We start from the raw sequence: 167,676 nt of genomic DNA on the forward strand, positions 1-167,676 counted from the left end.
CTTGACCCGCGTTGTTGGCCTGACCCTTGAAGCAAAAGGGCTGCAAGCACCGCTGGGTAGCCAGTGTCAGGTCGAAACAAACCAAGGCTTAGTCGATGCCGAAGTGGTGGGATTTAACGACGACGTGCTTTATTTAATGCCCAATGACCGTATCTCTGGGGTGTTGCCTGGAGCCCGCGTTATCCCTCAACACAAGCAGCAAGGGTTGCCAGTAGGGATGAGCTTACTCGGGCGTGTGGTCGATGGTTTGGGGCGCCCTTTAGATGGACTCGGGCCACTGCGCTGCGAGGAGTTTACTCACTTTGCAAAAAACACCATCAATCCTTTAGCACGGCGACAAATAAGCCAACCTATGGACGTGGGCGTGCGTGCTATCAACTCCATTATCACCGTGGGTCAAGGCCAACGTATGGGCTTGTTTGCCGGTAGTGGTGTGGGTAAGTCGGTATTGTTAGGGATGATGACCCGAGGCAGTGCGGCCGACGTTATTGTGGTCGGCTTAGTGGGTGAGCGTGGTCGTGAAGTTAAAGAGTTCATCGAGGAAATCCTGGGTGAAGAAGGGCGTCGTCGTTCTGTGGTGGTGGCCGCGCCGGCTGATGCATCGCCATTGATGCGTCTAAAAGGCTGTGAAAGCGCCATCACTATTGCCGAATATTTTCGCGATCAAGGCCTCAATGTATTGTTATTACTTGATTCGGTCACTCGTTATGCCATGGCACAACGGGAGATAGCACTCGCCGTTGGAGAACCACCCGCAACTAAAGGCTATCCCCCTTCGGTGTTTGCCAAGCTACCTGCTCTTATTGAGCGTGCGGGTAATGGCGGTGAAGGCCAAGGCGCCATTACTGCCTTTTTCACGGTGTTGTCAGAGGGGGATGATTTGCAAGACCCGATTGCTGATGCCGCACGAGCTATTTTAGATGGCCATATTGTGCTCTCACGAGAGCTTGCCGACAGTGGCCATTACCCGGCCATTGATATCGAAAAATCGATTAGTCGGGTGATGCCGCAAGTGGTCTCAGAGCAACATATGCAGCAAGCGCGGTTAATCAAGCAAGTGGTGGCAATGTACAATGAAAACAAAGACATGATCACCCTAGGCGCATATCAAAAAGGCACCGACCAGATACTCGACCAAGCCATTGATATGATGCCGCGTATTAATAACTTTTTACGCCAGGGAATGAAGGATGTAGTGCCTTACGATGAGTGTTTAACGTCGTTAGCCAATTTGTTAGGACAGGGAGGCAACCATGGCTAAGCTGGCGCTGCTTTATAAACTTGAATCGGACAAAGAAGAAAAACTGCGTGCCGACTTTCTAGGCGCGCAACAGCACTGGCAGTCTCATCAGCAAAAGCTCAATGGACTTAACCAGTTTCGCCAAGAGTATTTTGCACAACTGACGCAAAAGGCACAGGCCGGTCTATCCAGCGCTGGGTTTAGTCACTACCAAAACTTCATCAGCAAAATAGACCAAGCCATTGAGCAGCAAACACAGGTGGTTGAAACTGCCCACAGAGTCACGGAGCAGCGCCAATCACAATGGCGTCAACAGCGGGTACGTACTGAAGCCGTAGCCAAGTTAATTGAAAAAGAAAAACTTAAGCAACAAGCGAAGTTAGCGAAAGCAGAACAAAAAATGTTGGATGAATTCGCTACCAATCAGTTTTATGCCCGACGGCGTTCAGGCGAAACTGGTATGTAACTTGCTGTAATTTTCTAAAAGCTTAGTTAACCTTGCAAAGCGGCACTGCTTTGCCACCTTTGAAGGGGTCATATGATGACACAGGTAGAATCAGTAATTGTCCTTCCCCAATCGGGACAGAGCCAAGATAAGAGTGCATCATCCACTTACGATTCTGGTGAGAAAGAGTTTGCGCAATTCTATTCTCAAGAGCAGCAACGCCAAGACCGTGTGAAGCGCTCCCCAGAGGATGAAAAGCAGGCCATTGGCGGCTTTGTGGGTCAAAAAAGTGATTCAAAAGAGCCCCAAAAGAATACTCAGGAAACCGAACAAAGCGTTGATAAATCAGCGGAAAAGGTTATCGAGCAAAGTAGAGATAAAGAACCATCAACAACCGTTTTGGATGGCGAGGGTGACGCAGCTGATGGCGCTGAGCCGCTTAGTAATACGGCGCAGCCTAGCGAGGAGGTGGCGCAGACCACTCCCATAGCTGCTAGTGAAGATGACTTTTATCAGCAACTTTTTGCGCAATTATTGATGAGCACAGAGCTCTCTGCGGTCGCCAAAGAAGTGGGCAGCGCTCTTAATGGTACCGGGTTCAGTGATGATATTGATGTCGACTTTATTGCTAAGCTGCCAATCGAGCTTAAACAATCGCTTGCCCGTTTAACGCCGGCACAGCGCAGTGAGTTGAGTGTGCAACTGCAGCAAATGGCCTCGGCAGCGGGGATAGATGCAAAAGCGTTGGCTAGCATAGAGACACAACTGAATCAGTTAGCGGCCACCCCAGTGCAATCAGGCCTGAGCGATGCTGAACGTATTGCCGCGCAAGCCAAAGAGTTATCCATGGCAAAAGCCAGCGAACAGGTGCAGCGTCCAGCCGAGAGTGTAGCAGCACGCAGTGCTGAGGATGCCAGCAAACTAAACAATTCAACTAAGGTTGCCAGTGACGTTCAGCAAGAACTGAATAAAGTACTCGCTGATGGCAAAACCCTTGGTGCAGAGGCTGTTAAGTCTGATGCAAAAAATAGTACCGCGAGCGCGGCGCCAGGATCATTAAACCCAGAGCAACAGCAACGCCAATCCCAAACCCAGCATATATTGGCAGCAGCCAAAGTTGAAGCCGACCAAGGCGGACCCAGTGCCAGCAAAACGACCCAAGCAGCGGTTAATCCAATGTTGAGCGATGCACAAATGAAAGCGGCTCAGCCACAAGGGGATAAGCAAACTAATCTATCAGCGAGTAAATTCAGCGCCGAGCCTATGATTGAGTCAGGGGATAAGGCGGTTTCGCCAAGTAAAGGCACGCAAGGGGAGAACGCTCAGCCTTCAGCCAATGCTTTGAGCGCTCAGTCTAAAGTGACTCAGCTTGCCAGTGCCTTAGTGGCACACGCGCAAGGCAATACCGAGCTCAGCAGTGCAATTGAGGCGGACCTTGCACATTGGCAACAGGTGCAACAAGCCGCCACGCAAAGTACGCAGCACAGCCAAGCTCAAGGGCAAACTCAGCGTATGGCGCTGGATCCTGCACTGCTGCAAGCAATTAATATCACTAAAAACGACGCTGCGCAGCAAATACAGCAGCGCGTGAATATGATGCTTAACCTCAATAACCAAGAAGCCGAAATCCGTCTTGATCCACCGGAGTTAGGAAGTATGCAAGTGCGGGTACGCAGTGAGGGAGAACAAGCACATGTTAATTTTGTAGTGCAAAATCAACAAGCTAAAGAAGCACTAGAGCAGGCGATGCCGCGATTAAGAGATCTACTAGCGCAGCAGGGATTATCTTTGGGTGATACCAACGTCGAGCAGCAAAATCAGCAAAGTGCGCAGCACGATGGTGAACAAGGTCAAGGCAGCGAGCATGGCCTATTGACAGAGCAAGCAAGCAATGATGAAAACCATGGCTTAGAGCAACAGCAGAAAAACGCGCCAATGGAACAAGGAATTGATTTCTATGCGTAATAACTATTGCTATTATACAGTTAAGTGATTCTATTCGAGGCAACCTATGGCCGATGATAAGCAAACCGACCTGCAAATAGAAGAAGGCGGCGGCTCAAAGAAAAAACTGATTATAATCATTGCTGTTGTAGTGCTATTAGTCGGTGGTGGTGCAGGCTATTTCCTGTTTGCTGGGGGCGACGACCCGGCGCCTGCTACACTGGAACAAGAGCAAGGTGGTGCATCAGAGCAAGGTGGTGCAGCACCGAGTGCACAGCTTGGCAGTGCGTTGTATGTGGGCATGCCTCGTCCTTTCGTATTCAATGTACCGGGCGCTGCACGTGACCGCATAGTACAAATTAAAGTACAGCTATTAGTGCGTGGCGAAGGGAACGAAGAGGCCGCTAAAAAGCATATTCCACTTATTGAAGGCACATTATTAAGTGTGTTCGCCGGTACCAATGCCGATGAGCTAAGCACTGCAGCAGGTAAAGAATCTTTGCGTGATGAAGCGCTTACGCAAGTACAACAAGCCCTCGAAGGCGTAGAGGGTTCGAAAGTCGTAGAGCGAGTGCTCTTTACCGGCTTTGTAATGCAGTAAGGGGTAGATGTGAGCGACTTATTATCTCAAGACGAAATTGACGCGCTACTGCACGGGGTAGACGATGTCGAAGAAGAGGATACCTCCGAGGGTGCCAGTGCCAGTGGCGAGAGCGCGCTGCAGTATGACTTTTCTTCACAAGATCGTATTGTCCGTGGGCGTATGCCAACGCTTGAGATTGTCAATGAGCGCTTTGCCCGACATATGCGCATCAGCTTATTTAATATGATGCGTCGCACCGCTGAAGTGTCCATCAACGGCGTGCAAATGATTAAATTTGGTGAATATATTCACACCTTGTTTGTTCCCACCAGTTTGAATATGGTGCGCTTTCGCCCGTTAAAAGGCACCGGTCTGATTACTATGGAAGCGCGGCTGGTATTTATATTGGTAGACAACTTCTTTGGCGGTGATGGTCGTTATCATGCCAAAATTGAAGGTCGTGAATTCACCCCTACCGAACGCCGTATTGTGCAGATGCTGCTGAAAATCATCTTTGAGGATTACAAAGAAGCGTGGGCTCCGGTCATGGATGTGTCGTTCGAGTATTTAGACTCGGAAGTAAACCCGGCGATGGCCAATATTGTCAGCCCCACTGAAGTGGTGGTGATCAGCTCGTTCCATATTGAGCTTGATGGTGGCGGTGGCGACTTCCATATTGCCCTGCCATATTCCATGTTGGAACCCATCCGTGAGCTGCTTGATGCCGGTGTACAGTCTGATACTGAAGACACTGATTTACGCTGGTCTAAAGCGCTGCGCGATGAAATCATGGATGTTGAAGTCGACTTATCGACACGGTTATTAGAGGTAGACTTGAGTCTTGAGCAGATTATGGAGCTCAAAGCTGGAGACATTATTCCAGTAGAAATGCCTGAGCATATCACTGTGTTTGTTGAAGACTTACCGACCTTCCGCGCGAAGATGGGCCGCTCTCGGGATATGGTGGCATTGCAAATTAGTGAAAAGATTAAACGCCCAGAATCGGTGAAGTCGGAACTTCATGTGTTTACGAAAGGCGGTAAGAAGCTCGACTCAGATGCTGAATTAGCCGAGCTTGAGGAAGATCTGCATTTAAGTGAAGGCGTAGATTTAGATTGGTAAAAAGGTGCGCACATGCGCGCCTAGCAACAGAGGTTGTATGTAATGAGTGATGATCAAGATACCATGGATGAATGGGCCGCAGCCCTAGCCGAAGCCGAAGAAGGTGAACAAGGCGGTGGCGACGATGCCCAGGTTGCAGAGCTAGACGAGCTCTCCGAAGAGCGCGATGAGGTCACGCCAGAGGAAAAGCGTAAGCTGGATACCATTTTAGATATTCCGGTGACCATTTCTATGGAAGTGGGCCGCTCTAAAATCAATATCCGAAATTTGCTACAGCTTAACCAAGGCTCAGTGGTAGAACTTGATCGCGTTGCTGGCGAGCCACTGGATGTATTAGTGAATGGCACCTTGATTGCGCACGGTGAAGTGGTGGTGGTGAACGATAAGTTTGGTATTCGCTTAACCGACGTGATTAGCCAAGTAGAGCGGATCAAAAAACTACGATGAGAGCATTGGCCTCGCTTTTTGCCCTCGTGGCACTTCCCGTTTATGCGCAAAATGGTGCCGCCCAGCCTGGCGCGGGGCTGAATCTCAATGTTATGTCTATGTTGTTGTCGCTGTTGTTGGTGGTCGGGACAATTATCGCATTAGCTTATATGCTTAAGCGTTTTAATCCGAATATGGCCAATAATGACGATTTTAAAGTTATACGCACTTTGCCACTGGGGACTAAAGAGCGGCTGCTGGTGGTAGAAATCGATAATAAGCAACATTTATTAGGCGTTACGCCAGGTGCCATCAATTACTTATATGAGCTGGAAACGCCGCTCAAAGAGCGCGAGATGGCGCCACTGGCAAAGCAACTCAGCCACATACTCAATACTAAAAAAAAGACCTAAGATAATGAAATACTGGCTAATACTTCTTTTTGCTATGCTTTTAAGCCCGACTGCTTTTGCAGAGCAGGGGCTTCCCGCCGTGACCGTAACCACCAATGCCGACGGCACGCAGGATTACTCAGTCACCTTGCAAGTATTAGCGATTATGACGGCGCTAAGTTTTATCCCTGCCGCCGTTATTATGATGACCTCATTCACCCGTATTATTGTGGTGTTGGCGATATTGCGCCAAGCCATCGGCTTGCAACAAACCCCTTCGAACCAAGTGCTTCTGGGCATGTCTTTGTTTCTGAGTATTTTTATTATGGCACCGATATACAATCAGGTGCATGACCAAGCGATTCAGCCTTATCTAGACGAAGAAATGTCCTCTATGCAGGCGCTGGAAGCCGCTAAGCAGCCGATGAAGGCTTTTATGCTTTCACAAACACGGATAAAAGATTTAGAAACTTTTGCGCAAATAGCCGGTTATGAAAAACTAGACTCGCCTGCGGACACCCCTTTTATCGTGGTGATCCCCGCATTTGTCACCAGCGAATTGCAGACCGCGTTTATTATTGGCTTTATGTTTTTCATTCCCTTCCTTATCGTCGATTTAGTCGTGGCCAGTGTCTTGATGGCCATGGGTATGATGATGCTCTCGCCAATGATTGTCTCCTTGCCCTTTAAAATTATGCTATTTGTATTAGTGGATGGGTGGTCACTGGTAATGGGCACCTTGGCACGTAGCTTTGGGTTGGGAGTGTAATAATGGAGCCGGGCATTTTTGTCGATATTCTTAGTGATGCTTTATTTTTGGTGATAAAGTTGGTGTCGGCGATCATTGTCCCTAGTTTGATTGTTGGATTGATTGTTGCGGTATTCCAAGCGGCGACCTCAATCAATGAGCAAACCTTGAGCTTCTTACCTCGTTTGCTTGTCACCTTAAGTGCACTTATTATCGGTGGCCACTGGTTTACGCAGGAACTTATGGATTTCTTTAACCGCTTAGTGCTGTCGATACCTGAAATTGCGGGATAACCATGGAATACCCCTTTGCTGTCATTGTTCAGTGGCTAAGTGACTACTTACTTCCATTAGTCCGTATACTGGCAATGTTGATGGTCATGGCAGGGATAGGGGCACGCAATGTCCCTTCGCGTATTAAGCTTGGTTTGGCCTTGGTGATTGCCTTTGTTGCGGTGCCGGTATTGCCTCCTACTCAGTTCACCAACTTGTTTTCGTTGGAAATGGTGTTTGTGGTGCTGCAACAACTGCTCATTGGTGTGGCTATGGGCTTTGCCTCGCAGTTACTATTGAATACCTTCATTCTCGCTGGGCAAATCTTAGCAATGCAAACGGGCTTGGGTTTTGCCTCGGTGGTTGACCCCTCAAATGGCCTAAGCGTGCCGGCGGTGGGGCAGTTCTATTTAATTCTTACCACCTTATTATTTTTTGTTTTTAACGGTCATTTGATGATGATCCAAATGATTGTACACAGCTTTATCGCGGTCCCTATCGACGGCACTTGGTGGGCGGTTGATCACTACTGGGATATTGTTACCTGGGGTGGGTGGATGTTTACTACCGCTTTGGTATTGGCGTTGGCACCGCTGACTGCGATGTTGGTCATTAATTTATCTTTTGGCGTGATGACGCGAGCGGCACCGCAATTAAATATCTTCTCAATTGGTTTTCCCTTCACCCTAGTGGCGGGACTAACCATTATCTGGGCAACCTTAGGAAACTTCATGGCGCAGTTTGAGGCGCAGTGGTTACGCATGGTTGAGCTACTTTGCTCGATGGCAGGCTGTAGTCCTTAGGAGTTGTTATGGCAGAAGATTCAGGTCAAGAACGTACCGAAGAGCCCACGCCGAAAAAGCTACAAGAGGCGAAGAAAAAGGGCCAAATAGCACGCTCAAAAGAGTTGGGTACCACCTTTGTATTGATTATGTCGGCGGTTTCTTTGCTCATTTATGGCCCCGATATTGGTCGTGGTTTACACACAGTCATGAAGCGAATGCTATCGCTGAGTCGTAACGAAACTTATGACACCACCAAGATGTTTGCGGCATGGGGGGCGGTAGCGGATTCATTGCTCTATCCCATGAGTATGTTTGTACTGGTTATAGTTATCGCCGCGTTTATTGGTAATACCATGCTTGGCGGATTTAACTTTTCATGGCAAGCGATGGCACCCAAAGCCAGTAAGATGTCGCCGATGAAAGGGTTCAAACGTATACTTGGGCCGCAAGCAGCAGTTGAGCTGATAAAAGCGCTGCTCAAATTCGGGCTAGTTGCAGCGTGTGCGGTGTTTTTGATCAAAATGTATTTTTACGAAATTCTGCATTTGAGTATCGAAACGCCACCGAACAATATAGCTCACGCGTTGGAAATTATTGCCTGGATGTTTCTAGCATTGAGTTGCACCATGATTGTTGTCTCGGCGGTGGATGTGCCTTATCAGGCGCACAACCACCATAAACAGTTGAAGATGACCTTACAAGAAGTTAAAGACGAGTATAAAAACTCCGAAGGTGACCCGCAGATCAAAGCGCGTATTCGGCGAACCCAGCGGGAAATGTCACAACGTCGGCAAATGCAAGATGTGCCTGATGCTGATGTGGTGGTAACCAACCCGACACACTTCTCGGTAGCGATAAAATACGATACTGAAAAAGCCGGTGCGCCAATAGTATTGGCTAAAGGGGCCGATGAAATGGCCTTACAAATTCGTAAAATAGCCAAAGGAAATGACGTCCCGCTGGTAGAATCTCCAGTGCTAACACGGGCGCTCTATCATACCACCGAAGTAGGCGAACAAATTCCCGAGCAGCTATTTACCGCCGTCGCGCAAGTGTTGGCCTATGTGTATCAGCTGAAACGCTTTGAAAAAGGACGCGGTCGCCGGCCTTCTAAACTGGCGGACAAACTACCTATTCCTGATGAATTCAAGTATTAACCAACTGAAATATAAGATATAAAAAACTGGCCTACTCCTTGCTTTGATGACTGCAGTGTCAATTTATTGCTGTAGCATTTATGGATTTTAAGGCCGTTCTCACCCAGCTTAATCGCGATAAAAAAGAATATGCAAAAGGCGTAGGTACGCCGCTGTTGGTGCTCGCCGCACTGGCAATGGTGGTATTACCTATGCCGCCATTTTTACTGGATATTCTGTTTTCGTTTAATATTGCGCTGGCCTTGGTGGTGCTGTTAGTTACGGTCTACACCATGAAACCGCTTGAATTTGGAATGTTCCCAGCGGTGCTTTTAGTCGCGACCATTATGCGTCTGGCGCTCAATGTTGCCAGTACGCGGGTGGTGTTATTAGAAGGCCACCAAGGCGGGGACGCGGCCGGTAAAGTAATTGAAGCCTTCGGCTCGGTGGTGATCGGCGGTAACTATGCCGTGGGTCTGGTTGTCTTTCTGATCTTAATTATTATCAACTTCGTGGTTATCACCAAAGGGGCCGGACGTATATCAGAAGTGTCTGCCCGCTTTACCCTCGATGCGATGCCCGGTAAACAAATGGCCATTGATGCCGATTTGAACGCGGGTTTTATCAGCGCCGAGCAAGCGCGGGAGCGGCGTGAAGAAGTCACCCGTGAAGCGGACTTTTACGGTTCGATGGACGGTGCCAGTAAGTTCGTAAAAGGCGATGCCATTGCGGGTATCGTTATCTTAGTGATTAATATCGTTGGCGGGTTATTTGTCGGTATGATCCAACATGACTTGAGCTTTTCTCAGGCCATGGAAGTGTACACCTTACTCACCATTGGTGATGGCCTCGTGGCGCAGCTGCCATCGCTGTTGTTATCAATCGGTACTGCTATCGTCGTAACTCGCCAAAATGAATCACACAATATGGGCGAGCAAGTTAAAACCCAGCTTGGCAATGACAAAGCACTGTGGATAGCATCCGGTATTCTCATCACTATGGGGTTGGTACCGGGTATGCCCCATGTGGCGTTTTTAGGCTTAGGTGGCTTACTTGGTTTTGTTGCTTATTATTCGCAAAAGCAGGCAAAGCTTGCTGCTGAGCAGGAGCAACAAGAAGCTGAGCAGGGCCCTGGCAGCAATGTTGCCACCCACGACGAACCAAAAGAATTGGGCTGGGACGATGTGCAGCAAGTCGATGTCATCGGTTTGGAGGTAGGCTACCGCTTGATCCCGCTGGTGGATCAGGCCCAAGGTGGAGAATTGTTAAGCCGCATTAAAGGGGTCCGTAAGAAGCTCTCACAGGAACTGGGCTTTTTGGTGCCGCCCGTTCATATTCGCGATAATTTAGAATTAGACCCTAATGCCTATCGTATTACCCTAATGGGCGTGTCCAGCGGTGATGGAGAACTCAGTCATGGTGATGAACTGGCCATCAACCCAGGTCAAGTCTTTGGCCCAATCAATGGTGTGGCGACTAAAGATCCGGCTTTTGGTCTGGATGCGGTGTGGATCAAACCAGAGCAAAAAGATGAAGCACAGTCTTTAGGTTACACCGTGGTTGATGCTGCTACGGTAGTGGCGACCCACATTAGCCAGTTACTCACTAATAACGCCTCACTGCTATTGGGCCACGAAGAAGTACAGAGTCTGCTTGATATGCTAGCGAAAAGCCATCCGCGTCTAGTAGAAGGTCTAGTACCAGATGTGTTACCGCTGACGACCATAGTGAAAGTACTACAAAATCTCCTCAATGAAGGCGTTGCTATTCGCGATATGCGTAGCATAGTGCAAACACTCGTAGAGTATGGTCCGCGCAGCCAAGACCCAGATGTATTAACCGCAGCGGTACGTATTTCATTGCGTCGTTTGATTGTGCAAGATGCGGTTGGCGCTACGCCAGAAATTCCTGTCATAACATTGGCGCCTGAGTTGGAACAGATGTTGCATCAGTCGCTTCAGAACGCAGGAGATGAGGGTGCTGGCATTGAGCCTGGCTTGGCAGAGCGGCTACAGGCCTCTTTAAGCGAAGCCCACCAGAACCAAGAAATGTCGGGTGAACCTTCCATCTTATTGACCTCCGGGATGCTTCGTACAGTGTTATCACGTTTTGTGAAGCACACCATCCCTGGGCTGAAGGTGATGTCTTACCAAGAAGTGCCCGATGAGCGTCAAATTAAGATTGTTAGCTCCGTTGGACAGCAATAGATCGGAAAGCCGGTTGTGAGAGGGTAATATTATGAAAATCAAACGCTTTTTTGCTAAAGATATGCGTACAGCACTGAAAGAAGTAAAAGATGAGCTGGGTGTTGACGCGGTGATCATGTCGAACAAAAAGCTTGCAGATGGCGTTGAAATCGTTGCTGCTATTGACCATGAACGCCCAGCAGCCGCACCGAAAAGCGCTCCCCAGCAGCAAATGCAGCCGCGTGCCACTGAGCAGCGTATGGTACGCCCACAAACACGTACGCAACGTCCTGAGCCGCAAAGTCACAATGGTGTGGCTGATTCATTACAGGCGTTGTTAGAGCGTCAGAGCCCAAAACCAAAGAACGCTGCTCTCGCCGACATGTTTTCGCAATCAGGTATTGATATGAGCGCGCCTGAAGAGCCTGTTGAGCAGCCTCAGCGCCGCGCCGCGCCGGCCAATAACTACGCTCCGCAGCCAACGCTGGCAGAGCCAACGCAAGCCCGCGCTGCAGCGCAGTCCATGGGTGATGATTTGGACGGTGACGGTTTTGATGAGCTACACCGCCAGCCCAATGATTCTGTACAGCAAGAGGCCATGGACAGCGAAGAGATCAGTGCCATGCGCGATGAGATGAATGCTATTCGTCAGCTTCTTGAACATCAAGTATCCGGCTTATTACATCAGGACCGAGCGCGCCGCGATCCAACTCGTGCCTGCTTTATCGAGCGCTTGCAGGGCATGGGTATCGACACTGAAGTGGCTGAGCAGTTAGTGCGTTATGTACCAGACGACGTATCGCGCAAGCAAGCATGGAGTGCAGCCTTGGATATGGTGCAAAAGCAGCTACACACCACCAATAATGAGATTTTACGCCATGGCGGCGTATATGCGTTAGTCGGTCCTACTGGCGTAGGCAAAACCACAACGGTTGCAAAACTGGCCGCATTAGGGGCGCAAAAATACGGCGCTGACAAGGTTGCGCTGATCACCACGGATACATACCGTATCGGTGCTTACGAGCAGCTAGCAACTTATGGACGCATCATTGGTTGCCCTGTGAAGCAAGTAAAAGATGCCAATGAATTGGCCGATATGCTTTATCAATTACGCAATAAACGTCTAGTATTAATTGACACTGCGGGAATGAGCCAGCGCGATTTACGTTTAAGTGAGCAATTAAACACGCTCATGCGTAGTACGCGAGTCGATATTCGTAGCTATTTAGTGCTCAGTGCCACAGCACAACATGAAGTGCTTCAAGAAACCGTAAGGCACTTCCAAAAAGTTGACTTAAGTGGTTGTATTTTCACCAAACTTGATGAAAGTCTAAGTTTAGGCGAGATTATTAGTGTAGCGATTCAAAATCGCTTACCAATAGGGTATCTTACTAACGGTCAACGCGTTCCAGAAGATATTCGCGTTGCTAACTCAGAAAAAATGGTTAGAAAAGCTGAACAATTGTTTATCAAACGCCAAAAAACACAAAAATCAGCGGCACCAGCAGGGCGCCAAACAGTGGCGTCTCAGGCAGTAGGAATGTATGATTAACACAGTGCACGATCAAGCAAGTGGCCTTCGAAAAATGAATCAAAACAATAGCCAAGGCGTAAAAGTAATCGCCGTGACCGGTGGCAAAGGTGGCGTCGGTAAAACCAATGTCTCCTTGAATTTAGCTATTGCCATGGGTCAGCAAGGCAAACGTGTCTTAGTGTTAGATGCTGACCTAGGACTGGCAAACTGTGACGTTATGCTTGGTCTGCGTGTTGAAAAGAACCTTTCTCATGTTCTAAGTGGTGAGTGCGAACTGCGCGATATACTGGTAACTGGGCCTGCGGGCATTCGTATTGCTCCGGCAACATCGGGGTCACAGAGCATGGTTGAACTGAGTGCCGCAGAGCATGCAGGTTTAATCCGTGCGTTTAGCGAGCTCGATAACGACTTTGATGTCCTCATTGTCGACACCGCCGCTGGTATCTCCGATATGGTGCTGAGCTTCTCGCGTGCTGCGCAAGATGTTGTGGTGGTGGTCTGCGATGAGCCAACCTCGATTACCGATGCCTACGCGTTGATCAAGGTGCTTAGTCGTGAACATGGCGTATACAAATTCAAAGTCGTTGCCAATATGGTGCGCAGCCAGCGTGAAGGGCAAGACTTATTTGCCAAACTCTCCAAAGTAACCGACCGATTTTTAGATGTGGCGCTCGAATTAGTGGCCACCGTGCCCTATGATGAAAACATGCGTAAATCAACACGTCGCCAGAAAGCCGTCGTGGAGTTATTCCCTAACTCACCCGCTTCGGTATCGCTGAAAAGTCTCGCTGGCAAGGCACTAAAATGGCCAACCCCTAATCAACCATCGGGGCATTTGGAGTTCTTCATTGAAAAGCTGGTCAATAATTAACTGTTGTTCGGATTTATGAATAAAGTGGCTGGATATCAAGATCAATTACAATTAAACACTCTGGTCGAGCGCCATGCCGCGCTGGTCAAGCGTGTTGCATGTCATTTGCTGGCTCGACTGCCAGCGAGTGTGCAGCTCGATGATCTCATTCAGTCCGGCATGATTGGCCTCATAGAGGCATCAAAAACCTTTGACGCCAGTAAAGGCGCCAGCTTTGAGACGTTTGCTGGTATTCGTATTCGTGGTGCGATGCTTGATGAAGTACGACGGGGAGATTGGGCTCCACGATCGGTACATCGCAATAGCCGCGCTGTAGCTACCGCTGTACATGAATTGGAAACCTCCCTAGGTCGGGAACCAAAGGATGTTGAAGTAGCTGAAAAACTTGATATTTCGCTCGATGAATACCATCATATTTTAAACGATGTTAATTGCTCTAAAGTGCTCGGTATCGAAGACTTAGGTGTCGATGAAGATGTACTCACCCCGAGCAGTGAACAATCTCAAACGGGGCGGCCCTACACCAGCGTTCACAACGAACGCTTTAACCAAGCATTAGTAGCGGCAATTAATTCTCTCCCCGAGCGTGATGCATTGGTATTATCGTTGTACTATAACGATGAAATGAATTTAAAAGAAATTGGGCAAATACTGGACGTAAGTGAGTCCCGTGTGAGTCAGATACATGGTCAGGCAATGATTAAGCTCAAAGCGAAAGTCAATGACTGGGTCAATTAGTAGTAAGAATAAAGGTTCATACCTCACTGGAGGATACTTTGGATAAAAACATGAAAATTCTCGTGGTCGATGACTTTTCCACTATGAGAAGAATCATTAAAAACCTATTGCGTGATTTAGGCTTTACCAACGTGCAAGAAGCGGACGATGGTAGTACCGCGCTGCCCATGTTGCAAAACCAAGAGTTTGACTTTGTGGTTACCGATTGGAACATGCCAGGTATGCAGGGTATCGATTTGCTCCGTGCAATTCGCGCCGACGACAGCTTAAAGCACATTCCAGTACTGATGGTAACTGCAGAGGCGAAGAAGGAACAAATCATTGCCGCTGCCCAAGCTGGCGTGAACGGTTACATCGTTAAGCCCTTTACCGCAGCTACATTAAAAACCAAGCTGGATAAAGTATTTGAGCGCTTAGGTTAACCGAGAAGGAGAGGTTTATGTCAGCTCCCGCTGCACCTCACATTACCCTAGAGCAAGCCAAACAGCTTGTATCGTTTCTTGAGCAAGGTGAGCAGGAGAAAGCCGATCAGCTGATCCTCGATGCTGCCTCCAAGGAACAGTCCGAACTGTTTGCTGAGGTTGGCAAGTTGACGCGGCAACTTCACGAGTCGTTGAAGAATTTCCAACTCGATACGCGCTTGAACGACCTCACGCAAGAAGCCATTCCCGATGCTAAGCAGCGTCTTAATTACGTGATGGAAATGACCGAGCAGGCGGCAAATAAAACCATGGATGCCGTGGAAGCCAGTTTGCCCATCGCTGAGCAGCTATCCACTGAACTACATCAAATTAAACCCATTTGGGATAAATTGATGCGTCGCGATCTCGAATTAGGTGAGTTCAAGCAGTTGTGTCATCAGCTCGATAGTTTTATGAACCGCTCTCAAGGCAGCACAGTGGAGCTGCACGACCTTCTTAACAATGTGCTGATGGCGCAAGACTACCAAGATTTAACAGGGCAGGTAATTCGCCGCGTAATCGAGCTGGTGCGCGAGGTAGAAGACAGCCTTATTAATTTATTAACTGTGTTTGCGGGCAACGAAGGTGAAGAACCGGTGGTTGAACAACAAAAAGCAAAACCAGCTGTGAACGCAGAAGGTCCAGAAGGGCCAATTATAGACACAGAATCACGTGATGACGTGGTCTCAGGCCAAGATGAAGTAGACGACTTGTTGTCTAGTTTAGGCTTCTAAAGAGGAGAGCGGCTGCATGAGCTTTGAAGTAGATGAAGATATTTTACAGGACTTTTTAGTCGAAGCAGGTGAGATATTGGAGCAGCTCTCTGAGCAGTTAGTAGAGCTTGAAAATAACCCTGATGATAAAGACTTGCTCAACGCTATCTTCCGGGGCTTCCACACTGTTAAAGGGGGAGCTGGGTTCCTTGGCATGAATGAGCTGGTAGATGCCTGTCATGGTGCTGAGAATGTGTTTGATATTCTGCGCCAAGGTAAGCGCCAGGTTACTTCTGAACTGATGGACGTGATCCTGCAAGCGCTCGATACAATTAACGACATGTTTGCGCTTATTCAAGCACGAGAGCAGCCGCAACCTGCAGACCCTGAGTTACTTGCTGTATTGCATAAACTGAGCGAACCTGAATCCGAAGATGAGGCACCTATTGCTGTGCCTGAACCTGCCGCAACTCCGAGTGAACCTGTGCCTGAAAATGTCGCATCAGGGGCCGATGATTTTGGCGATGATATTTTGTTCGATGCGCCAAGTGCTGGCAGTGACGAAGGCGAAGCGATTGACGAAATCACCGAAGATGAATTCGAAAGTTTGCTCGATGAATTGCACGGCCAAGGCAAAGGCCCGTCTGTGGGTGAAGGGTCAGCGGATGCTGAGGCATCCGGTAATGATGAAGATATTACCGATGATGAGTTCGACTCGCTACTAGACGAATTACATGGAGCAGGCAGCTTTGGTGCCATTAGCGATAATGGTTCCGCGCCGAGCGCCGACGAGCAGGGAGCTGCGCAGCAGAGTGCACCGACTACACCGGGCCAATCAGAGTCGGCCAGTGGTGATGATGAAGACATTACCGAAGATGAATTTGATGCGCTACTTGATGAGCTGCACGGCAAAGGCAATGCGCCTAAAGCAAGCTCTGCAGAAGCCTCGCCAGCGCCGGTTGAAAATCCTGCGGCGCCAGTAAGCCAAAGTAAAGCTAAAGACACACCGCCGGCAACGCCAGCGCCTAGTAAAGCGCCAGCGGCCGCAAAACCAGCGCCGAGTACGGCAAAGGGGAGCACCCCGCCTAGCAGTGGTGATGCCAAAAAACCGGCACCTAAAGCCGCGCCACCGCCACAAGCAGAAACGACAGTGCGCGTCGATACCAAACGACTAGACCAGATCATGAATATGGTGGGTGAGCTGGTATTGGTACGTAATCGTCTTATTACCTTAGCGAATAATAACAACAGTGAAGCTATGGGTAAGGCTATCTCAAATCTTGACGTGGTCACCGCCGATCTACAAGGTGCGGTGATGGCAACTCGGATGCAGCCAATTAAGAAAGTATTTGGCCGCTTCCCACGTGTAGTACGTGACCTTGCCCGCAGCTTACAAAAAGATATTTCCTTGGTTCTTGAAGGGGAAGAGACTGATTTAGATAAAAACCTTGTCGAAGCCCTAGCTGACCCACTCGTGCACTTAGTACGTAACTCAGTGGACCATGGTATTGAGATGCCTGATGTTCGAGAAGCAGCAGGTAAACCTCGCACCGGTACGGTGCGCTTATCGGCTTCTCAAGAAGGCGACCACATTCTCCTGAGCATCCACGATGATGGCGCAGGGATGGATGCCGAAAAACTGAAAAAAATCGCTATTAGCAAAGGGGTTATTGATCACGACCAGGCCGCCCGGTTGAGTGACACGGAAGCCTATAACCTTATTTTTGCCCCTGGATTCTCCACCAAAGAGGAAATTTCTGATATTTCTGGGCGTGGTGTGGGTATGGATGTGGTGAAAACCAAGATCAGCCAGCTTAACGGCACCATTAATATCGACTCACAGCTCGGTATTGGTACCCGTCTAGATATCAAAGTACCGCTGACGCTTGCTATTTTGCCAACGCTGATGGTGATTGTTGGTGAACAAACCTTTGCTCTGCCATTGGCGGCTGTTAGTGAGATTTTCCACCTTGATTTGACCAAAACTAACATTGTTGATGGCCAGCTCACCATTATTGTACGTGAAAAAGCTGTACCACTATTTTATTTAGAGCATTGGTTAGTCAAAGGGGCGGACCGCACCCAACGTAAAGCCGAAGGCCATGTCGTCATCGTTCAAATTGGTACTAAAAAGGTCGGCTTTGTGGTGGATTCGCTGATTGGTCAAGAGGAAGTAGTCATTAAGCCTCTGGATGCGTTGCTGCAAGGCACACCAGGTATGGCCGGGGCGACAATTACCTCAGACGGTGGCATAGCCTTAATTCTAGACGTGCCAAGCATGCTAAAACATTACGCTGGGCGCTCCAGCGTTAACTAAAATCGAGTATTAAATGGCTGTCAAAGTTCTAATAGTTGACGACTCAAGCTTTTTTCGTCGCCGGGTTACTGAAATTCTTGAAGGTGATGCCAATATCGAAGTCATTGACGCAGCTGTCAATGGCGCCGATGCGGTGGAGAAAGCAGTTAAGTTACGCCCAGATGTGATCACCATGGATGTGGAAATGCCAGTGTTAGATGGTATTTCTGCGGTGAAACAAATCATGGCGAAATCGCCAACACCTATTCTTATGTTTTCCTCACTGACGCGTGAAGGAGCCAGTGCCACACTGGATGCACTTGATGCCGGGGCATTGGATTTCTTACCGAAAAAGTTTGAAGACATCGCGCGCAACAACCAAGATGCGATTGAGATACTTCGACAAAAGGTGCGCGAGCTAGGACGTCGTCGTCTTTCGCGTTTTAATCGCCCAACGACCTCGACAACGGCATCGTCACCAGCGCGCCCCAGTGTCACCACACGCAGTTCAGCGCAACCTGATAGAAGCTTTAACCAAGGAGCTTCGACTCGGCCTCAAAGCGCTAGCCAATTCAAGCCCAGCGGCAAAAAGTACAAGTTAGTGGCTATTGGCACCTCTACCGGGGGGCCTGTGGCACTGCAGACAATTCTGACCAAGCTGCCAGCCAATTTTCCTCATCCTATTTTGCTTATTCAGCATATGCCGGCCGCATTTACTCCTGCGTTTGCGCAGCGCTTGAATAACCTTTGCAAAATCAAGGTAAAAGAAGCGCAACAGGGAGACCGTTTGCAACCTGGAACGGCGTATCTTGCACCAGGTGGTCAGCAAATGATGTTTGATGGCCGCGCTCAACAGCAAACTCTGAAGGTATTTCAAGACGACAACCCAAGAATTACTTATAAACCCAGTGTTGATGTTACTTTTGCCAGTAGCGCAAAAGCATTTGGCGGTGATGTATTAGCCATTGTGCTGACCGGGATGGGCGCTGATGGTCGTGAAGGTGCGCGGATGCTTAAACAATCAGGCTCACGGGTTTGGGCGCAGGACGAGCAGTCTTGTGTTGTGTATGGTATGCCGCAAGCGATAGCCAGCGCCGGTTTGCATGACCACCAAGTGGCTCTTGACGATGTTGCCGCGCATTTACTCAAGGAAGTCGGCTGTGGATAAACTTTCCATAATTGGCCTTGCTGTTGCCATTATCGCCATTACCTTAGGCTATAGCCTCGAGGGCGGTATGGTTTCAGGGCTGATTGATGGACCGGCACTGATCATTGTCCTTGGCGGCACTTTAGGTGCCGTAATGTTACAATCGCAACTAGCGACCTTCAAAAAGGCCTTGGGAGTCTTTAAGTGGGTATTTGTTCCCCCGTTTTATGATACCCAAGCTGGGATTGAGCAAATTAAATCGTGGGCCAGTACCGCACGTCAAAAAGGATACCTGGCTCTTGAGGAACAAGCACTCGTAAGTGAAGACCCTTATGCCGCTAAAGGCTTAAGCTTACTGATTGATGGCTCTCATGAGCAGCGCTTGCGTGACACCCTAGAAATCGAGCTTATGTTAGAGCGCGAGCGGTTGCTAGATGCAGCTCGTGTTTACGAGGCCATGGGAGGATATGCGCCGACCATTGGTATTTTAGGGGCTGTGCTCGGGCTCATTCAGGCGATGGCATACATTAGCGAACCCGATAAATTGGGTGCTGGGGTCGCCACCGCGTTTTTGGCCACGATTTATGGCGTGGGCTTTGCCAACTTGTTATTCCTGCCCGTTGCCAACAAGCTAAAGCAAGTGATTGAAGAAAAAATGCTCTATCATGAGCTTATCGCTGAGGGTATCATGGCAATGCAGCAGGGAGAGACGCCCGCAAATATAGAGTTGAAACTCGAGGCTTACTGCGCTGAGCGCCATGTTAGTGCAGGGTACTAATATGATGCGTATTCGTCACCGCCGAGGTCATGTAAAGGAGTCGCAACACACCCACCGTTGGCTCGTTTCTTACGCTGACTATATGACTATTATGTTCGCTTTGTTCGTGGTCATGTACGCGATTGCTATCAATAAAAAAGACGAAGAGTTTGCTATTTTTTCGCAGACGTTGGAGCAATTTTTTGACCGTGCTACCCAAGTGACTCAACCCATATTAACTGAGCAGCAGCAATCCACAGGAGACGGTGTGTTGCAACAACCACTGCCCGTCAATGAGAATGTGTTAGAAGGTGAAAGTATTGTCAAAGAGCCTATTCGTGGCTCAAAGTTGATTCCAGAGCAAGCAGACGTGAGTCTTATCGAGCAAAAAGAGCTCGGAGAGCCTTTAGAAACTTTGTTAGATAAGTTAACTGGCACTTTGCTTAATGAAATTCGCCAAGGTGATGCACAGCTCCAACTGAATGAGAATTGGCTTACTATTGAGATGAGTTCGGGGCTGCTTTTTCCAAGCGCCAGCGCCACGGTGACGAATCGCGCCGAACAAGTGGTGGCTCGTATTGCTGAGATTATTTCGCCAATGCGCAATTACTTGCGTGTGCGTGGCTATACCGATGACCGCAGTATCAATAACGAAATGTTTCGCTCCAATTGGCAGTTATCAGCGGCACGTGCAGCGGCGGTAGTCAAAGAGTTGCAAACCCTGGGCATAAACCCTGCGCGAATGGCGTTGGAAGGGTATGGGCAGTACACCCCTTTTGCTGACAATGATACTGCCCAAGGGCGGGCGCAAAATCGTAAAGTGGTCATCGCAATTTCAAAGTTTGCCTTGCCTCTGCAAGAGACCCCGCAACAAGACAGTGCCGTTGAATCAGTTGAGCCCGCAGTGGAGCAAGAGCTGCCAAGCACTGACAATACAATAAAAATAATACAACTACCCCATGGCGGTATTCGTATTACGACGCGCAATGAGGAACAGCAATAATGAAGGTATGGACGGTCGCGAACCAAAAAGGCGGGGTGGGTAAAACCACCACAACGGTGTCTTTAGGCGGTCTATTGGCTGAACAAGGAAAGCGTGTCTTATTAATTGATACCGACCCTCATGCGTCGCTTACCTACTATTTTGGTATTGATTCAGAGGCCATCGAAGTGAGTGCTTACGATGTTTTCACTCGCGGTAAAAATATGGCGAGTGAGGAAATACTGCAATCGCTGTGTCCATCCGGTGTCGAAAATATTGATATTCTGCCTGCTACCATGGCTATCGCCACGCTTGATAGAAGCATGGGTAATAAAAACGGCATGGGGTTAATACTTAAAAAGGTATTAGCGAAAATCAGCGAACATTATGACTATGCCATTCTCGATTGCCCACCGGTACTTGGGGTGTTAATGGTGAACGCGTTGGCAGCAAGCGAGCGCGTGCTCATACCTGTGCAAACTGAGTTTCTTGCGCTCAAAGGACTAGATCGCATGATGCGCACGATGGAGCTGATGCAGCAAAGTGCACAAACCTATAGCTATCAATACACGGTGGTCGCGACTATGTATGATAAGCGCACCAATGCCTCTTTGGATGCATACAAAAAACTGCGCGCTACGTATCATGACAGTGTTTGGCCGGGTGTGATCCCCATTGATACCAAGTTTCGCGATGCCAGCCTTGCGCAGCAGGTGCCTAGTAAGCACTGTGCTAAGGCGCGAGGCGTACAAGCCTACCGTGCGCTCTTAGACTATTTGCAAAACAAGCAGGTGGATGCATGAGTGGTCCTAATGAAAAGGTGATGAAGGAGTACCTCAGCGCGCTACTTAAAGAAGAAGCAGAGCCTAGGCGGGTAGCTAAGCCGGTCATCACTGAATCCCCTCAGGCAAATAAACTTGAGCCACTTGAAAAGTTACTTGCGCAGGCAGAGCAGCAAGCACAGGCTCGCGAGCAACAGCAACAGCAACAGCAACAGCAACAGCAACAGCAACAGCAACAGCAACAGCAACAGCAACAGCAACAGCAACAGCAACAGCAATCCAGCACGCACGTTGAGGATATTGCTCGGGCAATTAATAAGGAAAAACCTGCATCCTCTGGCACTAAGCTGCGCGCGCCACAGGCGGCGCGAGAAGAATATATGCAGGGCGAATTTCAGGCGCTGTTTTTTGACGTGGCTGGTTTGCTATTAGCAGTGCCTCTGAAATCTCTCGGTGGTATTCACCAGATTGGTGAAGTAAACCAATTATTCGGGAAACCACCTTGGTTCAAAGGGGTGATGTTAAACCGCGATGAAAAAGTCAGCCTTGTGGACACCGCCCGCTGGGTAATGCCAGAAAAATATGACAAAAACCTGGAACAGGCATTAAACTATAAGTATGTGATAATGCTTGGAGAATCTCAGTGGGGATTAGCCGCTGAGAATTTGATCAACAACGTAACCTTGAAAAGTGAAGACGTAAAGTGGCGACAAAGCCATGGTAAGCGTCCGTGGCTTGCTGGGGTTATAAAAGAAAAAATGTGTGCTTTAATTGATGTGGATAACCTGCAACTGCTTTTAGAGCAAGGGTTAGACAGTCAGGCTGAGTAATCAGGCACAAACTAATTGGTAACCAAGGCCGATTCATGACAGACGGCGTTATGGAGCTAAGTATGAGCGAAGAAAGAATAGTATCAGCGAAAGATGTAGACAGCAGTGATGAGGTACTGCAATGGGTCACCTTCCGGTTAGAGGAAGAGACCTATGGTATCAATGTGATGCAGGTACAAGAAGTACTTCGTTATACCGAGATCGCGCCCGTGCCCGGTGCACCCAGTTATGTCCTGGGTATTATTAACTTGCGGGGCAACGTGGTTACCGTGATTGATACCCGTTCACGCTTTGGGTTAGTTGACGCTGAAGTCACTGACAACTCTCGTATTGTGATTATCGAAGCGGAAAAGCAGGTTATTGGTATTTTGGTCGACTCGGTCGCTGAGGTGGTGTACCTGCGCAGCTCTGAAATCGACAGTGCGCCCAACATTGGCACAGAAGAGAGTGCTAAGTTTATCCAAGGGGTCTCAAACCGTGACGGTGAGTTACTGATTTTGGTGGATCTAAACAAACTACTCAGTGACGAAGAGTGGGACGAGTTAAGTAATATCTAAGTAATGAAAGACCCAAATCTGCTGTATATGATAGCCGCTAGCATAGTGTTATTGCTGGCGGTTTTAGTAATAGTGTTGTGGTTACGTACGTCGCAATTAGCGCGGCAAATGCGGGCACTGCGACAAAACATGGACACTGAAAAACAGGCGTCATCACAAACGCAAATTTTGCGTGCGGAGGTCAGTGAGTTGCGCACAGCATTGGCAAATATGAGCAACCGTATTGGCCAAATTCAACAGCGCACCGAAGAAGTGGCGCAACAGCAAGACACTATTCGTGAAGCAGACCCGCAAGCACGAATCTACTCTCGAGCAGTAAAAATGATTGAGCTAGGTGCGCCCATGGAAGAAGTGATGAGCGAATGTGAGCTACCTCGGGCAGAAGCTGAGTTACTGTTCTCATTGCATCAGAAAAATTAAGCTTTCACATTGAGCTTATTGCTAAAGTTCTGCCACCCAGGTGGAAACTTACCACGTAATACATAGGAAAAGGCAATAAGCTCAGCAATCACATAATAAAGCTCTTTGGGGATTTCTTGGCCCTGATCGAGCTTTTCTAAGGTCTTCGCTAAATCAGCATCTTGGTGAATTAATATGCCTTGTTCTTGCGCTGCTTCGATAATGTGCTCGGCTAACTCGCCAAACCCTTTGCTCGATACGGTTGGCGCACTGCCATGCTCGTAGAGCAGTCCAATGGCACTGCGTTGGGTTGATGCTGTCATACTACACCTTTAAATTAACGATACTATGACGGCGATAAAACTGCCGCCACTGTTGTACTTGTTGTTCACTCACCTGCTCAACCTTAATGGGCGCAACGCCGAGGCCGTGACTTTGCAGCTTGCGTCTTAGTGTTTCACTGTGTTCGTTAGCAAGGTGGTGCAAAGCCTGAGAGCTGGCGCGAAGTTCACAATTGAGGGTTTGCTTACACAAGTGCGCCTGCACACTGAGCTCGCCCAATTTAGGGTAGTCAAATTGCATACGCACAAACCACACGTCTTCGCCCTTGCCTTGTTGGCTCTTTTCTTTGTAGCGACCAATACTTAGCTGCGTTTGTCCTGCCTCGGGTGGCAAACGCATAGGTAAAAACAGCTGTACCAAAGGGTTAGAATCTTGCTGCGTTGTTAATTGTGGAGCGCTGGACTGGGGCGTCATACTTTGTTTAATGGCTGCCAAATCGCCGCCTAATGCTTGCGCCCCCGCACTTTGCAGTTGTTGCAATACTTGCTCAGCAGCAGAAGCTGGCGCTTGCGGTGTTTGAGCTAAAAGTAGGTTTATCAGTGGCATCAAGGCGCTTTGGCTGTGAGTCGCTATCGTGCTTGGCAGCTGTTGCAGGCTCTGAGCGCCCAACAGTGATAGCAAAAGAGTATCGATTTGAGCTGTGACGCTTGCACGGTATTGGCTAACAGGCTGTGACCAAGGCTGCAATTGGGCTTGCAACTGATTGACTGTGTTGGCTGCCGGAGTATGCGGTCCAACCATTTTACTAAAAGCTTGATTGACGAGTTGCTGTAGCTCTTTAGGCGCGTTTTGCACCAGAGTGTCTAGATTGGCAAGGTGATGGGTCAAGCTATGCTGTGCTGTGTAAGGCTTTATTAGTGGTGCCATTAACGCCTTACTGAGAGGCAAGGAGAGTACTTCTTGTGCCCCTGATACCGTTTCTGTAGCAGCCCCAGACACCAAGGTCGCTTTTACCGTGTGTTGCATCTGTGCGGTTAATGCTAATAGCGGCGATTGATTGCGAAGGGTATTAAGCAAGGCGCTCACCTCAACGCTCGGGCTTAATGGTTGCGCCATGGCGTTGGGTCTTGCCGCGCCATTAAAGGCGCTGAGAGACACCGGTTCAAGCTTTTTCGGCGTATCAAATAGCACCGTACTAAGCAGTGGCTTTGCAGTACTTTGTAATAACTGCTGAGCACTTGCGAGTGAATTGATACTTGGCGCACTTCGCCCTTGCTGCCAAGACTGTAATTGTTGCTTAGCATGCTGCCATAACGAGGTGTTTGCTTTGTTGTCTATTACCGGCCTATCACCGAGTTGCTGTGTTGCCGGGGAGGCCGTGGCGGTGCTTTGAGTGCCCACAATCACTTGTGGGCGGGCAACGTGTAAGTCGATACGCGGTAATTGCAGTTTGAGTTGTAACGCAGGTGATGTTGGCGCTACCCCCAGGCTTGTTGTGAGGCCCTGAGTTGGCAGTTGAGCCGATACGGTTCGGTTTATCGGCAAGGTCAATATGGCTTTATTCGCTTGGCCACCGACCAGGTTGAGCTGAGCATGCTTACCATCGGGACGTGGTAGCAACTGCAAGTTCATCGGCGTCTTTAGCAGCATGGCAACGAGCTTTTGTTGGCTCATCGGCAGTGGTAATTGGCTCCCTCCACTAAGCGGTAAGTGGGCCTGTATCTTTCCTTTCACTAACTGAACGATCAAGGATGTCGGCGATGGCTGAGCGTTAATTATCTCGGCACTGGATTTATTTAGATGCAAACTGGCATTAAGCGCCGGTATTGATAAGGCTGCTTTGTCAGTTAATTGCACTGTTAGCGCCAAACGCGTTGGGCTCACAACTTGGCCCTGACCATTGGTTAAGGCTGCGCCAAGCAAACGCATTATATCCTGAGCGGAGCTAAGCGGTAGCGAGGTTTTGCTGGGCGTTAATTGCAGTTGTCCTTGAGCATTAAGTTGCACGGTGCCTTGCTCAATAGTCAATGGTAGCGGCCCCTTTGGTGCTGATTGCAGGGGAACCTCGAGGGTCCGCCATTGACCTTGCAGCTGAACTTGCATTGTTGCTTTGTCAGCGCTGATATGAACATTTTTAACCGCCAAGGGCTGCTCAGTGGGCAGCGTGAGTGTCTTAGCCTGCTGCGTATCGCCAGCGATGCTCAGCGTTTGTGTGTGATGAATTAAAGGGGCAGATGGGCCCGACATATTACCCCCGAAACAAGATCAAAGTTTTGCCCGCAATTTTTCGCATTAGCATAGCATTATGGTAGACTATCGCCCAATTTTAAGCACTGAGAATGCCTGTTCGTGTTACACGTTGACGCAGTCACTTGCATTAAGCAAGAGCGATGCCTGTTTGAAGACCTTAGCTTTTCAATAAACGCTGGGGAGATCATGCAGTTAGAGGGGCCTAACGGGGCTGGGAAAACCTCTTTATTGCGCATTTTGGCGGGCTTTTCAGAGCCTATGCAAGGGCAAGTGCGCTTTATGCAAAAGTGTATTCGCCGTGACTACGAAAACTATGCGCAACAAGTGTTGTTTATTGGCCATAAAACGGGTGTAAACACACAGTTAAATGCATTAGAAAATTGTCAGTTCTGGCTTGATACTCACGGACTGAAAACCGACCTCAATATTTATGACGTGTTGAGCAATCTTGGCTTAGTAGGATTAGAAGATGTTCCGGTGCGGCAATTATCAGCTGGCCAACAGCGCCGTGTCGCCTTGGCTCGGTTGTGGCTCAATGATGCCAAACTGTGGTTTTTAGATGAGCCATTCACTGCCGTAGATAAAAAAGGCGTGGCATTATTGCAACAGCGTTTCGCTCAGCATTTAGCCCAACAAGGGGCGATTTTACTCACCAGTCACCAAGACTTGACCGCGCACTTTTCTCACCTCAGTAAGTTGCAGTTGGAGTATCGCATTTAATGATTCAGCAGCACTCCTACTGGCGAGTTTGGGCCAGCGTATATAAAAAAGATGTGCGTCTTGCCTTTCGCCAGCGCAGCGATATTGTTAATCCGCTGCTGTTTTTCTTAATCGTGATTACACTGTTCCCACTTGGCGTGGGTCCTGAGCCAAACTTATTGGCACGCATGGCGCCGGGTATTATTTGGGTCGCTGCTTTACTAGCGACGATGTTGGGTCTGGATAAAATGTTCCGAGATGATTACCTAGATGGTACTTTGGAGCAGTTATTATTGTCGCCATTCCCTTTGTCGCTCAGTGTGTCGGCAAAAATTGCAGCGCATTGGACCATTACAGGCTTGCCAATGGTGTTATTAACGCCACTGTTCGCATTACTAATGAATTTAGAAATGCAGGCCCTCAATGCAACGTTGTTAACGTTGCTTATCGGTACTCCATTATTAAGCTTGATCGGGGCGATCGGCGCGGGGTTAACCGTGGGTTTGCAAAAAGGGGGAGTGTTACTCAGTTTGTTGGTCTTACCGCTGTACATTCCCGTATTGATTTTTGCGACTTCCGCCATTGATACAGCCAGCATGTCGTTGGCTTATGGCGGTCAGCTCGCAATCTTAGGTGCATTTCTTACCGTCGCCATCGTGCTTGCGCCTATTGCCGTTTCATCAGCATTGAAAGTGAGTATTAACTAGTATGTGGAAGTGGTTACATCCCTATGCCAAGGCCGAGCGGGCCTACACGCTGTGTAACACACTGTTGCCGTTTTTTGCAGTGGTTACCGTGATATGCATGATCTTAGGTTGGGTTTGGGGGTTGGCTTATGCGCCGGCCGATTACCAACAAAAAGACAGCTATCGCATTATCTTCATTCATGTACCGTCGGCTATTTGGTCGATGGGTGCTTATTCGTCGATGGCCATTGCCGCCATCGTCGCGTTAGTATGGCAAATTCGCAATGCCCAACTGGCGGTGATTGCTATAGCCCCGGTGGGGGCGGCAATGACGGTGATCGCATTATTGACCGGCGCCGCGTGGGGTAAACCTATGTGGGGTACTTGGTGGGTATGGGATGCACGCTTAACCTCAGAGCTCATCCTGTTGTTTTTATACCTAGGGGTCTTGTCTTTGTACCATGCCTTTGAAGACAAACGTGCCGGAGGCAAGGCAGCGTCTATTTTGGCCCTTGTCGGAGTGGTCAACTTACCCATTATTCACTTCTCAGTCGAGTGGTGGAATACCCTGCATCAGGGCTCAACCATTACTAAATTTGATACCTCTGCCATCGACCCAAGTATGTTTTGGCCGTTAATGGTTAATATTGTCGCTTTTGCTGGTTTTTTAGGCTGGGCAACGTTGATCCGTTTGAAAACGGAGCTGTTAAAAAGTGAACAACATCGACCGTGGGTGAGAGCACTCGCCACAGGAGCAAAACATGGAGTTTAATAGTTTTTCTGAATTTCTCGCCATGGGTGGGTATGGCTTTTATGTATGGCTTTCCTTCGGCAGCTGTGCATTTATTTTGATTGCGCTTTTAGTGACCTCGCTATTAGAGAAACGTAACGTGCTCAAGCAGGTTGCCGCTCAAAGCGCACGAGAGCAACGTATTGAGAGAGCGAAACGCTCGCAGCAGGAGTCGTCACTATGAACCCAAGACGCAAAAAACGCTTAATCACCATTATTGCCTTATTGCTCGGTTTATCATCGGCGGTGGGGCTTACTCTATATGCGTTGCAAGAGAACATTAACCTTTTCTATACCCCCAGTGAGCTGATTGAAGGCAAGGGTAAAGATTTGGAAAAACCCAGTATTGGCCAAAAACTACGGATTGGCGGCATGGTGGTGCCAGGCTCAGTTAAGCGCGACGAAAACTCGCTATTTGTAGAGTTTAAACTGATTGACAGTGGCCCTATGGTCACCATCCGTTACAAAGGCATCTTGCCGGACTTATTCCGTGAAGGCCAAGGCATCGTAGCCCAGGGCACCTTAGTGCAGACCGATGTGGTAGAGGCATTTGAGGTACTCGCCAAGCACGATGAAGAGTACATGCCAGAGGAAGTGGCAGAAGCGGTGAAGGGTATCAAACACGAGAAACCTAAATACAATAGCAATTACGGCAACTAAATTATGATTCCAGAGCTCGGGTACTTTTCCCTAACCTTAGCAATGGTGCTGTGTGTACTGTTGTTTATATTTCCTTTGTGGGGCGCGCATACCGGTAATCTCAGGTTAATGCGTGCAGCTCCCTCTTTGGCTGTGGGCCAATTCATTTTTGTTCTGCTCTCTTTTGCGGCTCTTATTTACGCCAGTGTCACCGATGACTTTACCGTCGCCTACGTTGCTTACCACTCCAGTAGCACGCTACCTTGGTATTACAAAATAACCTCGACTTGGGGTGGCCATGAAGGCGCTATTTTATTATGGCTGGTCATGCAAGCGGGTTGGACAGCCGCAGTGGCGCTGATGTCTAAATCGTTGCCATGGCCGCTGCGCGCCCGGGTGCTCGGCGTACTTGGGTTCTTAGCGGTTGGCTTTATGCTTTATACCTTATTGATGTCGAGCCCGTTTGAACGCTTATTACCTTACTTTCCAGTAGAAGGGCGCGATCTTAATCCTTTGCTGCAAGACCCTGGCATGATTATTCACCCGCCATTGCTGTACATGGGCTATGTGGGTTTATCTGTCTCTTTCTCATTTGCCATTGCCGCACTGTTGACCGGTCAGCTAGATAATTTGTGGGCCAAGTGGTCTCGTCCTTGGACGATGGCTGCCTGGGGCTTTTTGACTCTCGGTATCACTATCGGTAGCTGGTGGGCTTATGCTGAACTTGGCTGGGGGGGCTGGTGGTTCTGGGATCCAGTAGAGAACGCCTCACTGATGCCGTGGCTGGTGGCCACCGCATTATTGCACTCTTTGGCGACCACGGAAAAACGCGGCATCTTTAAGTCATGGACTGTGCTATTGGCCATCGCAGCGTTCTCGCTGAGTTTACTAGGTACCTTTATCGTGCGTTCAGGGATCATCGTCTCGGTGCACGCGTTCGCGTCAGACCCAGATCGCGGTATGTTTATTTTGGCGTTTTTAGCCATCGTCGTCGGTGGCGGCTTGTTGCTGTATGCTCTGCGTGCAGGGCAGGTACAAAGTGAGGGACGTTATAGCCTATTCTCCCGTGAAGTCGCACTGTGGCTAAACAATATTTTACTGGTGGTGGCAACCCTTATTGTCCTGCTTGGCACGTTGCTCCCTATGGTGCACAAGGAGCTCGGCCTTGGGTCTATTTCCATCGGTGAACCGTTCTTCAATCAGATGTTCAGTTATTTAATCGTGCCTTTTGCCTTGCTATTAGGCGCCGCACCGCTGCTACGCTGGAAGCAGAATAAGTTTAATCAAGTGGCTCGTAAGTATGGCCTCGGGTTAGTCCTGACACTGATCGCGACACCGGTGTGGCTGTATAGCAGCTTCGATAACGTCAGTGCCTTAACGCTACTGGCCACCGGCCTTGGAGTGTGGGTGTTAATCATGAGCGCCCAAGACCTGTTGTTAAAAGTGTCACAAGCAAACAGTGTGGCCACTGGCATTAAGCGTCTCGGTTTGAGCTATTGGGCGATGCTGCTTGGCCATGTCGGTCTTGCCTTAGTCGTGATCTCGGTCACCCTAACATCGGCTTATTCCACCGAACGAGACGTGCGCGTTGAGCCCGGTGAGCAAGTTGCCTTAGGTGGCTATGAATTCCGTTTTGATGGTGTTAAAGCCATTCGCGGCCCCAATTACAGTGGTCACGCTGGCGTTGTCACTGTGTTTGATGGTGATGAGGTGGAAGCCGTATTACATGCAGAAAAACGCCGCTATGACATCGGCATGCAGTTTATGACCGAGGCTGCGGTTGACCCAGGTTTTACCCGCGATTTATACCTGGCCCTTGGTGAGCAATTAAGCGGTAACGCGTGGTCTTTACGCTTGTACCATAAACCTTATGTGCGGGTGATGTGGCTAGGTGGGATATTAATCTCCTTAGCTGGGTTTGTTGTGTTGTTCGATAGACGCTATCGACGTCGCGTGCGTAAGGAAGGTTAGTCATGAGTAAAAAGTGGATAGTGATTACGCCGTTATTAGTTTTCGTGCTGTTATGCGGGTTTTTACTCAAAGGCCTTTTTTCAGATCCGCGCGAATTACAAAGCGGCCGCGTGAATCAGCCTTTGCCGGCCTTTGACTTGCCTGATCTCATGGATCCAGATAAACGCTGGACCAATGCCGACCTGCAAGGGCAAACCTATTTACTCAACGTTTGGGGCACTTGGTGTCCTACCTGCTTGGCGGAGCTGGGTTATTTGACCGAGTTACGCGAGCAGGGAGTTAGTATTGTTGGTTTGTATTATGAACAAGGCTACGACCCTGATTTTGACGGTCAATTTAACCTCGCTGCTTTGCAGCAAGAAGTGCGTGATATGTTGGCCCGTGCAGGCGACCCATATCAATTCAACATGCTTGATCTAGATCGCCAATTTCTTCTTGATTTAGGCGTTTCAGGTGCGCCCGAAACCTTCCTAATTAATAGCGAGGGGAAAGTGCTTGTGCATCATACCGGCGACATTAACCAACGTGTGTGGCGCGCTAAGTTCGCACCCTTAATGCAGGAGGCGCAATGAGATATTTACTATTAGCCATAGTACTGATGTTGGCGCTGCCAGCACTTGCTGTGGAGGAAAAGTACGATTTTGCTAGTGACGACCAAGCCCAGCTGTTTTCAGAGCTAACCAAAGAGCTACGCTGTCCAAAGTGTCAGAATCAAAACATCGCTGACTCTGATGCCGTGGTGGCCAAAGATTTACGCGATAAAGTCGAAGAGCTCGTTAAAGAGGGTCAAAATAAAGACCAAGTGATTGATTATATGATCGATCGTTACGGTTACTTTGTGCACTATCAGCCGCCAGTCACCCCAGCGACCATTTTATTATGGATCTTGCCAGGGCTGATCGTTATTGCTGGCTTAGCTTTTATTGTTTTACGGCAAAAGAAAGCGGCGCAAAAAGCAAGTTGGTCAGCGGCCGATGAGCAAAAACTGCAGCAACTTATCAAGCAATATCAGCGTAAGGAGTCGGCGTAATGCTTACTATGTGGGGGGGCTTTGCTGCCCTGATTATTATTGCTTTAGCGTTTGTCTGCTGGCCGTTTTTTCGACGTTTTCAGGCACAGAGTAATTCAGGCGTGAATGCGCAGCGTATCGACATCTTCAATCAACGTCAGCAAGAGCTTGCAGACGAACTCGCCATGGAGCGCATCTCACAAAGCAGTTTTGACGAGTCCATGGTTGAGCTGAAGCGTCGTTTGCTGAATGATTTATCACCTGAACAACAGCTACATGGCCGAGGTAATAACCGTATTTTGGCACTAACAGGGGTGCTCTTTGTGTTGGTCCTCAGTGGCGTGTTTTACTACTTTACTGGCAGTTATCAGCAGCTAAAGAGCTGGGAGCAGGCTATTGAACAACTGCCTGAGTTAGGTGAGCGTGCGGTGATGGGCAAAGGTGAACCATTGTCTGCCAACGAGCGACAAGCGTTATTACTGGGGCTTCGCACCCGTTTGGCACAAGATGGCGATGATGCCGTTGCCTGGCTGATGTTAGGACGCGTTGCTATGACTCTGGACGAGTTTGAAATGGCCACTCAAGCTTTTGATAAAGTATTGGCCATGGACCCAGACAACTTAGGCGCAAAAGTCAGCTACGCTCAAGCGCTGTTGGTACGGGGTAACGACAGCAGTATGACGCAGGCAGCAAAGTTACTCTCGCAAGTGTTGCAGCAGCAGCCACAAAATATGGATGCGATTTCCATGTTGGCGCTGATAGCCTACGAGCGTCAAGATTGGCTTGAAGCAAAAAGTGCCTTTGAGCTTATTTTATCGTCCATGCGTCAAGACGATCCGCGTTATGCCATGGTGGCGCAGCGCATCGATGAAATCGAGCAACGCATTAGCCAATCGCAGCAAAGCACCGGCGAGGAAATAACGGTTTCTGTATCGCTTGCCGATAAAGTTAAAGATCGCATCCCCTATCAAGCGATTTTGTTTGTCTATGCTAAAGCTGCTTCCGGGCCACCTATGCCTCTGGCAGTAAAGCGTTTTTCTGAATTTTCATTGCCAATGACGGTGACATTATCGCAAGCGGATGCGATGATGGCGGAATTAACACTGGCTCAATTTGAGCAAGTGCAAATCATCGCTCGTATCTCCAAAGATGGTGATGTCGCCATTGCCAGCGGCGAATTACAAGGACAGTCTGGTGTGATTGACCAGCAGCAACAGAAGCAAGTGGACGTGCTTATCGACACTTTGATTCAGTAGGAAGTGACATGTTAAAGAAGACTTTTATTACGCTTGTGGCGTTAGCACTCAGTGCCTGTGCCCAGGTTCCTCCAGAAAAAGAGGATCCGCGCGATCCGCTACAAAGCCTGAACCGACCATTGTATGACTTTAATATGGATGTGTTGGATGCTTACATTTTGCGTCCAGTTGCAGTGGGTTATGTGGAAGTAACGCCAGCGCCTGTTCGTCGTTCGGTGGTGAACTTTACCGACAATATCAGCGCGCCAACCGATGCTATTAACGCAGCACTGCAAGGTAAAGCGGATCACACCGGCATAAGCATTGCGCGCTTTTTAGTCAATACCACAGTAGGTATAGGGGGATTATTTGACGTGGCTTCATCCCTGGGGTTGGAGTATGTTGATGAGGACTTTGGTCAAACCTTAGGGGTTTGGGGAGTAGGTGATGGAGCCTATGTGATGATCCCAGGAATGGGGCCGAGCACCGCACGTAACGTAACCGGCGATATTGTGGATAATGTGGTATTGCCTGAAATCGCACTGACCACACCGCAAACTATTTTAGTGTTTGCTTTGAAGGCCGTGGAGGCGCGAGCGTCATTGATCCCCCAAGAGAGCTTGCTAAATGAATCGCTGGACCCTTATACCTTTATGAAAGATATATACTACCAGCGCCAGTTGTATGAGCTACATGACGGTAATCCGCCTATAGAGGAAGAGCCTGAAGCGCAAGACTACGATGATGACTTTTTGGAGAATCTCTAGTCGATTAGCGCAAACAGCGAATAATAAAAAAGCCGGCAATTCGCCGGCTTTTTCAATTATTACATAATGGCTTGCATTTGCTCGTTAGCCCAATGAATTGCCTCATGGTAGGCATCGGGCACTTTGTTGGCATCCAGTTTCATTTCTTCTACTGTTGCGTTAGCTTGTTGCCACTGGGCGTGCTCATAATATTTTACCAAGGTGATATAGCCTGCAAGTACGCCTTCGTTGTCGCGCAGCGCCGCTTTGATATCATTGGCCAAAGGCAAACGTTCAACAACCGCTGCCATATCTTGGTCTAAAATCGCGTCTAACAGAGACATCATGCCGGTTAAGAATGCACGTCCTGGGTCACCTGCATTTTGGTGCTGCTCTGCTAATACCTCGGCAAAACGGGCGCGGGTAAGGGATAAACGCATCAGTTCGGCAGGTTTGTCTGAAGACAGTTGCGCGGTGAACAGCAGCGATAAAAACTTTTTAATCTCTTTGGCACCGAGCACCACGAGCGCTTGCTTAATGGTGGATACCTCAGCGCGGCGTTTAAACATGGCGGAATTGGAATAGCGCAACAACTTGTAAGAGAGGTTAACGTCGCGTTCAAACACCTTAGTGACTTTTTCCAAATCCATTTCACTGGTTGATGTTTCGTATAGCAACTCGGCAAGCGTCAACTCCGAGGGCGGCAATGCCTTACTTTGTACCATCTCAGGCTTAGAGAAGAAGAAGCCTTGGAAGTAGCTAAAACCAAGATCGAGCGCGTGCTGGTACTGCTCATAAGTTTCTACCTTCTCAGCCAACAGCTTGATATTAGGGAAGCCTTTAATCGCAGCGACCACTTCTTGTATTTCTTGTTCGCTGTTTTCTAGGTAGTCGATTTTAATAATATCGATAAAAGGGAAGAAGTGACGCCAGACGTTTTGATGCTTATAGTCATCAAGGGCAATGGTATAGCCTTGCTCTTTAAGGTCTTGTACCAGGGCTAGCAGACGTTTGCCAGGTTGCACGGTCTCGAGTATTTCAACGACAATTTCGTCAGTGCCCATCATGGTGGCATACCCTTTACTGAGTGTTTCCAGAGTAAAGTTGATATAAGCCGGCTTATTGTCGGTTAGCTCTTCAAGGCCAAAGGTAAACTGACTTCCTTCGATAAGCTTAGAGGTGGCTTCATCACCATTGATTTGTGGGAACACATTGGCTAAGCCATCGCGGAACAATAGTTCGTAGCCGACCAGTGTTTTCTCTCTATCCAGAATGGGCTGACGCGCAGCGTAAAAATTCATTTATTGACACTTCCAAAAATACGTTGCTAATTGCTTAACAATATATGAAAAATCTAGGTTGTTTTCATTAATAATTATACTTTTTTGTGAGCTAAGTGCGCAAATGTGACGTTGAAACCATCATATGTATCAAATATTTAATACATAAGTATGGATATCGCACTAATTGGAGTTGCGGGTCAGGGCCATGCTATAGTGGTGTGAGCGTACGTTGTGATAAAAATACACTGCAACGTCGTTAGGGTATGCTGACCTTTGCTGCAAAAACAGGCAGCAAAGGTCAACGCGCCTAAGTAATAATAACAACATTCTTCGCCCAATCTGTGCTTCGTGCGGCTTTTGGGGTGAAGCTCAGCGCTAAGTTGGAGGCTAAATTGGAAGTAGGTACGATAATTTCTCTTGCTCTGTATTTCATCGTTATGCTCGGCATCGGTCTGTATGCATACAAGAAATCAACGGATGATGTATCAGGGTACATGTTAGGTGGGCGTAATCTTAGACCCAGTGTAGCAGCGCTTTCTGCAGGTGCTTCTGACATGAGCGGTTGGATATTGATGGGCTTGCCTGGCGCTATGTTCTTAACTGGCTTTAGTGCTACCTGGATTGCCATAGGATTGGTGATCGGTGCTTGGGCTAACTACCTATTAGTGGCGCCGCGCTTACGTGTGTATACCGAGCGGGCCAATGATGCGATAACCATTCCTGATTACTTTGCTAACCGTTTTAACGATTCCAAAAATGCGCTGCGCGTGGTGTCGGCGGTGGTGATCATCGTGTTTTTCACCTTATATACCTCTTCAGGCGTTGTCGCTGGCGGTAAGCTGTTTGAAAGCTCGTTCGGTTTATCCTATGAAATGGGCTTATATGTGACCACCGGCGTGGTCGTATTGTATACCTTATTTGGCGGCTTTTTAGCTGTGAGCCTAACTGACTTTGTGCAAGGCTGCATTATGTTCTTAGCGCTCATTATCGTGCCTTTTGTTACCTATACCTTACTTGAGCAGCCTCTACCTGCCACGCTTGAACAAGTAAATCCGGATATGCTTGAGTGGGTGGGGACCGGCTCAGTACTAGGAATTATTTCGGCTATGGCGTGGGGTCTGGGTTACTTCGGTCAGCCCCATATCATCGTACGCTTTATGTCAGTTCGTGGTTTGAAAGATATTCGCGTTATGCGCCGTATTGGTATGTCGTGGATGATTGTTGCTGCGGTAGGTGCAGTGGCAACAGGTTTATGCGGTGCTGCTTATAGCTATGAGAAAGGTATTACCGTTGAAGATGCGGAAACCATTTTCCTCATTTTATCTCAATTGCTATTCCACCCACTGGTGGCCGGATTCTTATTAGCAGCTATCTTAGCGGCTATCATGAGTACCATTTCCTCGCAGCTATTAGTGAGTTCCAGCTCGCTGACAGAAGACTTCTACAAGATTTACATCAAACGTGATGCCTCAGAAAAAGAGCTTGTGCTCGTGGGTCGCATCAGCGTGCTACTGGTTGCACTGTGTGCCATCTACCTTGCATATGACCGCGATAGCTCGATTTTATCGTTGGTGAGTAACGCTTGGGCCGGTTTTGGTGCGGCGTTCGGTCCGCTAGTATTATTTAGCTTGTATTGGCGCCGTATGAACCTTCCAGGCGCGCTTGCAGGTATGATTGTTGGTGCGGCTACAGTGCTATTCTGGATTTACGCGCCTGTTAAGATTGATGGCCAGTCACTAAGCGACTGGATGTATGAAATCGTCCCAGGCTTTATTCTTGCGAGTATCGCTATTGTTGCAGTATCGCTGGCGACTAAAGAGCCCAGCGAAGCACTGACAGATACCTTTGATAAGGTTGAGGCAGAGCTGCAAGAAGGCTAATCCCTGAGAATTAGAGATAGTAAAAGGCCACCCTTAGCGGGTGGCCTTTTTTGTGTCTTTGAGCTGTCCTAAGTAGCGTTGAGGGTATTTAGTAACAGCAACCCTAGTTCGCTAATTCCAACGCAGTGATTGGTTTATCCGTGCCTGGTATTCATCCACTGGCGCTTGCGCCATAGCCACCAGTATGGCGTCTCCTTGAGGGAAGTGTGAAACGCGTCCAGCGAAGCGCTGATCATTAAAATGAACATCACCGAGATAATCGTTCGCAGAGGGGACGATAAATACCGTCATCGGGCCGAAATCCGATTGAAAAACTAGGTGCAAACCTTTTTGCCCTTTGAAATTACAGTAACGAGCGTAGGTGATAGCCCCAGGTAACTCATCAAGGTGGCCGCCAAGTTCAGAGAGTCGTAAATTGACCTCATCCAAGGCTATTTCCTCATTTACGCTCAGTGCGTCAATTTCATGATAAACATGTGCCAAGGCGTGCTCACCAATCGATAACGTTGGCGACATCAGCTGATACAACACCCCAGTAAAGGCGATAACCACAGACGCAGCTATGGCGATATACCAAGGCGTTTTTGGTTTAGTCTGCTTCGCTGCGGGGTTATTGCCCGAGCGTTGATCGCTTTGCTCCCCCATGGTTTGGTTAAAAATAATTTTATCAGCCAAATTATCGGGTACAGGTACCTGCATCGCCTCAACAAGCTCTTTATCAAGCTGCTTTAACTCATTAACTAATTGTTTGCGCTCAGGACTTTGCTCTGCAAACTCAAGCACGTCCTTGTCTTTGGTATTTGGATGAGCAAAAAGGCGCCGGCGAAATTCTAATTCATCCATTTGGAGCCCCTTTCATAGGTTCAGTGGTTCGAGTGAGTGCGCTTTTTAGCTGATTTCTAGCTCGATATAAGCGCGTCATAACCGTGTTTTTGTTTAAGCCGAGGATTTGCGCAATTTCATCGCCGCTGCAGCCACCAATCACTTGTAGGATTAACGGTTCACGGTATTCTTGCGCAAGCTCCATAATGCGTCGTTGGACAACGGTCATTTCCATTTCGTCATCTAAAGAAGTGCTGCGTTCGTCGCAGAGGGTGTCTTGTTCGACATCACTGTAATCAAACTGCTTGCGTTCAAAGCGGCGAGCATTTTCTCGTCGCAAAATAGTAAACAGCCACGACTTAGCAGCGTTCTGATCGACTAATGAATCTAATGAACGCCATGCTCGTAAAAAAGTTTCTTGGACCAGGTCTTCAGCCACACTAGGGTCTTTGCAAAGCCAATAGGCAAAGCGATAGAGCTCTTTGTGGTATACCTGCACCAGCGCCTCATAGCGCTTTTGTTTATCTGCCATGCCCATTAAGACCTCCGACAGCAATAAAACATTTCACTTAACGGGAAATTTATTTGCTCAAGGCAATATTAAGCGCCTGCAGAGCAGGCGCTTAAAGACAGTTGCAGTGATTTGCAGTTGCCACTCGCAGTGAAGCGAACTAATGCCTTAATACAAGGAGTCTAGTTCAGTTTGTTGCTTTTGCTGCATGCTCACGGGTGTGTTAATACCTTGCGCAATCAAAGAGTAGTTAACCACTCTCTCGTCATGGCTATAGAGTTGCTGGCGCAACTTGGTAAGTTCTTGGCGGGCATTTTCAGGCCAATGGCTTTGCCATTGGTGAAGTGAGCTTTTGTTCGCTTTGGCATGCGCATCTAGGGCGCGATAGAGCTCCTGCGGGTTTTGCGCTTTAAGCGCGCGCTGCACAGCCTGCAAATTACCCTTTGCTGTTTTAGGCTGCGGTTTGGTGCTGGTTGGTGCTAAAGGCTGAATACGTTGACGTTGCCACCACCACGCTGCCATAGTCAGTAGCCACAGCACATAACCTGGTATCGCCCATAGCAAGCTTACATCAGAGTGCGTGGGTGGCGCGCTAACATCGTTAGTTGCGGTGGTTTGCGGAGCATCACTAGGGGAGGGGGCGGCCGTGGTGCTGGCCTGGCCGACCACGGTAATGGTTTTTTCTGCTACTTTGGCTATCTGCGCGCGTCCTGTAACGGTATTAAACCAAGGCACCTCGATTGCTGGTAGCGTATAGGTGCCAGGCTGTTGTGGCACATAGGCAATGGATGTGGTGGTTTGAGCAATAATACGACCATCGCGAATAAGATGCGTGCGCTCGGATTGATCGGGGTAGCTGCGCACGTTTTCAAGGTCTGGACTGGTTAAATCCGGCAGTTGCTCTTTGGTGGTATTCAAAGCCGTCAGTGTCAGCGTTCGAGTGATGGGGGTGCCCACCTGCACTTGTTCATCAGCGCCTTGCCACTGTTCACTTAAATCCACCAACTCACTTGGCAACCATGTGCCATTAATGCCTTCGGGCATGGGCTTCACATCAACCAATGTATTTGTGGCACTGGCACTGACTGCCATAGCACGGTAGTTTTTACGCACTTTGCCGTTTAAGCGTGGCGCTTGTAACTCAAAGGTGCCACTTTTTTGTGGTTGTACTAAGTAGTCGCGTTGAATTACCAGGTAGCGCCGCCCATCAATGACTTCTTGGCTCTCTCGCTGCTTGCCCATTTGCGTAATATTGGCGTTTTCCATACTCGGCGCGGCCAGTGAACCATCAATTAAATCAACACCTAAGTAAAGTTTAACGGTATAAACCCCGGCTTGCTGCACATACAGTGACTGCGGGGTGAGCTCGGTTTTAATAAAGGCGGTGCTATCGTCAAGACTGCTGTTGGCGTTGTTAACCACTTTTAGAGTGAATGGCTCTGAGCTCACGCCATTAATAGTAAACGCCGGGATTTCATAATTACCCGCTTCACGTGCCATCAGCTCGATTTGCCATGTAGATTGTCGGCTTACGGCACCATTGATAATACGTGTTTGGTTACTACGAGACATAGGGCCAACCACAAAGTCATCAAGCAGCGCTTGAGTATCGGGTTGGCTGTTGTTGACCGTATCATCGGCTTTGATGGTTATAGCGAAATACTCACCGGCAAGCACAGGGTTTTTATCGACACTGGCGGTAAGCTTAGTGAGCGCCAAAACGGGCATGGCTAAGCAGGTGAGTGCGATGAAGAAGGCGGTTCTTACCATGATTTTTCAACTCCTTGTGGTAAGCGGCGATAACGTTGTCTTTTTCTTGATTCAAGTTGCATTTTATTGCGCAGCAGAATTTCCGGATCGTCAGGGATCTTGCGCAATAACTGATTCAACTGCTGGGCGCGCTCGCGCTCCTCAGGCGTCAGCTCACTGGCTTGTGCCGCCAGCTGTTGCTCTGTGCCCTGCTGATCACCTTGCTGTTGCTGCATTTGCTGAGCTTGTTGCTGTTGTTCAGCATTTTGCGCTTTATCGCCTTGTTGCTGCTCGCCATTTTGGCGTTGCTGCTGTTGCTGCGACTGTTCACTGTCGCTTTGTTTAGACTCAGACTCGGTAGGTTGTTGCCCACTCGATTCATCGTTTGCTTGGGCACTGTTTTGCGGGTCATTGTTGTTTGCATCGTTACGCTGATCGGCGCTTTGTTGTTGCCCTTGTTGTGACTGTTGTTGCTCACCTTGCTGCTGATTATCGTTGTCTTGCTCTGTTTGCTGCTTATTTTGTGAGGAATCTTGTTCGTTATTTCCTTGTTGTGATTCCTGTTGCTGTTGTTGGCGCATTTGTTCCACTAATGCTTTGTTCCGTGCAGCCGATTCGAGCTCAGGATTTTTTTCCAGCGCTTGCTGATAACGCTCAATTGCCTCATCAAGTTGCCCTAATTGCGCCAGGGCGTTGCCTTGGTTGTACAGCCCTTGCGCTGAATTGTCTGAAGCAAAGGCATCAAGAGCGCCTTGGTAATCCTGTTGTTGATATTTTGCTGCTCCGGCTATCAGCGGGTTTTCAGTTTGGCTGGCCTGATCATAGGCCTCGTTCTGATAAGCGGATAGGGCGTTTTGCTGTTCGTTGTTAAACCAGCTCTGCCACTGCGCCGCATAGGCCTTAGGTTGTGGCAGTAGCACCATAAAGGCGCACAGTACTAAAGCGCGACGGCCCATTAGCCATAACATTAACGGCACGATTAGCAGGGTTAAATAGATGCCGGCATCAATGCGCCACAAGGTCTGTTTATTGTCCTGTTGCAATTCTTGCTGCGGTTGCTCGGTGCTCTGCAGTACCGAGAGGTTTGCCGCACTTGCTTGATAGCGTAATAATTTTCCGTTGCCGGCTTGGGCCAAGCGCTGGAGACGTGAAAAGTCGGTGGTAGGGATAACGATTTGCCCGTACTGATCTTTAAGAAAACCCCCATCTGGCAAGTTAATCGGAGCACCCTCGGCAGTACCTATGGCATAAATATGTAAGCGATAGTCATGACTGGCGAGCCAATCACGGACATCCGCTTCTTCATCGGCATCTATGCCATCGCTCAGTAAGATCACATCGCCACGTGCATAGCCTGCTTGGCTGAGTAACTCTTGTGCCTGTGTCAGACCAGCAAGCACATTACTGCCTTGCCCTGGCATAATATCCGGGCTGAGACTGGGAATCAGATTGGTCAACGTCTGACTATCTGAGGTTAAGGGCGAAATTGTATAGGCATCATTGGCGTAAGCAACCAGCGCAGTTTCTCCTTCGGTGAACAAATCCACCATATCCAGAGCTTTATAGCGTGCTTGTTGCAGCCGGCTTGGGGCGATGTCGGTGCTATACATTGAGCGCGACATATCCATGACTAACACCCGGGCCATTTTGCTTTGATAGACTGGCACCTCTTTTTTGCTAAAGCTTGGGCCGGCAATCGCCACTACCATCAAGGCCATAAGCAAAGTACTTAATACATGACTAGGTGCTCGCTTTTGCTGGCCTTGACTCAGGACCTGTGTTGCCAAGTGCGGAGCAATAAGTTGGCTATTGCTAGGTTGGCGTTTGCTCCCAGTGAGCCGCCAGAGCATGTACAAAGCCACCACTATCAGCAACCACAATGCATCGGGGCGAATAAACGTAAACTCGGTCATGCATCACCTACTACAGCTTGCTGCTTCAGTTGTCGCCATAAAGCAGCCAAAAATAACATCAATAAAGCGCCGCTTAGGGGCAGGTAAAACAAGGCATCCACTGGGCGGAATGTTTGCTCTTGCTCAGCTTGTGGCTCGAGCGCATCCAATTCTTTATAAATATTGGCCAAACTTTGGGTGTCTGTGGCGCGAAAATACTGACCGCCGGTCTGCTCTGCAATGGTTTTTAGCAGCGATTCGTCGAGCATGGCCCCAGAGCTGCCAAGCATAGAGAATAACCCGCCTTGGTTGCGGCCATCTGCGCCCACACCCACGGTATAGACTTTGACGCCGGCGTCTTTGGCCAAAATAAGCGCCTCTTCGGGTTTCAGGTTACCAGCGGTGTTTTGGCCGTCGGTGAGTAAGATCACTACCTTGTTTGATTGTGACTTTTCATTAAAGCGCTTCACCGACAGCCCAAGGGCATCACCAATGGCGGTGGCACGTCCTACTAAACCAATTTGTGATTCTTCGAGCATTTGCGCCACAGTGTCAACGTCGCGCGTTAGTGGCGTTTGTAAAAACGCGGTGTCGGCAAATAAAATAAGCCCCAGCTGATCGCCACGGCGCTGGCTAATAAATTCACTGAGCACCGCTTTAACGACACTAAGGCGGTCGACGAATCGCCCTTGATAAGCCATATCTTGCTCACGCATTGACCCAGATAAGTCCACCGCCAGCATAATGTCACGGCCTGGCTCTGAGAGGGTGATGGGTTCACCACGAAACACCGGATTGGCAGCGCTGGCTACAACAAGCGCCCAGACAATTGCGAGTAACCAGTGTGGCCACTTGCGGCTGGGCGTGACCTTGGTATTGGTCATTCCCATGTGTGCCAATGCGTGAATGCGCAGCATCAAGGTGCTATGGTGTTTTTGTTTGCCAGCGATGAGCGCAATAAGCCAAGGCAAGGGCAGCAGGGCAAAAGCCCAGGGCCAAGCAAATTCAAACATCGATGCGCTCCTTGGTTTTAAATTGCTTTATGGCTTGGTGCAGCTTGTTTTTTAGCTCATCGCTTACCGCTCTAGGCTGATATAACTGCTGCAACTCCCGGGCGTTAAACTCAATATCACTTAATAGAGTCAATACTTGGCACCAGCGCTCGGCACTGAGCGCCGCTACACGCGTACCATAGTAATGTTTGCCTAACCGTTTGAGCAGTTGATGCAAACGGGCGGCATCTTGGCTCTGCGCCAAGCGCAGTGCTTCGCGTTTGGCGCGGTTATGGCGGCGTTGACGCACATACAGGGCCAGCGCCAATACCGCAGCAATCAACAGCACAGCAGCGATAATCCACCAGGCGGGGCCTGGCGGCCAAGCACTTACCTGCTCAGGGACCATGACATCGTCTAATTGAGAAAGGGGATTGCCTTGCATTTATGCACTCCGAAGCGAAAATTGTTGCTCAAGGGCACTGGCAGCGGAAATCTCCACCAGTGAGTGGCAATGGCGAGATAAACGCTGTAGGCGCTGCGAGTCAAATTGCTGTGCTTGGCGATGATAGCGGCGGCGAAATTGGGCATCATCCAGGGCCAAACTTATTTTACCCCGGCCGGTGTCAACGTTGATGGTGTCATTGAATTGTGGCAGTTGGCGCTCGAACGGGTCACTAATGACACCGGCCACCACTTCGCAATGGCGCGCCAGGTGCTGCAGTTGACGCTCTATGGCATCGCCGTATTCATCGTTGAGCTCAACAAAGTCACTGAGCAAATACACCACACTGCCTGGCTTGGCTAATTGGTTCATGCGTTGCAACTGGCTGAGCAGGTTCCCCGCGTGTACCTGCTCGCCTATGTCTGCATGCTGCATGTCTTGCATTGCATGAAGTACCCTCAATACCGCTTTATCACGGCTTTGTGGGCGAAACTCATGGTGCTGCTGTTCGTTAAATACCAAGGCGCCAAGTTTATCGCCGCGTTTACACGCCGACCAAGCCACCAGCGCAGCTACATGAGCTGCTTGCACCGATTTGAATACAAACTGTGAGCCAAACTGCATCGACGAGCTAAGATCGACCATTAGCAACACAGGGCGTTCTTTTTCCTCTTGAAAAAGCTTGGTGTGCGCTTCGCCAGTACGAGCGGTGACGCGCCAGTCGATACTGCGCACATCATCGCCTTGTTGGTAATGGCGCACCTCAGCAAACTCCATACCTCGGCCTTTATGCGGGGCCAGATACTGACCACTTAGCGGGCTGCGTAAACGCTTTTGCACCGCCAAATCCAGCAGCTGGGTTTTGCTTTTATAATATGTCAGCTCTTTCAGTGACAGGCTATGACCATTGCTGTGCAGCTTTTCAAGCCAGTACGCCACCGAGTGAGTGGGGGCCTGATTGTTCATTAGGGCACAGCCACTCGCTCAAGAATGTGCTGCAGCACTTGGTCTTTGGTGATGCCGTCGGCTTGCGCTTCATAACTTAAAATGATGCGATGGCGCAGCACGTTATGGAACACCGCTTGAATATCTTCGGGGCTGACAAAGTCACGACCCTCTAGCCAAGCATGGGCTCGGGCAGCACGGTCAAGGGCTATGGTGGCACGGGGGCTGGCACCATATTCTAGCCAGCTAGCGAGCTGGTCATCCAGTTGCTTGCCATCGCGAGTCGCCATAATGAGTTGCACTAGGTACTGCTCCAACGGCTCGGCTAAGTGCAAGGCTAATACTTCCTTGCGCGCGGCAAATAAATCCGCCTGGGTGAGCGGCTCAATACGGGCGTGTTCCCCCTCAAGTGCTTCGCCGCGCGTCAGCCGTAAAATGGCGAGCTCGGAGTCCGCATCGGGGTAGTCAATATTAAGGTGTAGTAGGAACCGGTCAAGCTGAGCTTCGGGCAGTGGGTAGGTGCCTTCTTGCTCTAGCGGATTTTGCGTCGCCATTACCATAAACAGCTGCTCTAGCGGATAGGTGTTTTTACCCACGGTAATTTGCCGCTCTGCCATGGCTTCTAATAATGCCGATTGCACTTTTGCTGGTGCCCGGTTTATTTCGTCGGCTAACACTAAGTTATGGAAAAGCGGGCCTGGCTCAAATACAAATTCGCTGGTTTGCTGACGATAGATATCGGTTCCAGTCACATCTGAGGGCAGTAGGTCAGGGGTGAACTGAATGCGTTGAAAACTCCCCTCCAACCCTTTGGCCAGCGCATTCACAGCCCGCGTTTTGGCAAGCCCAGGTGGCCCTTCCACCAATAAGTGACCATCAGCGAGAACAGCAATTAATAATGCTTGAGTCAAATGGGGTTGGCCGATAATTTCGCTATCGAGGTAGGTTTTTAATTGTGCAAACTTAGCAACTGCCATAAGTGTACGTATCCTTGCCAGCATAAATGAAACAGAGCAACCTAAATGGTGGGGGAGCCCAGCCCTAGGTTGGCGCAACGCCCTTTAGGCACTGCACTGTTTAAAAAGTTCGATTGATTTTACTCACAATTACATAGTTTTAAAGTCTTGTTTTTATTTTCATCGTACCCAGTTCTTAACTATTGTTGTAGCTGGCGCAGGAATTTTAGCGTCACTATTGGCATTGCGCTTTGGGTTGTTTTAGAATCGAGGAAATATTAACAGGTCAGACCTGTCAGCAGGAGAAGCATTTTATGTCTGAGCAAACAAAATTAACAACACGCAACGGGGAGCGCATCGCCATTGTTAGCGGCCTGCGTACGCCTTTTGCAAAACAAGCTACCGCCTTTCACCACGTCCCAGCACTCGATTTAGGCAAGCTGGTCGTCAACGAAATGCTCGAGCGCTTGGACTTTGATCGCAAAGAAATTGATCAGTTGGTGTTTGGCCAAGTCGTGCAAATGCCCGAAGCGCCGAATATTGCCCGTGAAATTGTCCTGGGTACAGGCATGCCAGTCAATGTCGACGCTTACTCGGTATCACGGGCTTGTGCGACTAGCTTCCAAGCAATTGCCAATGTCGCTGAATCCATTATGGCGGGTCATACCCAAGTGGGTATTGCTGGCGGTGCAGACTCTTCTTCTGTCTTGCCTATTGGTGTAAGCAAGAAGCTGGCAGGCAGCCTTGTGGATTTAACCAAAGCGCGGACCCTATCGCAACGCTTGAAGATTTTCTCTAAGTTGCGTCCTAAAGATCTTATGCCAGTGCCTCCGGCGGTTGCTGAGTACTCAACTGGGCTTTCTATGGGGCAAACGGCAGAGCAAATGGCGAAAAGCCACAGCATTAGCCGCGCTGATCAAGATGCCCTAGCGCATCGCTCGCACACGTTAGCCAGCCAAGCTTGGGCTGAGGGCAAATTGACGCAGGAAGTTATGACTGCACATGTACCACCTTATAAGTCATTTATTGAACAAGACAATAACATTCGTACCAATTCACAGCTTGAAGGCTATGCCAAATTGAAGCCGGTATTCGATCGCAAATACGGTAGCGTCACTGCCGCGAACTCCACGCCATTAACCGATGGTGCGGCTGCGGTGATGCTGATGAATGAAAGCAAAGCCAAAGCGATGGGCTATGAAATCTTGGGTTACATCCGCAGTTATGCCTTCAGTGCCATCGGTGTGCACGAGGATATGTTGATGGGTCCGGCACATTCTACCCCTGTTGCCCTAGACAGAGCTGGGATCACCTTAGGCGATCTAGACCTAATTGAAATGCACGAGGCTTTCGCGGCGCAAACCTTAGCTAATATGAAAATGTTTGCTTCTGATAAGTTTGCCAAAGAGCAGCTTGGCCGTGATAAAGCCATTGGTGAAATTGACATGGACAAATTTAACGTCAACGGGGGCTCGCTAGCATATGGCCACCCCTTCGCCGCTACCGGAGCCCGTTTGATTACACAAAGTATTCATGAGCTTAACCGTCGCGGCGGTGGCTTAGCCCTAACTACGGCGTGTGCTGCCGGTGGTTTAGGTGCGGCCTTTGTATTGGAGAGCGCATAATGACAACAGAATCCGTATTTAGTTTTGAGTTAAACGATGAGCGTGTTGGCATCGTCACTATTGACGTGCCGGGCGAGAAAATGAACACCTTGCGCGCCAGTTTTGCTGAGCAGCTGCAAGACATTGTTCGCACCGCCAATGAAAATAACGTCAAAGGCTTGGTATTTACCAGCGCCAAGCCAGATAACTTCATTGCCGGCGCCGATATCAACATGCTCGATAACGCTCATTCACGTGAAGAAGCCTTAGCGCTATCGACCATGTGTCAGGAAGCGTTTTTTGAACTGGAAAAGCTGCCTTATCCCACCGTCGCGGCTATTCACGGTGCCGCCCTAGGCGGGGGCTTAGAGTTTGCCTTGGCATGTGATTATCGGGTGTGCAGCGACAGTGATATTACCAAAATGGGCTTGCCTGAAGTGCAGCTTGGCCTACTCCCAGGTGGCGGCGGCACACAGCGTTTACCTAAATTAGTGGGCTTGCAGAAAGCCTTAGAGTGGATGCTAACCGGCAAGCAAGTGCGTGCTAAGCAGGCGAAAAAAGCTGGCCTGGTTAATGACAGTGTCCCTCACAGTGTTTTACTTGAAGTGGCGTGTAAGTACGCACTTAAAGGCAAAGCGCGTGCAACTAAGCCGCCATTGGATAAAGTATCGGCGTTGCTGGAGTCTAATCCATTTGGTCGCAATCTGATTTTCAAAAAAGCGGCTGAAAACGTCGCCAAAAAGACCGGTGGTCATTACCCTGCACCGAATAATATTATTAAGGCAGTACGCGCCAGCGTTGAGCTAGATACCCTCAAAGCCTACAAAACCGAAGCCGACGGTTTTGCCGATTTGGTGATGAGTGATGTATCGAAATCGCTGCGCGGTATCTTCTTTGCTACCACGGAAATGAAAAAAGAGTGGCGCGCCGATGATGCTCCGAGCACCGATAAAGTAGCCGTGCTGGGCGGCGGCTTAATGGGAGCCGGTATCACGCATGTCAGTGCCATCAAAGCGGGCGTACCGGTGCGTGTCAAAGACGTTGCCCATAAAGGCATTAGTGGGGCGATGAATTACAGCTACAAGCTATTAGAGAAAAAACGCAAGCGTCGTATTATCTCCAAAGCGCAGTTGCAAGAGCAGATGAGCAGGATCACCGGCACCACTGATTACAGTGGCTTTGCGCACGTAGATATGGTGATTGAAGCGGTATTTGAAGATCTCAAGCTGAAGCAATCAATGGTTGCCGATATTGAAAGTCATGCCCAAGCACACACTATTTTCGCTAGTAACACCTCGTCACTGCCCATTGCCCAAATTGCTGAGCAAGCGCAGCGCCCAGAGAATGTTATTGGCTTGCATTACTTCTCGCCGGTAGAAAAAATGCCGCTGGTGGAAATTATCCCCCATGCAGGCACCAGCGAGCAGACCATCGCCCGTACGGTGAGCTTTGCCCGTAAACAAGGCAAAACACCCATAGTGGTGAAGGATAAAGCCGGCTTCTTTGTAAACCGTATCTTGGCGCCTTATGTAAACGAAGCAGCCAACCTATTGCTAGCCGGTGAGCCAATCGAGAAAATCGACAAAGCCTTGGTTGAATTTGGCTTCCCAGTGGGACCATTAGCCTTACTTGATGAAGTGGGCATTGATATTGGTTCTAAGATAGCGCCTATCTTGGAAAAAGAACTGGGTGAGCGTTTTAAAGCCCCTGATGCGTTTAGCCGCTTAATCGATAACAAGCGACTAGGACGCAAATCAGGCCGTGGTTTCTACGATTACTCGAAAAAGGACAAAAAGCCTGACGAGTCAGTGTACGAACTTCTTGGCGTGACTCCGGCTCCGAAGTTGAACAAAGAGCAAATAGCCGAGCGTTGTGTTATGCAAATGCTTAACGAAGCGGCGCGCTGTTTGGATGAGGGCATTGTTGCGAGCGCCCGTGATGGCGATATTGGTGCCATCTTCGGTATTGGCTTCCCACCTTTCCATGGCGGACCTTTCAGTTACATGGATAAGTTAGGGCTGAGCAATGTGTGCTCAACGCTATCGAGCTACGCCCAGCAAAACGAGGTGTTCACGCCAGCCCCCGCTTTGGTGGCAATGGCTGAAAAAGGGCAGCGTTTTTATGACCAAGACGCGGCGCCACAGGACACAGTTGAGCAGGGTACTGTAGAGCAGGGGACCGATGACCCCTCGACGCAACCATCTTGATGGCTCTGCCAATCGCCTAACACTTAGCGCTGGTTTTTAACCGGCGCTTTTTTATGCCACAGGCTTAGGCCGCGACGTGCTCAAAGGCGCTAAAAAGGCACTATAGTTGCTGCTTGGGGTGATGAACTTACGACTTTGGTGTGGTTAATAACTGAGCGTAAAAATGCTAAACTGCGCGCCTACATTCAGTGGGGGTTGTATGTTGTTGTTAGTGAGTGTGTGTTTTGCTTTGTTGTTGTTTTTTGTGGCCTCGTTTAAAGGCATGCCAGCAAAACGCTGGGCGCTGGCGGGTGGCTTAATTGGCCCGGTCGCGTTAGCGCTGTTTAACGTACATTATCGTCGTGCATTAATGCGCAGCGTTGCCCACTGCGGTATCATCTGGCGACCTTAAAGAGTCAAAACATTGCGTGAGCAGTACGAAAAGGGAATAGGCAAGGTTAATGCGTGCACCCTGATATGCAACATATAACTTAGCACTGAACAATAAGCAGCCGTGGTTCGTTTGCGAGGCTCGTGAGTGCCATAGGCTAATGGCACCATCCAACTTAGACTATAAGCCTCGTTTCATAACGTTTTTCCCCAAACAATCATATCAATTCATCAGTGCCACAGAGTGAATTTGTTACCGCGAGTGATTGTCTTTGTACAACCAAATAGATCATCATTAAAACTGCTTGGGTGAGGGAACCACTGGGTTACTGTTTCCCCTAGCGAGAGCTACCCCTAACATGCAGGCATTTAGCCAAGGAGAGTATTATGTTAACTAAAAGTATGAATGAAGTATTGAAAGGGTTTTTTTGGGGGCTTGGTTTTGCTATTTCAGTTATAGGCTTGGCCAGTGTTTATAGCTTAACCATAGCCGCTTCTGTCGATATGGGTTTTAAGAAAAACGTACGTTTGCACGCTATGAGTTCGTTTGAAGACTTTGCATCTGACTATGAGCTGAGTTTATCGGAGATATTTAAGGAGAATGGCCGCGTTAAGATCACCGCCGAGCTCAGGAATATCTCTAACGATGAGTTGTATGCGATGGGGGTTGTTGCGTCCACCTTCGATTCCAACGGCCGATTTATTGGCAACTGTTCAGGTAAAGGCGCCGAGATAAGTTTGTCTCCCGGTGAGGTCAGTTACGTTGAAATCGACTGTAACTTGTTCAAGACTCAAAGTGAAAGAGTGCACTCTGCGAAGTTAACACTTAAGTGGATTTGATTGTCTCGCAGCCAACTGCTGGTAAGAGGTGTAGGCAGGCGCTTGTGCCTATCGCCTTGGTGAGTTACTGCGCTTGAGGGCCTTTGCCGGTCTTTTTGGAGATGGCAATGCGGCCCTTTTTATTCGTGGTAGTGGGCGTTACTGCCGAAGTCTCTGCTCCTTTAGATTGAGACGCTGGTGGGAACTATATACGCGGGCTCTGTCATCGCCTTTGCTCACATAGGCGTCCATCTCAACGCTTATTAGCGCTGATGGGAACACCTCGAGAATCCCCAACTCACCCAAATTAGCGGATAGCAGTGCAGTTTTGCCAGTGGCAATGAGGCTGCTATCGACATCTCGCAAATCGCCATCGACATATAATTTAGCGCCGTGGAACCAGGAGTTAATGATTCTAATATGGTGCCCTTTGACGGTGAAGGTGAATTCTTTTTTCATTTCTAAAGTCCTTTTAACAGCGGCCTAAATATTCTTGCTAAGCCTTCATTGATTCCGCGTCACACTGTGGTTATTGCACCAATGACAAGTGATGCTGATCTTGCGTTTTACTGCGTTCGCGCAATAAAAATGCTTCGAATTGCTCAGCTGAAAGCGGTTTGGCGTAGTAGTAGCCCTGCATTGTTTCGCAGCCCAACTGCTTTAATTGTTGCAGTTGCTTGGCTTCTTCAACGCCCTCAGCAACCACATGAAGACCTAAGTTTTGCGCTATGGTAATAATCGAGTCGACCATGTTTTTACCTCGTTCATTAACCATATCAACGATAAAGGCGCGGTCAATTTTCAATGTGTGCAATGGGAAGCGCTTTAAATAGGCCAGCGATGAATAACCAGTGCCGAAGTCGTCCATCGCGAGGTGAATCCCTTTCCCTACTAGGGCGTGCATAATCGCGATTGCTTGTTCTGGGCTGTCCATTACGGTGCCCTCGGTTATTTCCAGCTCAAGAGCACTGGCGGGAAGGTGATATTGCTGCAGTAGGGCGTCGATACGATCGGTTAAATCAGGCAGTGCAAACTGTTTCGCCGATAAGTTTACAGCAACTCGCCCAGAAAATAGCTCGGCATCGCGCCAGCGCTTTACATCGCGACAGGCTTTTTTTAATACTACTTCACCAATCTCGATAATTTGTCCGGTTTCTTCGGCAATGGGAATAAACTGCCCAGGACTGATCAACCCTTTTTTCGGGGTTATAAAGCGCACCAGCGCTTCCATTCCGGCTAATTGGCCAGTGGCGATATCCATCTTCGGTTGGTAAAAAACCTCGAAATGATCCCGCTTAAGACCAAAACGCATTAAGTTCTCAATTTGCAGTCGTTTAACCGCTTGGTGGTTCATCGCATCATTAAAGAATAAGTAACGATTCCCTTGTTGCTTAGCATGGTACATTGCGGTATCAGCGTTCTTTAATAGAATTTGTGGCGATACGCCATCCTCCGGGCTCAATACTATGCCAATAGAGGCGGTGATGGCGAGTTCATGGTTCATCATCCGAAATGGTGTTGCAATGGTTTGCAAAAAGTCGTTACTAATCGCGGTAATAGTATGAATGTCGTTGGTGCCGCGCATCACTAATGCAAACTCATCGCCGCCGAGGCGATAAAAAGTGTCTTGCGGGCGCTTACGCTCACTTAAACGCTGGGCTAATTTGATAAGCAGCTTATCGCCTAATTGATGACCCAACGAATCATTAATTTTTTTAAAGTTATCCAAGTCCATCACCATCATGGCGTGGTGGCTGTCTTGTTTCATTAAGGTGTCGAGGTCGACAAAAAATTGGTTTCGATTGGCAAGCCCAGTGAGGCTGTCTTGATTAGATAAATCATTGAGGGCTTGTTCAGTCTTTTTGCGCTCGCTTAAGTCGGAGTAGACCATAATATAGTAGTCTACCTCGCCCTGTTGGTTGAGCACTGGGTCCACGCTCAGTTCCATGGCTAATCTTTTGCCATGCTGGCTGCGCACTGACACTTCACACTGAATATGGCTGTGCTGTTGCACTTGGCGCTTCAGTGTACTTATTTGCTTGGTATTCAAACCCGGAAGAGTAAAAGCCAAGCCTTGGTGCTTTTTCTGAGATAAGGAGAACAATTCGGTGAATGCAGGATTGGTATCAACTAGCTTGAATTCATGGTCATATATGGCCATCGCATCACTGAGATTCTCAACGCATTTAGCAAATAGGTCTAAGCGCTGCTCAGTGGTTTTGATATCGTCGATATCTTTCATTGTACCACTCATACGCAGCGGTTGTAGTTGGGCGTCTTTCTCTACCACCTTTCCTCTATCTAGCATCCATCGCCACTGTCCCTGTTTGTCAAGCAATCGGTAGTTAGCTTCAAAAAACGCTGTTTTTTGTGCAAGGTGGGCGCGCAAGGCACTTTGAACGCGAGGTAAATCCTGTGGGTGTATTAGCGCTTGGTTCGGGGGAATGCAAAAACTTTGTGTGGTTGCACTGTGATTGGCATGTTCATCATTAACGCGTTTGACCTCACCGGTTTTTATATACCAATCCCAGAGGATGTCACCGCTGCCTTCTAAGGTCAGTTTTAGGTGTTGTTCTGAGCGTGCTAATTTCTTACGTGAGCGGCGCAACGAAATAACACTGAATGTCATAACGCATAACAGGGCAAGAAGTAATGATAAAACAACCGTGTGTAAAGGGGAGTCGAACAGCATGTGCGCTTGCTCATGAGCAAACGAGCACCCACTGACAAGCAACAATCCGCTTATTATTAAGCCTTTTCTACAACCTGACCTAAACACACACTGTTATTCTAATTACTACAATCATGCTAGGTTAATTCAAGCCGTTGATTGAGTAAAGCATTATGCGTGTTCCAAGGCTTGTTGCGACTGTTTAACCCCGTCACTGAGCCATTCCATGCGAGCCCGCGAAGGAGAAAAAAGCTGCTGCATATAGTGTCGTACGTCTTCCAAGGAGATAGCATCAAGTGTCGTTAATAAGTTACTTTGCAGGCTAAAATCGACGCCCGGGTTACTAATTGCTAACCAGAAGCGTTGTGAACGCAAGCGCAGGTTCTTGTCCTTTTCGGCAATTTGCCGGTAGAGGCTGTGCTTGGCTTGTTGCCAGTGCGGCTCATCAATTTCAGCAAAGTCCTGAACATACTGCTTAATAAAGGCGCGGTGATGAGAAAGTAACGTGTGCGCATCGACATTGGGTGATTGCACGTAAAATGCCAGTCCAGCGCGAGAATTAAACGGTGCATAGCCTGCACCGACCAAATAACCTAATTGCTGCTGTGTACGCAGTTGATGAAAATAGGGCTGATTAATCAGGTGGTTAACAACCATCATCAATACTTTTTCTTTTATATCTGCGGTCTCTGCTTGGTAGTAAATGACCATGGCATTGTCACTGCATTGCAGTTTTAGGTGATGAGTGTCGACTTGCGTAATTTCATTCAGTGGGCGGCTAATGCTGTCGATACTCGTGCGGGTACGTAAATGAGATTGCACCAAACGTAAAAAATCGTAGGCATCGGCAGGGCGCCAATTACCATGTAAAAACGCCTCTACATGCACGGATTCGAAAAACGCTTGGCGGAACTGTTTAAATTGCATGTAGCTGGTGCTTTTAAGTGCCTGAGCAAGCTCCGTCGGGGTGGGATTCCAAGGCATAATCTGCGCGCCGATTCGGCTGAAAATCTCACTGACAGGCTTATTTTGGTTACTGCTTTGCCAGTGGCGCACTAGCTGCTTTTTGTACTCAGCAAAGCGCTTCGTGCAAATATCCGCATGAAACAGGGCTTGCAATAGACCCTGCACCAGTTCTAGTTGGCTTGATGACAAGCCGGCGGTGTGTAAAGTCAGCCCACCTTGATGCGATGAAATATGGTAATTCAGTCCAGCCAACTCAGCAGGGTAGAATTGCTCTGCCACACAATCAATAAACAGATCGGCAAATAAACGAGTCAGCGCCATGTGCTGCACGTCTTTGACCGCCAGCTCTGAGTCCAAAGCGAGATAAAAGTGACCCTTAGCAACTCGATAGGTCGCATCTTGCTTAAACCAGAAATTAAGTCCTGGATGAGTGGCGAGCCTTTGTGGTTTATTGCCTGGCGCCACTAATTCATGAAGCACGCAAGGACGCTGTAGGTAGGGGTTTGTGCTTGGCAGAGACATGGTATTGAGTGGCGTATCAATACTCTCCAGCGCGGTTAACCAATCTTTATCGAGTGCGTTGATGCGGTACGGCGTGTTATACCACTTTGTATAGCGACTTGGCTCGACGCCGGGGTGGATTAGCACCAGACGCATATTATGGGGAGTCAGCCATTGCAGTACCTCAGCAAATTGCTGACTATCAAAGCCAGTCATCAGGTAGTCACCGTACAAGTAATGCTCACTGGGGTAGTGGTGCATATTCACGCTGATACCGCTGACCCAATCGAGTAAGCGAACTCGCTCTTGGTTATCAAAGGCAATTTGCAACAACGTTTGCTTGTCACGATACAGCGGCGACAGCTTATCGTCGTGACATTTTATCAGCGCAATATAGGCGAACACCGTTTCAACGATGTCTTGGTAATACTCAATGCCCTCATCGGTGAGTGCGAGGCTGATATTAAAATCTTTAAAGTTACTGCCATTAATGCCTCCACCTGCGGATAGCGCATTGATCCATCCTTGATTTTTTAGCAGTGAGTGCAAGGAACCCGGGCCTTCGTAGCCTAATAAGTGGGCCAAAAAGCTCACCGTTTTGTGTTTATAAAAGGCATCAATGCTGGGCATAGCAAAACTAATTATGAGCTTTTGTAAGTGCTTGTGCGGCTCAATATGCAGCTCAACCCCCAAGTCCTGCTCTCGGTATAATGGCTCGGTGATCGCAGGTTTAGGTTGCTGGGTGCCAGAGATGGGGGTGAATAGCTCCAGAGCCCATTGCTTGAGCTCAGACAAAGAGTGAGGGCCGCTCAATACCAATGTCATCCACTGGGCTTGATAATGTTGCTTAAAGAAAGCCAGCAAATCATCGCGAATAGCGTTTTGCTCATCACTTAATGTGTTGCTGTTGCCCACAGAGAACTTGGCAAAAGGGTGTTTTGGGTTCACCGTTTCTTTGTGCGCCTGGTATATGCGCCGGCCATCGTCCTTTATTTTAAGTTTAAACTCGGCGTCAATGGCGTTACGTTCTTTATCGACCTCTTCGGCGTTAAATAACGGTGCATAAAAAAGCTGGCTGAAGCGTGTTAACGCTTGGTAGTAATGCTCGTTGGCGACATCAAAGTAGTAGCAACTGTGTTCGGTGCCAGTCCAAGCGTTACTGCTGCCACCATGATGACTGATAAAATCGTGGAATTCTCCGGAGGCAGGGAAATCTTTGGTACCGAGAAATAACATGTGCTCTGTGAAATGCGCTAACCCTTGTCGGTGCCAAGGATCATCAAAGTGCCCGGTATTCACTGTCAGTGCCGCAGCGGCTTTTTGGCTGTCTTGATCCTCAACCAACAACACCCTAAGACCATTGGGCAGTGTCAGCGGTTGGTAGAGTCTGTTATCATTGCGGCTGATATTCAAACAATGCTCCTGAAACTAGAGAAGTTGCAAGACGTTCAGGGCCAGCTGTTACGGCTTGGTGCCTACCCGAATATCGATGGTTAAGCTAGACTATAGCGAACATGCAACCAAGATGGCTAGCTTTTAGGTTAAAACTTTTTTGCTAATTAGTTGATTTCTTTGCAATGAAAACCATTTTAATCATGCGCCATGGGGAAGCTCAAGCGCTACAAGCGCAGGACCACTTGCGCGAACTGACTCAAAGAGGTCGGCAACAAGCTGATCATGTAGGCCAATGGTTAGCACAAAGGTTTAATCCACAAGGCTTGTTAGTGAGCCCTTATGTGCGCGCTCAGCAGACGGCCGAGTGTGTCAAAGAACATTGCCGAGGTTTCACCTTGGAGCAAACGTGCGATGACATTATCCCCAGCGCTAATGCGAAAACCGCCGTTGACTACTTACAAGCACTCACCGAAGTTCATACTGAAATAGACACTTGGTTGGTGGTGGCACACATGCCAATCGTCAGTTACATGGTCGCGGAGTTCTGCCCTGAGCAAATGCCCATTTTCGCAACCTGTGGGGTGGCTCATATTGACTATGATCCGGCCACCATGAGAGCGCGCTGGCAGGCGTTATATAGCCCTAACTAGAGGCTAACCGCCGGCAATTTTAACTTTGAAGCCCTGAGCTTCAAGCAAACCTTTGAGCTTGTCGCGATCGTCGCCCTGAATCTCAATCACTCCCTCTTTAACGGCGCCGCCTTGGCCCATTTTTGACTTCAGGGTTTTTGCCAGTTTTTTCATATCATGCTCGTTTGGATCAATGCCTACAACGAGCATGACACCTTTACCTTTGCGTCCTTTGGTTTGACGCTCAATACGCAGTGCACCGTCTTTAAAAAGCTTAACATCCGGCTGTTCACTTTGTTTTTCAGGTCGAATGCGGCCAGAGTCGGTAGAGTAAACCAAGTTATTATCGCTCATGGGTTGCTCCAATTAATAAAGATAAAGTGTCATCCTAACATATTTTGGTGTTGTCATTGCGAAATGGCTGGCAAGGTTTATATTTTAAACAGGTAGATTATCAGTGGCTTAGGAGCGGGTATGAGTTTACAACAGCATTATGTTGAGGAAAAACAAAAACTAGTGATAGTGATAAAGGAAAAGTTTGACTTTAATCTTGTGCAAGATTTTCGTACAGCTTATGCAGATGTTCATGCCGACACTAAGCACGTGGAAGTTGACCTGCGAGAAACCAGTTACATGGATAGCTCAGCGTTGGGTATGTTGCTCAATATGCATAAAGCTCTGAAGGGGCAGGTAGAGGGCATTACCATCAGCCATGCAAACCCTCAGTTAAAAAAGATTCTCCAAATTTCGCGTTTCGATAAGAAATTTACCATTGACTGAAAAGTACATTTCCTTTCCTTCACATGGGCTTAGCGAAGACTTGCCCTTAGTGCTCATTGTTGATGATGAGTCCATGAACCGGCGTATTCTGCGAGCGATGCTGGAGCGTGACAACTATCGCGTCATTGAAGCTGAAAATGGCATTCAGGCACTAGCGCAATGTCAGGCTCACGATGTTGATGTGGTACTGCTGGATATTCTTATGCCCGAAATGGATGGCTATGAAACGGCAGCGGAGCTTAAACGCACCAATACACGAGTTTATACCCCCATTATTTTTATTACCGCTTTGGAAGATAACCCTTCATTGGCAAGATGTTTGGACGTAGGCGGTGACGACTTTATGCCCAAACCGTTCGATTTACAGATACTGCGAGCCAAGTTACATGCACACCTGCGTATTCGCCATTTAGTCAGCGAGTCAAAAAAGCAAACGGACGCGTTGACCTATTATCAAAATCAAACCGAACGCGAACACGAACTAGTCGAGCATATTTTCAATAATGCCCTGCAACATAAGGATAAACCCAAGGGGGTCGACTCACACTTGTCGCCCGCTTCTATGTTTAATGGCGACGTGTTTCTCAATGCCTTGGGGCCAAATGGCTCGCAATATTATCTATTAGGCGATTTCACTGGGCATGGGTTAGCCGCTGCCACCGGGGCGCTGCCAGTGGCGCGTATTTTCTACACTATGGTGGAAAAAAACTTGGCCGTAGGAGATATAGCCAGAGAGTTAAATGCCGCTTTATACGATTTGTTGCCGGCGCATATGTTTTGCGCTGCAACTATTTTCGAAATTAGTGCCAATGCACAAAGTGCGACGTTTTGGATGGGCGGCTTGCCTGATGGTTACCTTATTGACCATTCGGGCTACATGCTTAGTCAGCTCGAATCAAAACACATGGCATTGGGTATTTTGGATGATGAGGAGTTTGAGCGTGATGTGCGCCATGTCACGCTCAATGAATATAGCCGTATCGTGGTTTACACCGATGGCATCATTGAGGCCGAAAATGCACAACAGCACCAATTTGGCTACAGCGGTTTGCTACGCACCTTGGCGTCGCAAGCGATGATCCGTACTGACAACATCATTGCCGCTGTGCACTATTTTACCGGTAATGAAGATCAACAAGACGATTACAGCGTGGTGATTATCGACCCGCAACCTCAAGCGCCATTACAACCTATTAATCACACTATAAGTCCGCTCCCTATTGAGCTTGAGGTGGTGTTAAGTGCCGAGGAGTTGAAAACGGTGGACCCAGTGGCGCAATTGATGGACCTAGTTGGTCACTTGCCAGGGCTGAACACCCACAAATCGACACTGTTTATATTGTTATCAGAGGCTTATAACAACGCTCTAGAGCACGGTATTTTGGGGTTAGACTCTGCTTTAAAGGCCGATGACGACGGCTTCTTACAATACTACAGTGAGCGTGAGCAGCGCCTAAGCGAACTCACCGAAGGTGAGATATGCCTGCGAGTTTGTTATCAGCCACAGCAACGAACATTGCTTTTAAGCGTTAAAGACTCGGGAGCTGGTTTTTCCCTCGAGCCAGCTGCAGGTAGCCAACTCCAACACAGCTATGGTCGTGGTATTGAGCTACTTAAAGAGCTGGCGGAAGATGTGGAATACAACCAAGCGGGAAATGAAATACGCATTCGCTACCATATCGACTAACCCTCTCATATTGCCTCAGAACCCTATTTTTACCTTTAAATGACTGGCTTAGTGTCGAAGTGACGGTTTTGTATTGCACGGCAATAAAAAGGTGTGCTAGCATCCGGCTAAATGTTTAGATGTTTGGATGGCTAAATGCTTTTAAGCTACTTAGAAAATGCACAACTTAGCGCTGAGCCCAAATTAGTGGCGAATAAACAACAGGCGCTACAGCAATACCTTAACAATGCGAGTGCCGATGTTTGTTGGCAATATCAAATTCCTGAGTTGGGCGAGGGTGGGGCGTGTAGTTTATTTGGTCATCTGCAAGAGCTGCCCTTCGATTTACGCGAACATTTGCCCTCAAGCAGTGAAGCAAAGTTGAGAAAGCTTCAAGCGATTGTCGATTTTGTTGTTCAAGAAAGTGGCGTAGACTGGTTTGGTATTTATCAAAGTCAACATATTGAAGGTCAGCCACAGCTACTTAAGCTCGCTTATTACGGCGCACCTAGTCGCCCTCTTTTTCCTATTAACCCTGACTTTGCAACAACCAGCAATAATGTGCAGGTTGCACTCAGCGGGGTTGCTCGGGTGATAAATGATGTGGAAGACTATGTTGCCAACGGTGGCGAATACTATACATGTGACCCCAAAGTGAAAGCAGAAAGCTGCTTGCCGCTTTATGACGAGACAGGTAAAGTAGTGGGCATTATTGATGCTGAAGCATTTACCGACAAGTTTTTTACCCCTGATCAGGTTGCGTTGCTAATAGCTGCGTGTTTAGAGATTAGCAAGCACTTACCAACCAGCCGTCAGGACTAACCTAACCTGAGATAATAAAGAGAGTTCCATGTTCTCACAATTAAAACCTTTACCGACAGATCCAATTCTTGGGCTTATGGCTGCGTTTAAAGCCGACACCAATGACAAAAAAATTGACCTAGGTGTTGGCGTATACAAAGACGAGCAAGGGCAAACCCCTGTATTGAAGGCCGTTAAAAAGGCTGAAGAGTTTCGTCTCGCCAATGAAACCACTAAGTCATACATTGGGCTGGCCGGTAATTTGGAATATTGTCAGAAAATGGAGCAACTGCTACTTGGCGATGCTCACCCGGCTTTGCTAGCGGACCGTGTGCGTACAGCTCAGGCTCCAGGTGGCACGGGTTCGTTACGGGTGGCGGCAGAGTTCATTAAGCGTTGTAATGAGCAAGCCACGGTGTGGGTGACTACGCCAACATGGGCCAACCACATTAGCCTATTTGAAGCGGCTGGCCTGAATGTGAAAGAGTACCCTTACTATGACTATGATAACAAGGGTTTGTTATTTGATGACATGGTGAACACGCTCAGCCAAGTGCCTGCGGGTGATGTGGTGCTGTTACATGCATGTTGTCACAACCCAAGCGGCATGGACTTGAATTTTGCGCAGTGGCAAAAAGTAGCTGAAATCGCTAAAGTTCAAGGCTTTACAGTACTGGTTGATATCGCCTATCAAGGTTTTGGTACGAGTTTGGATGAGGATGCTGCGGGTTTACGCCATTTGGCCTCGCAGGTAGATGAGCTAATCATTTGTTCGTCATGTTCGAAAAATTTCGGCTTATACCGTGAGCGTATTGGTGCCTGTTCGGTGATCTCAAAAGATCAAGCCACCGCTGATATTGCTAATTCAGTGATGCTCAGTGTGGTACGCAGTATTTACTCGATGCCGCCGGCACACGGTGCAGATATTGTTAATACTATTCTTAGTAGCGACGAGCTAACTGCGATGTGGCACCAAGAGCTTGATGACATGCGCTCTCGTATCAATGGTTTGCGTTCATTGCTTAAGGATAAGTTAAACGACAAATGCGAAGGTATGGACTTCTCATTTATTGAACGCCAGCACGGTATGTTCTCTTTCCTAGGGATTAACAAAGAACAGATCGAACGCCTACAAAAAGAGTACTCAATCTACATTGTCGGTTCTAGCCGTGTAAATGTGGCAGGGGTAAGCAAAGATAATATCGATTACTTTGCCGATGCCGTTGCAGCGGTTACTAAGTAACGCGAATGATAAAAAAAGCCAGCAATGCTGGCTTTTTTTATGTCTAAGAAATAGCTTTACGCCTCTTTGGCTTTGAGCTCAGTAACATTTTCCTTATCACTTGGCTCTTTGCTGGCTTTTTTTGTGGCCTTTGCTGCAGGCTTGGTACCTTTAAGTACGTGCATAAAGTCGTCTTTTTGTTTTGCTATTTCCAACGACAGGCTTTCTACTTGTTGCTCACTTAAGGGAACATCAACGCCGCCTAATAACTCTTCTAAGCTTTCGGCAATATCGAGCATCTTATCATAGGCATCGGCTTCTTTTTTGCTAGTAAAGGTCATGCGCTCGACTCCGTCTCGTTCTACAACGTATTTAGTTACAACAGCCATGGCTTCTCCTCAAGGGTACTGTTTTTTTATACAGTAAGGGTAGTGGTTGGCGATTCGCCCGTCAAGGGTTTTAATCATTCCTTTTAAAGGGTTAAGCATTTTTACCACAAAAAAGCACGACTTTATCGTTAGTTTTATTTGACACATCTCAGTAATTATTCTTTATTTACTTTTGAAGTAACACGGATTTTTACTTTAACTTCTAAGGAGAGAAGCATGAAGCTACTAACCGCACTCTACACCGCCTGTGCGCTTGTACTTACCCCAGCAGTGGTCGCTGCTGAGGCACCTCAACAAGCGAGTGAGCAGGTAACCCCAGCCAAACTTGATATTAACCAAGCATCCGAAGAACAGCTACAATCGCTGCCGGGCATTGGCCCCACTAAAGCAGCCGCCATCATCGAATATCGTCAGGTGCAAGGCAATTTCCGTAGTGTTGATGAGCTAGACGCTGTGCCAGGTATTGGTGCAAGTACGTTGGCGCAAATTCGGGAATTGGTGAAGGTAAGATAGTGGCAAAGTATTGCTGATAAACCAAAGGGCAACGTTTAGTTGCCCTTTTTATGTGCGGCGATGGCTTCATCAAGGTGAAACAGTGCGAATGCATGGCGCACTGGGAGCACAATAATAGGATAGGCGATGCCGGCTAAGAGCAGCCATGGTAACATGTGCCAGCCTTCAAAGCGCACCAGCAGCAGAAATAGTGGGGTGATCAGCAGCAGTTTAATAATATTGAGCATGACTCGGCGCTGCGCTGATAGCCTGTTTAATGAATCCGCCACTATAGCGAGTCGCTCATGGTGACTGAGCGACTTGAGTTTCGGAATTTGACTGGGAAGAAAGTAAATCATGAAGCCTTAGGTTTATAAAAAAAGCTGCTTAAGGTAATGATAATTGCAACGACTGCCATCACCGCAAAGATCACTTGCATCCACCCAGGCATTGATAACCCCATAAATTGCCAATCAATGTTGCCACAATCACCGGTAGCAGCAAAAAAGCTCGGCAGCCACTCGTGTAAAGGCATAAAGCTTGGGAAGTTAGGTTCAAACTCGCATACGAAGGCAAACGGATCTGTGGTGGTTTGCATCATGATATGTTCTTTGGCGAGCAAGAAACCCCATATACTGGCAACCAGCCAACTCGCCAGCGCCACTAGGCGTAAATACATATTTTGTGGATTAATACAGCCTAGTAAGGCCGCAAATAGTACACCTAAGACTGCTGTACGCTGATAAATGCACATAATGCATGGCGCTAAGTCCATGGCATATTGGAAATACAAAGCAGTTGCTTCGAATACGGTGGCAATCACCGCTAACAGTACCCAAGGCGCACGTTGGTGCGATAACTTACCTAACCAGCTCATAGTTAACTCACATCGTTATTGATGGGCTGATTATGCCACGCCCTCGGCGCTATGCAAGCGTATTAGCGGCCGCAAAGGTAAGCTCAGTGGCGTGCCTAAGCACTTAATTTAGCGCCATTTGTGTACTGGTTAGTATTGTTAAGTGAACAAAAAAGCTAATGAATCATTTAAAGCGGTAGGCTGGCTTCCGTTTTTGCTTATGAATCGTAAAGTACGTTCCATTTATGGGAATTTTGATGCCGTGCTCTTCTACGTTCAAATAACTCTTTCTTGCCCCAAAACAAGCTAGAAAATTTTGCTCAAAGGACTAACAACACCGCTTACGCCTCTCTGTAAAACATGAGTGTATATTTGTGTTGTCCTCATATCGGAATGACGATGTTGAGCTTGCAGTGCTCTGAGTAAATATTGCTTCGCCAGCATAAACTCGACGATGTGGTTTAAAATGATGAACAGTTTTTCATTGAGTTAGCCCCAATAAAATACTGTGTTCATATACAGTTTTTTATGTTTTTCCTATAGTCAGGAAAACAATTCAATGGGTCGTTTTGTCGTGTACACATTTAGAGCAATGTAATGTAACTTCAATGCTGGTAAGTACTTTCTAAATTTGCTATCAATGGTCTAAGGACAAAAACAAGACAGATAGCGGCAGAAAAACGACCTAATCGCTCGATATTAAATTGTTAGAATGCTATGTAATTTCATCATAATATTTGGCTTAAGAGAATGAAGTTTTTTACTATGAAACCGGATATGCAGTTTTTCCTCCGTAGAGGTTTATATCAAGAAATCCGCTTAATGATGGCTTTTATTGAGCAGCAAAATTACCAACTTGATAATTACATATCAAACTTCTCAGATATGCTCGTTAAGGGTGGAACTGGCATATCAAGTAATGAATATACTAACCAAGTATCCGTTCAAATATAAGTAATGAAGAATATGATTTAGAATCCACTTTTAAAAAGGATTTGCCTAATTACATTAAAAAGTCTCAAGTATTAATGTTATGGGCAATGTTGGAAGATGCACTTGGCTATATTGTGCGTGAACTTAGTAGACAAGAAAATGTTAAGCCCAGAACCAAAAAAAGATATGAATCTATCTTTATAAATTATCTTAAATGGCTAGAAGAGATTGATGAACGGGATTTTATTAGTGAAAGTTCAGTACAATTCTTAGATGGTAATGTAAGAAAAGTAAGAAACTCCATAGTCCATGGTAAGCCTCTAGATGTTGTTCATGACGGTTATGAAATAACGGATACTGGAATAGTAATTTCAGATAAATATGTGTGGGAAATTTGCATGTCAATAGATAGTTTAGCATGGCGGATATAAGCACTCTAACAAAGCAAATTAAAAGAGCGGACAAAAAACAGTTGGCTTTGTTCGTGCCTCACAAATGATAGCCAACTATTTTTAGCCGTTTATTTGTGGCGTTAACTGACAGAGGAGAATCTGTTTGTCGTTTAAGGAACTCTTATATTTAGATAAAGATTTCATATCGTCGCTTTATGAGGAGAGTAAAGGTGTGTCTCCTGATGTACTTATTACTAAATCAGAGGGATTAAATGCAGGTGCGAAGGCATTGTTTCTAAGCGCTGGTGCTGTTACTAACGAGAGCAAATCGTTCAAAGTTTCGACCTTCAAAATGCTTGAAGAATTAGCTCCTGAGCTAAGTGAATTTGAACAAGTTGAAGGTGAAATAGAGCACTCAGTTGGCTCTCCATCAAAATACGGCTGGGTTCAAGGAACGATGAGTATCAGCGGCTGTAAAGTTACAAGAGAGCGGTATACCTATACGTTTACAACAGAGAGTAGCTCACACCCCCCTAGCTCCGTTGATCACAATGCCATGCCTGCTGAAGAACTGGTCGCTGATGAGAAATATTTTGCAATTAAGGATAATTTCGGTAATGCATTCGCCTTGGTTCAATCCGAAGAATTTTTTCTATCTGGAATTGAATCTTTGATTCCTCTTGCGGGCTCTGTCGTTGATCATGTTTCGTTTCCTGTAGAGGCTTTGCTTAGAGTGCTACCTGCAAAAAATTCATTTGGTGGCTGGGTATCCGTGCCTCTTATTGTACGTGAGCAAGACAGTTAACAATGCAGCTTACTAACTCGTCGCAACGCTCCTCGGGGGCAAAGGCCACAGCGCGGCAAGCCGCTGGCCTTTGCCCGTGGCTGCGGCGTTGGAAGTAAGGAATAGTATGGCTGAATGCATTTACTGTGGGAAATCAGAAAAGCTTACAAGAGAGCATATTTTGCCATCTTTTGTTTATCAGCATCATTACCAAATCGAAGGCCAGAATACTGTAGTAGGGTGGAGAGAAAAACCTGAAAAGGTAATCGCGGGTGAGGCAATAATAAAGGATGTTTGCTCCAATTGTAACAATATTATCCTATCTGAATATGACTCACATGTTAAAGGCGTGCTTGAAAGCGCTGATATTTTTCAAAAGAATTTCTTGTGCAAAGAAACATCATTCCACTACGACTATGCTCTTTTATCTAGATGGCTTCTTAAGGTTTCTTACAATTCTTCAAGAGCTAGTGGCAAGCAAATCAAAGAATTTGAAAGCTTTAAGCATTACATACTTGATAAAACGCTTGAAAACAGTAGCTATTTTCTTACATGTGGCTTACTCAAGCCAGTCAAATTATCTGAAGAAGAGTTTATTCAGCATAGGCAAGCATTTGGCCTCAATAAGCCAGGATATATCAACCCATTTTTCACTTGTATTTCTTGGGCCCCAAACTTACAGGATGGATATACCGTAAAACAGATAGTTATTGGTGCTCTAGTTTTTCATATTTGTGTGTTTACAAATAAAATGAATCGTGAGGAAAAAAAGAGAGTCAAAAAGCAACATCTAGCTTCCTGTAAAGGTATGAAGGTTATTTCTGTTAATAAAACCAAACATAAAGCAATGCAGTTACCTATAACATTCCTCGACTCTATGGCTCCACACATGTTACGTGATAATGTTAGGCCTGAAATGGATAAACTTCTATCAAGTCAAAACACAGGGACTAACTAAGCTGTGCGCCTTTTGCAATGCTTCGCATTTTATCGCAAAAGTTACCCTACTTATTTGGCCCGTGTTTGAGGCATTACCGAATAAATACTCTAACGCGTCTCTGTCCAAGAACTTCTCAAGTTGAATTTTTACCCGTGGCACTTTCTGGCTCGAAAGTGCCCCAAAATGAGTAAGAGCAATTGGTCCATTGATGTCACTTTTTCACAATTTTGCATAACACAATTTATGAGATATCTGGATTAGGGTCGATTAAGTTAAAGTTTTAAAACTCTATGGTTTCACAGTTACTCTAGTTGTGCAAACATCAGCATATTGCTAGTCTATTCACTTTAAAAACAGTAGCCTACTGAGATTTCTACTTTTGTAAAGTCAGAACAGGTACGTTTTGAAATAGTCCGTTTTTATGATGACGGTATAACTTGTTAGCATTTAAGGGTAGATAAAAATGGAACCAATTACATTGGCAATTGGTGGGGCGTCATACTACGTTGCTGTCAAGTTTGTAGACCAATTTATATCTCAGGAGGGATATGGCTGGTTTCGAAAGCAGCTTTTTCCTAAGGAAAGGTATGTAGACAGGCTCTATCAACTTATCGAGGAAACCGCTTTAGAGTTTGAAGTTGAATACCCAATAGATTCAGACAAGGTTCCGTTCTATCAATCTCAGCCATTATTTGACGTGCTAAACGAATATACTTTGTTTAAAGAGTTTCCTGATAAAGCTGAGGTAGTGAATAAGTTTAGTGATTGTCCTAGTGTGCTTCCTCCAACTCAAAAACAACTTGAACGTTTTTATGCGATTCTAGCGCTTAAAATAAACAAGTGTACAACGTTAAAAAAGCTCCATATCGAAGAAAGTTATAAGGAAAAGATATTCGATATCAATGAAGAGCTGATTCAAATGAAACTTCTATTACGCTCTATAGACGAGAAGCTCACGTTTCACCTAAGTGATGATTGGTTAAATGAGAAAAACAGACAGGCAATAGCTGATTTAGGTGGACGATACACACCTGAATTAAACTTAAAGTTAGAAATAGCAAAGATCTTTGAGGGTCTTGGGAGAACTCAGGATTTTTCGGAACTCTTTTTTTCACATATAGATAGCTTTCTGATTAAAGGAAACAAGCTCTGTACGTGTGATGAAATATCCTCACAGCAATCTGTAATATCTAAATCTTTAACTGAAATTACAACCTTATACCAAGAAATTGATTTTTCTATATTAACTAAAATACCAACAGATGAACTTTGTAACAGTATTACTTCCTGCAACAATGCAGTAGCAGAATCTGAATCGGTACTGTGGAAACTGCGTGAAGAAGCAAAAGCAGCTGGAGAGTCTAATGATTACAGTGATAAATACTCATCAATTTTAAGGGAACTTAGGGATTTTGATTATGAGTGTAACAAGTTAAGTACTTTCTTAAACTCCATAACAGTAAACTTGTCGAACAATCCGTTTTTACTTCTTGAAGGGGAAGCTGGCATTGGTAAGTCTCACTTACTTGCCGATGTTGTTGAAACAAGAATTAAAACTGGTTCTCCATCTCTTTTCTTATTAGGGCAACAGCTCACTTCTGATGAATCTCCTTGGGTACAAATTTTTAAAAGGTTACAGGTCGATACTACATCCAATGATTTTCTAGAAAAGCTTAATTTATATGCTAAAAAAAATAATAAGAGGGTTTTGATATTTATCGATGCGATCAATGAAGGGAATGGCAATAAGTTTTGGGATGATAATATAAATAGTTTTGTTGAAGATATTAAAAAATTTGATTGTCTAGGTTTAATAATATCAGTTAGGTCAACGTATAAAAATATTACCATTTCTGATGAGAATGTATCACGCAATAACTTTGAAACTCATGAGCATATTGGATTTAAAAACATTGAGCTGGAAGCTGTTAATTTATTCTATGACAATTACAATATAGAGAGACCCTCTTCTCCCAACTTAAACCCAGAGTTCAAAAACCCATTATTTTTGAAATTACTATGCGAAGGAGTTAAGAAAAGTGGATTAAGTAAAGTTCCAGTGGGTTTTCATGGGATATCCAAAATTCTCAGTTTTTTTATTACTGGTGTCAACAAGTCGCTTGCGTCACCTAAAAAGTACAGTTTCGATTCCAGTTTTCCATTGGTTAATGACGCACTAAATGAATTAATCAAGCTTAAGGTGGGTTCAGGGGCTAAGAGTATACCTCTTAAAAATGCGCATGTTGCCGTCCAGTCTGTTGTTCGAGACTATGTTAACGATAAAACTTTTCTTAACGCATTAATAGATGAAGGGTTGTTAACAAAAGGAATTACTCGAAATGACGAAAACGTTGTTGAAGAGGTAGTATATATATCTTTTGAAAGGTTTGATGACCATTTAACAGTAAACTACTTACTTGACGGCGTTGAAAATATTGAAGATGAGTTTAAGGCGGGAGGTCGTCTAAGAAGTTACTTTAAAGAAGAGTGTGACTTTTACTACAACCAAGGAATTGTTGAGGCTCTTTCGATTCAATTGCCTGAAAAATATGGAAAAGAACTCTATGAGTTACTGCCAGAGTTTAGTGAGCATGATTACTTAATAAATTCTTTTATTGATAGTTTAGTTTGGAGAGAAATTTCTGCGATAGATTTCGAAAAACTTAAACCGTTTATAAATGACAATGTGCTTCAGTTGAGGGGTACATTTAGCCACTTTTTAGAAATACTGATTTCAATTTCAGGTATTGAAGGACACCCATTTAATGCTAATTTCTTACATTATTGGTTATCTAAGCATCCCTTGCCAAACAGAGATGCATTTTGGACTACTCAATTAAAATATAAGTATAGTGAAGACTCTACGTTCAGGCATTTAATAGATTGGGCTTGGGATGACTTTGATAAGAGTTACATATCTGATGATTCAATTGAGTTAGTTGCTACTGCGCTTTGTTGGATTTTCACTTCAACCAATCGAGAATTGAGGGATTGTTCAACTAAAGCTTTAGTTAACTTGTTAGAAAATAGAATTCCAGTATTGGTTAGGATAATCGATAAATTTGATGCCGTAGATGATCCTTATGTATGGGAGAGAGTGTTAGCTGTTGCCTTAGGTTGTGTACTGCGAACAAAGGATCATCATGAGCTAGGCACTGTAGCTGAAATAGTTTATACAAAGGTCTTTGATACAGAGGATGTATATCCACATATCCTCTTAAGAGACTACGCAAGAGAGATTATAGAGTATGTTTCACACCTTGGATTGATAACAGAAAAGATTGAATTGTCCAAAACTAAGCCCCCATACAAAAGTGAATGGCCTGATGACATACCAACTAAAGATGAGCTGAAAAGTCTTTATGATCAGAAAGGCTACTGGGATTTGTGGAGTTCAGTTATGGGGGGGGGTGACTTCTCTAGGTACACCATAGGCACTAACTCTAATCATTCAGATTGGTCCGGGTGTAGATTTGGCCAATCCCCTGTAAATAGGAAAGAAATATTTAAAAATTTTAAGAGCGACTTATCGGAAGAACAGCTTGAGTTATTTAGTTCATTAGACCCTATTATTTATGCTGAAGACTCTGATGATTTGGTTATAGGTGAAACTATAATCCGCATGGGAGTCGCTTTAGGCAGAAAAACAGAAGAAGAGCTACTTTCGAATAAATTAGCTTTTAAAAATGCTTTACCAGAAAACACTTTAACTATTTATGAAAGAGATATTGAACCATACCTTGATCATAACAACAATTTATTAGATACAGATGCTCATTTTGATCTTAGGCTAGCTGAATGTTTTATTTTTAATCGCGTAATAGATCTAGGTTGGTCTCCTGATAAGCATGGTGATTTTGATAAAAACATTGGCACAGGCAGGGGACGGCATGAATCCCATCAAGAACGAATAGGTAAAAAATATCAATGGATTTCATTTCATGAATTTATAGCAAGACTTTCAGATAATTACATCCGCTATGAGGGATACGGCGATGAGCGAAAAGAGTCTCCTTACCTAGGTCCTTGGGAACCCTATGAAAGGGATATAGATCCAACAATTCTGCTTAAAAATACAGGAGATAAATGCATACCTCTTGAAGATAAGTGGTGGGTTAGTAAAGAATCTTTTCAGTGGGATTGTACTTTTGAAAATTGGGTAAAGGATACTTCTACGTTGGATAACCCGCAGGGGTTGATTGAAGTCAAAGACAATAATGGTGCTGACTGGCTTGTTCTGGAAAGTTATCCGTCTTGGAAAGAGCCTAAAGAAGTAGGTAAGGAAGACTGGGGACACCCACGGAAAGAGGTTTGGTGTCATCTTAGAAGTTACTTAGTTAAGTCATCTGAATATGAGCATTTTAAAAACTGGGCTGAAAGCCAACATTATATGGGGCGATGGATGCCTGAAAGTACAGATAGATATCAGTTGTTTAATAGGGAGTATTACTGGTCTGAGGCTTTTAAGTTCTTTAAATCTGATTACTATAGCGGCGCGGACTGGGTAACAGTTTCAGACAAAAAGACAGGGACTAAGATTGCTGATGTTGGTGTTACTACTATCGGTTATCGTTGGGAAGAAGAGTTCGATCAATCAAAGGCTGAAACTTTAAGTTTTCTTAAACCAAGCTCTCTAATTTTTGACAATATGAAATTAAAACATGGTTCTCAAGAAGGTAGCTATATCGATAAGGCTAACAATGTTGTTTGTTTTGCTGCTGAAGCTCTACACGATACAAAAGCACATTTATTGGTAAAAAAAGAACCATTTTTGAAGATGCTAAAGGATAATGATTTGGAGGTTGTTTGGACTTTGTTAGGTGAAAAAGGTGTGATTGGTGGCTCTTTTTCTTCGAACCATAATTATGGACGTATAGAGTTTAGCGGTGCTTTTTACATTAATGATGATCACATTGAAGGAAAGCATAAGATTTTCACTACAACCTGCAGTGGGTAAGAGAATGTGGCCAGCCACATTTAGGCTGGCCACATGGTAGCAATACCAAAAGTAATCCGAAAAGTCAGAGTGCTTTATTGTTCGTAACTCGGAATTGTCCAAATATGCGTTATGTTCAACGTCTGCTCACACTCAATGTTGGCCTTGAGATCGCTACTAGCGCAAGGCAGTCTCCCCCGCATATGTTAATTACACAACATAGAAACCATCAAACAAACTTCTTCAGCACATTTTCAATCGCTTTTTGTTAGCGCTCATTCAGCCAGAGGCTCCTGCAACTCGAACTTCTAACATCTATAAATAAGGGTTCTGTATTAGGGTTACTCTATAATACAAATCACATCCTGCCGAATGTCCTCATTTGCAATGGCAACTGCAAAACCGTGACTGGGCGAGTGTGCTTGTTAGTTGCTTCGCATCTGGTACAATCAGTATGTTAAGATCAATAATAATATTTTTAGTAGTGAAGTGGACGTTAGATGAGAATATTCAAAGCCAAAAGCCCAGCTGGATTTGCTGAGGAGTACATAGTTGAGTCCATCTGGAATGGCGAGTTTCCGCCTGGCTCAATTCTTCCAGCTGAGCGTGAGCTATCGGAACTGATTGGCGTCACTCGCACTACCTTGCGTGAGGTATTACAACGCCTAGCCCGCGATGGCTGGCTGACCATTCAGCATGGCAAGCCCACGCGCGTGAACAACTTTTGGGAAACCTCAGGGTTGAACATTCTTGAGACCTTGGCCCGTCTTGATGAAGACAAAATGCCAGAGCTGACTGATCAGCTGCTTTCTGCGCGTACGAACATCAGCGCCATTTACATGCGCGCAGCGATTAAAATAGACCCAGAACGTGTAAAAGAAATTGTTGCAGATAGAGAAACTGTAGAAGACACAGCGCAGGCCTTCGCTGATTATGATTACCTTGTCCATCACCAATTGGCAGGAGCAGGGAACAATAAAATCTATGTATTGATTTTAAATGGCTTTAAAGGTTTTTACTCTAAAATTGGCTGCCACTATTTCTCTGACCCGCGTACTCGAGAGCTGGCGCGTCAGTTCTATTCAGACTTAGCCGAGCTTGCCGAGCAGCAAGACCACGATGGCGCAATCGCCCTGATGCGTCGCTACGGCCATAAGAGTGGCCAAATATGGCAAGAGATTCGTGGCAATATGCCCGAAGATATTATGGATTAAGTAACCTAAAAGCCCGCACTAGCGGGCTTTTTTGTGCCCAAGGCAAAGGCGTTGGTGTCAATCAGTTTTATCGATGATAGCTATCGCTAAATGCGATTGTTCTTTTGCGCACAGGGTCAGTACCATATTGCGCAGAATTAGGTGCAACGTGAATTTTGCGTGATGGGGTTGGTTTTTGCTTTTTCGTCACTATATTTAGTTGCACATACATAAAATGCTTTGTCGCATTTGCCGTCAAAGCCACTGTGTTAACGATAAACTCAAACTATTGGAGATTACAATGGGTGTATTAGTAGGCCGCAAGGCACCAGATTTCACAGCAGCTGCAGTGCTAGGTAACGGCGAGATCGTTGAAGACTACAACCTACACGAAAAAATCAAAGGAAAGAAAGCGGTTATCTTTTTCTACCCACTTGATTTCACATTCGTTTGTCCTTCTGAACTTATTGCTTTCGACAAGCGCTATGAAGAGTTCCAAAAGCGTGGTGTTGAAGTAATCGGTGTTTCTATCGATTCTCAGTTCTCACACAACGCATGGCGTAACACTGCCGTTGCTGACGGCGGTATCGGTAAAGTTAAATATGACCTTGTTGCTGACGTGAAGCACGAAATCTGTCAAGCGTTCGACGTAGAGCACCCAGAAGCGGGCGTTGCTTTCCGTGGTTCTTTCCTAATCGACGAGGAAGGCACAGTACGTCACCAAGTAGTTAACGACCTACCACTAGGCCGTAACATCGACGAGATGCTGCGCATGGTTGACGCTCTAGCGTTCCACAGCGAGCACGGTGAAGTATGTCCTGCTGGCTGGACTGAAGGTAAAAAAGGTATGGACGCAAGCCCTGAAGGTGTTGCTAAGTTCCTATCTGAAAACGAAGGCGACCTATAAGTCGACCCCAGGTTTCAAGAAAAACCGCGCTTTAGCGCGGTTTTTTTATGCCTGAAAATAGCTGTAAGCCTGTACTACAATAACTAAAATCGGTACCTTCATCATAACTTCATTCTTCTCAACTAAGATTTTAGTTTTTATAACAAGGATATGTGACATGCGCGCAGTATTTTCTATGATGCTCATTCTGTTTTGTAGTGGGGCGGCTTACGGCCAATCGGCTACTCAAAATCCCGCCACGGTGATCATTTCCATCGATGGTTTTCGTCATGACTACATTGAGCATTTCGATACTCCGGCGCTAGCTAAATTAAGCCGTCAAGGAGTGCGGGCGCTGCGCATGAAAACGGTTTATCCGAGTAAAACTTTCCCCAACCACATCAGCATCGCCACAGGTCTGCTGCCCAGTCACCATGGTATCGTGGGTAACCGTTTTTGTGATAAACAGCGGCAACAGTGCTATGCCATGGGTAAAGGGCAGGCCGATACCAGCTGGGTGTCAGGCACGCCACTGTGGAATTTAGCTGAGCTACAAGGGGTGAAAGCCGCTACCTATTACTGGCCAGAATCGGATGCGCGTTTCAATGGCCGCACTGCGTCTTACTTTTATCCGTATTCTAGCCATGGCAAGCAGTCCCATCGCGTAGAGCAAATCATTCAATGGCTTAAGTTACCCAAGCAGCAGCGCCCCAAACTCATTATGAGCTACTTTTCTGAGGTGGATAGCCTCGGCCACAAGTATGGGCCCAACGCGCCGCAAACCAAAGCAGGAGCCTTAGGAATCGATCGCCTTATTGGTGAGCTGTGGCGCAGAATAAATACCGAGTTAGACACCAAGGTGAACCTGATTGTGGTCTCTGATCATGGCATGAGCGAAGTAAACCCCGATGCTGGTATTCCTTTAGCATCGCTCAACATCGATGATGGGTTTAAAGTGATTAACTCTGGCACCCGGGTGGCTATTTATCAACATCAAGCGTCTACGCGCGCTTTGCAGGCACTGCGAGAGCGACTGCACAAGCAGGCGGCGGATCAATATCAGGTGATGAGTAAGGAGCAACTGGCTCAGTATGGTGTCACTATGGGGCCGAGACAGGCTGATATTGTGCTGCAAACGCGCCCACCGGTGGTCTTTACGCAGCCAGATCATCACTATCTGGGCACCCATGGTTTTATCGACGATGACAATATGGATGCTGTGTTCTTAGCCGTGGGCCCAAGTTTCCACCAAGGAAAAACGCTGGCGCAGGTGCGTAATCTTGATATTTACCCTATGGTGGCACATATCCTCGGCTTAGAGATACTGACCCCCATCGACAGTGACGGTGCTACCTTGTGGCCAGCCTTGTTGTCACCGCCAAAGCGCGAGCCTGACACGCGCAGCAACTAGGGGTTGTTGCTGGGCTGAAATCCAGACATAAAAAAACCGCCATAACGGCGGTTTTTTTATGTCATTGAAGGCTTATTGAAAGCTCACTGCTTTGCGCTCTTTACGCTGGCCACGGCCTTTAGCGTTAGGGTCGCGGAAACTGCGCTTTTTGCCTTCACCTCGTGGTTCACGTGCCTCACGTGGTGCACGTGCTTCGCTTTGGCTAAGTGTCAGCTTCATAGGACGCTTGCAGATATACACTTTTTGGAAGTGCGCCAGCTTGTCCTCAGGCATACCTTTTGGTAGCTCAACGGTACTATGAGCGTCAAATAAACGAATGTCGCCAATAAACTTGCTGGAGATATCCGCTTCATTAGCAATGGCACCGACGATATTTTTCACTTGTACGCCGTGCTCGCGACCCACCTCAATACGGTACGTATCCATTGGCGTGTTAGCATCACGACGCTCGCGGCGAGGTTTATCACCGTCGCGACGACGATCGCCTTTGCGCTCACTGCGTTCACCACGCTCTGGACGTTCCTTCGCTTTGATTTCCTCGACCTTCAACGGCGACTGTTGCTGTGCCAGATAAAGTAGCGCGGCGGCTAAGTCACCTTGGCTCAATTGCAACTTGTTACCTAGGGTATTGGCTACTTGCGCAAAGAACTCACTGTCTTTGTGCTCCAGCGCAGCAGCCACTTTCTTCTCTAGACCATCAATACGCTTTTGCTCAACGACTTTAGCGCTCGGCAGTTCTACCTGAGCGATGTCGCTCTTGGTGTGGCGCATAATGTTCTTAAGTAGGTAACGCTCATTGCCCTTAACGAACAAAATAGCTTTACCTTGACGACCTGCACGGCCAGTACGACCGATACGGTGTACATAGGCTTCGCTGTCTTGTGGGATATCATAGTTAACCACTAGGCTGATGCGTTCAACATCTAGGCCTCGTGCTGCCACGTCGGTAGCTATAACAATATCAAGTAAACCATTTTTAAGGCGGTCAACGGTGCGCTCACGCGCCTGCTGGTTCATATCACCGTTTAATGGTGCGGCAGAGAAGCCTTCGCGCTCAAGGAGCTCAGCCAACTGCACAGTGTCGTTACGAGTACGCACAAATACAATGGCAGCATCAAAGTCTTCGGCTTCTAAAAAGCGCACAATGGCTTTGTTTTTGTGTACACGCGCTTGCCAGTACACTTGCTCGATAGTGGATACTGTGCTGTTGCGTGGCGTAATACGCACTTGCTCTGCGTCTTGCAAATAGGTTTTGCAAATAGACTGAATCTGTTTTGGCATGGTCGCCGAGAACAAACAAGTTTGCTTGTCTTCTGGTGTTTGCGCCATGATGCTTTCCACATCATCAATAAAGCCCATGCGTAGCATTTCGTCGGCTTCATCCAATACCAATGCACTTAAGCGTGATAGGTCGATAGATTTACGACTGATGTGATCAAGTAGACGACCCGGAGTCGCGACAATGATTTGCGCACCGCGACGTAGGGCGCTGAGCTGAATACCGTAGCTTTGGCCGCCGTAAAGCGCGAGCACTTCTACGCCCTTAGTAAATTTTGCGTATTGCTCGAATGCTTCTGCAACCTGGATTGCGAGTTCACGGGTGGGAGTAAGCACAAGCACTTGCGGATATTTCGCATCCGCATCCAAGTTATTCAACAATGGTAAGGCAAAGGCGGCGGTTTTACCCGTGCCTGTTTGTGCCATTCCCAATACGTCCTTTTTGTCGAGTAAAAGAGGAATACATTGAGCTTGGATCTCGGAAGGAGTCTCATAACCCAATTCGCTCACTGCTTTTAAAGTAGCAGGAGAAAGGTGTAACGACTCAAAGGTGACTGGTTCTGACATTAAAACGCCTCAGGGAATTCAAAGAGGCGCGCATTGTACAGGAATGAAGCAGTAATTGCTTGTATAAATTACAACTATTTCCTATGTACTTGGTTTTGTATGAAATTTAACCAGTGGTGTTCGTTGCGCTTAGATTTAGTTACGGAGAAATCACGTAAATTTAACGGTTTAACGCGTGTGTACTCAGCCTGTTTTGTTGCTATAAACGCATTAAAACTGACGGGCCAAAGAGAGTTTGTCAGCTCGAAAATGGCGCACAGGGGGCAAAAAAAAAGCCGAGTATGATCCCGGCTTTTTTATCGTATTAGTCTTGGTATAGACCTAAATTTTCTTTCGCGTAAGCTTCGAACTCAGTAAACCCACCAATGTGCGCCTGATCGATAAAGATCTGCGGCACTGTTTCACATGGTTTGCCGGCTGATTTTTCTAAATCCGCTTTGCTGATCCCTTCTTTAACGATATCGATATAGCGGTATTTGAAATCATCGCGGCTTTGCGTCAGTTGCTCGGCAACATCTTTTGCGCGTACGCAGAAAGGGCACCCTTCACGGCCAAAAATAACAGTTAGCATAATTCTCTCCAGTGCAGTTAAAAACGTTAGGTTTGCAGTGTAGCGAGGTTCGTCGCCGGGGTAAAATAAGCAAAAACGATTTCTATATTCGCTAAAAGCGATTAACTACGATAAACGGTTTTAATTAGGTGGTAACCAAACTTGGTTTTCACCGGCCCGTGTACTTCCAATAGCGGCTTTTTAAACACCACATCGTCAAAGGCTTTGACCATAGTGCCGCGCTGAAATTCACCCAAATCGCCGCCACGTTTCTTTGATGGACAAGTGGAGTATTGTTTCGCGAGTTTATTAAAGTCGCCGCCTTTGTCTAACTTGGCTTTGATAGCCAAGCACTCTTCTTTGCTCTTCACTAATATGTGATATGCACACGCTTTTGCCATAACTGCGTCCTAAAATGAATATCGATAAGGGGTGACCACGTCGAGCACCTTTTGCTTTTCGCCCATGCCGCCAATGCGATAGGCGGTGCCTTGGTGACTCAGTAAACCCCGGTGGTCCATGGTGCCCTGTTGGGCATGCTCTAAACGTTGCCAACGATTAGTATCAGTATCGAAACGCCATACCTGATTTGACGGCGAACTGGGTTTACCATTATAGCCGATACCGTTGTAGTTATAAGGGTTAGGGGAGCCCGCCATAAACACCAGCTGGCCATTGATTGTTCCCGCTGCCATACGATAATGACTCTTGCCGGTGGGGTGGCTAATCATACGCCAATCAATTTTTGTTGGCTTGTCGGGGTGGATGATCCCTTTAAAACATTGGGCTTTGCCATCGAAGCCTCGGCGTTTATCAATATAAGCAACGGTTTTTACGCCATCACACACCACCATGATATTACCTTTAATTGCACCGGCGTGACCAAATACTGGCTCGCCTAAAAAAGGCGACGCTTGTTGCCAAGTATTATTAGCAATATCATAGACTTGTACTAAGTTCACGTTGCCATCATTGTGCCAGCCACTGATCAAGTAGATAAACTTGTCTTGGTAATTCAACGCAACGCTATCATCGACAGGCACGGGCATATCGGCGAGGCGCTGGTAGCTGTTGGTTAGCACATCAAAACGATAGGCGTCGGGCGCTGAAATTTCACTGTGATCGTCGGCCACGGTATAGCCACCAAAAACATAAGCGTATGGGCCCACTCCCACAGCAGTCGCTGCCAACCGGCCTTTTAACTCGGTACTGGCGGGAACACTTTTTTTGGCCTTGCCATTGCCCCTGGCCAATTTTTAATGCCCACACTTTATTGTGCACGTCCTCATGACTTTTCCCAGCACCTAACCCCATGAAGCTAATAAAATAAGGCCCTTGTTCCGTTGTCACTTGGGCGACCGCATTATTGGTCACTGGCTCGGGTAACGCTGGCAGGGTTTTTGTGGCCCACGTTGGCGCGCAGAGCATGCTCAGCGCCGCGACAAAGCAATGTCGTTTATTCATCTCTACCTCGGTATTTTATGCCTAATTCACTGGAGTAGCCCATAGAGCGGGCAGTTATGCGCAGTGATTCATCAATAACATAATAGGTTGGGAATGCAGATATTTTATATTGCTTAGCGGTTTGTGCGCTACCTAAAAGTATGGGCATGGATAAAGAGAGGTCAGCGACAAAATCTTGTACTTGTTGCTCACTTTGATAATCAAGGGCAACGGCCACAGCGTTAATGTCGCCATCATCCATTGCCGATTGTAAGTTAGGCATGGACACCTTGCAGATAGAGCACCATGGCGCAAAAAAGTATACCACGGTGGTTTGCCCCTGGAGTTCTTTGATGCTGTATCGCCCCTGTTCATTGAGTTGTGTTAAGGCAAAGTAAGGCGCGGGGGTGTGATCGGTACTTAGCAGATTGCGCTGTTGAAATGCGCTGACAGCAAAGAAAACGATCGCAATAACAATAATCTGCAATAAAATTTTTTTCATATTTAACTTAAAATTCATAGGCTTAATAAATTAGACCGGATAGTGGCAGAAAAAATTTTGCATCTTTTTCTTGAAAATAAAGACGCTGTCCATACATCAGTTAGTGAGGACGCCGGAAAGGGTCCCAAACTAAGTAAACTTATTGATTTAAAACGTAAATGTTACTTGTTCATCGTGAAAAGTAGCAACTAATATCGCTTAATTATGAGGATATCATTATGCGTACAGTAGATTTATCACCACTATATCGTTCATTCATCGGTTTTGACCACCTTGCATCACTTATGGATGCGGCGGCACGCACCGATAAGCAGCCAAGCTACCCACCTTACAACATCGAGGCATTGGGTAAAGACCAGTATCGTATCACCATGGCGGTGGCTGGATTCAGCGAAGATGAGCTGAGTATTGAGTCAGAGAACAATACTCTGAAAGTCGCCGGTATTAAGGCTGACAAAGACGACAAGCAAGAGCGAAAATTCATTCATCAAGGTATTGCTGAGCGCAACTTCGAACGTAAGTTCCAGCTTGGCGACCATGTTAAAGTGCTCGGCGCAGGGCTTGAAAACGGGCTCCTAGTCATTGACCTAGAGCGAGAGATCCCTGAAGCCTTGAAGCCACGTAAAATTGAAATAGGCTCTGGCAATTTGCTTGAGAGCAAATAATTTCTAGTCATTCTCCCTGTGTTTACGCCGCCCAACCGGGCGGCGTTTTTGTGTGGATAAACCGATGCGTAAAACTGATAAGAAAAAAGACAACACACTGCGCAAAGCGCTGACCCGCTTTTGTAATGAACATTGTGAGCCGTTGTCAGGTTTTGCGTGGCTGACCCACGTTATAGATTGGCAGCGAGCCGATAACCTCAAAGTAGTCGTGGTGTTCGCCACCGATGAGCAGTTGCGTTCCTTTTTAGGCTCACAAATGCGCCCGCAATTGGAAGCGCAGTTGATGGCGGTGCTCAAGGCCGAGGACTTAGCTATGCACAACCCGAAAAAACAGATAGTCTACGACACTGAACAGCAGTGCAAAGTAGGCCACAATGGTAACTGGGCACGGCGATTAAGCCACTTTTAGAGAGGATCTATGCCTACAGCGGCCATTTTTGTAGATGTACAAAATATTTATTACACCTGCCGTGAGAGCTTTGCGCGCAATTTTGACTACAACGCCTTTTGGCGCGAGGTAAGCGCTAAGTACGAAATAGTTACCGCCATCGCTTATGCCATTGATCGTGGCGATAGCAAACAACGAGAATTCCAAAATATCCTCCGAGCCATTGGCTTTGAGGTCAAGCTGAAACCCTATATTCAGCGTGCTGATGGTTCGGCTAAAGGCGATTGGGATGTGGGTATCACCCTTGATGCTATGGAGCATGGAACGCAGACGGATACCACCATTTTACTCTCTGGTGACGGTGATTTCGATATGCTCGTCGCCAAGCTACGTCATGAACGTAATAAGCGCGTCGAAGTGTACAGTTGTGCGCCGTTGACGGCGACATCCTTGATCAATGCCGCCAGCCATTTCCGCGCTATAGACGATACGCTATTGTTGGGCTAATTGCTCTTCCAACTGTTGCTTGGCTTGCTCTAAGGCGGCAATTTTATCCCGAGCAAACTGCAGCTGTTCCGGCGAGATGCCTTCTCGCTCTCCCCGCGCTAGCCAAGTTTTAAGGAGCGCAACTTTATCTTTTGCGGCACTGATATAGGCGCGTTTAAAGTCGTTGTGTTGGCGCTGCTGGTAGCGCTGATAAGCTTGGTGATCGTGCAAATCACCTTGATAAGCGTCGTCTTGTTGCCGGTCTTTGGCGATAGGAGGCACATATTGCGGCTCTGTGATAGGCGTTTGAGCGCTTATCTGTTTAGGGGCGTCAACGGCTTGCGAATACTGTGTTTTACTCTGGCGAGCAGAGACTGCCTCTTCGGCTGCCACTGCGGGGGTATCACGCACTGACAGCAAGGTGGGCGAGTCGCTGCGGGCTTTGATAGCCCCAACATCGGCGCTCAAATACCAGGCTAGAGCGCCTATAAGCAGTATTAAAAGCACTGTGACTCGTTTCATCCGGCTGCCTCCATGTGCGCGCGCCACGCCTTAAATTGTGCTTCATAGTTCTGCTGTGCCTGCTCCTTAGCGAGTGCCTCAATGGCTTGGTAACGCACCGTTTCGCTGTTTTTAGCATAGTATTCATAGGCTTTTTCCGTACTCATTAGTACTAGCCACTTGTTTTCAGGCGTGCGTACTGGGCGCGATAAGGTATCTGTTGGCAACGTGAATGCCAGTTGCTTGGCAAATACCGGGGCGCTGTCGTTATCGCGACTTAATACGCTATTTTGTTTGCCGAATACGTTTTCTTTGTCGCCCATTGCGCTAATAAAACCCTGACTTTTGGCTTGTTGATAGAACTTTTGCGCTTGCTCATGCTGATCAAACTGAACACCGTAAGCTCGTACTTTGGCAATATAGCGAAAGCGCTCGCGGTGACGCTCATAATAGGCAACGATATCTTGCTCTTTGATGTCCTGTTTGAGGCGCTCCAGCTCACCGCTGCTGCCGTGCATGGTTTGTTGTACGCCGAGCTCGGTTAATAGGCTAGGGCGAAGAATATCTGCCAAAGCGATGTCTTGTAGGCGCTCAAGGCTGAGCTGATGGCTCTTGAGCAGAGGGCTCACCAATAGGGCGCTTTGACGAAATCGATGCCAACGTTGCAACTCGCTATGAAATACGGACATGTCACCTTGATGCAACTTATATTTTATCTGCATCGACATGCTCTGGTAAAAATCTGCCATGTTCAAGGTGTTAGATAATGCCGTGGCATCCAGTAGCTTGATGCCTGCGAGCTTATTCACGGTGGCTTGATTGAGTGCACCATCGGCCGGGTAGTTCCCCAGTGTGCGGCGTAACCAATCATCATTGTAAGCAGGGTTAAGCGCCAACGGCGCTATGGCATTGTCGTCTAACCAGCCTTGAGCCTGCCAAGCGCTCAGTAAGTAGCGGCGCACATGATAGTGATTGTTGAAGCCCACGGTAGCTTGGCGAACCACTAATGATGGAAAACGCTGATGTGCTTGGTGTAGCAAAAAAGCATTCTCCACCAACCTTTGACGGGTGTGCGCCGCTAAATCGGCACTGTGTTGTTGGTATACAGTGCGCATAAAGCGCACTTCAGCATTGCTCGGCAGTTGCGAGAATGACGAAAAAGATAGGCCAATAAGGCCTATCCAGATAAAAATCCTGAACCCCATTAACGCTGCTCCATGGCATGGTTAAGCAGGTGCACGACCATGGCAATAGCATGAGGAATAACAAGGCGTCCGGTGTTGACCCGATCGTAGTGATCTTCAGAGTTAAGTACGATGCCGCCTTGAGCGTAACTAAACGCCCCCCCTTGCGTGAGGAGTGGGCGAATATCTTGTTGTTGTGGGTCAAGGGCGCTAAAGCTATCCATGGCATCACGCACTAGGCTCATATCATTGAGCTGCTCTTGGTCATAGTAGTCTTTTACCCAACCCTCCCAACTAGAGTGGTTAAGTGCTGAGGTTGTCCACGTATGGTGTGGTTGCAATAAGTCTGTGGTGTGAAAGACAAATCCCAGCACCTGTGGGTTGCCGCTTTGCAGGTAGCTTTGATACCAGTACTGGCCCAAGTTATCTAAAGGTTGGAAGGGCATATCCTCAAAGTCATCGTACATGCTGTATTGCGAGTGGCTACCGATACGGTAGTTGCGCTCGGTGACGCCATAGCTATTGTATTTGCTACTGTCGGCATTGAACCAACCGGTCTCACCACCTTGACCATCATCGAGGTAGTCCCCCTTGAGCCATGTGGCGGCTAGTTTATCTACATCGCCCCAGACCGTGAGCTTTTGATAATTGTAGCCACCAAAATCATTGCCATGCACGTCGGCACCTTGGCTGTGATTTTGAAAGTGCCAATAACTGGTGTATTTAACGATGCTTTTCGCAGCACCCCAAAGTGGCGCTTGTACGCACGACCCGGTTATTGCACCGCAAAAGAAGGTATCTTCAAAGTCATCCACATCATAAGCTGACTGGCCCAGTAAATCGGCGAGAATGTCTACCGACATATTGTTTTGTTGTGCATACTGCTCAAGCTCAGCATAGGCTGTGGTATTCGGATTCTGCTGCATATAAGCAACGGCATCGATAACGATACGCTTATGAGTCTCTTGGCTAAAAGCATGTGCTTGGCTGGTGGCCGCACTTGCTATCAGCAGTGCGGCAATAAGGTGTTGTTTTTTCATAATGTTCCCGTTTTTTAAATGGTAAGTGTATTAAAATGGGAACGTCTTACATTGAGGTTACATAAAGGTTAATTATTTGATCTATTTTTATGTCTTTATAATTTCTCTACATTATCGATGCACCACTGCGCTCGTTCTAACACCTGCTGTTGCTGGCGCTTGTCTTGTTTATCCCAATTTCGGTAGATCATGCCGATGCGGTGATTATTCCCGAAGCGCTCGCGGTGGCGAACCATAAAGTGCCAGTAAAGACTGTTAAATGGGCATGCCTGCTCGCCTACTTTTTCGCGAACGTTATAGTGGCAGTGTTTGCAGTAATCGCTCATTTTGTTGATGTAGTTGCCACCACTGCTGTAAGGTTTGGTAGCAATAATGCCGCCGTCGGCAAATTGGCTCATGCCCCGGGTGTTGGGCATTTCCACCCATTCAATGGCGTCTACATAAATACCTAAGTACCAGGCATCGACGGCATCGGGGTCAACGCCAAGTAGTAGGCAAAAATTGCCGGTGATCATTAAGCGCTGAATATGGTGGGCGTAGGCATAATCAAGGCTTTGACCAATAGCATGGCTAAGACAAGCCATATTGGTTTTTCCATGCCAGAAAAACTCCGGCAGTGGCGCCGAGGCCTCGAGAGTATTTAACGAGCTATATTTGGGCATGTTAGCCCAATAAATCCCACGCACATACTCACGCCAACCGAGGATTTGTCGAATAAAGCCCTCAACCTGAGCTAGGTTTATGGCGCCATCACTTTGCTCATAGGCTGAAGTAGCCTCGTTGATCACTTGCATGGGGTGCAGCATTTTACTGTTTAGCGCGAATGATAAGCGGCTGTGATAAAGGCTCCACTGGCTGTCACTTTGACAGGTCATGGCGTCTTGGAAGGTACCAAAACAAGGCAGTAAGTGGTCACAAAAATAGCGCAGTAATTGCTTAGCCTGTTTGCGGCTCACAGGCCATAATAACCTGTCACTGCCTTGGCCTATAGTACTTACCTTATGGCGGGTGATGCGCTCTTTGATGCTACGCACATCGTTGTCAAAGCACAGTGGCTGAGGCAGTTCGGCGAGGTCTTGCTGGTTTAGCTTATTGCGATTTTCTTTATCAAAATTCCACCGCTCCCCCAAAGGCTTGTCGCCCTGCATCAACACCTTAAAGCGTCGGCGCATTTTACGATAAAACTGCTCCATAGTGTGATGGGTATCGGCCTGAAAGTAATCGCTCAGCTCATTAAAGCCCAACAAGAAGTGCTCGCTATCATAGGCATTCAAGGTGATGTCTGCACCGAGGTTTAAGTCGCGCAGTTGCTCATATAAGCGATATTCATCAGGCAGTTGGTAGCTGAGGGTATTGGCACTAAAGCGCTCCACCTGCGCCTTGAGTAGGTGCGCTAAATCATCGTAACCCTGTGTATCATCGAGAGTCAGATGAAGAACACGGTGCCCAGCTAATTCCAGGGCTTCGGCAAAGCGAGCCATAGCAGCGAAAAAAGCACACACTTTTTGAATATGGTGCTGGGTATACTGCATTTCTTGGTGTAGCTCAGCAATGATATACAGTACATCGTCGCACTTATGCTCAAACCAGCTATGTTGCGCATTTAACTGATCGCCGAGAATAAGGCGGATTTCTTTGTAGTTTTCACTCATGAGTCACGCCTTGTTGGGGCCAGCCGGTGTAATCTTGATAGTCGATGTCGCTTTGGCTCGCTTCGCCTTGCCAACGGCTAATAAACTCGCCATCGGGATCAAATTGCTGTTGTTGTTTCGCTAGATTGAAATGACGGCCGCCACGAGGGTCGGCCCCTACGCCCGCGATATATTGCCAATTGCCGTAGTTGCTGGCGCTGTCGTAATCAATCAACATGCGCTCAAAATAGGCGGCGCCATAACGCCAATCAAGATTGAGTTCGTTGACAAAGCAGCTAGCAACAATTTGTCTGCCCCGATTAGACATCCAGCCAGTGGTATTAAGTTCATGCATCAGGGCGTTAACCAACGCATAGGGGGTGTTGCCTTGGCACCACGCTTGGTAGCGCTGAGCGTAAAAGCTGGTTTGTGGCTTAGCGCTATTGGCGCCTGCAAAACAATATAATTGCTTACCTTGTTTTATAGCCAGCCACTGAAAGTACTCGCGCCACAATAGTTCAAAGTAAATCCAGTACGTTGATTCGTTGGCACCGTGCTGTGCTTCATAGTTACGCAATTTGCTGAGCATCAGGCGTGCACTTAAAGCGCCGTTTGCTAACCAAGGTGACAGTGCCGTCGAAAAGTGCTGACCTTGAAGCGCGTTGCGCGTTTCTTTATAGCGACTGGGTGCATCCGTCGCAAAATAGTTCTCAAGCGCGTGTGCAGAGCTTTGTGCAAACCAAGGCGTGAGTACAGAGGTGGATGCATCACCTTGGGCATAAAGGTTTTGCCTAACGGGGACGCTAGGAGCAAGCTGTGTTGGCGCTGCAAGCGGTTCATCGGCACTTAGCTCAGACTCAACGGCTTTGCGGAATTGACTAAAGGTGCTAGGTAACTCATCCACAGGGCCTGGGAGTTGTGCCAAGGTGAACAGCGTATGATCATGATCTTGAATCAGCTCAATAGCGTTGTAGCGCTCTTTAATATGAGCGATAGCCATTCGCTCATCCCAGCCATGCTGATGCCCTACGCCTAGGTGAGTGATGTCATGAACGCCAACCAGTTCGTCGAGTGTCTTAAGATTATCAATGCAGCAAAGTGAGTGATGATAAGGCGCTAGTGCTTGGCCCAGGTGGTGTAGTGTTTGCTCAACAAATGCAGTGCGCGCAGGCCCTTGCTCGCGAGCATTGTAAATGGCGCGCGATGGCACAGTGAGTGTGTGCAACGGACAATACGCCAATATAAGCCGATCAACTTGTGAAGATAATCGCCTAAGTGTCTGATTGTCTTCTAATCTCAGATCGTGATAAAAAAGATAGAGCCCCGTTTTCATGGTGCACCTCGGTTATTACGAATACCGCTGTGGTACGTTTGAACGCCGCACATGGATCCTTCGCATGTGGCTATGCATCAGCTAGACTTGAGATAGGTACGCGCTCTGGCGCTTAGGAGAAAAAATGATTCGCTTGTTTGTTATAACAGTGTTTACCGCCGCTTTACCGGTGAGTGCTGGCACCACAGTATATCAATGCACCAAAAATGGCACTGTAGAATTTTCGCAGCTCCCTTGCTCTAAAGATGCCAAGGCAGTGGTGGTTAATACCATTGCCGCCGACACTTCAAGCGCAGATAAGCCGCAAAGCGACAGTGATATTGAGGGGTATATACGCAATCAGCAGGCGGATAAAGAAATTGCCCAACACCGCGATAAAATTGAGACTTACACACGTCAAATGCAAGAAGAAATTGCGCGCTTGAAAGATCAGTCAGATGCCCAAGTTAATAACCTCACTGGAGCTGAAAAAGACCAAGCCATTGCCAAAGAAATGGAGGCGGTGAGTAAGCGTTATCAAGCGTTGATCGATCGGGAACAAATGCATATTGACCGTTTGCTGGCGCAAAAAGAGATCTTTAAAGACAGTGCAGCAAATGCCCCAGACAGCATCGACAGTTTTATTCGCTTGCAGCAAATTGACCGCGATATGCGCCAGCATCTGGATAAAATTGACACCTATCACACGCGGTTAGACAATGAATTAGAAGCGCTGCAAGAGGAAGCGGCGCAAACTCCGGATAACCTCGTTGATGCTACTTATGACAATGCCTTGTCGCAACGTATGTCAGCAGTAACGGCTAAGTACACCACCTTGATTGATGTTGAACAAAAAGGGTTAGCGCGCCTATCTCAAGAGCGCGCCGAACTAATGCAAAAAGCCAAGGAAAACAAAGACACGAACTGATGTCCACCAGCGCGATTCTGAGACTCGTGCTGGTGGAGTAAGGTTAGCTTTTGAACTTCAGCTCTAGAGGGCTAACCCAATTGCGCCATGCTCAGTGCACTATCGACACTAATAACAGGCGCTTTGGCGAAGAAATTAAAATCAGTGCTCGTTGTCCATGTGTAAGCGCCCATATTAGCGGTAAATACTCGCTCGCCATCCTGCAGTTGCGCCATATTCACATGCTCTGTAATGACATCTATGCTATCGCAGGTTGGCCCCGCTAAAACACACGGCTGCTCTGGGGCTTGGTGCAAAGTGTAAAAGCGTTGCGCAGGCTCGCCGTACACGCGGCCGCTAAACGCACCATATACGCCATCATCCATATAATACCAAGGCTTACCGCCGCGCAGGCTTTGGCCCATTACACTCATTACGTGCACCATGGCCGAGGCAACAATATAACGACCAGGTTCTGCAATAAAATGGGTGGTTTGCGGCCACTGCGCCAACGCTTCGCGAATGGGTGCACAATAGCTATCGATATCAATGTTGTCGTTTTGATAACTCACCGGAAAGCCACCGCCAATATCCAATGTATTCATGGCAGGCAAACCCGCGCGTCGAGCTAATTCAAAGACTTCTTTACATTGCTCTATTGCTGCCACGTATTTATGAGGATCGCGTGTTTGTGAGCCTACATGGAATGACAGCCCGCGCACGCGAATACCCATGCTATGAGCTTGTTGCAACAATGGCAAAGCTTGTGCGGGTGTTACGCCAAACTTTTTCGACAAATCAGCAGCCGCATCTTCATTTAAGAAGCTTAAACGCAGTAACAGCTCAACCTCATGGTTATAAGGCGCAAACTTACGTAACTCATTGGCACAGTCGAATACAAAGGTATTGCACCCATAAGCCAAGGCATGCTCAATATCGGCCACGCGCTTGACCGGGTGAGTGTGAATGGTTTTACTTGCTGGCACAGCACACTGAGCCACCACATCCACTTCACCATTGGTCGCAAGGTCAAAACTGCCGCCCAGCGCGTCTAAGGCGCGTACCACATCTGCATGAGGTAGGGGCTTTAGAGCATAGTGTAAAGTCACCCCCGGAAGCGCAGCATGAAGTGCTAGGTAGTTTTCGCGAACACGGTCAATATCCAGCACCAGTAAAGGGGTACCGTATTGATTGGCAAGTTGGTCGGCTTGTACGAATTGCTCGGTAAATGAGTGAGCAGGAGCTCGCAAAGAAGAAACAGACATAATAACTCCAAAATTGAATTTGGATAGTTACTCTTCGCCTTGGCTGGAGGGCTGTACTAGGATTGGCTATCGAATTAAAGTGGCGCAATAATAGTTAAATTATCGCGCCATGCAAGCAAAAATTTAAAATATTTTTAGTCTTTAATTTTCAATAGCTTATTGGGCTATGTCAAAGGTAACTTGAGCGTCTTCACCGCTTGTCACCGTGACTGTCTGTTGCTGATACAGCGTAAACGACTCATCGAGAATTTCGGCGTCATCAATGTGTGCAGCACAAGTGTAGGCTAGCTGATATTCACCTGGAGCGACAAAGCCGATTTCGAACTCATAACGTTCATCTTCCTCATCGTAGCTCACGCCACCGGTCGCGATAGGTGCATCAGCCGCAACCGTTTCGCCGTCAAGGTACAAATCTTTAGGCTCACTGACATCGCTATTATAGAGATATACGGCATGACCGAACCCCCCGGTGGCAGGCGCGATATCTGCATTGTCAGTTTCGCAGTTTTGTACCAACTGCTGGCTAACTACACCCTCGATATCTTCCACTTGGGCAAGGTTTTCTAGGCGAATTCCTGTGGGTTTAAGCTTAACTTCGTTACTGTTACTTGGGTTGACCAAAGATTTTTTCAGGTCAAACTCAAGCACGAAGTCGTTGTCACCACTGACCAAAGTGAAGTCATTAATTTGAATTTCACCGATGCCGTCATTGCCCTTACGGGTGACAACAAGTGGCACGACAGTGTCATCGTTATAAACCAGATGTGAAGTCATCTCGATATTGGCCATGTCGCCATTGACTATATCAGCGCGCAGCCATTCATAGTCACCGGCAGCAACAAGCTCATCATCGATAAGCGCAAACACATCATCACCAGTGTAGTCCAGTAAGTTTACCATCACGGGTTGATCTGGGTTCTCCTCAGAGCGGGTCTCAAAGGTTGGCATCTCACCATCGCCCGCGTTTAAGGTAATGCTGTCAAAGGCAACCCACACTGCTTTAACGTTACTTACTGGCGCATCAGATACGCCTAACGAGAACTCTGCTTGTGTCGGCTCTGGGTTGGTGATGTTGTCGTCATTATCGTCCGAACCCCCACAGCCACTAAGTAAAACGGCGCTAATTGCACTCGCAAGAATCAGTTTATTCATTAAATGTACTCCGTCAGATTGCACACTTATCTAGCGTAGCAAAGTTACCTGAACACGGTTTTAACTGTGTGCTGCGAGGGAGTGATAAATTTCTTGATAGCCTTGCTTGTGGTTATCAAACAGGAACTGGCGCAGCTGTTTTTTGTTGGTGTTACGTATAAATGTGACAGCAATGAGTGAGCCTTGTTGCCGCGCTTTTTGCATCTCCAATTGCATTGGCGGATAGTCTGGCAGGATTAACTTGGCTGTGGCCCTTTGTGGCGCATGCTTGATTTGCTCAGCATCAATCACCGCGCCTGTAGAGGATAAAGAATGAATAGGAAGCTTTCGTCCGTCGTCGGTGAGCAAGTAAATACTCGTGGGATTATCAAAGCGCCAGCTGCGGTGCTGCCCAAGAGCCTCGAAAATTTCTGGTGCTTCCAGCGCGGGCTGTAAATCACCGTTTGCGGTTAATGACAGCGAGAGAGGAAACCAAAGTTCAAAGTGCCCGACCTCTGCCAACATACATAACCCAGGCTGCTCAAATAGGGAGGCAACATAATCCGGTAACTCCGAACGAAGGGACAAGCCGGTGGTGTTAACATCGTCGCCCTGCAACGTGTTTTCGCTAAATACCTGCTGGAAAAAAGCCAGCTCTTGTTCGGTGAACTCCATCTCTGTACCCCAAATAACCCTTTGCGACTATAAAAAAATAAAATCAAATATGCAAAATTTGGGCGCAAATTTAGCAGACACTCGCTGAACGTTTAAAGAACAACAAATTATAACCTAGAGCGTTATTCTAATTTTTTGAATTAAATTGAATTAGTTTTGCTTAGCTTGCTTTGTGGCGAATGTCTTACAAAATTTTAAAAACAGGCAACTAGAAGACTGATTTATCGATATTTATACGTTCATAAAATCCCCGTTATATACCCAAGTAAACGGCCGTTTAGGAAAATGTTTAACGTTCATAAACGTGCTTCATCATAAACAAACGTTTTAAATCCCCAAATCTCAGTTAATCTTCTCATCGTTGTTTGAAGCACACCAATAACGGGTCAGGATGCGAAAGCAAAACGTTATAAAAATCTGTAAGTTGGCGCTAATGCTAGCAAGTTTAGATGGCTCCTTAGCCACCGCAAATGAAGTTAGTCTAGCCATGTATGGATATATAAAAGCCCGTTGTTCTGTTGCGTTTCATCAACATGATGTTGAGTTGAGCAATACAAGGTCCTCTCAGGCTGAATTGGATTTACGCTGTAATTCACCCATGACCCTAACGCTTTATTCTCAAAATGGGGGGTTAAGCCATCATAACAATGATGTGTTAGTGCCTTACCGAGTGACGTTGACCGTGCCAAAAGCCAAACGGGAAACAGTATTTTCAGCCTTACAGTTGAAGCAAGGAAAGGCGATTCACTTCGAGCAGGTGTTGTTCTCTGAACGCGCTTCTCTCGCGGTACAGCTGCAGCAGCAATTGGTTTTTGCCGGGCGCTATAGCGACGAAATTCGTCTTGAAATCACGCCTGATCTATATGGTCGAGGCCTATAACGATTATTATTTAAGCAAAAGGACATTACACATGAAAACAGTACTTATCTCTGCTGCGATTGCTCTGACTCTTAGCGCAACGGCGCATGCTTCAAGTAGCCTGAATCTTAACGGACAAGTTGATTCTGTATGCACCGTTTCTAACTTGACCAACAGCCAAACCTTCTCTTCTTTAAGCTCTGGTGCGACAGCGATGTCAGACGTTACATTGCTATGTAACGATGCTGATGGCGCGACTGTGAGCCTGACTTCAGCAGAAGGGAACCTGCAAAATACCGACAATGAAAACCGTGGTATTGACTACAAAGCCTCCCTTACCGCTGGCGCCGTTGCCCTACAGTTAATGGCCGACACCGGTGAAAACGAGAAACGTGTTAGCGTTGATGTTGACGGTTCAGAAGAGCTTGCTCGCGGCGTCAATGGTCAAATTCAGTTAGAGCTATTAGAAGATGCCTTGTATGCAGGCACTTATTCAGACACGCTGCAAATTGCTATTACCGCGCGTTAATCCAATTTCCATGTTGAGTTGGGCAGCCTTCGGGCTGCCTTTTTAGGTTTATGTTATGAGAATTGTACTGCTTACTCTTTTACTTTGGATAGTCGCCCCAGTTTACGCGTTCCAAGTACAGCCTATGGTGGCCGAGCTTGCGCCTATGGGCAAGCAAGCGCAGCGTAATATGCGTATCGTAAATATTGAGGATACACCTCTGACGGTGGAAGTCAGTGCTAAGAACTTGGTCATTAACAGCCAAGGTGAAGAGCAACTCACCAATAATGACAGCGACTTCTTAATTCTGCCAATGACAGCGGTTATTCCACCAGGGCAAGCGCAAACAATCGTCGTGCGTTACATTGGTGAGCCGGCGCTAGTCACGTCGAAAGCGTACCGTATTGTCATTGACCAAGTGGCACTGCCAAATCAAACGCAGTCCTCTGTAGGTATGGCTCTGAGCTTTCGTACTTTATTTAATGTGGCTCCTGAAGACGCTAAAGCAGATCTTGCGATTACTGACATTCGTAGCGACGAAAAAGCGTGGCAGGTCAATATCAGCAACTCAGGTAACAAGTATATTCGCCTTATTAAAACCAAATGGATACTACAACAAGGTGAAGAACAACGAATAGTACAAGGTCCGGCGCTGTCTGCGGCTTTGCAAACCAGCTTTATTCCTCCTAATAGCGCGCGCGTGATTGGGTTTACACCTCCTCCTGGGTTTAAAGCTGAAACGACAAAAGTGCGCATAGAGCCCTTGAGTCACTAGTATGGCTAAGTGGTTGTTGCTCTTTGGCACTCTGATCACCAGCCACCTGCTAGGTGCTGTCGAGGTCACACCCATGATGCAGCATATTAGCCATAAGCCGGGGAGCCGTGGTTATTTTGTTATTCATAACCCAAGTAATCGTGAGTTTGCGTTTGAGCTGGGTGTTGAGCGTATTCACTTTCAAGATCAAGGTTATAGTTCGAGCGAAAGTGATGACCTGATGGTTTTCCCGCCAGCAATGATTTTAAAGCCAGGGCAGTCGCAGCGTGTTCAGATAGTGGTCGACAACATGCCAGCTAACGGTGTAGAGGCTAGTTACTTCGTGCAGTTATTGCAGCAGCCGCTGATATTATCGCAGCCACAACTGCAGATGTTATTAGATATTAATGTTGTTGTGCACTTGGATGTAGCGGGTGCAAGCAGTGATGTGCGCATAGTGGACTCGAACATTACTGCGCACAATGCAAGCTTAACGCTTCATAACCAGGGAAACGCGAGAGCATATCTTAGTTCACTACCTCTGGTACTTATCAGCGCTGATGGTGAAAAAGTTCTTTTACGCGACAGTGATATTGCGCGGCTCTCTGAGGACAGCTTATTGCCTGCTAAGAGCAGCCGTAATATTAGCTTAAGCTCGCAATGGCATCAGTATTTACTTTCAAAGGCAGTAGGGAAGGCGCCATGGCGGCTCGCGTTGCGCCAGTAATTAGCCTGTGCTTATTGTTACTGATTGGCTGCTGTTGCTCCGTTGCTCATGGGGCGCTGAATCCAACAGGCCAAGACCTGGATTTGAGTGTGGAGCTTGTCGTAAATGGTGCTAATTTGAGTGTGGTTGATATTCGCATTGCAGCAGATGACACCATTTATGTTGATAGTGATGAGTTTATAGACGCGCTAATACCACTCGTACTGCCGACAATCACACGCTCATTAGCGCAGCCACAGCAAAAGTGGTTACCGTTGCTTGCATTACGTGAGCAGGGCATTCGCGTGCAATTCGATATGAGTCAGTTCCAGCTAGTGACCTCTATTGATCGTCAGCTATTGCAAAGCCGCACGGTGTCAGCGGCGCAACAGCAACCGTTCTTGGAAGCGCATAAAATGGCTCCCTACAGTGGTTATCTCAATAACTATCTGAGCGTTATTAAAGAGCAAGCATCGAAAGAGAGCCTCAGTGAGGAGCAATTTACCTGGCGCACCGAGCTTGCACTGCGCGCCCATGGTTGGCTGTTGGAGTCGGAGCAGCAACTTCTACACGGACGCCCGGCTCGGGCGAGTCGATTAGGAACTCGTGTCAGCTATGACTATGCGGATATAGGAGCGCGCCTTAGTCTTGGTGATAACTACGTACTCGGTGGCTATTTTCAGGGCAGTGAGTCGAGTTTAGGCGTTGCCTTTGTTAAAAACTTTGCGCAAATTACACGCCACTCCCCACGTCCCTCCGCTTCACAGAGCTTCACTCTTGAGCGCCCCTCCAGCATTGATGTGATCGTTGAACAGCGAGTCGTAAAACGTTTGCAGCTTGGTCCCGGAGTCTACACGCTTGCCGATATTCCGTTGCAAGAAGGCAGCAATGATGTGTCGTTAAAAATAACGGATGATGCGGGTAAAGTGGAGGTGATCGAGTTTGATATTACCACCGGCTTAGATTTGCTCGCCCAAGGCGATTTGCAACTGCAAAGTTTTGCTGGTGTATTAAGTCAAGCCTCAGCAACGGGGTATGACTACCTTTGGCAGCAACCCTTTATTAGCGCGAGCTTTGACTATGGGTGGTCGCCTAATCTAACCCTAGGCGCTGGGCTGCAATGGCATGAGCAAAGTAGGCAATTGAGCGCTCGGGCTACCTATGCAATGCCGTGGTTTATTGCCGCCAGCGAATATGCGTTGAGTCATCACTCTCACTTAGGAGCTGCACAGGCCTACCGAGCATCTTTACGCAGCTACCGGTCTAACTCTGGTAGCGAATTTCAGCTCGGTTACGAATATGTAGCGAAAGCCTACGCTCCGCTGCAGATAAGTGCTGTTAAAGCGGCTCGCTCATTGCCAGTGCAGCACCAGTGGCAGTTTGACTACAGCTATGTATTTGATAACGCCAACACAGTTAACTTTTCCCTCAATGCGCAAAAACGTCATCGACAAGGTAGCAAGAAACAATCTTGGCAGCGTAGTGCCACTTTGAGTGTAGGCGGGCATAGTTGGCAGCAAGGTTGGTCTTGGCGAGTATTTACTGGAGTTCGTGATGAGGGTCAGCGGGATTACAACTTAGGTTTCAACATCAGTTATCAATTTGCTCAAGGTAAGCGCCTGCGTTTGTACGCACAACAGCGAAAACACCTTGAGCGCTTAGAATACAGTTTCCAGGGGAGTGCTCAACATATTGGTGTGAGCCAATTTACGGCTGGCATTGAAAACAGCATTGATTATCAAAGCGCTGTCGATGTGAGCATGCAATACAATGGCAACCGTTTTGGTAGTGCACTGGATCATGGCAGCTTTTATAAGCGTTTACAGGCTGATGAAGGGCGGCATCAAACCCGTCTTTCACTCTCAACGGCCGTGGCGTTCGCGCAAAATCAGTGGGGGGTGGGGCGTACAATTAACGATAGTTTCGCTTTAGTCGATACGCACTCGAGTTTAGATGGGTTAGAGGTACGTTTGACCGACCAAGGTCAAGCAATACGCGTTAAAAATGATGGCTTAGGGAACATGTTGCTGCCTGATCTTAACGCCTACAGCCAAGGCGGAGCAGCGGTAGATATCCCTAACTTGCCCATTGGCTATGACATCGGCACGGGGTTACTGCGGTTCTATCCACACTATCGCTCTGGTCATTACATCAAGGTCGGCTCCAGTGCCAATATTACCGTGATGGGAACACTTATTGATGACGATGAGACGCCCCTTGCTTTAACCGTGGGTGAAGCGGTATGTGGTGATGATGTGAAGGCTTTTTTTACTAATCGTCAAGGACGTTTTGCCATCACCGGCATGAAACCGTGTCACTATCGCATTCGTTTTGATGATACCCACTTACCGAGTGTCTCGCTGGAAGTTGAGGATGAACAACAATTGCAAAGAAAAGGGGTGATTTATGTGCGTTAAATGGGTGTGTTTAGTATTAGCGCTTGCTGCTTTGCCAAGTACAGCACAACAAAGCTGCACGGATATGCAACTGCACATTGAAGAGCTCAGCGATACCTTGGCAAGCTACCGCCCTCAGAGCACGGCGCAGGCGAGCTATCGATTGCGTATTACGCCTAGGCAACACGAAGACTGTGAATTTCAACTCAGCTTACACTCTCAGCAGCAGTTCCGCCTACATGGGGATAAGGCGCGCCTTAGTTACGATGTGCACAACGACCAAGGTCAGGCACTGGCGATGCCTATGCATGTACGCGGCGCTCAAAGCACCATTATCAATATCAAATTAAGGCGTCAACAATCAGCACCTGCTGGGTTCTACGAAGACACTCTGCTTATTACCGGGCACTTCCAAGGGCAACTAATAACGCAAGCAAATGCGGTGGTTGATACTCATCTGCCACAGCGCTTTTCGTTGACCTGGTTAGGACACAATGCGCGCCAAGCGAGTGTCAATCTTGGTGAGCTGCGCAGTAACAAAGAGTATCATCACCTTCCTAGTTTACAGGTGCGTAGCAACACTGACTTGCGGTTATTGATGCGCTCACAAAACCAAGGGTATTTACTGCATGATACGCAAAAACCTGCTTGGCGTATTGGCTATTCGCTAGCTGTGGCTGGGCGTTGGTACGACCTACAACATGCGCGAAAATTGCCAATCGCTGCACAGCAGTCTACTCAATTGCTGCCGCTGGCCATTCGCTTACAAGATTTTGAACGTCAAGTGGCAGGCCGATACAGCGATATTATTTACTTTCGAGTAGAGCCTCGGGAGTTGTAATTGTTCAGGTCAGATGCTGCTGCGACCAAAGCATGGCTTGTTGTTTGTTTTTTACACCGATTTTTTGATAAATCTTATGTAGGTGAACACGCACGGTCGCATCGCTGATGAATAATCGCTCGGCAATGCTAATAAGCGGCATTCCAGAGGCCAGTAACTTAAGTACCGTCATTTCTTTTTCGGTCAATAAAGACTTTTGGCTTTGCTGGTGCTCTTCTGTGGCTAGGTAATGGCGCATCCAGTGATCCGTTACTTTACGTGGAAACCACAGTTTTCCTTCAGCAATGGCTTGCAGGCCTTGCATCACTTGTTCATCAGTACTTGGGGCAATAAAAACACCGCGCAGATTAGGCCAACGCTTAAGGTGGCCGAAGTTCATATCGCTGGGCACATTGGCTATGACTAAGTGCTTTAACTTGTTTTGATGCATAAAGCGGGTAACGGAGGTTGGATCAACCAAATCACTGATTACCTGATAATCAAGTAATAGGGTATTGAATTGTGGGTAACTGCTGATTAGCTGGGTGGTCGTGTCCTTGACGTGCGCTGAAGTCATTTATCTCTATCCTTATCTTAACGACTTGCAACGGATACTAGCACATTTGTATTAGGGATGTGAATAAAGAAGGGACGCGCCACCATGCCATGACGCGTCGTAATCGCTTATTTAACTTCTTTACCTGCTGCTTGTTGGTCAGCATGATAGCTAGAGCGTACAAAGGGACCACAGGCTGCTTGGGTAAAGCCGATGTCATCTGCGTACGCTTTTAAAGCGTCAAATTCCGCTGGTGGCACGTAACGTTTTACCGGCAAGTGGTGTTTCGAAGGCTGTAAATACTGGCCTACTGTGAGCATATCGACATTGTGCTCACGTAAGTCGCGCAGCACTTCTTCGATCTCGCTCATTTCTTCACCTAACCCTACCATTAGGCCTGACTTGGTGCGCACCTCAGGGTGTGCTTCTTTAAAGCGCTTTAATAGCTCTAAAGACCATTTGTAGTCTGCGCCTGGACGAGCCAATTTATAAAGGCGTGGGGCTGTCTCTAAATTGTGGTTAAAGACATCTGGTGGTGTCTCGCTGAGGATCGCTAATGCTCGGTCCATGCGACCACGGAAATCTGGCACTAGAATTTCAATAGTAATGCCCGGGTTGTGCTTACGAATTTCGCGAATACAATCGGCGAAATGTTGGGCTCCTCCGTCACGTAAATCGTCGCGGTCTACCGAGGTGATCACCACGTAGTTGAGCTTCATGTCCTTGATAGTCAGTGCCAGCTTTTCTGGCTCTTGAGCATCAGGTTTCAGTGGACGACCATGAGCGACATCGCAAAACGGACAACGACGCGTACAAATGGCTCCTAAGATCATGAATGTGGCGGTGCCGTGATTAAAGCATTCAGAAAGGTTAGGGCAGCTCGCCTCTTCACACACGGAGTGCAAGCCGTGCTTACGCATTGCCTGTTTAATGCCATCAATGCGCTCGTTAGATTTAGGTAAGCGGATTTTCAGCCACTCTGGCTTACGTAGCATTTCGTCTTTTTCAGTCGGTAGGACTTTGACCGGGATAAGCGCCATTTTCTCAGCGTCACGTAATTTTACACCCGGTTGCATTCTTACTGATGATTTCGTCATTCTTTCGCTAACCCTTGTTGATACTCAACGTGTTCGGGGTTGAGTCGTTTAATTAATTGCTCGACAAGCCCTTGACCGGCTTGCTCTGTGGACTGAGGCCCATTTAAATCTTTACATTGCACCATTTGCATACCCGCATAGCCGCAAGGGTTAATGCGCAAGAAAGGCTCCAAATCCATATTGACGTTCAAAGCCAAACCATGGAAGGAGCAGCCTCGACGCACGCGCAAACCTAAGGAGGCAATCTTGGCGTCATTAACATAGACCCCAGGTGCATCTTTTTTGGCGTAAGCGTCGATTCCATATTCACCAAGACTGTCGATGATACTGTCTTCTAGCCAGGTAACCAGGTCGCGTACACCGATTTTCAATCTTCGTAAGTTGAAAAGTACATACAGCATTTGCTGTCCAGGGCCGTGATAAGTGACTTGTCCGCCACGGTCTACTTTGACCACAGGAATGTCACCGGGCATTAGCAAGTGCTCGTCTTTGCCTGCTTGGCCTTGCGTAAATACAGGCTCATGTTCTACCAGCCAAATTTCATCGGCACTGGCCTCGTCACGGGTGTCTGTGAAGGTTTGCATTGCCTGCCAAATAGGCATGTATGGGCGAGAGCCCAATTGGCGTACTATTAAGGTGCTCAATGTCAGTCCTTAAAAGGCTTACAGAACGTAGCGTACATCATCAATGCTACCTAATTCAGTATAGATAACTTCGATATGCTCTTTTGATGTCACCGTGGCAACTAAAGTCACTGACTCATAATTACCTTTACTGCTCGGTTTCGTTTTTGGTGCATAGTCGCCAGGGGCGTGCTCTTGCATAACCGTTAATACCTGTTCCGTCAGGCTCACGTTAGCAAGACCCATCACCTTAAATGTGAAAGGACAAGGAAACTCTAGATATTCATCAAATTTGGTATTTTTGACCGGTTTGACCACGACAATAAACCCTCTTAACTACAGACGACGGTGTGTTTAAAGTATACGGAGCAAAGCTCTTAATAGTGCGTATTCTAGCATTTTTTAAGGTAAAAAAAACGCCCCAACAAGTGGGGCGCTCGGTAATGCGTGATCCGCTGTAACAAATCAGCTGCGATTACATGATTTGTAAGCGCAAATAGTCGTAGATCTTGCTGAAAAAGCCACCTTCTTCAATACTTTCCAGTGTCACCAGTGGGTAGTTAGCCACATCTTCACCGTCAAGTTGTAAGTACAAAGTGCCTACTTTGGTGCCTTTCTCTAGTGGCGCTTCAAGTGTCGTATCGAGCTCAAAGTTCGCTTCTAGGTTCTTCTGTTGGCCACGAGGGATAGTGATAGGGGTGTCTTCTAAAATGCCTAACGCCACAGTCTCTTTATCGCCCATCCAGATGCGTTGGTCGGCAAATTTGTCGCCAGCTTTATACGGTGTGATGGTTTCGAAAAAACGAAAGCCGTAGTTAAGCAGTTTTTTGCTTTCCACTTTACGTGCACGCTCAGAGCTGGCGCCCATGACCACGGCTATTAAACGCATATCACCCTTGGTGGCAGAAGACACTAAGCTATATCCGGCTTCGCTGGTGTGACCAGTTTTAATGCCGTCTACGTCGAGGCCTTGATCCCACAGCAAACTATTGCGGTTAAATTGTTTGATACCGTTGTAGGTAAAGTCTTTTTCTTTATACAGTGCGTATTCGTCTGGCACGTCACGGATAAGTGCAGCGCCCAAGGTCGCCATATCCCGAGGGGTAGTGAAATGCTCGTTGGTGTCTAAACCATGGCTGTTGATAAAGTGGCTGTTATCCATGCCAAGCTTCTGCGCGTGGGCATTCATGAGATCGGCAAATGCCGATTCACTTCCCGCAATATGTTCGGCCATCGCTACACACGCATCGTTACCCGATTGAATGATGATGCCGCGATTTAAGTCTTCAACGCTTACTTGCTTACCGACTTCGATAAACATTTTTGATGACTCTGGGAAATTTTTCGCCCATGCATTTTCACTGACGGTCACCATATCTGAGGGGGAGATGTTACCGGCATTAATTTCTGTACCGATGACGTAGCTCGTCATCATTTTCGTAAGGCTAGCGGGTGCCAATTTAGTGTCGGCTTCGCCTTCGGCGATCACCTTGCCCGTTGTGAAATCGACAAGAAAGTGGCCCTTAGCGTTAACTTCAGGTGGAGCCGGAATGATCTGCGCTTGAGCGGCAAACACTGAGCTTGCACACAGTAATCCGCCTAGGCCTTTGAGAAGAGAATGTTTAATTGATTTCATTATGCTTTTAAATATATTTTAGGTGAAAATGCGAATTGGTTAATATCTTAAAGGGCATGGTCATCATAAAGCAAGAAAGCTTGGGCGAATTGGCCACTTTTTAATTGCTTCAATAGCGACTGTGCCTGATTTTCATCAGTTATTGGACCTAAGCGTAAGCGAAAAATTCCATCATTTTGCTTTTTAATATTCGTTGGTACGTGATACTGCTGCTCCAATTGATAAGCCAATGCTTCAATATTAGCGAGTTTTGAGCCCGCAGCGACTTGAATATACTTAGTACGAGGTTTTGCGTCGGCAAGGGTAACTGCTTCGAGCTTAACCCGCGCTGTACCTTGGCGGTGATAGCCCAGTTTGTAGGCTGCTGAGTATGATAAATCAATAATCCGGTCGTCATGAAACGGGCCGCGATCATTGACGCGAACGATCACGCTTTTGCCGTTATCGAGGTTGGTCACTCGAACAAAGCTGGGTAAGGGCAGAGTTTTATGGGCTGCGGTCATGGCGAACATGTTGTAGGTCTCGCCATTGGAGGTGTGATAGCCATGAAACTTACGGCCATACCACGAAGCAATACCTTGCTGTGTAAACCCTCGTTCGTCAAAAATAGGCACGTAATGGCGCCCACGAACTTCATAAGGACGATTTGCAGCGGCACTTTTGGGTTCATCGGTGATCACCGCGTCTTGCAGCTCCAGCGCCGTAGGCTGGCGTAAAGGTGCGGCATCATGGCGCATATGATAGCGCCCCGATGGCGTACTACAGGCACTTATTAACAGTGTTATAAGAGTAAGAAAAAGCGCACGAACTGCCATTATTTATTTAACATCCGTTTTTCTGTGGCGATACTCATAATAATGCCAAAACCCGCCATCAGAGTCACCATTGAGGTGCCGCCATAACTGATCAGTGGCAAGGGGACGCCTACGACAGGTAATAATCCAGACACCATACCGATGTTGACAAACACATAAACAAAGAAAGTTAGGGTTAAAGCCCCTGCGAGTAACTTACCAAAGGCTTCTTGGGCATTCACGGCGATATAGAGGCCGCGAGCGATAATGAATAAATACACCCCTAAGAGGATTAACACGCCAATTAGGCCAAACTCTTCGCTCAGTACTGAGAAGATAAAGTCGGTATGGCGCTCGGGTAAAAACTCCAACTGTGATTGGGTGCCTTGCAACCAGCCCTTACCTTCTATGCCGCCCGAGCCAATGGCGATTTTTGACTGAATAATATGGTAGCCAGCACCGAGGGGGTCGCTTTCCGGGTTTAAGAAAGTAAGGACTCGCTGCTTTTGATAGGCGTGCATACCATAGTGCCAAAATAAGGGAGCGCCGGCGCCAACGAGCACAGCCAAAGAGCCAATCAGCTTCCAGCTTACACCGGCCAGAAACAACACAAAAATCCCCGAGCTGGCGATCAGAATAGATGTCCCCAAGTCTGGTTGTTCTTTAATTAGCAAAGTGGGCACCATGACGATAACCAGCCCGATAAACAAATGCCCTAAGCGAGGCGGCAGATGATTGCGGCCAATATACCAAGCAACGCCCATGGGCACCGCAAGCTTCATAATCTCTGAAGGCTGAAAACGAATACCAATGTCGAGCCAACGCTGCGCACCCTTGGAACTGACACCGACAAACAACACCGCGATGAGCATCAAGGTGCCCATCAGATACAAAGGCACAACAACACGCTTTAACGTAGGTGGAGAGACTTGTGCAAACACTAACATAGCCACTAGAGCGCCACCCATCCGGGTGCCGTGGCGCATCATCATATTCCAATCTTGGCCGCTAGCACTGTAGACGATGCACAAGCTTGCGAACATCATGGCGAGCAAGGCTAAAAACAGCGGCAGGTCGATATGCACGCGTTGCCATAAAGAGTTGTGCTGATGTAATGGCGTCATTGCGATTCATCCTGTACTTCGCTGGCAATGGGGTTCGCAAGGAAATAGTAGTCCATTACCTCGCGGGCGATTGGGGCGGCCACCGAGCTGCCACCACCACTGTTTTCAACAATGACTGTGACAACGATTTGCGGGTCGTCAAACGGAGCAAAACCAACATAAATGGCGTTATCACGATGGCGCTCTTTGAGCTTATCAGCGTCGTAACGCTCACCCTGGGCAATGCTCACCACCTGTGCGGTACCCGTTTTACCGGCTGGATCATAATTAGTCCCTTTGAATGCCTTATGCGCCGTACCTGTGACTTTTTTCACGGTATTATGCATGGCATCTAAGGCAATTTGCCAATGCTCAGGATTTTGTAATTTTACCGGTGGCTTTTCGTCGTCATTAACGGTGGTAATATCGCTATCACGGCGTAATTGATGAACTAAGTGGGGCGGATTGTGTACGCCGCGATTGGCCATGATGTTGACGGCATTAGCAATTTGAATCGGGGTTGCTGTCCAATACCCTTGGCCGATTCCTACAGAAATCGTATCGCCACGCCACCAAGACTCGCGAAAACGGTCTTCTTTCCACTCCTTGGAAGGCAAAATAGCCGTCGTTTCCTCGTGGATATCAATACCGGATAAATCGCCAAAACCAAACTGCGCCATAAAATTACTAATTTTGGTTATGCCAGCACGGTAAGCGATGTCGTAAAAATAAGTATCGCATGACTCTTCTATGGCTTTATAAACGTCGACATGGCCATGACCCCAGCGCTTCCAGTCGCGCCATTTGTGTTCAACGTTGGGAATTTGGAAAAAGCCAGGGTCCCACATTTTTGTTTCTTCGGTCACCAACCCCTGCTCTAAGCCAAAAATCGCCATATGTGGTTTGATGGTTGATGCCGGGGCATAGCGGCCTTGGGTAGCACGGTTTATAAGCGGTCTATCAGGGTTAAGCAGGGCTTTGTAATTTGCTGAGCTAATACCGTGCACGAATAAGTTAGGGTCATAGCTGGGGTTAGAGTACAGCGCTAAGATGCCTCCCGTTTTTGCATCTAATGCGACAATGGCACCACGTTTATCCTTTAATGTCATTTGCGCGATTTGCTGCAGCCCAATATCGAGGGTCAGCATTAAATCTTTACCGGGCACCGGAGGCGTTTCCTCAACGCGACGTAATACTCGGCCTCGATTATTAATCTCCACCGATTGCGAGCCTACCTGACCATGTAACTGCGACTCATAAAACTTCTCAAGCCCGAGCTTACCGAAATCCCGGGTGGCGCGATAATTGGTGGCCAAGCCTTGCGCTTCCAAGTTGGTTAGCTCTTTTTTATTCAGTTTGGCAACATAACCAAGAGCATGAGTGAGGGTATCTCCGAAGGGGTAGTACCGGGCTAAGCGAGCCTCGACACTGAACCCTGGGAATTTATGTTGGTTTACAGAAAATAGCGCGACTTCTTTGTCATTCAAACGGCTTTTTAGCACCTGACTCTGGAAGCGGCGATTGTGGCGGATATCGTCGAGAAACTCTGCACGCTGCTGCTCGCTAATATTGAGTAACGCGCTAATATCGTCCAGCGATTGTGTTAGGTCATCCACCTGTTCGGGGATCACCTCGAGGTTATAAACCGGCTTGTTCTCGGCCAGCAAAGTGCCGTTCCTATCGTAAATTAAGCCTCGGTTAGGGGCCACAGGCAATACTTTAATTCGGTTATCGTTGGAACGGGTTTGATAGGTTTTGTGCGCCACCACCTGTAGGTTGTAGAGATTCGAAATTAAAATGGCGACCAGAATAAGAACAAAAATAAAAGCCGTAAAAGAACGGCGCGCAAACAAATTGGCCTCGGCGGAATGATCGCGGATAGGAGTGCGTTTACGCAGCATAAAAACGGCTATTCTCGGTGATAGGGGTGATTGTTATTTAAGCTCCAGCCTCGATATAGGCTTTCCGCTACGATAATGCGAACCAGCGGGTGAGGCAAGGTTAAATTCGATAACGACCACTTTTGCTCGCTGCGGGCAATGCATTCAGGAGCTAGCCCCTCTGGGCCTCCGATAAGCAAACTGACATCACGACCATCGAGTTGCCACTTTTCCATGGCCTTGGCAAGCTGGTGCGTGTCCATCGCTTTGCCTGTCACTTCTAAGGTAACAATACGATTTCCCTTTGGAATGGCCGCTAAGGTGCGCTCACCTTCTTGCTGTAAAATACGTTTGATATCGGCATTTTTGCCGCGTTTACCAGCGGGTATTTCAATCAGCTCTAGAGCCATGTCCTTGGGAAACCGGCGTTGATACTCGCTAAACCCTGTCTCTACCCAAGATGGCATTTTGGTCCCCACAGCGACCAGTTGGATTTTCACCGTTAACCCCAGAGCTTCTCGAGTTGGTAAAAGTCACGAGTTTCATCTTGCATTACATGCACGACCACGTCACCTAAGTCCACCAATACCCATTCACCGATGTCTTGTCCTTCCATGCCTATCACCTCTAAGTCATGTTCCTTGGCCTCTTTGGCAAGGTGTTGGGCGATGGATTGAACTTGGCGTTTGGAATTACCCGAACAGACAACCATGAAATCAGTAATGTTCGATGTGTCGCGAACGTCTAAGGTAATGACGTCACGCGCTTTCATATCGTCAATTTTATCTAATGCAAAATCAAGAAGATTGTTGGTTTGCAAAATGCACTCTCTAAGTTAGTTAAAGCTTTCTAAGCGGCGTATTTTACCACTATTATCAACCTATATACAGGCGCTTATCGCGGATATATTGGTACACGGGCGGCGTAAGCAGTTCCTCACAAGGCTGCTGACGTTGCAATTTGGCGCGCACCTCGGAGGATGAAACCGCCAGCTGCGGGCCGGGTAAAAAGTAAACAAGCCCGCTGCGTTGGTTATTGAGCGCCGCCCCTTGCTGACACTGATGCTGTGATAAGTATTGCGTGAGTGTTGCGGAGAGGTCAAGGCGCTCTTGTGGACGCTGATAGACCACTAAATGACACAAAGATGTAATTTGCTGCCATTGATACCACGAATCAAAGCTGTTGAATGAGTCCAAGCCCATCAAAAAGAGTATTGGCTCTTGGTGATTACCGGCACTATCTAGTTCTTCACGTAACTCTTGTAGGCTCAGTAGTGAGTAGGATGGACCTTCGCGATGCAGCTCGCGCTCATCGATTTTAAAGCGCGGCTCGGAGGCTATGGCTAAGCGTAACATCGCCAGTTTGTCAGCATTACTGATGTTGCTCGCCTGCTTGTGAGCAGGGACGCGGTTGGGCATAAAAAATAGTTGCTCACTATTGAAGTGATTTAAGCACTGATTAGCCATATTAAGATGGCCGATATGAACCGGATCAAACGTACCGCCGAACAGAAGCATATTTACTCCGAAAAAATAGGCGCAGAAAATGGTAAGGTGCGACAGAAGCTCATACTGATGTGTGCAAGCATGGGGTAGGGTGAAGATAACTTGCCGCTTTTAAACTGGCTATCAAAATAACTGAGTAAATCACAAAGTTGCTCTATACGTGCCATGTCTAAGCGCTGCAAGGCTCTTTGATACAAAGGTTGCTGATTCTTCCAAATCCCCAGTTTTTTACACGCGCTATTAAAATCCTGTCCTTGATGGCGCAACTCTGCGAGTGTGAGGAGTTGCTGCGCTTCCTTGCCAAGAGCCCAAGCGATGGCGGTGGGCTCGGTGTTATCATTTTGCAGTCGTGCCAACACCTGCATCGCTTTGTCACCCTCGCCACCAAGTACCGCATTAGCCAAATCAAAAATATCAAACTTATTTTGATTCAATAACATGCCTGTAAGGGTACGCCCATCAATGGCTTTATTTGCGTACAGCAAAGCCAGCTTTTCTAGCTCTTGGTGACAGGCCAGGAGGTTCCCCTCTGTGGTATCGAGCAGCACCTGCTTAGCATCCCCTTCAAGATTAAGACCTAGACGTTGACAGTGGTTATCAAGCCAACGCCGTAAGTGATTGCCGGTTAGTGGGTAGCAGGGGACAAAGATGCCTTCTTTATCAAGCGCTTTAAACCAGGCTGAACGCTGGACGTCTTGCGATGCTTTCATGCCACGGATCACAATAATGCAATCAGGATTCACGCCTTGTGCACATCGCTTCAGGTGCTCGGCGCCGGTTTTCGCAGGCTTTTGGCCGTTTAAGTCTAATTCTATTAAGGTGCGGGAGCTAAATAGCGACAGGCTGTGGTAGTGGCCGTCTAGCTCCTGCCAATCAAATTGCGCTCCGGCGGTGAGTTTAATGACCTCATCAAAGCCTTGTTGGCGCGCATTTTGGCGAATATGGCGGATACATTCATCAACTTGAAAGGGTTCATCGCCAAACACCATGTAAAAAGGTGCCAGCCCACGGGATAGTTGCTGTGCCAGTTGATTCGCGTAGATGCGCATTAGAGCTGTGCTAACTCCCTAACAATGCGGCGACTCGCCTGTTTGCGTAGCTCCTCCAACAAAATCGTCATTTCATTGGCTTTAGCTAAGGCATTGTCTGGATCGTCTTGGTAATTGCGATAAAGCTCAAAATATTGCTCGATAGGGTCTTCACCTGCTCGCTTAAGCGTGTAAGACACCGAGTAAATAAGCTCGTATTCTGCGACCTGACCGTTTTTAAACAGCGACAGTGTTCGTCTATCTAGGCGGTCGGAGGTGAGTCGTAACATCGGTGAGTTAGCGCGCAACCCTTTATTGACCTGCACATTACTGCGTGCAAGTTCACTCAATAGTTGCTCATACAGAGCTGAATTAGGATCGCTGGCGTTGACTTCCAAAGTCATGAGATCTTGCGGTAGATCCGAGGCCTTTTTAAGGTGAAAACCACAGCTGCCTAGTAATAATACTAAGCAGCTGATCACTAGGCTATGGCGTAGTGCACTGGCAGCGAACATCTTAGTTCGCCACCACATTAAGCACTTTGCCTTTGATGTAGATGACTTTACGCACGGTGAGTCCATCGGTGAACTTCTGTACGTTGGCATCTGCAAAGGCTGCTTGCTCAACGGCCTGCTGATCTGCATCGGCCGCTAGAGTCAGCTTCGCGCGGACTTTACCATTGACTTGAACTACAACCAGTTTCTCACTTTCAACCATGGCTGATTGATCGGCAACAGGCCATTTTGCGTCAAGGATATCGCCAGGCTTGGCGAGGTCTTGCCACAACTGATGTGATAGGTGTGGGGTAATCGGTGCCAGCATAATCAGCATTGCTTCTAACGCTTCATTGGCTACGGCTTTGTCACCGTCATCAGCTAATGGTGCCTTGATCAGCTTGTTCGATAGCTCCATTACCGCTGCAATGGCGGTATTGAAGGTTTGGCGACGGGCTAAATCATCAGTGATTTTAGCGATGGCTTTGTGCAACTCGCGACGCAGTTCTTTTTGCGCTTTCGTTAAGCTGGCAACATCTAGCTCAACAAAGCCCGCTTGCTTCACATCATAGGCATACTTGTATACCCGTTTGATAAAGCGGTGCGCGCCTTCAACACCTGAGTCAGACCATTCCAGTGTTTGCTCTGGTGGTGCTGTAAACATCATAAACAAACGCACGGTATCGGCACCGTATTGGTCGATTACCGTTTGTGGGTCGATGCCATTGTTCTTGGACTTAGACATCTTGCTCATGCCGGCGCTTTCAACCGGTTGACCATCATCCTTGTGCCAAGCTTTAATGATACGGCCTTTGTCATCAGTTTCTACTTCGACGTCACTGGGTGAGAACCAAATATCACCGCCTTTTTCATCTTTGCGGAAGTAGGTGTCGGCCAGTACCATGCCTTGGCAAAGTAGGCGCTCAAATGGCTCATCAGAGTCGACCAAGCCAAAATCACGTAATAATTTGTGGAAGAAACGCGCATAAAGCAGGTGCAAAATTGCGTGTTCAATACCGCCAATATACTGGTTGACTGGCAGCCAATAGTTAGCTGCGCCTGGCTCAAGCATGCCTTCGTCGTAACGCGGGCTGCAATAACGAGCGTAGTACCAAGATGATTCCATAAAGGTATCGAAGGTATCGGTCTCGTGGAACACGGTTTCACCGTTGACGCTTGCCTTGGCCCATTCAGGGTCTGATTTAATGGGGGAAGTCACGCCGTCCATCACCACATCTTCTGGTAGGCGCACCGGTAGCATATCCTCTGGCGCTGCCAGTTCGCTGCCATCTTCTTTATTCAACATTGGGATAGGTGAACCCCAATAGCGTTGGCGGCTAACGCCCCAATCGCGCAGGCGGAAATTAACCTTACGCTCACCTACGCCAAGTTCAGTTAACTTATCGGCAATGGCATTAAAGGCGGCATCAAAATCCAGACCATCGAATTCACCAGAATTGATGAGCGTGCCTTTTTCTGTGTAAGCGGCTTGGGATAAATCACACTCGTCACCTTCATTGGCAGCAATAACCTGCTTGATCTCTAAACCGTATGCTGACGCAAACTCAAAATCACGTTGATCGTGCCCTGGTACTGCCATAACCGCACCTGAGCCGTAGTCCATCAACACAAAGTTAGCTATCCAAATCGGCACTTCTTTACCGGTTAGCGGGTGAACTGCGCTCAGACCCGTGGCGATGCCTTTTTTGTCCATGGTGGCAACGTCGGCTTCGGCTACTTTAGTGTTTTTACACTGTTCAACAAACGCCGCAACATCGGCATTGGTCTTCGCAGCTTCTTGAGCAATAGGGTGGCCTGCGGCAACAGCCACATAGGTAACACCCATGAAGGTATCGGGGCGTGTCGTGTAGACGCTGAATTCGCCTTGGTTATCGGCGCGTTTGAAGGTAATGTCGACGCCTTCAGAGCGGCCAATCCAGTTGCGCTGCATGGTTTTAACTTGCTCAGGCCAGTGCTCAAGCTTGTCTAAATCATCCAATAATTCTTGCGCGTAGTCGGTGATTTTAATAAACCATTGCGGAATTTCTTTTTGCTCAACCACAGCACCAGAGCGCCAACCACGACCATCAATCACCTGCTCGTTTGCTAAAACAGTCTGATCTACAGGGTCCCAGTTAACAGTGGACATTTTTTTGTACACTAGGCCTTTCTCGTACAGCTTAGTGAAGAACCATTGTTCCCACTTGTAGTAATCTGGGTGACAGGTGGCAATCTCACGGTCCCAGTCGTAACCAAAGCCTAATAGTTTGAGCTGGTTACGCATGTAATCAATATTTTGATAGGTCCATTTGGCTGGGGCGGTGTTGTTTTTAATTGCGGCATTCTCTGCCGGCAAGCCAAAGGCGTCCCAACCCATGGGTTGCATAACATTTTTACCTTGCAAGCGCTGGAAGCGAGAAACAACGTCACCAATGGTGTAGTTACGCACGTGACCCATGTGCAGTCGACCACTCGGGTAGGGGAACATGGACAGACAGTAAAACTTCTCTTTTGAGTCGTCTTCACGAACTTGGAAAACCTTGTTTTCTTCCCAGTATGACTGGGCCTTAGTTTCTATTTCCTGCGGGTTATATTGCTCTTGCATCTACTATTCCAGACTTCTTGCAAAATGATGACAAATTTGCCGATAGCATACCCCAAATCGATATCTAATCACAGCAAGGCACAGGCTTTTTTATCGCTGTTATTGAATTGTCGGCAAGCGGGCTATAGTTACAATAGAGAGAGGCTGTTAAATTCAAAAGGAGCGAACATGGCAGATTATCGTCAATGGTTGGGTCAGTTTAGTGATTGGCTCAAAGATGTGAAAGAGCATGAAGTGAAAGACATGGTGTCCTCCTTTATGGAGTCGAAGCAGGCTTTGCAGGAGCTGAGTAAAGACAAGTACGAGCAATATAAACAATATTTACAGCGCGACATCGACCACCTCATTGAACACGAGAAACACTACAACGAGCTAGCATGGCAAGAACTTAAGGAGTCGCTGTGGTTCGAGTTATCACATATCGAAGATAAGTCACAATTGGAGTGGCAAGCGCTTAGCCAAGACTTTAAGCATAAAGGCGTTTATCACGCTGGAGAATGGATAGCCATGGGCACCTTAGTGTGCCAAAATTGCCATCATCAGGTGGATATTTACCACGCCAGTGAGATTCAGCCTTGCAGTCAATGCGAAGGCATTCACTTCAGCCGTCAGGCACTGCAGCCATAACGCAGTGCTCAGCGGATAATAATTGGGGCCCGCTAATAGGGCCCACTACAAGATGTGTCGAATGAAAGATAAAAGCAATAACGGTGTTACTCCTCTTAGTGCCAATGCGTTGGCCCCACAAATTTCAGCAAATCATGTGCGCACTTGTTTAGCGCATCCCTACCCCGAGGACTTACCTTTTATCGGCCAGCAGCGTGCCGACAGTGCTTTGGAATTTGCCCTGGGTATGCAGCTTCCTGGATACAATGCTTATGTGATGGGAGAGCCAGCGTTAGGGCGCTTCACGTTAGTGCAGCATAAGCTGCAACAACATGCCAAAGAGCGCGAAACGCCGCGTGAGTGGCTCTATGTTAATAATTACGATGATCACCGCGAGCCTATCGCCTTGTTAATGAATCCGGGCGAAGGACAAGTCCTAGTCGACGATATTGATGCGTTGCTGGATGAGATTCTCGATACCTTTCCGGCTGCGTTCGATAACCCTGGGTTCCAACGCAAGAAAAAGTCCATCGATCGTGAATTTGAAGATAAGTACGAAGATGCGTTGGCTGCGGTGGAAGACTTGGCCAATGCCCGCAGTGTCGAGTTGATCGAGGATGAGAATAACGTAGGTTTTGTGCCAATCGTCAACAATCAGCGCCTCAGCGATGAGCAATTCAGTGCCCTTGATGAGCCCACGCAAGAGCGCTTTCTCGACGCTATCGCAGAGCTTGAAGACGCATTAATTGATGCCCTTATTGAGCTGCCAAAATGGAAGCGCGAGTCTAGCGAGGCACTGCGCAAGCTGAAGAAAAGCACCGCCGAAGCGGCAATCAAACCGCTTTTACGTGAGCTTGAGCACAAGTATGCCACCCATGTTGGGGTGTTGCGTTACTTAAAAGATTTACGCTCAGAACTGGTCGATACGGTACTCGAGTGGCTTGATGAAGAGCAAGGCAGTGAAGATAACAAAGATGAGTATGATCGTGATGAAATGCTCACCGAATTCTTTGCTCCCAATTTATTGGTGTCTTTTAAAGAAGACGACCCCGCGCCTGTTATTTATGAGCCTAATCCGACCTTTGGTAACCTGTTTGGCAAAATAGAATATTCAACATCGCAAGGGTCGTTGGTAACCAGTTATCGCAGCATTCAGCCTGGCGCACTGCACCGCGCCAATGGTGGTTATCTGATTATGGATGCGGAAAAAGTGATGACCAACGCGCAAGTGTGGGACGGCTTAAAACTATCATTAAAAACACATCAGATAAAAAATGATTTACCTTACCAAGACAGCTCGGTAGGTAGCAGCTTCACCTTACGACCGCAATTGATCCCGCTGGATGTAAAAGTGATTTTACTGGGTTCTCGGGATTTGTATTACACCCTCAATGAATATGACGAAGAGTTTGCCGAGCATTTTCGCGTTCTGGCTGATTTTGATTATTACCTGCCAGGCTCAGATAAATACCAATATCAATTTATCACTAAAGTGATTGAGTATTGTCGAGAAAAGCTGAAAATTGAGCCTAATAATGAGGCGATGGCACTGCTGTTGCGCTTTAGCCACCGCCAGGCTGAGCATCAACAAAAGTTGTCAGCACGTTTTGCCGATGTACTTGAGTTAGTGGCTGAAGCAAGCTTTTATGCTCGTCAAGACAGCAGTGAACAGATCCTAGCTGCCCACGTAGAAGAAGCAATTGCTGGGAAAGAGTATCGCACTGGGCAAATGAGCGAAAACATGCTGAGTGATATTCGTGAAGGACACATTCTTATTGATACACAAGGTGAGGCAGTCGGCATTGTTAATGGCCTTACCGTGTTGCACGTGGGTGATACCTCATTTGGCACTCCGGCGCGTATGAGCGCCTCGGTTTATGCAGGCAGTGATGGGGTGATTGATATTGAGCGCGAAGCCGAATTGGGTAAGTCTATTCACTCAAAAGGTGTCATGTTGCTAACCGGCTACTTAGGGAATAAATACGCGCAGGATTTCAGCCTGACTCTCAGTGCCAACATCGCAATTGAGCAAAGCTATGGCTATATCGATGGTGACAGTGCCTCGCTGGCTGAGTTGTGTGCTTTGGTCTCAAGTATTACCCAAGTGCCCATAAAGCAAGGCATTGCACTGACTGGTTCAATCAACCAACGCGGTGAAGTGCAAGCCATTGGCGGTGTTAACGAAAAGATTGAAGGGTTCTTCAAACTTTGCCAAATGCGCGGTTTAGATACTCACCAAGGGGTCATTATTCCCAAGTCAAATTGTTTGAACCTGGTGCTCAATCAAGAGGTAATAAGTGCCGTTGAGCAGGGGAAGTTCCATATTTATCCAGTTTCGAGTGTCGATGAAGCCCTCAGTTTGCTGACTGGTAAGCAATGCGGGCAATTTCATCAGGGCCAATACCCCGAAGGAAGCTTGCACGACTTAGCCATGAAACGCTTGCGGGCTATAGCTGACATTGTTGCTGGTGAGGAAGAAAAGGATGATTAATGCGTTATTAATTCTCGCCATTGTCGTGTTGTTGGTACTGACCTTTCGCGGCCATCGGCGCAATCAAGCGGCGGCAGCAGAAAATGGCGATGCCGAGGCGCAATTTCTGGCCGAGAACAAACACAAAGAAGGAGTTGTGGAGCTTGATTGTGGGGTGCAAATGCTGTGGCATACTCGCAATCAGGCTGGTGAGCAGCCAAGCGCTAAGTCGAAAGTAACGGTGCACTATCGGGGCACATTGCTTGATGGCAGTGAATTCGATAACTCCCAGAAGCGAGGCCAACCCCTGACCTTCAAATTAAACCAAGTGATCAGTGGCTGGCAGCAAGGGTTGCTTGCCATGCATGCTGGAGAGCGGGCCACGCTGTATATTCCAGCCAAACTAGCCTATGGTAACCGTCGGGTGGGGAATATCGCCCCAGCAAGCTTGTTAATCTTCGACGTTGAGCTTATTGCTGTTAACTAAACTGTTGTAAATACGCTAGGTCAGCGTAGCTGATTTAGCGTGTGCCCCGTCAATTTTATGTCCCCTATATAAGTAAAATTGAAAATACAATGTAAAAATATATTTGACAACGCTGTCTTTGTGGCAACAATAAACGGTGGGAGGGCTCAGTGATCAGTGCATGAGCAGCTGGTCGGTCTTACAACGAAAAAATGAGTCAAATATGTCTACAACAACACAACTATTCACCGTGCTGGGGATCAGCGCAGCCGTCTCCACAGCGGCCCACGCCATTAATGTACAACCCGATCCACAGAACCCCGAGGGTTATGTCGTCGCCAAAGCCGATATCGAAGCCATGGCAGCGGCGAAAACAGCCGATCCTATGTATCAAGTGTGGGCGCAGGCACTGCGTACTCGCGACAATGCCGTGGTTGAAGCTATTGTCCCAGGAAGCGCCACAAACCCCGAAAACGTGCAGCGCGCACAACGGGTATTTCCACAGCAGCAGTGGGACTTTCTTACGCAAATGGCGGCGCCAGAGTACACCTACACGCGATTTTTAAGAGCAATAGGCAAATTTCCCGCGTTTTGTGGCGACTATAGCGATGGTCGCGATGCCGATGCTATTTGTAAACGCTCAATAGTCACAGCCTTTGCTCACTTTGCTCAAGAAACTGGCGGTCATATCAGTAAAGACAACGTCTCTGATAACCCTTTGGGGTTAGAGGAGTGGCAGCAAGCGTTGGTGCATGTGCGAGAAATGGGATGGTCCGAGGGCGAAGAGGGCTACACCACAGGCTGCGGTCAAAATGATTGGCAAAATCGCCGTTGGCCATGCGCTCCAGGTCAGGGTTACTTTGGTCGCGGCGCAAAACAGCTCTCTTATCATTTTAACTACGGGGCATTCTCAGAAGTCATGTTCGATGGTGACGCCACCGTATTGCTAACTAACCCGGCGTTAGTGGCGGACTCATGGTTAAACTTGGCTTCAGCAATTTGGTTTTTCCTCACTCCGCAAGCCCCGAAACCGGCAATGTTACACGTGATTGACCGTACCTGGGTGCCGTCGCAGCGTGAGCGTAATGCCGGGATTGGTTATGGCTTTGGCACCACCATTAATGTTATCAATGGTGGTATAGAGTGCGGCGAGCAAAATAAGTATAAGGGCCAACCAGTCAATCGTATTCGTTATTGGCAGGGCCTCGCTCATCACTACAATATCGTTATAGAAAGTGACGAAGAGGACACCTGTTGGCAACAAACCCCGTATGGCAGTCTTAATCTTGAGGGCGCGACAGATGTGTTATACACCAATTGGGAAGGTGATTGGGGCTACTATGCCGACCGCCCCGGTGGCTATTCCTTCGAATGTAAGTTAGTAGGTTATCAAACGGCTTATTCGGCCTTGGTCCCCGGTGACTATGAGAAATGTGTTACTAACTTCTATCAGTCTCATGCCGGCTGGCCGCAAGTGCGCGTTAGCGACACCTTGCCTAGTGAACCGCCCACAGAGCCGCCTGTGGATGGCGTTGCAGCGTGGGATGCAGCAACGGTCTATGTACAAGGTGAGCAAGTGAGCCAAGGTGGGCAAATCTATGAGGCTAAGTGGTGGACTCAAGGTGATGACCCTCTTAATGGTGGGCCCTGGCAACTTATTGACAGTGGCGGCCAAAGCGAGCCGACACCGCCAAGCGATCCGGTAGACCCTGCACCCGGTGACGGGGCGATCACCTGGGATGCGGCGACTATCTACGTCGGGGGTGACCAAGCCAGCAAAAATGGTGTCCTTTATCAGGCTAAATGGTGGACACAAGGTGACGACCCCATCAATGGCGGGCCTTGGCAGCGCGCCAATAATTAAGCTCATGAGTATAGCCTGCCTTCGCGCAGGCTTTTTTATGTCATTGGTCGCAACCCACTGTTTTTCACCTAAGTGTTACATTAGCGTTAATATCGAGGTGTAACTACCCACCATTATTCAACAGGGGAACAATCCATGACAAAGCTTTCGGTTTTAGGCCAAGCGCTATTGCTGGCAGGTATGTTTAGTGTCACATCAAGCGTTGCGGCCGCTGATTTAGACCAACAAATTCAACAAGCCAATGAACAGGTTGCCGATAAGGTGATCACTTGGCGACGTCATATTCACCAATATCCGGAATTGAGTAACCGTGAGTTTAAGACCGCGCAGTACGTGGCCGAACACTTACAAAGCTTGGGCCTTGAGGTGGAAACCGGCGTGGCTCATACCGGGGTGGTAGCCAGGCTCAAGGGTGATAAACCGGGACCCTTGATTGCCTTGCGTGCGGATATGGACGCACTGCCTGTGACCGAGCAAGTAGACTTGCCTTTTGCTTCGCAGCAGAGTGCCACTTACCGTGGTCAAAAAGTGGGGGTGATGCATGCCTGTGGTCACGATGCCCATGTCGCTATCCTTATGGCTGTGGCTGAATCCTTGGTGGCGTTAAAGTCGGAACTAGCTGGGGAAATACTGTTTGTGTTCCAACCAGCGGAAGAAGGGGCTCCTGAGGGAGAGCAGGGCGGTGCCGAACTGATGCTTAAAGAAGGCTTATTTGCACAAAAGCCTGAGGCGGTGTTTGGTTTGCATGTCACCTCATCACTTAATACCGGGCAAATTGGTTTTCGCTCAGGGCCGTTGATGGCCAGTGAAGACTCATTTAACATCAAGGTCAAAGGTCGTCAGACTCATGGTTCACGACCTTGGAATGGAGTCGATCCCATTGTCGCTTCTAGCCAAATCATTATGGCTACACAAACCATTGCTTCGCGCCAAGTCGATGTCACCAAAGCGCCTTCGGTGATTTCTTTTGGTGCCATCAATGGCGGGGTACGCAGTAATATTATCCCTGATGAGGTGGAGATGGTGGGCACTATTCGCACCTTTGATCAGCAAATGCGCGCCGACATCAAGCAGCGTTTGCAAAAAACTGTGGAGTTAACCGCCCAGGCAGCCGGGGCAAAGGCTGATATCCATATCGACCATGGTTACCCGGTCACCGTGAATGACCCGCAGTTAACGAACATGATGACCCCCACGCTGCAACAGGCCGCAGGCAGCGACAATGTCATCACCACGGATCTGATCACCGGTGCTGAAGACTTCTCTTACTACGCCCTAGAAACCCCTGGACTGTTCTTCTTTTTGGGAGTGACGCCAAAGGATCAGGATGCCAAAACGGCGCCAAGCAACCACTCGCCGCACTTTTACATTGACGAGAAAGCGTTGCCGTTAGGGGTCAAAGCGATGACCAACTTGGTGTTTGATTACCTCGACAAGCAATAAAAAAAGCGCCGTTAGGCGCTTTTTTTAACTCTTCTAGAATAGTACAGACTCAGACCCAGCAAGCACAGCAGCGCTAGCCACGTAGGCCAACGACCATACTGGGCGTATAGGCTGTCGCCAGAGATCAAGCGAACATCAGCGCGCAGTACATCCGCATCAAATTGCGCAAGACTAAGTTGTGATTGCGAAATCGGGTCATACACGCCAGTCACCCCAGTATTAGTCACTCGTACCAGTGGGCGCTGCAGCTCGAGCGCGCGCATGCGTGAGATTTGCATATGTTGATGAGGTCCGTGGGAGTCGCCAAACCAGGCATCATTACTCACGGTAAAGAGGATATCCGAGTCACTGCGGTAATTATCTCTGACTAAATCGGGAAAGGCGATTTCGTAACAGATAGCCGCAAGGATATGGTAGCCGTTAGCTATCAGGTTATCTTGCACGCGCTCACCGCGACTAAAACTCGACATTGGCAAGTCAAAAAGCGGTGCCAAAGGGCGTAATAAGTCTTCAAAAGGCACAAACTCGCCAATAGGTAGTAACTGATGTTTGCGATAGCGGTTTTTATGGAGGTAGCGGTACTGACCTGCGCTGCTGTCTTGTTGTTTTTTACCCACCACCACTAAGGTGTTGTAAACATTGCGGGTATCATATTGATAGTCGACGATGCCGGTGATAAGCGCAGTATCATTAAACACCGCCGCCTTATCCAAGGATGTGAGGTATTCCCCAGCTAACTGTTCGAGCTCGGGGATCGCAGCCTCAGGCCACACCACCAGATCGGCATCCCAATGTAGGCGCGTCATATCTTGGTACTTGAGCATGGTGGGCCAGAAGTTCTCGGGTTGCCAGCGCATGCTTTGCTTGATATTGCCTTGTACTAAGGCCACATTCAGCTGTTTGCCAGAATACTGGTTATAATTGAATACTGTGGCTAGGGCTGCAACTAGGGCGCCTGCGGCGAGCGTTGCCACAAGGGGTTGCCAGACCTTGGCACAAAATAAACGATAAAGGCCATAACCCACGGCCAGCACCAGCACACTTAAGCCAAATTCACCCACCATCGGCGCGAGAATATTTACTGGTGAATCGGTTTGGGTGTAGCCCAGTGATAACCAAGGAAAGCCGGTTAGTAGTGTGCCGCGCAGCCATTCGCTGAAGGCAAAGCTGATTAACAGCGGAGCCAGCCAAACGCCGCTGTGTTTGTGTATAAACGCAGTGAGAGCCAGTGCCAGTGCAGGATAAAGTGCTAAATACACCACCAGTAAGGCCATAATGGCAATGGAGGCGGGCAGTGGCATACCACCAAACTGGGCTATGGAGACGTGCACCCAGCTTACTCCCGCAGCAAACCAGCCGATGGCAAAGATAAATCCGTACCAAGCCGCTTGTTTGACCGGTGCCTGATAACTGCAATAACACAGCACCGCAATACTAAAAAAAGCTAAAGGCCAGGCGCCGAAAGGGGCATAAGCAAAGGTTAAAACAAGGCCGGCAACCAGTGCCAGCCATGTTTTTTTATCACTAAATTGCTGTTTAAGCCGCGTCAGTATCTTCGCCATCGCTCGATTTCGGCAAGGTAACTTGCAGCTGCAAAATACGACGGCTGTCGGAATTTGTGACCTTAAACTGCAAAGGATCAATGTCTATGATTTCACCGCGCCCAGGCATATGGCCGAAGGCATGTAACACAATACCGCCAATTGTATCGGCTTCGCTGGTGTTGAAATCGGTTTTAAACACGTCGTTAAACTCTTCAATAGGCGTCAGAGCCTGTACAGAGTAAACATGCTTAGAAACCTTACGGATGGCTTTACTTTCGTCTTCATCATCATGCTCGTCTTCGATCTCGCCGACAATGATTTCGAGAATATCTTCAATGGTCACTAAGCCAGACACACCACCATATTCGTCGATAACAATCGCCATGTGGTAGCGCTGTTGGCGAAACTCGTTCAGTAGCGTATCAACCCGCTTACTTTCCGGGACGACTACCGCCGGGCGGAGCATATCGCGTAGGTTTGGTAAGGCGGCCTCTTTGTCCATCAGTAATGGCAATAAGTCCTTGGCCAATAAGATACCTTCGACGTGGTCTTTGTCTTCACACACCACCGGAAAGCGCGAGTGCGAGGACTCGATCATCATCGGTAGTTGATCGAACAGTGGTTTATCTACATCTAAGGTGATCATGTGTGAGCGTGGGATCATGATGTCGCGCACTTTCAGCTCCGACACACCCAATACGCCTTCCATCATTTCCTTGGTCTCAGGGTCAATCAGATCGCGTTCTTGCGCATCTGAGATGACTTCAACCAATTCTTCCTTATTTTGGGGTTCTCCTTGGAACATCTGGGTGATGCGATCCATCCACGATTTTCCAGAAGAACCCTCTCTACTATGCGAGTTTTCGTCGCTCATTAGCTTTATGCGCTCCAAGTTGAATTAATTCCGATAGTGAGCAGAGCCTCACTATTGGGATTAACACTCATCATCCCTGTATGGGTCGCTGATATCAATGGTTGCCAACAGGCGTTTCTCAATCGCTTCCATTTTTTGGGCATCAGCGTCATTTATATGGTCATAGCCAAGTAAATGCAAGCACCCGTGTACCACCATGTGGGCAAAGTGGTCATGAAAGCTTTTTTGCTGCTCCAAAGACTCACGATATACCACTTCGGGGCAAATAATCAAATCCCCAACTAAAGGTAGCTCTACACCTGGGGGGGCATCGAACTCAAAAGACAAAACATTGGTCGGTTTATCTTTGCCTCGGTAACTATGGTTGAGGCTTTGGCTTTCCTCTGCGTCGCTGATGCGAATAGTGATTTCGCTGTTAGGCTTAAGTTCATCAAGCACCAACGCGGCCCAGCGCTGAAATTGCTCAGCGCTCGGTAAATTATCAAATTCACAAGCAAGTTGCAGATCGACAGTGGTGGTCATGAGTCAGACTCTTTTTTATTTTGCTCTTTAGCGGCGCGTTTGGCGCGCTGTGCTTCATCATGGCTTTCGTAAGCTTCAACAATAGCAGCGACCACGGGGTGGCGCACCACATCATGAGCTTGGAAAAAGTTAAAGCTGATAGCCTCAACATCACTGAGCACCTCAATTGCATGACGCAGGCCTGAGCGCGCGCCGCGAGGCAAGTCGACCTGAGTAATATCACCGGTGATCACCGCTTTTGAATTAAAGCCAATACGGGTTAGGAACATCTTCATTTGTTCCACTGTGGTATTTTGGCTCTCATCAAGAATGATAAAAGCGTCATTCAACGTGCGACCACGCATATACGCCAAAGGAGCCACTTCGATGACGTTTTTCTCTATGAGTCGCTCAACCTTCTCAAAGCCAAGCATTTCAAATAAAGCATCATAAAGGGGGCGCAGGTAAGGGTCGATTTTTTGGGTAAGGTCACCAGGTAAAAAGCCTAGTTTTTCACCTGCCTCAACCGCCGGGCGAGTCAATAGAATACGGCGAATCTCTTGGCGTTCGAGGGCATCGACGGCAGCGGCTACGGCTAAGTAAGTTTTCCCGGTCCCTGCTGGGCCAATACCGAAGCTAATATCGTGATTTAAGATATTAGCTACATACTGACTTTGATTGGGGTTACGCGGCTTGATGACGCCACGGCGGGTTTTAATGAACACTTCTTTACCCCACACACTGGGCTGCTCTTGTTCGAGCACATCAGCTTCGGTGATGGCTAAGTGCACGTGTTCAGGTTCGATCTCTTTTTGCTTACCTTTAACAGGGGCCGTATCAACGTAAAGATTTTTTAGAATTTCCCCGGCAGCTTTTGCAGTGTGCGGCTTGCCGGTGACTTTAAAGAGATTTTCGCGGTGTGCAATTTCAACTCCCAGACGACGCTCGATGTGCTTAATATTTTCGTCGAAGGGTCCACACAAAGAAGAAAGGCGGGCATTGTCTGACGGTTCTAAGTATATATCGATATTCTTCAGCTGGTTACTCAAAGTTGCTTCCTGTTGCTTGGCGCTGCGTAAACGCAGCGCACGATTATTTTAATTCGGGGTGAATGTACCGACGCCGATGTCATTGGCTTGCGGCTCGCTCGGTGCTTTGGCAAGAATGTCGCTCGGCGCGACATCGCGACGTAGATTCATTTCATCTTCAGTGCGCAGCAGTTCTCCACGCAGTGAATTAGGCAACGCTTCAGTAATACGGACATCAACAAATTGGCCGATCACAGAATGTGGGCCCTCGAAGTTAACTACGCGGTTGTTTTCGGTGCGTCCACGCAGCTCCATAGGGTTCTTTTTCGAAGGGCCTTCCACCAAAATACGCTGCTCAGTAGCAAACATATCACGGCTGATTTTCTGTGCCATTTGGTTGATGCGATCTTGTAAAATGTATAGACGCTGCTTTTTCTCGTCTTCGCTGACGTCATCCGGCAAGTCTGCTGCGGGTGTACCAGGGCGGGCACTGTAAATAAAGCTGAAGCTCATATCAAAGCCGATGTCGTTGATAAGCTTCATGGTTGCTTCAAAGTCTTCGGTGGTTTCGCCTGGGAAGCCGATAATAAAGTCTGAGCTCATGCTGATATTAGGGCGAATCTTACGCAGCTTGCGAATAGTCGACTTATATTCAATGGCCGTGTGGCCACGCTTCATTAGGTTTAACACGCGGTCTGAACCACTTTGTACTGGCAAGTGCAAGTGATCAACTAACTCAGGTACATCCGCATAGGCATCAATAATATCAGGCGTAAACTCAACAGGGTGCGAGGTCGTGTAGCGAATGCGATCAATACCATCGATAGCGGCCACATAACGCAGTAAGTCAGAAAAGTAACAGATTTCGCCATCATGCGTCTCGCCACGATATGCGTTAACGTTTTGACCCAGCAGATTCACTTCACGCACGCCTTGCTCAGCCAGTTGCGCTACTTCTAAAAGTACATCATCCAGAGGGCGGCTTACTTCTTCACCACGAGTGTAGGGCACCACGCAGAACGTGCAGTATTTTGAACAGCCTTCCATGATTGATACAAAGGCACTGGGTCCTTCCGCTTTGGGCTCTGGCAAACGGTCAAACTTTTCGATTTCAGGAAACGTGATATCAACCACTGAACCTTCTTTCGCCTGCACTTGTTGAATCATTTCAGGCAAGCGATGCAATGTTTGTGGGCCGAACACGATATCTACGAAAGGCGCGCGTTGGCGAATGGTATCACCCTCTTGTGAAGCTACGCAGCCACCAACACCGATAACTAAATCGGGGTTTTTCTCTTTGAGTAGTTTCCAGCGGCCAAGTTGATGGAATACTTTTTCTTGTGCCTTCTCACGGATTGAGCAGGTGTTAAGTAAAATGACATCCGCATCGCTGGCTTCTTCGGTCAACTGATAACCATTGGTGTCATCAAGTAGATCGGCCATTTTCTGAGAGTCATATTCATTCATCTGACAACCCCAGGTTTTTATATGCAGCTTTTTACTCATTGAGATAATGCCTCGCTTTCAATCCGGTAGATAATGCACGACAGAGCTTTGGGTTGGACTAACGGCCCGAGCTTCGCCTAAAGGACGCGTATTTTATATGCTATCGCGCTATGAGCCAAGTATAGATTTGATATTTACACTGTGACACAGGATGACATCAAAGCAACACGCTTTAGCCTGTGCTTAGACTGCCACCATTGCCTTAACTGAGTTACAATCACCGTAATATTGAAGCATTTAGAGGCAATAGGCCATGAGTGTAAAAAATGTGCTAATCGTCGGTGGCGGGATGGTCGGAGCTGCTTGTGCCATTAAGCTGGCGCAACAAGGCATGAAGGTGACGGTATTTGAGCGCCACTTTCCAGATGCCACTACTGATTTGCAAAACAGCCGTGTTGATATTCGTGTCTCAGCGATAAATCGTGCCTCCGAACGATTGCTTGATGAACTCGGAGCTATGGCGACGATTAAAGCGACGCGTAGCGCGCCGTACACTGAGTTAGAAGCTTTTGAACAGCCCAACGCGCGTTTATTATTTTCCGCTGAACAACTGGGGTTAACCCATTTAGGTCACCTCATTGAAAACAACGTGATTCAAGCAGCGTTATGGCAACAATTCTCACAGTACGATATTACAGCTATCGAAAGTGCTGAGCCAATAAGTGCGATTGACGATGACGGTGAGCAAGTAACACTGACCTTAGGGGCAAAGCAGTATCAAGGCGATCTACTCATTGCTGCCGATGGCGGGCGTTCCGCTGTACGCTCGATGTTAGGAATAGGTATTGAGGGGTGGCAATATCAGCAACATTGTATGGGCATTTTGGTTAAGCTTGATGCCCCGCAGCAGGTGCGTACTTGGCAGCAATTTCAGCGCACCGGGCCAGTGGCGTTTCTACCTATGCAGGCACCTTATGCCAACTTAATTTGGTATCATCATGGTGATCACTTAGCTCGTTTAAAGGCTTTACCAAAAGAGCAACTGAAACAAGAGATTATTACTCATTTCCCAAGCTTGCCAGGTGATTTTGATATTGAGTCTGTGGCGGTTTTTCCGCTTACCAGAGCCCATGCTCAGCGCTATGTTCAAGGACGCTGCGTGTTAATCGGGGATGCCGCTCACACCATCAACCCGTTGGCAGGGCAGGGGGTCAATCTCGGCTTTGCTGATGTAGTGGCGCTCAGCGCACAGTTACAAAATGACAACCCCATTGATATTGCATTGCAGCGTTATTGGCAAGCGCGCCGGTATGCCAACTTGGCCATGATGAGCACAATGGATGCATGTTATTGGGGGTTCTCTAATGAGAGTGGGCCATTAAAATGGGGGCGTAATCTATTTTTACGCGCGGCAAACCAGGCTGGGCCGATAAAAGATTGGGTACTAAAATACGCGATTGGTCATTAGATCAATCGCCATCTTGCAGTCGTGCCGGATTTTTTATTAAGTGAATTCTATAAATGCTTATAGGTGGTCGCGATAAGCAAGTAGTGCTTAGACTATGGTGATGTATAAAAGGTGAGATGATAAAAATGGTGCGGAAGGAGAGACTTGAACTCTCACATCCGAAGATACTGGAACCTAAATCCAGCGCGTCTACCAATTCCGCCACTTCCGCATTTTTTACTTTACCTAAAGGAACCTAATTAGAGCGCCTAATTGGAGACACTAGGCTCATTCCTCAACTTTAGGAAAGTTGGCTGGAGTACCAGGATTTGAACCTGGGAATGGCGGGATCAAAACCCGCTGCCTTACCGCTTGGCGATACTCCAGCAATCCAGGATGATTATTTTAGTTCTTATCGAGAACATGGTGCGGAAGGTGAGACTTGAACTCACACATCCGAAGATACTGGAACCTAAATCCAGCGCGTCTACCAATTCCGCCACTCCCGCATAGTGTATTTTTCATTTTCTTATTGGTAGAAAGAAAATGGTGGCTACGCCCTGATTTGAACAGGGGACCCCATCATTATGAGTGATGTGCTCTAACCAACTGAGCTACGTAGCCAATGGCTGGAGTACCAGGATTTGAACCTGGGAATGGCGGGATCAAAACCCGCTGCCTTACCGCTTGGCGATACTCCAACGAAATCTCAAATCTATTTGTGGACCAGGATTTGAATCTGGGGGTGGATGAGTGAGGGATCAAAACCTCTCTCTTCTGCCCTTACCGCTTCCACTTCGTGGCGAGGCGATACTCCAACGAAATCAAGTTTGATAATTTTAGTTCCTATCAAGAACATGGTGCGGAAGGAGAGACTTGAACTCTCACATCCGAAGATACTGGAACCTAAATCCAGCGCGTCTACCAATTCCGCCACTTCCGCAATACAATCTGGAGCATTTTGGAACTTAAGCCTAGGCTCATTCCTCAACTTCAGAAAAGTTGGCTGGAGTACCAGGATTTGAACCTGGGAATGGCGGGATCAAAACCCGCTGCCTTACCGCTTGGCGATACTCCAGCTATAGAAAATGATAATTTCAGTTCTTATCAAGAACATGGTGCGGAAGGAGAGACTTGAACTCTCACATCCGAAGATACTGGAACCTAAATCCAGCGCGTCTACCAATTCCGCCACTTCCGCAATATAATCTGGAGCATTTTGGAACTTAAGCCTAGGCTCATTCCTCAACTTCAGAAAAGTTGGCTGGAGTACCAGGATTTGAACCTGGGAATGGCGGGATCAAAACCCGCTGCCTTACCGCTTGGCGATACTCCAGCTATAGAAAATGATAATTTCAGTTCTTATCGAGAACATGGTGCGGAAGGAGAGACTTGAACTCTCACATCCGAAGATACTGGAACCTAAATCCAGCGCGTCTACCAATTCCGCCACTTCCGCATTAAGTAATTTCCATTTTCTTATTGGTAGAAAGAAAATGGTGGCTACGCCCTGATTTGAACAGGGGACCCCATCATTATGAGTGATGTGCTCTAACCAACTGAGCTACGTAGCCAACTTTTACTTGTTCATCATCGCTGATGCGGGGCGTATTATGCTGATCTGCCGAAAGCGCGTCAACACCTTTTTAGTAAAAACATAACGAGGATGAATTGTTTGCCTGAAAAACAAGCGAAGCGAATAAAAAACAGCTTCTTTTTCTCACTCACAAACAAAAAAGCCCGCTAATTAAGCGGGCCCATTGAAGCGGTGTTTATTACACGTTGAACAAGAAGTTCATCACATCGCCATCTTTAACAATGTAGTCCTTGCCTTCTTGACGCATTTTTCCGGCTTCTTTTGCGCCATTTTCGCCCTTGTATTCAATATAGTCATCAAACGCGATTGTTTGTGCACGGATAAAGCCTTTTTCGAAATCCGTATGTATTTTTCCTGCTGCTTGTGGCGCTGTTGCACCAACAGGAATCGTCCAAGCACGAACCTCTTTGACGCCCGCAGTGAAGTAAGTTTGCAGCTGTAGCAACTCGTAGCCGCCACGAATCACTCGGTTTAAGCCTGGTTCTTCAAGGCCTAAATCTTCCATAAATTCATTGCGCTCGTCTTCTTCGAGCTCTGATAGCTCGGCTTCTATGGCTGCACAAACCGGAATGACCACTGCATCTTCATTCGCAGCAATCTCGCGCACGGTTTCTAAATGCGGGTTATTTTCAAAGCCGTCTTCGTTGACATTGGCGATGTACATAGTTGGCTTAATGGTTAAGAAGTTTAAGTAATCAATGGCTGCTTTTTCTTCTTTTTCCAAGCGGAGTGAGCGCAGTGTTAAGCCTTCATCTAAATGCGCTTTTACTTTCTCAAGCACACTTATCTCGAATTTTGCGTCTTTATCGCCGCCTTTGGCTTTCTTTGCTTGACGTAGTAGCGCTTTATCAGCACTGTCCATGTCAGCCAACACAAGCTCAGTGTTGATAACTTCAATATCATCGGCAGGGTCGATTTGCCCGGCAACGTGGACAATATTGTCATTTTCAAAGCAGCGCACAACATGACCAATCGCATCGGTTTCGCGAATATTGGCGAGGAATTGGTTCCCAAGACCTTCACCTTTCGAAGCGCCTTTTACCAAACCAGCGATATCAACGAACTCCATGGTCGTAGGTAGAATACGTTGTGGGTTAACAATCTCTGCAAGCTGGTTTAAGCGTACGTCGGGTACTGGAACAACGCCTGTATTTGGCTCGATAGTACAAAAGGGGAAGTTTTGCGCTTCAATACCAGCTTTGGTAAGCGCGTTGAAAAGGGTTGATTTACCAACATTAGGCAAGCCAACAATACCACATTTAAAACCCATATTATGTATACCTGTTTGTGTTCAAGCCACGCGTCATTATGGCTTAAATGAGTGGAGTCTGTTTTGTGCTTTAAGCACACCGTCTTTCGCCAAAATATCCATGCAGCGCACAGCCTCATCAACTGCGGCGTCGATCTTCTCCTGATCAGCTTGAGGCGCCTTGCCTAATACCCAACCGGTCACTTTATCACGGTGACCTGGGTGGCCAATACCTATACGCAAACGCATAAATTCTTTGTTGTTAGCCATTTTCGCAATGATATCTTTTAGTCCGTTGTGACCGCCGTGTCCACCGCCTTTTTTTAACTTAGCGATGCCCGGTTCTAAATCCATCTCGTCATGAGCAACAAGAATATGCTCAACGGGGATTTTGTAAAAGTTAGCTAAACTGGCCACAGATTTACCACTGAGATTCATATAAGTGGTTGGAATCAGAAGCTTAAATTCGCTGTCACCGATAATAACTTTGCCGGTTAAGCCGTGATGTTTTGCGTCAGGTTTTAGAGTGCAGTTATAGCGTGCGGCCAGTTCTTCGATAAACCAGGCCCCTGCATTATGGCGGGTCTTTTGATATTCGGGGCCTGGATTAGCCAGGCCCACTAGCATTTGAATAGTATTCAAGGTGCTAACACCTTAAACCTTATTCTGCGTCGCTATCAGACGCTTCTTCTGAGTCTTCAGCTGGAGCAGCTTTGTTAGCGTTGACAGTTACAACCGCTTGGTCGTGGTCAGCGCCTTTAGCTAGTTCTACTGAAACAACACCTGCTGGTAGTTTGATCTCAGATAGGTGTAGTGAATCACCAGGAACTAGGTCAGCTACGCTTACTTCGATGAACTCAGGTAGCGCTTTAGGTAGACACGTGATTTCGATTTCAGTTAGTTGGTGAACAGCAGTTGCACCTTTTTTGCTAACTTCTTCATCACCGATGAAGTGAATTGGCACGTTAGTGTGGATCTTAGAGTTCGGGTCAACACGTTGGAAGTCTAAGTGAGTGATCTTAGGCTTGAACGGGTGACGGTGAATGTCTTTAAGAATCGCTTCAACAGACTCACCACCGATGTTCAGGGTAAGAATGTGCGTGTAGAAACCTTCGTGGTCTTGTGCTTGGTTCACTTTGTTGTGGTCAAGCGTTAGTGATACAGCGTCTTTGCCTGCACCGTAAAGGATCGCAGGAACTTTGTCTGCACGACGTAGGCGGCGGCTCGCACCAGTACCTAGCTCTGTACGTACTTCTGCATCAAATGTGTAAAAATCGTTAGACATGATGTCTCCAAATTATCAAATTAATATAGTGTAAGACCTTCGCGACCAAAGGCCTTAACCCAATTGGCAAGCGATGTAACACCACAGCCAATTAAAAAAGGCGCGCTATAGTACCACCGGCCTTGGTTAAAATAAACAGCAGAATAAAAAAAACACCGCCGAGGCGGTGTTTTCTATTTGAGCTCATCAGCGAAGCAGCTTTAGTGCTCAAACATCGCCGAAATAGATTCTTCGTTGCTAATACGACGGATGGTCTCGGCCATCATATCAGCCAAGGTTAATACCTTGATATTGTCCAAGGCTTTAAGCTCATCTGACAACGGAATTGAGTCGGTGACAATGACTTCATCAATTACTGAATTACGCAGATTTTCAGCTGCATTACCGGATAATACTGGGTGCGTGGCATAAGCAAACACGCGTTTAGCGCCATGTTCTTTTAATGCTTCAGCAGCTTTACAGAGTGTGCCGCCAGTATCAATCATGTCATCAACGATAATACAGTCACGACCTTTGACATCACCAATGATGTGCATAACCTGAGACACATTGGCTTGAGGACGACGCTTATCAATAATAGCGAGGTCTTTGTCATCAAGTAACTTCGCAATAGCACGGGCGCGAACTACGCCACCAATGTCAGGTGAGACAACGACGACGTCGTCAAAATCACGCTGAGCCATGTCTTCGATAAGTACAGGGCTGCCAAATACGTTGTCCACCGGCACATCGAAAAAGCCTTGGATTTGCTCGGCGTGGAGGTCTACCGTTAGCACACGGTCGACGCCAACACTTGATAAGAAATCAGCAACAACTTTGGCAGTGATTGGCACACGAGCAGAACGCACACGGCGATCTTGACGGGCATAACCGAAGTACGGCAGTACAGCGGTGATACGCCCAGCTGAAGCGCGGCGCAGCGCATCAACCATGACGATTAATTCCATCAGGTTGTCGTTGGTCGGCGCACAGGTAGACTGGATAATAAAAACGTCCGAGCCACGGACGTTTTCATTAATAGATACACTGATTTCACCGTCGCTAAAACGACCAACTTCGGCATCGCCTAGTTCGATATATAAACGTTTTGCAACTTTTTGAGCTAGGTCAGGCGTTGCATTACCAGCGAAGAGCTTCATGTCTGGCACGGTAGGGTTCCTCGGGCACTGAAATTTTGGACTAACATGCAAGTGAATTTGCAGGCTAACTTAAACACTTTACTTCTACATTAGTTTAAACCAAGCGCTGTATGAGCAGGAGATTGATTTAAACTTTTGGCAACAAAGCCTTGCCACTCGGTGGGCAGCTTTTCTAGAACGTCTAACGCTGCGCGTTCGCTATCGAACGCGGCGAAACAACACGCCCCAGTGCCAGTCATTCTCGACGGGGCGTATTTTAGCAACCACTGCAGTGTTTTTTCAACCTCGCTGTAGAGCTTTTTGACCAGTGCTTCACAGTCATTTCTATGCTCTGCATGCTGCCATTGCTGTGGTAGGGGGGCGCTATCTCGAGGTAAATCAGGGTGGCCAAATACCGCTGCGGTGCTTATATGCACTTGTGGATGTACTACCAAATACCAGTGTTGTGGTACATCAACCGCTTGTAATTGTTCACCAACCCCTCGCGCTAGGGCACTGCGCCCGCCTATAAACACGGGCACATCGGCACCGAGTTGAATGCCTAATTCTGCTAGCTCATCCAGGCTCAGCTTGTTGCCCCACAGTGAATTAAGAGCAAGTAGGGTTGTTGCTGCATCCGATGAACCACCGCCGACGCCGCCGCCCATAGGCAATCGCTTGTCGATATCAATATTCACTCCGCACACTTCGAGACCACGCTGCTGATAGGCTTGGCGCAAAAGTTCGCCAGCGCGGAAAATAAGGTTATCCTCGTTGGCCACGCCATTCATTGGCGCCAACTCGAGGCGTGAGTCTTGGCGTGGTTGAAAGTGCAACTCATCGCCGTGGTCAAGAAAAGTGAAAAGGGTTTCCAATTCATGATAGCCGTCATCCCGACGCCCCGTTATATGCAAAAACAAATTAAGTTTAGCCGGTGCTATCACGCTAAGTGCACAAGAGTTCATTGCAGTTGCCATTCATTAATTAATAACTTCACGCGCAGAGTATCGTGGCTCAGGGTGATACGCGTGGGTAGCCAAACGCCCTGAATAGCCTCGTAATTTTGGTAACGAATCTGCCACTGACGATTATCCGGGCTCAGCCAGCTGGCGCTACGTACGCGTTGTTGTTGATCAAACTGAGCTGACTCGGCGTCGTAGGCCGCTAACAGCCATTGTTCTGGGGTATCTAAAGGTAACAGCCAACCGCTTAAACGATACACTAAGCTCTGTGCGTTATGTCCTTGATATTGTTCGCCATCGATATCCAGCTCAACGATATAGGGGTGGCGTTTTAAGCGCAAAACGTTGGTGCCGATAAAGGTGTTTAAATCGAGGCTGTATTCATCGCCTTGTTGTTGCCAAACAAAATTAGCTGATTGCCGCTTCTGTGGTGAAATAAACGCCATTTTACCTTCACTGCGAAAGTGTTTTATTTGCTTGAGGGAGGTGCGCCAAGTGTCGCTAGGTGGTGTGGATTCCGGGATTGTTTGTACACAGCCTGTGAGAAACAAAAAAAACACCAGCAAAATCAATCGAAAGTTAATCAAATGTCTTTCCCGCCTTTCCTTATTCGCTTGATTTTCGTAAAATTATTCGCTTGAAGCAGGTTCAGACCAATGTTATTGCAAGCGATTTTCATTTAGCGTCGACGAATTCGTTTACTGCCATCGATAAAATCTGTTTGGCAGAAGCTATCCATCTATGCGCTAATTTAAAGAATGAGTAAGTATTTAATAAAATTGGTTGTTAAGCAATAGTTGTCCACCATGACCATAGTCGCACTGGGTATTAATCACAAAACAGCATCGGTTGATTTGCGCGAGAGAGTAGCCTTCTCTCCTGAACAACTTGACCGTGCACTACAGCAACTCACAATGCAAGATGAGTTTGCCGAGTCCGTGATCGTCTCGACCTGCAATCGCACTGAAATATATTGTTCACTTGAGAGCGGTACTCCGGAGCAAGTGTTGCAGTGGCTCGCGCAGTTTCACCAACTTGATAGCAAAGAACTGGCGGAAAACGTGTACAGCTTTGATCACAGCCAAGCTATCTATCATTTGATGAAGGTGGCCTGCGGTCTTGATTCATTAGTACTGGGTGAGCCGCAAATTCTTGGGCAAATAAAACAAGCGTACGCCAGCGCTAAAAAGAATGGCGGCGTTGGGGTCTTATTCGAGCGCTTATTTCAAAAAACGTTCTCTGTCGCGAAACAGGTGCGTACCGAGACGAATATTGGTGCCAGTGCGGTGTCGGTGGCCTACGCTGCAGTGAATTTAGCCAAACATATTTATGGCAAGCTAGATAACACTCGTGTGCTACTCATTGGCGCTGGTGAAACCATTGAGCTGGTTGCCAGACATATTCATCAGCACTCACCCCAATCAATGACTGTTGCCAACCGTACCATCGACCGCGCCCGAAATTTAGCCGACGAGTTCGCCGCTGGCGTGATATCCTTAGCGCAGTTGCCGGAACAATTACCACAGGCCGATATTGTCATCAGCTCAACGGCCAGTACGTTGCCCATTATCGGTAAAGGGGTGATTGAGCAGGCGCTGAAAAAGCGTAAAAACAAACCTATGTTGTTGATTGATATCGCTGTTCCACGGGATATCGAAAGCCAAGTAGCGGAGCTGGATAACGCCTATTTATATTCAGTGGATGACTTGCAAGCGATCGTCAGCGAAAATATGGCAACGCGAGAGCAAGCAGCAAAAGAAGCCGAGCAGATTATCACTGCGCGAGTCAGCGAGTTTGATAATTGGCTAAAGTCTCTCGATTCAGTGGGACTCATCCGCGATTATCGTAATGATGTGACGCAAACGAAAGAACAACTCCTTGAGCGAGCAATGGCTCAGCTAGCCAGTGGCAAAGAGCCAGAGAAAATCATGGTTGAGCTCGCGAATAAACTCACTAATCGACTGATGCATGCGCCTACTAAGGCGATTAAAGATGCGGCCGAGAAAGGCGAAGTGGGGCAGCTGGCACAAATGCAAAAAATGTTAGGAATTAATCAGGAATAACAAACACATGAAAGAGTCGGTATACCGCAAGCTAGAAACCTTAGTGGAGCGTTATGAAGAAGTTCAAGCGCTACTGAGTGATCCTGAAGTGATAGGTGATCAAGATAGGTTTCGTGCTTTATCCAAAGAATATGCAGAATTAGAAGAAGTGGCTAAAGCCTTTACCGCCTATCAGCAAGCACAAGAAGATGTGGGCACAGCACAAGAAATGCTCAAAGATTCCGATCCTGATATGCGTGAAATGGCGCAAGAAGAATACAAAGAAGCAAAAGCTCAAGTGGAGAGCTTAGAAGAGCAATTGCAAGTATTGATGTTGCCTCGCGACCCTCGTGATAACAACAATGTGTTCTTAGAAGTGCGGGCCGGTACGGGCGGTGATGAAGCGGCTATTTTCGCAGGCGATCTATTCCGTATGTACAGCCGCTATGCAGAAACTCAGAAGTGGCAAGTAGAGCTAGTCAGCGCTAACGAAGGTGAACACGGCGGTTATAAAGAGGTGATTGCCAATATCAAAGGCGACGGCGTATACGGTAAGCTAAAGTTTGAATCCGGTGCGCACCGAGTGCAGCGTGTGCCTGAGACAGAATCGCAAGGGCGTGTTCATACCTCTGCGTGTACGGTCGCGGTTATGCCTGAGATCCCAGAAGCCGAAGCCATCGAAATTAATACCGCAGATATTAAAGTGGATACCTTCCGCGCCTCAGGTGCCGGTGGACAGCACGTTAACAAAACCGACTCTGCTATTCGTATTACCCACATTCCTACAGGCGTTGTGGTTGAGTGTCAGGATGAACGTTCACAACATAAAAACCGCGCTAAAGCAATGTCGGTTCTTGCTGCTCGCTTAGAGCAAGCGGAAACAGAAAAACGTCAGGCAGAAGAGGCCAGCCAGCGTCGTAATTTGGTGGGCAGTGGCGACCGCTCAGAGCGTATTCGTACCTACAATTACCCACAAGGGCGTATTACTGACCACCGTATTAACCTTACCCTGTATCGTTTGAATGAGGTGGTTGCCGGTGATTTAGGCGCTGTGATTGACCCGCTATTGATTGAACACCAAGCCGATTTGCTTGCTGCAATGGGTGACGATTAATTGTCGAGTTCGACTATTGATGCCGTGCTGCGTAATGCAGCAACGGCGCTCGCAGACAGCAGTGAATCACCACGCCTAGATGCACAAGTATTATTATTACACGTGTTGCGTAAACCACGCTCCTACCTATTTGCTTGGGGCGATAAGGCCCTCGAAGAGCGCCAACTGCGTGAGTTTGAAAAGCTATTAAGTCAGCGTTTGCAGGGGGTGCCCGTTGCCCATTTAACGGGCACCCGCGAGTTTTGGTCCTTACCATTGGCCGTCAACAGTAGCACCTTAATACCGAGACCTGATACCGAGACGCTTGTTGAACAGGCGTTGGCGCTCGACTTACCTGAGAATGCGCAGGTTTTAGACCTCGGTACAGGCACAGGGGCAATTGCTTTGGCGCTGGCTAGTGAACGTCAGCAATGGCAGGTGCAAGGGGTTGATGCCAGTGCCGATGCCGTTACCTTAGCGATGCACAACCAACAGTCCCTCGGTATTGCAAACGTGCGCATCTATCAGAGCGATTGGTTCAGTGCTATTGCCGCCCAGCGCTTTGACCTTATTGTTAGTAACCCGCCCTATATCGATGAGAGCGACCCTCACCTGAGTGTTGGAGATGTGCGCTATGAACCTCTTAGCGCCTTGGTTGCCAAAGACAATGGCTTAGCCGATATTGACCATATCATTGCCCAAGCACGCGCTTATTTGCACCCAGGTGCAACGCTGATGTTAGAGCATGGCTTCGAGCAAGGGCAGGCTGTACGGCAACTGTTGACTAATTACGGGTACGTTAATGCGCGAACAGTGGTCGATTTAGGTCAAAATGAGCGCATCACCTTGGCTGAATACACAACTTAGGCCTATGCTTAGGGAGTGACATTGGTCGTTGATTTTTAAAAGGAACTAACATGTCCGAAGACTTTTTATTCAGTGATGAGGAAATTGAAGAAGTCGAGCAAGATAGCCTTGGAACTTGGAAAATCCTCATTGTTGATGATGAACCAGAAGTCCATGCTGTGACGAAACTCGCGCTTAGTGATTTCGAGTTCCAAGAAAAACGGCTGGAGTTTATCAGTGCCTACTCAGGCAGCGAAGCGAAGCAGCTAATTAATCAGCACCCAGATGCAGCCATTGTGCTACTCGATGTGGTTATGGAAACCGATGATGCCGGCTTGAAGGTTGCAGAGTACATCCGCCATGAAGCCAAAAACCATCATGTGCGTATTATTCTCAGAACAGGTCAGCCTGGCCAGGCGCCAGAGCGCCAAGTAATCGTTAATTACGATATCAACGATTACAAGTCGAAAACTGAACTGACAGCGCAAAAGCTGTTCACCGTAGTGATGTCCAGCCTGCGCTCGTATCGTGATATTTTAGCCATCGAGCAATCGCGCCAGGGGCTGGAAAAAATTATCACTGCTTCGCGAGATATATTTGCTTCCCACTCCATGGAAACCTTTATTCACGGAGTCATTCAGCAGCTCACTTCCTTACTCGGCTCAGTTGATAAGGCCATGTATGCGACCTCTTTAGTGGCCAGCAGTGAGCAAAAGGATGCGAAAAACTTAGTGGTTTTTGCCGGTCAGGGGGAGTTTGAACAAAGTGAGGGTAAATCTCTAGATCAAGTCCTCAGTGCAGAGCAGTTTAGCGCCTGTACACAAGCGCTCAATGAAAAAACCATTATTTATAAAGACGATTATCTGTTTGCCCATTGCTCTAGCCAATACAATAATAGCGCCTTGCTTTATATCTCCGGAGTGCCTAAAAACCTAACTACCACGCAACGACACTTGATTGAAATCTTTGCTCAGAACGTACAAATTGCGTATGAAAATGTACAGCTGCAATCGGAAATAGAAGACACTCAGCAGGAGTTGGTGTGGCGCTTAAGCGAGGCGTTAGAGCAGCGCAGTAACGAAACAGGCAATCACGTTCGCCGGGTGTCGCATATCTGCTATGAGTTGGCGCGGGGCTTGGGGTTGAGTGAGCAAGAGTGTGAACTGGTGCGCAGTGCGTCTCCTCTGCATGATGTCGGCAAAGTGGGCGTGCCTGACGCTATTTTACACAAGCCAGGGAAGCTCGATGAGAACGAATGGCAGGTGATGAAACAGCATGCGCAAAAAGGTTACACTATTTTAGCTAATTCTAAACGGCCCTTAGTACAAGCAGGAGCCACGATTGCTCAAGAGCATCATGAGTGGTGGGATGGCAGTGGCTATCCACAAGGTAAAAAAGGCCAAGATATTCACGTGTTTGGCCGCATAGTGGCGTTGGCAGATGTCTATGATGCCTTACGTCATCGGCGCAGTTACAAAGAACCTTGGGGTAAAGCCGAAGTCGTGGAAGAAATTCAACGCTTACGCGGGACCCAGTTTGAGCCCAAGCTCGTAGATGTATTTATTGAAAAACTAGACACGCTAGAAACAATTCTAGCGCGCTACCCAGATTAAGGAATGGTATGGATTATATTGCGCTAAAACACACCCATGTGTTGTTTGTAGTCTTGAGTGTGGTGCTTTTTTACACCCGCGCTTTCTCACGTATCGGTGGTGGTAAAATTGCTGCGAATAAAGCAGTATTTATATCCAGCCATATTGTTGACACCTTGCTGTTACTGAGTGCGATTGCGCTGCTTGTGGTGGCCAGTATCAACCCCCTTGCAGTGCCATGGCTATGGCAAAAAATTATTTTAGTGGTCGCTTACATTGTTATCGGTTTTAAGCTGCTTAAAGCGCCTACACAAGGCCAAAAATGGTTATGGTTAGGGGGTAATACCCTCGTGCTTTTAGCGATTGGCTACTTGGCTGGGTCGAAATCTGGCTTCTTTAGCTAACAATTAACCACTAAAAACTGCCGAAATTGGTATATCTTCACGATCCTAGGTAAACTAGCGCTCAGTTTTTTTAGCTCGTGAGATATACCCTATTCTATGTCTGATGTGTGGTTAGATGACCAATTCGATCTAGAGCACAGCTACAGTGTCAGTGCCATCACTCAATGTATTCAAGCTGAAGCTCGGTGGCATGCACAAGCTAATGTTGATGATGCCTTTGCTCAACTCAAACAGTTACAACAAGCCGCCAGCGAGGTGTATGCGCGTTACAGCGATAAACACCAAGCGCTTGATGCTATCGTTGATTGTTTTTACAGTGACTGGAGCTTCAGTGGCACGCAACAAGAGATGCCAGAGTATCGCCTAAACAGTGTTTATTTTACCTTGCTATACCGCACAGGTAACAGCCTATCATTGGCGATTGTACTGCAAGCCATTTTAGAACATTGTCGCTTTAACGCCGATATTGCACTGATTGATCAAAGTGTTATGGTGCAGGTGTCGTTTAGTGCACAGGAATACTACCTCATAGAACCCGCCTCTGGGCAACAGATATGGCATTTGCAGCCTGAAAACGCGGAAACTGATAATGAGACATTACCTGAGATGGTGTTCGATGAAGAGGCATATAAGCTGTATCTGGCGCATCAAAAATGGGCTTTTATCGGTGCTGAACGTTTTGGCGACGCGCTTGCCTGTGTGGAATTACTGATTGAACTACTCGGTGATGATCCCTATGAGCGGCGCGACAGAGGGTACTTGCTCAACCAAATTGACCGACCAGAACTGGCCAAGGCTGATTTACGTTTTTTTGTCGATGAATGTCCCGACGATCCAGCCATTGAGCTAGTCCGTCATCAAATTGACGAGCTGGATAACAATAACAACACACTCCATTAGGGTAAGGATTTTTTATGGCTCAACCTCATGAGGCTCTGATCACCAACGATGCGGTGGTGATGGGCATGCTCGCCGTGATCCTCGGCGTTATATTTAAAACGGCACATAGCCAGCATCGTTTCTGGCAAAAGTTTTATAAGTATGTTCCCGCGCTTTTACTGTGCTACTTTTTACCGTCGTTGCTTAATACTTTTGGCATCGTTGACGGCCACAGTTCCAATGTTTACTACGTTGCTTCGCGGTTTTTGCTACCTGCATGTTTGATATTATTAACCATTAGCATAGATTTAAGAGCGATTATTAATCTCGGCCCTAAGGCGCTGATTATGTTTTTAACCGGCACCGTGGGCATTGTGATTGGCGGGCCTTTAGCTATTTTAGTGATGAGTGCCATCTACCCTGAAGCGGTTGGCGGTCATGGCCCTGATGCCGTGTGGCGGGGAATGACGACAATTGCCGGCAGCTGGATTGGTGGCGGAGCTAACCAAGCATCAATGAAAGAGATGTTCGAGGTTGGCGGCGATATTTTCTCGGCAATGGTGACTGTGGATGTGATTGTTGCCAATCTATGGATGGCGGTACTGTTGCTAATGGCCGGTAATCACAAAGCCATAGATGCGAAAACGGGTGCCGACACCACTGCCATTGAGGATTTGAAAAAGCGGGTCGAAGCCTACCATGCAGAGCATGCGCGTATGCCCACACTGAATGACTACATGACCATTATCGCCATCGCGTTTGGTATTACCGGTTTTGCTCATTTTTGCGGTGATCTGTTAGCCCCGTACTTTAACCAATTTGCATGGGCTCAGGAATACAGCCTAAATAGTAAGTTTTTCTGGCTCATCGTTATTTCGACTACCATAGGCATTAGCTTGTCTTTTACTCGGGTACGCCATATTGAGGCTTTTGGAGCGTCAAAGGTGGCCTCAAGCTTCCTCTATATTTTGGTTGCATCCATCGGCTTACACATGAATATTACCGCCATTTTAGACAGCCCGTTGTATTTCGTAGTGGGTGCTATTTGGATGCTTACCCATGCCAGCTTGATGCTGATTGTCGCGAAACTGATCAAAGCGCCGTTGTTCTACATGGCGGTGGGTTCGCAAGCCAATGTCGGTGGCGCCGCATCAGCGCCGGTGGTGGCATCAGCCTTTCACCCCTCCTTGGCTCCGGTGGGCGTACTACTGGCGGTGTTAGGTTACGGTGTGGGTACTTACATGGCTTATATTTGTGGCTTGATTATGCAATCAGTCGCCCCTTAAGGAAATGACAATGACGATTGAAAAGTTAACTATCGGTGCCATTGAGTTGGCAAACAAAAACCCCTTCGTGCTGTTTGGTGGTATGAACGTACTCGAATCTCGCGATTTGGCGATGCGTATCGCAGAGCACTATGTGGAGGTCACGAATAAACTCAATATTCCTTATGTATTTAAGGCCTCATTTGACAAAGCAAATCGGTCGTCTATTTCCTCATATCGTGGTCCGGGTATGGAAGAAGGGCTGAAGATTTTTGAAGAGATTAAGCGTACTTTTGATATTCCATTGATTACCGATGTGCATGAACCCTATCAGGCTGCCCCTGTTGCTGAGGTCGTGGATGTTATTCAGCTCCCGGCATTTTTAGCACGGCAGACGGATTTGGTAACGGCCATGGCGAAAACTGGCAACGTTGTAAACGTCAAAAAGCCACAGTTTTTAGCCCCTCATGAGATGCGCCATATCATCAATAAGTTTGCCGAAGCGGGTAACGAGCAAGTGGCTTTGTGTGAGCGAGGAACTAGTTTCGGCTATAACAACTTAGTGGTTGATATGCTCGGCATGGATGATATGAAAGCCATGGCACCGGTTATTTTTGATGCCACTCATGCGCTACAACGCCCGGGTGGACGCAGTGACAGTGCCGACGGTCGCCGTGCTCAAGCGGCTGAATTGGCGCGCAGTGGTATGGCTCTTGGCATTGCTGGACTATTCATTGAAGCTCACCCAAATCCTAACGAAGCTAAATGTGATGGCCCATGTGCACTGCCATTGGCGAAACTGGAAGGGTACCTGACACAAATGAAAGCCATTGATGATTTGGTAAAGAGCTTCCCGGCGCTTGATACCAGTGCCAGCGATTTAGATTAACGTCTTAGTTTGTATTGCGTTTTTCAGAGCCAGCGTGTTGCGCTGGCTTTTTTGTTAATAAGTGTTTTTCATATACTTGGGAAAAATCGTCGAAGTATTCACTTAACCAATTACTTTGGTGTTGCCGGTACGACTCACTGGGTAAAATATGGTCGCGGATAATAGGGTTAATACGGTTGATAAAGGTCGTAGCAAAGTCATTATCAGCGCGCTTGGCACAGCCGATGGCACCAAACACGAGGCTTTCTTGGTTATTGGCTATGGGTAAAGTGACAAGCTGAGCGTCATGATGACGGTTATAGTAAGTGGCGATAAAGGGATAGTCGATGCCGAAGTCGATGCGTTCGTTGACTAACATATCGCCTAACACCGAGGCCTGATCGGCACCACGGTAATTAAGCGTCACCGCTTGATTATTTTGTACTCGCGATTTGATTTGCTCAATCCATGGGCTGTATTTCCGTCCGGCACCTTGTCCATAGCGCAAACCTTTATCGTTTAAGAGCGAATAAAGGCGCACGGGGCTGCCATGTTTTTCGGTTATAGAGCGCTGTTTCTGTGCTGTGGTGACGATACCCATTGGCGGATAAACGCTGGTGCGCGTAGAGAATGTCACTAAAGGGTGATTGTCGCGTTTGATTAGGCAGGGCACACATACATTTTTGCCTTGTTCAAAATAACTCTTTAAGCGCATTTGCGGTAAATGAATGGAGTCATGTTTTAAATCCGGAGTCCGGGCGATAATCTCATCAACGATATCATCGCAAATGCCTGAATCAGAGCTGCTGGCGGGCATGGAAAATGGCGGCGCATTAATGCGTAACCAAGTCACATCGTAGTCATTGGCAAAAGCTGGAAAAGCAACACTTAGTAGCAAATATAGAAACTTCATAAAAGCAGATTATGACGTTTTTACTTATTAGTCTAGAGGGAGACGTTCTGTTGCTTTACCGAGCAGTGATTTTGGGCCGTGTTCTTAATCTGTCTTTTATCAAGTTTATTGTCTGCACCTAATCTAATGTTATACTTTACCCACATAAAAAAAACTAATCGTTAGTTATGGCTCGGCGACTCCCCCCTCTAAATTCTCTAAAGGCTTTTGAAGCAGCGGCAAGGCACTTAAGCTTTACCAAAGCAGCAGAAGAGCTGTATGTAACTCAAGCAGCCGTAAGCCACCAGATCAAAACCCTAGAAGAGCATTTAGGGTTGAAATTATTTTTGCGAAAAAATCGCTCCTTGCTATTAACTGAAGAGGGGCAAGGGTACTTTCTCGATATTAAAGAGATTTTTGCACAATTAGTGGATGCTACAGAAAAACTGTTAGCGCGTGGAGCCAAAGGGTCGTTAACGGTGAGCCTGACTCCAAGCTTTGCGATTCAGTGGTTGGTGCCTCGGTTAAGTTTGTTTAACGAGTTACACCCAGAGATCGATGTGCGTATTAAAGCGCAAGACCAGGACGACAATTCACTTCAAGATGATGTTGATATTGCTATCTATTATGGTCGCGGTCATTGGAGTGGCGTGGAAACTCATAAGTTGCACACCGAATACTTGGTGCCTTTGTGTAGCCCTATGCTATTGAACGGCCCTAAGCCGCTGAACGAGCCACAAGATTTGCAGTACCACACACTGTTGCACGATACCACGCGCCGACCATGGAAGTTATGGATGAAAACCGCTGGAGTACGCAATGTGCAAGTTAACCAAGGGCCGATATTCTCGCACTCGTCGATGGCGATGCAGGCTGCTGCCCACGGTCAAGGTGTGGCGCTTGGCAACTTGGTGCTGGCGAAACCAGAAATTGATGCGGGGCGATTAATTGTGCCGTTTAATCATACCTTAGAAAGTAAAAACGCTTACTACCTAGTCTTTCGTGAGTCGCAATCTGAGCTCGGTAAAATCGTCTCATTTAAAGAGTGGATGCTAGGATTAGTTGAAAAAGAACAGGAGCAGCTTTAATGCAGTGGATTGAAGCGCAATCGCCGATTGCCCAGTTTATTTTTGCCCACGGTGCAGGGGCAGGCAGTGACAGTGACTTTATGCAGCAAATGGCAGCGAACATGGCCGCTTTGGGTGTGAGCGTGGGGTTATTCGATTTTCCATACATGCAGCGTGCTAAGCAAGAGAACAAACGCCGACCACCGGAAAAAGCCGATAAGCTGTTAGCCAGCTTTAACGAACACCTTGAGCAGCGTCGCTCAGGTTTGCCGCTGTTTATTGGCGGCAAATCCATGGGCGGGCGCATGGCCAGTATGTTGGTTGCTAAGCACCCAAGTGATGTCCAAGGCGTGATTGCCTTCGGGTATCCGTTCCACCCGCCAGGAAAAAAAGACAAACTGCGCGTCGCTCATTTTGCCGATATCAAAGTACCTTTTTGTGTGCTGCAAGGAGAGCGCGACACTTTTGGCAAGCAATCAGAGTTGCTCGAGCTTGTCGATACACGTCCTGCTCAGCTCCATTGGTTAGAAGATGGCGATCATTCTTTGGTGCCGCGCAAAAAAAGTGGCTTTACCCAACAACAGCAATGGCAAAAGGCAGCGGAGCTCGCCGTGAGCTTTATCAAGGAGCATCTATGAGTCAGTTATTTCTTATTAGTGGAGCGCTTTTCGCGGGGCTCAGTGTTATACTTGGCGCCTTTGCTGCCCATGGCTTAAAAAGTCGCTTATCGGAGTACGCGATTGGCGTTTTCCAAACGGGTGTTGAATACCAAATGTATCATGCCCTAGGGTTGATTTTGCTCGGCATATTGGCCAAGTTTGGTGTCAACCTTACCATTAGCGGCTACTTTATGATCGCCGGCATTGTGCTCTTTAGTGGCAGCTTGTATGCCTTAGCCCTAACAAATATCAAGTGGTTTGGGCCGATTACTCCGATCGGGGGCCTGTGCTTTATTATCGCTTGGGCCGCCATGATCATTAAACTGTTACAAATGAAATAAGTCACCACCATGTCCTGTATTGTTATTTATTGTCGCGCTGGTTTCGAAAATGATGCCGCCGCAGAAATCACCCACCATGCCAGTCAACATGGCGTCGGCGGCTATGTAAAAGCCAAGCCAAACTCGGCATTGGTGGTGTATCACTGCTACAGCCATGATGAAGCGGAATACCTGCTTAAGAAAATTCCATTTAAAGATATGGTGTTTGCTCGGCAATGGTTTGTCGGCAAGCAAATAGCGCGTATGCCTATCGATGACCGTGTTACCAGCTTATGTGAAGCGGCCAAGGAGTTTCCATTATGTGGCGAACTGCGCGTGGAAACCTGTGACACCAACGACGGCAAAGAGCTCTCTAAGTTTTGTAAAAAAATTAGCACGCCACTGGCGAAAGGGTTAGAGAAACAAGAAACCTTACTGCGCCAGCAAGTGAAAAACCGACCGATATTACACGTGTTATTTATCGCCAGTGACACAGCTTATGTGGGCTATTCGTTTAGTTTTAATAATTCAGCACTGTATATGGGGATCCCCCGTTTACGTTATCCGAAAGATGCACCGAGCCGTTCAACGTTGAAACTAGACGAGGCCTTTATGGTGTTCGTCCCAGAAGACGAACAAGAAGACAGGGTGCGCTCCGGAATGAAAGCGGTCGATTTAGGCGCCTGTCCTGGCGGCTGGACCTATCAACTAGTGCGCCGAGGAATGTTTGTGCAAGCCATTGATAATGGCCCTATGGACCAAGCGTTAATGGAAAGCGGACAAGTGAAGCATTACCGCGAGGATGGCTTTAAGTTCCGCCCAGAGCGTCGCAACATCGATTGGTTAGTATGTGACATGGTAGAAAAACCCAGCCGTGTTACCGAGCTTATGATTGATTGGGCGGTGAATGGCTTCGCCAAAGAGCTCATCTTTAACTTGAAACTGCCAATGAAGAAACGCTTTGACTGTGTATATGAAAATATGCAGCGCATTGATCAAGAGTTGCGCGAGTATGGAGTGAAGTTTAACTTACAGGCTAAGCACTTATACCATGACCGCGAAGAGGTGACGGTGCATGTACAGGTGTTGCGCGTGCCGCAAAACGTCTATAGCTAGTCAACAAAAGCCGGGCAATAACCCGGCTTTAATCTTTACCTCTCGGTTGGTTGTGCCTGTCGCTTCAATACCCATGCCAGCACCATACTAGCAGCAATAATACCGAGTAAATCGGCGCTTAAATCGGCTAAATCAAATGTACGCGTGGCAATAAACGCTTGGCTTATCTCTTCAATCAGCGCCAATGCAAACACCAAAAGAGCGCCCCAATACACCTTCACTTTACCGTAAAGCGGCATTGCTCTCGCGCCGAGCGCAAGCGTAGCTAACAGTGTAAAAGTCGCAAAAAGCACCAAGTGGCCAAGTTTGTCGCCGTAAGGTATCGCTGCGACCCATTGGAAGAAAAGGCTGTTTTGGCCGCTATTGGCCAAATAAATAATCCAGCCCAAGAATGCGGCAAAGGCTATTGCCGCAACAACAAATACAGCAGTGAAGTTCGGCTTTATCACAAGCTACGATACTGGCTGCGATAATTTTCTACCCATAATTTCGTGGCACCACAGACCGCCACAGGCATGATGATCATATTCAAAATAGGCACCGCAGCACATATCATCACTCCGGCACCAAAGCCGTAAGACAAGCCTTGGTGGGCTTTAAGGTCGCGTTTCATATCCTTGAAGCTGACCTTGTGATTATCAAACGCATAATCTTTATATTGCACCGCAAACATCCAACAGGTGAACAGGGCCCAAATGATCTGTCCGATCACCGGTAAAAACCACATGAGGATGAAAAAGCCAAGGGCGCGAGGTAAGTAGTAGCATAGCTTAGTCCACTCTCGCCCAAGCATACGTGGCACATCGCGCATGGTATCGAGTAAGCCATCATCGTTAATGCGCTGCCCGGTTAAGTGCATCTCCACTTTTTCCGAGAGAATGCCGTTGAACGGCGCGGCAATAAAGTTAGTGATCACCGTGAACACCATAGAGTAGCTAAATAGCAGCACCAATATAGCCAATGGCCATAAAATAAATTCCAGCCAAGTCAGCCATTCCGGCAACTGTGCATTGAGCCAGGCAAACGCATCGGTGAGCCAGCCATAGATAAAGAATAAAGACGTGCCGAAAATCACTAAGTTGATCAACAGCGGGATAAGAACGAAGCGCTTTAGGCCTTTTTGGGTGATCAGCGTAAAGCCACTAAAAAAGTATTCAAAACCACGACCTAACTGCATGGCATACCTCTACTATTTGGATCTCGATGGTTCCGCAGTATAACTAAGGCGTAAACAAATAACAGACTCTATTCATGCTTTGTTGCAAAAAGGCCCAACTTGAGTTGGGCCATGGCCATTATTTATTTTCTTCTAGTTGCTGGGTGTCTTGGCGTTCACGAAAGCCGCCCGCTTTATCATCGCTCAGCTTAGGCGTGCCATCTTCGGCGCGCGAGGCTTGGTTCACCTTGAGTATGTTTTCTGCGTGCTGGAGGTCGGCTGTATTGGAAAAACCAGCGATGGTCTCACGGCCTTTTAAGAAGCCATCTATTTCATCAACGATGGTATTGAGCTCTTGCTCGTTTTTCTCCATGGTCATGACATAGCGCGGCATTTCCACATTGTCGCTACCACTACTGGCAAAGGTGCTAGTGTGGATACGTGAGCTAACAATCCATGGCGTGATTGATGATTTAACAATGACATTTTCACTGCGAGTGGAATCGTGAATGGACATACCGGTTGAGATCTTAGACTCAGTAAAGGTGCCTTCCGTTTTCATATACAGCAGCAGCGAACTAAAGCGCAACTCGGCCCAAAATACATGGCTAAAGTTCTCCAGCATACGTCCGATGGTGCTGAATATTTGCCAGAAGAAAAAGCCACTGAGTAACGTCACCACCAATGCTGATAACTGCCCAAGCCACTGCTGCATTGCAGCACCGTCGCCTCGTTCGGCACTGCGCACAAAGCTGTCTACGTTGTCCCATGACTGGGCTAGAAAGTCGTACAAGCCCTGAACTTTTGCGGCCAAAGCAAACAACAAGCAGGCGCCGATGACCACGCAAAGCTGCGCCGCGATGGTGCTAAATAAGCGCGTCGCTTTGAACCCTTGCGGCGCTGGAGTTGGCGTGAACTCAGGCTGAGTTTCGATTAACAGCTCACCACGAAAATCGCCTTTGCCCTGCGACTGCTCATTCAGCGTGGGATCAAAGTCAATGTAGGTGCGGTTGGGGATCTCTCGATAGCGTCGATTGGCCAGCACGATATTTTCAATGTTGATAAAAATTTCATTTGGGTGCACCGACTCTTGTAAATTGGCGCGATATTCGCTCACTTCCGTTTGCGCGTTGCTTTGCTGCGCTCTCGTCGTCAACAAGTAAAACAGCGCGATACTGGCTATGGCACCCAGTGCCAATAAGGTGATAAGGCTAGGCCAGGCAGAAAAGCTAACGACTTGCTCGGTCACACTTTGCCATTGCTGCAACTCATGGGCTGAGGGAGCAAATACATGATGATAAATAAGACCGATGACCACCGGGAAAATCACCGAAAAGGCGATGACTTTCGCCAATGATGCAGCCCCCACATCTTTGAGCTGTTTAACGCGTTTAAGACTGACGGCCTTGGCTGCACTGCGCCAACATAGCAGTAGGTAGACTAAAATAAGCGCTGAAAAAATAGGAATAATAATATGGCCCGCTTTACCGGCAAGCCCAGAAGAAGACACAAAATACGTCAATGCGAAGGCAATAAGCGCGAGTACTGTCTGCAACAACACCGCGACAATTTCTTGTGCGACATTACGCATTGGATAAGGTAAAAACACCAGCTTTGGCATAATCGAATGCACCAAGCGGCCAACCCAACCTTTGGGTTCGCTAAACGTGGTGTTTTTGCGGCCCATCAGCATCGACTCTAGGGTTTTTGCGCTGTAGGCTAACGATCCCTTTCGGCGCTCCAACTCTGCATTTTCTTGTTCGCTTTTAGTGAGGTTTAGCGCCAAGGAGCTAGGCACAGAACGACCCACAAAAAACTTAAACAACTGGAACAAGCCACTGCCACAGCGCTGTAACCCCATAATCAACAGCACAAGGCCAAAGCCGGCGTAGATCCAAGCCGCGACCAAGTTGTGCTCGGTGAGGGTGGTTACTTTAAAGAGGCTATACAGGCCTAATAGGGCGATACATAGGCCGCCGATGGAGCGAATTAACCCCTCCGCTTTAAAGGGGTTGGTTATGCCTAAGCCTTTTGAACCAAAATCATACGCCATAAGGGTTCCTTTTAGTCTTGGGCTTGTTGAGCCCGTTCAATACGTTCAGAAATAGCAGGGTGAGAAGATAAGTACTCCCACTGCGAATCTTGCTGAGGGTCCAACTCATGAGCCTGTGCGAGCGCTTCCATGGCCTCAGCAAAGGCTTTCGATGAATAGCCTAAGCGTTTAAGTTCGCGTAATGCGTAATCATCGGCTTGGCGCTCCATATCGCGGGAAAATTGCTGTTGTAACAACGTCGAGCCGGTGCCCATGATAATCTCAGCAAACCCTTGCAAGTCGCCAAATAAGAGCGCCAACGATACCGAGGCACCCGCTGATTGCGCCGCTAAGGTGAGACCGTGCTGATACTCGACATGACCAATTTCATGCAACAGCACCGCCAGCAATGCGGTGTCGTTCTCTTTTAATGTGTCAGCCAACTCATCAGTTAACACGACTTGCCCATCGGGCAGAGCAAAGGCATTGGCTCCGATTTTCGGGGCGCTAAAAAAGTGCAATTGTAAATGCGAAGGTGGATTCTCTATTTTCTTTATATGATTATGCCACAGAGTGCGAATATGCTGTTTACGCGCGTCACTCAGTTCGCTGGGTTCAAGGTAAAGGTATTTAACCGCTTCGAAACTTTGCTCTGAGGCAGCATGGACAATGGGTTCAGGCAGGGCGCGAGCCACCGTTGCAGCGGTGCTAGGAATAATTTTGAAAAATAATGCCCAGCACAGTAAGGCTGCGGCCAAAACACAGACGCAAAGGGCCAACTTATGGCGCTCAATAGCTTCCAATGCTTTGTCCCAGCGCGACTCATTCGGCCAGCGATGCTGAGCGTCGTGAGGCACAAAGCGACTGCCATCGGCAAAGGTCAATTCCACCGGTAGGCCTGTTATTTGTTGCCCTTGCTGATAATCATCAAACTGCGCGATGAGCTCATCATCACTGAGCAGTTGCACACCAGTATCACAAAGCCAAAGCGTGGCGTGCACACTTTGGCTTTGCTTATGCAAGTAATAAACGCCCGTTACTTGCATGGCTTACCCTAATGAAAGGTCAACATCAAAGAAATCAGCTGCTTCTTCAGCAAATGATGAGTTTTGCTCACCTTGCGCGTCAGTCAGTGTTTGTGGATCGCATAAGAAGGTGATCTCAGTGGCTCGGCATAGCATTTTTGCAGTGCGCACTTTTGCCCACGGGATGGCTAAACCGAGAGTACATAACACGGCAAGGGCATTGGTGAGAGTCAGTAAGGTGTAATCCACTATGCGTAAGTCGGATTTAAAACTGGCGATACCTTCGATCTCACTGCTATTGAGCAAGTGGTTACGAACATGAGTTTGATACACACCCATGTAAACGGCAAAAATAGCGGTATAGCCAACAACGAATAAGATGATTAATGCCACTGCGCTAATGGCGGTGAGCGATTGTTCAAACCCTTCAGGGTCCAGCATCATGGTTTGTAAACTCAAACCAAATACGCCAGCGATCGTCATGACTATTACACCGACAATGGCACAGGCAACATAGGCCAAAATTACAGCCAAGTAATACTCACCGCCTTTGGTGTTCACAGTGATGGGTTTATCGGCATAGCTAATTTCGCTATGTAGGTATTTATCAATGCGCTTGAGTACGTAAGGCAGCAACAAATAAAGCGTGAATACACTTACGATAGGCAACACGATAAAATTCAAAAATGCATCGCCATAGTTACCGTTAAACGCAAAGCGTACATTGCGATAGCGACTCATGCGCATATTAAAACGCATGCCTTGATTGACCATCCACGGCATTAAAAATAGCAATCCGAACACCGCTAAAACACCGAGAATAGGCACAAATTGAGTACAAAACATATAAATAACAAATAAAATAAAGGCGAGAATGCGGCCTTTTAAAATTTGTATAGGCGATGCAAGGTAATCAAAACGGTGACCATCAAGCTGGGTGTGACCATAAAAATAGCGATAAGTGCGCACTTTGGCCCAAGCGGAGTATATGCCTAGCGTCAACAACGTGAGCACGATGTTAACGATCCAAATTGAGAAAAACTCTTTCCCGGAGCCGGAAAATTCTACGCGCCGAGAGTAGGCTTCAAACTCTTGCGAGCGCGCGGATGGGGTGGGGGTAGTATCTAAGTCCATTTAAACGTCCATAAGTCCTAAGTAAATTTAAGAGCGTTAATTTAGCGTTAAGCTTAAAATATTGCAACCTGTGCAATGCAACCTTTGATCAAGGCTCCGCTTTATGCTCCCGCATGTGTATAATCGCAACTATTGTCTAGGGGAATGACGAAGGCACTGTATGCTGTCCAAAAACCAACAAAAATATTTGCGCCAGTTAGGGCAAAAGAAATATCGCCGTCAACATCATATGTTTTTAGTACAAGGGGCGAAAAACGTCCTTGAGCTATTGCAAAGCGACCATGATATTGACAGTGTCTTTGCCAGCGAAAGTTTTTTAGCGCAGCATCACCAACTGCTGGGCTCTCGTCTTGATGCCCGCCATATTCACCAAAGTGATGAGGGAAGCCTCTCGAAAGTCAGCACGCTGGTGACCAATAACGAGGTTATTGCTGTTGCACCTATGCGCGATGTCACTATTCAGGAAACGTCTTGGCAATTGGCCCTTGATGGCGTTAGCGACCCTGGCAACTTAGGCACCCTGATCCGTTTAGCGGATTGGTATGGCTTTTCGCAGATTTTACTTTCACCGAATTGTGCCGACCCATACAACCCCAAGGTGATCAGTGCCACTATGGGTTCATTTACGCGTGTGTCGTGCGCCACAGTTGATTTACCTGAGTACCTGCAACAGCTTGATAAACCTGTTTACGGTGCATTTCTAGGTGGCACTAACGTGCACCATGTCGAATTTGCTCAGCAAGGGGTGCTCGTTATGGGCAGTGAGTCTCATGGTATCAGTGAGGCGGTGGGTCAAGCTATCTCAGAGCGAATTACCATTAACGGGTACGGCGGGGCAGAGTCGCTGAATGTGGCTATTGCCAGTGGCATAATTTTAGATAATATAAAGCGTTGTAGCGGTTAGGCCGCAGCCACCAAACATAAAATCATAATAACTGGGGCATCAATGCGCTTAAGCAGCATTAAGCTGGCGGGGTTTAAGTCCTTCGTCGAGGCAACAAAAATACCTTTTCCCGACGCCATGACCTGTGTCGTCGGCCCTAACGGCTGTGGCAAATCGAATGTGATTGATGCCGTGCGTTGGGTGTTAGGAGAAAGCTCGGCAAAGAATTTACGTGGCGACGCGATGAGCGACGTTATTTTTAATGGTGCAGCCACCCGAAAGCCGGTCTCCCAAGCCGCCGTTGAACTCATTTTTGATAACACCCAAGGGCGTTTGCCCGGCACCATGGCATCACGTAACCAAGTAGCCATTAAGCGTGTTGTTACCCGCGATGGTCAATCCCTGTATTACCTCAACGGCAGTAAATGTCGCAAGCGAGATATTACCGATATTTTCCTTGGCACCGGCTTGGGCCCGCGCAGTTACGCCATTATCGAGCAAGGGATGATTTCCCGGCTTATCGAAAGTAAACCTCATGAGCTGCGGGTGTTTATCGAAGAAGCCGCTGGCGTGTCGAAATACAAAGAGCGCCGCAGAGAGACACAGACCCGCATTCGCAGCACCCGCGAAAACCTTGAGCGCCTGCTTGATGTGCGTAGTGAACTGCAAGCTCAACTCGATAAACTTGATACTCAGGCGCAGCAAGCCCAGCAATACCGTGAACTCAAAGCCCGACAACGACAGCTAAAAAGTGAACTGGCGGTGTTGAAATGGCAAAAACTGCATGCCCAGCAACTGGAAAAATCGCAACAACTCGCGCAGTTAAAAGAGCAGCTCACCTTTATTAAAGAAGCACACAGTGGTGAGCAAGATATACTCAGCACCTATCAACAGCAAGTTGATGATACCCAGCACGCTTTAGCCGCTGCACAGCAACAGCAGTTCCAAACCGATAATCAGTTGGCGCGAGTCGAGCAGCAACATATTCATAGCAAACAGCAGCTGCAGCAGTTGCATGCAACATTGCAGCAAAGTGATGAAAAGCACCAAGCGCTGGTGGTTGATAAGCGCCAGCAAAACGACGCGGTGGCACAAAAGCAGCGAGAGTTAGCGCAGGTGCGTGAACAGTTGGAATTACTGCAAGCACAAGCAGAGCAGTTAACTGAGCAGCACCTTGTCGCGCAAGAACAATTTGAGCAACTGCAAAACCAGCAACATCAACAGCGTGAGCAGCTATACCAAAACCAGCAGCAAGTCCAACAAAGCCAGCATGAGTTGCACGCACTGAGCGCGGAGCAACGAAGTAACACTGAGCAACTGCAAGAGGTGCAAGAGCAACTCAAGGCGCACCACGAGCAACCTATTAATCAACAGCTGCAAGATAGTGAAGCTGAGGTCAAAACCTTGACCACCCAGTTAGCCAGTGCCAAAAGTGAGCAGCAGCGTGTCGAAAAGCAATTAACTGCGGCGCAACAGGCCTATCAACAGGGCAAAAACGAATATCAACAACACCAAGATCAAGCGCGTCAACTGAGTGCCAAACAACAAGCGATGGCGGAGTTGCTCGCACAGCACCAAGAGCAACAAAGTTTACTGTTTCAGCTCGAGGTGCAAAGCGGTTATGAAGCGATAATTGAGGCGGCACTGATGCAGTTACAGCATTTGCAGTTAACTGAGCAGCGCCAGGGGAGTTGGCTACAGTCCACTGAGCATCAGGTTAAAGCCGAGGCCGTCAGTGCGTTTATCCAGCAAGGCGAGTACCCGGACCTGCTTGACCGTATCGCTTATGTCGAAAATGGTGATGTTACGCTGTTGGCAGATGACTATTGGTTTGCGGTGGTTGACAGCCAAGGTACATTGCATGGTCGCCATTGGGCACTCGAAAATGAGCAAGCACAACAAGGCATCTTAGCTAAGCGTCAGCAACTGGCGCAACTTGATAGCCAGCTTGAGAGTGCACAGCGACAGCAACAACAAAGTGAGCAATATCTACAACAGCTGCATGAGGAGCGAGGGCAGTATACGCAGCAACTGGACAATAGTAAGAAGCAAGTGCATGAGCTTTCACGTAGCCATGCCAGCATGCAAACCCGTTTAGAATTATTGCGCGAGCAACGACAACAATGGCAACAGCAACAACAACGCCTCAGTGAAAAACAACAAGCGTTGATGACCCGAGACCGTGAGCTTCAAGATAAGCAGGCACTTACTGACGAGCAGCTCCAGCAGGCACAGGAACTGTTGGAACAAGCGCAGCAGCACAATGAGCAATTGCAGGGTCAGTACGAGCAGGGTCAACAGCACCTGCGCCAATGCGAGCAGCAGTTGCGGGAGCATCAAGCTCGAGTCGCAGATATGCGTCTTAGCGCAGAGCGTCAGCAAAGTGAGCTGTCCCTCAGTGAGAATAAGCTGACACACATCGACAATGAATTAAGCCGCTTGGGGTTAACGGTGGAACAGGCTCAGGAGCAGCAGCAAGCGCTGGAGCAGCCGCTTGAGCAAATGGCCGAGCAAATTGAAACCTTGTTGCAGGAAAAAGAGCGCCTGAGCGAGCAGCAGGTTGATTTGCGCCATCAGCTTGATTCAGCACAGCAAAACTATGAGCAAAATAAGTCACGCTTAGCCCAAGGTGAGCAGCAGCGTGAGCAATTGCAAGAGCAGATTCAGCAGGTGCTATTGGCGGAGCAAACCCTGACACTGAAAGCGCAGCAGGCGCTAGCACCATTAGAAGAGCTCAAAGTCACGCTCAAAGAGGTGCTCGAAAGCCTTGATGACTATGCTGCAGTGGGTCGCTGGCAAGCGCTACTCACGCAAATTGATAAGCAGTTAGACACGCTTGGCGCTGTTAACCTGGCGGCGATTGATGAGTTTGCCAGTGCCAAGCAGCGCAAAGCTTACCTTGATGAGCAGCTACAAGATTTAACCGATGCCTTGGAGATTTTAGAGTCGGCGATTGCTAAAATTGACCGCCAGACCAAAGCGCAATTTAAAAGTACCTTTGATCAGATTAATGATGATCTCAAAGAGTTGTTCCCTAAGGTCTTTGGCGGCGGCTCAGCCTATTTGGAATTAACCAGCGATGATTTGCTGGAAAGCGGCGTCGCTATCATGGCTCGTCCGCCAGGCAAGAAAAATTCAACGATCCATTTGCTAAGTGGTGGAGAAAAAGCGCTGACCGCATTATCATTGGTGTTTTCAATATTCAGGCTCAATCCAGCCCCGTTTTGTATGCTTGATGAGGTGGATGCACCTCTGGATGATGCCAATGTCGGTCGTTTTTGTCGTTTGGTCGAGGAAATGTCGCAAACAGTGCAGTTTATTTATATAAGTCATAACAAAATAGCCATGGAGATGGCAGGGCGTTTAACCGGCGTGACCATGGCTGAGCCTGGTGTGTCGCGTATGGTTGCGGTGGATATTGAGCAAGCAATGGAAATGGCTCAAGCCAGTTAAGTTAAACAAACACAGAATAAAGGTGAGGGGATGGCCGAAAATCTCAGATGGGTATTAATTTTAATCAGTGCAGTGGTCATTGGTGGTTTGCTAGTTCATGGCTTGTGGTCAGTACGCAAACGCTCTCAAGCAGTCGAGAACAAACCTGCTAAAGCTAAACCACAGCCAAAGGCAGAGCCCCATGAACCGCACAACACGCAAGACACGGTGAGTCGTTCTGAACCTGAGCCAACATCAGTGCAGCATGACGAGCCCAGCTTTGGTGCTATCGACGATGAACCAAGCATTGGCGAAATTAACATTGATGACGAGCCCGCAACGGCGCATGAAGAAACTGAAGCGAATAGTGACAGCGAGCAGCCAGCAGAAGATTTTGTGATCATTCACGTGCATATGCCTGAAGGGCTGCAAATGCAAGGGGCTAAGTTATTACCCTTGGTGCTGACCTTAGGGTTTAAATATTCCGACGATGGCTTTTTCCACCGTCACGAGCAAGCCAGCGGTCAGGGCCCGGTGTTGTTCCGTATGGTTAACATGTACAACCCAGGCACTTTTGACGTCGACAATATGGAGCAGTTCAGCACTGCAGGCGTGAGCTTATTTATGACTTTGCCTAACGATGGCGAAGCCATGGCCACCTTTAATATGTTGCACAGCGCGGCGAAGAAAGTGGCAGATGAGTTTGGCGCTGAGTTATTAGATCATAACCGCCAGCCACTGAGCGTTAGCACCGTGCGTGAATACGTCGAAAAAGTACGTGAATACGCTTAATATCACATTCTGTAAGTAGTAGCAGCCACCCACTTGATGCGGTGGCTTTTTTATGAGGAACTTATGAGTAGCACGCCAGAGCAACGCATTGCACAATTGCGCCTTGAGATAGAAGAGCACAATTACAACTACTACGTATTGGATAACCCCAGCATTCCTGATGCCGAATATGATCGTTTGCTGCGCGAGTTACAGGCGCTCGAAAACGAACACCCACATTTGCTTAGCCCAGACTCTCCCAGCCAAAAGGTCGGCGGCACAGCACTGAGCAAGTTTGCTCAAGTCACCCACCAAGTGCCGATGTTATCCTTGGATAATGCCTTTGATGAGAGTGAATTCAACGCCTTTAATAAACGTATTCAAGACCGCTTGGCGGACACGCAAGCACTGGCGTTTTGCTGCGAGCCCAAGCTAGACGGTTTAGCGGTGTCGATTTTGTACCGCGATGGCGTATTAGTGCAAGCGGCAACGCGCGGCGACGGTCAAGTTGGTGAAAATATTACCGAGAACGTTAAAACCATTCGTAATATTCCCCTAAAGCTGCGGGGTGATTACCCACAAGAGTTAGAAGTGCGCGGCGAAGTGTTTATGGATTTAGCGGGTTTTGCGCGCCTTAACGAAGAGGCGACAAAAAACGAGGGCAAAGTGTTTGCCAACCCACGCAATGCCGCAGCGGGAAGCCTGCGTCAGTTAGACTCTAAAATTACCGCTAAGCGGCCATTGATGTTTTATGCCTACTCGATGGGGCAAATTACCGGGGCCGATTTGGCCGACGGCCACTATGAGCAGCTGCACCAATTAAAAGACTGGGGATTGCCGCTGTGCCCGGAAACCAAGCTTGTCAACGGCACAGAGCAAGCGATTGCTTACTATCAAGACATTTTAACCCGCCGAGGCGAGCTTAAATATGAAATTGATGGGGTGGTAATTAAAGTGAATAGTAAGGCTCATCAGCAACGTTTAGGCTTTGTCGCCCGAGCGCCGCGCTGGGCTATTGCCTATAAATTTCCGGCGCAAGAAGAGATCACCCAGTTACTGGATGTGGAATTCCAAGTGGGTCGTACTGGGGCAATTACCCCCGTAGCCCGCTTGCACCCAGTGTACGTAGGGGGGGTGACAGTATCCAACGCCACACTGCACAATGGTGATGAAATAGCCCGCTTAGGGGTAAAAGTTGGTGATACCGTGGTGGTGCGCCGAGCTGGTGATGTGATCCCTCAAATAACTCAAGTGGTGCTTGAGCGCCGCCCCGCAGATGCCAAGGAGATTGTCTTTCCGCAGCAGTGCCCAGTCTGTGATTCCCACGTTGAGCGTATAGAGGGCGAGGCCGTGGCGCGCTGCAGCGGTGGTTTGGTATGTGCTGCGCAGCGTAAAGAGGCCATTAAACACTTTGCCTCACGCAAAGCCATGGATATCGATGGCCTCGGCGATAAAATTGTTGAGCAACTGGTGGAGCGCGAATTAATCCACACGCCAGCAGAGCTTTTTCAACTGCGTCAGGGTCATTTTGAGAGCCTTGAGCGTATGGGGCCCAAATCTGCAGCCAACCTAGTCAGTGCCCTTGAAGCGGCGAAAGAAACTACCTTGGCTAAGTTTATTTACGCGCTGGGGATCCGTGAAGTGGGAGAGGCCACCGCACAAAACTTGGCCTTGCACTATCGCACCCTCGACGCGCTGATGCAGGCCGACGTCGAAAGCTTACAAGAGGTCAGCGATGTCGGTGAAGTGGTGGCTAAACACATAGTGAGTTTCTTTAGTGAGACGCTAAACCAGCAAGTGGTTGAGGAATTACTAAAGCAAGGGCTGCACTGGCCGGCTATTGAAGTGAAAGCCGATAACGAGCAACCACTCAATGGTCTAACTTATGTGATCACTGGTACCTTAAGCCAGCTGAGTCGCAATGACGCCAAAGCGAGATTACAAGCATTAGGGGCGAAGGTTGCGGGCAGCGTCTCGGCTAAAACTCATGCCTTAGTGGCTGGGGAAAAAGCGGGCTCGAAGCTAACCAAAGCGCAAGAATTGGGAGTGGATGTGCTCTCAGAAGAGGCGCTGCTCGAATTGCTAAGCGAGCATGGCGGTTAATATGAGTGACTTCATTAACTGGCTGAAATCAGGCCTTTATCAACTGGGACAATGGCTATCGCCTTATCTTGGTGATATTGCCTTGGTGTTTGTGGTGTGCATTATCGGCCTGTATGCCGCTGACGTGATCAAGGCGGTGAAAAAAGTAGTTGCTGCGAAGCACTTTATGCTGCGCACCTTAGTGTTTGTGCTGGTGAGTGCATTCGGCTTGGGAGCGCTTACGCTGTGGGTAAGTCCTCTGATCGCTAAATTATTGATGCTCTTTGGCAGCACTTATCTGCCACTGACGGTACTGGTGGCGTTTATATTGGTGGGTGTGTTAGCCGATAGGAAGTCGCAGCTGTGAATCGTTACGGCCCTGAGTATTGGGATAAACACGGTGCTTATCGCACCCCTATAGGCTTTACTTTGTCCCTACTGGTGCTGCTTCGGGCTTATCTAATTTGGGCGTTTGCAGCGATTTCGCGACGCCCCGAGCTTGATTTAGTCGCCTTGGTATACCAACAAAAACGTGACTTCTTTATTGCCTTAGGGATTGGTGCCATTGCCTTAGTCCCTGCGGTGCTTTACTCATTGCGCCGACCTAGCTCGAGCCTGAAACTCAAACCCCTATGGCGGTTTATGCGTTGGCCGTTATTAGTGTGCGCGATATTGGATTTTACTTGGATCATGCTCCAAGCCGCTCAGCAGTATTATCAGTTCTCCCTCCATTTAGCCCTACAGGGAGTCATGGTTGCGTGGGTCATACTGTATTTATTGCGTAGTCGCTACCTCAAAGTCTTTTTCGCTGACTGGCCGGATGAACTGGAAAGCAAAAAAGACGGTGCAGATAAGCGCTAACCAGATGAAGGTCGTCAACGCCGCCCGAGCTGTGGATGTAATGCTTGCTAAATACACCTTATTGGCTCTACCCGTGGTGGCGTTAATTATGATTTTGACGTTATCTTGGCCTTGGTTAACACTGATCATCGGGGGTGGCTACTTGGTGGCGCTAAGCTCATGCCTTTATCGTCTCACGGCGCTGTTCAGGACGCGCAACCCCATTAGCAATTTTATTCATCGTCAGCAGGGTCAACTCAGAGTGTGCTCACTCGCAGGGGTTTATGATCTCCATGGCCCGTGGCAGAGTATTCCCTTACATAATATCAGACACATTAGGGTGTACGACCATCGTATGTGCATTGTCACTAGCAATAGCGAGTGTGAGCTGAGTTTAGTCGCTACGCGTGACGCGCTATTGGCATACATGCGCGCTATTATGGCCGATACACAGGTCGATATTACATAGCTCATGTGGCTAAGCAGTGGTCCTAAAAGCAGCCTCGCTGTGGCGTTAGCTTTGCTGTTATATCATCTTAAGGCATTATCAAATTTAAGGAGTGTTTATGCTTAATTGGCAAGACATCATGCGTATGAGTGAAAAAGGCAATCCTGAGCCTCCTTATCGTGTGGAAAAAAGCAATGAACAGTGGCGGCAGCAACTCAGTGACGAAGCGTTTTATGTGACCCGCCAAAAAGGCACTGAACGTCCATATAGCAGCGATTCATGCACGCTTTTTGAGCCAGGGCGTTACCTTTGTGTGTGCTGCGATAACGTTTTATTCGCCGGTGATGAGAAATTCGACAGCGGCAGCGGTTGGCCTTCTTTTACGCAACCGGCACAAGCCAATGCTATCGCCTACATCAGTGATAGTAGCCATGGGATGCAGCGGATTGAAGCGGTGTGCAATGTGTGTGATGCACATTTGGGGCATGTGTTCCCTGATGGCCCGCCACCGTCTCACCTGCGCTACTGTATTAACGCAGTGGCCATTTATAAAGGCGAGGATTAAAGGAGTACGGGGCGAGCGCTCTCGCCCCATGCAAAGGTTATTGTTGACTGGCTATCCAAGCATCAATGTCTTGCTCAACAATCGCCATGGGACGTGCCCCAGGAGTGAGAATAACATCGTGAAACGCTTTTATGTCGAACTTGTCGCCTAGTGCTGTACGCGCTTTATCACGCAGCTCGACCAGTTTGATCATACCTAGTTTGTAACCCAAGGCCTGACCTGGCCACGCAATATAGCGGTCAATGGCAGAGACCACATCACTCATAGCGGTGCCTGTGGCCTCGGCAAAATAATCAATGGCTTGCTGGCGTGTCCATTTTTTATAGTGCAGGCCGGTGTCTACCACCAAACGTGCAGCGCGGTATACTTCAGCCTGTAATCGTCCTAAGTCACCAAACGGGTCGTCCTGATACATCCCCATCTCATAAGCGACGAGCTCGGAGTAAAGCGCCCAGCCCTCGACATAGGCATTAAAGGAGGCATTTTGGCGCATCAGGCCAATATCTTGTTGCAACATATTCAATGCGATTTGGAAATGGTGTCCCGGTACGGCCTCATGGTATGTGAGTGTTTTCATGCCGAAGCTGGGAACTGCTTTCATATCCTTGAGGTTAATAAAGAACACACCTGGGCGTGAGCCGTCCAGCGATGGGCCGTTATAATAGCCTCCAGCGGATCCTGCCTCAACAGCGACAGGAATACGACGCACCTCTACTTTTTGTGGTGGTAAGGTGGAGAAATACTGCGGCGCTTTGGCGACAATTTTGCTTATCTCACCGCGTAAAAAGGTGAGTAGCTCGGCTCGCCCTGCATCGCTATCTTCATATAAAAAGCGAGGTTCGTTATTGAGTTGCTGCATGCGCTTGCCAACGCTGCCTTCACTGTAGCCGTTGGCTTTAAGGATTTCATCCATACGTTCGGTAATGCGCGCGACCTCATCAAGGCCTAGCTGGTGGATTTGCTCGGCAGTGAGCGTGGAGTCCCCTAAGTAAGTGATTTCATGCTGATAGAAAGCATCGCCATTTGGTTGCGCCCAAATACCGACATCAGTGGGCGCGTGCTTTTCAAGCGCCGCCATGTCTTTGCTTACACCCGCAAACCCAGGATAAATCTCAGTGCGCACGAGTGTCTCGGCAGTGTTTATGTAATCCTGGCGTTGGCGCTCATCAAGACCGTCGATAGCACTTAGCTTGTTGGCGAATGAGGCAACAAGCGGGTGCTCGCTGGGTTGCACAGCGGTAAAATTAGTTAAATAACCCAATGTGTTTGCAAACAAGGGTTTCGGTAATATGACTCCAAGCTTGGCGTCGGCTTTAAGTTTTTCTCTGACCTGTGCAATAACCTCGGCAAAACCACGTAGACGAGCAAGGTAATTGTCAGCATCTTCAATGTCTGAGACCTCATGCTGATCCTTTAGCAGGTTGGGTAAATCGATGAGCGGACCGGACAGTTGGTTGACCACGTAAGGTAGGTGCCCGCCCCAGGTATCGATATAGCCCGCTGCAAAGTCCTCGTCACCAGCATAATAGCGAGCAATTACCTCATTGACGCGCAGGTGCAATAACTCATCCGCAGCCAGATCAGGGTGTTGCAGTGCTGCTAATTGCTCGCCAGCGCGGCGCATATCTTTTTGCAGTTGCTGCATACCGGCCACCGAATAATCAGGGAGCTGGCGGTTATAGTCACCATAACTTTGCTCTGGTAGCTTAAGCGACGTGGCTAGGGCGCTTTGATGGCTGATAAAGGTTTTGGTGTATTGCTCTACGGCATTATGAACTTGCTCAGCCGTTGGCGCTTGATTGCGTTGCTGAGTTGGTTGCTCTGTTTTTGCGATGGTTTGGGGGGCTTCAGAGCAGCCTACTAAAGCTAAAGTGATGGCAAGAGCAAGGGTGTTGATTGGCTTCATTGTTGTCCGTGTTTTTTATTGTCGTTGGGTAGTGACTTAATATACACGCTTGGCATAGCAAAGCTAGCAAGGTGCGGGCAACAACCTCGGCGGCTAAGCGATATGTGAGTGCTTGTTAATATATTTCTGCTTTATCTTTTCAAAGCGCTCGCTCATCTCCGCATCTAAATCCGCCTGTTCCAGTAAGCTTACACACTTGTTGGCAAGTTGCTGGTTAAACGTCATGCCTTGGCGGGTGCTGCCTTCATACAAGCACTGCAATAAGTTTAGGGCAATACTGCGGTTTTTCGGCATCACTCGAAAAGCCTGAGTAAAAGCTTCCAGTGCCAATAGGTAATTGCCCTGTTTAAATTTCTCTACCGCATGGTTGTTCAACTCACGCGGCCCCATGCGTAAATCTCGGCGCTCACTTTGCTGTTGAATGACGCTTTTTAGTTGCAATTCAGAGCGTCTCTCGGGGTAGCGCTCACAATGATCGATAATCTTGTTAAACAATGCCTGGGCTTGCGTGTGAAAGCCTAGCTCATGGTATGCCTTGGCTTGATCAAGGGCACCATCAATAGAGCGAATAGGGGAGTCATCAATGACCAGCTGCTCGATAAGCATTTTGGCTTTGTGGTGTTCATCTTTTAAATAATGGAGTCGCGCGTTAAGAACATCCACCTGTGTTTGTTGCTGGGCATCAGGAAACTGCTTTTTTAGGTCATTAAGGTATTTGGTTGTTTGTCGGGTAACGCGGGATATTTGCTCGCCTTGATCGGTTGTCAGAGCATAATCAATACCAGCGCGCGCAGCGTTAAGGTAGACCTCTGGGTTATCGTGTACCGAGTGACGAGCAAACTTAGCAATATCACGTTTAGCCAAGTAGGTTTGTTCATAATCATGATTGATTTGCGCTACCTGCGACAAACTCTCTTGACGCTCTAGATTGCGCGGAGCCATAGTGGTAGCCGCACTTAAGTACTCTTGGGCCTGCTCGAATTGATTCAGTTTTATCTCTAACTGCCCTAATAAGTCATAAGCAACAAGACGGGTTTCAGTACGCTCTAGCAGGGTTTTGAGCATGCGGTGGGCGAGGTTATGCTCGTTGTTTCCAATAAGCGCTTCAACTAAGCCAATGCGCGCCCAGGTAAATTTCTGAATATCCAATACAGATTTAAAGAAGGCTTTTGCCTGCTCATATTGCTGCTGCAGTAGCAGTGCATCTCCCTTAAGGCGCAGTAGCACAGCCGCATAACCTTGTTGGCTGGCAAGTTTAGTATCGATCATCTTCACCGCTTTGGAGTAATTCTCATCATCCATGAGCTGGAAAATATCCTTGAGCGCGCGTTTGCGTTTCACTACGCGCTCGATACGGCTTTTCAGTTCTAGGGTATTGAAGGGTTTTACTAAAAAGTCATCGGGATGTAGCTCAAGCACACTGTGTACTAATGCCCCCGAGGTTTCTGCAGAAATAAAAATAAAGCCGGTGGCGCCTTTGATCAGCTTATTTACCTTGAGCTCTTCATATAATTGATAGCCATCTTGGTGCTTGCTTAAGTTAAACGCACAGATGATCAAGTCGAAAGCGTCTTCTTTACATAATGTTTTGGCGACAACGGCATTTTCAGCAAAGCGTAAGCGTCTGTAGCCCAAACGCTCTAAAGATTGCTTCATATAGCTAAGTGCTAATGGCTGCTCTTCAATGATTAATATATGCGCTGAGCTGGAAACTTGCTGGGCCATACCGCTACTAGGGAGATGTTATTTAAACCGACTATATAAACTAGTCTAGCTGCTGACAAGTAAATCGCGAATAAAGCCAGAAAATGCTGGTGAAGAGAGTAAAAGCTGTGCAGTCATGGTTAATGTGCAGGCGTTGGGTAATAAGAAGATGGCATGTTGAGTACCTAAGGCTTTATATTACAAGGCGTTTATTGTGCCTTATATCTAAAGAGTATCTATATGGTGGGTTGTACTGGGTTTGAGCCAGTGATTTTTGCCTTGGAATAGGGAACGAGTGCGATGCTTGGCATCGAGGGTTTTATATCTAGTGAGTGTCTATATGGTGGGTTGTCCTGGGTTTGAGCCAGTGATTTTTGCCTTGGAATAGGGGCTGAGTGCGATGCCGAGCATCGAGGGTTTTATATCTAAAGAGTATCTATATAGTGGGTTGTACTGGTTTTGAGCCAGTGATTCTAGCCTTGGAATAGGGAACGAGTGCGATGCTGAGCATCGAGGATTTTATATCTGGTGAGTGTCTATATGGTGGGTTGTACTGGTTTTGAGCCAGTGATTCTAGCCTTGGAATAGGACTGAGTGCGATGCTGAGCATTGAGGGTTTTATATCTGGTGAGTGTCTATATGGTGGGTTTTACTGGGTTTGAGCCAATGATTTTTGCCTTGGAATAGGGAACGAGTGCGATGCTGAGCATCGAGGATTTTATATCTGGTGAGTGTCTATATGGTGGGTTGTACTGGGTTTGAGCCGGTGATTCTAGCCTTGGAATAGGAAGCGAGTGCGATGCTTGGCATCGAGGGTTTTATATCTGGTGAGTGTCTATATGGTGGGTTGTACTGGACTTGAACCAGTGACCCTCGCCTTGTAAGGGCGATGCTCTCCCAACTGAGCTAACAACCCATATAGAGTGGTGCACATGAAGCACGGTAGAATGGTGGGTTGTACTGGACTTGAACCAGTGACCCTCGCCTTGTAAGGGCGATGCTCTCCCAACTGAGCTAACAACCCGGGTCTAAGTTATTCTATATGCGATACTCGAAGATGAGTAAATGGTGGGTTGTACTGGACTTGAACCAGTGACCCTCGCCTTGTAAGGGCGATGCTCTCCCAACTGAGCTAACAACCCATATAGAATATGCAGATGTCTCACTTTAAAATGGTGGGTTGTACTGGACTTGAACCAGTGACCCTCGCCTTGTAAGGGCGATGCTCTCCCAACTGAGCTAACAACCCGGGTCTAAGTTATTCTATATGCGCTACTCGAAGATGAGTAAATGGTGGGTTGTACTGGACTTGAACCAGTGACCCTCGCCTTGTAAGGGCGATGCTCTCCCAACTGAGCTAACAACCCATATAGAATAAACAGATGCGTCACTTTTAAAGTGGTGGGTTGTACTGGACTTGAACCAGTGACCCTCGCCTTGTAAGGGCGATGCTCTCCCAACTGAGCTAACAACCCACATCTGGCAACAAAGAGTGAGGAAACCTCTCTCGCTGTTGTGGGGCGCTATTATAGATAGAGACGAAAGACTGTCAACACTTGAGTTGCACATTTTGTTTTATATGCGGGTTTTATAAACAACCTGTTCATCAACTACGCACGCGAAGCCTGCACTCCCGCTTATGTGAGTCATAGTTGTGCGCGTGATAACAAGGGATGTGCGTTCATAGGGCTATATAGGTATCGATACCAGCGCAATAATGAAGGTCTTATTTATGGAGCGCATTATGAACCACAGTCTTTTTATCTCCCACGGGGGAGGGCCGTTACCTCTATTGGCTGAACCAAGTCACACAGGTATGTGTGATGCATTAGCAAAACTAGCGACTCAAATCCCTAAGCCTCAGCTTGTTATTGTAATAAGCGCGCATTGGCTTTCACAGGAGGGAGTTGCTATTAATACCCAGCAACAGCCCAACTTACTCTATGACTATTACGGTTTTGATAGGGCGGCCTATGATATTGCTTATCCTTGCACGGGTCATACTCGAGTTGCCAACTACTTAGCCAGTTATTTACAACACCAAGGTATACCTATTCTTATTGAACAGCAACGAGGGCTAGATCATGGTGTCTTTGTACCGTTAAAGTTAATGTATCCAGATGCAGACGTCCCTTGTGTACAAATATCATTGCATGGCGGTTTAGATGAGCGCTTTCACGTAGAGTTAGGGCAACACCTCGCAAATGCTGTTGCTGATCTTGATAACGTATTATTGCTTGGTTCAGGTTTCACCTTTCATAATATGGCTGCATTTAAAAAAGGGCCGATTGATGATACTCAGGGGTATAATCGACAGTTTGAAGATTGGCTCATACACACTTTGCAGGCGCCAATGAGTGAAAAGCAGCGCCAACAGCAGTTAATTGCGTGGCGAACAGCACCTGGTGCACTTTATTGTCAGCCCACGTCAGAGCACTTGTTGCCTTTACACTGTGCATATGGAGCAGCTCGATGTCGACCTGATACCCATATCTCAACGGAAATTATGGGGTGGCAAGCCAGCTTTTTATTATGGCAACTAGAGACATAAGTGCTCGTTGCGATTAAGGTGATACGTTGGCTGACGAAATAACCATAATAGATACCGATATTTGCCTGTATCAAAGTAGGTAAGTGGTTAATAAAGAGCCACATTTGACTGTTTTTGTCTAACCTTTGCGCGTCTTGGCTAAAATTGCTTCGGTCAGTAAAAAGTTACTTAAAAAGTGTTGACTTTGTTTAGGGGGGTGCATAGAATGCGCCCCGCACTCAACGAGATGAACACCGCAAGTTTGGCAGTTTATCTCAAGCTGTTTGGGGCTATAGCTCAGCTGGGAGAGCGCTTGCATGGCATGCAAGAGGTCGGCGGTTCGATCCCGCCTAGCTCCACCAAATTCTATAGTGCAACACACGTTTCTATCTCGGTAGGCTAAACTTCGAATGTTTAGGTGTGATACTCGTATGGTAAGAGTTTAAATAACCAGTCCTAGTGACATTAAATTCAGCGTTTTTGCTAAGGCCGCTTCGCCTCACTGGTTCGGCTCAGCCTTTAAAAAAATTTATCGAAGTTATACTTCGATAGCGAAATTTGTGTCCCCTTCGTCTAGAGGCCTAGGACACCGCCCTTTCACGGCGGTAACAGGGGTTCGAATCCCCTAGGGGACGCCATTTTACTCGTATGGTAAGAGTCTAAATAACCAGTCCTAGTGACATTAAATTCAGCGTTTTTGCTAAGGCCGCTTCGCCTCACTGGTTCGGCTCAGCCTTTACAAAAATTTATCGAAGTTGTACTTCGATAGCGAAATTTGTGTCCCCTTCGTCTAGAGGCCTAGGACACCGCCCTTTCACGGCGGTAACAGGGGTTCGAATCCCCTAGGGGACGCCACTTTACTCGTATGGTAAGAGTCTAAATAACCAGTCCTAGTGACATTAAATTCAGCGTTTTTGCTAAGGCCGCTTCGCCTCACTGGTTCGGCTCAGCCTTTACAAAAAATTATCGAAGTTGTACTTCGATAGCGAAATTTGTGTCCCCTTCGTCTAGAGGCCTAGGACACCGCCCTTTCACGGCGGTAACAGGGGTTCGAATCCCCTAGGGGACGCCACTTTGCTCGTATGGTAAGAGTCTAAATAACCAGTCCTAGTGACACAGAATGTAGTGAGCTTGTTGCTCTTACAGGTTCTGCTTGGATGAATAAGGCCATTCGCTTTCGCGGGGTTCAAGCTCATCTTACGCAGAATAAGCAAAGTACACTTTGCTGAACCAATTCTGCGTCCCCTTCGTCTAGAGGCCTAGGACACCGCCCTTTCACGGCGGTAACAGGGGTTCGAATCCCCTAGGGGACGCCAATTTGCTCGTATGGTAAGAGTCTAAATAACCAGTCCTAGTGACACAGAATGTAGTGAGCTTGTTGCTCTTACAGGTTCTGCTCGGATGAATAAGGCCATTCGCTTTCGCGGGGGGCAAGCTCATCTTACGCAGAATAAGCAAAGTACAATTTGCTGAACCAATTCTGCGTCCCCTTCGTCTAGAGGCCTAGGACACCGCCCTTTCACGGCGGTAACAGGGGTTCGAATCCCCTAGGGGACGCCACTTTCTTCAAGTACTCACTTGAAAAAACATCTCTTCATAGCTATTAATATCCATCGCTTATAAAAAATTCCTGTTATTTTTTCTTTTCTTGCCACAGAAGTGCGCGTTAAAGCGTGGTTTATGGGAGGGGTAGGAGCCAAGGGACAACCTTGACTCAGGAACATAGCTTAAAAGCTGTTATCAGCCTTTTTCTGGATCAGTTCAATTGCATAGCCATCAGGATCTTTAACGAAGGCTATTTCTGTCGTGCCTCCTTTTACCGGACCCGGTTCGCGGCTTACTACGCCACCGGCGGCACGAATTTGCTCGCAAGCCTGGTAAATGTCGTCATACTCAATGGCAATATGGCCATAAGCATTGCCGAGATCGTAGCTATCTTCATCCCAATTATACGTAAGCTCTAACACGGTAGTGTCTTTCTCCTCACCATAACCGACGAAGGCGAGGGTGTAGCGGTATTGTTCGTTGTCAGCACGGCGTAGCTCTTTCATGCCCAGTACATTGGTATAAAACTCGATCGAGCGCTCTAAGTTGCCAACACGCAACATGGTGTGTAATAAACGCATTTATGCTACCTCAGTCTTGTCTTTAAATTCACATAAGTCTTCGATAATACAGCTGCCACAGCGCGGTTTGCGCGCTACGCAGGTATAGCGGCCATGGAGAATAAGCCAGTGGTGTACATCTACCTTGAACTCTTTCGGCACGACTTTTTCAAGCTTTTGCTCCACCGCGACCACATCTTTACCCATAGCAAACTTGGTACGGTTAGAGACACGGAAAATATGGGTGTCAACGGCAATGGTTGGCCAGCCAAAGGCGGTATTAAGCACGACATTTGCGGTTTTGCGACCAACGCCGGGTAACGCTTCTAGGGCCTCACGGTTTTCAGGGACTTCCCCCCCATGTTGTGACACCAAAATCTCGCACATTTTGTACACATTATTGGCTTTTGAATTATATAAGCCGATGGTTTTGATACTCTCACGCAGCGCCTCAAGACCGATATCCAAGATAGCTTGCGGCGTATTGGCACGCGGAAAAAGTTTTCTGGTCGCCTTGTTGACCCCGACATCGGTGGCCTGTGCAGATAAAGTCACTGCCACTAAGAGCTCAAAAGGAGAGCTATATTCCAGCTCAGTTTCTGGGTGCGGATTGGCATCGCGCAACCGCTCAAGGATGAGTCGGCGCTTGTCTTTGTTCATTGTTGCCCCTTGATTGTATGTCGTTAAAACGAGCCTAATCTAAACTGGTCACTCGTGCTCGTGGACCTTTTACTTCCTCAGCGCTAGGCGCGTGTTTGGCTTTAAGCTGCGCGTCAATTAAGTTTTTAGCTGCAATCAGCAAGCCTAAACCAATAAATGCTCCCGGAGGTAAGATCGCCAGCAAGAATTGGTTATCAAAGTGAATAATGTCTAGACGCAGGCTTTGTGCCCATGGCCCCAGCAGTAAGTCGGCGCCATCGAATAAGGTACCTTGACCAATGAGTTCACGCATAGCACCCAATAGCACTAGGATCATGGCAAAGCCTAGGCCCATCATCAGCCCATCCCATGCACTCAACAACGCATTGTTTTTAGAAGCAAACGCTTCTGCGCGGCCGATAATGGCACAGTTAGTGACTATCAGAGGGATGAAAATCCCTAAAGACTGGTATAAACCAAAGGTAAAAGCGTTCATCAGTAATTGGATAATGGTTACAAACGCGGCGATGATCATCACAAACACGGGAATGCGGATATCTTTAGGCACCCATTGGCGCACCAGGGAGACCGTTACATTAGAGCCCACTAATACCAGTAATGTCGCTATTCCCAGTCCCAATGCGTTAGTGACTGTGCTGCTGACTGCCAGCAGCGGACAAAGGCCCAGCAATTGCACTAGCGCTGGGTTGTTGCCCCATACACCTTCTTTAAATAAGGTTTTATATTGGCTCATGATTGCTCCTCAGCTAAGCAATGATTGTCTGCTGTTGCGAGCGTGTCAAAATGTTGTTGTGCATATAAAACGGTGCTTTTCACTGTTGTCACCACTGCGCGAGGAGTTATGGTTGCGCCGGTGAACTGATCAAACATGCCGCCATCTTTTTTCACTGCCCAACGCTCATCGTCTGCGCCTTGCACTTGCTTATTGGCAAAAGAGTAAATCCAATCACTGCGTTTAGTTTCTACTTTATCGCCAAGCCCTGGGGTTTCGTTGTGTTTGGTAACTCGCACTCCACTGACGGTGCCATCAGGATAAACAGCACTGATCATATCTATATTGCCACTGTAGCCATTGGCGGCGGTACTTTGTAGCACTAAGGCGATGACCTTGCCTTGTCTGCGAGCACGATACACTGTGTAGCTCTCACGCGGGCCTAACTGCGGGGTATTGACGGTGGTGCAGTCTAAATAAAGGTCGTTGTCATATTGCGATGCCGGCAACACTTGTTGTAACAAGCCTTGCAATTGTTTTTTCTCTTGGATCGCAATTTTGGGCGCGGTGTATTGCTGCACTAAGGTCACAGCACCTGTAGTAATAAGCGCGAATGCAGCTAAAATCCCACCATTTTTCGCCATCGAAGAAATAATCATGATTTTGCTCCGTGACCATAAGTACGAGGCTGGGTGTAATGATCTATGAGCGGCACTGCCATATTCATCAGTAATACCGCAAAGGCAACGGCATCGGGGTAGCCACCAAAGCTACGAATAAGATACACAATAACGCCTATGGCAGCGCCATAAATTAACCGGCCGCGATTCGTGGTTGATGCCGAAACCGGGTCGGTAGCAATGAAAAACGCACCGAGCATAGTGGCTCCGCTTAACATATGAAATGCCAGCCCAGGTTGGTTGCCCGAGTCAAAGATATAGCCGATGCTTGCACACACGGCTAAGGCACTGAGCATCGCCACCGGAATGTGCCAATTGATTACGCGTTGTTGTAGCAGTAGTACACCGCCAACGAGATAGGCCATGTTGACCCATTGCCAAGCGATCCCAGCGTACTCGCCAAACACAGGTTTTTCCATGCTCTCGGCTACAGTTAGGCCATGGCTAATATCGGTGCGTAGGGTGTCCAGTGGCGTGGCCATGGTAACGCCATCAACACCGACACGGATCTGTTCGAGGCTAAAGCCGGCTTCGGTATAGTGTGTGAAGATGAGTGACAGCTCATCGCCAAAACTTAGCGTGTGCTGCATAAGCTCGCTCGGCGGCACCCATAAGGTCATTTGCACCGGGAAGGAGACAAGCAGTAGCACATAGCCTGCCATGGCCGGATTAAATAAATTAAAGCCCAGCCCGCCATAGAGCTGCTTAACAAAGACAATGGCAAAAAAACAGCCAATGACAATAACCCACCACGGGGCGAGGGGAGGAATACTGATAGCCAGCAGAAGTCCCGTGAGCCAGGCACTGCCATCTTGCAAGGTTGGCCAAATTTTACGCCCGCGAATCGCTAGCATAGCGGCTTCGAATGCACTCACGCACACTAAGGCTAAAACTAATTGCACCACTACACCCGCGCCGAAAAAATACCACTGTGTGGCAATGCCTGGAAGCGCAGCGAGCGCCACCAAAAGCATTAATTGCGTCACTGATTTATGGCTGTGCTTATAAGGTGAACTCATCATATTGAGCTTCATGATGACTCCTCATCATCGTTTTTATCGGCTTCTCGGGCGGCTTTCTTGGCTTTGGCTCGAGCTATTGCGGCGGCCACAGCGGCTTTTTTCTTATCCTCAGGGGAGGGTGCCTCGGTCTCGCTTTCAACATTTTCAGCTGCCTCGTCGGGCTGCTGCGCAGATGCATCGGCTTTCG

The 167,676-nt window shown here is 47.7% G+C and carries 159 protein-coding genes, 23 tRNA genes and 1 pseudogene (1 of these 183 only partly in view); 96 read left to right on the top strand and 87 right to left on the bottom strand.

Annotated elements, in window-relative coordinates:
* The 25 genes from fliI to MHM89_RS13775 all read left to right on the top strand — a co-directional run.
* Nucleotides 1–1,261, top strand: the 3' portion of a protein-coding gene (fliI, locus tag MHM89_RS13655) for a flagellar protein export ATPase FliI (RefSeq protein WP_151172400.1). It extends 77 nt beyond the left edge of the window; the window shows 1,261 of its 1,338 coding nt (coding positions 78–1,338); its start codon lies off the left edge, out of view; it ends in the stop codon at nt 1,259–1,261.
* Nucleotides 1,254–1,706 carry a flagellar export protein FliJ gene (gene fliJ / locus MHM89_RS13660; protein WP_130145089.1) on the top strand — a complete coding sequence of 151 codons (453 nt, stop codon included), beginning with the start codon at nt 1,254–1,256 and terminating at the stop codon, nt 1,704–1,706. The genes fliI and fliJ overlap by 8 nt, the downstream gene beginning before the upstream one ends.
* A gap of 72 nt (nt 1,707–1,778) precedes the next feature.
* On the top strand, nt 1,779–3,650 hold the full coding sequence (locus MHM89_RS13665) for a flagellar hook-length control protein FliK (protein ID WP_239409038.1): 1,872 nt from the start codon (nt 1,779–1,781) through the stop codon (nt 3,648–3,650).
* Nucleotides 3,651–3,696: 46 nt separating this feature from the next.
* On the top strand, nt 3,697–4,230 hold the full coding sequence (fliL, locus tag MHM89_RS13670; protein WP_053911139.1) for a flagellar basal body-associated protein FliL: 534 nt from the start codon (nt 3,697–3,699) through the stop codon (nt 4,228–4,230).
* Between the two features lie 9 nt (nt 4,231–4,239).
* Entirely contained in the window at nt 4,240–5,334 is a 1,095-nt protein-coding gene (gene fliM, locus MHM89_RS13675; RefSeq protein ID WP_022944834.1) for a flagellar motor switch protein FliM, read from the top strand.
* A 42-nt stretch (nt 5,335–5,376) separates the two neighbouring features.
* On the top strand, nt 5,377–5,781 hold the full coding sequence (gene fliN / locus MHM89_RS13680; protein WP_022944833.1) for a flagellar motor switch protein FliN: 405 nt from the start codon (nt 5,377–5,379) through the stop codon (nt 5,779–5,781).
* Entirely contained in the window at nt 5,778–6,173 is a 396-nt protein-coding gene (gene fliO, locus MHM89_RS13685) for a flagellar biosynthetic protein FliO (protein WP_022944832.1), read from the top strand. The genes fliN and fliO overlap by 4 nt, the downstream gene beginning before the upstream one ends.
* A 4-nt stretch (nt 6,174–6,177) precedes the next feature.
* Nucleotides 6,178–6,921 (top strand): flagellar type III secretion system pore protein FliP, encoded by a 744-nt coding sequence (gene fliP, locus MHM89_RS13690; protein WP_022944831.1) that lies wholly within the window; start codon nt 6,178–6,180, stop codon nt 6,919–6,921.
* A gap of 2 nt (nt 6,922–6,923) precedes the next feature.
* Nucleotides 6,924–7,193: a flagellar biosynthesis protein FliQ gene (fliQ, locus tag MHM89_RS13695; RefSeq protein ID WP_022944830.1), complete on the top strand. Its 270-nt coding sequence runs from the start codon at nt 6,924–6,926 to the stop codon at nt 7,191–7,193.
* Between the two features lie 2 nt (nt 7,194–7,195).
* Nucleotides 7,196–7,975 carry a flagellar biosynthetic protein FliR gene (fliR, locus tag MHM89_RS13700; protein WP_022944829.1) on the top strand — a complete coding sequence of 260 codons (780 nt, stop codon included), beginning with the start codon at nt 7,196–7,198 and terminating at the stop codon, nt 7,973–7,975.
* An 8-nt stretch (nt 7,976–7,983) separates the two neighbouring features.
* Nucleotides 7,984–9,114 (top strand): flagellar biosynthesis protein FlhB, encoded by a 1,131-nt coding sequence (flhB, locus tag MHM89_RS13705; RefSeq protein ID WP_022944828.1) that lies wholly within the window; start codon nt 7,984–7,986, stop codon nt 9,112–9,114.
* A gap of 80 nt (nt 9,115–9,194) precedes the next feature.
* On the top strand, nt 9,195–11,300 hold the full coding sequence (flhA, locus tag MHM89_RS13710; RefSeq protein WP_022944827.1) for a flagellar biosynthesis protein FlhA: 2,106 nt from the start codon (nt 9,195–9,197) through the stop codon (nt 11,298–11,300).
* 31 nt (nt 11,301–11,331) lie between these two features.
* Nucleotides 11,332–12,831: a flagellar biosynthesis protein FlhF gene (gene flhF / locus MHM89_RS13715; RefSeq protein ID WP_239409039.1), complete on the top strand. Its 1,500-nt coding sequence runs from the start codon at nt 11,332–11,334 to the stop codon at nt 12,829–12,831.
* Nucleotides 12,824–13,684, top strand: a complete 861-nt coding sequence (locus MHM89_RS13720) for a MinD/ParA family protein (RefSeq protein ID WP_022946906.1) — start codon at nt 12,824–12,826, stop codon at nt 13,682–13,684. The genes flhF and MHM89_RS13720 overlap by 8 nt, the downstream gene beginning before the upstream one ends.
* A gap of 15 nt (nt 13,685–13,699) precedes the next feature.
* Nucleotides 13,700–14,422 (top strand): RNA polymerase sigma factor FliA, encoded by a 723-nt coding sequence (locus MHM89_RS13725; RefSeq protein ID WP_022946905.1) that lies wholly within the window; start codon nt 13,700–13,702, stop codon nt 14,420–14,422.
* Nucleotides 14,423–14,460: 38 nt separating this feature from the next.
* A complete protein-coding gene (gene cheY, locus MHM89_RS13730; protein WP_010560568.1) occupies nt 14,461–14,844 on the top strand; it encodes a chemotaxis response regulator CheY in 384 nt (127 codons plus the stop codon).
* A 17-nt stretch (nt 14,845–14,861) separates the two neighbouring features.
* Nucleotides 14,862–15,617, top strand: a complete 756-nt coding sequence (locus MHM89_RS13735; protein WP_022946904.1) for a protein phosphatase CheZ — start codon at nt 14,862–14,864, stop codon at nt 15,615–15,617.
* Nucleotides 15,618–15,633: 16 nt separating this feature from the next.
* Nucleotides 15,634–17,913: a chemotaxis protein CheA gene (locus MHM89_RS13740; RefSeq protein WP_239409040.1), complete on the top strand. Its 2,280-nt coding sequence runs from the start codon at nt 15,634–15,636 to the stop codon at nt 17,911–17,913.
* A 13-nt stretch (nt 17,914–17,926) separates the two neighbouring features.
* On the top strand, nt 17,927–19,060 hold the full coding sequence (locus MHM89_RS13745) for a chemotaxis response regulator protein-glutamate methylesterase (protein ID WP_022946902.1): 1,134 nt from the start codon (nt 17,927–17,929) through the stop codon (nt 19,058–19,060).
* A complete protein-coding gene (locus MHM89_RS13750) occupies nt 19,053–19,817 on the top strand; it encodes a flagellar motor protein (protein ID WP_045978608.1) in 765 nt (254 codons plus the stop codon). Before MHM89_RS13745 ends, MHM89_RS13750 begins: the two co-directional genes overlap by 8 nt.
* Nucleotide 19,818: 1 nt before the next feature.
* Nucleotides 19,819–20,799 carry an OmpA family protein gene (locus tag MHM89_RS13755; RefSeq protein ID WP_026111394.1) on the top strand — a complete coding sequence of 327 codons (981 nt, stop codon included), beginning with the start codon at nt 19,819–19,821 and terminating at the stop codon, nt 20,797–20,799.
* On the top strand, nt 20,799–21,581 hold the full coding sequence (locus MHM89_RS13760) for a ParA family protein (protein ID WP_022946899.1): 783 nt from the start codon (nt 20,799–20,801) through the stop codon (nt 21,579–21,581). Before MHM89_RS13755 ends, MHM89_RS13760 begins: the two co-directional genes overlap by 1 nt.
* The gene (locus tag MHM89_RS13765; RefSeq protein ID WP_239409041.1) at nt 21,578–22,390 is read left to right on the top strand and encodes a chemotaxis protein CheW; all 813 of its coding nucleotides are present in this window, start codon (nt 21,578–21,580) and stop codon (nt 22,388–22,390) included. The genes MHM89_RS13760 and MHM89_RS13765 overlap by 4 nt, the downstream gene beginning before the upstream one ends.
* Before the next feature lie 62 nt (nt 22,391–22,452).
* Nucleotides 22,453–22,947: a chemotaxis protein CheW gene (locus MHM89_RS13770; protein WP_022944775.1), complete on the top strand. Its 495-nt coding sequence runs from the start codon at nt 22,453–22,455 to the stop codon at nt 22,945–22,947.
* A gap of 3 nt (nt 22,948–22,950) precedes the next feature.
* The gene (locus MHM89_RS13775; protein WP_022944774.1) at nt 22,951–23,367 is read left to right on the top strand and encodes a DUF2802 domain-containing protein; all 417 of its coding nucleotides are present in this window, start codon (nt 22,951–22,953) and stop codon (nt 23,365–23,367) included.
* Here the strand turns inward: MHM89_RS13775 and MHM89_RS13780 are convergent.
* Nucleotides 23,364–23,669, bottom strand: coding sequence for an EscU/YscU/HrcU family type III secretion system export apparatus switch protein (locus MHM89_RS13780; RefSeq protein ID WP_022944773.1), 306 nt, complete (start codon nt 23,667–23,669; stop codon nt 23,364–23,366). The genes MHM89_RS13775 and MHM89_RS13780 overlap by 4 nt on opposite strands.
* Before the next feature lies 1 nt (nt 23,670).
* Nucleotides 23,671–25,875, bottom strand: coding sequence for a flagellar hook-length control protein FliK (locus MHM89_RS13785; protein WP_239409042.1), 2,205 nt, complete (start codon nt 25,873–25,875; stop codon nt 23,671–23,673).
* Nucleotides 25,876–25,977: 102 nt separating this feature from the next.
* Between MHM89_RS13785 and ccmA the strand changes: the two genes are divergently transcribed.
* Genes ccmA through MHM89_RS13835 form a run of 10 tightly spaced genes read left to right on the top strand, consistent with a single transcriptional unit; the run spans nt 25,978 to nt 33,674 of the window.
* Nucleotides 25,978–26,598: a cytochrome c biogenesis heme-transporting ATPase CcmA gene (gene ccmA / locus MHM89_RS13790; RefSeq protein ID WP_081604405.1), complete on the top strand. Its 621-nt coding sequence runs from the start codon at nt 25,978–25,980 to the stop codon at nt 26,596–26,598.
* Nucleotides 26,598–27,284 (top strand): heme exporter protein CcmB, encoded by a 687-nt coding sequence (gene ccmB, locus MHM89_RS13795; protein ID WP_022944770.1) that lies wholly within the window; start codon nt 26,598–26,600, stop codon nt 27,282–27,284. The genes ccmA and ccmB overlap by 1 nt, the downstream gene beginning before the upstream one ends.
* 1 nt (nt 27,285) lies before the next feature.
* Nucleotides 27,286–28,035, top strand: coding sequence for a heme ABC transporter permease (locus tag MHM89_RS13800; RefSeq protein WP_022944769.1), 750 nt, complete (start codon nt 27,286–27,288; stop codon nt 28,033–28,035).
* Nucleotides 28,025–28,237, top strand: coding sequence for a heme exporter protein CcmD (ccmD, locus tag MHM89_RS13805; protein WP_022944768.1), 213 nt, complete (start codon nt 28,025–28,027; stop codon nt 28,235–28,237). Before MHM89_RS13800 ends, ccmD begins: the two co-directional genes overlap by 11 nt.
* Entirely contained in the window at nt 28,234–28,713 is a 480-nt protein-coding gene (gene ccmE, locus MHM89_RS13810) for a cytochrome c maturation protein CcmE (RefSeq protein WP_022944767.1), read from the top strand. The genes ccmD and ccmE overlap by 4 nt, the downstream gene beginning before the upstream one ends.
* A 3-nt stretch (nt 28,714–28,716) precedes the next feature.
* Nucleotides 28,717–30,663, top strand: coding sequence for a heme lyase CcmF/NrfE family subunit (locus MHM89_RS13815; RefSeq protein WP_239409043.1), 1,947 nt, complete (start codon nt 28,717–28,719; stop codon nt 30,661–30,663).
* A 2-nt stretch (nt 30,664–30,665) separates the two neighbouring features.
* Nucleotides 30,666–31,235, top strand: a complete 570-nt coding sequence (locus MHM89_RS13820) for a redoxin family protein (protein ID WP_045979862.1) — start codon at nt 30,666–30,668, stop codon at nt 31,233–31,235.
* Entirely contained in the window at nt 31,232–31,693 is a 462-nt protein-coding gene (locus tag MHM89_RS13825; protein WP_239409044.1) for a cytochrome c-type biogenesis protein, read from the top strand. Before MHM89_RS13820 ends, MHM89_RS13825 begins: the two co-directional genes overlap by 4 nt.
* Nucleotides 31,693–32,928, top strand: a complete 1,236-nt coding sequence (ccmI, locus tag MHM89_RS13830) for a c-type cytochrome biogenesis protein CcmI (RefSeq protein WP_239409045.1) — start codon at nt 31,693–31,695, stop codon at nt 32,926–32,928. Before MHM89_RS13825 ends, ccmI begins: the two co-directional genes overlap by 1 nt.
* A gap of 8 nt (nt 32,929–32,936) precedes the next feature.
* Nucleotides 32,937–33,674: a VacJ family lipoprotein gene (locus MHM89_RS13835; protein WP_239409046.1), complete on the top strand. Its 738-nt coding sequence runs from the start codon at nt 32,937–32,939 to the stop codon at nt 33,672–33,674.
* Nucleotides 33,675–33,733: 59 nt separating this feature from the next.
* Here the strand turns inward: MHM89_RS13835 and MHM89_RS13840 are convergent, their stop codons facing one another.
* Nucleotides 33,734–34,954, bottom strand: coding sequence for an HDOD domain-containing protein (locus MHM89_RS13840; RefSeq protein ID WP_151172410.1), 1,221 nt, complete (start codon nt 34,952–34,954; stop codon nt 33,734–33,736).
* A 374-nt stretch (nt 34,955–35,328) separates the two neighbouring features.
* Between MHM89_RS13840 and putP the strand changes: the two genes are divergently transcribed.
* The gene (putP, locus tag MHM89_RS13845; protein ID WP_026111087.1) at nt 35,329–36,816 is read left to right on the top strand and encodes a sodium/proline symporter PutP; all 1,488 of its coding nucleotides are present in this window, start codon (nt 35,329–35,331) and stop codon (nt 36,814–36,816) included.
* A 111-nt stretch (nt 36,817–36,927) separates the two neighbouring features.
* On the opposite strand, the gene MHM89_RS13850 is transcribed toward putP, so the two are convergent.
* From MHM89_RS13850 to MHM89_RS13885, 8 genes are all read right to left on the bottom strand, one after another.
* Entirely contained in the window at nt 36,928–37,659 is a 732-nt protein-coding gene (locus MHM89_RS13850) for a DUF3379 family protein (protein ID WP_239409047.1), read from the bottom strand.
* On the bottom strand, nt 37,652–38,176 hold the full coding sequence (locus MHM89_RS13855) for a sigma-70 family RNA polymerase sigma factor (RefSeq protein ID WP_257220993.1): 525 nt from the start codon (nt 38,174–38,176) through the stop codon (nt 37,652–37,654). Before MHM89_RS13855 ends, MHM89_RS13850 begins: the two co-directional genes overlap by 8 nt.
* A 141-nt stretch (nt 38,177–38,317) precedes the next feature.
* Nucleotides 38,318–39,919 (bottom strand): BatD family protein, encoded by a 1,602-nt coding sequence (locus tag MHM89_RS13860; RefSeq protein WP_239409048.1) that lies wholly within the window; start codon nt 39,917–39,919, stop codon nt 38,318–38,320.
* A complete protein-coding gene (locus MHM89_RS13865) occupies nt 39,913–41,811 on the bottom strand; it encodes a VWA domain-containing protein (RefSeq protein ID WP_239409049.1) in 1,899 nt (632 codons plus the stop codon). The genes MHM89_RS13860 and MHM89_RS13865 overlap by 7 nt, the downstream gene beginning before the upstream one ends.
* The gene (locus MHM89_RS13870) at nt 41,808–42,803 is read right to left on the bottom strand and encodes a VWA domain-containing protein (protein ID WP_045979854.1); all 996 of its coding nucleotides are present in this window, start codon (nt 42,801–42,803) and stop codon (nt 41,808–41,810) included. The genes MHM89_RS13865 and MHM89_RS13870 overlap by 4 nt, the downstream gene beginning before the upstream one ends.
* Nucleotides 42,796–43,227 (bottom strand): DUF4381 domain-containing protein, encoded by a 432-nt coding sequence (locus MHM89_RS13875; RefSeq protein WP_239409050.1) that lies wholly within the window; start codon nt 43,225–43,227, stop codon nt 42,796–42,798. The genes MHM89_RS13870 and MHM89_RS13875 overlap by 8 nt, the downstream gene beginning before the upstream one ends.
* Nucleotides 43,228–44,193, bottom strand: coding sequence for a DUF58 domain-containing protein (locus MHM89_RS13880; protein ID WP_152441046.1), 966 nt, complete (start codon nt 44,191–44,193; stop codon nt 43,228–43,230).
* Complete coding sequence (locus MHM89_RS13885) at nt 44,193–45,149, bottom strand: MoxR family ATPase (protein ID WP_022944752.1); 957 nt, start codon at nt 45,147–45,149, stop codon at nt 44,193–44,195. The genes MHM89_RS13880 and MHM89_RS13885 overlap by 1 nt, the downstream gene beginning before the upstream one ends.
* Before the next feature lie 293 nt (nt 45,150–45,442).
* On the opposite strand from MHM89_RS13885, the gene fadI reads away from it, so the two are divergent.
* From fadI to MHM89_RS13905, 4 genes are all read left to right on the top strand, one after another.
* Nucleotides 45,443–46,753: an acetyl-CoA C-acyltransferase FadI gene (gene fadI, locus MHM89_RS13890; RefSeq protein ID WP_022944751.1), complete on the top strand. Its 1,311-nt coding sequence runs from the start codon at nt 45,443–45,445 to the stop codon at nt 46,751–46,753.
* Nucleotides 46,753–48,939 (top strand): fatty acid oxidation complex subunit alpha FadJ, encoded by a 2,187-nt coding sequence (fadJ, locus tag MHM89_RS13895; protein ID WP_239409051.1) that lies wholly within the window; start codon nt 46,753–46,755, stop codon nt 48,937–48,939. The genes fadI and fadJ overlap by 1 nt, the downstream gene beginning before the upstream one ends.
* 199 nt (nt 48,940–49,138) lie before the next feature.
* Nucleotides 49,139–49,330, top strand: coding sequence for a hypothetical protein (locus tag MHM89_RS13900; protein WP_022944749.1), 192 nt, complete (start codon nt 49,139–49,141; stop codon nt 49,328–49,330).
* Nucleotides 49,331–49,695: 365 nt separating this feature from the next.
* Nucleotides 49,696–50,148, top strand: coding sequence for an FxLYD domain-containing protein (locus MHM89_RS13905; protein ID WP_151172418.1), 453 nt, complete (start codon nt 49,696–49,698; stop codon nt 50,146–50,148).
* Between the two features lie 138 nt (nt 50,149–50,286).
* On the opposite strand, the gene MHM89_RS13910 is transcribed toward MHM89_RS13905, so the two are convergent.
* The 3 genes from MHM89_RS13910 to MHM89_RS13920 form a co-directional block, all read right to left on the bottom strand.
* The gene (locus tag MHM89_RS13910; protein WP_045979849.1) at nt 50,287–50,586 is read right to left on the bottom strand and encodes a hypothetical protein; all 300 of its coding nucleotides are present in this window, start codon (nt 50,584–50,586) and stop codon (nt 50,287–50,289) included.
* Between the two features lie 70 nt (nt 50,587–50,656).
* On the bottom strand, nt 50,657–52,756 hold the full coding sequence (locus MHM89_RS13915; RefSeq protein ID WP_239409052.1) for an EAL domain-containing protein: 2,100 nt from the start codon (nt 52,754–52,756) through the stop codon (nt 50,657–50,659).
* A gap of 213 nt (nt 52,757–52,969) precedes the next feature.
* Entirely contained in the window at nt 52,970–55,678 is a 2,709-nt protein-coding gene (locus MHM89_RS13920; protein WP_239409053.1) for an insulinase family protein, read from the bottom strand.
* 164 nt (nt 55,679–55,842) lie between these two features.
* Between MHM89_RS13920 and sixA the strand changes: the two genes are divergently transcribed.
* Nucleotides 55,843–56,310: a phosphohistidine phosphatase SixA gene (gene sixA / locus MHM89_RS13925; RefSeq protein WP_022944744.1), complete on the top strand. Its 468-nt coding sequence runs from the start codon at nt 55,843–55,845 to the stop codon at nt 56,308–56,310.
* 3 nt (nt 56,311–56,313) lie between these two features.
* On the opposite strand, the gene MHM89_RS13930 is transcribed toward sixA, so the two are convergent.
* The gene (locus tag MHM89_RS13930; RefSeq protein ID WP_022944743.1) at nt 56,314–56,643 is read right to left on the bottom strand and encodes a translation initiation factor; all 330 of its coding nucleotides are present in this window, start codon (nt 56,641–56,643) and stop codon (nt 56,314–56,316) included.
* Nucleotides 56,644–56,763: 120 nt separating this feature from the next.
* On the opposite strand from MHM89_RS13930, the gene MHM89_RS13935 reads away from it, so the two are divergent.
* The 4 genes from MHM89_RS13935 to MHM89_RS13950 all read left to right on the top strand — a co-directional run bounded on the left by MHM89_RS13935 (nt 56,764) and on the right by MHM89_RS13950 (nt 60,779).
* Entirely contained in the window at nt 56,764–57,069 is a 306-nt protein-coding gene (locus MHM89_RS13935; RefSeq protein ID WP_022944742.1) for an STAS domain-containing protein, read from the top strand.
* Nucleotides 57,062–58,756 carry a fused response regulator/phosphatase gene (locus MHM89_RS13940; RefSeq protein ID WP_275441836.1) on the top strand — a complete coding sequence of 565 codons (1,695 nt, stop codon included), beginning with the start codon at nt 57,062–57,064 and terminating at the stop codon, nt 58,754–58,756. The genes MHM89_RS13935 and MHM89_RS13940 overlap by 8 nt, the downstream gene beginning before the upstream one ends.
* Nucleotides 58,757–58,891: 135 nt before the next feature.
* On the top strand, nt 58,892–59,557 hold the full coding sequence (locus MHM89_RS13945; protein ID WP_239409054.1) for a GAF domain-containing protein: 666 nt from the start codon (nt 58,892–58,894) through the stop codon (nt 59,555–59,557).
* 28 nt (nt 59,558–59,585) lie between these two features.
* A complete protein-coding gene (locus MHM89_RS13950; RefSeq protein ID WP_022944739.1) occupies nt 59,586–60,779 on the top strand; it encodes an amino acid aminotransferase in 1,194 nt (397 codons plus the stop codon).
* A 56-nt stretch (nt 60,780–60,835) separates the two neighbouring features.
* Here MHM89_RS13950 and MHM89_RS13955 read toward each other — a convergent pair whose 3' ends face one another.
* On the bottom strand, nt 60,836–61,147 hold the full coding sequence (locus MHM89_RS13955; protein WP_053911165.1) for a YebG family protein: 312 nt from the start codon (nt 61,145–61,147) through the stop codon (nt 60,836–60,838).
* Between the two features lie 216 nt (nt 61,148–61,363).
* On the opposite strand from MHM89_RS13955, the gene MHM89_RS13960 reads away from it, so the two are divergent.
* Nucleotides 61,364–61,660: a ComEA family DNA-binding protein gene (locus MHM89_RS13960; protein ID WP_138510590.1), complete on the top strand. Its 297-nt coding sequence runs from the start codon at nt 61,364–61,366 to the stop codon at nt 61,658–61,660.
* 35 nt (nt 61,661–61,695) lie between these two features.
* Here the strand turns inward: MHM89_RS13960 and MHM89_RS13965 are convergent, their stop codons facing one another.
* The 3 genes and pseudogenes from MHM89_RS13965 to MHM89_RS13975 all read right to left on the bottom strand — a co-directional run.
* On the bottom strand, nt 61,696–61,998 hold the full coding sequence (locus tag MHM89_RS13965) for a DUF6170 family protein (RefSeq protein ID WP_045979845.1): 303 nt from the start codon (nt 61,996–61,998) through the stop codon (nt 61,696–61,698).
* The gene (dsbB, locus tag MHM89_RS13970) at nt 61,995–62,516 is read right to left on the bottom strand and encodes a disulfide bond formation protein DsbB (protein ID WP_022945073.1); all 522 of its coding nucleotides are present in this window, start codon (nt 62,514–62,516) and stop codon (nt 61,995–61,997) included. The genes MHM89_RS13965 and dsbB overlap by 4 nt, the downstream gene beginning before the upstream one ends.
* A gap of 285 nt (nt 62,517–62,801) precedes the next feature.
* A pseudogene (locus MHM89_RS13975) lies at nt 62,802–62,918 on the bottom strand (integron integrase); the annotation flags it as partial.
* A 617-nt stretch (nt 62,919–63,535) separates the two neighbouring features.
* Here MHM89_RS13975 and MHM89_RS13980 point away from each other — a divergent pair.
* From MHM89_RS13980 to MHM89_RS14010, 7 genes are all read left to right on the top strand, one after another.
* The gene (locus MHM89_RS13980; RefSeq protein WP_239409055.1) at nt 63,536–63,859 is read left to right on the top strand and encodes a hypothetical protein; all 324 of its coding nucleotides are present in this window, start codon (nt 63,536–63,538) and stop codon (nt 63,857–63,859) included.
* A 124-nt stretch (nt 63,860–63,983) separates the two neighbouring features.
* Nucleotides 63,984–64,625 (top strand): hypothetical protein, encoded by a 642-nt coding sequence (locus MHM89_RS13985; RefSeq protein ID WP_239409056.1) that lies wholly within the window; start codon nt 63,984–63,986, stop codon nt 64,623–64,625.
* A 106-nt stretch (nt 64,626–64,731) separates the two neighbouring features.
* Nucleotides 64,732–65,562: a hypothetical protein gene (locus tag MHM89_RS13990; RefSeq protein WP_239409057.1), complete on the top strand. Its 831-nt coding sequence runs from the start codon at nt 64,732–64,734 to the stop codon at nt 65,560–65,562.
* A 445-nt stretch (nt 65,563–66,007) separates the two neighbouring features.
* A complete protein-coding gene (gene avs2, locus MHM89_RS13995) occupies nt 66,008–70,501 on the top strand; it encodes an AVAST type 2 anti-phage system protein Avs2 (protein ID WP_239409058.1) in 4,494 nt (1,497 codons plus the stop codon).
* Nucleotides 70,502–70,980: 479 nt separating this feature from the next.
* Entirely contained in the window at nt 70,981–71,694 is a 714-nt protein-coding gene (gene fadR, locus MHM89_RS14000; protein ID WP_022945083.1) for a fatty acid metabolism transcriptional regulator FadR, read from the top strand.
* A gap of 280 nt (nt 71,695–71,974) precedes the next feature.
* Entirely contained in the window at nt 71,975–72,580 is a 606-nt protein-coding gene (locus MHM89_RS14005) for a peroxiredoxin C (RefSeq protein WP_022946413.1), read from the top strand.
* A gap of 157 nt (nt 72,581–72,737) precedes the next feature.
* Complete coding sequence (locus tag MHM89_RS14010) at nt 72,738–73,970, top strand: ectonucleotide pyrophosphatase/phosphodiesterase (protein ID WP_022946412.1); 1,233 nt, start codon at nt 72,738–72,740, stop codon at nt 73,968–73,970.
* A 72-nt stretch (nt 73,971–74,042) separates the two neighbouring features.
* On the opposite strand, the gene MHM89_RS14015 is transcribed toward MHM89_RS14010, so the two are convergent.
* From MHM89_RS14015 to MHM89_RS14035, 5 genes are all read right to left on the bottom strand, one after another.
* On the bottom strand, nt 74,043–75,815 hold the full coding sequence (locus MHM89_RS14015; protein ID WP_152441031.1) for a DEAD/DEAH box helicase: 1,773 nt from the start codon (nt 75,813–75,815) through the stop codon (nt 74,043–74,045).
* Between the two features lie 304 nt (nt 75,816–76,119).
* A complete protein-coding gene (locus MHM89_RS14020; protein ID WP_022946410.1) occupies nt 76,120–76,386 on the bottom strand; it encodes a GrxA family glutaredoxin in 267 nt (88 codons plus the stop codon).
* Between the two features lie 101 nt (nt 76,387–76,487).
* Nucleotides 76,488–76,766 (bottom strand): peptidylprolyl isomerase, encoded by a 279-nt coding sequence (locus tag MHM89_RS14025; RefSeq protein WP_022946409.1) that lies wholly within the window; start codon nt 76,764–76,766, stop codon nt 76,488–76,490.
* 9 nt (nt 76,767–76,775) lie between these two features.
* Nucleotides 76,776–77,618 carry a galactose oxidase gene (locus tag MHM89_RS14030; RefSeq protein ID WP_343224230.1) on the bottom strand — a complete coding sequence of 281 codons (843 nt, stop codon included), beginning with the start codon at nt 77,616–77,618 and terminating at the stop codon, nt 76,776–76,778.
* A 203-nt stretch (nt 77,619–77,821) separates the two neighbouring features.
* Nucleotides 77,822–78,310, bottom strand: coding sequence for a TlpA disulfide reductase family protein (locus tag MHM89_RS14035; protein ID WP_026111316.1), 489 nt, complete (start codon nt 78,308–78,310; stop codon nt 77,822–77,824).
* A 218-nt stretch (nt 78,311–78,528) separates the two neighbouring features.
* Between MHM89_RS14035 and MHM89_RS14040 the strand changes: the two genes are divergently transcribed.
* The 3 genes from MHM89_RS14040 (at nt 78,529) to MHM89_RS14050 (ending at nt 79,870) form a co-directional block, all read left to right on the top strand.
* Complete coding sequence (locus MHM89_RS14040; protein ID WP_022946406.1) at nt 78,529–78,975, top strand: Hsp20 family protein; 447 nt, start codon at nt 78,529–78,531, stop codon at nt 78,973–78,975.
* Nucleotides 78,976–79,039: 64 nt separating this feature from the next.
* Entirely contained in the window at nt 79,040–79,384 is a 345-nt protein-coding gene (locus tag MHM89_RS14045) for a hypothetical protein (RefSeq protein ID WP_239409059.1), read from the top strand.
* A gap of 9 nt (nt 79,385–79,393) precedes the next feature.
* Nucleotides 79,394–79,870 (top strand): NYN domain-containing protein, encoded by a 477-nt coding sequence (locus tag MHM89_RS14050; protein WP_045979830.1) that lies wholly within the window; start codon nt 79,394–79,396, stop codon nt 79,868–79,870.
* Here MHM89_RS14050 and MHM89_RS14055 read toward each other — a convergent pair.
* From MHM89_RS14055 to MHM89_RS14075, 5 genes are all read right to left on the bottom strand, one after another.
* Nucleotides 79,856–80,371: a hypothetical protein gene (locus MHM89_RS14055; protein WP_052698238.1), complete on the bottom strand. Its 516-nt coding sequence runs from the start codon at nt 80,369–80,371 to the stop codon at nt 79,856–79,858. The two genes, MHM89_RS14050 and MHM89_RS14055, sit on opposite strands and share 15 nt — an antisense overlap.
* Nucleotides 80,368–81,555, bottom strand: a complete 1,188-nt coding sequence (locus tag MHM89_RS14060) for a peptidylprolyl isomerase (protein WP_239409060.1) — start codon at nt 81,553–81,555, stop codon at nt 80,368–80,370. Before MHM89_RS14060 ends, MHM89_RS14055 begins: the two co-directional genes overlap by 4 nt.
* Nucleotides 81,555–82,574, bottom strand: a complete 1,020-nt coding sequence (locus tag MHM89_RS14065; RefSeq protein ID WP_138510617.1) for a phospholipase — start codon at nt 82,572–82,574, stop codon at nt 81,555–81,557. The genes MHM89_RS14060 and MHM89_RS14065 overlap by 1 nt, the downstream gene beginning before the upstream one ends.
* A gap of 95 nt (nt 82,575–82,669) precedes the next feature.
* Nucleotides 82,670–84,226 carry a cryptochrome/photolyase family protein gene (locus MHM89_RS14070; RefSeq protein WP_239409061.1) on the bottom strand — a complete coding sequence of 519 codons (1,557 nt, stop codon included), beginning with the start codon at nt 84,224–84,226 and terminating at the stop codon, nt 82,670–82,672.
* Nucleotides 84,219–85,538, bottom strand: a complete 1,320-nt coding sequence (locus tag MHM89_RS14075; RefSeq protein ID WP_239409062.1) for a DASH family cryptochrome — start codon at nt 85,536–85,538, stop codon at nt 84,219–84,221. The genes MHM89_RS14070 and MHM89_RS14075 overlap by 8 nt, the downstream gene beginning before the upstream one ends.
* Before the next feature lie 124 nt (nt 85,539–85,662).
* Between MHM89_RS14075 and MHM89_RS14080 the strand changes: the two genes are divergently transcribed.
* Entirely contained in the window at nt 85,663–86,445 is a 783-nt protein-coding gene (locus tag MHM89_RS14080; RefSeq protein WP_138547589.1) for a DUF4124 domain-containing protein, read from the top strand.
* 71 nt (nt 86,446–86,516) lie between these two features.
* Here MHM89_RS14080 and MHM89_RS14085 read toward each other — a convergent pair whose 3' ends face one another.
* The 3 genes from MHM89_RS14085 to MHM89_RS14095 form a co-directional block, all read right to left on the bottom strand.
* Nucleotides 86,517–87,689: a type III PLP-dependent enzyme gene (locus MHM89_RS14085; protein WP_239409063.1), complete on the bottom strand. Its 1,173-nt coding sequence runs from the start codon at nt 87,687–87,689 to the stop codon at nt 86,517–86,519.
* A gap of 156 nt (nt 87,690–87,845) precedes the next feature.
* Nucleotides 87,846–88,841 carry a DUF4382 domain-containing protein gene (locus tag MHM89_RS14090; RefSeq protein ID WP_151172443.1) on the bottom strand — a complete coding sequence of 332 codons (996 nt, stop codon included), beginning with the start codon at nt 88,839–88,841 and terminating at the stop codon, nt 87,846–87,848.
* Between the two features lie 60 nt (nt 88,842–88,901).
* Nucleotides 88,902–89,495, bottom strand: a complete 594-nt coding sequence (locus tag MHM89_RS14095) for a hypothetical protein (protein WP_022946395.1) — start codon at nt 89,493–89,495, stop codon at nt 88,902–88,904.
* Nucleotides 89,496–89,928: 433 nt separating this feature from the next.
* Between MHM89_RS14095 and MHM89_RS14100 the strand changes: the two genes are divergently transcribed.
* Genes MHM89_RS14100 through MHM89_RS14125 form a run of 6 tightly spaced genes read left to right on the top strand, consistent with a single transcriptional unit; the run spans nt 89,929 to nt 95,559 of the window.
* Nucleotides 89,929–90,375: a hypothetical protein gene (locus tag MHM89_RS14100; protein ID WP_157795522.1), complete on the top strand. Its 447-nt coding sequence runs from the start codon at nt 89,929–89,931 to the stop codon at nt 90,373–90,375.
* Between the two features lie 31 nt (nt 90,376–90,406).
* Nucleotides 90,407–90,883, top strand: a complete 477-nt coding sequence (locus MHM89_RS14105; protein ID WP_022946393.1) for a hypothetical protein — start codon at nt 90,407–90,409, stop codon at nt 90,881–90,883.
* Nucleotides 90,884–90,938: 55 nt separating this feature from the next.
* Nucleotides 90,939–91,637 (top strand): molecular chaperone, encoded by a 699-nt coding sequence (locus MHM89_RS14110; RefSeq protein ID WP_239409064.1) that lies wholly within the window; start codon nt 90,939–90,941, stop codon nt 91,635–91,637.
* A gap of 1 nt (nt 91,638) precedes the next feature.
* A complete protein-coding gene (locus MHM89_RS14115; protein WP_239409065.1) occupies nt 91,639–92,343 on the top strand; it encodes a hypothetical protein in 705 nt (234 codons plus the stop codon).
* Nucleotides 92,319–94,739 carry a fimbria/pilus outer membrane usher protein gene (locus tag MHM89_RS14120; protein WP_239409066.1) on the top strand — a complete coding sequence of 807 codons (2,421 nt, stop codon included), beginning with the start codon at nt 92,319–92,321 and terminating at the stop codon, nt 94,737–94,739. Before MHM89_RS14115 ends, MHM89_RS14120 begins: the two co-directional genes overlap by 25 nt.
* Nucleotides 94,729–95,559 (top strand): hypothetical protein, encoded by an 831-nt coding sequence (locus MHM89_RS14125; RefSeq protein ID WP_239409067.1) that lies wholly within the window; start codon nt 94,729–94,731, stop codon nt 95,557–95,559. The genes MHM89_RS14120 and MHM89_RS14125 overlap by 11 nt, the downstream gene beginning before the upstream one ends.
* Nucleotides 95,560–95,563: 4 nt before the next feature.
* Here MHM89_RS14125 and MHM89_RS14130 read toward each other — a convergent pair whose 3' ends face one another.
* The 14 genes from MHM89_RS14130 to leuS all read right to left on the bottom strand — a co-directional run bounded on the left by MHM89_RS14130 (nt 95,564) and on the right by leuS (nt 108,859).
* A complete protein-coding gene (locus MHM89_RS14130) occupies nt 95,564–96,115 on the bottom strand; it encodes a LuxR C-terminal-related transcriptional regulator (RefSeq protein ID WP_022946388.1) in 552 nt (183 codons plus the stop codon).
* A 107-nt stretch (nt 96,116–96,222) separates the two neighbouring features.
* Entirely contained in the window at nt 96,223–97,191 is a 969-nt protein-coding gene (gene lipA, locus MHM89_RS14135) for a lipoyl synthase (RefSeq protein ID WP_022946387.1), read from the bottom strand.
* Nucleotides 97,188–97,841: a lipoyl(octanoyl) transferase LipB gene (gene lipB / locus MHM89_RS14140; RefSeq protein ID WP_026111315.1), complete on the bottom strand. Its 654-nt coding sequence runs from the start codon at nt 97,839–97,841 to the stop codon at nt 97,188–97,190. The genes lipA and lipB overlap by 4 nt, the downstream gene beginning before the upstream one ends.
* Before the next feature lie 12 nt (nt 97,842–97,853).
* Complete coding sequence (gene ybeD / locus MHM89_RS14145) at nt 97,854–98,132, bottom strand: DUF493 family protein YbeD (RefSeq protein WP_022946385.1); 279 nt, start codon at nt 98,130–98,132, stop codon at nt 97,854–97,856.
* A gap of 157 nt (nt 98,133–98,289) precedes the next feature.
* Nucleotides 98,290–99,450, bottom strand: a complete 1,161-nt coding sequence (locus tag MHM89_RS14150) for a serine hydrolase (RefSeq protein WP_022946384.1) — start codon at nt 99,448–99,450, stop codon at nt 98,290–98,292.
* A gap of 47 nt (nt 99,451–99,497) precedes the next feature.
* Entirely contained in the window at nt 99,498–100,265 is a 768-nt protein-coding gene (locus MHM89_RS14155; protein ID WP_045979817.1) for a septal ring lytic transglycosylase RlpA family protein, read from the bottom strand.
* The gene (gene rodA / locus MHM89_RS14160) at nt 100,265–101,368 is read right to left on the bottom strand and encodes a rod shape-determining protein RodA (RefSeq protein WP_022946382.1); all 1,104 of its coding nucleotides are present in this window, start codon (nt 101,366–101,368) and stop codon (nt 100,265–100,267) included. The genes MHM89_RS14155 and rodA overlap by 1 nt, the downstream gene beginning before the upstream one ends.
* Nucleotides 101,365–103,248, bottom strand: coding sequence for a penicillin-binding protein 2 (mrdA, locus tag MHM89_RS14165; protein ID WP_138547599.1), 1,884 nt, complete (start codon nt 103,246–103,248; stop codon nt 101,365–101,367). Before mrdA ends, rodA begins: the two co-directional genes overlap by 4 nt.
* 8 nt (nt 103,249–103,256) lie before the next feature.
* A complete protein-coding gene (rlmH, locus tag MHM89_RS14170; RefSeq protein ID WP_022946380.1) occupies nt 103,257–103,727 on the bottom strand; it encodes a 23S rRNA (pseudouridine(1915)-N(3))-methyltransferase RlmH in 471 nt (156 codons plus the stop codon).
* Nucleotides 103,728–103,729: 2 nt separating this feature from the next.
* Nucleotides 103,730–104,047 (bottom strand): ribosome silencing factor, encoded by a 318-nt coding sequence (rsfS, locus tag MHM89_RS14175; protein WP_239409068.1) that lies wholly within the window; start codon nt 104,045–104,047, stop codon nt 103,730–103,732.
* 55 nt (nt 104,048–104,102) lie between these two features.
* Nucleotides 104,103–104,744: a nicotinate-nucleotide adenylyltransferase gene (gene nadD, locus MHM89_RS14180; RefSeq protein ID WP_152441013.1), complete on the bottom strand. Its 642-nt coding sequence runs from the start codon at nt 104,742–104,744 to the stop codon at nt 104,103–104,105.
* Between the two features lie 2 nt (nt 104,745–104,746).
* Nucleotides 104,747–105,781: a DNA polymerase III subunit delta gene (gene holA, locus MHM89_RS14185; RefSeq protein WP_239409069.1), complete on the bottom strand. Its 1,035-nt coding sequence runs from the start codon at nt 105,779–105,781 to the stop codon at nt 104,747–104,749.
* Nucleotides 105,781–106,275 (bottom strand): LPS assembly lipoprotein LptE, encoded by a 495-nt coding sequence (gene lptE / locus MHM89_RS14190; protein ID WP_239385786.1) that lies wholly within the window; start codon nt 106,273–106,275, stop codon nt 105,781–105,783. The genes holA and lptE overlap by 1 nt, the downstream gene beginning before the upstream one ends.
* Nucleotide 106,276: 1 nt before the next feature.
* Nucleotides 106,277–108,859: a leucine--tRNA ligase gene (gene leuS, locus MHM89_RS14195; protein ID WP_239409070.1), complete on the bottom strand. Its 2,583-nt coding sequence runs from the start codon at nt 108,857–108,859 to the stop codon at nt 106,277–106,279.
* Between the two features lie 168 nt (nt 108,860–109,027).
* Here leuS and MHM89_RS14200 point away from each other — a divergent pair, with 168 nt between their 5' ends.
* The 5 genes from MHM89_RS14200 to MHM89_RS14220 all read left to right on the top strand — a co-directional run bounded on the left by MHM89_RS14200 (nt 109,028) and on the right by MHM89_RS14220 (nt 115,708).
* Nucleotides 109,028–109,486, top strand: coding sequence for a hypothetical protein (locus tag MHM89_RS14200; RefSeq protein ID WP_022946374.1), 459 nt, complete (start codon nt 109,028–109,030; stop codon nt 109,484–109,486).
* 61 nt (nt 109,487–109,547) lie between these two features.
* Nucleotides 109,548–111,956: an ATP-binding protein gene (locus tag MHM89_RS14205; protein WP_022946373.1), complete on the top strand. Its 2,409-nt coding sequence runs from the start codon at nt 109,548–109,550 to the stop codon at nt 111,954–111,956.
* Nucleotides 111,949–112,422: an FKBP-type peptidyl-prolyl cis-trans isomerase gene (locus MHM89_RS14210; RefSeq protein WP_022946372.1), complete on the top strand. Its 474-nt coding sequence runs from the start codon at nt 111,949–111,951 to the stop codon at nt 112,420–112,422. Before MHM89_RS14205 ends, MHM89_RS14210 begins: the two co-directional genes overlap by 8 nt.
* A 202-nt stretch (nt 112,423–112,624) precedes the next feature.
* Nucleotides 112,625–114,265, top strand: a complete 1,641-nt coding sequence (locus tag MHM89_RS14215) for a chitinase (RefSeq protein WP_239409071.1) — start codon at nt 112,625–112,627, stop codon at nt 114,263–114,265.
* Between the two features lie 135 nt (nt 114,266–114,400).
* Nucleotides 114,401–115,708 carry an amidohydrolase gene (locus MHM89_RS14220; RefSeq protein ID WP_239409072.1) on the top strand — a complete coding sequence of 436 codons (1,308 nt, stop codon included), beginning with the start codon at nt 114,401–114,403 and terminating at the stop codon, nt 115,706–115,708.
* An 11-nt stretch (nt 115,709–115,719) separates the two neighbouring features.
* On the opposite strand, the gene lnt is transcribed toward MHM89_RS14220, so the two are convergent.
* The 5 genes from lnt to miaB are packed head-to-tail and all read right to left on the bottom strand — an operon-like array spanning nt 115,720 to nt 121,161.
* Complete coding sequence (lnt, locus tag MHM89_RS14225; protein WP_239409073.1) at nt 115,720–117,270, bottom strand: apolipoprotein N-acyltransferase; 1,551 nt, start codon at nt 117,268–117,270, stop codon at nt 115,720–115,722.
* Nucleotides 117,245–118,126, bottom strand: a complete 882-nt coding sequence (gene corC, locus MHM89_RS14230) for a CNNM family magnesium/cobalt transport protein CorC (RefSeq protein WP_022944677.1) — start codon at nt 118,124–118,126, stop codon at nt 117,245–117,247. Before corC ends, lnt begins: the two co-directional genes overlap by 26 nt.
* 60 nt (nt 118,127–118,186) lie before the next feature.
* Nucleotides 118,187–118,648 carry an rRNA maturation RNase YbeY gene (gene ybeY / locus MHM89_RS14235; protein ID WP_239409074.1) on the bottom strand — a complete coding sequence of 154 codons (462 nt, stop codon included), beginning with the start codon at nt 118,646–118,648 and terminating at the stop codon, nt 118,187–118,189.
* The gene (locus tag MHM89_RS14240; RefSeq protein WP_022944679.1) at nt 118,645–119,676 is read right to left on the bottom strand and encodes a PhoH family protein; all 1,032 of its coding nucleotides are present in this window, start codon (nt 119,674–119,676) and stop codon (nt 118,645–118,647) included. The genes ybeY and MHM89_RS14240 overlap by 4 nt, the downstream gene beginning before the upstream one ends.
* Nucleotides 119,677–119,724: 48 nt before the next feature.
* The gene (miaB, locus tag MHM89_RS14245; protein ID WP_239409075.1) at nt 119,725–121,161 is read right to left on the bottom strand and encodes a tRNA (N6-isopentenyl adenosine(37)-C2)-methylthiotransferase MiaB; all 1,437 of its coding nucleotides are present in this window, start codon (nt 121,159–121,161) and stop codon (nt 119,725–119,727) included.
* Nucleotides 121,162–121,414: 253 nt separating this feature from the next.
* Between miaB and MHM89_RS14250 the strand changes: the two genes are divergently transcribed.
* The gene (locus MHM89_RS14250; protein ID WP_239409076.1) at nt 121,415–122,569 is read left to right on the top strand and encodes an FAD-dependent oxidoreductase; all 1,155 of its coding nucleotides are present in this window, start codon (nt 121,415–121,417) and stop codon (nt 122,567–122,569) included.
* Between the two features lie 126 nt (nt 122,570–122,695).
* Here MHM89_RS14250 and MHM89_RS14255 read toward each other — a convergent pair.
* The 17 genes from MHM89_RS14255 to lolB form a co-directional block, all read right to left on the bottom strand.
* Nucleotides 122,696–122,780, bottom strand: a tRNA-Leu gene (locus MHM89_RS14255).
* A 79-nt stretch (nt 122,781–122,859) separates the two neighbouring features.
* Nucleotides 122,860–122,934, bottom strand: a tRNA-Gln gene (locus MHM89_RS14260).
* A gap of 38 nt (nt 122,935–122,972) precedes the next feature.
* Nucleotides 122,973–123,057: transfer RNA gene (locus MHM89_RS14265), tRNA-Leu, on the bottom strand.
* A gap of 38 nt (nt 123,058–123,095) precedes the next feature.
* Nucleotides 123,096–123,172: transfer RNA gene (locus MHM89_RS14270), tRNA-Met, on the bottom strand.
* Nucleotides 123,173–123,174: 2 nt separating this feature from the next.
* A tRNA-Gln gene (locus MHM89_RS14275) sits at nt 123,175–123,249 on the bottom strand.
* A 157-nt stretch (nt 123,250–123,406) separates the two neighbouring features.
* Nucleotides 123,407–123,491 (bottom strand) — tRNA-Leu (locus tag MHM89_RS14280).
* A 60-nt stretch (nt 123,492–123,551) separates the two neighbouring features.
* Nucleotides 123,552–123,626: transfer RNA gene (locus tag MHM89_RS14285), tRNA-Gln, on the bottom strand.
* Nucleotides 123,627–123,664: 38 nt separating this feature from the next.
* A tRNA-Leu gene (locus MHM89_RS14290) sits at nt 123,665–123,749 on the bottom strand.
* A gap of 60 nt (nt 123,750–123,809) precedes the next feature.
* Nucleotides 123,810–123,884: transfer RNA gene (locus MHM89_RS14295), tRNA-Gln, on the bottom strand.
* A 38-nt stretch (nt 123,885–123,922) separates the two neighbouring features.
* Nucleotides 123,923–124,007 (bottom strand) — tRNA-Leu (locus tag MHM89_RS14300).
* Nucleotides 124,008–124,045: 38 nt separating this feature from the next.
* A tRNA-Met gene (locus MHM89_RS14305) sits at nt 124,046–124,122 on the bottom strand.
* 201 nt (nt 124,123–124,323) lie between these two features.
* Entirely contained in the window at nt 124,324–125,415 is a 1,092-nt protein-coding gene (ychF, locus tag MHM89_RS14310) for a redox-regulated ATPase YchF (protein ID WP_239409077.1), read from the bottom strand.
* Between the two features lie 36 nt (nt 125,416–125,451).
* On the bottom strand, nt 125,452–126,036 hold the full coding sequence (pth, locus tag MHM89_RS14315) for an aminoacyl-tRNA hydrolase (protein WP_022944683.1): 585 nt from the start codon (nt 126,034–126,036) through the stop codon (nt 125,452–125,454).
* Nucleotides 126,037–126,055: 19 nt separating this feature from the next.
* Nucleotides 126,056–126,679, bottom strand: coding sequence for a 50S ribosomal protein L25/general stress protein Ctc (locus tag MHM89_RS14320; RefSeq protein WP_022944684.1), 624 nt, complete (start codon nt 126,677–126,679; stop codon nt 126,056–126,058).
* 200 nt (nt 126,680–126,879) lie between these two features.
* On the bottom strand, nt 126,880–127,827 hold the full coding sequence (locus MHM89_RS14325; RefSeq protein WP_022944685.1) for a ribose-phosphate pyrophosphokinase: 948 nt from the start codon (nt 127,825–127,827) through the stop codon (nt 126,880–126,882).
* 80 nt (nt 127,828–127,907) lie between these two features.
* Nucleotides 127,908–128,762 (bottom strand): 4-(cytidine 5'-diphospho)-2-C-methyl-D-erythritol kinase, encoded by an 855-nt coding sequence (gene ispE, locus MHM89_RS14330; RefSeq protein WP_138547607.1) that lies wholly within the window; start codon nt 128,760–128,762, stop codon nt 127,908–127,910.
* Complete coding sequence (lolB, locus tag MHM89_RS14335; protein WP_151172459.1) at nt 128,759–129,346, bottom strand: lipoprotein insertase outer membrane protein LolB; 588 nt, start codon at nt 129,344–129,346, stop codon at nt 128,759–128,761. Before lolB ends, ispE begins: the two co-directional genes overlap by 4 nt.
* A 219-nt stretch (nt 129,347–129,565) precedes the next feature.
* Here lolB and hemA point away from each other — a divergent pair, with 219 nt between their 5' ends.
* The 8 genes from hemA to kdsA all read left to right on the top strand — a co-directional run bounded on the left by hemA (nt 129,566) and on the right by kdsA (nt 137,769).
* Nucleotides 129,566–130,822: a glutamyl-tRNA reductase gene (gene hemA, locus MHM89_RS14340; RefSeq protein WP_045979735.1), complete on the top strand. Its 1,257-nt coding sequence runs from the start codon at nt 129,566–129,568 to the stop codon at nt 130,820–130,822.
* A 7-nt stretch (nt 130,823–130,829) separates the two neighbouring features.
* Nucleotides 130,830–131,915, top strand: coding sequence for a peptide chain release factor 1 (gene prfA, locus MHM89_RS14345; RefSeq protein ID WP_138547608.1), 1,086 nt, complete (start codon nt 130,830–130,832; stop codon nt 131,913–131,915).
* Nucleotides 131,916–132,761, top strand: coding sequence for a peptide chain release factor N(5)-glutamine methyltransferase (gene prmC / locus MHM89_RS14350; RefSeq protein ID WP_022944690.1), 846 nt, complete (start codon nt 131,916–131,918; stop codon nt 132,759–132,761). It begins immediately after the preceding gene.
* Between the two features lie 50 nt (nt 132,762–132,811).
* Complete coding sequence (locus MHM89_RS14355; protein ID WP_045979732.1) at nt 132,812–134,353, top strand: response regulator; 1,542 nt, start codon at nt 132,812–132,814, stop codon at nt 134,351–134,353.
* Nucleotides 134,354–134,361: 8 nt separating this feature from the next.
* Nucleotides 134,362–134,736: a SirB2 family protein gene (locus tag MHM89_RS14360; RefSeq protein ID WP_239409078.1), complete on the top strand. Its 375-nt coding sequence runs from the start codon at nt 134,362–134,364 to the stop codon at nt 134,734–134,736.
* Between the two features lie 96 nt (nt 134,737–134,832).
* Nucleotides 134,833–135,636, top strand: a complete 804-nt coding sequence (locus MHM89_RS14365; RefSeq protein WP_022944693.1) for a tetratricopeptide repeat protein — start codon at nt 134,833–134,835, stop codon at nt 135,634–135,636.
* A gap of 14 nt (nt 135,637–135,650) precedes the next feature.
* Nucleotides 135,651–136,901 carry a DUF819 family protein gene (locus tag MHM89_RS14370; protein ID WP_138547611.1) on the top strand — a complete coding sequence of 417 codons (1,251 nt, stop codon included), beginning with the start codon at nt 135,651–135,653 and terminating at the stop codon, nt 136,899–136,901.
* Between the two features lie 10 nt (nt 136,902–136,911).
* The gene (gene kdsA, locus MHM89_RS14375) at nt 136,912–137,769 is read left to right on the top strand and encodes a 3-deoxy-8-phosphooctulonate synthase (protein ID WP_239409079.1); all 858 of its coding nucleotides are present in this window, start codon (nt 136,912–136,914) and stop codon (nt 137,767–137,769) included.
* Nucleotides 137,770–137,773: 4 nt separating this feature from the next.
* Here the strand turns inward: kdsA and MHM89_RS14380 are convergent, their stop codons facing one another.
* Nucleotides 137,774–138,661, bottom strand: a complete 888-nt coding sequence (locus MHM89_RS14380) for a hypothetical protein (protein WP_239409080.1) — start codon at nt 138,659–138,661, stop codon at nt 137,774–137,776.
* A 167-nt stretch (nt 138,662–138,828) separates the two neighbouring features.
* Between MHM89_RS14380 and MHM89_RS14385 the strand changes: the two genes are divergently transcribed.
* The 4 genes from MHM89_RS14385 to rlmM are packed head-to-tail and all read left to right on the top strand — an operon-like array spanning nt 138,829 to nt 141,802.
* The gene (locus MHM89_RS14385) at nt 138,829–139,728 is read left to right on the top strand and encodes a transcriptional regulator GcvA (protein ID WP_022944697.1); all 900 of its coding nucleotides are present in this window, start codon (nt 138,829–138,831) and stop codon (nt 139,726–139,728) included.
* Nucleotides 139,728–140,345 carry an alpha/beta fold hydrolase gene (locus tag MHM89_RS14390; protein ID WP_138547614.1) on the top strand — a complete coding sequence of 206 codons (618 nt, stop codon included), beginning with the start codon at nt 139,728–139,730 and terminating at the stop codon, nt 140,343–140,345. Before MHM89_RS14385 ends, MHM89_RS14390 begins: the two co-directional genes overlap by 1 nt.
* Entirely contained in the window at nt 140,342–140,707 is a 366-nt protein-coding gene (locus MHM89_RS14395) for a DUF423 domain-containing protein (protein ID WP_239409081.1), read from the top strand. Before MHM89_RS14390 ends, MHM89_RS14395 begins: the two co-directional genes overlap by 4 nt.
* A gap of 9 nt (nt 140,708–140,716) precedes the next feature.
* Nucleotides 140,717–141,802, top strand: a complete 1,086-nt coding sequence (gene rlmM / locus MHM89_RS14400) for a 23S rRNA (cytidine(2498)-2'-O)-methyltransferase RlmM (RefSeq protein WP_053911877.1) — start codon at nt 140,717–140,719, stop codon at nt 141,800–141,802.
* Between the two features lie 35 nt (nt 141,803–141,837).
* On the opposite strand, the gene MHM89_RS14405 is transcribed toward rlmM, so the two are convergent.
* From MHM89_RS14405 to MHM89_RS14425, 5 genes are all read right to left on the bottom strand, one after another.
* Nucleotides 141,838–142,251, bottom strand: coding sequence for a VanZ family protein (locus MHM89_RS14405; RefSeq protein WP_239409082.1), 414 nt, complete (start codon nt 142,249–142,251; stop codon nt 141,838–141,840).
* Nucleotides 142,248–142,979, bottom strand: coding sequence for a sulfate transporter CysZ (cysZ, locus tag MHM89_RS14410; RefSeq protein ID WP_053911878.1), 732 nt, complete (start codon nt 142,977–142,979; stop codon nt 142,248–142,250). Before cysZ ends, MHM89_RS14405 begins: the two co-directional genes overlap by 4 nt.
* 118 nt (nt 142,980–143,097) lie before the next feature.
* A complete protein-coding gene (locus tag MHM89_RS14415) occupies nt 143,098–145,011 on the bottom strand; it encodes a hypothetical protein (RefSeq protein WP_138547615.1) in 1,914 nt (637 codons plus the stop codon).
* Nucleotides 145,012–145,022: 11 nt separating this feature from the next.
* Nucleotides 145,023–146,036 carry a M48 family metallopeptidase gene (locus tag MHM89_RS14420; RefSeq protein ID WP_239409083.1) on the bottom strand — a complete coding sequence of 338 codons (1,014 nt, stop codon included), beginning with the start codon at nt 146,034–146,036 and terminating at the stop codon, nt 145,023–145,025.
* A 3-nt stretch (nt 146,037–146,039) separates the two neighbouring features.
* Entirely contained in the window at nt 146,040–147,149 is a 1,110-nt protein-coding gene (locus tag MHM89_RS14425) for a YjgN family protein (protein ID WP_151172467.1), read from the bottom strand.
* A 160-nt stretch (nt 147,150–147,309) separates the two neighbouring features.
* On the opposite strand from MHM89_RS14425, the gene MHM89_RS14430 reads away from it, so the two are divergent.
* The 8 genes from MHM89_RS14430 (at nt 147,310) to msrB (ending at nt 156,170) form a co-directional block, all read left to right on the top strand.
* Nucleotides 147,310–148,053 (top strand): RNA methyltransferase, encoded by a 744-nt coding sequence (locus MHM89_RS14430; RefSeq protein WP_239409084.1) that lies wholly within the window; start codon nt 147,310–147,312, stop codon nt 148,051–148,053.
* 42 nt (nt 148,054–148,095) lie between these two features.
* Nucleotides 148,096–151,485: an AAA family ATPase gene (locus tag MHM89_RS14435; RefSeq protein WP_239409085.1), complete on the top strand. Its 3,390-nt coding sequence runs from the start codon at nt 148,096–148,098 to the stop codon at nt 151,483–151,485.
* A 30-nt stretch (nt 151,486–151,515) separates the two neighbouring features.
* Entirely contained in the window at nt 151,516–152,256 is a 741-nt protein-coding gene (gene zipA, locus MHM89_RS14440) for a cell division protein ZipA (RefSeq protein WP_138589157.1), read from the top strand.
* A gap of 63 nt (nt 152,257–152,319) precedes the next feature.
* Nucleotides 152,320–154,338 carry an NAD-dependent DNA ligase LigA gene (gene ligA / locus MHM89_RS14445; RefSeq protein WP_239409086.1) on the top strand — a complete coding sequence of 673 codons (2,019 nt, stop codon included), beginning with the start codon at nt 152,320–152,322 and terminating at the stop codon, nt 154,336–154,338.
* Between the two features lies 1 nt (nt 154,339).
* Complete coding sequence (locus MHM89_RS14450; protein WP_239409087.1) at nt 154,340–154,684, top strand: DUF3392 family protein; 345 nt, start codon at nt 154,340–154,342, stop codon at nt 154,682–154,684.
* Nucleotides 154,681–155,178, top strand: a complete 498-nt coding sequence (locus tag MHM89_RS14455) for a DUF2919 domain-containing protein (protein WP_022944711.1) — start codon at nt 154,681–154,683, stop codon at nt 155,176–155,178. The genes MHM89_RS14450 and MHM89_RS14455 overlap by 4 nt, the downstream gene beginning before the upstream one ends.
* A complete protein-coding gene (locus tag MHM89_RS14460; RefSeq protein WP_138542940.1) occupies nt 155,138–155,626 on the top strand; it encodes a hypothetical protein in 489 nt (162 codons plus the stop codon). The genes MHM89_RS14455 and MHM89_RS14460 overlap by 41 nt, the downstream gene beginning before the upstream one ends.
* Nucleotides 155,627–155,723: 97 nt before the next feature.
* Entirely contained in the window at nt 155,724–156,170 is a 447-nt protein-coding gene (gene msrB / locus MHM89_RS14465) for a peptide-methionine (R)-S-oxide reductase MsrB (protein ID WP_138547622.1), read from the top strand.
* 37 nt (nt 156,171–156,207) lie between these two features.
* On the opposite strand, the gene MHM89_RS14470 is transcribed toward msrB, so the two are convergent.
* The 8 genes from MHM89_RS14470 to MHM89_RS14505 all read right to left on the bottom strand — a co-directional run bounded on the left by MHM89_RS14470 (nt 156,208) and on the right by MHM89_RS14505 (nt 161,255).
* Complete coding sequence (locus tag MHM89_RS14470) at nt 156,208–158,076, bottom strand: DUF885 domain-containing protein (protein ID WP_239409088.1); 1,869 nt, start codon at nt 158,074–158,076, stop codon at nt 156,208–156,210.
* A 93-nt stretch (nt 158,077–158,169) separates the two neighbouring features.
* Nucleotides 158,170–159,801 carry a response regulator gene (locus MHM89_RS14475; protein WP_239409089.1) on the bottom strand — a complete coding sequence of 544 codons (1,632 nt, stop codon included), beginning with the start codon at nt 159,799–159,801 and terminating at the stop codon, nt 158,170–158,172.
* An 819-nt stretch (nt 159,802–160,620) separates the two neighbouring features.
* Nucleotides 160,621–160,696 (bottom strand) — tRNA-Val (locus MHM89_RS14480).
* 32 nt (nt 160,697–160,728) lie between these two features.
* Nucleotides 160,729–160,804 (bottom strand) — tRNA-Val (locus MHM89_RS14485).
* Between the two features lie 42 nt (nt 160,805–160,846).
* A tRNA-Val gene (locus MHM89_RS14490) sits at nt 160,847–160,922 on the bottom strand.
* Nucleotides 160,923–160,953: 31 nt separating this feature from the next.
* Nucleotides 160,954–161,029: transfer RNA gene (locus tag MHM89_RS14495), tRNA-Val, on the bottom strand.
* Nucleotides 161,030–161,071: 42 nt separating this feature from the next.
* Nucleotides 161,072–161,147: transfer RNA gene (locus MHM89_RS14500), tRNA-Val, on the bottom strand.
* A 32-nt stretch (nt 161,148–161,179) separates the two neighbouring features.
* Nucleotides 161,180–161,255, bottom strand: a tRNA-Val gene (locus MHM89_RS14505).
* A 269-nt stretch (nt 161,256–161,524) separates the two neighbouring features.
* Here MHM89_RS14505 and MHM89_RS14510 point away from each other — a divergent pair.
* The 7 genes from MHM89_RS14510 to MHM89_RS14540 all read left to right on the top strand — a co-directional run bounded on the left by MHM89_RS14510 (nt 161,525) and on the right by MHM89_RS14540 (nt 163,870).
* Nucleotides 161,525–162,331, top strand: a complete 807-nt coding sequence (locus MHM89_RS14510) for a class III extradiol ring-cleavage dioxygenase (protein ID WP_239409090.1) — start codon at nt 161,525–161,527, stop codon at nt 162,329–162,331.
* Nucleotides 162,332–162,596: 265 nt separating this feature from the next.
* Nucleotides 162,597–162,672, top strand: a tRNA-Ala gene (locus MHM89_RS14515).
* Nucleotides 162,673–162,872: 200 nt separating this feature from the next.
* Nucleotides 162,873–162,948: transfer RNA gene (locus MHM89_RS14520), tRNA-Glu, on the top strand.
* A 141-nt stretch (nt 162,949–163,089) separates the two neighbouring features.
* Nucleotides 163,090–163,165: transfer RNA gene (locus tag MHM89_RS14525), tRNA-Glu, on the top strand.
* A 141-nt stretch (nt 163,166–163,306) separates the two neighbouring features.
* Nucleotides 163,307–163,382, top strand: a tRNA-Glu gene (locus tag MHM89_RS14530).
* A gap of 168 nt (nt 163,383–163,550) precedes the next feature.
* A tRNA-Glu gene (locus tag MHM89_RS14535) sits at nt 163,551–163,626 on the top strand.
* A gap of 168 nt (nt 163,627–163,794) precedes the next feature.
* Nucleotides 163,795–163,870, top strand: a tRNA-Glu gene (locus tag MHM89_RS14540).
* A 167-nt stretch (nt 163,871–164,037) separates the two neighbouring features.
* Here the strand turns inward: MHM89_RS14540 and gloA are convergent.
* Genes gloA through rsxD form a run of 5 tightly spaced genes read right to left on the bottom strand, consistent with a single transcriptional unit; the run spans nt 164,038 to nt 167,501 of the window.
* A complete protein-coding gene (gene gloA / locus MHM89_RS14545) occupies nt 164,038–164,436 on the bottom strand; it encodes a lactoylglutathione lyase (RefSeq protein ID WP_022944716.1) in 399 nt (132 codons plus the stop codon).
* On the bottom strand, nt 164,437–165,075 hold the full coding sequence (nth, locus tag MHM89_RS14550) for an endonuclease III (protein ID WP_138547626.1): 639 nt from the start codon (nt 165,073–165,075) through the stop codon (nt 164,437–164,439).
* A gap of 34 nt (nt 165,076–165,109) precedes the next feature.
* Nucleotides 165,110–165,808: an electron transport complex subunit E gene (locus MHM89_RS14555; protein WP_022944718.1), complete on the bottom strand. Its 699-nt coding sequence runs from the start codon at nt 165,806–165,808 to the stop codon at nt 165,110–165,112.
* A complete protein-coding gene (gene rsxG, locus MHM89_RS14560) occupies nt 165,805–166,446 on the bottom strand; it encodes an electron transport complex subunit RsxG (RefSeq protein ID WP_138547627.1) in 642 nt (213 codons plus the stop codon). Before rsxG ends, MHM89_RS14555 begins: the two co-directional genes overlap by 4 nt.
* The gene (gene rsxD, locus MHM89_RS14565) at nt 166,443–167,501 is read right to left on the bottom strand and encodes an electron transport complex subunit RsxD (protein WP_045980301.1); all 1,059 of its coding nucleotides are present in this window, start codon (nt 167,499–167,501) and stop codon (nt 166,443–166,445) included. Before rsxD ends, rsxG begins: the two co-directional genes overlap by 4 nt.
* Nucleotides 167,502–167,676 lie beyond the last annotated feature (175 nt).

The organism is Pseudoalteromonas sp. CNC9-20 (assembly GCF_022347875.1).
Classification (GTDB): Bacteria; Pseudomonadota; Gammaproteobacteria; order Enterobacterales; family Alteromonadaceae; genus Pseudoalteromonas; species Pseudoalteromonas ruthenica.

Bases quoted from the DNA above. Each gene is read 5' to 3' on its own strand.
- fliJ (WP_130145089.1), top strand. From the start codon at position 1,254: ATGGCTAAGCTGGCGCTGCTTTATAAACTTGAATCGGACAAAGAAGAA.
- MHM89_RS13665 (WP_239409038.1), top strand. From the start codon at position 1,779: ATGATGACACAGGTAGAATCAGTAATTGTCCTTCCCCAATCGGGACAG.
- fliL (WP_053911139.1), top strand. From the start codon at position 3,697: ATGGCCGATGATAAGCAAACCGACCTGCAAATAGAAGAAGGCGGCGGC.
- fliN (WP_022944833.1), top strand. From the start codon at position 5,377: ATGAGTGATGATCAAGATACCATGGATGAATGGGCCGCAGCCCTAGCC.
- fliO (WP_022944832.1), top strand. From the start codon at position 5,778: ATGAGAGCATTGGCCTCGCTTTTTGCCCTCGTGGCACTTCCCGTTTAT.
- fliP (WP_022944831.1), top strand. From the start codon at position 6,178: ATGAAATACTGGCTAATACTTCTTTTTGCTATGCTTTTAAGCCCGACT.
- fliQ (WP_022944830.1), top strand. From the start codon at position 6,924: ATGGAGCCGGGCATTTTTGTCGATATTCTTAGTGATGCTTTATTTTTG.
- fliR (WP_022944829.1), top strand. From the start codon at position 7,196: ATGGAATACCCCTTTGCTGTCATTGTTCAGTGGCTAAGTGACTACTTA.
- flhB (WP_022944828.1), top strand. From the start codon at position 7,984: ATGGCAGAAGATTCAGGTCAAGAACGTACCGAAGAGCCCACGCCGAAA.
- flhA (WP_022944827.1), top strand. From the start codon at position 9,195: ATGGATTTTAAGGCCGTTCTCACCCAGCTTAATCGCGATAAAAAAGAA.
- flhF (WP_239409039.1), top strand. From the start codon at position 11,332: ATGAAAATCAAACGCTTTTTTGCTAAAGATATGCGTACAGCACTGAAA.
- MHM89_RS13720 (WP_022946906.1), top strand. From the start codon at position 12,824: ATGATTAACACAGTGCACGATCAAGCAAGTGGCCTTCGAAAAATGAAT.
- MHM89_RS13725 (WP_022946905.1), top strand. From the start codon at position 13,700: ATGAATAAAGTGGCTGGATATCAAGATCAATTACAATTAAACACTCTG.
- MHM89_RS13735 (WP_022946904.1), top strand. From the start codon at position 14,862: ATGTCAGCTCCCGCTGCACCTCACATTACCCTAGAGCAAGCCAAACAG.
- MHM89_RS13740 (WP_239409040.1), top strand. From the start codon at position 15,634: ATGAGCTTTGAAGTAGATGAAGATATTTTACAGGACTTTTTAGTCGAA.
- MHM89_RS13745 (WP_022946902.1), top strand. From the start codon at position 17,927: ATGGCTGTCAAAGTTCTAATAGTTGACGACTCAAGCTTTTTTCGTCGC.
- MHM89_RS13755 (WP_026111394.1), top strand. From the start codon at position 19,819: ATGATGCGTATTCGTCACCGCCGAGGTCATGTAAAGGAGTCGCAACAC.
- MHM89_RS13760 (WP_022946899.1), top strand. From the start codon at position 20,799: ATGAAGGTATGGACGGTCGCGAACCAAAAAGGCGGGGTGGGTAAAACC.
- MHM89_RS13765 (WP_239409041.1), top strand. From the start codon at position 21,578: ATGAGTGGTCCTAATGAAAAGGTGATGAAGGAGTACCTCAGCGCGCTA.
- MHM89_RS13770 (WP_022944775.1), top strand. From the start codon at position 22,453: ATGAGCGAAGAAAGAATAGTATCAGCGAAAGATGTAGACAGCAGTGAT.
- MHM89_RS13775 (WP_022944774.1), top strand. From the start codon at position 22,951: ATGAAAGACCCAAATCTGCTGTATATGATAGCCGCTAGCATAGTGTTA.
- MHM89_RS13780 (WP_022944773.1), bottom strand. From the start codon at position 23,669: ATGACAGCATCAACCCAACGCAGTGCCATTGGACTGCTCTACGAGCAT.
- MHM89_RS13785 (WP_239409042.1), bottom strand. From the start codon at position 25,875: ATGTCGGGCCCATCTGCCCCTTTAATTCATCACACACAAACGCTGAGC.
- ccmB (WP_022944770.1), top strand. From the start codon at position 26,598: ATGATTCAGCAGCACTCCTACTGGCGAGTTTGGGCCAGCGTATATAAA.
- MHM89_RS13800 (WP_022944769.1), top strand. From the start codon at position 27,286: ATGTGGAAGTGGTTACATCCCTATGCCAAGGCCGAGCGGGCCTACACG.
- ccmD (WP_022944768.1), top strand. From the start codon at position 28,025: ATGGAGTTTAATAGTTTTTCTGAATTTCTCGCCATGGGTGGGTATGGC.
- ccmE (WP_022944767.1), top strand. From the start codon at position 28,234: ATGAACCCAAGACGCAAAAAACGCTTAATCACCATTATTGCCTTATTG.
- MHM89_RS13815 (WP_239409043.1), top strand. From the start codon at position 28,717: ATGATTCCAGAGCTCGGGTACTTTTCCCTAACCTTAGCAATGGTGCTG.
- MHM89_RS13820 (WP_045979862.1), top strand. From the start codon at position 30,666: ATGAGTAAAAAGTGGATAGTGATTACGCCGTTATTAGTTTTCGTGCTG.
- MHM89_RS13825 (WP_239409044.1), top strand. From the start codon at position 31,232: ATGAGATATTTACTATTAGCCATAGTACTGATGTTGGCGCTGCCAGCA.
- ccmI (WP_239409045.1), top strand. From the start codon at position 31,693: ATGCTTACTATGTGGGGGGGCTTTGCTGCCCTGATTATTATTGCTTTA.
- MHM89_RS13835 (WP_239409046.1), top strand. From the start codon at position 32,937: ATGTTAAAGAAGACTTTTATTACGCTTGTGGCGTTAGCACTCAGTGCC.
- MHM89_RS13840 (WP_151172410.1), bottom strand. From the start codon at position 34,954: ATGAATTTTTACGCTGCGCGTCAGCCCATTCTGGATAGAGAGAAAACA.
- MHM89_RS13850 (WP_239409047.1), bottom strand. From the start codon at position 37,659: ATGGATGAATTAGAATTTCGCCGGCGCCTTTTTGCTCATCCAAATACC.
- MHM89_RS13855 (WP_257220993.1), bottom strand. From the start codon at position 38,176: ATGGGCATGGCAGATAAACAAAAGCGCTATGAGGCGCTGGTGCAGGTA.
- MHM89_RS13860 (WP_239409048.1), bottom strand. From the start codon at position 39,919: ATGGTAAGAACCGCCTTCTTCATCGCACTCACCTGCTTAGCCATGCCC.
- MHM89_RS13865 (WP_239409049.1), bottom strand. From the start codon at position 41,811: ATGACCGAGTTTACGTTTATTCGCCCCGATGCATTGTGGTTGCTGATA.
- MHM89_RS13870 (WP_045979854.1), bottom strand. From the start codon at position 42,803: ATGTTTGAATTTGCTTGGCCCTGGGCTTTTGCCCTGCTGCCCTTGCCT.
- MHM89_RS13875 (WP_239409050.1), bottom strand. From the start codon at position 43,227: ATGCAAGGCAATCCCCTTTCTCAATTAGACGATGTCATGGTCCCTGAG.
- MHM89_RS13880 (WP_152441046.1), bottom strand. From the start codon at position 44,193: ATGAACAATCAGGCCCCCACTCACTCGGTGGCGTACTGGCTTGAAAAG.
- MHM89_RS13885 (WP_022944752.1), bottom strand. From the start codon at position 45,149: ATGGCAGTTGCTAAGTTTGCACAATTAAAAACCTACCTCGATAGCGAA.
- fadI (WP_022944751.1), top strand. From the start codon at position 45,443: ATGTCTGAGCAAACAAAATTAACAACACGCAACGGGGAGCGCATCGCC.
- fadJ (WP_239409051.1), top strand. From the start codon at position 46,753: ATGACAACAGAATCCGTATTTAGTTTTGAGTTAAACGATGAGCGTGTT.
- MHM89_RS13900 (WP_022944749.1), top strand. From the start codon at position 49,139: ATGTTGTTGTTAGTGAGTGTGTGTTTTGCTTTGTTGTTGTTTTTTGTG.
- MHM89_RS13905 (WP_151172418.1), top strand. From the start codon at position 49,696: ATGTTAACTAAAAGTATGAATGAAGTATTGAAAGGGTTTTTTTGGGGG.
- MHM89_RS13910 (WP_045979849.1), bottom strand. From the start codon at position 50,586: ATGAAAAAAGAATTCACCTTCACCGTCAAAGGGCACCATATTAGAATC.
- MHM89_RS13915 (WP_239409052.1), bottom strand. From the start codon at position 52,756: ATGACATTCAGTGTTATTTCGTTGCGCCGCTCACGTAAGAAATTAGCA.
- sixA (WP_022944744.1), top strand. From the start codon at position 55,843: ATGAAAACCATTTTAATCATGCGCCATGGGGAAGCTCAAGCGCTACAA.
- MHM89_RS13930 (WP_022944743.1), bottom strand. From the start codon at position 56,643: ATGAGCGATAATAACTTGGTTTACTCTACCGACTCTGGCCGCATTCGA.
- MHM89_RS13935 (WP_022944742.1), top strand. From the start codon at position 56,764: ATGAGTTTACAACAGCATTATGTTGAGGAAAAACAAAAACTAGTGATA.
- MHM89_RS13945 (WP_239409054.1), top strand. From the start codon at position 58,892: ATGCTTTTAAGCTACTTAGAAAATGCACAACTTAGCGCTGAGCCCAAA.
- MHM89_RS13950 (WP_022944739.1), top strand. From the start codon at position 59,586: ATGTTCTCACAATTAAAACCTTTACCGACAGATCCAATTCTTGGGCTT.
- MHM89_RS13955 (WP_053911165.1), bottom strand. From the start codon at position 61,147: ATGGCTGTTGTAACTAAATACGTTGTAGAACGAGACGGAGTCGAGCGC.
- MHM89_RS13960 (WP_138510590.1), top strand. From the start codon at position 61,364: ATGAAGCTACTAACCGCACTCTACACCGCCTGTGCGCTTGTACTTACC.
- MHM89_RS13965 (WP_045979845.1), bottom strand. From the start codon at position 61,998: ATGATTTACTTTCTTCCCAGTCAAATTCCGAAACTCAAGTCGCTCAGT.
- dsbB (WP_022945073.1), bottom strand. From the start codon at position 62,516: ATGAGCTGGTTAGGTAAGTTATCGCACCAACGTGCGCCTTGGGTACTG.
- MHM89_RS13980 (WP_239409055.1), top strand. From the start codon at position 63,536: ATGTTGGAAGATGCACTTGGCTATATTGTGCGTGAACTTAGTAGACAA.
- MHM89_RS13990 (WP_239409057.1), top strand. From the start codon at position 64,732: ATGGCTGAATGCATTTACTGTGGGAAATCAGAAAAGCTTACAAGAGAG.
- avs2 (WP_239409058.1), top strand. From the start codon at position 66,008: ATGGAACCAATTACATTGGCAATTGGTGGGGCGTCATACTACGTTGCT.
- fadR (WP_022945083.1), top strand. From the start codon at position 70,981: ATGAGAATATTCAAAGCCAAAAGCCCAGCTGGATTTGCTGAGGAGTAC.
- MHM89_RS14005 (WP_022946413.1), top strand. From the start codon at position 71,975: ATGGGTGTATTAGTAGGCCGCAAGGCACCAGATTTCACAGCAGCTGCA.
- MHM89_RS14010 (WP_022946412.1), top strand. From the start codon at position 72,738: ATGCGCGCAGTATTTTCTATGATGCTCATTCTGTTTTGTAGTGGGGCG.
- MHM89_RS14015 (WP_152441031.1), bottom strand. From the start codon at position 75,815: ATGTCAGAACCAGTCACCTTTGAGTCGTTACACCTTTCTCCTGCTACT.
- MHM89_RS14020 (WP_022946410.1), bottom strand. From the start codon at position 76,386: ATGCTAACTGTTATTTTTGGCCGTGAAGGGTGCCCTTTCTGCGTACGC.
- MHM89_RS14025 (WP_022946409.1), bottom strand. From the start codon at position 76,766: ATGGCAAAAGCGTGTGCATATCACATATTAGTGAAGAGCAAAGAAGAG.
- MHM89_RS14035 (WP_026111316.1), bottom strand. From the start codon at position 78,310: ATGAAAAAAATTTTATTGCAGATTATTGTTATTGCGATCGTTTTCTTT.
- MHM89_RS14040 (WP_022946406.1), top strand. From the start codon at position 78,529: ATGCGTACAGTAGATTTATCACCACTATATCGTTCATTCATCGGTTTT.
- MHM89_RS14045 (WP_239409059.1), top strand. From the start codon at position 79,040: ATGCGTAAAACTGATAAGAAAAAAGACAACACACTGCGCAAAGCGCTG.
- MHM89_RS14050 (WP_045979830.1), top strand. From the start codon at position 79,394: ATGCCTACAGCGGCCATTTTTGTAGATGTACAAAATATTTATTACACC.
- MHM89_RS14055 (WP_052698238.1), bottom strand. From the start codon at position 80,371: ATGAAACGAGTCACAGTGCTTTTAATACTGCTTATAGGCGCTCTAGCC.
- MHM89_RS14060 (WP_239409060.1), bottom strand. From the start codon at position 81,555: ATGGGGTTCAGGATTTTTATCTGGATAGGCCTTATTGGCCTATCTTTT.
- MHM89_RS14065 (WP_138510617.1), bottom strand. From the start codon at position 82,574: ATGAAAAAACAACACCTTATTGCCGCACTGCTGATAGCAAGTGCGGCC.
- MHM89_RS14070 (WP_239409061.1), bottom strand. From the start codon at position 84,226: ATGAGTGAAAACTACAAAGAAATCCGCCTTATTCTCGGCGATCAGTTA.
- MHM89_RS14075 (WP_239409062.1), bottom strand. From the start codon at position 85,538: ATGAAAACGGGGCTCTATCTTTTTTATCACGATCTGAGATTAGAAGAC.
- MHM89_RS14080 (WP_138547589.1), top strand. From the start codon at position 85,663: ATGATTCGCTTGTTTGTTATAACAGTGTTTACCGCCGCTTTACCGGTG.
- MHM89_RS14085 (WP_239409063.1), bottom strand. From the start codon at position 87,689: ATGTCTGTTTCTTCTTTGCGAGCTCCTGCTCACTCATTTACCGAGCAA.
- MHM89_RS14090 (WP_151172443.1), bottom strand. From the start codon at position 88,841: ATGAATAAACTGATTCTTGCGAGTGCAATTAGCGCCGTTTTACTTAGT.
- MHM89_RS14095 (WP_022946395.1), bottom strand. From the start codon at position 89,495: ATGGAGTTCACCGAACAAGAGCTGGCTTTTTTCCAGCAGGTATTTAGC.
- MHM89_RS14100 (WP_157795522.1), top strand. From the start codon at position 89,929: ATGCTAGCAAGTTTAGATGGCTCCTTAGCCACCGCAAATGAAGTTAGT.
- MHM89_RS14105 (WP_022946393.1), top strand. From the start codon at position 90,407: ATGAAAACAGTACTTATCTCTGCTGCGATTGCTCTGACTCTTAGCGCA.
- MHM89_RS14110 (WP_239409064.1), top strand. From the start codon at position 90,939: ATGAGAATTGTACTGCTTACTCTTTTACTTTGGATAGTCGCCCCAGTT.
- MHM89_RS14115 (WP_239409065.1), top strand. From the start codon at position 91,639: ATGGCTAAGTGGTTGTTGCTCTTTGGCACTCTGATCACCAGCCACCTG.
- MHM89_RS14120 (WP_239409066.1), top strand. From the start codon at position 92,319: ATGGCGGCTCGCGTTGCGCCAGTAATTAGCCTGTGCTTATTGTTACTG.
- MHM89_RS14125 (WP_239409067.1), top strand. From the start codon at position 94,729: ATGTGCGTTAAATGGGTGTGTTTAGTATTAGCGCTTGCTGCTTTGCCA.
- MHM89_RS14130 (WP_022946388.1), bottom strand. From the start codon at position 96,115: ATGACTTCAGCGCACGTCAAGGACACGACCACCCAGCTAATCAGCAGT.
- lipA (WP_022946387.1), bottom strand. From the start codon at position 97,191: ATGACGAAATCATCAGTAAGAATGCAACCGGGTGTAAAATTACGTGAC.
- MHM89_RS14150 (WP_022946384.1), bottom strand. From the start codon at position 99,450: ATGAAATCAATTAAACATTCTCTTCTCAAAGGCCTAGGCGGATTACTG.
- MHM89_RS14155 (WP_045979817.1), bottom strand. From the start codon at position 100,265: ATGGCAGTTCGTGCGCTTTTTCTTACTCTTATAACACTGTTAATAAGT.
- rodA (WP_022946382.1), bottom strand. From the start codon at position 101,368: ATGACGCCATTACATCAGCACAACTCTTTATGGCAACGCGTGCATATC.
- mrdA (WP_138547599.1), bottom strand. From the start codon at position 103,248: ATGCTGCGTAAACGCACTCCTATCCGCGATCATTCCGCCGAGGCCAAT.
- nadD (WP_152441013.1), bottom strand. From the start codon at position 104,744: ATGCTTCTGTTCGGCGGTACGTTTGATCCGGTTCATATCGGCCATCTT.
- holA (WP_239409069.1), bottom strand. From the start codon at position 105,781: ATGCGCATCTACGCGAATCAACTGGCACAGCAACTATCCCGTGGGCTG.
- lptE (WP_239385786.1), bottom strand. From the start codon at position 106,275: ATGTTCGCTGCCAGTGCACTACGCCATAGCCTAGTGATCAGCTGCTTA.
- leuS (WP_239409070.1), bottom strand. From the start codon at position 108,859: ATGCAAGAGCAATATAACCCGCAGGAAATAGAAACTAAGGCCCAGTCA.
- MHM89_RS14200 (WP_022946374.1), top strand. From the start codon at position 109,028: ATGGCAGATTATCGTCAATGGTTGGGTCAGTTTAGTGATTGGCTCAAA.
- MHM89_RS14205 (WP_022946373.1), top strand. From the start codon at position 109,548: ATGAAAGATAAAAGCAATAACGGTGTTACTCCTCTTAGTGCCAATGCG.
- MHM89_RS14210 (WP_022946372.1), top strand. From the start codon at position 111,949: ATGATTAATGCGTTATTAATTCTCGCCATTGTCGTGTTGTTGGTACTG.
- MHM89_RS14215 (WP_239409071.1), top strand. From the start codon at position 112,625: ATGTCTACAACAACACAACTATTCACCGTGCTGGGGATCAGCGCAGCC.
- MHM89_RS14220 (WP_239409072.1), top strand. From the start codon at position 114,401: ATGACAAAGCTTTCGGTTTTAGGCCAAGCGCTATTGCTGGCAGGTATG.
- lnt (WP_239409073.1), bottom strand. From the start codon at position 117,270: ATGGCGAAGATACTGACGCGGCTTAAACAGCAATTTAGTGATAAAAAA.
- corC (WP_022944677.1), bottom strand. From the start codon at position 118,126: ATGAGCGACGAAAACTCGCATAGTAGAGAGGGTTCTTCTGGAAAATCG.
- ybeY (WP_239409074.1), bottom strand. From the start codon at position 118,648: ATGACCACCACTGTCGATCTGCAACTTGCTTGTGAATTTGATAATTTA.
- miaB (WP_239409075.1), bottom strand. From the start codon at position 121,161: ATGAGTAAAAAGCTGCATATAAAAACCTGGGGTTGTCAGATGAATGAA.
- MHM89_RS14250 (WP_239409076.1), top strand. From the start codon at position 121,415: ATGAGTGTAAAAAATGTGCTAATCGTCGGTGGCGGGATGGTCGGAGCT.
- ychF (WP_239409077.1), bottom strand. From the start codon at position 125,415: ATGGGTTTTAAATGTGGTATTGTTGGCTTGCCTAATGTTGGTAAATCA.
- MHM89_RS14320 (WP_022944684.1), bottom strand. From the start codon at position 126,679: ATGTCTAACGATTTTTACACATTTGATGCAGAAGTACGTACAGAGCTA.
- ispE (WP_138547607.1), bottom strand. From the start codon at position 128,762: ATGAACTCTTGTGCACTTAGCGTGATAGCACCGGCTAAACTTAATTTG.
- hemA (WP_045979735.1), top strand. From the start codon at position 129,566: ATGACCATAGTCGCACTGGGTATTAATCACAAAACAGCATCGGTTGAT.
- prfA (WP_138547608.1), top strand. From the start codon at position 130,830: ATGAAAGAGTCGGTATACCGCAAGCTAGAAACCTTAGTGGAGCGTTAT.
- MHM89_RS14355 (WP_045979732.1), top strand. From the start codon at position 132,812: ATGTCCGAAGACTTTTTATTCAGTGATGAGGAAATTGAAGAAGTCGAG.
- MHM89_RS14360 (WP_239409078.1), top strand. From the start codon at position 134,362: ATGGATTATATTGCGCTAAAACACACCCATGTGTTGTTTGTAGTCTTG.
- MHM89_RS14365 (WP_022944693.1), top strand. From the start codon at position 134,833: ATGTCTGATGTGTGGTTAGATGACCAATTCGATCTAGAGCACAGCTAC.
- MHM89_RS14370 (WP_138547611.1), top strand. From the start codon at position 135,651: ATGGCTCAACCTCATGAGGCTCTGATCACCAACGATGCGGTGGTGATG.
- kdsA (WP_239409079.1), top strand. From the start codon at position 136,912: ATGACGATTGAAAAGTTAACTATCGGTGCCATTGAGTTGGCAAACAAA.
- MHM89_RS14380 (WP_239409080.1), bottom strand. From the start codon at position 138,661: ATGAAGTTTCTATATTTGCTACTAAGTGTTGCTTTTCCAGCTTTTGCC.
- MHM89_RS14385 (WP_022944697.1), top strand. From the start codon at position 138,829: ATGGCTCGGCGACTCCCCCCTCTAAATTCTCTAAAGGCTTTTGAAGCA.
- MHM89_RS14390 (WP_138547614.1), top strand. From the start codon at position 139,728: ATGCAGTGGATTGAAGCGCAATCGCCGATTGCCCAGTTTATTTTTGCC.
- MHM89_RS14395 (WP_239409081.1), top strand. From the start codon at position 140,342: ATGAGTCAGTTATTTCTTATTAGTGGAGCGCTTTTCGCGGGGCTCAGT.
- rlmM (WP_053911877.1), top strand. From the start codon at position 140,717: ATGTCCTGTATTGTTATTTATTGTCGCGCTGGTTTCGAAAATGATGCC.
- cysZ (WP_053911878.1), bottom strand. From the start codon at position 142,979: ATGCAGTTAGGTCGTGGTTTTGAATACTTTTTTAGTGGCTTTACGCTG.
- MHM89_RS14415 (WP_138547615.1), bottom strand. From the start codon at position 145,011: ATGGCGTATGATTTTGGTTCAAAAGGCTTAGGCATAACCAACCCCTTT.
- MHM89_RS14420 (WP_239409083.1), bottom strand. From the start codon at position 146,036: ATGCAAGTAACGGGCGTTTATTACTTGCATAAGCAAAGCCAAAGTGTG.
- MHM89_RS14425 (WP_151172467.1), bottom strand. From the start codon at position 147,149: ATGGACTTAGATACTACCCCCACCCCATCCGCGCGCTCGCAAGAGTTT.
- MHM89_RS14430 (WP_239409084.1), top strand. From the start codon at position 147,310: ATGCTGTCCAAAAACCAACAAAAATATTTGCGCCAGTTAGGGCAAAAG.
- MHM89_RS14435 (WP_239409085.1), top strand. From the start codon at position 148,096: ATGCGCTTAAGCAGCATTAAGCTGGCGGGGTTTAAGTCCTTCGTCGAG.
- zipA (WP_138589157.1), top strand. From the start codon at position 151,516: ATGGCCGAAAATCTCAGATGGGTATTAATTTTAATCAGTGCAGTGGTC.
- ligA (WP_239409086.1), top strand. From the start codon at position 152,320: ATGAGTAGCACGCCAGAGCAACGCATTGCACAATTGCGCCTTGAGATA.
- MHM89_RS14450 (WP_239409087.1), top strand. From the start codon at position 154,340: ATGAGTGACTTCATTAACTGGCTGAAATCAGGCCTTTATCAACTGGGA.
- MHM89_RS14460 (WP_138542940.1), top strand. From the start codon at position 155,138: ATGAACTGGAAAGCAAAAAAGACGGTGCAGATAAGCGCTAACCAGATG.
- msrB (WP_138547622.1), top strand. From the start codon at position 155,724: ATGCTTAATTGGCAAGACATCATGCGTATGAGTGAAAAAGGCAATCCT.
- MHM89_RS14470 (WP_239409088.1), bottom strand. From the start codon at position 158,076: ATGAAGCCAATCAACACCCTTGCTCTTGCCATCACTTTAGCTTTAGTA.
- MHM89_RS14475 (WP_239409089.1), bottom strand. From the start codon at position 159,801: ATGGCCCAGCAAGTTTCCAGCTCAGCGCATATATTAATCATTGAAGAG.
- MHM89_RS14510 (WP_239409090.1), top strand. From the start codon at position 161,525: ATGAACCACAGTCTTTTTATCTCCCACGGGGGAGGGCCGTTACCTCTA.
- gloA (WP_022944716.1), bottom strand. From the start codon at position 164,436: ATGCGTTTATTACACACCATGTTGCGTGTTGGCAACTTAGAGCGCTCG.
- nth (WP_138547626.1), bottom strand. From the start codon at position 165,075: ATGAACAAAGACAAGCGCCGACTCATCCTTGAGCGGTTGCGCGATGCC.
- MHM89_RS14555 (WP_022944718.1), bottom strand. From the start codon at position 165,808: ATGAGCCAATATAAAACCTTATTTAAAGAAGGTGTATGGGGCAACAAC.
- rsxG (WP_138547627.1), bottom strand. From the start codon at position 166,446: ATGATTATTTCTTCGATGGCGAAAAATGGTGGGATTTTAGCTGCATTC.
- rsxD (WP_045980301.1), bottom strand. From the start codon at position 167,501: ATGAAGCTCAATATGATGAGTTCACCTTATAAGCACAGCCATAAATCA.